Genomic DNA, 230,686 nt, shown 5'->3' with positions numbered 1-230,686 from the left:
AACGCTCCAGTCCCCCGAATCGCCTTGCAATTCAATGGATTGCATGAGGCTATTACAGCAGTTATTGCCGGGTATGGCGCCAACTTCGTGTCTTCACTTGTCGTACGCGAATATGTTGAACGCGGGGAGCTATGCAGAGTCTATGTCGAAGACATTCGACTGCTCAATACCATTGCTATTTGTACGCGTAAGAATGAGCCTCTGTCCGCAGCCACGTCGAACCTTATTCAATTGATTCGTGAGCAGCCCTATAGACCCTAGCGTTGATCAGCTAAGCAGATGGAGAATTCTCTCTTCTAATAGGGATAGTTGCAGGTTTATTCTGGCTGCCTATTGACCCTTACCTTACGGCAAAGTCTATTCTTGAACATGACAAGACACTAAGAGATAAGGGGATTAGGACTATTATGACCATTCTAATTAAGAACGTAACCATCCTGACAATGACGGATATAGCTCCTTTTGTAGGGGACATTCTCATAGAGGGTGACATCATTAGCAATATCCAATGCGGAATACAGGCAACAGCAGACGAAGTCATTCAAGGCAAGGGTTTGGTCGCTATGCCTGGCCTTATAAATGCACATCAGCATACACCAATGAGCCTGCTGCGAGGCTTTTCTGATGATCTCCCATTAATGGATTGGCTGGATAAAAAAATGCTGCCAGCAGAAGCACGGATGACGCCGGAAGATATTTATTGGGGAGCCAAGCTGTCCATGGCTGAGATGATTACGACAGGAACCACTTCTTTTGCCGATATGTATATTCACATGAATGAAATTGCCTTAGCCGTTGAAGAGGTCGGAATGCGGGCTTCATTAACTCGCGGGCTGGTATTCATAGAGGATGATGGCGGCAGGCGAATGACGGAAGCATTCGATCTTATCGATCGCTGGTCAGGCGGGGCAGATGGGAGAATTACAACGATGCTGGGACCTCATTCCCCATACACTTGTCCACCTGAGCCTCTTAGAGAAGTGATAGAGCTTGCCAATAATAATCACCTACCCATTCACATTCATTTGGCAGAAACGATAGAAGAGGTTCGTATCATTCGCGAGAAATATCAGCAGACCCCAACACAATATTTGTCCAATATGGGCTTGTTCGAGCATACTCATGTTCTACTCGCTCATGGCGTTCACTTGAATCGGCGGGATATCGGCTACTTGAAGGGAATGCGAGGAGGAGTATCGCACAACCCGGTTAGTAACTTGAAATTAGGCTGTGGCATTGCTCCCATATCAGACATGATGGAACAAGGAATAACAGTCGGCTTAGGCACGGATGGTGCTGGCAGCGCAGCAGCAGTTGATATGTTCGAAGAGATTAAGCTAGCTGCTTGGCTGCAAAAGTTACATCACGGCGATCCCACATGGGTTCCTGCAGCACAGGCTTTACGAATGGCTACCTCTGAAAGTGCCAAGCTCCTTAACATCCATGAGCAAGTAGGCACATTAGAGATCGGCAAAAAAGCCGATCTGATTCTCATCGATATGCAAAAGCCTCATTTACAGCCTATTCACAATATTCAAGCCCTACTGGCCAATAGCGCGAATGGCGCTGACGTGGATACCACAATTGTGAATGGACAAATACTGATGCGTAATCGTAGACTGCTGACCATCAATGAAGAAGAATTATATCGTGAAGTATCGACTAGAGCACAGAGAATTGTTGCCGATCTTTAACATTCTACAGCAAGCAGGAACAAATCCATTGGACTTGTTCCTGCTCTTGACTAGTATTTCAGCGCGGCTCTACTTCTGCCCAGCTAATAGAACATTAACGATTGTTTCTAGTTGAAGCCAAGAACACCCTTCCACACATTGCTCCATGATGACTACTCCAAAACAAAAAACACGCCAGCTTTGGCGTGTTTTCCGATTCTTTAGCATACTGCTCTTACCTTAAATCAAATCCGATTTCTGAAGTAGCCTTTGAACAATTGTAGCGACTTCCGCTCTTGACATATTAGCTTCAGGTGCAAGCTGAGCATCTTGTCTTCCGTTAACGATTCCCGCCTGCAAGCACTCTGCAATGCCCTGGATCGCCCATTCTGCCGCTGATCCAGCATCTCCATATGCGCTCAGCAATGATTCTGCTGTATCCAAGGTTAAGCCTGAATGAATGCCTGTTATTCTCATTGCTTTAGCTATAATGGTCATTGCCTCTTGTCGTGTGATTGTATCTGCAGGATGGAACTTACTGCTGCCATCACCGCTAATTAGACCGTAGGCATAAGCCGTCTGAACGGCACTGCTGTACCAATCTGTTGAAGACACGTCGGTGAATGGTGAATCACTATTCATTAATTTTAATCCAAGCCCCCGTACCACTATAGATATGAACTCCGCACGAGTTATATTTTGATCAGGATTAAACCATTCGTTGCCAACGCCGTTCACGATCATTCTAGATCCCATGTCATTCACTGCATCTTTGGCCCAGTGATTCGCAACATCTGTGAACTGCAGCGGATGCCAGACAATAACGTACGTACTGTTCGTCAAGCTTCTAACCTTCGCATAAGATTTCCCGTCAATTAGGAGGAATTGCGTTGGCACATGACGAACGGAACCGTCGGATTCTATAACAACACCCGTAGTCGCTTTTGTTGAATCCACATCAGCAGGCAATGCAATCATTCGCTCTACATAGGCTGCGAACTTCGTAACTTCAATTTTCTCATCACCGACTACAACTGTGACCAAGAAGTGAAGCGGTGGAACGATAGAATTGAACTTACCCGACTCTTCTGCATCTTCAACGAGCTTTATCGTTTCATCCGTTGATCTTGCAATTTCGATTTGAATTTTAACCTGATTAAGATCCACGTTATTTCCTAATTGCTTGACCAAGGATTCGATATCTATATTCTCGGCAGGCAATGTATAAGTAGCATCTTCGGTCTGAAGCAATATCGTTGCCTTCTTCTCAATAGACTTGAAGAACTGTCCATTAAACTCTACGATGAACATATCCGAGTTCGAAATATCTGGAATTGTAATTAGCGAGTACCCACCCTCTTGCGCAATCCTGTCTTCCAATTTCTGCTCATCAACCGTAATCGTAGTAACCTTTTGACCATTGACAGTCGTTTCAGTTGCTGTTCCTACGGTTTCGATTTTGCCATTCACAATTACATCGTAGCCATCCGAAGAGGCTGGTACTGAGGTGCCTCCTCCAGTACGATCTGGATTCACAGTGATACTGATAATGGCTGCTGTCGATATCAGACTGCCGTCACTCACTATAAAAGTGAAGCTATCTGCTCCATGATAATTAGCTTCAGGCGTGTACACATAATCTCCAGCTGTTGTTATAGTGACAGTACCATGTGCAGGAAGTGTATCTACAGCATATGTCAGCGTTGTTCCTGCATCGATATCTGTTCCAGATAAAGCACCACTCAAAGCTTGGCCTTTCGTAGTGGAATTCGAAGCAGCTGTCGCTATTGGCGCATCATTCACTGCATTGACCGTCAAGCTAACTGTCGCTTCTGCTGACGTCAAGGTACCATCGCTTACCGTAAACGTGAAGCTGTCTGCTCCGTTAAAGTTCGCTTCTGGCGTGTACGTGTAGGCTCCGGTTGCTGTATCAACGGTCAACGTTCCATGCTGCGGATCAGCAGCCTTTGCGAACGTCAGTGTCGTTCCCGCATCTGGATCCGTACCGCTTAACGTTCCGTTCAGCACTGTATCCTCTGCCGTTGTTTCACTGGCATTATTAGCTGTCGGCGCATCATTCACTGCTGTCACCGTCAGGCTGACAGTCGCTGTTGCAGACGTCAACGCTCCGTCACTCACGGTATACGTGAAGCTGTCCGCTCCAGTATAGTTCGCATCTGGCGTATAGGTGTAATCGCCTGTTGCTGTATTGATAGAGACCTCGCCATTCGATGCGTCCGTTCCTAGTACATACGTCAAGGTCGTTCCGGCATCAGGATCTGAACCGCTCAATGTTCCATTAAACTCGGTGTCTTCATCTGTTGTCGCGCTTGCGTCTACTGACGTTGGCGCATCATTCACCGCTGTCACCGTGATACTGACGGTTGCAGCGGACGAGGTCAGACTGCCATCATTGGCCGTGAACGTGAAGCTGTCTGCTCCGTTAAAGTTCGCTTCTGGCGTGTACGTATATTCTCCACTAGCTGAATCGATTACTATGGTTCCATGCTCTGCATCTTCAGCTAAAACATAAGTAAGTGTCGTTCCCGCATCTGGATCAGCGCCGCTTAACGTTCCGTTCAGCGCTGTATCCTCTGCAGTTGTTTCACTGGCATTATTAGCTGTCGGCGCATCATTCACTGCTGTCACCGTCAGGCTGACAGTCGCTGTTGCAGACGTCAACGCTCCGTCACTCACGGTATACGTGAAGCTGTCCGCTCCAGTATAGTTCAGAGCTGGTGTGTACGTGTAATCTCCGGTTGCTGTATTAATAGAGACCTCGCCATGCGATGCGTCCGTTCCTAGTGCATACGTCAAGGTCGTTCCTGCATCAGGATCTGAACCGCTCAATGTTCCATTAAACTCGGTGTCTTCATCTGTTGTCGCGCTTGCGTCTACTGACGTTGGCGCATCATTCACCGCTGTCACCGTGATACTGACGGTTGCAGCGGACGAGGTTAGACTGCCATCACTGACCGTGAACGTAAAGCTGTCTGCTCCGTTAAAGTTCACTTCTGGCGTGTACGTGTAGGCTCCGGTTGCTGTATCGATTACTACGGTTCCATGCTCTGCATCTTCAGCTAAAACATAAGTAAGCGTCGTTCCCGCATCTGGATCCGTACCGCTTAACGTTCCGTTCAGCGCTGTATCCTCTGCCGTTGTTTCACTCGCATTATTAGCTGTCGGCGCATCATTCACTGCTGTCACCGTCAGGCTGACAGTCGCTGGTGCCGATGTCAACGCTCCGTCACTCACCGTATACGTGAAGCTGTCCGCTCCCGTATAGTTCGCATCTGGCGTATAGGTGTAATCTCCTGTTGCTGTATTAATAGAGACCTCGCCATGCGATGCGTCCGTTCCTAGTGCATACGTCAAGGTCGTTCCTGCATCAGGATCTGAACCGCTCAATGTACCGTTAAATACGGTGTCTTCTGCCGTCGTTCCGTTAGCTGCCTGCGCTGTTGGCGCATCATTCACTGCCGTCACCGTCAGGCTGACGGTTGCTGCTGCAGACGTCAACGCTCCGTCACTCACGGTATACGTGAAGCTGTCCGCTCCTGTATAGTTCAGAGCTGGTGTGTACGTGTAATCTCCTGTTGCTGTATTAATAGAGACCTCGCCATGCGCTGCATCCGTTCCTAATGCATACGTCAAGGTCGTTCCTGCATCAGGATCTGAACCGCTCAATATCCCGTTAAACACCGTGTCTTCTGCCGTCGTTCCGTTAGCTGCCTGCGCTGTCGGCGCATCATTCACTGCTGTCACCGTCAGGCTGACAATCGATGCTGCAGACGTCAACGCTCCGTCACTCACGGTATACGTGAAGCTGTCCGCTCCTGTATAGTTCGCATCTGGCGTATAGGTGTAATCGCCTGTTGCTGTATTGATAGAGACCTCGCCATGCGCTGCGTCCGTTCCTAGTGCATACGTCAAGGTCGTTCCTGCATCAGGATCTGAACCACTCAATGTGCCGTTAAATACGGTGTCTTCTAGCGTCGTTCCGTTGGCTGTCTGCGCTGTTGGCGCATCATTTACCGCTGTCACCGTTATGCTGACGCTTGCAGCAGACGAGGCTAGACTGCCATCACTAACCGTGAATGTGAAGCTGTCCGCTCCGTTAAAGTCCGCTTCTGGCGTGTACGTGTAGGCTCCGGTTGCTGTATTAATACTCAACGTTCCATGCTGCGGATCAGCAGCCTTCGCGAACATCAGCGTCGTTCCCGCATCTGGATCCGTACCGCTTAACGTTCCGTTCAGCGCTGCATCCTCTGCCGTTGTTTCACTGGCATTGATAGCTGTTGGCGCATCATTCACTGCTGTCACCGTCAGGCTGACAGTCGCTGGTGCCGATGTCAACGCTCCATCACTCACGGTATACGTGAAACTGTCCGCTCCCGTATAGTTCGCATCTGGCGTGTACGTGTAATCTCCTGTTGCTGTATTGATAGACACCACGCCATGCGATGCGTCCGTTCCTAGTACATACGTCAAGGTCGTTCCTGCATCAGGATCTGAACCGCTCAATGTCCCGTTAAATACGGTGTCTTCTGCCGTCGTTCCGTTAGCTGCCTGCGCTGTTGGCGCATCGTTCACCGCTGTCACCGTTATGCTGACGGTTGCAGCGGACGAGGTTAGACTGCCATCACTGGCCGTGAACGTGAAGCTGTCCGCTCCGTTAAAGTTCGCTTCTGGCGTGTACGTGTAGGCTCCAGTTGCTGCATTAACGGTCAACGTTCCATGCTGCGTATCAGCAGCCTTTGCGAACGTCAGTGTCGTTCCCGCATCTGGATCCGTACCGCTTAACATTCCGTTTAGCACTGTATCCTCTGCCGTTGTTTCACTGGCATTATTAGCTGTCGGCGCATTATTCACTCCCGTCACGGTCAGGCTGACAGTTGCAGCTGCAGACGTCATGAAGCCATCACTAGCTTTAAAAGTAAAGCTGTCTATTCCGATATAATTAGAAATAGGCGTATATATATAGTTACCATTTGAATGAAGTGTGAGAGTTCCATGTGAGGGTCCTGTCACCAAAATATACAACAGAGTCGTTCCCGTATCAGGATCTGAGCCACTTACTGTTCCATTATAAACGGAGTTCTTCAGAAGAGACTCATTAGATCCCAGTGCAGTTGGAGCATCGTTGACTCCAAGCATAGTAATGTTGATTGTCGCTGCTGCAGATGTCGAGAGACCATCACTTACTGTAAAAGTAAAGCTATCCGTGCCATAGTAATTCGGATCAGGTGTATAAACGTAAGCTCCGGTTGCACCATTCACGGTTACTGTTCCATGTGAGGGATTAGTCGCTATCACATAAGTCAGAGTCGTTCCTGGATCGGAATCCATTCCCATCAGCGTTCCGGACAAAGGAGTATCTTCCTCCGTTGTCATACTTGCTCCCGTTGCTGAGGGGACACTATTAATAATGCTGTAGGTATAAGTCGCCACCTCGCTATTGGAATACCCCGATTTCACGGCTATTGCCTTGACGGTTACGGTTGCGCCAGGGGTCCCTACAATCGTAACAGCAGCACTGCTCGTCCCGTCCACTCCGCTTGCACTGCTAGTTGTCGGTATCGAGCCATTCGTCGTATAGTAAATCTTCGCGCCCGCGGTTGCAGTGCTTAGCGTTACGATGCTGTTGCTTGCTGCATCTGAACCACTCACTGGACTCGCTGTCGGTGCAGCTGCAGAAGCTAGTACTGCGTTATCAATCATAATATTGTTAATTTCATGCCAGCTGTTGTTAGCTGAATAAAGAATAACCCTATCTACATAGTCGAACTCTGCTCCCAGGTCTACGTTTGATTTCGTATAGAAGCCATTATCCAGCTCGTTAGCAGCGAAGGATGTACTGGCGACTTCATCACCAGCCAGATATCCCTTAACGATAATTGTAATTGGAGCTGATTCGCCATAATTGGAATAATAGAAACCATTAATCTGAAATGGCGCAGCATTGTCAGAATTGATCTCTATCCCCTTCCAACCACTAATGTTAATTGAAGGATCTTCCGTGGTTAATGCATGTAAGTCAGATGTGCCAATCTGTAGAGGCAGATTAAGATTTGTACCCGCAACATCCGTAATGTTGAATAAATTCAAATCGATTCCGTCTATAGAATTGGATCCCCCATCCCCGTCCTCTGCAATACCATCACTCCATGCGCTTACAGTAGAACCGGAACTGCCTGTGAAGGTCCATGTCGCTGCACTTGCAGAAGCGATATTGGATACATTAATCGGTATTGCTAGTGTAACTAAAATTATGCAGCATAAAAACACTGTAAATCGTTTCTCAAATGAACTTTTAATAGGAATCAATCCCTTCAAGATGTCCAAATCTAGTAATCGGAAAGATTATACCATTAAATAGCAATTATAAGAATATAATATTTTTGATAGAAATATAGCATTTCACGGCCTGATTTGACTCCCCCTATGCAGCAAAAAAATGGCGGGACAAGGGGTTAGCCCTGCTCCACCATCCAGCTATATCTATTAGATCATCCAATCGATAATTTCTTCCTGCTTAAGCTCCTGAGGAGCTCGTCCTCTTATTACAAGCTCAGGATTTTTCACAGTAACTCTCGCCCCTGCAGGAACCGATGTTGAGATAAATACATTACTTCCAATAACAACCTCTCGGCCTATAACCGTCTCGCCGCCTAAGATCGAAGCTCCGGAATATACGGTTACATCATCCTCCAGCGTCGGATGACGCTTGACACCATTCAAGGATTGTCCTCCTCTAGTTGATAGTGCGCCTAATGTCACACCATGATAAATCTTCACTCGATCACCAATGACCGTGGTTTCACCGATTACTACCCCTGTACCGTGATCAATGAAGAACCACGAACCGATAGTAGCGCCCGCATGAATATCGATCCCTGTTACGCTATGAGCATGCTCAGTCATCATACGAGGGAGCAGAGGAACGTTCAATACGTACAATTCGTGAGCCAATCGATACACACTGATCGCGAAGATGCCAGGGTAAGAGAAGATGATCTCATCTGTATCCTTGGCAGCAGGGTCCCCGTCATAGGCGCTTTGCACATCGGTTGCGAGTACAGCCCTAATCGCTGGAATTTTGCTCAGAAACTCATAGGTGATTTTCTCGCTCTCCGCTCTCACATTCCCATTGAAATCTGCTTGCTTGTGAGCATGATGACGCAAGACGCGCTCTATCTGTTCCGACAGCTTCTCATGAAGCTGAATCAGAACATCACCGATCCGATATTCCATCGTTTCGTGGCTTATATTTTGCTTGCCGAAATACCCTGGGAACAACAGCTCTCTAAGCAAGCTAATAATCTCAATAATCGTATCTGCATTAGGAAGCGTGTTGGAATCCAGTGAAATTGTAAGCGGCGTATCTCGGTGACTGGCTGCAATTCGGGTGACTAGACTATCGATCTGATTGTGAAAGGTATGGCTCATCATGATCTCCTTCTCTAACCGTTCTATAAATCTAACATAACCAAATTTCACTTACTTTTATTTGAGGCGTATATGACCCAGACTTGCACCTGACTTGAAGAATCGCTCAATGTTCCGCTCCACATCGGGATCAGCTACTAGTGGCGGTGCTTGATGCGGCTTGGTTCGAGCGTCAATGATCACATTATCGCAGCCCCAATGCTTATGCTCAATGGAGCTGTTCACGCCGTGAATGTCATGAGATGGATTGCTTCGTGTAAATGTAGCCCAGAGAAAGTTATCAACAGCCGCACTCATGAACTCGCTATCATCACATACGATGATCATCGGACATGAGGTAAGCTCGCCTTTGTCCTCAATAGCCTTACACATATGATCGATTTCCTGCTGAGCTTCGCCATAGCTTGTGAATGCTGACCCTTGCAGTGCAACAATACCTGGCATAATCATCTTAGCATGTCCAAAGCCGGGGAGCTCTTGCAGCTGCTCTGGCACCTCTAGACATAGCTCTCTTTGCTTCTCGCCTACTGCTGCGAATATGACCTTACTGCCCGTATTCAAGCCTGTTCCAGAATAATCAAGGGTATCTATTGTCGTATTGGTCTGAAAATGAATATCCCGACGGAGATTGATCCGCTCTAAAATATAGGTTAAAAAATCGACGACATGATGCGTACTTATGATCTGATTCTCTTCGGCCGTAATGAACATATACTTCGCTAGGCTCAATTGACCAGTCCCCAGTATCCGATTGGCAATAGTGAGTATTTCCGCAGGCTGCTTCACCTGCTGGTATGGCGTATAGCGTTCGCTGCCAATGGCGAACAGCAGAGGATGCACACCTGCTGCATCTACAGCATGGACTTCTTTGACCCCTGGAATTTCCTGCTTAACCGCTCCTCCAGTCAGCTCATGAATCAGCTCTCCGAACGACGTATCCTCCTGCGGCGGTCTGCCTACAACTGTGAAAGGGAAGATGGCATTAGGTCTAGCATACACTTTATGCACCCTCATCACAGGAAACGGATGCGTGAGGCTGTAATAGCCCAGATGATCGCCAAAAGGTCCTTCCGGCTTCGTCTCGCCAGGATGAATCTCGCCGGTAATGACGAAATCTGCATCATTGCTAATCGCATAGCCGTCCTCATAGCTGTAACCGAAGTGACGTCCTGCCAGCAAGCCTGCGAAGGTCATCTCACTCATCCCTTCGGGCAGAGGCATAACGGCAGACAGCGTATGGGCGGGAGGACCACCTACGAAGCAGCTGACCTTCAACGGTTTGCCTTGTCTATTCGCCTTGTCTTGGTGAATCCCAATCCCGCGATGAATCTGATAATGTATGCCTACTTCCTTGTTCAACTCATAGTCGTTCCCGCTAAGCTGTACACGGTACATGCCTAAGTTGGAATTCATGATACCAGGCTTCTCCGGGTCCTCTGAATAGACTTGAGGCAGTGTTACGAAAGCTCCGCCGTCCCCCTGCCAGTGTTTAATAAGAGGCAAGTCTGATATTTGAATTTCTTGAAACCCGGCAGGAATACTCGACTTCTTCACTGGCAGGGCTTTTCTAGCTGCGAGACCTGTTCCTATATATTTGAATGGATTATTGAGTGCTTTCATCGGATCATTACGCAATGCGATAACGTTCTGAGTCTTCTCCCAAGTATGTCGAAAAATAAACTTGCTGCGCTCAATCGTACCAAATAGATTGGATACGGCACGAAACTTTGAGCCTTTAACCTTCTCGAACAATAAAGCCGGCCCGCCCGCCTCATACACCTTCATATGAATGGCTGCCATTTCTAGATGAGGGTCTACTTCCTCATGAATACGAACCAAGTGCCCGTTCTTCTCCAAGTCGATTAAACATTGTTCCAAATTGCGATAGGTCATTGCTATACTCCAATCTCAAGACGGATGCGGGCATATCCCACTCTGCACGAGCATCCATCTATCATTATCATGTTAGGGTCAAGCCGATGGTTTGTCTTCCTATATTATCAATGAGGTTGAATCTAAGGTCAACCGCCTCCATTAACGCAATAGCAGCCGGAAGCAACGATTGTGTGACAGTCCCATTCCTTACCGTATAGGCGAACGTCCACCATGATGAGCACGAAGCAAGCTGCAGCAACGAAATAGGGTGTCCCACAAGGTCTAATGACCTTGGGACACCCCATTAATAATCTATATTTGCGCGATCCCTTACACGACCTTATCTGCGCTTCGCTTCCATTCACCAACAAATTCAGGCTCATCATAAGCTAAGAAGTTATGAATAATTGCATCTCGATCGTCAAGGAACAGCTGATCCGCTACAGCAGTAACGAGCTTGGGAACAGCATTCCTCGTACCGGATATGGCGGAAGCCGATAATCCGCAGCTAGCTAGAGCTGAATAGTTGAATACATATAATCCATGAAGGAGCTTCGCCCCTTCTTCATCACGACCTTCGAACGCAAAGCCGGGACTAAGATAAGGATGAGCATCAAGCAGCTGATTGCTCGTCTCTGCTGGTGCCTTGTAACGATCACTCCACCGTGCGATATACCCTTCGACCAGCTGGAGCTCCGGACGCAGCGCGGGATCACTCAGTAGACCTGTACTTAAAATAAGAAAGTCGAAGGTGAATTTCCCTTGCGGCGTAGTGACCACTGCTCCCGCTTCAGTCTCTTCGACATCAAGCCATGGCGCACCTAGATGCAGCTGAAACCCGGGCCATGCTGCCGCACGTTCAAACGTATCATTCGTAGGTGGTTGATTGTATTTGAAGAAGTGAGAAATGGCTGCATATTTATCGGCATCTGAGAGCGTGTGGAAGCGCTCAATCATACCAGAGACCTCCATCTGGCGAATCGGGTTAACACTCGGCAGCTTGTCACGTCGTACGAACACATGGGCCTCGGCCACACCTTCTGTCAGTGCGTAATTCGCGTTGTCGAAGGCTGATGCCCCGCCCCCTAGTACAGCGACCTTTTTACCTTGCAGAGCCTTGAAATCAATACTCTCCGAGGTATGCGCATAGCGATGAGCAGGCAATTTCTCGGCTATCATAGGTGGTGTATGCCATTCCCCGCCTCCTTGAATGCCAGTTGCTAGAATGACCTTGCGTGCAAGCAGCAGACTCGCGGGCGCTCCAGCACCTTCGATGTGCAGGTGATGAATGCCGTCTGCTGCAGGCTCGATCAGCCTCAGCTTCACTTCATTAAGGACTGGAAGCTCAAGCACCTGACGATACCAGCGCAAGTATTTCATCCATTCGCCTCGCGGTATTTTGTCGAGCTGCTCCCAGCTCTTCTGCCCGAACTGCGCCTCCCACCATGAGCGGAAGGTTAGAGATGGAATGCCGAGATCGATAGAGGTCAAATGCTTCGGTGTTCGCAGCGTTACCATACGTGCGTAGGTTTCCCAAGGTCCCTCATAGCCTTCAACGTTCTCATCCAATACAAGTATGTTAGAGATTCTCTCACGTAAGAAGCCGAATGCTGCTCCTAAACCGCTTTGACCGCCGCCAACGATGATGACATCATACACATGCCCTTCAGGATAATCCACCTGCCGTACCCAATCCGCGCCTCCGTAAGCGAGATAAGAGAGATCCGTATTTACTCGTTCGTTTAGTTCCGCTATGCTCATGATTCCTCATACCTTTCCGCAGTTTACTCTCAGTCAACAATGCTATTGCTGGTATTATACTCGCCTGCTAGATTGTTTTGAAGTTCATGGCATGTTTCTTGTCATGAGAACTAAAAAAATCCCACTTAATTGTTTGAGATGCCAAACATTTAGCAATAAACGCGCTTTCCCCCTCACTAATAGCCTAAATTCATGTGAGGTTTCACGACAAGAATAAGAGCAGATGATTAGAAATAGTGCCTTACATATATGTGTATGCCAGCATGAGTAGATCGTATGATCCCCAAGACATTCTAGGCTCATAACGCAAGTTCTGCTATGATACGATTAGAGCGAATAGTTGCATGATGCTGCTGATTCCAGCCCACACAACTGTACGAATATCATCGAGAGGAGATACATAAGCTTGATACCCGAAAAAAAGGTCACATGGCTGGAGCTGTTTTATGATTTATTGTTTGTAGCTGCTGTATCCAAGGCGACTCATGTGCTATTGCATGTAGAGCACAGCAGTATATCTATTGAGCATCTGGCTAAGTTTATTCTGATCTTCATACCGATCTGGTGGGCATGGGTCGGACAGACCGTCTACAACAATCGATTCGGTGAGGATCGAACAACACATCGCATCTTTATGATTGTGCAATTGTTTTTTGTTCTCATTATGACAGCCAGTCTTAACGTGGATTTTGATGCTAATTACGTACCGTTCTTTATTGGCTATATCGGCTTACGAGGCTTGACTGCGGTTCAATACTTAGTAACAGCACGCAGAGGAGCTGGCCATAAGCAGACAACGGCTCATTTTCTAGGCACTTATTTCTGGCTCGGAATAGCCGTCTCCTGCTGCTCCCTTCTGTTCGATTCGTGGATTCGATATGCAGTACTGTATGCGGGTATTGCACTTGATATCCTTGTACCCCTTATTGGCCGCCACAAATTGATGAGAGCGCCTATTCATACGGCCCATTTGCTAGAGCGCTTCGCGCTGTTCACACTTATCCTGCTTGGCGAGTCGGTTATCAGCACGTTGTCTGTCCTGCAAGCCAGTCACTTCACAGGCTCGTCTATTCTTTTTGCTGCGATGGCTTTCGTGCTCGTCATTGCCATATGGTGGCAGTATTTCGAGAATGTAGAGAAGCATGTGGATAAATCAAGGCAAACGGCGGGGCAGACGATTATTTACGGACATCTGTTCATCTATGGCTCACTGAGCATGATTGCCGCTTCTATACAGCTGATGACTGTTGAGGATATTAGCTATCTGTTCATCGTATCCTTTACTTTCAGCTCCATACTTATCTACTTCTTGTCCGTTATGTTCGTGCTGTATCGGTATCGGTTCGCTCATCTGAAGCCAACCTTAACGATCATTGCCTTATTGACAGGCCTGCTCTGTGCATTGTTCGTTGTTGATCTCATCTTCACGGTATCCCCGCTTGTTCTACTGGCAGAGATCATGCTGTTCTTCATCGTATTCGCTAGAGCAACCTATAAGTAATAAGCTGTCTAGCGAGTACCGCTAAAAAGGAAAAATGGCGCCACAGATCTAATATCTGTGGCGCCATTTCTCGTCTGTGGCCAACTGCGCGTGCGCTCTAGGCGGAGCAGATCGAATGATTACACACTCTCGGGTTCTTGCATCCGTCGAACGGACAAGGCGTGTCTCGGTCGAACTTCTGGTTGGTGGTACTTCTATTCAAACAAGGGTTGGCATCTTTTTATTTAAGCATTTCATGAACAGGCTAAGGGCAGACGGAGCAATTAAATGATTCTGGAGAAGCGTCAGCGGTCGCTTTTGCGAGGGGATTCCAACCTTACCTCCTTGATTCAAGGAATCCTCGAGCAATGGCGATTGGAAGAACATTTAATTGCGCAGACTGCTGTTTAGCCCAGATAAAAAAGGGGTGTCCCGTCGTCATTTTCATGACTTATGGGACACCCCCTTGTTTCAAAGGATTATTGGGATACAGATTTAAACCATTCGTTCACTTCTTGTGTAACTTGATCGCCGCCATTTGCTTTCCAGTTAGCTACGAACTCGTCGAATGCATCGACAGGCAATTTGCTGTAGATAATTTTGTTGAAGGTCTCCAGCTCAGATTGACGAAGCAGATTCCATTTCGTAATCATCGTAGGCGTTGCAGCGCCAGTGAAGTAATTTTGTTTGCGGATATCGATCTGAGACATAACAACCTGTGCTGCATACCAGTTCTCTGGCTTACGGAACTCAGCCTGCTTCTTCTCGTAAGGAGTCTCTGGCTCAGCGCCGCTCGCCAGCTTAACTAGCGATTCCATGTACATATTAGGAATACGTGCCGGTCCCGTAATGAATGGAAACTTATCGAAGAAGTCTGTGATCTTATCTTTGTCACTAGTAGGCTGACCGTCAACGATATCCCAGTCATAGCCTTGTGCAAAGCCATATTCATACTCGCTGCCTACTGCCGGGTTAGCAATATTCTCGAGCAGATAGTTGTAATACAGAATGATAGCTTCCGGATGCTCAGCATCTTTGTTGATCATGAAGCTGCTGTTCACGCCGGAGTTTTGCCATTTGGTACCGATAAGACCATCTGGTCCCGCAGGAACCGGATAAGCTTTATATTCCGAGCCCTTCACGTTTTTCAGAAGGTCTGGGGCCGGCCAGTCTGGAACCCAGTTCGCGCCTGGCAGAATGCCTGCGTTCCCCTTGGTCCACAGCTCAGCTGCTTTGTCTTCCGCCCATAGTGCGGAATCGGGATGAATGTAACCTTTCTCCATCCATTCCTGCAGCTTAGCAAGTGCTTGCTTTGCTCCCGGATTAACAGAGCCGTATTCCAGATTTCCATCTGCATCCTTATTCCATTGCTCGTGAACGGAACCATACGCTCCGAACAGCCAGTCAAGTCCACCCATCCATGTATTCGTAGCGTTTTTCAACGTAATAGCAAGCGGATACACATCTTTTGCAGCAAGTCCATCTGGATTTTCGTTTTTGAATTTATCCATAATAACTTCTAGATCAGCGATGGTTTTGGGCTGCTCCAGATTCAGCTTCTTCATCCAATCCTCGCGAAGCCATAGAAGCGTGTCATCATTGTCGGTATATTCCATAATTGGAAGGTTCCACTTCTTGCCATCCCTCGTGAATGGATACCATAGCTCAGGATTCTGTTCAGCATGCTCTTTCCACACTGGGCTTGCATACTTCTCGAACAGCTCATCAATCGGAATGAACTGCTCCGAATCAATTAGTTGGTTCGTCAGTACCGCATCTGTAGGCACCATAACGAAATCTGGCAGCTTCTCGCCTGATGTTAGTGCAAGCTGCAGCTGCTGCTTATATTGATCGCTGCCTGCCGGATACCAAGTGTCTTTGTGCTTAATACCAAGCGTCTCAAGCATCCATTTGTCATGAACGTTATTGTCCTTCGTTTCACCCTTGGTGTATTCTACCGGCATAATAACCGTACTAATCTCAATCGGCGGATCATATTTGCCTTTCTCGAATACAGCCTCGGCATCGGCACTCGAAGCGTTCGAGTTGTCCGAGCCAGCATTGTTACCTGTATTGCCACTGCAAGCTGACACGATGAGCATGATGATCGCTAAAGGCAGCCATACCTTGCTAAATTTCCCCATATTGTTTCTCCCCCTACGGTGTAAGATTGTTACAAGTGTTACTTTACCAACAGGCATAGGAGGTCATCTATAGGATTTTGTTAGTTTCCATAGGACTCTGTCATGTTGTTAATTTCTTTCTCGATATTCCTGCGGTGTAGCCCCGAATTGTCTTTTGAATACTTTGATGAAATAGGCGGGGTCCAAATAACCGATCTCTGCACTGATCTCATATACCTTCTTGTCGGTCGTCTTCAGCTTGTGGCAGGCGGTCTCCATTCGAAGCCGAGACACATATTCACTTACGCCTTCCCCAGTCTCGATCTTGTACAGCTTGGACAGATGCGTGGGATGGAGGTTCACATGATCAGCCAGCGTTCTTAGCGACACGTCATGATGAAGATTCAGCTCGACGTACCTCTGGATTTTTTTCACATACACAGAACGACTATCCTTCACATCATTAGACAGCCCTTCCTTCAGCTTACTCAAGCCTCCAAGTGCCCAGCTTCTAAGCTTAGGGATAGTGGCAAAGGCTTCTCCACTCTGTATGAGCTCCATCTCGCTTCCGAGCAATTCCGCTAGCGTATGTCCGTTGCGATGGGCAAAATGCGAATAGGAGGAAGCGATAATATAGCCTGTCTCCAGACAATGCTCCCATGACTCGGACCATCTGTCATCAAGCTCTTCGAATACATCATGCAATTTCTGCTCTGCCTCTTCCCAGCGCCCAGCCTCGAGCAGATTCTTCAGATCCGGCGGCGCCTGAATGACGTCAAGCGGACCTTGCGACAAGCGGCTGTTCAGCTCTCCCGCACGAATGACGAACTCCTTCTCATCGCCAACAATCTGCCTGAAATAGGCAAGAGCATGACTGTAACGATCAGGAAGCCGATGCGGGAAATCGAAGAAATCTGTCGTGACAATGGACAAGGAGCCTTTCAAGAAATGCTTGACCTTCGATTGCAGCTGCATCGCCGACTTTTCAAGAAGCGTATCCCTGCCCACAGCTGGAGCATCGTCTCTGAATTGAATCAGAAAGGCAAGATAACCGTGCTCCTCCTTAACGCCCCATACATGAGCAAATTCTCCGATAATCTCCTCAGCCATGTTAATAATGGCATATTCCATAAGCTGCTGACCGTTGTTGCGGTATTGACCGAATTCCTCCTCCATACGGACGAGCATGAGGGCACATTCGCCAAATCGGAATGGCAGATCGTAGCTGCTGAGCTTCCTGTTCCACTCATCAGCAGACAGCTTCTCCCCGCGCAGGGCGCTTAGCAGCATTTGACTTCGCAGGAGCGGCAGATTCTCTCTCAGCATAAATTCCGTCCGCTCCTGCGAGCTGACACTCTCCCATTCTGTCCTTACCTGCTCTACGGCCGACTTCACTGCTCCGAGCAATTCAGCGTCAGTCGGCGGTTTGAGCAAATAATCCACCACCTGATGGCGAAGCGCCTCCTTCGTATATTCAAAGTCCGAATAACCTGATAGTACAATGCATTTAATTCTTTGATCCCGTTCACGAATTTTACCGATCAATTCGATTCCCGTCATCTCCGGCATGAGTACATCAGAGATCACAATGTCGATCGGATGCGTTTCTAGAATTTGCAGAGCTTCCTGCGCGGAATACGCTCTATGGACTTGTTCAATGCCCAGCGTATGCCAAGGCTTGTTCATAGACAGGTTGTCCACCCAATGGGCTTCATCATCCACGATGATCATTTGCATGCGGCCGCTCTCCTTCTCGCTTGTTTGGTCGTAGTTGCTCTAAGCTTGCCCCATGCTCCCACATGAGTAAGGTGCGAAGGCCACCCAGCTCTGACTTTGCGAAGCTGATCTGTGATTGACCCCCGTATTGATGAATAATTCGTTGATTCGTATTCCAGAAGCCATACCCCATATCTTCCTGCAGAGGCTCTCGCATGGAACGATTCATTTGGGCCAGCAGCTCATCCGTCATTCCTGGGCCATCGTCTTCCACATACAAATGAGCTAATCCTTCCGACATTTCGCCGATAATCCGAATTTCACCTGAGGTGTAAGTCTTGCCAACCCCATGTATGACGGCATTCTCGACGATTGGCTGCAGGATTAGCCGCGGAACCTCTAGCTTCAGCATCTCGTCAGAAATATCGATGGAATAATGAATGCGGCCGTTGCGCAGCTTCTGAATGTCCAAGTAATTGATGATAAGCTGAACCTCTTCATTCAGCGTTGCCATCGGGCGCTCCAGACGCGTCATATAGCGGTAATAGGAGCTTAAATTATGCCCCATCGATACGACTGCCTCTTCATCCTTCATTTGAGCCATATTAATCATATATCCAATGCAATTGTACAAGAAATGCGGATTAATCTGGGCCTGCAATTGCTTAAGCGTCGCTTCACGAGCCAGAAGCTTCTCGTTCAATACATTCTCAATCAAGCTCTGAATTTGCTGCGACATATCGTTGAACCGATAGAACAAGAATGAGAATTCATTGTTCACATTCGAATCGATTCGCACGGAGAAATCTCCCCGCTGTACGCTCTGCAAGCCGCGAATCAGCTTGCGGATCGGACGTTGAACGTTCCTATACAGCAGCACAGACGAGGAAATTCCGACAACGAAGAGCAGTGCCATCGCCAAGTAGAATAGATTCCGGCTAGACGATATAGGTCCCATTATCTGATCCAGCGGTACAATATCAACCAAATACCACTCCAAATAAAGTGATTTCACAGCACTTATCAAATAGCTGTTGCCATCAAGCGTCACGACCTCCTGCACCGTCGTACCATCCAGCGGTTCATCAGCAAGGTAACGAACCAGCTCACTAGTCAGCTCCTTGTCCGCGGTTTGGTTCAGAATCGGTGCAGCTCCCTTATGGTAGAACAGCGGATCGCCCTGTCCGCCCTCTTTGTAGCTATCCAGCATATTCTGTATGTTCTCGTGCTCGAAGCTGGCCTGCACAATCAGATTGCTTCCACTCAGCGTCCCCTGCTGCTCGAACGAATCGGTATAAAACCAATGGAATGCATTCTTCTTCAGATCTGGTCCAATCTTCTCCTCACCATCGCCATAAGTCCAACTCCCGGAGACGTTACGGCTCAGATACTCCTCATCATACGTCACCATACTGGACGAATTCGAGATCGCGTCTTTGTTCTGCTGTGAATAGACCGTGAATGTAACTGGCCAAATGTTCGTGATCCCTGATTGCAGCATCATCTTCTCTTGAATGACATATCTGGTCTGCATGGTGTCATAAACGTCATCCCAAATGTTCAAGCCGTTGAACTTGCGGACATTCGGGTCCCTCGAGAACGTTACAACAAAATCCATCGTCTGATTAATCCGTGAATCAAGCTGGCTGGATAGAAAAGAAAGCTGCTTGATGTTCGAAGCCTTGAGCTCCTTATCCAGAATGTGGGACGAGACTCCATTCGAATAGGTGAAAAAGACCGTAATCGGAATAAATAATAACAGGATCAAACCATTCATTTTAGCAAATAAACTGTACCTTGCGCTAAATTTTTTTCTAAAAAAGCGAATAAGTCGGTTCATAATCATTCCCCCAGATCATTTCCCTAACAAAACCCTATCGATCCTAACAATGTCTTATAGTTCGATCAGCCCTTGCGTTGCTATTATTAATAGCAGGGCTTCGCCTCATTTACAATTGAGATTTTATGGAACGGGAGAGAGCTATGGACGAAATTACTGTACAAGATGTCAACCTCAAGGCTGCCCGGAGAACGAAAAAAACAAAAAGGTCCAGAACACCGTGGGTGCTGCATTTCATGGTGCTGCCTGCCGCGCTGCTGGTCTTCGTATTCTCCTACCTGCCCATGTCGGGCATTATTCTAGCCTTTCAAGACTATAAGGCATCACTTGGATTCACCGGGTCACCATTCGTCGGCCTGAAGCATTTCCGCTACATGTTCGAGAATGAGTATTTTCTCAAAATCATTGGGAATACGCTCATCTTTGCTTGTTCCAAGATTATATTGAACTTAATCATCCCCTTCACGTTCGCTTTATTATTGAATGAAGTACGGAACATGGGGTTCAAGCGGTCTATCCAGACGCTCGTCTATCTGCCCCATTTCTTATCTTGGGTCACTCTCGGGGGAATCTTGATCGACTTGCTCTCCCAGACCGGTATCGTGAACCAGTTCCTGACTTCCTTGTTCGGCATTAAGCCTATCTTCTTCTTAGGTGATGGCACTTGGTTCAGACTCACAATCATATTCAGTGATGTCTGGAAGGAATTCGGCTTCAACACGATTATATTCCTAGCAGCACTATCCGGCATTAATCCAGCGCTGTACGAGGCTGCGGAGGTCGACGGTGCTAGCCGCTGGAAGCAGACGATGTTCATTACGATCCCATCACTTATTCCGATGCTTATCGTAGTTGCAACGCTTGCGCTTGGTAACGTGCTTAACGCGAACTTCGACCAGGTGTTCAACCTGTACAGCCCGATGATCTATCAGCAAGGCGATATCATCGACACCTTCGTCTATCGAGAAGGCTTGCTCAGCGGTCAGTTCAGCTTCGCAACTGCCGTCAGCTTGTTCAAATCGATGATCAGCTTAATTCTAATCGTGGTTTCCTACCGACTCGCTTACAAATATGCAGGATACCGCATCTTCTAGCTTGATTAGAACGAGGGCATGAGGCAAATCAGCAGCTGTCCTCGTCTGATCTCCATACGAACGCATTGTACCGCCTTGCGGGCGGCAATGCCGTTTTACTTGAAAGGGTGACCGCTCATGTATCACAAAACGCTGCCTTATCGCATCTTTAGTGTGTTCAACTATACTTTGCTCGCGATTATATCTGTTCTATGTCTGCTTCCTCTATATCATCTATTAATGGTATCACTAAGTGACACTGCACCGGCTAACGCTGGCCTCGTTACTTTCTGGCCAATCGGATTCACACTCGATGCTTATGCGAAAACATTCGATAATGCTAACTTCATTACTTCGCTTTGGGTATCCGTCCAACGCACCGTTATCGGAACCATTCTAGCGTTGATGGTTAATGCGCTTGCCGCTTATGCCTTGTCCAAAGAAACCTGGGTATTCCGCGGACGCAACATCTACCTGTGGTATTTCGTCATTACGATGCTGTTCAGCGGCGGACTCATTCCAAGCTACATCCTCATCCTAAGACTTGGACTGCTCAACAATCTACTAGCGCTCATTCTTCCTGGTCTCGTTGCTGTGTATAATATTATACTGCTTCTCAATTTCTTCAGAGCTGTACCCAAAGAGCTGGAAGAAGCTACGTTTATTGATGGAGGCGGACATTTCCGCAGCTTCATCTCCATCTATCTGCCTATATCCCTGCCGGCTATCGCAACCATCGCATTGTTCACAATGGTAGGGCATTGGAACGCGTATTTCGACGGCTTGATCTATATGAAGGGCGCTGAGAATCTGCCGCTTGCCAGCTTCATGCAGACGCTTATTGTACAAGGCAGCACAACTGGCTTCGATCCTGCTGTTATTGCCAATATGTCACAGAGAACGCTTCGGGCATCTCAGATCTTCATCAGTGCACTGCCAATCCTTATCATCTATCCGTTCCTACAGCGCTTCTTCGTTAAAGGTATTGTAATCGGTGCTGTAAAAGAATAGAGTCGAGCTGGTATCATGCGTATAAGCGGGGCTGTCCCATGGATTGACGGGACAGCCCCTTTGCTATCTCCGAAGCTGCTGCCAATAAACCAATCATATAGCGCGCAAGTGGGGCTGTCCCAATGAATAACGGGACAGCCCCTTGCTATGTGTATTTATTGCTTCTACTTAATAAGACGGAATGAAAGCTCTGTATTGTCTCTGCTGTTGGCACCAACAAAGGCAACGAATGCTCCTGCATCACTGCTCAGCGTAAGATCAGAGTGATAATAACGAAGCTGCTCTTCACTAATTACGAACGAGATCTCGCTGCTCTCACCTGGCTGAAGCGCTACCTTGCGGAAGTCCTTCAGCTCTTTCACCGGACGAACAACCTCGCCCGACATATCCCGCACATACAACTGAACCGTCTCGACGCCTGCTACGCTGCCCTTATTCGTCACAGTAACCGTTACCTTAATCGGCTCATCAGGCTTCATCACAGCATTCGATAGCTTGGCTTCTCCATATTCGAAGTCGGAATAGCTTAATCCGAAGCCAAATGGAAGCAGCGGCTCATTCGGAATATCAAGGTATTGAGAGACATAACGGACTTGCGCATCTGGCGCTCCTTGCGGACGTCCTGTGTTGAAGGCGTTATAGTATACAGGCACTTGTCCAACACTGTATGGGAAGGACATCGTTAATCTTCCTGTCGGATTAGCGTCACCGAACAGCAGCTCCGCTACAGCGCTTCCTGCCTCGGAGCCAGGGTACCATGCTTCTAGAATCGCATCTGCCTCTTCATACACACCATGCAGATCAAGCGGACGACCGTTGAATAGGACGACAACGATTGGCTTGCCAATCTTCTTCATCTCACGAATCAGCTCAAGCTGGATTGCTGGCAGTCTGATGTCTGCTCTGCAGCCCGCTTCACCGCTCATATCCGAATGCTCGCCAAGCGCGAGTACAATAGTGTCAGCTTGGCCTGCTGCTGCCAGCGCTGCCTGCCACTGCTCCTCTGTTGTCGACTCAATATCACAGCCGTCTGCAATGAGCAGCTCCGCTTGGCCGCTTAGCTTGCCTCGCATGCCCTTCTCCATCGAGATGGCATCTTCCTTCGAGCCGGTCCATGACCATGGTCCGAGAACATCGCCGCTTCTAGCGAATGGTCCGATGAGAGCAATCTTGCGATCAGCTGCAAGCGGCAGTGCGCCTTCGTTCTTCAGCAATACGCATGATTTCACAGCTAATTCCTTCGCTGTTTCACGGTGCACATCACAGAACACAACTTCCTTCTCTCTCTCTGGATCAGCCGCGCGATAAGGATTGTCGAACAGACCAAGCTTCTTCTTCAACAATAGAATACGAAGTACAGCCTCATCGATCAGCGCCTCATCCACTTCAGCCTTCGCCACGAGATCAGACAAATGCTTGGAATAACAAGAGGTCATCATTTCAATGTCGACACCCGCTTTGATCGCTTTGTAAGCCGCTTCCTCTTCATCCGCAGCAATACCGTGAGCAATCAGCTCTTTCACTGCTCCCCAATCGGAGATCAGGATACCCTCGAAGCCCCACTCTTCACGCAATAGCTTGCGCATCAGCTTCGAGTTACCTGTAGCTGGAATGCCATCCACCGTGTTGAAGGAGGTCATCACCATCTCGCAGCCTTCATCTAGCGCAGCTTTGTAAGCTGGCAGATAGAACTCAAGCATTTGGCGCTCGGATAGATCTACTGTATTGTAATCGCGTCCGCCTTCAGCAGCGCCATATGCGGCAAAATGCTTCACGCACGCAGCAACTCTATCCATATCGCTTGGAAGATCGTCACCTTGGAAGCCTCTTACAAAAGCTTTTGCGAATAGGGCGTTCAGATGTGGGTCTTCGCCAGTAGATTCCACTACACGGCCCCAGCGAGGATCGCGGACAAGATCCGCCATCGGTGCAAAGGTCACATGTACACCAGATACAGCCGCTTCCTTAGCAGCAATCTCTGCGCTCTGCTCAGCCAGCTCCATGTCCCAAGAGCATCCGATAGCCAGTGGTACAGGGAATATAGTCTTGAAGCCGTGTACGATATCCGCCATCATAAGCAGCGGGATTCCAAGGCGATTATGGCTCATATGCGCACTCTGCACGCTGATCATTTGACTAGCCCCTGCCATGCCAAGCACGGAGCCCGAGTTATGGACAGTCTCTTCTGTAATACCGAGAGATTCCATAGGGCCAGTAATGAGCCCATCCCCCTCTGCTCCTTCATAGAAAGGAACAGCCAGCTGGATAAGCTGGGCGATCTTCTCGTCAAGCGTCATTTGCTTAAGCAGCTCATTCACATTTACATCCTTGCCCGCTTGAGCAGAGGACTGTTTTTGATTCGAATTTGTCATGGTTTAACGCAACCTCTCCAGATGTTGTTGGATAAACGTTATCGAAACGTTTCGATTACCTTCATTATCGATTATAATTCTGTTTTTCCTTCGCTGTCAATGAATCATTATTGTATAATAAGGGGGTTATCCTAGGGTTGCTTGGCGTTTCCATTTCATGTATAGTTAGATTCGAAACGTTTCACCAATGTACCCAAGGAGCGATCATCATCGTGGCTAATATAAAAGATATTGCGAAGGAAGCTGGCGTGTCTATCTCCACCGTTTCCTATGCGCTTAATGGAAGCGATAAGGTTACTGCGGAAACCGCCGCTAGAATTATACAAATTGCTGAGCAAATGAATTATGTGCCCCACGCTGCAGCCCGATTGCTCAAGAGTAAGAAGTCCAATCTGATCGGAATCTTCCTGACGGACTTCAACGGCAGCTTCTATGGCGATCTCCTGCAGGGCGCCAAAGACTATCTTCACCATAGAGGCATCGATCTGCTCGTATGCAGCGGCCCGCAATCCCGCAGGCTCATCCCTGAACGTATGATAGATGGAGCGATCATTCTTGATGAGACATTCACAAGTGAAGAGATCCTTCAGTATGCAGAGCAAGGGCATAAAGCAGTTGTGCTGGACCGCGAATTGCAGCATCCTCATATCAATCAAGTGTTATTGGATAATAAAGCAGGCGCGGCGCTTGCTATCGAGTATCTTCTGGAGCAGGGTCATGACAAGCTGTATGTCGTCGCAGGCCCGACGGGCTCTTATGATGCCAATCAACGTCTGCGTGCAGTACGGCAGGCTGTTGAACGTGTGCCCGATGTGACGTATAAGGAACTATCCGGTGATTTCACTAAGGAAGCCGGATCGCATGCCGCCAAGCTTATCGCTGATGAATATACGAGACCGGCTGCTATCTTCTGCCTGAATGATGAGATGGCAATCGGTGTCTATGCCTATATACGCGACCATACTGCGCTCATCATTGGCGAGCACATCCATCTCATCGGCTTCGATAATATCGAGCTCACCCAATTCGTACAGCCACGACTGGCGACGATCGATTATTCCATGCGTAAGTGGGGGGCGCTTGCCACTGAGCAGCTGCTGAACATGCTGGCCGGTGTACCTGTTGATCACGAGCGAATCTACGTTACCCTAGTAACTGGGGCATCCGTATCCGCTATGCGGGAATAAAGCTGAGAGGGCTTAACTCCGTGCCCCATTGGATAATTTCCGTACTTGATAACCTTTCAGGAATTGTCTTCCAGCGTTCCACACCTTACACCTTACAATAATAGAAGACGAAGAACGTCCCTTTCCATTCCTTGTGAATGAATATGGGGCGTTTTTTTGTATTTGAGGAGGGAAGTAACCGATGGCTTTCGAGAAGGCTCATGCTGCATTTATTCAGTACCATAAGGAGAAAAGGAAGGGAGAAAGAAAAGGCCGTCTGGAACGGGGGCACCGAGAGGCTGAAAAGTTTTTTTGCCGCAACATCTGGTGGCCACTCCAAGGGCAATTCGATGATTTGCATCCGGAATTTGAGGTACTCGACTGGCGAGGTCTATCTTATTTTTGCGATTTTGTTTGGCTGACAGCTAACGTGAAACTAGTTATTGAGATTAAAGGCTTCGGTCCCCATGTTAGAGACATGGATAGACAAAAGTACTGCAATGAGCTGAACAGGGAAACCTTTTTAACCGCAATGGGATTCCAAGTAATTTCGTTTGCTTATGACGATGTCGCTCATCGTCCCGGGCTATGCATAACGCTGCTTTGGATGCTGCTCAGCCGTTATTATACGCGATCCACTCCAGTTGACCTTATTCAAATAGCAGAAAGAGAAGTCATTCGTCTTGCCTACACACTTGCTCGTCCACTGCGTCCCATCGATGTACAGACACATTTGAGCATCAATCATCGTACCGCTGTTCGAACTTTACAAATACTATGCTCAAAAGGCTTGTTATCCCCCATAGCTGGTGCTGAAGGTAAAAAGTTGTTAAATATGTTCTGCAGAGAAGCCCCGCACAAGATTTCTAACTACAAATAATGCAATTATACATTCTTGTATATGACTAGTTGCCGTTGGTTCGCCATTAGTGCGAAAGTGCATTCTTTCGCTCGTCTTTAATCCATTTGTGGTTAAATAGGATTAAACTCATGTATAATCGCAGGTATTTCTTCACAACCACCGGATTGCTCAGAAAACAAATGCACATTTGCATTCTTTTTAACTAGGACAGCACATTACATTAACGGGTAACAATAAGAAGGAGCATCATCGTTATCGTATAGACGATGATGCTCCTTCACTGCTATCGCTATGAATTCTGGTCCAGAATACTCTGTACTTGCTTAGCTGCTTCACCGATTGCCGTCTCTGGCTTGATCGTCGTATCCGTCAGCGCCTTCTTAATCTCATCTTCAATCTTGATTCCCATCTCACGATAGCCGCTTACGACCGGACGAGCTTTGGCATATTGCAGCTCATCATAGGCTACCTTATACTGCGGTGTCTGTGTCCATAGCTCTTGAATAATGGCAGATTGAGCCGCTTCATCCGTTGAGGGAAGAACACCAAGGTTTTTGCTCAGGTTCGCGATGTTGTCTGTGCTCGTAAACCAATTGAGAAATTCAGCCGCAGCTGCCTTCTCAGCATCAGAGGATTTGTTCATGATGATTAGATTGGAGCCTGTGGTCGGCATCCCCATTTCTTTGCCGGCAGGCAGCATAGCGACTCCAATATCCATTTTACCAGCAGTTGTAGCTAATATAGTAGGAAGAAGCGCAGAGGAAGACGGAATCATAGCTGCCTTGCCTGACATAAAGCTCTGAACAACCTCCATATAAGCATTCGTTCCGATCGGGAATTTGGCTGCGCCATCATTCTGCATATCCTGCAGCAGCTTCACCGCACTATAAGCTGATTCATTGTTAAAGGTAGTCTGCTTAAGATCTTCCGACAATATGGTTCCGCCCTGTTGATAGATGAGAGATTCAATGAATACCATATCGACGGGCATCGAGAATCCGTATATCTGATTAGCTGGATCGGACAGCTTAGTCGCATAGCTGTGCAGCTCCTCCCAGTTCTTCGGTGCTTCTTCGGTCAGATTAGCATTCTTGAACATATCCTTGTTGTAATAAAGTACAGGCGCTGTTCGGGAATAAGGCAATCCTGCGAACTTGCCGTCTACATAAGAGTTCTTCAATAACCCTTCATTGAATTTATTAATTTCATCCTCTGTGAAATAGTTACTCAGATCCTCAAGTGCTCCTCCGAATTGTCCCATTTGCGTCGTGTCCATAATGACCGCTGCAGGCTGGGTTCCCGCAATAAGAGCTGCTTGCAGCTTCGTACCATTCGTGTCAATGTCGCCGTTATTCACGCCTACCACCTCAATAGCAGGGTGAGATGCGTTAAATTGCGCGATCATTTCGGTGACAGGAGCGGCATAGGATTCACTTATGCCGTACCAGAACTCAACCTTCACCTTTTCCCCTACCGCATTGCCTGCTTGATTCGATTCATTCGCTTCTTGTCCGCAGCCTGCCAATAATACAACCGACATTGAAAGCCCTAGTACCCCTGTCATCATCTTCTTCATCTTGTAACCTCTCCTATCCAATGTTTTCTCGCATATTATTTGATCCCGCCGTAAGCAATAGCGGAGCGAATCCGTTTGCTGGCAAGCAGGTAGAGCAGCAGAACTGGCGCAACGAGAACGACATTGCCCGCCATAACCACATTCCAATTCGTTCCGTCCGTTTCCCTCAGTCTCATAATACCAACGGTTAAAGTTCGGAACGTATCACTGCTTGTCATGATTGTCGTCCAGAACAAATCATTCCAATGCGAGATAAAGGTAAACAGCGCTAACGTTACGATCATCGACTTCGTTAAAGGCAGCAGTATGGTCCATATCACTTTGTGCTCTGCAGCCTTGTCCAGCTTGGCTGCTTCCAGCAATTCATCTGGAATTTGCTTGAAGGCTTCCGTCATCATGAATACGCCGAAGGCCGAGGCGAGGAACGGAACGATAAGCGCAGCATACGTATCCACCCACCCCAGCTTGCTGAAGAGCAAATAAATGGGGAGGACCGTCACCTGCATCGGCACCATCATCCCTGCCATAATAGCTGAGAACATCCATTTGGAGCCGGGGAATTTACGTTTGGCGAAGGCATAGCCAGCTAGAATAGACGTAATGACCTGAACGACTACAATAATGACAGTAACGACGACACTATTGATGAAGAAACGGGTGAACATCCCACTCTGAAAAACTTTCGTATAAGCACCCCACTCGATTTGCGATGGCAGCAGCTTGGGTGGGAATTGCATCGTCTCATAGACAGGCTTCAGCGATGTGATGACCATCCAGAAGAACGGGAACAGATAGATTATGGCGATTGCTACCAGGACAATGATTTGCAGCCCTTTGCCAAACAGCCTGACTGAAAACAGATTGTTCATGATTTTACCCCTTTGTGTAATCAGCTACTGATAATGCACCTTAGAACGCAGCACTTTGAAATTCAAATAAGTTAACCCCAATACGATGATGAACAGCACCATTGCTCCAGCCGAGGCTTCACCCAGCCTTGTGTATTGGAAAGCCGTCTGATAAATCCAGTAAGACAATACATTGGTCGAATTCATTGGACCTCCGGCTGTCATAACGCTAATCGAATCATAGACCTGGAAGGAACCAATGATGTTGACCACAAGCATGAAGAACAAGGTCGGGGACAGCAGAGGCAATATGATTTTGAAAAACAGCCTTATTCCACCTGCCTGATCCAGCTTCGCCGCTTCAAGTATCGTTCGAGGTATGCTCTGCATGCCTGCGACAAGCATGATAACGTTATAGCCAAGCCCTTTCCAGACAGAGACAAGGATGACTGACATCAGTGCCGTATCCGGACTCTCCACCCATTGCAGCTTCGGAAGACCGAAGAAGGAGAGGAGAGAATTGAGCAGTCCTACGTCTTTGTTCATTAACCATAGCCATAGTAAAGACATGGACGTAAGCGATATGACATGAGGGATGAACACAGTCCCTTGAACAAATCGGTTCAACCAAGTCGACCGATTGAGCAGAACGGCAAGCAGCAGCGAGAGCAGCATCGTCAGTCCAACGGTACAGATCATATACACAAACGTATTGCCTACGACCTGTCTGAAGTTATCCGATTGGAACAAGCTTGTGAAGTTGCCGAGTCCAATGAACGTATAGGTGTCCGTCATGATATCAACCTTGTGAAAGCTTAAATAAATCAGATAGATAATCGGATAGACGGTAAAGATTGCTGCACTTAGAACCGCAGGTGACACATACAGATATGCCTTCCAATCAATGGGCTTGCTGAAGCGCCGCATTCGCAGTCATCCTCCTCCATAGCTCGTCCATATGGGCCTCCGATCGTACCCGCTCGCCATCCTGATCGAAATAATAGAGATCCTCTCTTGCTATTCGCAGGACGACAGCAGCTCCATAGGACAGGGGCTCCCCTTCATCCGGTACTCTAACCATAACTTCACCAGCATTCGTCTCCACGCAATAGAGCATGTCGGAGCCTAGCATTTCGCGTGTAAGAACCGTACCCGTATAGACAGCATGCTCCTTATCTATTCTTTCTAGTGATATTTTCTGCGGGCGACATGCCACACTGGCACCACCTTCAATCGGCAGCACATTCATACCTGGATCGCCAATAAACTGTGCGACGAACAAGTTGTGCGGATCATTATAGATCTCTCGTGGGGAGCCGGACTGCATCACCTTGCCTCCGCTTAGTACGACGATATTGTCACCCATCGTCATCGCTTCTGTCTGATCATGGGTAACATACAGGAATGTCGCATTGAGCTTATTATGCAGACGAATGATCTCCGAGCGCATATGATTGCGGAGCTTAGCATCCAGATTGGAGAGCGGCTCGTCCATTAGAAATACCTTCGGTGATTTGGAGATCGCTCTGGCCAATGCCACACGCTGCCGCTGTCCACCGGACAAGCTGCCAGGCTTCACCTCTACATATTCCTCAAGACCGACTAGCTTTGCTACTTCCGCGACAATCTTCTCTCGTTCCTCCCTGGGAATACGGGCATTCTTCAATCCGAATTCAATGTTATCGCGAACGGTCATATGCGGATACAGAGCATAGTTCTGGAACACCATCGCGATCTCACGCTGAGAGGCATCAACGCGGGAGACATCTCTGTTTCCAATAAAGAGACTGCCAGATGTGATCTCCTCAAGCCCTGCTACCATTCGAAGAAGCGTAGTTTTTCCACAGCCCGATGGGCCAAGCAGTACCGTGAAGGAGCCCTCAGGAATTTCCAACGAGATATGGTCCACTGCATTCTTCGTTTTATCATAAGCTTTGGTTATTTGCTGCAATCGGATAGAAGCCATCTCTTTCATTCTCCTTTACACCATTACTATGTTTCTTAGGTTCGCACGCAGCAGCGTTGGTGCAAGCACTACTTCTGTTCAAGAGCTTCACTGACCTTGTGCAGCAGCTGCTCTTGAACCTCCTTCGTCATGACACCCATTGCTAACAATCGCTTCAGAGGGATGTCCTTGAAATACAGAAGTGCCATTTCCTCAGCTAGTCCGCCGCCTCCAAGCGCTTGAATCAGTGAGGTCTGTTTCAGTGCATCCATTAAGAGTGGTTTCACAGCAGGATGATTGAAGAAAGCTTTGAATGGCATGTCTGCATGCAGATGGATCTCAAGCTGCCTCATTTCTTCTACAATTACCTTCTCCCGAAGCGCAATGCTTCTACTGGAGCCGCCTACTCGAATCTCGAATTCTCCGGTCTCAATCCGCCATACCCCAAGCACGCTATTGTAGGAAGCAAAATCACTTCCGTCCACGGTCAACGTAACTGCTTTACGCTCTCCTGGCTCAAGAGCAACCTTGGCAAATGCCTTTAATTCCTGCTCCGGATGCGAATAAGAGGCTGATATTGGAGACACATACAGCTGAACAATTTCTTTACCTGCAACGCTGCCCTTGTTCGCAACAACAACTGATACTTCCAGCTTGTCCTCATTCGTAAGGCTCTGACGATTCACTTGAATCGCTTCATATTCAAATTCTGTGTAGGAAAGGCCATAACCGAACGGAAATAGTGGGGCGACCTTCGTTTTATCATAATATTTGTAACCGACATACAATCCCTCTCCATAATGGACTTGATTCGCCTCTCCGGGATAATTCAGGTAAGCTGGTGTATCCTCAATTCGTATTGGAAAAGTTTCTGCGAGCTTGCCAGATGGATTAATGTCCCCCAGCAGCACGTCTACAATTGCACCACCGACAGCCTGACCACCCAGCATGCCCTCCACTATTGCTCTCGGCTCATGTACCCAAGGCATAGAGACTGCCGAACCGTTCGCAAGAACGACGATCGTATTCGGTTGAGCTCGGCATACCTCTGTAATGAGTCTATTATGGGCATCATGGAGCGAGATGTGCTTACGATCTCTTCCTTCTTTCTGGAAGACAGGTGTAACCCCGACGAATAGGACGGCTACCTCCGCTGCGGCTGCCTTCTCGACAGCCTCTCTTAGCAGATGTTCACTCGGCTCATTCTCCTCTGTATAGCCTTCTGCATAATAGATTTCGGTCGTTGGAGCTAGCTGCTCGAGGAAGCAATTGTAAGAGGAATCCACACGGGTGGGGTTAACCTGTGAGCTGCCTATTCCTTGATAACGTGTGTCCTTCGCGAATTGGCCGATGACAGCCAGCGATTGCAAGGATGCTCGATTAAGCGGCAGCATCTGCTGTTCATTCTTGAGCAGTACGATACTCTCGGCTGCTGCACGGCGAGCAAGCAAATGATGGGCATTGTGATCTAGAGCTTGTCCTTCCTGCTGTTTCTGCTTAGCCATGAAAGCAAGTCTCAGAAGACGCGCCACGCTAGCATTGAGTGCTTCCATCGACAATGTGCCATCCTTGGCTGCTTTCACTATTTTTTCGCTGCTGTATCCACGGTTGCCGGGCATCTCCAGATCCAGTCCCGCTTCAATAGAACGAACATTATCAGAGACACCGCCCCAGTCTGAGACGACCGCTCCCTCGAAGCCCCATTCCGCCTTGAGAATTTCCTTCAACAGCCATTCATTCTCCGCCGCATAGACCCCGTTCACCTTGTTATATGCCGTCATCACCATCCATGGCTTAGACTTACGGATTACCCGTTCGAACGAAGGTAAGTACGTCTCCCTCAGCGTTCGCTCATCGACCTCCGCGCTGATCGTCATTCGCTCATATTCCTGATTATTGCAAGCAAAATGCTTCACACAGGCTCCAATTCCTTTACCTTGAACGCCATGCACGAATGCTGCTCCTAATTCACCCGATAAGACGGGGTCCTCAGAATAATGCTCGAAGTTCCTTCCTCCCAGAGGAGTTCGCTTCATATTCACACCCGGACCAAGCAGAATATCAACGCCAAGCGCCAGACATTCCTCTGCGATCGCTTGCCCCACTTCATGAACCAGCTCCGTATCCCAAGAAGAGCCAAGTGCCGCCTCTGTCGGAAAACAAGTAGCTGGAATAACTTGACTCCCCATATCAGAACCAGACTCCGTTTTACGAAGGCCATGCGGACCATCGCTTAATGTAAGCGACGGAATACCGAGACGATTAATCTCAGCTGTCGTCCAGAAATCCTTGCCGTTAACTAAGGAGGCCTTCTCCTCCAATGTCATTTGGTCAACCAGCGTTTGTATATCAATATTCATGGTGTTCTCCTTTTTTACAAACTGTTTACTTATGATTAATTAGTGTTTACCATCGGTAATCCCCCTTATTATAGAAGTGGTTTGTTACGGCAATATCATAGTTAAGTAAAGAAATCATGAAGACAATGAGACTATATAGGCGCAAAAAAAGATGCTCTCTCTTCGCGAGATAAGCATCTTGACTGTTATTGGTTATGGTCCGTAGGGTTCGATGGAATTGAGTTATTCTGCGGTGTTAAATACATTAGCACCATGGCTACTAATTGTTCCAATATAATGGGAGGTTCAATTCCTTGATCCTGATGCAGGAGCTTTCCTCTAAGTATCATTCGCTGCAGCGTAGCATTAACCACATTGCTCAGCGTATAGGTCAGCACCTTTCTATCAATATCACTGCGGATCGAGCCATCGGCTATACCTTCATCCAACACGATCAGAAAAGGATGATTATCAAATTTCAAAAAGGCTCGATATCGGCTCTCCAGCTCAGGCGTCGGATATTGATCTCTATAGTGAGCATCGAACATGGCGATAAATCTCATCATATTCGAATTCTGTTCTGAGCGGATAATCCATTGTTCCAATAGATACTTCATCTTCTCCAAGCCATTGTTCCCCTTAGGGACAACATGGTTGTTATCTAAGCTGTTTTCTCTCAATACGTTCATCTGCACTTCAAAAATAATCTCATCAAGAGAACGGAAATACTTATAGAGAGTTACCTTGCTGATTCCACAAAACTCAACAATGTCCTTGAGCGTAACCGATGATAGACCTCTCTCAACAAACAATTGCTGTGCTGCTTGAATGATGTTTTCTCGCCGCTTGCTCCGATGCAGTTCCAGCTGTTCCTTCCACTCCGGATTCACTTATACCTCCTCCTCCCCTCTAATTCTTCATTTATTTCGCCATTTTAGCATGTCGTGCATCTATAAACCATCATATCCTCTAACAAACCAATATTAAAATTTTGTAAATAATTGTTCATTGAAGCGTTAATAAACCCAGTGTCATTAGCTCACATCCTCCCTTTACCAACACGTATGCTGCCAGATATGAGGTATTGATTATAGCTGTACTTTTCAGCCTTCACGTATAATTCGGAATGAAAGAACCCAGCAATTAATCCATTCGAATGAAAAGGAGTGATCTGAATCATTGAGAAAACATCAACGCTTGTTAGCTTTAGCTCTATCCTTCCTCCTCTTAATGTCCGTCTATCCGCTGGAGGTGTTTGCAGAAGATGAGCCTGACCCTTATGCGGGGATGATCGACATTCAGAGCAATTGGCAAGGCAGTGTGTTTGGCGATGTTGGCGGGCAGGACAAAGTAACGTCTACTAACTTTGGCATTATTGAGAATGGCGGGTCAGTTACTCTTCGAAGCTCGAATGACAGAGGGAAAATTTCCGGCAGTACAGAAGGCATCGCCTATTACTTCCAAGAGATTGATCCGGAAGTGAACTTTGAATGGAAGGCAACTGCTCATGTGGATGCATGGACAGCCAATAACCAAGTTTCGTTCGGCCTGATGCTGCGCAGTAACGTGTGGGAGAACCAGTCAGGTGCGTATTCAGGAGATTATGTAGCAGTCGGTGCTTTGGACCAAGAAATGAAAGCGCTTCATAAAAGTCAGTCTGCCAGCCTGCAAAAAATACCATTCACAGATGCAGCTCGGCCTGCTGTTGGAGAAGAATATGAGCTCAGTATCAAGAAGACTGGTTCCTTGTATGTAGTCAAGATAGGCGATATCGTGCAAACCATTGAAAGCTTTGACGCAGACATTTCATACGCAGGCCTATATACGGCTAGAAATACGACCGTTACCTTCAGCAATGTGCAGTTGAAGCTAGATGATCAAGTCGAGATCGGGCCTTGGGCGTTCAGCGCATTCGGGAGCAATACGAACCCGACCAAAAATCCACCACCGATTGTTGAAGATGCAGCTACTGTAACGCTGTCTACTTACGGGGGGGAAATCTCCAGCAGTGATGAAGGGTTGTCCTTCTATTCAACCGAAATCCCACTGGATGCTAACTTAGTCCTTAAAGCGACAGCGAATGTCATTGCATTCAACAGTGACAGCAGCGTTAGTACGCCTAATCAGAAGTCCTTCGGGCTCATGCTGCGGGATCATATTGGGAGCAATGGTGATGCCAGTACCACAACTTCCAATTATGCTGCAGTCGGTGCTCTAGATCAGGTAATGAAAGGCTTTTATAAGAAATCAGCTCAGGTCAAGCTTAATCCGTTCAACGGAATTTCTGCACCGAGTGCGGGTGAAGAATATAGTCTAAGCATTCGGAAGTCGGGGAACACCTACCAGCTCAGCATCAATGACCAGACCGAAATCATAACACTAGAGGATACATTCTCTGATAGTCTCTTCGCAGGCGTATACGTTGCTAGAGATGCGACCATTACCTTCCGTGATATCGCGATTGAGGTCGAGACCCGTACGGTACGAAGTCTTACAGCCGATACGAGTGCGATGGCGAAAACCACTTATTTGATTGGTGAGCAGCTAGATTTGAACGGTTTGGTCGTCAACGCTAATTACTCCGATAATAGCTCAGCCATTTTGTCCTCTACCGATTATTTGGTTACAGGCTATGATAGCAGCGCAGTAGGAGCGAATACGATCAATATTCATTATAATGGCGCTTCCGTGCAAATAACGGTGCAGATCATCCCGTTATCGGTCACCTCCTTGTCACTGAAATATTATCCAGCTAAGACCGTTTATTTCCCGGGTGATAGATTCGACCCAGAGGGGTTAGTGCTTCTGGCCGAGTATAATAACGGTTTCCAGACGAAAGAGCTGACGAGCGACCTTTATTCGTTCTCAATCGATGGACTGCTGGTAACCGACATGAACCCCTATACTTTTACTCAGCCCGGCACCTATGAAGTAGAGATTGCCGCTACAGAAACGCCAAGTCTAACCACTTCATTCAGCGTACTCGTCAACGATACAATGATCTCTCATCTGGAAATCAGAAATCAGCCTAAGCAAACGACTTATTTCATTGGCGATACCGTTCAATTAGAAGGACTTGTGCTCTATGCTCACTATGCTGATGGAGCTCAGGTTCGGCTAATGAGCAATGAATATACGGTCTCATCCCTTGATACCTCGATACCAGGAAATCAGCAGATGACAATAACCCATAAAGGACGAACGGCTGCCTTTGTAGTGAAGGTGAAAATGAAGGAGCTAGTAGGCATCGAGGTAACTAGCTATCCACAAACAACGTTTTATGTGAATGAGCCATTCGACAGCACCAATCTAATCGTATCGAAGGTGTACGACAACTCGGACAGAGAAGTGATCGGCGACTTTACCCTAGACATAGGCTCCTTCAACAATCAGGTCCCTGGTGTATACGAGATCAGCATTATTCCATCGGACTCGTCTATTCTGCCAATCAAGTATCCTGTTACTGTCAAAGAACAGATTGCACCGGTATGGAACAGCATCTATTTCGGTCAATCTTCATCCGCCGCTAACAATTATACAACCATTAGAGAGGATGGATCCGTCGAGCTAGTCGCACTTGAAGGCGGCGGTAAAGTGACGGGCGATCATGATGGCATTACATTCTATTACACAGAGCTTGATGCAGCGGAGGATAATTTCACATTATCTGCGGATATACAAGTGTTAGCTTATGCCAAGTCCCCCTATGACGGACAGGAATCATTCGGCATTATGGCACGAGATGCGATTGGGACACTCGGCAATTCCAGCGTATTCGCATCGAATATTGCAGCTATTGGAGGCTATAGTGGCGGTACGAGGAATGATAATGGTACCCAGCTATTCGTCAGAACCGGCGTAGAGACCCCAGATGGAGCTGGCAGCCAAGGCATTCAAGCGATCATGCTGAAGCCCGAACGACCCGCACCTGACAATACGAATCCTGCTGCCTCCTATCGATTAACACTATCTAAGACGAACAGCGGGTTTACGGGGCAGCTCAATAATGGGCAAGAGTCTATTCACTTCACGCCAGATATTCTAAGTGTCCAAGACTCCAAAATGTATGTTGGTTTCTATACGGCCCGTCTCGCCACGATTGTCGTAAGTGATATTCAGCTGCAGGTGAGCTCAGCAGCAACCGATTCACCGAGGATCGAACCACCGATAGCACCTATTACACCAAGCTTATCTATTCTATCGTTAACCAAGACTTCCAGCCCGGAGTATACAATGATTGTTCGCCCAAATGTGAATGGAATGGTAACTCTTAAGCAGGGCTCTACCGTTATCGCACAAGATATTGCGGCAGAGGCTGGCAAGCGTCTCTTCATTCCAGCAACTCTGCAAGCACAAGGCGATACGAACTTCAGTCTTACATTCTTACCAGACGATACCCAATATTTGACATCGTATACTAAAATGGTTCGTAACTTCACCGTTACGCTGAAGAGCTATGCTGCCGATGAGCCTATATATGTATCGCCTTCAGGAACGAGCCTCGGAGATGGAACCATTAATAATCCACTTGATATTGATACGGCAATCGATTACGTTCGTCCAGGTCAGCACATTATCGTGCTCGATGGTCGGTATGTACGTCAATTTCCCATTGATATTAAGAAGTATAATGACGGGCAAGCAGATGCAATGAAATATCTAGAGGCTGCGCCGGGGGCAAGACCCGTATTCGATTTCGATAAGAAATCTGAAGGCGTTATACTCAGCGGCAGCTACTGGCATGTGAAGGGGCTCGATTTCACCCGCTCCGCAGGCAATACAAAAGGCTTCACCGTAGGAGGTCATTACAACATCGTGGAAGACAGTCGTTTCTACGCGAATGGCGATACTGGTCTGCAGATCAGTCGAACAGATGGAACAGCAGAAAATATTGCCGAATGGCCCTCCTACAACTTAATTCTGAACAGCTCATCATTCGATAACCGAGATCCTTCCGATAACAATGCAGACGGTTTTGCAGCGAAATTAACTTCCGGAGTAGGCAATATATTCAGAGGCTGCTTGGCATACAACAACATTGACGACGGCTGGGACCTGTATACAAAAGCGGGAACTGGCGCTATCGGCCCCGTCATCATCGAGAATAGCGCTGCCTTCAACAATGGTTATTTGACCGATGGAACGATAGGTGCAGGTGACAAGAACGGCTTCAAGCTGGGAGGCGAAGGCATCCACGTCGCGCATACGATCCGCCACTCCATCGCCTTCGGCAATGGAGCCTATGGCTTCGCAAGCAATAGCAATCCAGGAGTTATTGCTGCTAACAATATCGGATTCAACAATACGCGCGGCAACCTTAACTTTACAACGTACGACCACATTGCTGCCGACTTTACAATTAACGGCTTCTTGTCCTACCGAACCAGCGCTATTGACCCAGACCAATATCCTTCTTCATTAGCTGCGGACAACAATTATATGTACGATGGTACCGAGTCGGCCAATAAGTCAGGCAAGCAGCTGACCGATGCCAGCTTTGTGAGCTTAGCTCCAGTTAGCTCTTACTTAAGAGATGAGGAAGGGAGTGTCATCTGGGGCGACTTCTTGAAGTTCATTCCCTTCGAAGAAACTGACCCAGGTGAAGGGCCGAATCCGGGGAATCCAGGGCCTCATGCCCCTGGTGTCGGGAGCACGGCTGCTGTTCTTCAATCCGATGGGAGCGTAAGTATCGACCTTACCTACACAGTCAATCAAGGGAAAGCAATCGGACAGTTGAATGAAGCCACCCTACAGCAAGCGATTGCCATGGCCGTGCTACAGTCAGGGGGACAACACAAGCTCATACGTATTCAGCCTGCAGAGCATGTTTCTTCTGATGCTGAGGAGTATGAAGTCACGCTCCCTGCTTCCGCCTTTCTTGCAGGAGCTTCCACTCTACAGCTAGAGATCCATACTCCACTTGCTACCTTCTTCATCACGAATGAAGTATTCCTAGAAGCAGAGCTTGCCGATGTTAAGTCTGTCACCTTGCTGGTTAGAACAATAGACGCTGCTCCGCAGCTGCAGCAGAAGCTAGAAGAACGTCTGCTCCTCGAATATGAGCTTCGCCTAGACGGGAATATCGCTCAGCCGAAGAGTCTGCATTCAGCCATACAGATAGGACTTCCCCATCCAACGGCTGAAGATGCGAATAACCATGCTTTTATCGTGGTTTGGTCCGTTGATGAGAATGGGGCTATCCTTCCGCAAGTAAATGCGAGCTACAATGCTGCAAGTAAGCTTGCTGTGTTCTCTACCGTTAACAGCACCGGCAAGTATGCAGCTCTCTATCATCATAAGACATTCCAAGACTTGCCTGATTCTCATTGGGCTAAGCTTGCTGTAGAGGTATTAGCTTCCAGAGGCGTCATCAACGGGGTATCCGATACGGAATTCAGGCCGAATCAGACGATTAATCGCGCGGATTATGCTCTACTGCTTGTTAGAGCTTTGGGACTATCCGCAGCAGACGAAGACAGCTTTGCCGATGTGCTTCCGAATGATTATTATTATGAAGGGCTTAAGACAGCTAAGCTGCTGGGTATCGTCACAGGGCAAGCGGATGGGCTGTATCATCCACAGGAATCGATAACCAGAGAAGAGATGTTCGTCATGACAGCTAGAGCACTAAGGGCTGCAGAAGCTTGGGCATCTACACATCCTTCCATCTCCGAGCTCGATGCCTTCACCGATCGCAACCAAATTGCCAATTATGCAGTCGATGATGTTGCAGCACTCGCTGCAGCAGGCTTCATTAGAGGAAATTCACAGCAGCAGCTCAATCCGACTGGCTATTCCACTCGTGCTGAAGCAGCGATGATCATTTACCGAATAATGATGAGAGAGTAATACCGTTTATCGCGCTAATCAAAAAGCCCGTTATGACGCATAGGTCATAACGGGCTTTCCCTTATTTGGCGAATCGATGATGTCCAATAGTCGTAATAACATCCAGGCCGGACCAGAATGACCCTTTGGAAACAGCTGGATTGAAGAAGTAGACCGCATTTTCTACGTTGTTCTTCCCATTCAAGGCATCCTTAGCCGCGCGTAGAACGCTGGCATTAGGCTTGCTCTTATCTAGTAGTCCATTATGTGCTGGCGGGAACTGCTTCCCTGAATAAATAACGTCGTGTATCGTATCTGGAAAGTTCGAACTCTTCACTCTATTCAAAATAACATTCGCTATTCCAAGCTGTCCTTCATAGGACTCATAACCAGCTTCAACCATCGTAATCTTCGCGAGCAATGTCAGGTCTTTCTCTGTAAAAGGCTTCGCAACGTTATCAAAAATGGAAGGAATGACGACTTTAAGCTTCGTTCCTGTCTTAATTACATCTTTACTATCCAGTCCGTTAAGCTTTAATAGCGCTGACTTGCTGCTATCGAATTCCTTGCTAATCTCATCTAATCCATATTCTTCGGTTGTAACGGCTGGCTTCACTGTCTCCAGCTCTACAATGTTATCTTCCGCATTCAGCTTCACATTAGCATGAAACAGCTCTGCCACTTGACGCAGCGGTACGTATATTCTGTCACCTGTTACGAATGGTGCTGTATCCATCGTGTAACGTGCCTCGTTGAAATACACAACGGGGACTCCGTTCCCTAATACAATTTCATCACCTAGCACGGTTTTTATCGTGGCTTCTTCGTTGTCTGCATCCCAGCTTATACTGGCACCGAATAGGTCGGCAATGCGGGCTGCGGGTACATATAGCCTGCCATCTTGCATTCGAGCCTGATTATTCATCTTCGTCGTCTTACCATCCAGCTTGATGGTTACGTCACTGGCAGCAACCGAATCCTGAGCGGATACGACGGACAGCGGTCCAATGCTTAGCAGAAGCAACGCAAGAACCATAACGAGCATTAGCCTGCTTACCGGCTTGCTTTCTCTGATCATGTGTACCTCCTTGCACATCAAGGTTATGTAATATTCGGACATTCATGTACTCAGCCGATTATATCACAGCATCCAGTGCCAGTAGGATTAACGTTTTCACAGAATTCAATAAATTTTCCCGGTTAAGCACTCCTTTTTGGAGCTTCATATGGGGCTTAGGCCCTTATATGCAATGGAAATCCTTGGTTTGATCATCCTTGCTCCTACTGTGAGCCATACAAATCAACTAGGCGTTTCTATCCTGCAGAGACTAGCTCAGAACAGTAGAATATCTTATATCGACTTGGTAAAGGAAGTCGGATTGTCGGGCGTCGCGGTGAAGGATCGCATCGACCGGCTCGTCCAACAAGGTATTATTGAGCAGTTCTCGATTGTGATTAGCGCCGAGAAGCTTGGCAAGAAAATATCAGCTTACTTGGAGCTTGAGGTAGAGCCAGCCCAAAAATATTCACTTACCACTGCCTTCTCATTCACAAGCTGCATCGGCGCGATTAGCTTCACCTTGTCACCATTGGATAGGCCTACTGTGTCACCGATCCTCAGCTCAAGAGTATTGCCATTATAGCTAAGAGTGATCGTCTGCGTTGCAGGCTCACAACCAACCTTGACTCCGTAGCTCTCCAAGCCCTTTTGAACACTCAAGCATCTTCCCCTTGTGGCATTCTATTTTCGTTAAGTCTGATCTTATAAATCTCCCCCCATTCTTTCATAGAAAGTATAATCGGTTCTAACGTCTTTCCGAACTCAGTAAGTGAATATTCCACTTTGGGCGGAACTTCTTTATAAACTTCTCTATGAATGATGCCATCTCGTTCAAGCTCCCGTAATTGCAGTGTAAGCATAAACTGCGTAATACCCGGATTGAGGCGCCGAAATTCATTAAATCTTTTCGTTCCGTCAATGAGATGATAGAGAATGATCCCTTTCCATTTACCTCCGATAACATCCAGAGTTGTTTCTACAGGACATCCTTGCATATTTGGATTAGCACCGTATTTGTTTCTTCGATCTCCCATTACTCTATCTCCCTTCAAAGGTATGATTTTTAATACTATATAATAAAATTATGCGTACTTTTTAAAAGTAAGTATACAACATATAATTCAAATGTACGATATACCAACTTGAAAGGAAGAACAATATGAGCAATCACCAAAAAATGAAAGCAATCGGTGCATACCGATATCTCACTTTATCCGACCCTGAGAGCCTTGTTGATTTGTATTTAGAAAAACCGATTCCTACAGGCCGTGATCTACTGGTAGAAGTAAAAGCCATATCTGTCAATCCTGCCGATTTGGGTATGCGAGAGAAAAACAACTATGAAGAAGAATCTCCCAAAATTCTTGGTTGGGATGTAGCTGGGATCGTAAAACAGGTTGGAACTGAATGTCAGTTATTTAAACCTGGAGATGAGATTTATTATGCGGGGAGTGTGACTCGCCCAGGGGGTAATAGTGAATTTCACTTGGTAGATGAACGAATTGTTGGAAACAAGCCTGAAAGTTTGGATTTCGCACAAGCAGCCGCTTTGCCGCTTACCTCGATTACTGCTTGGGAGGGTCTATTCGATCGTTTAGGAATAAAGCATAATGTAGAAGAAAACCAAAATAAAAGCATACTCATTATTGGTTCAGCTGGAGGAGTCGGGTCGATTGCTACTCAACTTGCCAAATTAGCAGGTCTAACTGTAATTGGTACTGCTTCACGCCCTGAGTCAATCCAATGGACCAAAAACCAAGGGGCAGATTTTACAATCAATCACAATAACCAATTTGCATCGCAACTTAAGAATATTGGATTTGAAACCGTGGATTATATATTTTGCTTAAATGACACTGTACAACATTTTACGAATATGGCTGAAGTCATTGCCCCCCAAGGTAAGATTTGTTCAATCGTCCCTGCAGATAAGGCTAATTGGACAGGAAGCTTGGATATGGATCTGTTTTTTTCTAAAAGTGTCACGTTTGTTTGGGAGCTTATGTTTACCCGGTCAATGTTCCAAACCAATGATATTATCAAACAACACGAGCTGTTGAATGAATTAGCTAATTTAACTGATAGTGGTAAGTTAAAAACCACTTTAACTGAGCGCCTAGAACCAATTAATGCAAAAAACCTACGCGCAGTACATGAAAAAATGGAAACAGGTAAATCGATAGGAAAGATTGTATTGGAAAATTTCTAACAAAGCAGCAACGATATAAGTAGTGAACATAATCCAATATAACCCGATTTCCTGATTGGTATGATATGAGCGCTGTCGATGAGATGGGCAATGAAATAACCAGTCGCCGGTTAATTTCCATGGCGACTGGCTATTTCATTGAAAAAATGTTTTGATCCTGTCTCGCAAAACAGGGAGCAGTCCCATGTTACTCCCAAACCTTACCTTGATTACGCCATTTTAGTCTCACTCTTCGATTTACTATCAGCTTCTTCCTCTTCGATCAGCACCTTTGTTCCAGAACGAAACTCACTAATTGTTCTACCAAGCGCTCTCCCTAGCTCTGGAAGCTTCTTCGGTCCAAACAGCAGCAATGCAACCAGTACCAGTAAGATAATACCGGTCGTACCTAAACCACTAATCATACTTACTCATCTCTCCTCTGCAATGCCGTTTCCAGAGCAAAGCGCTCTATCGCCTCCACAACTCCTTGACCATAGGCTTTTTGACAGATATAATCAGCAGCTTCCTTCAAGCCCTCTCGTCCATTGGCAACAGCAACCCCAACAGCCGATACTGAATACATAGGTAAGTCATTCATTTCATTACCAATCGTCATGATGTTCTCTCGGCTAATGCCAAGTGACTCTGCTATAGTCGTAACTGCGCTTCCTTTACTGCATGATTTATCTACAATTTCTAGATAGTTATATTCGGATTGAAAAGCTCCAAAGTAATCACCTAATGTACTTTGGTACTTCATCCATAGCAATAATGATCGCCCAATATCACCAATTAGAATAATCTTATCAGCTTGCATCTCAACCCATTCCATCCCCTCTAAGGAGATTACGGTACAAGATATTTTTTCCTTTTGCTCGTACACTTTTGCATCTGCAGTATGTTCAAATATAAATACATCAGAACGCCCGAAGAGAAGTATCGTTAGCCCTTGGTGATGTGCCTCAATAAGCAAATGGCTAAGCTTAGTTAAAGTAAAACAATGCTGTTCCACAATATGACCATCTTTGGCAATGACCGCTCCATTACAAAGAATAACGGGCAGCTCGATATTTAGCGTTTGGAGTATGGGTAAGGCTGTAATTAGCGGTCTTCCTGTCGCAATTGTGAATTGTCCACCTGAGACTCGAAACCTTTCAATCGTATCGAGCACCTCCTGCTCTAGTTCATTCCTCTCAGACAATAGTGTACCATCGAGATCACTAACAATTAACTTAATACGACTCATTAAGATATAATCCCGGCATTTAATTTATTCTTTACAAGGTTCATGGACTGCTTCAGCTGCTCAAGACTTGTTCCTGGGGCATATTCAAGAATGGGTAGACAATCGTTCACTTCGCGCAGCTCTGCAAAGATAGGTTCCCAATCAATGTCCCCACTGCCAATTGGCAAATGACGATCACCATCTGCGAAATTATCATGTAAATGAATAGAGCAAAGACGATTTTTTGTCGCTCTAACTAGCTCCGGGATATCCCATCCATTCAGATGAGCATGACCTGTATCAATCAAATATGCTGCACTTGCATCCAAATCTGCAACAAATTCTACGTATTCCTTTTGTGTAAATAATGAGCTGCCATTATATCCAACATTCTCTATCGCCAATCTTATCCCAAGCGGTTTTGCTATATTACATAATAATGAGACAAGCTCATAGGCTCGCTGCTTTGCAAGCTCCTTATCAAAGCCAGGTGAATAACAGAAACCGGGATGGATGACAACATGCTTTCCTCCAATTGCATACGCGAACTCAATAGCTCTGCAATATTCCACATAAGTTGCTTCACGAATACTTTTATTCTCACTTGATAGGTTCGTATCCCAAGCAGGTGGATGAACACTGAATTTCAATCCAGTTTGACGTAAATAAGGCGTATACTTAGCATAGCTTTGTATTGTATCGTCCCAAGCTTTACCATCAACTAGCAGCTCTACATAGCTCACTTCCATTTTTTTAAGCACCTCTATTTTTGTTTCGAGAGTCTCGGACAATACTATTAAATCTGAAACACAAATGTTGTTATTGGACATAGAAATTCAGCTCCTATAGGTTATATAGTATATCTTCCATTTAAGCTTTTGTGTAAACTGGCGTACCGCTATCACTTACCGTTACTCGATATCTGTTACCATTAGGACTATGCATATAAATTCCTTCAAAATTAGTACTTCCCTCGATATTTACTCGTCCACTCTTACCCTCAAGCCTATTGTCTGCAACCTGAACATTGGTGCAGGTGCTCGTAACTTGAATACCATATTGGTTTTTATTACCGACAGCCGCTGGGATAACCGCATTGCCAGCAATTCTTCCCTCACTCGCAGCACTGCTCACAGCAATTCCCTGTTTTGAATTATCACCTTCTAGTCCTGCTGCTTCGATTAAATTGTCATTAACCTGAAAATGCTTCAGTGCTCTTAAGTTGATAGCTGATCGCCCACATTGCTTTAACGTATTGTCTGTAATTCTAATAGTTGCGGTATGACCATAGCCGGCATACTCAGTATCAGGCTCTTCGACAAAGATTCCTTCTACCCTAATATCGGACATATGGTTTCCAGTAATTGAAACGGCGGTTCCATAGGCAAGATAGATTCCACGATATACATTCCGGAACTGATTATTTAAGATCAGTGCGTTATTTACCCATTTCATCGTAATACAAGAGTTATTAGCAGAGTTTGTATCAAATATATTGTCTGTAATACTTAAAGACTCTACCTTAGCATAAACACTATTGCTCTTCGGCCAACCAACACAGTAAATATTATCCCCCGTCGTTCCCTTGAACACATTACAATGAATGATCACATTATGACTTGATTGTGGAAGCCCTGACTGAACCCCAGCAGCATCCTTGGTTGATTCTGTGTTAGCGGCAGGGTTAGATAGCATAATCCCTTTATGACAGTTCAGAAATGTATTATTCGCAACAATAAGATCAGCAAATTTAAAGCTTCGAACCCCCGAATAGGTCATACCATCAAAGGTGTTCCCTTCTATTACAATGTTCGAATTGTATAGATTATGAACCGCATAATGATTACCTACTCCGGCTGCCCATGGCCCTGTACCAGCTGTACCACTCGCTCCAAAATAGCAGTTCCTGATCCTTACATTGCGAGAAGGAGTACCATCAAAGGAGCCTATATCGTTAAAGCCTGTTTCTGTATGGTTAGCAATTTGAATAGCTTCGGCATAGTTTCTTGATTGATCGCTTGTTCCATCGCGATAACCCAGAAAGCGACAATTTTCAATCAAAATGTCCTCACAAGCATTCATATCTATGGCATGCGCAGAGACGACATCTCTTACTTCTATATCTCTAATCACAACATTGCGAGCTCTTGCAAGTCCAAACCAATTGAACATATTGGGATTCTGATTGATATTCCCATCCCATACACCGCCCTCAATGATTAAATCACCTTGTCCATCATAGCCTATATAATTAGCATTCCAGTCACCATTAATTAGGAAGGAACGATCATGATTACGTACCATTGTTGTACCTTGATCTAACTTCAAGTGTGTTCTTGCATAGATTCGGAGTGTATCTGTAACTCGATAGGTCCCCTTTGGAATAAATACCATGGAAGCCTCACCCACCACTCCGGCAGCGAGTGTAAGAGCATTTTGAATGGCATCAGTATCGTTAGCAATACCATCTCCAACTGCACCATAATCCTTTACATTGTTGAAGGAGACAGCTTCAATAGGGAGTGCAGCTGACTCTGTTGGTTGCACCGCTTCCGCTGCTGATGCTGTTGGATAAGCATTATTAATAAGAACAGAGCCTGCTGCTATTGATAGCAATGAAGCCCCCGTAACTTTAAGCATTTGTCTCCTATTCATCTTTCCTTTTTCCATTAATCCATCAGACATGGTATCCCTCCTAAAAAGTATCATCAAAAAAAGAGATGCTGAAAAAGGCAGCCTAAAAACACGTCTTGTTTTCTCGGCTAGGTTTTCTCATCATCTCCACCTGCTCTTGCGATCTATTCAGTTGTCTTCCTTACCACAAACTTGAATTGCTTAATGAAACATAATCTGCTCCATGATCAAACGCTAATTGTATTTCTTCTCTACTTTGAATTAAGCCGCCTATGATAAGCTTCTTGTCCCACTGGGACCGAATTTCTGTAATAATTCTTGGCATAAGGCCGGGCATAAGCTCAACCTCATCAGGCTTAGAACTATGAAACATTTTATGTGCCGTTTCAATTGCAGCTGTATCGATGGCAAATATACGCTGCGTAGTTCCAATACCAGCTTGCTTAGCCGATGCTATAGCATTACTTTTCGTAGAGACAATGCCATCAATCTTAAAGACGTTGGCTAAGTAATGAATCCCACTACTGTCCCTGCTAATTCCATTTACCATTTCAATATGAACATAGAGCTTCTTATCCACTGCATGTACACGTTCAACGATAGAGGCTAATTGCGAAATATCTCCTGTCATTAAATTGATACGCTTCACCTTACTGTTAAGTGCTGCTTCCATCTGCTCTGGGCGTGTAACCGCAGCAATTAGAGGGTAATCAAGCTGTTGTTTACTCATGCAATACTTCCTCTCCTATCCATTCAGATCATCGTATATACACAATCTTTTTACCCCTTAATTCCCGTCATCGCAATTCCTTCAATAATGTGCTTTTGAGCAATCAGATACACAATTAATACAGGAATAACTGAAATCATCGTTCCTGCCATTACTAGTGACCAGTTTGTGCTATATTGCCCTTTAAAAGCATTGAGCAGCAGCGGCACAGTGAACAGACTACGATCACTAAGATAGAGCAGCGGATAAAGAAAAGCATTCCAATTGCTTAGAAAGGAGAAAATCGTTAACGCAGCTAATGCAGGTCGTACAAGTGGCAGCATAATTTGAGCGTAAATTCGCGGTGGAGAGGCACCATCTACCATAGCTGCTTCCTCCAGCTCTGCAGGAATTCCCATCATAAACTGACGCATCATAAATACACCGAAAGCCCAGAAGATGGAGTTGGGTACAATCAATGCCCAATGTGTATCGAGCCATCCCAGCTTACTAATGATGAGGTAAGTTGGAATCATTGTAACCTGATGCGGCACCATCAACATCGCTAATATGACGATAAAGATGAACTCGCGTCCTCGAAACTGGATTCTAGCAAAAGCGTATGCTGCCAAGGTACATGTCAAAAGCTGAATAACTACTATTGCAATAGTAATATAGGTACTATTCCAGTAAGCTAAGTCAAAGGGCATCGCGGTCAGGGAGCTCAAATAATTGTTGAATAGCAGTGTCTCCGGTAATAGTACTGGCGGATATGCAAACATCTCTGCCATTGACTTAAAAGAATTGCTTAATGTCCATATAAATGGAAATATCATTAATAGCGCACCTATTGCCATAACAGCATGCAAGAATAGAGTGGGTATATTTCGAATAAGCCAATGTTTTTGACTAGGCAAAGTTGAGATATTCAGCCCATTACGATCAAGATTCATAATGCACCCACCTTTTTGAAGCAATAAATTGAAATAATGTAATGATTAATATAACGGCAAATAGAATCATCGCAACTGCTGAAGCTCGTCCCATATTAAATTCAACAAAAGCTTGATTATAAATGAGATAAACGAGAGTATAGCTGCTCTTCCCAGGACCGCCGCCTGTCATAACATAAGGCTGATCGAATACCTGAATAGAATTAATAAGCGCCAAAATCGTAACAAATAGCGTTGTAGGCGATAATAACGGTAATGTAATATGCCAAAATTGCTTAAATCCCGATGCTCCATCAATTTCGGCCGCTTCGTAATAGCTCTTGGATATTCCCTGTAGGCCTGCTAAAAAAATAATCATATCCTTGCCGAGCGTAGCCCAAATACCGACTAGTGCAATGGAGGGAATGACCCAGCGCTCATCAATTAACCAGCCTGGACCTTCAATGCCAATAACAGATAATATATAATTGATAATGCCTAGTTCCCCGTTCAGCATCCACACCCAAATAACACCCATCGAAATAGTGCTTGTAATAACAGGCATAAAATAGAACACTCGATAGAAGCTTTTACCCTTTATTACATTAAGAGCAAGAGCAACAAGTAGGGCTGTTGTTACGCCGATCCCTACGGTTAGCAGGGCATAATAAGCCGTGTTACGCAAGGAACCCCACAGCTCATCATCCTTAAATAGACTAGAGTAGTTGTCAAAAGCGATAAAGTTATTACGTCCAAAGCCATCAAAATCGGTGAAGCTAATATATCCAGCCCAAATTAAGGGAATGATATGGAATACAATCAATCCAATAACCTGAGGGAGTATGAATAGATAGCCCCACATTTTTCTATTACGAAAATGCAAGTAATCTCCCCCTAGTAATCTGCGAAAAAGCAAGAAGGGGACAAGCCCCTTCCATTTATTTCATCATTTCATTTACTTTTCCTGAGATTATTTCTATGGTTTCCGTTACGTTTTTCTTCCCTGTAAATAGCAGTTCGTATGCTGCTTTCATTTCTGCATCTAGGCCAGAATAATTGTATTCGTTCATTTGCGGTCCACTCGGTGCAAATGCAATTTCACGCATATCAAGTAAATAGCTAGCATGAGCAGGTACCGCAGCATCCTCTATTAGAGACTCTGCTCCATTTACTGAAGGTACTGCATTACCACCTGCCAAACGAATTTTTTGACTTTCAGTAGAAACATAGTACGATAGGAATTTCATCGCTTCATTAGCATGCTTTGTTTTAGCATTAACCCCTAGAAATACAATCGTTGTTGCCACTTCTTTAAGCTCTTCGCCTGTTTTCGTAGGGAATGGAATATAGTCGAAAGTAGTAAAGTTATTTGAGTTAAAGGTTGGTGTTATCCAGCGTCCACTAGCATTAAATGCAAGCTGGTTGGACATCATCAAAGATTCCGTAGATATTCCCTCTGTCAATGTACCTGTAAAGATTGCAGCTTCGTCCTTAATCAAACTCTCAAGGAAAGTAAGTGCCTCCTGAGCTTCATTATTCGTATCCAGCACATAATTACCATTATCATCAAACACACGACCACCGTTAGAGAAGATCCAGCTATGCACCGTTGCCCAATACGTATCAAGCGCATAACCCTTCTTGCCTGATTCCGCTACCTTCTTGCTTAGTTCTTTAAACGTATCCCAAGTCCAGTTACCTTCATTGTAATATTCCTGGGGAGATTTCAAGCCTAACTCCTCAAAAATAGCAGTATTGTAGTAAATCACCATTGGATTAACATCCACAGCTACGCCGTAAATTTGTTCATTAACCTTTGCACCACCCCAGAAGCCTTCTGGGAATGCGGTTTCCTGTACATAGCTTTCTGTACTGGCCAAATAATCTGACAAGTCCATCAGAGAATTACTATCTCGCATTTTAGCTAATGTCTCAGGTTTTACATAGAACACATCAGCAGCATTATTACCCGCTAGCTCAGTCAACATTTTTTGATTATACTCTGCACGAGGGAAAGACTTTAGACTAACATCAATACTTGGATTTTCACTTTCAAATGAGTCAATCGCCTTTTGATAGATCGCTAACTCTTCATCACTGCCAAATGCTGCAAACGTTAAAGCAACCTTTTCCTTTGGCGTTACTGCTTCCTCATCATTCTGCTTCACATTGTTGTTTGCAGATCCGCACCCTGACACAATCAGCATAATTGTAACGAGTAAAAATAATCCTTTATTGAAGCTTTTTTTCAACATAATCCTACCTCCAAGTTTTTCTATGATGATAAAAGGACATGACAAAAAGCCTAAAATCACAGCCCAAACTAGAATATCCATTCTATAGACTGCGAAATTAGGGTTTTCTCATCATCTCCACCCAAGCTTCCCTTGTCCGAACCTTATTCATCTAAAATTTAGTATAGATCCCAACTATCAATGGATTGTTAGTACGATGTTAAAAATTTGTAAAAAAGGAATTGTTCGGGATGGGATATATTTTCATTCCTATATTTGAAAGATTGCCTCATACATCCCTCTTCTGTAGAATAAAGGTTTGCACGTTAATTGAGAAAACGGCAGCCATATCGGCCGCCGTTTCTTGTGTATTGAGCAATCATCTTCCGTTAGTTCAATCCCAATCTGGAGGAGATGGTAGGATATATTGTCCAAAAAACCATATCCCAGATCTAGCAATTATTAGGGCAACTAGCAAAGTAAGAACGGTTAATCTAAAAAACGAGTTCTTTCTCAGAACATCACCTTCATGTCTTTATTTAACTAACTTTTCCCGTTAGTTTAGTCCCTTTAGAAATTACTGTTCCAAAATGGTAAAGCTTGAAATAATAAAAAATAGCCCGAAAATGAGTACAGAAAACACTACAACATTAAAGACGAGCACATAAACTGACCTTCGATTCCTATAAAGAACAACTGCCATAAAACTTGCAATTAATGATAATATCGAAAAAGTAATGCTAAGTATAGTAGATAAAAACATCGACAAGAGTGCAATGGTTCCCAGAATATACGAGATCCGAATTATGCCCAAGTTTTCTCCCCTTTGACCTTCATGGGTACCTCACACCTAACCTGAAGAACATATTCTTATATTACCATATTTGGAACTATCCTTCCTGTTAGCTCAACGAGGTTGCCGTTCAAGTCTGCAGCCTTGTCCTAGGTGTTTATTCAGCTATCGTTTCCCGGTTAGTTTAATCCTCTTCGTGTCTAACTTTCTCTACTTCTTTCTTCATTTACTGTATATTTCTTCACCTACGGTATTAATAACTGAAATTTTTTGTACCGTTGTTTGACTAAAGTTGGATATAATTAAGCCCTTTTTGTCAATGATTCCTCTTGACTCAATTGTTCCATCTGAATATTTTACATTAATATACGTGGCTCCATTATTCATTAAATCATCATAAATAATAATTGCAATGTATGGAGTACCATTTCCCACAGTTATTAAGTCTTTATCATTTGATCCCCAGGATATCCTATGATCATATATCTTCTCATACTGATCAGAATACAATGTTATTAATGAACTTTTCAGCAATATTAAAGCACTGTCCTTAATCCAGATGCTATCTAGAACTTCTAACTTGTTATCTGATATATATGTTGCTATCTGTTCGTTGGTTGGTGCAGAGTAAATCAAAGCAGGCTCCTTAGAGCATCCTGTGAAAAAAAATAAAATCAGGAAATATGAAAATAGCTTCAGCTTCATTATTTTCTCCTCTCCTCGGGCGAGTTCAGCTAAATCCAGTAAATATCTATACGTTTCCAAACACTGGAAAGTTGCGTTAAACTGCCCGTTGAGCAAATGTTCTTGCTGGTTTGCCTGTTACTTGTTCTACTGTCGGCAATACGGTATATGCACTTTCAGGTGGATTCTTTCCCATTCCTATGATGAAGTATTCTATGAATTCATCATTATAGCCTTGATTTTTGGAGTCTTGTCTTACTTGTTCTTCAGTCAGTTCAACCAACTCAATCGGCTTTCCAATAATTTCAGAAATCTGATTAATCATATTCCTGTTAGATAACGATTGTGGACCAGTTAAAGCATATATCTTTTCATGGTGACCTTCTTCGATAAGTGCTTGAACTGCAACAGCGGCAATATCTGCTTCGTGAATTCTGACGCTCAAAGTATCAGGGAATCCCGTTCTTACAATCCCTTCCTTTTGAATGGATTCTGCCCAAAAATATAGTGCATTCTTCATAAATTCTGATGGCCTTAAGATTGTCCAGTCCATTCCGCTATTTTGAATGACGGTCTCGATCGGGTTTCCTTCGTAATCCATCAACGCTACAATTTTCTTTATGTTAGCCTCTTTTGCCATCTGGATGGTTCTTTGGTTTGCTAAAAATCTGGCCTCTGTTTGTTCACTCTGTGTAATTAAAAAAAGACTGTCAACAGATTGAAGATGCACTTCTAAGGTGTCAGGATGATCGAGGTCTCCTACAACAGTATGAACTTCATCGGGAAAACTTGTCTGTGTAGAGGCACGAGACAATGCCTTTACTGCTACTCCTTCTGATAAAAGATGTTTAACAATGTGTCCGCCAACTGTTCCTGTTGCACCTGTCACTAGAACTTTCATTACTAATACCCTCCTTGGTATATATGTTTGATTGCTATATTGAAGCTTACTTGGTTATATTAAAGTATGGTATAACACCATACTCAAGGAGGTTTATATGAAGAATAATGCCCAAACTCATTTATCCACAGGACAATTCGCAAAAGTAATGGGTGTTAGTAAGGATACTCTTTTTCACTATGATCGAATTGGGATTCTTTCTCCTGTATTTAAAGCTGAAAATGGATATAGATACTATTCAATTAGTCAAATCGATGTATTCAAAGTCATTTCAATCCTTAAAGACTTAGATGTACCATTAAAAGAAATACGGGGATATTTAGATAAACGATCACCTGAAGAGCTGATTGCCCTACTTGATAATGAAGAGGAGAGGTTGGATGCCAAAATCAAACATCTGCAAAAAATGAAAAATATAATAGCAGAGAAAAAGCAAATGACAGAAGCGGCAATTGTGATCATTCCAAATGAGTTTATTATTGAGGAAATGAACGAGGAGTTCTTGGTTATAACAGAGGCCGATCCTTATACAAATGATACAAGCATTTATGATTCTATGATAAAACACGAAAAATACTTGAACTTGCATAGTATTAATAGCTCTCACACCATAGGTTGGATGAGAGATACAAAAAAAGTTTTAGCAAATGAGAAATTCAATTATGAATTTCTTTTTACGAGAGTTAACGATGGATCCAAATATTCAAACTTCCATCGAGAACGAGGACTATATTTATCCGCGTATCATACGGAAGGCTACTCAAGCATAAGTGACACTTATGACCGAATTTTAACATTTTCTAAAGATAAGAACATAGAAGTACAGGGATATTTTTATGAAGATGTTTTATTAGATGATCTTTCAGTTAAAGGCTATGAGGAGTATTTAATTAGAATCTCCGTTCGAATTACCAATATGTAATTTCCCAATCGAAATCAACAATCAAATGATAATTTGATTGAATAACTATATTATGATAATCTAACATTAATCAAACCGAAGTTTGATTGTAGGAGGTGCGGAATGAAAGACAGCTGCGAAATTTACTGTTATGACGAGCCCAAAGTACGCAAGGTGCAAGAAGCTCTTAAGCAGCAAGATATTCATGGCATGGCCAAGATGTTCAAGGTGCTTGCCGATGAAACCCGTATGAAAATTGCTTTCGCTTTGTGTGAAGAAGATGAACTGTGCGTGTGTGATGTTGCCAACATCATTGGTTCCTCCTTAGCAACTGCATCTCATCATCTGAGATCGCTCAAGCAGCTTGGATTGGCCAAATACCGAAAGGAAGGGAAACTGGCTTTTTACTCTATAGAGGTGGAGCAAGTTCGGCAATTCATTCAGCTGGCTTCAACGCATAATAAGGAGTTGCTTGCAAATGCAACCACATGAGATAAACAATGAAAAGCAGGTTTACCGAGTACAGGGATTTACCTGTACAAATTGTGCGGGGAAATTTGAAAGGAATGTAAAGAATCTCCCTGGTGTTACAGATGCTCAGGTTAACTTCGGCGCAGCCAAGATTACAGTCATTGGTGATACCACTATCGAGGAACTGGAAAAGGCAGGCGCTTTTGAAAACCTGAAGCTAATACCTGAAAAGCAGAAAATCATTGAAAAGAAAGAACCCTTTTGGAAAGAAAATTGGAATGTTCTGCTTTCCATTTTGTTAATGGCTGTTGGATATGCTCTCACTTATAGTTACGGGGAAGAAGAACTTGTAACAGCCTTGGCCTTTGGCATTGCTATTTTTATTGGTGGTTTTAAGCTCTTTCTAAAAGGAATCAAGAATTTCTTTAAACTCCAGTTTGACATGAATACACTGATGACTGTCGCAATTATTGGTGCGGCTGCTATTGGAGAATGGGGTGAAGGTGCCCTAGTCGTTGTGCTCTTTGCGATTAGTGAAGCGCTGGAACGATACTCTATGCAAAAAGCAAGACAATCTATTCGCTCACTTATGGACATATCACCTACAGAAGCTCTGATTCGGCGCGGTTCGGCCGAACTGACTGTGAGTGTAGATGATATTCAAGTTGGCGACGTAATGATCGTGAAGCCAGGTCAAAAGCTAGCAATGGATGGTGTTGTAATCAAGGGGACTTCGACGGTCATTCAGGCAGCTATTACAGGCGAATCTGTTCCCGTCACTAGAACCATTGATGACGAAGTATTCGCTGGCACCTTGAATGAGGAAGGCTTACTTGAGGTTAGAGTCACCAAGCGAGTTGAAGATACGACGATCTCTAAAATCATTCACCTTGTAGAAGAAGCGCAGGCCGAACGTGCACCTTCTCAGGCGTTTGTAGACCGTTTTGCTAAATACTACACGCCGGTTATTATGGTGTTGGCTATAGGAATCGCTGTTGTTCCTCCTTTAATTGGCGCAGACTGGGAAGATTGGATTTACCGTGGTCTTTCGCTGCTTGTGGTAGGATGCCCTTGCGCATTGGTCATTTCCACTCCAATTTCAATCGTTACCGCAATCGGCAACGCAGCCAGGAATGGTGTACTAATCAAAGGCGGTATCTACCTCGAAGAGGCGGGGCGCATCACAGCTATAGCATTTGATAAAACGGGGACACTAACCAAGGGTTTTCCTGAAGTGACGGAGGTTGTTGCTTTTGGTGGTCGCAACGAAACTGAATTACTTTCGATTGCAGCAGTAATTGAAAAAGGGTCTCAGCATCCGCTAGCATCCGCAATTGTTCGTAAAGCCGTACAAATGGGCGCTGATTTGGCGTTACCGGTTGATGAATTCCAGTCGATCACAGGTAAAGGTGTAACAGCTTCAATAGGCGGTCAAGTATACTTTATAGGCAGTCCTAAGCTGTTTGATGAACTGCAATTAGAAGTCATTGAAACAACACGCGAGCAAATCATTACGCTGCAGACGCAAGGGAAAACGGTTATGGTTCTGGGGACTCAGGAAATAGTGCTCGCCTTAATAGCGGTGGCTGATGCTGTACGCGATTCAAGCAAATCCGTGATTGACGAACTGCATTCTATCGGTGTTAAAAAGACGATCATGCTAACAGGTGACAATCAAGCGACGGCCAATGCTATTGGCGAGCAGTTGGGCGTGTCCGAAATCAAGGCAGAATTGCTGCCACAAGACAAGCTCGAACACATCAAGAAGCTCAGGAATAGCTATGCAAGTGTTGCAATGGTCGGTGATGGCGTGAATGATGCACCTGCACTGGCAGCCTCCAACGTCGGTATTGCAATGGGCGGCGCGGGTACTGACACTGCGCTGGAGACAGCTGATATCGCATTAATGGCCGACGATTTGCGCAAGCTGCCTTATACGATCCGTCTAAGCAAAAAGACGCTTTCGATCATCAAACAAAACGTAGCGTTTTCTTTAGGAATTAAGCTGCTTGCTCTAGTACTTATTGTTCCCGGATGGCTGACCTTATGGCTTGCGATCTTAGCCGATATGGGGGCAACGCTTATTGTGACACTTAATAGCCTGAGGCTGTTGAAAGTTAAAAAGAAATAATATAATTGATTATTAGGCCGCCTCTAATACACTATCATGCTCGTTAGCTTAATAAAGAAAGGGAGCAGCCGCCGTATTAAACTGCTCCTTGTTTATTCAACTATCGTTCCCAGTCGTATTATGAGGTCAGCCAGTTATTACTGGTTGACCACTTTTTATTTTGGTGGTGTATTTGTCAGTAGCCGGGGCAGATCGGTCGTTCCCCTGGGTCCGTAACCCGTCGCTAAAACTGATCGCCCCCTACTTATAGAAACCATGTTTAAGCTGGTTGAGACGAACAGATCTCGCATAACAAGCGATGTTGTGGAACTATGAGCAGTACTTAGGGGTGCCGGCAATATACATGAGAGGGAGTGTTTTTCATGAATCCAGTTATTGGCCTGGATATTTCAAAAGGTAAAAGTGATGGGCAAGTTTTCTTAGACAAAGGCCAACCCTTTGGACATTCATTTTGTATTCAGCATAACCAAGATGGTCTTAAGCAGCTTCTAGACGTCATTACCAACGTACAAATTAAGGCTGAAAAAGCCCCGATAGTTATTCTGGAATCCACGGGACACTATCACCAAGCCGTTATCCAGTATTTAGAGGAACACGGCATTTTGTTCTTAGTTGTAAATCCTCTAATTTCACATCAAGCCAAGAAATCAAGTCTACGCAAAGTGAAAACAGATGCGATTGATGCCTATCGGCTATGTGAACTGTATTACAAAGAGGAATTTGAAGACCATAAAAAACGTGGCGTTCAATTATTGAATCTTAGACATTTAACACGTCAGTATGACTCTCTTACACAAATGTATGTACAGGTAAAACTGCAGTTCCAAGCCGTGTTAGATCAGGTTTTCCCGGACTACAGAGGCATCTTCGGTGATCTCTATTCAAGAGTTTCATTACTACTTCTTAAGCAATTCACCACTCCTACAGCCTTTCAAGTTGCTGGAGAAGCGAATATCGCTCACGCAATTGCATGCCTATGCCCAAGTCGTTCTGATCGCTGGGCTGACGAAAAAGCAGGCCTTATCGTGGCAGCTGCAACGAGCAATCCTTTTCAGAAAGTAAGCTACAGTAGCCATTTGATTATCTTAGCGTTGTACATCGATTTACTCCTTCAGTACCAAGAGCATCTTTCCCATCTACGAAGTCAGGTTGATGCCCTTGCTGAAGAAGTTGAAGCTTATCAGATTATCCAATCGATACCCGGTATAGGAGGCAAAATCGCTGCAACGATTCTGTCTGAGATCGGGGAGATCCATCGGTTTAATCACGCTAAAAAGCTGGTTGCTTTCGCAGGAATAGACCCTAGTGTCTATGCTTCAGGTAAGTTCACAGCGACCAGTAATCGCATTACCAAACGTGGTTCAAAGAAGCTACGACACGCCTTATATCTCGCCGTATTGTGTGGACTTAGGAAGTCAGGTAGCAAGAAACTACGTGAGTTTTACGACAAGAAACGTGAATCAGGAAAGCCTTATCGCGTTGCTCTGATAGCGTGTGTTAACAAGCTCCTGCACTGGATTTATGCATTATTAGTGAAGCAAGAAAGCTTTGTCGACATAGCTTAATTAGCATATTTATCATTCAAACGAAAAACCTTCCAGCATATACAGAGAAGGTTCTTTAGCACGCCTATTTTTAGTATACTGCCATCGCTAAATAAATTTAAGAGAAAAATGTTGACAAGATATTAGCTGGTTTTAGCTTAAGACAGTGTCTGGTTCTCGAAACCGACTATTATTTCTCCTTCATGATGAAATTCGATAACAAATCTGGAAGGAGAAAAAACGAAAGTGTCTACACCAACCGCCATCACATCATCAATAGCACTTAATACTGTACAAAGTTGGGACTTTAAAGCAGATTGACTTCCAGTACTCCAGAGAATGAATACTTCCTCCCCAACCTCTCCGATTACTTGGATAAATAAGGCCTTTAAACGCTTATCCAACGAAGATGAACTCCAATGAACTCCTCCTGCACTCGGATCAAGGTTGTCACTACCAGATGATTTAATATCAACATGCATTGAAGAAACAAGGGATTACCCAGAGCATGTCGCGCCAAGGAAATTGCTACGACAATGCAGTAATGAAAACTTCTTTGCATTATGAAGTCGGAAATTCTTTATGCACGATAACATTGATTACTACAATCACAAGCGCATCAAGTCAAAATTATAAGGCATGAGTCCGGTACAATACCGAGCTCATGTTCAACAGGTTGCATAAAAATATTTGTCTAACTTTAAGGGGTCACTTCATATGGCCGGCTACCGTCATGTCTTATTTTCGTTTTCCAATTGCCTAATCTCTGCTGGTATGTCATTATTTTAAGTTCGTTTCAGAACCCTTTTCATTAGACAAATAATAATTGCAGACTTTACAATTGTTCGACCAACGGTAATTGGCCGTAATGTTCACTCAAAAGTAGCTCCAGCAGTTTTCCAGCTGTATATTCAGGGGTCTGAAGCAAACCTTCTTGCTCCAACTTGATAAATTGATCAACATAAGGGAAGTATTCTTTACTTGTGGAACGTATTTCTTCCTGCATACGAGTATTAATCATTCCTGGATATACTGAAGCAATTTTTACTGAGTTGGGTGCGTGTTGCTGTTCAAGATGAATGCTTTTGGAGAATGAATCAAGCCCTGCCTTTGCAGTGCTGTAACAACTTTGGGCGGGTAGTAAAAATTTGGCCGAGCCAGACGATACATTCATAACCCTTTTGTCTACGGCCAACTCCTTTGTCATTTCAATAAAACGTGAAGTGAGTATCATTGGAGCGAGCAGGTTAATTGTCACATTCTGAATAATTAACTCCGTATCACAATGTTCAATTGGCATAACAGGGGCTAGTATGCCAGCATTGTTGATCAAATAGATGCCTTCCAGATCTGCCTCCTGTTTGATGGAGCGAAAAACTTCTTCCATAAAACGGCTGATTCCGGTTAGCTCGTGCAAGTCGAAGGTGAATGAACTCAACTTTGCTTTCCGTATGGCAGCTAATTCTTCCAGTCTAACGTTCGCGCTTCTTGAAACACAATATAAGCTGTTCTCAGAGGACAGCAGCTGTTCCACCAGGGCTTCTCCAATGCCCCTTGAAGTACCTGTAATGATAAAAGCCTTCATCGTTAATCCTCCGTTACAATTAGAATCATTTAATTTGATTGTTGAGATAAAGAAAGCTGTTAACAGCTTCTTGCCATAAGGATGGATAGTCTAGTTCCAACTTAAGCATCATGCATCTTGACAGGTGATCTATTGTAAGGGCAAGTAAGGTTGCTTTTTCGTCTAAGTGATCCGATGGGACAATCCCCCACTCCGCTCCCATCGACAGCAGTCGGCTGAATCCGCGAATAAAGTCATGCTGAATACTTATGATTCGATTTCTGTACTGCTCGTCACGCTCGGCAAGAGTCATAAATTCATTTAAGACGCGAAGGGAGGCATGATGATTCATATCTTTCTTAGGTAGCATATTTAATCCACCTTGAAACAATAGTTCGCAGAAATTGTATTTGTTGGCAAGGTCAATTTTAAAATAGCTAGAAAATTGATGTTCACTGAACATATGGTCAAAAGTTCGGCTAAGCAATTCCTCTTTTGAAGCAAAATGATAATAGATGGACGACTTGGTTAGCCCTGCTTTTTTGGCAATCATTCCTAAGCTGACTTTCTCCAATCCATGCTCGGCAAACAGCTCAAAAGACACTTCGATAAGATGTGTTGATGTGATTTCCTTTTTTTTAATGGGATATTCCTCCATTCCATGTTCATAAGCAAAATTATACTGGGATACTCCCAAACAAGTCAATAATTTAATGAACGGTCGTTAAAAAAGAATGAAAAGTCACAGTAATTACATCATCTGATATGAAAATGTATCAAACTATGCTGCCCGTTAGCGTAATGAGGCTGCCGATCATGTAACCCTTATCTCTTATTTACATACATACAGAATGTATGTTATGATCGACTTATTGAAATGTAAAGGAGAATTTACTATGAAAATTTCTAGTTTTTATCCAGTTATTTTGACCGAACATGTGGTATCAAGCGCCGAGTTTTATCGAAATCATTTCGGATTTGAGACTGTATTCGAAGCCGATTGGTATGTAAGTTTGCGATTGCCCCGGGATACTGAAACGGCATTCGAGCTGGCTATCCTGGAGTCTGGACATCCTAGTGTACCCGCAGCCTACCGACATTCGGTGAACGGACTAGTTCTCAACTTTGAAGTGGATGATGTGGACGCGGAGTACGTAAGACTTATTAAGCGGGATAAGCTTCCCCTGCAGCACGATATCCGGGACGAAGAGTTCGGACAGCGGCATTTCATTACGAGCGATCCAAACGGTGTGTTGATCGATGTGATTAAAATCATCCCTCCTTCCTCCGCGTATAACGAGCAGTACAATGAGAAGTTATGGCTGAAAGAGGAATAAGACGGTAAGGTAGGAATACGTCGATAACTACATAATTTGGCTTTACTTGAACTTTTATTGGACGACCCTCCTCTCTATGTGAGAATGTCGATAGTTAATTGTGAACGATCTGACAAAAGATTACAAAGATGTGACGTTGGATTGGCTTCGGGATCGAATAAAACGAGGAGGAATTCACATGTCCTGGATTGCTCATCATGAGTTAAGGTCTCAGGTAAAATCGTAGGGACAGGAATGCCATTAAGCTCTTGAAGCTTTTTGAGAAATATACGGAAAACAGGAGATTATACAGATATGAAAAGAAGCAAGGAAGAAGCGTATGAAACGATTGTCAAGCTGGTAGAAGTGGCCAGGAAGCACTTTACAGAGTATGGGTATGCGGAATCTTCTATGGAGGAAATCGTGACTGAGGCCAAGCTGACGCGAGGCGCACTTTACCATCATTTTGGCAGTAAGAAAGGTTTGTTTCAAGCTGTCCTGAGGTCCGTTCAGACGGAGATCGGCGAGCGTGTTGAAGCAGCGGCAACCCAAAGCGATGATGCATGGGAGCAATTAATTCTGGGATGCCGCGCATTTGTCGCGGCAGCTGTTGAGCCACGAATTAGGCGGATTTTGCTCATTGACGGTCCGGCCGTGTTGGGTTGGGAAGCCTGGCGCAGAATGGATGAAGAGAACTCGATGCGGCACTTGCGCGAGCAACTACAGCTGATGCAGCGGCGAGGTTACCTTAAGCCGGTACCATTAAACGCAATGGCTCATTTTCTCTCAGGTGCCCTGAATGAATCTGCGTTGTGGATCGCACAAAGTTCGACTGACAGTCAGTCGTTGGAGGAAACGATGTCCGTTATTTCTCATTCTCTGAAAGGCTTCGTCAATGATTGATCCGCAATCATCGTAACGTTAACCGGATATATTGATAAAATCATCTCTCTAAGAGCGACCTTAGACAGATGCATTTTTCCGATTACAAATATCCTCCCCTGTTGTCGCCGGAATCCTGCGTGTACTCGCAAAAGACTTAAACATTTCCATCGCCTTTGCGGGGCAATTGATCACGGCCTACTCGCTAGCCTTTGCCATTGGAACGCCTCTCCTGGTATCACTGACATCCCGCATGGGACGCAGAAAAGTGCTGTTAGGTGCATTGGCAGCTTTCATCATGGGGTGCTTGCTCTCCTTCTGGAGTTCGGATATCTCCACCTTGATTGTGTCCCGCATTATTCTGGGTGTAAGTTCAGGCGTTTATATTGTCGCAGCATTCGGTGCAGCTGCCAAAATCGTTCCTCCCGAGAAGCCCTAAAAGTAACATTAGTAATAATAGCCCGGCGTTTCATGCCGATCACTCCCTTCAAATTTCTAATTACATCTTTATAAAATACTGATTCAGCATAAGCTGTTCTGTTGACAACGCTTCCTCGGATGTCTTTGGCATCTCACCATATAATATTGTTGGATCACATAAACAGTATCCTATAAATGACACAAATCTATTTAAGCTGTACTAAATATAAAAAGAATGAACAACCATAAATCCATGCTTGAAATATCAGATGTTATGCCAATAGAATGTATAATGGGAATGCTGTTGAAAGCCTAATGACTTATAAAAAGAACTATCAGAAATAACATATGCTTTTTCAGCTCCTAAGGAGCGGCCTCTTTTCAAGGCTTCTAAAACCACTGCTTTACCAAGTCCCTTATACCGATACTCCGGAATTGTGCATACAGGTTCAACATAAACATAATCCGTTTTCTGACTATACCATAAGCCGCAGTATGCAACATATTCCCCATTTGCATTTTCAGCAACAATATGTAGGAATGGATTCAAATTCGTTGCTGACAACATTACTTTTTGCTTACTCATAGTAGCTTCATCAACAGGTACAGATCCTTCGTTGTCAAATGCCTTCCATAGCAAATGATGAAGCTTATATAAGTCATTTTTTATATCCATATTTTTTACTGTTATGCCTTCAGGAGTTATATAATCAAGGCTAACATTATCTAGGGTAAGTTCAAGTATGTTTTCAGTCAGATCATTCTTCACAAATTTATTACTGCGCAATAAATCTAGAGTGTGATTATCCTTGTCATTCACCGCAATCCCAAGGCCATTTTCATTACTGAAAGTAGCAGTCGCATATTCTAATATATCTTTTTCTAATTCTCCAAACCCTTGTTTAGTTGCAAAAAATGCTTCACCGAAATAGTGGTCATAGGTTGCTATACCTACTAACTCGTCATTACAATACCACAAGCCAATCTTATCCATTAAGTCTCTATTGAATTCAGGATGGAAAAACATCCACTCCCACCTTGCCCAATTCCAATTTATATGATTACGGTCATATTCTGATAATTCAATCAAAAAATCGCAAACTTTATCGTAACAAGAGTCATCGAACCTTCTAAAAACAATCTTCATTTCAATCCCCCAAAAAATATATATTTATTTTTATGTCAAAAACCTTAAATAAACTATATCCGCCACTTCCAATAGTTCGGTGGTAAAGATAAATTATAACTGAAGGGGTTCACCCCGATAGAGGTTCACCTGTACAAATAAAGGCAACTTCTCTAAAATCGAATTTTCGATCTTAGTCTCGGATCTGTATCCCACCTCTTACCACTATCAAAATGATACTATAATATGAAAAATATATCTTGATTATAAAAATATCCTCTAAGTAATTATAAGGGACTGAATTTCCAAAAAAATCATCGTTCTTACAAGCCTCTGGGCTTTCATATATTCCATTTCTCGTCGTCATTTCCACAGATGATGAAAATTAAAGGTGTATGGAAGTATTGCGCATGGAAGCTGCTCAAGAAGATACGAACGTTAATGAGTTTACAATTGGACCAACAAGTCAACTTTGGTAGATTCATTCTCTAAAGCTCAACGAGGCTGCCGTTCATGTCTGCAGCCTCGTCCTAGGTGCTTATTCAGCTATTGTTCCCAATTAACGATAATGTTTTAGCTAATTTACTCAACTACATTTATGAATACAGCCCGCGGTTCCCGCGAACTCATTCGGATAATGATGTCTTCTTCACACTCTCTTCTTATACACCCTCATAGCAAAGAAATAAGCAACGTTCAAAATCCCGACGCACCACGCAAGAGCGACCCATATATCATTGCCCACTGGCTGATCTGATAGCAGCGCACGGATAGCCTCTACGATCGAGGTCACCGGCTGATTTTCAGCGAAGGCACGAACGACCGAAGGCATCGATTCGGTAGGAACAAATGCCGAGCTGATAAACGGCAGGAAGATAAGCGGGTAGGAGAAGGCGCTTGCGCCATCAATCGTTTTAGCAGATAGACCTGCAATGGCCGCTATCCAAGTTAATGCCAGCGTAAACAGAGCGAGTATGCCGACAACCGCAAGCCACGACAGTATCCCTGCCGACGAATGAAAGCCCATAATCAAAGCTATGAGAATAATGACGATGAGGGATATAGCGTTGGATACTAATGAGGTGAGTACATGTCCCCAAAGAAATGCAGAACGTGAAATGGGCATGGTCTGAAACCGCTCGAATATGCCCTTCTGCACATCGTTAAACAGTCGAAAAGCCGTGTAGGATATTCCGCTGGCAATGGCAATTAGAAGTATACCTGGCAGCAGGTAATTCACATAGTTATCCGTTCCGGTTTGAATTGCACCGCCGAACACATAGACGAACAGCAACATCAACGCAATCGGCGTGATGGCGACCGTAATGATGGTGTCCATGCTGCGAGAAATATGACGCATAGAACGTCCTAGCATAATGCTCATATCGCTGAAGAAATGCTTCTTGACTCCCTCCATTTACTTCCCCTCCCTTTTGCAGACGATTGCAAGGAATATATCCTCTAACGTCGGCTGTTTTTCAACATACTCCACCTTTGCGAGTGGGAACATCTTTTTCAGCTCTGGGAGCGTGCCGCTGGCAATAATCTTACCCTCATGCAGAATAGCAATTTTATCGGCAAGCTGCTCTGCCTCTTCCAGATACTGTGTGGTTAAAAGGACCGTCGTACCGCCGTCCGCAAGCTTTTTGACAATCTTCCATACCTCGATACGTGCCTCGGGGTCGAGTCCTGTGGTCGGCTCGTCGAGGAATATGATCTTTGGTTTTCCCACAAGGCTCAAGGCGATGTCGAGCCTGCGTCGCATACCACCCGAATAAGTGGATACTCTGCGGTCTGCAGCTTCTGTCAGGCCGAAGCTTTTAAGCAAATCTTCTGCAACCTGTCGTGGATTTTCAAGGTATCGCAGCTTGGCAATCAAGATAAGATTTTCCCGTCCGGTCAATAATTCGTCAACGGCGGCAAATTGACCGGTCAGACTAATCGCTTGTCGCACATTCTCGGGTTTTGAAGCAACATCGAATCCGTTTACGGTAACGGATCCGCCATCTTGTTTGAGCAGAGTGGTGAGAATTTTGACAACCGTAGTCTTACCTGCCCCGTTGGAGCCGAGCAATGCGAAAATACTGCCCTCTTCCACCTCAAAATCTACACCCTTTAGGACCTGAAGATCCTTATAGGACTTTGTGAGCCCTGTTACTTTAATTGATATGTTTAGCATATTATTATCCCCCCTTAAATGACGGTAACCTTAGACAGATCAACCTCCATGCCCTTAAGAGAGGCATAAGTCAACTTATCCATCATCGCTCCGTCAAAGCAGATCGTTTTAATGACGCGATAATATTTCTTCGTTAACGTAAAACCTGAAATAAAAGATACATTTTTAAGCGTTGCTCCCCTAAACGAAACTCCGTTCAGTGCCGCCTTGTCAAACTTAACACCGATAAAGGTCTGCCCGTCAAAACGCTGTCCGCCCAAGTCGGAGTACTTGAAGTCAACCCCATCAAATAAACAACCTTCAAAAACCGTTTTTCTAAGATCGGTCAGCGTTAACGTTACGTCGGTCAGTCTCACTCCTGTAAATTTGGCTCCGTCGAGCCCCGACTTGCTGAAATTGGTTCGTACAAGGATCGTCTTATTGAAGCTTGCATTTGCCAGGTCAAGTGCGGATAGACTGCAGTCCGTCAGATTCGCGCCGTCAAAATTAGCTTCGCGTACGTCACTGCTCTTAAACAAACTGCCGGTCAAATCTGCGCCCGAAAAGTCGGAACCGTGCAGCGCACTGCCTTTAAACTGTCCTTTATGGGCCTTCACGCCTGCAAAGTCGCTATTCGTCAGGTTGCTTGCGCTAAAGTTGGTCACCACCTGACGTTCCAGCGATCGGGAGAGGTTAGCAACCTCCTGTACCGTTTGCTCAATGTCGCCGATGCTGTCAATGGTCATCTCAAAAGCGGTTTCGTCGTCCTTGCCTTCGGCTTTGAGTTCACGGAATCGTTCCTGCAAATCGGAAAGAAGGTCGGCCTTTAATTCGTTGACGCTTTTTACCTCATCGTATGGTGCGAAAACACCGTTCAAATAGCTGGTCAATTTCTCATTCATAGCATCATCTCTCCTTATAATAAGTTTTCAAGCACGCGCTTTGCATATTCCCAGTTGCTTTTGTTGCGGGCGTAAGCAGTCTTACCCTTTTCGGTAATTCTAAAATATTTACGGCGTCCACCCTGAGATTCATCACCCCAAAACCACTCTATATCACCGTCCGCCTCAAGCCGTCGGACGCTGGAGTACATCGTGGCTTCCTTTAATTCATACTCACCGCCCGAGCGCTCGGCAATCAGCTTGACAATCTCATACCCATAGCGGTCAGCTTCGGTTAAGAGACGTAATATCATCGTATCGGTATGTCCGCGCAGCAGGTCGGATGTAATTTTATTCTCACTCATGTAATCACCTCGCAATTGAATAATACAACACACTACTGTGACTGTCAAGGTAGTATCACTAATTGATTACTTTGCCTAAAAGTGGTGTGTTATGGTACTTAAAAACAAAAAAAGCCGCAATTTATGCGGCTTTCAATACCTCTTAAAAACCCAGTGTCAGTAACCAGTTGGAGAGCTTCTCTTCTCTGAATTTGCTATCCTCCTGCTCTTGCATATACTTGCCAAGCTGCTGTTCAGCCACAATACTGCCATCCAGCATAAACAGGACACGATCTGTCTTCGCTGCAACTTTCACGTCATGTGTTACTAATAGAATCGTTGTCCCTGAACGGTTAATCTCTGCTAACAGCTCCATAATCTCACCCGCTGATTTGGAATTGAGAGCTCCCGTAGGCTCATCGCAGAATATAATGTCAGGCTTGTTAATTAGTGCTCTGCATATGGCAACTCTTTGCAGCTGACCGCCCGAAGCCTGTGTAATATCATGGCTGGCAAGCTCTGTAATTCCCGCTCTACGCATTAGCTCATTCGCTGTCTCATTCGTCTGACGCCGACTCGTTTTTTTGGCCAAATATGCCGTTAATACGATGTTGTCGAATACACTTAAATTTTTGAGAAGATGAATGTTCTGGAAGACAAACCCCATTCTCGTCAACCGCAAGTGAGACAGCTCTTGTTCCGATAGAGTCGAGATTTCCTTCCCGCTCACTACCACATTCCCCGCCGTCAGCTGGTCCATGCCGCTAATGGTATAGAGCAAGGTTGATTTCCCCGAGCCTGATGGGCCCATAACGGCGATGAACTCCCCTTTTGCAACTCGCAAATTGATATTTCGCAATACCTGCTGCTGGGTACCATGATCAGAAGTATATGTTTTGGATAAATTTTTGGATTCCAATACAATCTCCAACGCTCTCATTCCTTTCTAATCCGCATTCATCTCAGCTATACTGGTTTTCTTGATCGCCACGATACTTAATAAAGTGGTTACCGTTACAACCAACATCAAGATAAGCGGAATGATGATGTAGGCTTGAACGGGATCGATGACAAATTTAATCTGTGCTGCACCCATAAATGACAACAGCGCTCCCGCTATGCTCTCTCCCGCAGTACTCGCAATCACCGTCCCAAGAATGATCCCAATGATTGATACGAATAGCGCTCTAGTCACATATTGCTTGCGAATATCATTCAGTGAGAAGCCAATGCTTCGCATGATCGCAATCTGTGCGGTATCCTTGGCCACAATCAGCCTTACGAATAAGGCCGTGATAAGGATGGATACCAGTAAGGCAATACCTATTGCAACTATCGTAATATGCTTCAGCTGTTCAATGGTATTGCCCAGCGTTTGGGTCAAATAGCCTGCTAGATCTGTAACCTTCGCAGGATACAGAGCCTTCGCATATTCGTCTCTCTTCTCACTGATGCTGACCTGTGGTTTCACATCTATGCTAACTTCATAGCGAAGAGCAGCTTCGGGACTAACAGACAATATCGCTTTGGCTGTTCGGCCGCCGTTCGTAACATCTTGATAAATACCGCTAACCGTCATTTCCTGCTCTTGACCATCGATAACTAATCGGATGGAATCACCGACCGTCTTGCCCAGCTCCTTGCCATTCAAGTAGGACAGTGCAATATCATGATTCCGTGAAGGTGCACCGCCCTTCAAGTAGTCCAGCGGAAACGCAGAGAAATCCCCCGTTTCAACCGTAATGTTCTCGTAGATACCGTCACTGTTGATCATCTTAAATGTGCTTACAAGCAGCGGGGAGTAACGCTCTACCTCCTTATCCCTGTCCAAGTAAGCGGTCATTCGATTGAAATCGTCCACGAGATGCTCGGAGTATTGCATATCAACTCGCAGATCACTTCGTTCAATCCCCATGTACGTATTGAAATTCGGCGACTGAACCGTATGAAGAAGGTTAACAGGAACGACGATAATAAAGGCAGATAGTATAAATACCACTAATAACAACCGATACAAGCTGAATCGGACGATGACATCCCTTATTCCTAGGAATACAGGAACGTTCAACCATTGGCTTCTATGTAAGGTCAAAAACTTACGATGGAGCCGCGCTTCGCCTATTGTTCCTGAACGCAGCGCTTCAATAGCTGTGATGTGATTAAACCTGCGCAGGGTAAGCCCACACATATAGATTATAAGCAGCAGCAAGACAACTACCGCAATAAAAGGTACTACATATAGCAGCAAGCTCCTCGGGGAGGTGCCCATATAGAGCTTGATATTCGCTGTGAAAAGCTGGCTGGTGAATAGTGAAACGGCATATCCGATTATAGAAGCCGAAGCTGCCAGTACGATATACTTTAGCAGGTACATTCTTTTGATATCCCGCTGCCTGATCCCAATCGCCTTCATAATTCCGATTTCCTTATAGTCCTCTTCTATCGCCGCTAGAATCGTAAATCTCAAGCATAGAATGGCGATTACACTAAGCAGGAGACTAACAACAATAATAACAGCTGCCAGAATACCGTCTGTTATCGCATTGAGAACCTTGAACAATGGATAATCGATGCTTGGACCTTGCTGGGGCAAGCCTGAGGATTGATAAGCTAGCCTGAACGCATTCAGCTCACTTATTTCCTTCAATTGAAACTCAATCAAATACTCGACTTCCCCCATTTGGCGGCTCAGCGTATCCCAATCATCCTGATGGATGACGAATCGCTTCGAATGAATAATCGATGGATTCATCTGAACATCGCGAACATAATCGACAACCGTGAATGCCATTGTAAAAGCTTGATTGGCTACTGTAATCTGGTCTCCGAGAGTAATAGCATTATGCTGCCGATAATAGAGGGGAACCGCAATTTCACCTTGTGCTACCTCAATGACACCACTCTCCAAGCCTAGCAATAGATCAAATGATTGATTCTGCTGCACGAGATAATGATCCATTACACTCTCACTTTGAGGGTTCGGGTCATTGCCTAAATAGAGGTTCACTCCCTCGATATTGAGCATTGGAGCGGTCTGCTGCTGCTCAATTAAGCTGCTGGTCGAGACCCATTGGTCAATAGCGGATTGGTCGACTTCTCCAGCATGCATCTGGACGAAATGCGGAGCTTTCGACTCTGTGAACAGTGCATTCAAGGATTGTGATAACTCCATCATAATCGTCGAACCACTTGCAACAAGGTATGCCGATAAGGTTATGAAAACAAACAACGAAACCGATATGCTTTTTTTCCTGACAAAATCTTTCCTCAGCATGGTTATTAGCATCTTCTAAGGAATACTCCTCTCGTCTTAATTCAGCCTTTGCTGATAACATTGAGAATATAGCCAAAGCTTCCAGCCTCAGCACCTAATGTAATCTCCATAATGGATGTAAAGGCTATCGCCTTCTTCATGAGCTCATGTGGCTGCCAGTCAAAGATACCTTCATCGAACAAAAACTGTGAAGACACGAGCAAGAATTCTATCGTTTCTGTGGGATAGGCCGTCCGGAATACCCCCTCCGCTATACCTTGTTCAATGACATCCGCCAAGACTGGGGTTAGCTGAAGTATGGTTTCCACTAGGCTTTTCTGATGCATTTCCGCATTACTGACCTGATGCAGCTGTTCGATCATCTGTTCTTTGTTTCCTGTGTCAGGCTTTTGCGCCATAATGATCTGGAATATCTTCTCATGCGCTGTAAGCTGGGGATCTTGAGCAATATTCTTGGCTGCCTCAACCCCTAGCTCAATATAACGCATAACGATAGCATCCATTACCTCTTCCTTGGATTGAAAGTAGTAGTAGAACGTTCCCTTGGCAATGCTTACCCTGTGTAAAATATCGTTGATTGTCGTCTTGGAGTATCCTTGGGTCCCGAAGAGTACTTCGGCAGCATCCAATATTTCGCTTCTACGCTCATCTGGTTTTTTTGAGATTCTCATCATTTCTATTACCTCCATCGACATAGACCGACCGTCGGTCAATTAAATTGTAACATTGTTCCAATTGTTCCGTCAATGCTCATACAAATGAAATAACCACTTCACTAGTGAAGCAGCTATTCCATAACACCTATTTACTTGTAAGAACAGCGAAGAGGTGAGCGCAGACACGAATGCAATCCTATCCTATGAAGAACTAACTTTTTATTCCGGTTAGAGTGATTCCCTCTACGAAATACTTTTGACCAATTAAGTAGAAAATGACACCTGGAGCAAAGGATAAGCACGTGGCGGCCATGGTAAGCGACCAGTCACTCTTTAATTGGCCTCTAAAGTTGGTTAGTCCAAGTGCAATCGTGTATTTATCGCTCGAGTTAATGTAAATCATTTGTTGAAGCAAATCGTTCCATAACCCTATGAAGATAAACAACGCGACGACAATCATTGCAGGTCGGATAGCCGGCATGATTATACTGAACAAGATGCGGAAGTACCCGGCACCGTCGATCGTTGCCGCTTGATCGAGTTCTCTTGGAATGGACATAATAAATTGACGGATCAAGAAGATATTAAAGGCGCCGCCACCACAAAAATAAGGCAGGATCAATGGCCAATAGCTGTCATTAATCCCCAGGCCACGCGTCCAGCCGATGTACAGCGGAATGAGCGTAACCATGGCAGGCAAGAGCATTGAACCTACGCAGAGTGCCCAGATCAAATTTTTGCCCCGAAATTTCAACCTTGCAAAAGCGTATCCACACAATGTAGCCGTAAAAGTTCCTGCCAGACAGGAGGGAACGATAATTACCATCGTGTTCCACAGGTATTTCCAGAATTTAAATATTTCTAGTGTCTTCTCATAGTTGGAAAACAGCCAATTTTGGGGTAACAGAGACGGCGGATATTTATAGATCTCGGCATTGGTCATGAGAGACGTACGGAAAATCCACCAGATTGGAAAGAGAGCTAAAATGGTAAATACAATAACGACGACAATAGTTAAAATGTTCATCATGCGGTCCCTGCGTTTTTTGCTCCTAAGTCTACCGTATGCTGCTACACTCATTTGTCGTCGCCTCCTTCGCTATAAATCCATTTGCCCGACGTCTTAAACAATATGGCAGTAAAGCCCGCAAGAATTGCAAATATAATGAAAGTAGTCGCGCAGGCATAGCCTAATTTGTAATTTACAAATGCCTGATCATACATGAGATAAGTCATGAATCGGGAGGAATTACCTGGACCGCCATTCGTTAAAGAAAGTGCTGGTGTAACGACTTGAAGGTTTGCGATCAAACTCATCAACAGGTTGTAGAAAATAATGGGTGTCATGCAGGGTAAGGTAATATGACGGAAACGCTGCCAGCCGTTCGCCCCATCCATTTCAGCTGCCTCATGGTAAGAAACGGGAACGTTTTGAAGTCCAGCCAAAAAGATAACGATCAAGTTGCCTGCTAACCAAACCGAAATTAACGATAGGGAAGGAACGACATAGCTGGAATCGGCGATAAAGAGAATTTTTTTAAGCCCAAGCTCGGAGAGAAGATAGTTGAAAAAACCAAAATTCCCTTCATAGAGCCAAGACCATCCTACGTAGATCGCTGCAGCAGGTAAAACATACGGCACATAGAATACAGCCCTGAAAAAACCTCTTGCAGGAATTTTACGATTAAGCAGCATAGCAATAAATAGTGAATAGATCATACTGCCGATTACCGATAAAACCGCAAAATAAATCGTCGCGACAATGGAATCTTTAATATAAGGATCCGTGGTAAATAGCTTGATATAATTATCAAAACCGATGAATTCGGGGTTTTTCAAGCCAGTCCAATTCGTCAAACTGATGCCTAGTACTCCAAAAAGAGGCAAATACGTCAGAAAAATTAATCCTAGGAAGGCTGGAATCAAGCAAATATAAGCTACGCGTGCCTCGCTTGAATAAATACGGGAACGGCGCTTTTGCGGTTTATTAATGGCTTCCATTTCTCGCTCCCCCTCATGTTTAAAGGATGACCGCCGCTTGTAGGTTCATGGCGGTCATCCTTCTATCTCTTTTATTGATTGCCTTTATGAGCGGCTTTCAATGCATCGAGATTTTTGGTGATGGCGTCCTTAGCAGTCGTTTTACCCGTCCATACATCCCCCAGCACTGATCCTAGCAAGGTGTTAAATTCCGTAGTATTATTCGTATAGAACCACGATGCAGGTCTTGCAGCAGTAGATTGTGCATAATCGACTACGGCAGACTTATATTCGTCGTACGCTGGGAAGTTTGGATTTTCTACCCATTTGCGAGTTAGTGTCTCGTCCGTATACCACTTCTCCAGCGTTGGCATCCAAATACCGGATGAGATGAGTGCCCAGTTATTTTCTTCGGAATTGTACCATTTCAGCCATTCCATTGCTTCTTCCGGATGCTTGGTTTGAGAGAACACAACATTGGCACCGCCTGTATTAAGGGTTACTTTATCCTTCATGTAAGGCAGTACAGCTACGCCATAGTTCAGACCGGCCTCTTTCGCCGTATTTAAGCTAGTTCCCACATTCCATTGACCATTCGTTGCCATAGCGACTGTACCTGCAATAATGGTGCGTTGAATGCCATCATCGGTCTGTCCGACGGACAAAGGAGCAACATGATCTTTCAAGTACAGATCAGCAACCTTCTGGATTCCTTCGATGCTGGCGTCTTCTCCAACCCTAACCTCTGTACCGTCATTGGAATAAAATCCTCCGCCATTACCAATGGCCCAAGTTTCCAGCTGCCACGAGAGATTTTCCACGGATGCACCGTATTGAACGATGCTTTGCGAATCGAAGCCTGCCTCACCAGGATGTTTACCATTTTTATCGTTCGTCAATTTCTTGGCTGTTTCTACGAATTCGTCCCATGTCCATGCTTGATCAAGCACGGAAGGAGGATAAGGAACGTTCGCTTTGTCGAACATGTCTTTGTTATAATAGAGTAGGAGGATTTCATTTGCAGCAGCATAAGCTACGGTTTTGCCTTGATATTTGTAAGCCAGGCTATCGAGCGGCTTGCTATCGCTTCCCTCATACATAGAACTTACATCATTAAGCATGCCTTGAGAGGACCATTGGATGACGCCATCCTCTTTCAACATACCTGTATCAGGCAGCTGATCTGCTGTTGCAAGCGTATTCAATTTTGTCATGTAGCTTTCCCATGGAATCGCTTGCACTTCCACTGTAATTCTGTCTTGGGATGCATTAAATTTGTCCGCCACCGCTTGTGTGGTACTCCCTTCTTCCGCACTTCCCCACATTGAGTAGATAATTTTAACCTTTTCAGTGTTGGAAGATGACGTTGCAGGTGCTTTGGTAGCATCAGTTCCGGGTGATGCTGTGTTTGTCGCGTTGTTCCCGTTGTTTCCGTTGCTTCCGCAACCTACGACACTCATTACCAATGCAGCCGATACAAGACCTACCCCAAGTTTCCTTCCTGTTTTCATGACCCCGATCTCCCTTCAAAATTTGCTTTAATTTATATGTCTAACCGTTTGACTCCGAGGCTTAAAGCTCCCAAGCTTCCGAGTTAAACGTTTAACATCGAGCCCACTAATATTGTGCCATTTTTAATTGAAGAATGAAACCGATTATTTCAACCTGTTCTTTTCATATTTCAACCATTGAAAAGGCATGAAGTACAATTGGTTCGGTTTTACTTAGCCTCTTGGATGATCTAATCTTTGGTTCGAAGTTAAACGTTTAGCAAGTTGTCAATCTCGTCTGGAATAAGTAAGTCTATTAAGGATATCTTATTCCAATTTTTATAATTTTTCAACCATTTATACAAAATCCAGTAATTTAAACCGACATCCTATTTATAGCTTCGAAATGAAGGTTAACAGCAGAGCAAAGAACACATTCTGCAGGGCGAATTGTCTCTGCAGTAATGTGTTCTTTGTTTTACGCTTTGAGCATTCTGAGTATGACTGTAACTGCCTCTGCACGAGTTGCAGGTGCATTTGGAGCAAATTGATTATGTGTATTTCCTTTCATAATGCCTAGCTCCACTGCTGTCTTCACAGATGGGATGGCCCATGCCGGTATCTTATCAAGATCAGCAAACTGTAATTTAATAGTGGAGCTTGTTTCTTTAGCAAGTGCACGTACAATGATTGCAGACATTTCTGAGCGAGTAATCCATTTGTTCGCACCAAACGTATTATCCGTATAGCCGTTAATCAGCTTTGCTTCAACCGCTGTCTGTACATAAGTTCTCGCCCATACAGGAATCTCTTTACTGTCTTTGAATGTCAGGCCTTTACCATCACTTGTCTGAATCTGCAAAGCTCGAACAATCATCGTTGCAAATTCTGCCCTTGTTACTTCAAGATTCGGCTTGAAGGTTGCATCCGCATAGCCTGTCACGAAGCCCATACTTGCAGCTTCATAGATTGACGCCTCTGCCCAATGTCCCTTAACATCTTTGAAAATCAACAATTGGGGATCATCAAATACCGTTGCCGTTACTTTAGGCACTAAGGTTACCATGTCCAGCTTAGAATCAACGAGTTTAATATTGCTAAGCTCAATAGAGGTTGTCCCAGATCCGATACGTTTAAAGGTTATCGCGGAGAGTTCCACGTTCCCCTTCTCGCCACCGACCTCTCCCATCTTCGTATGAGCAATCCGGATCGTATTTGCGCTGCGGATAGGGTCTACCGAAAAGCCTTTAATCGAAGTTTCCGCCTTACTAAATGAAAGTATCTTCTCATCGTAGGACAATTCAAAATCATAAGCATACATATCCGTAAGTCCGTGACCCATAATTGACAGCTTTACATCCTTATTTGAATAACTAAGCTTTAAGTCAAACGTGGCATTTGCCTCTTTGGCCATAACAGTCCCCTGCGACACTCCAAGAACCAGGATGACGATCGACAACAGCATTGACAATGCCATTAATAACTTACGTTTCAACATGCGAATCATCCCTTCATTAATAACTAAGGAGGAAGGCGCTTAAGCACCCTCCTCTTTACTCCACGTTCACCGATTGTTTATTGCTGTAACCAATCCCCTACAATCATGCGTGCTACTGCTGCTAATTCGAGAATCGTAATCTCATGATTATCGAACAAATCTGCCTTCTCTACGATATCCCAACCAGGTTGATCTTTCTTAACACCGTAATATTTTGCAATGATCGACAGATCCTGGATCGTAATGGATGTCCCTCCAGGTACAAGAGTCACAATCTTCGAAGCGAATGTTGATGTTGCTTCATTCAATGTTACTACTGCTGCATCAACCATCGACTGTGAGGCTCCACTGTTGCTCTTCACGTTATTCGCTGCCACAATGGCTGCTTGAAGGTTTGTGATTGCAGCTGCTGGATATTGACCGATTTTGTTGCCGGCTGTTGCTTTAGTAAGTTTAGCTTGAGCAGCAGCAATCGCTTGATTTAAGGCTCTCAAATCAGCCGAAGGCGTAGTCGTTGGATTCACGCTAGCTCTGAATATGCTCACTGCTGTCGTTAATGTCGACACAGCTAAGTCCACATCAGATTGCGTTACCGTAGTACGGTCACGGATAATAATTGCAGCGTCAATAGCAGCTTGAAGTGCAGCCTTCGTACCCGTTGGGTATTGGCCCGGCGCTGAGCCTTCTACGGCAGAGCTCAATGCTTGCTCAGCATCTGTAATTGCCGTATTCAACTCTGCTTTATTAATATGGATAATCGAACCACTGAAGACTGTCACTGCATCATTCAAAGCAGCAAATGCATTTGCAACGTCAGCTTGTGTCGCTGCTCCATTTTGCACCACTACTGATGCACTATCGATTGCAGCTTGTAAGATGGCTTTGGAGCCAATTGGATATTGACCCTCTTGATTTCCTTCAGATGCCGCATCAAGAAGTTCTTCTGCGGCTGCAATTGCAGCAATCAATGCCGTCTTATCTGCCTGCACAACCTGTATGCCTACCGTAGCCAGAGATGTGTCGAGTAAGGAATAATGGCTCTCGTCACCGACCATTTCCTGCTTGGTTACAGCAACATTGGTCGTTCCGGCAGTTGCATCCGCCTTGGCATTGCCGTGAAGAACAAATAATTCGCCGTCACCTATCAAGAATGTTCCGGTGACTCCCATAATAATCAGGATTTCTCCCGTTTCCGGTTTCACCGCTGTCTCAAGAACTTGGAGTCCCTCCCGTGAAGAAGTAATTGCATCTGCATCCAAGACATTGACACCATTATTCAGTGAAGTAGCAAACTCAATCATAGCCGGATCGTACTTTAACTCCACGCTTAGCATATTGAATTCATGAGTCAATCCAATAGCGCCAACCGGCAGGTTAATCGGTTGACCCACGACTACTTGTGATGTAGGGCCGCTAATGATGGCCATTGCATCCCGTTTCTCCCCTTCTGGAATCACAACTTCCTTATCAGGGCTGGCATTTAGAGAAACGGTTTTCATATACCGAACAAAATAAGTGCCGGCGCTGAGACCAGTAACCTCTGCTCCTGTAATTGCCGTATATTGTTCCGTACCTTCCTTCCTATATTCCATTGCCGATGTCACGCCAATGAGCTTTCCGTCATTTCCGTTGAATATGGTCGGCATAACCCCTGTTGGCGTTGTTGGTGCCGGCTGATTCTGATTGGTCACCGCTTGGGAAACTTCCCATTCCCATAAGCCAACACCATTCCCATTCCGGGCTTTCTTTGTCATCGTAACACGCAGAGATTTAACCTCCAGTGACGTGTCAAAATCATATAGATTTGAGGAACCCACAGGAGTAGTAAGAGCTGTGATGCCTGTGGTAATGGTCCCTGCCGCTACCCATTCATTCGTTGTGCTGTTCATCGGAATGTATGAATACGTGTACTTTGTAGGCGCTTCTATGCCGCCATTATCAGTCCACAGCATCAGATTTGAGCTTTGGATTGTTGCGCCCTGCGGCCAATCATATTGCACCCATTCCTCAGAGCTTGTATTGCCCCACGAACCCCAATGCGGGTTGCTTGCGGAAGTTTTTAACCCGTCACTAACCGCAGGAAGACTCTCCCAAGACGAAGTGAAGCTAGCTGAAAGACTGGCTGCAAACGCCATATTCTTATCGCGCGGACTCAAGAGCCTCATATCTGTCAGCAGCTTTTCAATGGCCTGAGCAACGTCCTCTTCTGTAGCTTCCTTGTTACTCATAACGGCGGAAGCACCCGCCTTCGCAGCTGCAATCGGCGCAAGACCTTGGTCGATGAAGTTCGCAGCTTTTAATGAATTGGCAAAGTTAATAACCTGTGCCAGCCGCGACTTGTCTGTTCCTCCTGTATATCCATTTACCTTCCATTCCAGAATACCGATCCCAACGGTGACAGGTTTCATGTCCATTCGAGCGCCTGTAATATAGGCAGGCTCAAAGGTGGTCGTATTGTATTTATTCAAAGCATTTCCAAGTCCTGTTACTCCTCTTGGCGTGTACCAATTTCCATCCGCATCACGAAGCTGAAGCTTCATATCCGTGGGTTGGAAATTCCCACCACCGTCTCGGAAGACATACACATCCATCGAAGAGGCAAGGAATGGCTCATCCCATTGATACATGACCCATGCCGGTTCTCCTTCTCTACCCCAGTTGTGCCAAGCACTGTTAGCGGCACCTTTGGATGCTGAGAAATCCGATGAGCTTTTTGGTTCGTTACCGTTATTCATCGCCTCAGGATATCCGTCACCACCAGAGAAACTGGCTGAAGGTCTTGCAGTCAGCGCGTTGTTTTGAGGTTGTGCTTTCACGACATATACAGTGGCACGTACCTTCAATTCGCTATCTACGATATTTCCCTCGACTACGAATTCACCTGCTTTCGCATAGTTGCCTGGATCAACGTCATCCCACTTGATTGTACTTTGCTTATATCCGTCTTCAAACAGAATATCCATCTGTCCAGGTAGTGTCGGAGCCGTATTAATTAGCGTTACTACGCTGATTGCCTTGTATGAGCCATCGGTGTCTTTTGAGATATTAATCGTTACATCCTTGCTTGACGTCTTGCCTTCATCAGCCGCTGTAAAGGTAAACACATAAGTGCCTGCCTTGCTTATGCGGGCATATGCATTTGCTTTGTCGCCATGGGCAAAAGAAACATCCGCTGCGCCATCCGGCTTTTGCTTAACCGTCCATCCATACGTCCATACGGGTTCAGTTACCGCGCTGTACACCGGATCCGGGGTCGCCTTTCCGGATAATACGAGAATACTGCTATTCGAAGCATCTTGGACCGCAGTCACTTCGCCAATTACCGGAGGCTGTTTTTCCGGAGGTGCGGCCAATGTAAAGGTCAGTTCATTAGAACCGCTCTCTTGCCCGTCATTACCGGTAAGTCTGACCGTATAGGAGCCTTCTTTGGTACCGTTTGCTCGTGTGGTTGTCGACTTAGGATTGGTAAAGCTCAGACTGCCGCCTTCCGGAGTGCTGACAACTTCCCATTGGTAGGTCAATGCGCCATTTGGTGCGCCGTCATCGGTCACCATTCCGTTCATCACAAACGGAATCATCGCCTGTGGGTTTTGCGTCGCCAGCTCTGCAGTAACCTTCGGAGCTTGATTCTCGCCCGTATCTGTCTTTTCAATGGTCAATTCAGCCGTTTGCGCACTGCTCATTTGGAACATAGCCGTACCTTTATTGTTCAGCACATAGAACTGTCCGGCATCTTGACCATCTAGCTTCATTGTATAATAGCCGTTCTCTACTCCTGCCCCATCGAAAGTTATCTTTGAAGCGTGCTCGCTTTTAGCAAGATTCGAGAGTTGCAAATGAAAGGCCTTGCCGTCTTTTTGAATCTCCGCGCTTTCCATTTTATCGCTTTCCGAGACTAGGAATATTTTTTCATCGATTAGATTGATACGCTTGCCAAAACCGTCTTCTGGCGTGATATGGTAAGTGCCGCCTTCGTCAGTAACCGAAGCTCCATACCCGAAAAGCCCAAATACCGGATCGATGACGATATCGGAACTGATAGTCAACAGCGAGCCATAGAGTCCTTCCTCTGATTCGCCAGAGAAGTCCTGCCAGCCGTTGTTCATAACGCGAGTTCCGCCATCGTTTACGTTTTTGGTACCCGTTCCGCCCTTCTGGGCGTTATATCTCCAAGAGATACCGCCTACAGACTGTGCAGAAATCTGCCCCATATTGACGGCGTTAAAGTTTGATATTTTCGCCGCATAGTTGCGCTGTTGCGCGATAGCAGCCTGTTCCCCGGATCTACCGTCATTCTCATAGCGGAGCCAGTCATCCATAATATATCCCGCCAAAGACGCGGTATATTGGAAATTCCACCAGCCTTCGCCTGCACGGAATACCGGTACGGAATAATAGTACCAGGTAGGCTGAATGCCTCGCATTGCGCGAGTCTTCAAGTCAGCCATTCCCATGCTTTTCAAGGCTGCGGCCGCCTGCGAATCTTCAGGGTAGTAGGTGCGCAGCGCCTTGGCTGCGGAATAGGCCCCTTCTTCGCCAGTATTGTCATATTCAAATTCCGACCCATAAGGATAAGCCGCGTTTGACACGTTCCGGCCTTTGGTTTGGGCGAACTTCTTTTTCAGATTCTCGTATTCAGTCAGCATTCCCTCTTCCTTAAGTGCCTCAATCATATCTGGTATCTGCTGTTCACCATAGAATCCGATTGCTCCGCTGGAGATACGGTTATAGTATATGCCGTAGGCCTTTTCCAGATAGTATTGCGGCGTTTCACGATACTCTACCAAATTGGGATATGCCTTTTGGGTCCGATACATGTTGAAATAGCCAGTGGATGCCATTATTTCGGAAAACGTCCGTACATAAGGTTTTTCTGAATTCGTGTAAACACCTGAATCCTTAAGGTAATTCGCAACTGTAAAAGTGTTCTGCGTATCTTTCATGTACTTTTCCCACATAAAGTCGATCAGGTAGTTTTCAATGGATCGAATTTCTTCGGGATTTGGATCGAGAACATTTTTCATAGTCATGAAGTTAATGTTATCGTGGCTCCAGTCATCACCCCAATGGCTGGTCGTCATGTCAATGCCGGTTGTCAGATACCAGTCACGATAGATGCCGTAGGTAGGACTATTAGGGTCCTTATCCTGCGTTTTCTCTACCATAAATTCGGAGTGAGCTTGCGATGTTTGATCAAGCTCGGCAAGAATATTGAATTCAAGCTGAGTAAACTTATCCATTAGTTCCGTACCGGCCTTCAGCTTATAATTCACGCGAACGCTGTTATTGCCAATATTGCCAAACTTGAGCGAATAGATATGATGCTGTTCACCGTTAACAACCTTAGTTTCTACAAACTGTACGGATTCTTCATATCCTGGATTCCCGTCAGGAAGTCCGCGTCCGGCACGAGAATTGTTGACCATGTTCTCTCTGGTCTGGCCGGGCTTGATATCTGGGATATGTGCTTCATCATACGGATCATTCTCGTGAACAGATTGAATCTCAACGGACTGAACGTCGATGAGGCTGTCGTCGTAGTGCAGATCCAGCTTGACGGGCATATTGATCGCAGCCTGGAAGCCGGGCAGCGCAACGGCATCAATCATTCCTGATTTGTACAGGTTGGTGCGAAGGTTAGCCTCACGGTCTTCCATGGAAGTAGAAGCATTATTTGGACTTTGAGCATTTACCTGCGGATCGTTGTCGCCTGCGCGTACTGCTGAAAATTTAAACTTATATGTTTTTTGCTCTTCTGGCGCCAAAACCAAGCTGCTAGCATCGGTAAAATATCCTCGGCCGGTTTTCTGTATATCTTTGGAATGGATATATAGAACATTCAACCCCGGAAACCAACCGCCGCTGTCCCCAACCCAGTTCGAGTAAAGACTTCCGCTCCGCAGCTCCCCCGCGTCACCCAACCAATAATCAACATATTCAATTCGTGCGCCACTTTCAGGCACTGGGGCAAACATCATGAAATTCCCTTCGCCGCTCGTGCGGATGGCATAGGAATACCCGCTGTCGGCACCAGCAAAATTATGTACAGTAACTCGGTTGTCATAGGTATCCGATACAGACTGATATTTGTTATTCCAAGGCATCGGCAAGCCGATATCACCGAATTCCATATATTTGCTGCTTTTGTTTTTTACCGTGATTTCCCATAGCATCGAACCATCTTCGGTATCCATATCAAATACGGACTTTACGTCAAAGCCTTTCATTACCCGAGCAGCTGTGGAATCAAGATTCTGTCCGATAAAGTTGACTTCCACTTTCTTGCCGTCTGATGAAGCCTCCTTCGTAAAATATTGGTTAGCAGGATTGATGTTCGTAAACTTTGTTGATCCACCAGCCGCCAATGTTTTGTTTGTATCAACCTCTACAAAACCAACCCTGTCGTTAGGGAATTGCTCGCTGTCACCGGTACGGTAAGAAAAAATTATTTCGCCCATCCATTGGTGCTGGACATCGTTTTGTGGCGACGTATTGTTGGGCAAAACAAAATTGATAGGTTTGCCGCTTTTGTTTGTCGGGTTATTTTGAATATATAATTCTTCAATCTGCCCTAAATCACCGACCTTAGCAGAAAGACTAGCATTGGAGATACTATTCGTTGCTGCGGCTGCCGAAGGCACCGTGTTAATCCCCAAGGGCAGCACTTCGAAAAACAACACAAATGCAGTAGCCAGTGACATCAACTTTTTAGTAGTCGTTTTCATCTTAACCTCCCACTTAAACGTTTAGTTTATTAGCTTTATAGCGATGACTTTCCGCATTTCATCCCATCTTCCCGACTCCTTCCTCTATTTCCACCAACGGAAAGCGCTTACTTAATTGTATCACCCTTGATTTACATTGAAAAACCAATATTCCAACCTATACTTATAGAATTTCAACTTTCCTCTCCGTGCTTGAAAATTGTAGAGAAGTGTGATATTTTAATGAAAAAGTTCCAGATTGACTTGACTATCACAAAATTTCACAATTTAAGATCTCATTTAAGTAAATCGTTTAAATCTCTCTGCTTCCTTATGATATTTCACCATACATTATAGTTATGAAAGCGTCATCATTATTGATCAAAGTGAGGGATGTCGTATGTCAGAGTTAATCATGCACTTTGTAACTCCGCCTATTCCTTATTTTATAGACAGCGGGAAACATACTTTCTTGCCAGGGGAACGACATGTAAGTCGTTATTCTATTAATGTATTCGATATTATTATAATTACCAATGGAAAACTATTCATTGGTGAGAATAATAAGGAGTGGATCATACATAAGGATGAAGCGATTATTTTAAGACCCGATGCGTATCACTTTGGCACTACTTCCTGTGAAGAGGAGACAGAAATTACCTGGATTCATTTTCAAACGTTTGGCGCCTGGGATGAAATGAAAAGTATAAATGAATGCCTTGAAAACCAAATGACGTTGTTTGAAAAACATAAACAGAAAGCATATCTCCATCACAATGAATTAAGTTCGATCTTTATCCCAAAAAAATTTAAGTTGTCTAGTAAATCAATGAATGATCTCACTGAATTTAATTCCTTAGATAATGATCCACGTTCGCTCCGTAATTGGCGGAAACAAACTGCTTTCCAGACTTTCATGCAAAATATTAATCATGATTCAGGGATAGCAACAAATTCAACTGCCATTCATCTTGCTGAAAAAATTGAATTGTTTATACGTCAGAATTATACCTCAAAGATCACGAACCCCGTACTAAAGGCCCAATTTAATTACCATCCTAACTATTTAGCCAAGTGCATGTTAAAAGTCTATGGTTTAACCCCCATTGATTACTTACTGCAGTATCGAATAGAACAAGCAAAAAAGCTGCTCATTCAAACGAACTGGTCCATTGCTCGTATTGCTGATGAAGTTGGTTTTAACAATCCTGCCTATTTCTCTTCCGTCTTCACCAATAAACAAGGAAATTCACCAGCAAACTTTCGAAAAAAAGAATTCCAGAAGCCTGAAATTATTTAGAATACACAAAAAAAACGGAAGCTGGCAATCAACTCCAGTTTCCATTTTTTTGTTTTTAGAATACACCTGTTAAATTTTAATTTCTGTACTTTTAAATTGACCATCTATAAATAATATACTTTTAACCATTTCTCCCGCTCCTGACACGAACGTGAGTCCTTTTTCCAACATAACATATCTAGTTGGATATGCGGCATAACTAGTAATCTCCCAGCCCTTCTCTGCCCGCTCAATAAAACCATTTACACATCTTATTTCCCCATCGCCATCTGTATATAGGTATGTTGTCGAACCAAACCCAAGCATATAAGCAACAAGTTCTTCCCCCATATCCCAGTCGTCACCTTCAATGTTAGAAAAGAGACTACTGAATAATGGGTCACTCGATTTTTTAAAAATAGATTGTCCAAATCGATTTCTGGAAAGTTCGGGCATATTTAAATTAGGAGCTGCAATGCTATACGTAGAAGCTGCCTCACCAGGCTTTAGTCTACGAGTTGTCGAATAAACATTCCAATCATAACAATTAAACACAGCCATTGTTGCTCGATAACCAGCTTCCAGTAATTTCGTGTCTCCAAGCGTTTCATAAGAGGATCGAGCGGCACCCGCTACTAATCCGCCCCATAACGAATGCGTCATAAAAGATAAAGCTTCCCACCAACGATCCGGTGCATTAGCTCTATAGTCGTTACTAAATCCAATATTCGCAATAATCAGTGGGGCATACAAATCAGCTTCATCATTTAACTTAGCTAGGCATAGCGCTTCACACGTAGGTCCAAACCCAGCATTATCATAGAAATGCTCTGTCACAGCTCCTTGATATCCTTGTGAACCTTCTTTTAGTCCTTCTACAAATTGTAACCATAACTTGTGTAGTTTGTCGTGCCAATAGATTAACTCATTTTTTTTCAGATCCTCTAGTAAGTCAGCAATATAAAGAATAAATACACCGACAAGTTGTGATTCATCTTTTTCACGTTTATTTCGGTGACAATCTGGATTGAGCCTCATACACATGACTTGAGCAGCCCAAGATAAATAAGTTTCTGAATTTGTATGAGACAATAATGATTGATCAAATCTAGACAATAAATAATACACGTGACCAATATAATCGAAATCATAAATACGGTAGAAAGAACCGTAAAGTGGTTTGGGAATCATAAAATCTCCATCCTCAAACCAATGATGTTTTAAATCTAGGAATGCGGAAGTTTCTACTTTATTAACTTCTTTCGGTACAGGGGGAGAAAACAGATTTTTCATCAAAATGAATGATAATTTACCAAGGGATTCCCCTTGGTTTGACAATGGCTTAAATGCATATGGACGAGTTGATTCTTGGGTAGCATTAAAACTATTGCTACATAACCAAGCTGCTCTTTTTTCCAGTAAGTTATGAATGGGTTCAAGTACATTTCCCACTAATACATCGCATTTTCCATTATTGAGTGTAGCTTCTAACTTAATCTCTCCCGCTGACCTCAGTGGTATAACAGCACGTAAACGTTTAGATTTTTTGTTAGAAACGAGCTTAAATTCATTAGTAATGTCTTTCTCCTTAGTGGTACCTACTTCGTCCACTACACTTACAATTTTCACTGAAATTAGAGTTTCCTTTTCCGGCAGATTCACTTCAGCAAAGAATTTTCCATCTGTAGTAGTAACATGCGAATATGTCCAATGTGGATGTCCATACTTTTGTGCCTTTTTGTAAAACTCCTCTTGGTCTTTAAATGGTGTAAATACAAATGACCATTTTCTTTCTTCTGAAGGTTTAAGTGTAATAGATGAGTAGTCACCGCTATAGATCCAATCATTTTCTGCAGACTGGCCCATAGAACTTCCATCCTCAACAAACGATAACCGGTGATAGAGCATTCCATCCAAAGATGGTGATACCTGTTCTAAAAAACGATTTACATAACTGCAATACGTCCCAAAAGCTGTAACACGATCGCCAGTACTATATATCGCAAGATGCGGAGCCTCATTGCTTCTACGCACAGCTGCAAATTTGGAGAAATCCCCACCTAAATGAGGAAATACTGCACAAGAATGCTTCATGTTTCTCAAAACATCATGATCTCGGAACATGATATAGGCAAGAGAAAACCAGCTATGAAATCCATTTACTCTTACAGGATAATAGGTTGGATTTGAACAACGAATGTTCCAAAGCAATTCACCATTATTATTTAGCAGATATTCATATTCAACTTTAAATTTATCATGCAAAAAAGTAACAATAGCCGATTTTTCATCCGTAAAATCAATATGTGGTTGTAGGTTAACGCTTTCAATCAATTCATCATCAATGGTAGCACTCCACTGTCCGAAACGTTTATCCTGACTTGAGTAGCCAGCATCCTTTACATATTGTGCATCAATTACCCAGTTCATCTTTTCTGGATCATCTGTCAGAAATAAAGACTCCACAGTACCTTGTGGAGATATGTGTATTTCAAAAGTATCATTACGAAGCAGTTTCAAGTTCTCCCTCCCAGTTTCATAATCTAAACGTTTAAATAATAAGCTAATATTATCATACCACAATAAGTCCCAGCAAGTATTTTATGCCTATTACCAAATACCTTGATAAATGAACACTTTCACCTCCTTTTCTCTATAGAGATATTAGCTATATAAAGAAAACTACTTATCTAATTAGATCTAAAAATGAAGTTAATCGATTTACCTTTTTTGCAAAAAAAAAGAGACCGCTTTGTTAGAATGCTACAGTCTCTTACCGAACTATTATTTAATAGGTCGAGGCCCAGCCACGGATTCCCGCTCAATTAGTTTACACAAAGGAGTTTCCTCCATTTTCTCATCTTTTCCGTTGATCCTATTATAAAGGGCCTTCATTGCTAATCTCCCCATATCATGTAACGGTAAATCCATTGTCGTAATTCTGGGACTTAAATAAGCACTGAACTCTCGGTTATCAAATCCTATAATGGAGAGATCCCTTGGAACAACTATCCCTTGTTCTGATGCAGCTCGCAATGCACCAGCAGCCATCAAATCATTCATAATAAGCATAGCCGTAGGCGGGTCCTGTAACTTCAAAAGCTCACCTGCCAGATGATAACCTGAATCTAAACCCCAGTTGCCTACTTTAATAAACTGTGGATCAAAAGGTAACTGAAATTCTGTCAATGCTTTATAATAACCGTTAAATCGCAGCCTAGAAGGTATCGAATCCATTAAACCACTTATGATGGCAATACGCGAATGTCCCTTGCTAACCAGATATTCAATTGCATCATAGGAGGCCTGTTCATCATTATATTGGATTGAACACTCATTCTGTGCATAACAATATGTATATACAATGGGCTTTTCATAAGTCTTGATTAAACCTGTTAAGTCGCGGGGATGTACACCAATATAAATGATTCCCTCTACTTGTTTAGATAAGAGGTTCGATACTGCATCTTGCGCATCCTTTTGATAATTATCGGTATTATCATAATCATAACCGATTTTTTTTTGTAAACGGAGATTGGTTAATAGAATATGCATCTCGTTATTCTCTGCATATTCATTAATTCCATCAATAATTTCAGGTACATTAAAGACAGTTACGTCTTCCGCAATAACCCCAATGGTATTTGTTCTTTTACTCTTTAGACTTTTTGCAATATCATTTGGCCTGTAATTAAGTTCTTCAATTACTTTTAAGACTCTCTCTTTCGTCTTGGGCCTTACATTACGGGTGCCGTTCAACACATAGGAAACTGTTGCCGTGGATACATTTGCGCGCAATGCGATATCTTTAATCCCGATTTTTTCCATGACATTCATCCCTTTTTTAAACGTTTCACATTATTCTATTGTTATATCATTAACACAGCTTACATTCAAGCCATTGTATTTTATAATTAGATATTACCCTATAAAGTAACTGCAGATATGACCATGTTCTCCAAATTCTGGATCTCAATCTTATAATCAGACAGACCAATTAAGCAGCAAGATGATACGCTTCCTCCTTCTTGCAAATATAATGCCTCTCCGTCTGTTATTTTCTGTGACATACGGTTCGGCCGTGTTCTGCATGGTTCTATTGCAAACATAAAGCTATTATCGATCTGTTTGGCTATAAGTGATCTAGGGAAATCGAATAGTGGCCTAATAACATACCCTGCATGAGTATTTTCCGTATTTACAATCATTTCACCCGTCAGTCCTCTGCTTAAATTCATTTTATTCAAATATGGGATAACTTTATCTAATTTATATAAACCATCTACCGGCTTTGGGACATATTGATAACATCTCATAGGGTATGCCTCCTTGTTTGAAGGGATATAAAATGGATCTTCCTCAAGCGGCGCCGAATCCCTAATTAATAGTTCATGCTGACTAGCTGGTAGAACATATCTGCCTCCCTGATGCATAAAAGAACCCGACAATTGTATATGATATCCATCATCTAGAACCTGTATATAACGGCTTTTATTTATTACCGTTTCTTCTCGTAAAATCAACGAGCTCCCCCATACGATCCCGAACCGTGCAAAGTGAAACCTTCACCAGGTGTCCCGAATAATTCTGGGCCGATTGAAGCTACAGCTCCGTAAAAGCCTTTCATCCAGCCTGTTCCATTAGATTCATTAATATCCACATTTGATGGATGCAATAGATATTCCTCGCTTCTATCCCAGCTCATCTTTTGTCCCCCTAAGTAAAGTTTTCCAATGTCCAACCCTCTTTCTGGGAGTACTGTGAAATGCATTTTGCCATTCGATATGTCAATGACAGTAAGTAATGACCCATTCTTGTCTTTAATAATGCGTTTACTAATATAGCCCCTATTAGGCAGATTAATGACCTGATTATGTGTTTCTACTAACAACCATTTATTCATCTTCATTTTAAGGACTCTCCTCACATCTACCGTTAAAAATAGGGTTGAATTTTATTCAGATCTAGCGTTTAATAAAAGTTAAGTCGAATGTTAAACGTTTAGATAATTATATGATGTCAGGACAGGTGAATGCAATGGCAGAGAAGGCAAAAATGATTGTAGACAAAGATTTTATTATTGGTGATGTTGATGACCGCCTTTACGGCTCTTTCATTGAGCATCTTGGGCGAGCTGTTTATGGTGGCATTTATGAACCAGATCATACTACTGCAGACGAACAGGGCTTTAGAACGGATGTTATTGAACTTGTACGCGCACTTGATGTTCCAGTAGTCCGTTATCCTGGAGGTAATTTTGTTTCCGGTTACAATTGGGAAGACGGGGTTGGTCCGCTGGCTTCAAGACCTCGTCGTCTTGAACTCGCTTGGCGTACAATTGAACCTAACTATGTTGGACTTAACGAATTTATGGACTGGTGCCGTAAAGTTAAAACTACTCCAATGATGGCAGTCAATTTGGGGACTCGTGGACTTGAAGAAGCACGACAACTGATTGAATATGCCAATCATCCTTCAGGCTCTTACTGGAGTGATCTTCGTATCAGCCATGGATACAAAGATCCGCACAACATTAAAACATGGTGCTTGGGAAATGAAATGGACGGACCATGGCAAATCGGTGCAAAAACCGCAGATGAATATGGAAGAATTGCCTGTGAAACAGCAAAAGTAATGAAATGGGTAGATCCTACAATTGAATTAGTTGCTTGCGGCAGTTCCTATTTAGGTATGCCTTCTTTCCCAAGTTGGGAAGCAACTGTTCTAGAACATACCTATGATCACGTTGACTATATTTCATTACATCAATACTATGGTAACCAAGATCAAAACACTGGAAACTATCTTGCGCAGTCTATGGGCATGGATCATTTTATTAATACTGTTATTTCAACTGCTGATTATGTTCAAGCTAAAAAACGTGGTAAGAAAAAAATCAATCTATCATTCGATGAATGGAATGTTTGGTACCACTCGAACGATGCAGATACAAAGATTGAACCTTGGACAATTGCCCCTCCTCAATTAGAAGATGTGTATAATCATGAGGATGCATTGCTTATTGGTACAATGCTAATTAGCTTGTTAAAAAGAGCTGATCGAATTAAAATGGCCTGCCTCGCTCAATTAGTTAACGTTATTGCGCCTATTATGACTGAGAATGGAGGCACAGCTTGGAAACAAACGATTTATTATCCTTATATGCACGCAAGCTTATTCGGTCGTGGGACTGCCCTAGTGCCGCTTATCCATACCCCGAAATATGATACTAAGGATTACACAGATGTACCTTACATCGATGCTGTTGCTGTTCTTAATAAAGAAAACGAAGGAATCACAGTATTCGCTGTAAATCGCAATCTTAGTGAAGACATTCTATTTGATATTGATTTCCGCAGTTTTGGTGAATATAACCTTGTTGAACATATTGTATTAGAACATGATGATCTAAAAGCTGCCAATACAGCCTCTGAACCAGATAAAGTAAAACCTCATTCAAATGGTAAGTCGAGTATTGGGGATAATGGGACTCTAGAAACTAAGTTAGCAAAAGCATCTTGGAATGTAATTCGTTTAACATTAGAGGCATTGCGACAACGGGGATAAAAGGGTAATGATAAGACAGTCAGTAAATAAACTAGGCGGCTCCTCTATGATGAGAAAACCGCCTTTTTGGTTTATATCCTATAGAGCCTGCATTCTACTGCACCATTAATCAAAAAACGCATCCTTATGGGGCTTCCGCATCTGATAATGTGAGTGGCCACAGCATTGACCTAATTGATCTGCAGGCAGACGGTTTCAATCCTGTCACTTCAGCATCCGACCTAGCCGCATGGAGACTCAAGCAGACGAATGACCCTCAGGCAGCAGATCACCTTATATTTATTTTTCCGATATGGTGGGAATCGATGCCTGCTCTTACGAAAGGATTTCTAGACAAGGTATTTGTTAAGGGAGTTTTGTTCAAAATATTATTCCGTGGAACCTTTCGTAAAATGGGGATAACCAAGCTGAAGTGGCATAACTACACGGGGATGGAAAACCGCAGCTTGGAGCAGCGTCAACATTTTCTAAGAAAGACGGAACGGTTATTCTCCAATCTATAGTTGAATAGCGGCAATGATCGCTGTTAATGATTGCGAAGCCCTCTTCTCAGCCAGATCGCCAATTCATGTCTGTGAGTATAGACCAGAATGGCCAAATTCCCCAAGCCAACCAATATAAGGGCAACAGAGAACATCCTTATATACAAATAGATCGTAAGCAGCAGCATTCCGATAACTACCTGTAAGCCATCCATTGCGCTGGATGTAGCCTTAGATTTGGATACCAATCGGGCTATACCTGCCAATAAAGCCAGAATAATGGCGTATGCCAGGGAGGCTTCGAACCCCGTCAGCGCACTCCAAACACCGAACGTAACAGCAATCGCCTTGCCGCCTCTCCCTTTGAGAAATGGACTAAAGGCATGACCTGCAATGGGTGCCAAGGCGATTAGAACGACGAAATAACCTATGGCGAAGCCACTATCCATTAGGAATAGAACAGGCAGATAGCCCTTGAGAAAATCCAATACAATACCTGTAAGACCGAATTTATATCCTTTCGCCTTCCATAGATTCAGAGCTCCCGGATTCCCATCACCGACAGCCTTCAGATTGTTATTCACCCATAAACCCAGCCAGTAAGAGAACATAAGGGATCCCGACAGGAATGAAGCCGCAGTCAGCACGATGATCATCATGGTTTCCGCTTGCCCCCCACCTGGATTAGTCTTCCTTTCCATTTGACATGCCCTAGAACGAGTACCTGATACATCGAATACAGCATGACGACAATGAAGAATAAGGCAGCGACGACATGAAGAACCGGAATGAGGATGCCGAATGAACCTACATATCTCATAAAATAAAAGATTTGAAGCATATATACAACATAACCGAGCAATAAAGCTGCTCCCCATGAAGGATGTGCAAGTAGAAGCACCGTATCGGATAGGAGAAGTCCGATGACCCAGATAGCTGTCAGAACAATGGTCCATGGACATAGCATCGATGTACTTAGAATGGCTCCTTTACTAAATCCTTCGATGGCACTTCGAATACCCTGCGGGTACATACGGAAAGATACTAAGCCATACCCGATAAAATTGGTGACAGGGATGCCAGCTGCAACAAACCTCGATCCGATTAACAAATCATCCAGCACCTCAGACTTTACGCTCTCATGACCGTTAATTTTTTCGTAATCCTCTCGTAATGCTATGATGCAGGAACCATACAGACCCTTCCGAGGATTTGCTCGTTCAAAGACAGAGGTAAACGCAAATACACCCAGCACATTCATGATTAGGGCGAGCTTCTCATAGAGCGTTTCCGTATGATGATAAGGAACAACCGAAACAACCCCCTTCGACTGCTCCCTTGCTTCCATTAAAGATACCAGCCCATTCGGCGCTAATCTAATATCCGCATCTAGAAAAACCAATAGATCCCCAGTGGCATGCAGATAGCCATTCCATACCGCCCAGCTCTTACCCGTCCAGCCTACTGGCAGACTGCTGCCCGATATTACCGTAACTCCCGCATAGCTCTCGGCTATTTCCCTCGTCCGATCTTCGGAGAAGTCGTCCACGACAATAATCTCGAAGGGTGCTGCAGTCTGAGATAGGAGGGAGTCGAGCAGAAGAGGCAGATTACATTCTTCATTCCTAGCTGGAATAATGACGGACAGTTTACTTGAGTTTGATAGGTAGCATGGCTGATCGGCAAAATGTTTTTTTTGAACAGTATGAAGCCCGAGAGACACCCCACTAGCATTACAATGAACAGCCACATAATCAGCTCCCCCTTCTCTTCATCTATATGAGGGATAGCGAGATATATTAGCCCCTAGCTGCTTGCCGATGCACTATATTTTCTACGGGAATTATTCGCTGACTATTATCTCTCTCGTCATTGGATAGGAGCCAATTTCTAATGATCATCTAATGGCTCATTCGAGCTGGAATGCTGCACTAAAGTCATCATTATACTCATGCTCTTGCAGCGAGAAGCCGGCTCCTTTATTTTATGCTGCTGCACGTTATATACTTAAGGAGAAGCTGCATGACCAATGGGCATGTGCTGAGCTGATGACAACAATAGAAGGAGTGAATGGCGATGCTGAACGATCTGAAAGGCAGAGAAGTAACGATTAATTTCCTCGATGGAACGAGTGTGAAGGACGGAATTCTCGAAGAGGTTGACGAGCATTTCGTGAAGTATAAGAGTGAGTTCCAGCTGTTGTACATTCCAATCACTTCGATTCGTGCTGTAAGTATTGAGACCAAAGAACGCCAGCGTCCCCGTGTGGGCTTCACCTCATAAGTCTTGTATGAAAATAAGGGGCAGTCCCAAAAGCTAATAGCTTTTGAGACTGCCCCTCCCCTTATCCCATTATCGATGCGCGGTCTGTACAGCTTTTTACAATGTAACTATCGAATATCTTCTTTCCATGCAAGATTCGTCTGATCTGTACCACATCGCCTGAGACGACATAGAACACCCAATAAGCTGACATGACTAGCACTCGGTAGCCTCTCATTCGCAGCAAAGGCTGTTTAATCAAAGGATGCTGCAGAGGCTGCTCTGCAAGCGCTGCGATCTTGGCTACCATATCATCATATGAATTGATTTCGTCTTGGAAGGCTTGTTCATAGGTATAGTAGTCGATTATCTCTTGTATATCCCTGTTCGCAGCGGGATAAAGGAGCAGCTTATATTTTCCCACGGATGGTTGACCTTAGCTTCTTCGCAGCTTCCAAGAAGTCCTCTCCGACAGCTCCGTCCGTCAGCTCTGCTTCGGCTTCGAACAGTTTACTGTATAATTCCAGTAGAGCCTGCTGACGGTCATATTCCTCGATAGACATCACGACCATATCACCCGTACCATTCTTCGTAATAAATACTGGCTCGCGCTCTCGTCGGCAAAACTCAGAAATTTCATTGGCGTTATTACGCAGATCAGAAATTGGGCGAATTTCCGGTGGGTTAATCCTAATTCTATCTATTTACCTTCTCATCAGGCGGCTGTATTGCTTGTGCATATGTTCACCTGGCTCCAGTCCAAGGTCTTTCTCAAGCAGTCGACGATACTCTTGATAATAGAGCTCTGCACTTTCCCGCCCCTTAAGCTCATAATGAAGGTTAATCGCTTTTACTCTAGCCCTCTCGTCGTAGGGATCAAACCTTAGAAGCAGCTCTACCACTTTCAATACGGTTAGTGGGTCCGCGTTAATGCCTTCATAATAGTTCACCAGACGAAATAAGTATGGTACGTTGCTCTGAAGGCACGACACCACTCTCTGTCCATCTCTTCCAGAAGCATATCCCTATAGCTGAATATAGCTGCACTGAACTGAAAGCGTAATGTTAGTCAACATAAGCTTGTAGCCGTTACCTGTCGACATGATCGAGATATCTGTCGTATGCTCTCTGAGCGTTTTATTAATTCTACTAATCGTGCTCCTAAGATTGATATCGGCTTTTTCCTCATCCTTATCCGGCCAAATCGCTTCAATTAACTTCGCTTTGGAGACCGCTCTGTCGCGGCCCTGCAGGAGCAGGAAAGCGAAGGTTTCAGCGCTTTTAGCGGTCATCCAACGTATATGCTCCCGAGCATCACCGACATAGAGACAAAAAGCTCCGAACAGTATGGCACTAACCGCTTCGACCTTATGTGGCGGTTGAGCTGTCGTTTTGCCGTTGCTTCTTGTTTTCACCCGCTCTACTGCACGATTTAGATCATTAAGGGAAATAGGCTTCAGCAAATAATCCAGCGCATTGACCTTAAACGCTTCTATAGCATATTCTGAATAGGCTGTGACAGTTTCACCCTCGTATCCCGCATTCTGTGCCCTTTCAGCCAGCTCTAGCCCAGTCCATTCTGGCATCTCAATATCCAAAAAAACGACGTCAGGCTTTAGCTTGCTTATTTTATTCAGAGCACTCACTGGATTGCATTCGTACCCTAGCACTTCAACTTCCAACTTTTCGAGCAGCCTGCAAGTATACTTGGCAATCCATATTTCATCGTCTACTACTAGAGCTCTAATCACGGGTTAATCCTCTCCTGTTTCAACGTGCTGCACCTTGCTGGCATGTAGCTTTCGCCTAAAATATAGGACTATAGTAGTGTACAACAAATAATAGAGAGAGATAAAGAGAACGCGCTTGATTCAAGATAAAAAAGTGCACACCCACTAAGGATGCGCACTTCACTCTACCTATTCTGTTCACCTAATGCTATTGCTTTTTGTCCATAATTGCGAAGTAATTGTTCTCATTATCTGCGAAGTTAAATACCCGGCCTGTCGGCATGGTTACCATCTCTCCGACTGTTACCCCATTATCAGCGAAATGTTTATACAACTCTTCCAGCCTATCTGTAAAGAACATAATGGAAGGTGTGTTCAGATTTAATTCGGGCTGCATCTGAGCGATCATCTCTTTATTGTGAAGAATGAAGCTCGTCTCAGCGTCTTCTGTAGGGGCAATCTCAATCCATCTGAATCCCTCGCCAATCGTTTCTTCCGCAACAACGACAAAACCAGCCTTCTCTGTCCAGAACTTCGCTGCTTCATCTTGGTTGTTGACATACAACATAATTTGACCGATACGATTAATCATTCACTACTCTCCCTTTTACTCGATTTATTTCCCTATTGCAATAAGATTATAGCATATTGTTATTAGAGATATTCAGGCTATAGCTTCTCATTAGTTGAACGATGGGTTAGCGTGTCGCAGGGCTCGCAGCAAAGATCACACGGACCGCCGCAGAAACGATCAGCTGTCCCGTCTGAATGGGAGCAGCGTCGCTCATAGTTGTTAGCGTGGCTCTCAAGGGTATCGGCTCAGCCAGTAGTGGCAGCTCCCGAACCGTGAGCGGCACGGCACCGATGGTAACACCCGAATTAGCGGCAATCGCGGATGCTTTGCGCCTTGCATCTGCAACCGCGAGCGCCAGTGCTCGATCCACGTACACTGCTTCTTGAAACAATCCAAAGCGCACACCCTGCACGACGTTCGCTCCTTGTGATACCGCTGTATCCACGACCGAACCAGCCGAAGCGGCACTGCTCGTGACCTGGAGGAGATGCGTAACCTTGTAACCGCGGAATTCTACTACGTCGTTCGTATAATCGTAGATGGGCTCTATCCGAAAATCAATGGTTCCGATGTTCTGCGGCGGTATGCCAAGTCCCTGAAGCGCCGAAACGATGCGGCTGATGACCGCTGAGTTCATGCTCTGTGCCTGCCGCAGCTCAGATTCTTCGGTTTCGACTCCCACCGTCGAGACGGCTTGATCCGGCGGCACCATTACTTTACCTTCGCCAGTTACTTCTATTGTGGCATTGCTGACCATGTGCCATGCTCCTCTCTCATATGAATAGGCATTCTAATTACTAGGTTAAACGTATGCGGCTGCTACGGGCTCAATGATCTCTTCGTGATAAAAAAAGCTCCGCACGTATGCGGAGCTTGATCGTTCTAAATCCGATCTAGAATGATGACATTCACCGAATTGGCAGGTGCGGTTACAACGGTTGAATCGTTCTCCAAGTGGATAACCGATTCCGTCGGAGCTACCTTCTCATCATTCTTTTTATTCACATTAGGGACATGTACAAGTGCAGCATCGCCAGTCAATATAATCTGTTTGCCCGCGCCAGCTACATGCAAGTCCTTCAAATCAAGCTTCACAGCCTTGTCTACTTGATCCGCGTTCACTAGCTTCACATAGACATGCTTGTCATCCTTTGTAACCGAGTTATAGATCTCTCTGTTATAGGCTTCCAGCTTGTAGTCCAGCACTTTGCTGAGCGTCTTGCCATCCGAATAGGAGCAGATCAGCTGATTGCCGGATGTGCCTCCGTAATTCACTGTAATGATGTATTCGGTATGATCAGAGAGCTCCTCATAGCAGCTCGTTCTAAGGTTGCCCGCCGCGGTGCTGGAGGAGTAATCGCCTAGTGTATAAGCTTCTATTCCTTGCTTGTGAACCTTGACGCCAGTCGCACTGCCATTATAGCCAATCGCGTATTCGATGACATCCTTCTTCTCTGCTGTTATGTCCGTTAAGCCAGCGCCAACATAGAAGCCATCCACACCAGCTAATTTCTTAGCCGTAACCTCTACCTTGTAGTTGGTCCAAGCTTCGTTCAGCATATACAGGCCACCTGGTCCACTGCTCTGAGCTGTCAGCATCAGACCCTGCTCCGAATCGATACGATGTTCTTCTGTGCCTGGAATGACCTGCCAAGCCGCATGAAGCTCCTGTGTGAAATCTTGCTCGAGCAGCACGCTGCCATCCACATTAGACGTTACGATCACATGCTTCACTACAATGTCCGCGTTGCCGGTAGCTATCTCTATGCCTCCACGTGGAATAAGAGCAGTCTGTTCGCCATTGCGATAGGTTGTAAAAGCAGTGCCTAGCGCTTTCGTTCCAATATATTGAGCGAATAGCTGCTGTACGTAATAATTCGGTGTGTACCATACCGTCTCATCGTCGAACCAGATGCAATCTGGTGTCCATCTGTACGTCCCGTCCGTTAATACTTTATTGAACAACGGGGCTGTCGCTGCCAGTCGAACCACATCGGAGTTGTTCTCGAAGCTCGTCATTATAGCCGCTTCAGCCACTGCGCCAGCGAGCGTGTTTTTATCTGTGGACGCGTACTCCCCGACGAATACCTTAGAGGTTTCTCTTTCATTCATGCTGCCATCTTCATGGTAAGCTCTGTAATAATAGTTGTAGCGGTCCGCATTATTAAGCAAATACTCATTGGAGCGGTAATAATGCTCGTCTGCGATCGTATCCATGTAGTTAGGCTGCTTCTCGTACCAGGTTACCGTTTCTTCCGTACTTGACTTGCCGTCTGTGAAGCTTAATGTTGCCGAGCCTGACAGATTGCCGCTTAAGAACTTCCAGCCCTCTTGATAAGCATCATCATCCGCTTGTGCGCCAACGGTTGAAATGATATGCAATTCATAGCCTGGATAATTCTGTACCATGTATTCGTCAATAACCTTCTTGAAATACTCGAAATTAGCGAAAAACTCTGTTCCCCAGTTTTCATTGCCGACACCTAGATAATGCAGATCGAATGCGGCCTCATGCCCCATTCTTTTTCGCAGAGCGGCCCATTCATTACCTTCGAAATCCATGCTGATTGAGAAATCGATCAGATCCGTGAAGTTCTTGACATAGTAATCTCGGAGCGTGCCTCCTGCCGGATTCGCATAATCGGAGCGTGCCTGGCAGAGCACCCCACAGGCCATAACGGGTAGCGGCGTAGCATTCAGATCCTCAGCTAATTGGAAGTATTCCATATAGCCAAGTCCCATCGTCATCATATAGCCCCATACGTTGTAATTCTCTTTGCGCAGCTCGATCTCCGCGACAGAGTCTTTCCAATCGTATACATTATCCCAGATATGAGAGCCTTCAGAGATACATCCGCCTGGAAACCGCAGGAAGGTGGGACGCATATTCATCAAGGCGAGAACAAGATCTTTTCTCAGCCTGTAATTCGAATTGCCCTTATAGTTGGAGTGAGCTGTCGCTGAGCTCTCTTCCTCACCAGCTCCCCACACATCGACTGGCATTAACGACACCATATCGATGGAGATATCACCCTCAAAGGTTAGAGATAATTGACCGAGTACGGTTGTCGAGCCCGTGAGAACAAGCTTGGTATCCACACCATACTTCCTCCAGCTACCTCCACCATCAACTTCAACGATCACTGCATCACTAATGGCAATGCCTTCTTTATCCAGCAATTGCACTGTGATTGTGCCCGCAGTGTCTGCTTTTGCCCACACTGTGAACGCATACTGATCCTCTTGCTTAATGAACATAGCACAATGCTCATTGGAATCGGCGAAGCCTTTGTTGCGAATGACCGCTCCGCTGGCTACCGTTACATAATGTGAATTCACATCGGGATCCTTAGCGTCGAAGAATTCACCTAATCCGCCTGCCTGCTTCACCGTCATTTGATCCGTATCGCCTGACCATGCGAACAAAGGATTATGGTTTCTTCCGGTCGATACGCCATTCTCGCCGCATACATGCGAATAGCTGTCGAAGGAGAAGGATTCGAATGACCGGTTCTGCACAAGCTCTGCATAGATACCGCCGTCAGCCGCATTGTTAATGTCTTCATAGAATAAGCCATACAAAACTTCACTAATATCGACGACATCTTGGTTTCCATGGATGGTCAATGTATAGGGCGGAAGCTCCTTAGGAAGCACAGACACCACAAAGCTCTGTTCAATTGCTGCAGCGCCTTTGCTCACTATGGCTGTAATGGTTACACCCTTGGCTGCTTGAAGCTGCTCATTCACCTTGCCATCATCTGTAATCGTCTCTGTACTGCTTGATTTCCAAGACACCTGGGCCTTGCCGCCCATGAGAGAAGAAGGAAGCACAATACCCTTCGTTATGATCGAAGTAGGGAATTTCAAATATTTATCAGCTGCCAGCCTCACAATCTCTTCATCCGTCAGCGCTTCGCACATCACCTCGATGATGGTATCTTGAGTGAGGCCAGCTCTATATACGCGGAAATCCGAAATCGAACCGCAGAAATCCATATCTGCAGCATGCTGAGACATTCCGATATAATTACTGCTGTAATTCGAAGGCTCCGAGAAAGAAGCGAACCATGTCCGTAATTTCGCATAGGTACCGCTTGAGGTCTGGCTAATCATGCCATCTGCCACCACTTCGCCATTCACATATACAATAGGGCCCGCGTTGCTTAATTGACCGCCCTCTGTGCCCGTAACAGACATGGCCACATGCATCCATTGCCCTGCTGCGAAGGATTGCCCAGGATCTGCAACCAGATCTTCTCCTGCATAGCATGTACCGCGCATATTCCGATTCAAGAACAAATAAGGCCCTTCTGCGCCTTTGCCGAAGTCGAATACTCTCTCCCAGACACTCGACACCTTCCCCATATAGATCCACGCAGCAACCGTAACTCCCGTGTGATCACTTACTTCGCTCAGGAGATCAGAGGGCAGCTGCACATAGGAGGTGCCTTGTACGCCGCCGGAGAGCGTCACCGCCGGTCTGCCGCCCACGATTCCGATTACAGGCTGCTTGCTTCCGGAAGCGATCCCGTCTTTTCCGTTCCCTGAGCTGTCTCGCCCGATATGGTCACGATCATCAAACTTGTATTGCGCGATCAATTGTTCAGCTGTATTGCTGTTGATTGTCATAGCTATCACCTATCATCTGAATAGTTGTAGAAATTTAAAATTCCCCAGCCTAGCCTTTAATACCTGAATTCAAGTTGATCGATTGCAGGAAATGCTTCTGCGCGAATATGAACAATATTAATGTAGGAATAATGGCTAGAATGGCAGAGCCCATCAATTGTCCGATCATACGGTAGTTGCCATAGATGTCTTGCAGCAAGAGCAGACCAGCTGTAACTGGCATTTTATCCACATCGGTATAGACGATAACGGGCCACAGGAAATCATTCCATGAGCCGATGAAGGAGAACAAGCCGCAGACGATTAGAATAGGTTTAACTAACGGCAGAATGACGTTCCAATAGATTTTGAAATCATTAGCTCCATCTACACGAGCGGATTCATCCAGCTCCGTTGGAATCCCCTTCATGAACTGCCTGACCAAGAATATATTACCCATGCCTGCGAGTCCTGGGATAATCATCGCCCATGATGTGTTAACCCAGCCAAGCGCATCAATAATTTTATAAGAAGGAATTAAGTTAACGACACCTGGGAAGAAGGAAATCCCCAATAAAGTGAAGAATAACGCATCTCTTCCTTTGAATTTCATACGTGAGTAGCCATAGCCTGTAATGGAAATGACGACAATGACTAAGAAGGTGTGTGTGATTGCAATAAAGAGAGAGTTGCCTAACCACCGCAGGATCGGTGCTGTAGAAGTATTGGTCAATATTGCCGTATAGTTGTCAACAATCCAGTTAACGGGCAATAATCTGAAGCCCGTCGAGACCACTTCCGTCTGGGAACGGAATGACGTCGTAATTCCGAATAACACAGGAACTGCCCATGCAAGGCAGAGAGCAATTAAAAAGAGGTAGGCTAAATATTTGGACACGCTTATCTTTTTCAACATAGTGTAGCACCTTACCTTTCCGTTTCCATTAACCAATCCATAACCAACCAGTTATTAATTAGCATTTCGGTTCATGACATAATATTGCAGAGCAGAGATAACCAAGATGACCAAGCCTAGCAATACAGCCATCGCGGATGCCATTCCGGCAATAGATTCCCCGTTCCCAAAAGCCAATTGACGAATGTACATCATAAGTACATGGGTGCTCTGGCGGGGACCGCCGTCCGTCATCATTAACGGTTGCGCGAATACGTTGAATGAACCTGCCGTTGTCATTACAAAGGTGAATATTAATGGGAAACGTATGGAAGGTAACGTAATGCTGAAGAACTTCCGAATAGAGCCCGCACCATCAATGTCTGCTGCTTCATATAAATCCTGTGCAACACCATGAATGGAAGCACGATAAATAATCATGTTGCCGCCAACGCCGCCCCACACCGTCATAACGAGTATGATTATCCATGCATAAGGCTGGTTCGCTGCCCAAGCAACCGTTGATCCGAATACGTTGCCGCTAATCCCAAGCTGCTTATTGAAGATCAACAGCCAGATAAGGGCCGCGGCAGATACAGATATTAATCCCGGAATATAGAGGATCGATTGCATTAAGCCTTTCATTTTCACTTTCTTATGCTCCAAGGCAACAGCGATCAACAACGGAATAACGACCAATAAGGGAACACTAAGAACAACAAATAGAAGGGTATTCTTCATCCCGTTAAAAAATTGATTATGAAACGTAGATTCCGTGTCGAATAGAATCGTTTTGTAGTTGTCAAACCCTACCCACTGTGGCGCATTCATTAGATTCCATTGGGTGAACGAAGCATAAATCCCATAAATAGTAGGCAATAAAATGAAAATAGCAAATAAAATGATGTGGGGACCTACAAAGACATAGGGTGCAAAAGATCTCTTATTCATAGCCTTTCATTTCTCCTTTTGGAAAAGCAATGCGCCACCCCAGAAGTGGCACATTACTTTTGTTCTAGCTATTGCTTTTTATTGGGCCCCTGATCCGCTCTCAGCAATTTTATCTTCAACAAATTTTTGCATCGTCTGCAGCGTTTCGTCGATATCAACGTTTCCGCGTACGATATCCGCAGCATAAGTATCTACTGCTTCAGCAACATATGGGTAATATTCGTAAGTATAGATGTAGAGTGATTCAATTTCTTTCTCATTAGAGGTGAAGAAGGATTGCATATATTGCTGGTATTCAGCACTTTCATTCACTTGTTTACTTGCTACGATCTGTCCTGCTTTTGCCCATTCAATCGAATTAGAGCGAAGGAACTCTAGGAATTGACCGATGCCTGTTTCTTTTTCATCCGTTCTTTTCTCGTTCTTCATCATAGCGAACAAGTGGGAGGAAGCTCTGTTCGTGAACTTCTCAGGCGTTGTTGAATAGATGTTCGTAACACCGAAGTTCAAGCCTTCTACGCCAGCATGTGCGGTTGAGCTCCAAGTTCCATCCGTAGAGAACAATACATTGCCTGATTGGAACATCAAGTAACCATCTTCACCGAATGTTGTCATCAAGCCCGCATCAGCGATTTTTTTGACCGATTCAAAAGCTTCCTTCATCTCAGGCGTGTTGACAGCTGGTTTGCCGTCCTTCTGAACATCTCCTCCTACATTCTGGAGCTGTGCCAAGATAACCCATCCGAGCAAGGCATCATTGACAACGAATTGGCCTTCTTCCATTTTGCCCTGCAAGGAGAGTATCTCATCAATCGTAACGACGTTGTCATCCAAGAAGGATTCCGCACCGTATTTTTTTAGTAGATCTTTATTGTAATACATTGTGTTACTATGAATATCTAGGGGTACTGTATATTGAGTACCATCAATCGTACCTGTCGACCATGCTTGCGGTAAGTAGTTCTCTTGTTTAATCTCAGGCTGTCCTGCCAGCACATTCGTCATCTCTTCCAATGCTCCTTGCTTCACGTAGCCTGGAACTCGGTCAGCATGGATGATTGCCAGATCAGGTACACCTTTACCGGAGTTCAATACAGTAGAAAGCTTAGTGTACATATCAGCAGTAATTACGTGCTTCACTTTCAACTCTGGGTTGGTTGCATTGTACTCTTTTACAAGCTGATCCATATACGCGCCGTCATCGCCGGTAAGTGGTGTCCAGAACGTAATCGTATTCTCGTTATCTGCGCTTCCGCACCCTGCTAGAACCAATGACATGATCATAATAAGTGAAACGATTGATATAAGTCCTTTTTTTAGATTCACTCAGAACCCCTCCAATGAGCTATTCAAAATAAGTACAAGTATTGAAACCGTATTCAAAGATATTAAAGCATTCTGTCTCAGCTTAACGATTACTCTTGCTATCAGGGTGCTTGCCTAGGAGCGCTCCTTGATAGCTGGTAAAACATTGATAATGAATATATTAATTATTAATGTTTTACAAACTAATGATAAAATATAACGCTTTCATTTGTCAACCATTTTTAAACAATGAGTTTGTATTTATATGGCGAGCCGCCAATTAGCGGCTCACAGGATGTCCGTCCTTAACGGGAATTCCGAACTCAGGCAAGCCCTCTTTTGTCCAACCGAATACCTGAGCACGGGTATGGCGATTCGGATCATAGAGAGGATCTCCTTCAATATCCTTGTAGTTACGCGCATGATACACAATAATATCCTGACTTCCGTCTGGGGATACAGTAAAGCTGTTGTGGCCTGGACCATATTGTCCATTCTCTTCACTAGTCTGGAACAGCGGCTCGGGCAGCTTCGTCCAGCTGTCAGGTGACAGCAGATCGCTATCCTCCGAAGCGACGAGAAGTCCCATGCAGTAATTGAAATCTGTTGCGCTAGCTGAAAAAGTAATAAATATCTTACCATTTCGTTTCAATACAGCAGCACCTTCATTAACGAGGAAACCGATCTTTTCCCATGCATAATCGGGCTGCGCGATCATCATCTGCCTACCTTCAATGGTCCAAGGATTGCTCATTGCTGCAATGTAGAGATTAGAATTGCCTACAATCTCTAAGTCCTTCTGCGCCCATACCAAATACCTTACTCCTGCATGCTCGAACGTCGTCGCATCCAGCGCAAATGACTCCCAGTTTGTCTTGATCTGCCCCTTCTCCACCCACTGTCCTTCAAGTGGATTCGCCGAGCTATTCTCTAGAACGAACATACGATGATCGAATAGTCCATCCACCGTCTCAGATGTTCTGGCAGCTGCGAAATAAATGTACCACTTGCCATCAATATAATGGATTTCCGGTGCCCAGATGTTCGCGCTCATCAGTCCCGTCTCGTATTTGCGCCAAGCCACGACAGGCTCTGCTGAGCCAAGACCTTGTACCGTCTCCGCTCTTCTCACTTCAATTCGGTCGTATTCCGGCACTGAGGCTGTGAAATAATACCATCCATCCTCATGCTTATACACCCAAGGATCCGCACGCTGCGGTATGACCGGATTAATGAATTCTTGAAGATTTGCTTGCTGGTTGTTTAATCCCATTGTGATCCCTCGCCTTTTCATGCAATTTGATTCCATTAATTAATTCATAAATCTATTAATAATTCATAACTACATGAATATTAACAACTAATTCTATTAACTGTCAATATGGAATGAAGAAGAAGGGTCGTTTTCTACTGCACGAACGCTGTCTTTATTCAACTAATTCAACTCACGGTCTAGCTGTAAGCGTTCTTATTTCTAGAGTCAATTCAACTTCTTATCTAGCGATTTTCTTGTTAATACGACAATAATCATGTATTATGAATAGAATCAAGGTTGTTTACACATCTATTAACCAATCGAATTTTCGGAGGAATTACATTGAGAATAGAACTATCGGAGGAATATTTGCCCGTCTTCGAAGCAATTTCCAGCAATGTACGTATCCAGATTGTTCATATATTGTCACAGAAGTCGATGAATATTAGAGAACTGGCTGAAGCATTGGGACTTAGCAGTGCCATTATGACTATGCATGTTAAGAAGCTCGAGAAAGCCGGCATTATCCGATCCGAGATGACACCTGGCAAGGGCGGTGCGGCTCAGAAGGTCTGCTCGCTTACCGTCGATAACCTGGAAATCTCTTTCCCTATCAAAGATGTCATTCCTCGCGAGGTGCGTAGAACGGACATTTCTCTAGGCCACTTCACCGATCTCAACATTACGCCTACCTGTGGAATTTGTACGCGGGATTCTATTATTGGCATATTCGATGACCCTCGCCATTTCCTAGATCCTGAGAGACTGAATGCGAAGATCCTCTGGTTCGGACAAGGATTCATCGAATACAAGCTTCCTAACTACTTGATGGGAAGTGAAAATCCAGAGGAGCTCGAAATTTCGATGGAAATTTCGTCCGAGGCCCCTTTTACGAATAATAATTGGCCATCTGATATTACGTTCTATTTCAACAACATTAAAGTCGGAATGTGGACCAGCCCCGGCGACTTCGGGGGCAAAGGCAAGCTTAATCCGCCATGGTGGTTCGAGAGTGTCAACCAGTACGGCCTTCTGAAGCATCTTATCGTGAAGAAGGAAGGCACCTTCATGGACGGCATCAAGCTGTCTGATGTAACGATTGACGATATCGATATCCGCAACAGCCAATGGACCTTCCGAATTGCAGTGGAGGAAGATGCGGAGCATATTGGTGGTGTCACACTGTTCGGAACGGGCTTCGGCAACCACAATCAAGATCTCGTATTCCGGCTATATTACACCAAGTCGCTGCAAGAGAAGGAAGCAATGGAGCAGTAAGAGCGGCTGATGAAGAGGCATCCCATAGGAAGGGGTTGTGCGATTAGGTCTTAGGACCTTATTGCACAACCCCTTCCTTGTTTTTACATAAACGGCATTGAGCTTTTATAACATTCATAGTATTATTACTTTGTTGATAAATGTATTAATTACTAAGATTGTTGTAAGCGTTTTATTGATCGAGAATTCGGATTGAGGACTGGGGGGTTATGGAATTGAATGAAATTTAGGAAGACAATTGAATACGGTTACACCATTTAGTTATCGGGAGGAGATTTCAGAGTGAAAAAATCATCATCAATTAAACTGTTTGCCCTTTTGTTAATATTAGCATTAACTATACCTACCTTCGTCTACGCACAGAAAAACCAGCCTAACCCCTCATCGGAGGTGCCAGAACTCCAGAACGTTTCTGTGCATGACCCTTCCATTATCAAGGACGGGAACAACTTCTACGTGTTCGGCTCTCATATTGAGGCAGCTAAATCCACAGATCTAATGAATTGGACGACATTCACGAACGGCTATACAACACCTGACAATGCGATATTCGGAGATCTGCCTGGCAATTTGGCCGGCTCCTTCGCATGGGCGGGAGAGAATGATTCCGATAGCAAAGGCGGCTTCGCCGTATGGGCTCCAGATGTATTCTGGAATAAGGACTATGTCAACCAAGACGGTTCTAAGGGCGCCTATATGATGTACTATAGCGCATCGTCTACTTATATTCGCTCAGCGATCGGTTTTGCGGTATCTAAGACTATTGAAGGTCCTTACGTCTATGAGGATACGATTCTCTATTCCGGTTTTACACGTGATGAGGCATATGACCAGAACAGTCAGGTCAACAAAAAATGGACGAATACGAACATTCAGTCACTAGTCAATGATGGTACATTAGCAGGTGAAAGAACAGAGTGGTTTAACGCAGATGGCTCTTTCAACAATCAAATGTATCCGAATGCGATTGACTCTACTCTTTTCTATGATAAGAAAGGCAAGCTATGGATGACATACGGTTCGTGGTCAGGCGGCATTTTCTTACTGGAGATTGATAAGAAATCGGGTCAAATCATTTATCCAGGAGAAGATGGAACAACCTCTGACGGCCGATTGATTGATCGATACTTCGGTACCAAGATCGCCGGCGGCTATTACAAATCAGGCGAAGGCCCCTACATTAAATACAATAAGGAAACAGGCTACTACTACCTCTATGTGACTTATGGCTGGCTCGGCGCCGACGGTGGTTACAATATGCGTGTGTTCCGCTCTAAGAGCCCCGACGGCCCTTATGTAGATGCGCAAGGTCAGAATGCCGTATTGCCGGGCGATACAAGCAACGAGCCTTATGGCAACAAGCTGATGGGCAACTATTTGTTCGACCGTAAGGTTGGCGATGCTGGCACAGGCATTGGCGTTGGATATGTCTCACCAGGGCATAACTCCGTCTATATCGACGACAAAACCGGGCAGCAGTTCTTAGTCTTCCACGCCCGCTTCCCGCAAAAGGGTGAGATGCATGAGCTTCGCATTCATCAAATGTTTATGAATAAAGACGGTTGGCCAGTTGTTGCACCCTATCGTTATACCGGTGAAAAGCTTGACAAAGTGAAGGCTGACGAGATTGTCGGAGATTACAAATTAATCAATCATGGACATGATAATTCCGCTTCTATCGTTCATTCAACATCTATTCGCTTGAACAGCAACCATACGATCTCAGGCGCTGCAGCAGGAAGCTGGAAGAAAACGAGTCATAATACCGCGGAGATTAAAGTGGATGGCATCACGTATAAAGGTGTATTCGTACGCCTATGGGACCCGACTTCAGAGAGCTACGTCATGACGTTCACAGCACAATCCAATGAAGGAGTTGCTGTCTGGGGAAGCAGACAGCCTGACACTACGGACCAAGCGGTTGTTACGGCTATTGTGAATGACCTCGGACTTGGTGATACCGCGAACATTATTGCTGATCTAGCACTTCCATTAGAAGGTTCTCGGGGTGCTTTAATTACTTGGCAGACATCGAATGCCGACGTTGTAGCTGAGAACGGCGTAATTAAGCGTCCTCAGGCAGGCTCAGACAGTGTAAGTGCCGTGCTGACAGCAACTATAACGAAGGGTGCGGCAAAAGCGACCAAAGCTTTTGACATTACTGTATTGCCCTACAAAGCTGTAGGCTTAGTCGCTCAATATTCATTCGAGGACAACTTGAATGACACGACAGGCAAGTTCGGAGCTGGCTCCGTAACAGGCAATCGAATTGATAATACAGAGAATGGCACCATTACGTACGCTAGCGGCAAGACTGGCCTAGCTGCCGCATTCGATGGAGCTTCCGGCATTCGCCTCCCTAACGGACTCGTATCCAGCGGTTCCTACTCGGTATCCCTATGGCTTAAGCCTGAGCAGCTTACGGCATTCACGACGACATTCTTCGGCGCACGGGATGAGAACAACTGGGTGAGCCTTGTTCCAAGCGGTCCGGCCAGCAATAATACGATGGTATGGTCCGGCAGTGCTAGCTGGTATGACGCTCCTGCGGGAATGACTATTAAAGCGGGAGAATGGACGCATCTGGCCTTCACAGTAGACAGCGGTCAGATACGTTTGTATGTGAACGGCGCTGAGACATTCTCAGGTGCGAAGTTCCCGAACATTTTCACAACCTCTAATGCAGCTTTCGGACTTGGAGTGAACCTGTGGGACACGCCTTACAAGGGGTTAATGGATGAATTGCGCGTATATGAAGGAGCGTTGTCACCAGATGAAGTGGCTGGCCTAGCTGCTGCAGTCCAATAGTTCTTGATGAATGAGCAAGGGGCGCATCCATTCGATCTTATCGATCAATGGATGCGCCCCTTTATAGGCTTACCTAGGCTCGATTACCCTGCCTATACATCAAATACACGAAGAATGGTGCGCCTAATATTGCTGTGAATATGCCCGCGGGAACATCCATTGGAACAAATACCGTCCTGCCAACAAAGTCGGCCAATAAGACCAGCCATCCTCCGAGTATAGCCGAAGCCAGCATGACAGCAACATTATTGCTGCCCACGATTCGGCGAGCAATATGCGGTGCCATCAAGCCGACGAAGCTGATTCCTCCGGCAATGCCGACAGCTGAGCTGGCTAGAATGACACTTATCGCGATGAATAGGAATCTCTTCCTCTCCACTCTTACTCTTACGCCTACGCCAGTGGCAATCTGATCACCAACCTCCAGCAGGTTAAGGCTTCTAGCTTGAGATAAGGCTATCAGCCCACATATAACGACCCACGGAGCAAGCACAATCACATGGTTCCATGAGGTTCCATATACCGTTCCAGCCATCCAGCCCAGTGCTTGAGACACCAAATAGATGGGTCCTGCAAGTGTAAAATAAATCGTTAATGCCGCCATAGCAGCGGATATAGCTACTCCGACCATTGCCATCCGGAAGGGCGAGCTTCCATTCTTCCACGCCAGCATATAGGTTAAGGCAGAAGCTGTACAGCCTCCCACCAATGCAGCAACCGGAAGCCACGCAACACTCACTTGTCCATTCATAATCGTAATGAGCGCCACTACCGCGGCTGTAGCTCCAGACGTCGTTCCCATTAGATCAGGAGAAGCAAGTGGATTTCTCACCAACGCTTGCAGGATCGTCCCAGAGATAGCCATAGCTGCACCCACTAATACAGCAGCAGTTATACGCGGCAAACGAAGCTCAAACACAATAAGCTCATATTTCGCCTCACCCATCCCTAGCATGGCTCGCAATACATCGATAATAGGCACACGCAAGCTTCCAAGCCCGATACTTACTATCAGTGTAGCAGCCAGTAGAATGACTAATATTAGTATTTTCAGAGGAATGAAGCGTTTGTTAGATCTGACCAAGTTTCTTCCTCCTTACGAGGACAACTACAAAAACAACACCTAGTATAGCTGTCGTAACACCTACCGGCACTTCTTTGGAAGAAATTAGGAATCGGGAGAGCACATCAGCCATTAGCAAAAAAGCTGCGCCCAACACGGCACTGTATGGCAATATCCAGCGGTGGTCATTGCCAACGATCCAGCGTGAAATATGTGGAATCATAATGCCGACGAAGCCAATAGGGCCTGCCAGAGCGACACTCCCTCCTGCCAGTATAACGACTGCGAATATCGTAATCACTCTAATCCATACCATCCGCTGCCCAAGTCCCGTTGCCACATCTTCTCCCATTGCCATGATGTTAAGGGAACGACACAGGAACAGTGCTAACACCCATGCTAGTCCAAAATAAGGCAGTATTTGTAGCGTATGCTTCATACTGCTATTAGATAACGACCCTGTCAGCCAGTACAGCGCCCCTTCCAGTGTTTCATTGCTAATAAGCATAAATAAGGAAGTCAAGGAAGCTGCAAAAGACGCCAAAGCTGATCCTGTTAAGATCAGCTTCAATGGCGTCATGCCTCCGTTGCCTAACGTTGCTACTACCATGATAAGACAGGCTGTTATACCCGCTCCTGTGAAGCCGAACCACATTAGCTCTGAGAAGGAGAAAACCGCACCGAAGCCGAATAGCATAGCCACGATGGCAAGCGCAGCACCTGCGTTAACTCCTAATAGGGAAGGGGAGGCTAACGGATTTCTTGTCATCGCTTGCAGCAGCACTCCGCTAATCGCAAGGCTGGCTCCAATAACAGCAGCAGTTACAGTACGAGGTACTCTGGATGTCGTTATGATGAGCTGCTCATCGCTTGCTGTGTAAGCCGTATAGGACTGAATGACTGTGGTCCAATGATAGCTTTGTAGTCCGAACAGAATGCTTGCAGCAGCAGCCGCGACCAGAAGTATACATGCCGCAACGAGTCCTATAGCTCTTCTTCTCCCATTAGACATTAGAGCGTTCATAGCCTTCCTCCCCTCTTCTATATAGAAGGCTTGTACAATTAAGATTGGATTTTAGCAAAATATTGTTCAATATCCGCAACCAATAGTTTAGCCGCAATCATTCCGCCAGCTGAATTCCAGATCGCTTCATCCACTTGATAGATCTGCCCATTCGCATTAACTTTCATATTTTGTGCGATTGGATCAGCCAGCCATTCTTGGGCCGTATCCGAAGCTGCTGTCTCTCCACTGCGATCTGATGCGAAGTAGAACAATACATCGCCATCCAATACACTGATCTGCTCCTTCGTAATCTCTTCAGCAAACTCCTCTTTATTCTGCGCCTCTGTTCTTGTGAGTCCCAGCTTGTCCAATACTACACCGGCAAAGTTCTGCAGGTAGTACACTCTAGCCGTACCTGCCTGGAACCGAGCAAGCGACACCGCAAGCTTCGTTTTATCACCGATTCTAGCTGCAGTCTCCTCTACCAATTGATCGAAATCGGCGAGCACTTGCTGGCCTTCTGCTTCTAGATTCAGTGCACTTGCGAACAAAGTGAAGTTCTCTATCATACTGTCACCAAGATTCTCTGTGAATACAGTAGGTGCAATGGCGCTTAATTGATCATAGATCTTTTCTTGTCTTACCTTCGTGCCAAGGATTAGATCAGGCTGCAGACTGGCGATTAATTCGATATTCGGTTGTGTTTCATCGCCTAGAATTTCTACGCCTTCCATTTGGTCTTTAATATGATCATACCAAGGCTCTCCAATCCAAGATTGAACAGCTCCTACTGGTTTAATTCCAAGCTCCAATAAAGTCTCTGTACCTTGTGTCGTCAATACAACAATTCGCTGTGGTGTGCCCTTAATCTCTGTATCCCCCATTGCATGAGTAATTGTTCTAGTCTCAGCAGCTGGCATTGGCTCCGTTGTTACAGGCGCTTGATTGTTGCTCGTGCTATTCGCTTCATTATTATTGCCGCAAGCGGTTACTATCGCTAAGATCATAATCATTAAAGCTGAGATGAACACATTAGATGATGCTTTTTTAACCTTTTTCACAATCCCACTCCTAAGTTTCAATAATGAATATCATTATCAGTATTTAATTGAAAAAAATGTATTTCTTACTTTCCCGATGCGCATTCGGTTCAGCAAATGTTACACTTGTAACAATAATATACTTCGCAACCCTTATCAATAGACTGTATGCGAAAATGGACATATTGAAGGAAGTGTTACATATCCACAATTTCATCGAAGGCCAACAGCAATCGAAGCAATGGATTACTCTATCTCTGCTCCACCTTATGGAATCTAATACTTACTCGGATATCAAGCTTACCGAGATTGCCAAGAAATCTGGCATGGCTAGACAAACACTGTACCGGAATTTCCAGGATAAGGACGATATACTGTATGAGTATTTATGCCATCAGTACAATTTCTTCGATAGCCAGCTCCAGCTTGAAGAGAAACAAATAAGTAGCGATGCCATATTTATATCGTTTTTTCAAATGTGGAAAACCTATACGCCTGCACCGTTGTTATCGAATATACAATCATCCGATCGCAAAGTTAGGCAAATTATTTATCGGAGCTTAGAGTATTTTATACAGAATAAATATTTGAAGTATTTCATGCCTCTCCATATCCAATCTGGTGAGCTTCATTATTATGCCTTCCGCTCTCTGGCTGCCGTCTTGCATGGCTTAGTAATAGAATGGAGTCTCCAGCTGTATAAGCAATCTCCCGAGGAGATGGCAAGCTTGCCTATCAGCTTACCGATTCCATTCGTCAATACTGCACTCAAGCTGCTGACTAACAAGACTAATAGAATTACACGTAAAGGCGGCATGCACCTACTTGGTATATGCCGCCTTTACGCTTGACTCTATAGCAAAAATGAATGCGTATTCATATCATTCTAAATACTCAATATTATTATAAAGTGTTATTTTATATAGGTATTTATTCGCATTTTTTTCACCTCCCCCCCTATAATCCTCTTTCTTGATAACCGATAACATAATAGTCAACTAGATAGAAATAATAGGAGGAGTACCATCATGCTGCAATGGATTAAAAAACTCAAATTAACGACAAAGTATCTTGTCATTATGTGGGTTTGTATTGTAATCACAATGTCGACGATGAACAGCTTAAGCCTGTCTCGTCTGAAGGAAGAAGGAGTGGCCCGAGGAGAGCTTATCGCACAGCAAGCCGGGCAAGCCTATAGCGAGCAGAATATGAAGCTGATTACCGACATGGCCTCAGCCTTGTATACGTATCGTGACATCGCAACTGTTATGATTCGCTCCAACAGCGCGGATCGCGAATTGTTCGCAGAGAGCATGGGAGACTCTTTGCGCTCAAGAGCAGAAGTCGTATCTTTCTTCACTGCATGGGAATCTAACGCTTTCGATAAGAAAGACCAACAATATGCAGACGATAACGACTACCGAAGTGCAGGAGGCCGTTATGCCATATCACCTCGGCTAGAGGGCGGCAAAACTATTAAGACACCACTGCCAGAGGGCTTCGATCAGAAGGAATATTATACGAACGCGCAAACCTTAGGTCGATTATCTGCGACCCAGCCTTACATAGACAGCGCTGGAGGACTGAGCTATCTCATATCCACGCTTAGCATTCCCATTCAAGATGAGAAAGGGAAGTTCCTAGGTATGGTTGGAGCGGCTTTGAACCTCGCTGCATTCCAGACGAATGCAGCAAGCGAGCATCCATTGGATGGGTACGTATCCCTGATCTCTGATGAGGGGATATATATCGCCAACGGCAACGACCCGGCTACCCTTAATGAGCCTTTTGCTGAACAAGAATCCAATAAACTGATGTGGGACAAAGTACAGCAAGGCGAGCTTATGCAGTATGGAGTAGACGAGAAAGGGCAGGAAGTGCTGAACAGCTTCGTTCCTATTACGATTGCAGAAGGGGAAACTTGGTACGTCCAGACCGTTATTCCTGTGTCCAGAATGCTGGAATCCTATAACGACAGCTCACAGCTGTTATCGATTCTATTCATTTCTACTCTCTTATTCATCGCTGTAGTTGTATGGTTGCTTACCCGCTTCATGATTACCTTGCGCTTGAAGAAGATTCAGCAGGGCATTCAACATATGGCTCAAGGTGATTTCACGAGAAGCTTACATTTCGCCAGTCAGGATGAATTCGGCCAGATGGCTCGGAACCTTAATGAAACCAATCGCTCACTTGGAGAGATGATGAGACATACATCAGATCTAGCTATGAATGTTGGAGCGACGTCACAGCAGCTCACATCAAGCGCAGAGCAAGTATCCGTGAGCGCCGAGTCCATCTCGCATGCCATTGAAGTCGTCGCCTCCGGTATGTCAGAGCAGCATGAACAAGTTCAGAATACGTCCCAGAATATGGACGAGGTTGCACTCGGTGTACAACGTATTGCTGAATCCGCTGTGAAGGTGCTGGAGTCAGCAAGTGATGTCAACTCACAGACCGAGAAAGGCGATCAGCTTATTCGCCAAGCTGTTGAACAGATGGATGAGGTTAACCTCGCGATGTCGCGTTCCAGCCAATCCATTCAGAAGCTTGGAGCTAGCTCGGAAGAAATCGGCAGTATTATCAGCTTAATTAACGCCATTAGCGCCCAGACGAATATTCTTGCCTTGAATGCTTCTATTGAAGCTTCGCGAGCTGGCGAGCAAGGTAAGGGCTTCGCTGTTGTTGCCACAGAGATCCGTTCACTGGCTGAGCAGACCAAAGCCGCCGTAGCCCAAGTTGAAGAGAAAATTGCGGAAATTCGCTCTGAAACCGAGCAGATGATCCATACAATGGCTGCAACATCTGATGAGGTTACCAAAGGAGTGGCCTCCGTTACAGATAGCGGCAAGCTGTTCTCGTCAATTACACAAGAGATGAATCAGGTTCATGCACAAGCCCATGAAGTATCGTCATCCGTTGAACAATTATCTGCTGGAATAGCCGAGGTATTGACTTCCGTTGATAATGTAAAAGTAATTGCTAGTCAGTCTACAGACAATGCCCAGCAAGTGGCTGCCTCCTCAGAGGAGCAGCTCGCTACGATGCAGGAGGTATCCTCTTCTGCAACACATCTAAGTGGAATGGTGCAGGACCTGCTGGATCGACTGTCTAAGTTCAAGCACTAAGCCTGCTCTTCACACCGTAATTGAATGCATAATGAACGCCAAATGGAAAAAGGCTGTCTCATAAGTCATCGTTGATGACGGGGACAGTCTCGTATTTAATGGAAATGGCTAATTAACGATCGTACCTTTGTCGTCTAACGTCACATTTTCTCCCGTTAAGCAACTTATTTCTCTTTCTCTATCTAACAGCAGAACTTCATTACCGAACAAGGAAGAAATAGCAGTAATGGGTCGGTTTTGTGTTGCTGGAGACTAGATCGAGTGAAATGGATATGCGCTGAGGCTGAGGGCTCTATAGGTATGCTGGCAGACAGCGTATTAGCTGAAACTAACCAGCGTTTGGACTTGACAACTATATTGTTTAGATACTAAACTACGTCTATGGAAAATAATCGAAAGAAACCACACTTACCAACTGAATCCTCCCATCCGCACGAAGCCAGTCATCGTCTAGGCCGGCTCATTATGCAGCTACGCAAGCTGGAGAGCGCTCCTCGTGTGTTCGGTACGGCAGGCGCATTAACGCCGAGCGAAATTCATACGATAGATGCTATTGGCGAAGACGATGGACTGCTCATGAGAGAGCTAGCCGAGAGGCTGTCGGTTACAAAGGGTGCCGTTACTCAAATCGTAGACCGATTAGAAGGGAAATCGCTGGTCAGACGTTCACCGCATCCGAATGTTCCCAAAGGCATTATTCTCAAGCTCACTGAAACTGGCAAGAGTGCGTATCTCGCTCATCAGGAGATGCATATTGCCTTTTATGATCAGCTTCGGACCTCTTTCACAGCCGAGGAAATTGATATTTTCGAGAGATGCATCACTAAATTTAGCGAGATATTAGACGAGTAATTTTTTTTACTTATATAGTTTAGTTACTAAACACGTTAGAATTTCAACTCTACATGAAGGAGGCTACAGCCATGAATCGTAGGAAGGAAGCTGCAGTGGTCAAACCGCGCCTGTTCATCGCAGCTATCGGGATTGGCGCATTTTTATCTCATTTTACAGCAGGCATCGTTACCGTTTCTCTTCCCGAATTAACAGCTGCCTTCCATGAAGGCATGAATGCTGTGCAATGGGTCGTCACCGGTTACCTGCTGCTTATCACCGTGCTGCTTCCGGTCATGGGGAAGCTCAGCGACCATTATGGCCATCGACGGATACACAATGCGGGTTATGTATTGTTCACCGTCAGCTCAGCGCTCGTCGCCCTCTCCCCAAGCCTTGGTATTCTGCTCACTCTTCGTGCGTTGCAAGCGATTGGCGCTTCCATGTTCCAAGCGACCAATATGGCGCTCATCACCATCATACTCCCGAAGGAAGGAAGGGGCCGCGCATTAGGACTCGTAAGCATGGCTGTCGCTATAGGTGGGATGGCAGGTCCAATTATTGGTGGGATGATCGCACAGTGGCTTAGCTGGCAATGGTTATTCTTAGCTCCCTTCCCCGCTGCTGCCGCCGCTACCTATCTAGCCTTCAAATACATTCCAGTGGCCTCGAGACCACTGATGAAGAACCTAGCATCCTTCGATGGAATTGGAGCTCTGCTGTTCGCGGCCTTAACGGGAACGGTTATCTACGGGGTGAATAGGATCGGGGGATGGCATGCTGCTTCTGGAGAAATGTGGTGGGTCGTCAGCTCTTCGCTCATGCTGCTCTTCCTCTTCCTTGCTCATGCACGGCGACGTACCGCTCCGTTCCTGCCACTTGGCCTATTCCGAGAGCCTGCCATCTATTCAGGCTTGTTGGTCAGCTTCGTCTCGTTCATGCTGGCGAACACCATTCAGGTTATTCTGCCCTTCTATTTAACAGATGCAATCGCCCTTCCGCTCCTTGCTATAGGCATCGTGATGGCAGCTTATCCTGCTGCATTGGCATTAACTGGACCTATAGCTGGGCATCTGTCTGATAAGCTCAAGCCTGTTTCTTTTCCAATTATAGGCATGATTCTGATGGGACTCGGATCGCTCGCATTCGCGCTATGGCTCGATGATTTATCCCCAAGTGCTATTGCTTGCTTGTTAGCTGCAATTGGCATTGGAATGGGACTCATCGCATCACCGAATAACCATATCATCATGAGCAGCGTTACGACTGAGCACATTGGAGCAGCTGGTGGGCTTATCGCTCTATCCCGTAATGCCGGTATGGTGTTCGGGGCTGCAATCGGTCTAGGAGCTATGGATGCCTCTTATACTGAATCGCGTTCAGCCTCAGCTGCAGATTATACGATGGTCTTCGGCTGGAATGTCTTCTTATGTATGGCTGCTATTAGTATCGTTCTCTATGCACATCGTACATCCAGCTTCGAGAAAGTAAGCAGCAAGCAACGACAATTGTAGCAACGATCAACCTATTAACTAACCATTCATTCGACTAACAGGAGGAAACAATCATGCGAGATTCAATCGCTGTTATTGGCGGTTATGGCCATGTAGGAAATAAGATTAGCACGGAGTTAGCCAAGCACTATCCAGGAAAGGTATATGTAGCCGGCAGAAGCTTGGAGCGCGCAATGGCCGTTAGCAGAGAATCTGAGGGACGTATTCTCCCGATGCAGATTGATGTGCACAATGAGCCTCATCCCGAACAATTAGCCCGCTTCAAAGTCGTCATCATGTGCTTAGACCAGCAGAACACCTTATTCGTAGAGGCATGCTTGCGCCTGGGCATTCATTATATCGATCTGTCTGCGGACTATAGCTTCTTATCGAAAGTGCAGAATCTTCATAAGACTGCTGCACACCATCAAGCAACTGCCGTATTAAGCGTTGGGCTCGCCCCGGGACTTACGAATCTGCTGGCTCTCCATGCCAAGCGTCAGCTGGACAACACGAATGAGATCCATATTTCAATCATGCTCGGACTGGGCGATTCCCATGGCAAGGCAGCCCTTGAGTGGACAGTTGATAACCTAAGATTGAACTTCAAGACGTGGGAGCATGGGAAAGAAGTCGATCGAATGAGCTTCTCGGACGGAAGGACAACCGACTTTGGCGGCATTCTTGGGAAGAGAACAGCTTACCGATTTAACTTTGCTGATCAGCACATTATACCGAGGACATTGAAGACAGCTGAGGTCTCCACACGTCTATGCTTCGATCATTCCTTCCTTACATTCATAGTGGCTGGGTTAAAAAAGCTGGGGGCCTTCCGTATTCTCAATGTGGACTGGGTGCGTGATAGGACTGTACGTGGATTGTCCTCTACGAGGATAGGTAAGCCAGCCTTCGCTGTGAAGATAGACGCGAGCGGCATGAGGGATGGACAAGCTGCGTTAGCTGAATGCTTCCTAGATGGCAGGCATGAGGCAGATGCTACCGCCCTAGTAGCGGCAATCGTTGCACAGAAACTGTATAATTCCGAAGTTTCCCGCGGAGTATATCATATTGATGAGTTGTTCGAGCTCGGGCAATTCGCAGAGGCTTTGCAAGGGACAGCCACGATGTCAGAGCGAGTCACTTGCGAATTGTAACACAACCTTCGATTTTACTCGCCTCCTAACATGTTAGAATGGAGTGATTGTTCAATCTATAAGTTAGGAGCATAACAAGTGCGGGTACATCCTATTCACATTTTACGTATAACAGGTCTATTAGATGGAATTTCCTTATTAGTATTACTATGCATCGCCATGCCCTTGAAATATATATGGGGAATTGCCGAAGCGGTAACCATTGTTGGAAGTATTCACGGTGGAATATTCTGTCTATATGCAATAGCTATCCTATATGCTGCCATTCGGGTGAAGTGGAGCCTTCTATGGCCTGCAGCAGCCGTCATTGCAGCCTTCATCCCCTTCGGCAACTTCATACTGGATAGGAAGCTGAAGAAGGCTCAGGGCCAATATGCCATAAGGCCTTTGAGCTATGCGATCTTAGTGTACAGTATCGTGTTCTTCTCCTTCTTCGATCTATTCTCGCAGCTGCCGGTCATGAGTACATTCGCGACTTCCGTCGGAGCCAGCTCGTTTATCGTGGGCTTCGTTATTGGACTCTATTCGTTAGCCAATACCGTTGGCAACATTCTCTCTGGCATCATGACGGACAAGGTCGGCCCGTTCAAAATTCTAATGGTCGGATTGCTGCTATCCAGCTGCGCTCTGCTGCTCTATCAATTCGTCGATCAACCGGTATTTTTGATCATCGTTCGAATTATACATGGGTTTGTTGCGGGATTAATTGTTCCAGCTGCCTTTACCTTCTCTGCAAATACGGCGATCAAGGATCAGCAAGGTAAAAAAGTGGCCTTCACCGGTACATTTGTCGGACTTGCTGCTATTATCGGACCTGCCTTCAGCGGCATTATGGCCAGCAGAACCTCGGTACCATTCGTCTTTACTTGCGTGGCTATTCTAGGCTTTGCACTCGCTATTCTGTCCGCTATCTTTCTCAGCCGGTATAAGCTGTCTAAGAAAGAGAAGAACGAAGCGCTCGTTCAAGCTGCAGGCTCGATCTTCAATAGCAGTGTCGTCAAAGCTTATTGCGGTGCCTTCTTCTTAATGTTCTCGCAAGGCGTAATTGCCTACCTGCTGCCGCTGCATGTTCAGTCATTGGGTTATGATTCGCGATTAAGCGGCACCTTAATGAGTACCTTCGGCATTATTGCTGTTCTTCTATTCGTACTTCCGACGAATCGTATATTTGATTATGTTGCTCCATCCAAAACGATGGCGCTAGGGATTGGTCTTATGGGAATAAGCCAGCTGCTTATTAGCCAATCCTCAACGACATTAGCGCTTTACTTCGTATTAGGACTATATGGGGTTGGCTTCGCTCTCTTGTTCCCATCAATCAATACGATGCTTATTCAAGCAACACCACCCGAGCTGCGCGGCAAAGCCTATGGTTACTTCTATGCTTTCTTCTCTCTAGGTGTCGTTGCAGGATCCTCTGTGTTAGGCTGGCTCGATCTCACCACATTGGGAGGATTCATCTTCACCGGAATTGTTCTACTGCTATTCGCTGTTTTCATTGCCTTCACCAGACAGCGAAAGCCAGCGCTAAGTCATTAGCACTGGCTCATACATGGGTAATCCCTGCACTTTAGCAGTCCTTACTGCTAGAGTGCTTTTTTTAATCTGACGCAGTCAGTTAAGTCCGGCGCATATAAGCACGAACCGTAATAGGTGCAAAGACTGCGACAATGACAACAGCACCAATGAGAGAAATAACGAGATCCATGCCGATCGTTCCAGAATTGGCGAGCTCCCGAACTGCGCTGACTAAGTGCGAGACCGGATTAATGTTAACGAACCACTGCAGCCAACTTGGCATCGTATCAACCGGCACGAATGCATTGGATAGGAACGTTAACGGGAACAGCACTAGCATCGAAATTCCTTGTACGCTTGAGGCTGTGCGGGCAATGACCCCGAAGAAAGCGAAGATCCAGCTAATGGCCCAAGAGCAGAAAATAACGAGAAGTGCAGCGATAGCAACATGATCCAGTCCGCCATCGGGCCTATAGCCCATTATATATCCCATTGTAAAAGTGAGTACTGTCGCAATGGTATACCGGACCGTATCTGCGAGAAGTGCTCCCGCAAGCGGTGCAATTCGTGCAATAGGCAATGATTTGAAGCGGTCAAAGACGCCTTTATCCATATCCTCTCGCAGCTGGACTCCTGTGACGATGGAGGTCGTGATCACGGTCTGCACAAGAATGCCGGGAATGATTACTGGCAAGTAGCTAGACACATCACCTGATATAGCTCCTCCAAAAATATAAGTAAACATGAGAGTAAATATAATCGGCTGGAGGGTGACATCGAACAACTGCTCAGGTGTACGACGAATTTTGAGCAGCCCTCGATAGGCCATCGTAAAAGAATTTCGCAGCGTCTGTCCGAAGCTCGTATAATTCTTCAATTGGCGCTCGGCACCCGGCTTGATGGCAGCTCTGCTCATACTCTAGCCACCTCCGCTTCGCGGGATTCATCGTTATTAAGCTGTGCAGCTTCCTTCACACCATGCCCCGTAATCGTTAGGAATACTTCATCGAGCGTTGGTTTCTGCACACTCATCTCGGCCAAGTGGATGCCCTTCTCTCGGAGGGCGATTAGCAAGTCGGTGACCAGATCTGCGTTAGCCATTGGAGCGGTAATCATTCCAGCCTCCACTGTGATATTGGACTGTACCCTCACACCTGTTCAATCGCTAGACGAGCATACTCGACGTCCTGCGGATCCTTCACTTTCAATTGCAACGATGAGGTACCGACTGACGCCTTCAGCTCATCCGCTGTACCCTCGGCAACGACACGCCCGTGATCAATAACCGCGATACGGTCGGCCAGTTGATCCGCCTCTTCCAGATACTGTGTCGTCAGCAGCACGGTTGATCCTGTACTCACTAGCTGGCGGATCGTATCCCACATCTGATTACGCGTACGCGGGTCAAGGCCGGTTGTCGGTTCATCGAGAAAAATAAGCGGCGGTTGTGCAATAAGGCTCGCTGCCAGATCGAGCCTCCGGCGCATACCACCGGAGAAATTTTTCAATGGACGCTTGGCAGCTTCCGTCAATCCAAATTCCTCGAGCAGCTCCTTGGCTTTCTGCCGTGACTCTGCACGACTGAGCCCTAGCAGCCTAGAGAAAATGATCAAGTTCTCCGTCGCACTGAGCGACTCATCGACTGATGCATACTGACCAGTTACCCCAATCAATTGACGAACAATCTGTGACTCCTTCACTACATCATGCCCGAAGATACGTGCAGAACCTGCATCCGGTCTAAGTAAGGTCGCCAGCATACTGATCGTTGTCGTCTTTCCTGCTCCATTGGGACCTAGCACGCCGTATATCGTACCTGCACGAACGTTCAAATTCACGCCATCCACCGCGCGATTGCCGCCAAAGGTTTTAACAAGTCCCTGAGCTTCGACAGCCAAATCCCCATTACTTGCTCCTATCCTTCTATTGTTTACATGTTCCACAGCGATTCCTCCTATATTGGATATAGACACAGAATAACTCCGCTATTTAAACGGAATATAAACAAGGTATGTGGAAGCTTATGCGATGAGTCGAGAGCGCTAGAAGTGACGAGCTATTGTTACCGTACTGACACATACTGAAACCGATCCAGGAATATGAAATTTATCGAATATAGCTTTAGCTTGCTCGAGTAGATATGAAGCGCCATACTCGATCAGATGCATGAAGAGCTCACACGAGCTCATAAGAAAGAGGCCTTACAGCTCCGCAGCAGCGAGCAGCAAGGCCTTTTACTTTTTTCGAGGGTGCAATATCGCCTACTCCTCAGCTTCCTTATGCGTGAACAGCATGGACAGCAGCACTGCCGTCACCCCTCCCACAAGCTTGCCGATGATCATAGCAAACACCATACTCTTATCGACTCCTGCCACGAACGCTAGATGACCTCCGAACACAAATGCACCGCTTACGGCGAAAGCGACATTCACTACTTTGCCTCTAGGTTTCATGTCCTTCAGCATCGCGAACATCGGGATATTATGTGCCAGGGTAGCGATCAAGCCAGCGGTTACCGTCCTGTCGATGCGAAGCACACGCCCTAACTTCTCTAGATGCCGCTTAAAGAAAGCCGTAATAAAAGTAACCATCGGGAAAGCTCCGGCCAATATAAGTGCGATTTTCCCAACGGTTTGAATGCCTTCTGTAATCGGCGTCATTCCCGGAATGAGCACGACGCCCGTAAGCGTCTCGACCGAGATCGCTGTTAACCCGATAATAGCTGCGATCTCCGTTAGCTTGCCGAATGCAAAAAAGCATCGGATAACAGGGGCGGGGAACTTCCAGAGTCCCACACCGATTACAACAGAAAAAAGAATAGAAGGCACAAGATTGATCAGCATCAGCGCAGGATCTATCAGTGCGACAAGACCGCCTACGAAACATCCAATCGGAATGGTAGCAATACCGAGCAGGATACCTTTGGCAAAATAAGGCCGGTCCTCGTTCCCAATAATGCCAAGTGCGACCGGTATGGTGAAGACGATTGTCGGTCCCATCATCGTACCGAGAAATACCCAAGCGAATATAGCCGCCTCATTGCTCACCGCCATCTGACCGGCTAACGCATAGCCGCCCATGTCGGCGGCTAGCAGCGTATTGGCGAAGGCAGACGGATCAGCACCGAGCCAGCCGTATACTGGCGAGACGACCGGAATGAGCAATTCTGCAATAACTGGCGCTAGCGAAACGATTCCGACCATGACGAGGGCAAGCGATCCCATTGACATGAAGCCTTCCGTGAATCGCATACCCAAGCCCATTCGGTTTCCAAGCAGCTTATCTATTGCTCCCAAACAGAAAAATACGACAATAATCCAAATGACGATATCATTCATATTCATGATGGCAATGGAAGTCCACTATCAGCCTCCTCCTACTCCCAGCGAAAATGAATCACTTCATGCTCTTTCGCGCTCTGATAGGTTCCGAATACAAGCTCCAGCGTTCTCAGATTGTCTTCCCCGCTAGTCTGGAATTCCGCACCTGTATTCAGACATTCGATGAAATGGGATTGCAGACGGTAATGGCTTTCTTCGAAGTCGAGACCGTTATTCTCAGATACGCTTGTCTCTACGCCTTCGTTATCCACGATCGCTATCGTCCCGTTACTGTATAATTTCAGGGTCGCTTTATCCCCTTCCACGATTAACTGCTCCAGATGGTTAGGCAGTACTTGCTTTTCGAGCGGTGCAGGAAGGTTCTGCCTAGTCGCCCATCCCATATCCATAAGGCCCATATAATCCGCATAGCCAAGCGTCACCATACCGGTATCCTCGCCTTTAATATGACGGCTGACTCGCTTCGTCTCCGCATACAGTCGGTCCGGATCACCGAACAGAAACCGCCAGGTATCATACCAATGGACGCCCATCTCATAAAAAAGCAGCTTAGGCATGTCGCGGAAAAACGGCTGTGGAAGCTCATTGTCCGGGGCAAACCGCGGTGAGTAAAAATCGGTATGAATGTATCGAATAACGTTCAACTGTCCCACCACGTCTTGGTCCAACAATTTTTTGATAGATTGGAAAGGCTGAAGCCAGCGCCAGTTCTCCGTTACCATAAGACGAACGTTAGCTTTATTCGCCGTCTCGACGATTTCACGTGCTTCTTCCATTGTCGGAGCGAATGGCTTCTGACACATAATATGCTTGCCGGCTGCCGCTACTTTACGTACGAACGGCAGATGAGTGCCTGGAGCCGTAATGATATCCACCACGTCCACATCAGCCTTTGCCAGCAATTCGTCTATATCCGTGTATAACTGATCCTGCGGAATACCGTACAATTCCGCTTTTTGCTGCAATTTATCCGTATCGAGATCGCAAAGGGCGACAATCTCCGCCCCTTCGATTCTCTCCCAAGCCTGCAGGTGCTTATCTGACCAATAACCTAGGCCAATAACCCCAATCTTCCACATATAGCAACCTTCTCTCTCATTCTATTCATCTCTTACATCGATTGAGCTGTTTGCAAATCCTTAACGATCTGAGCATGCTTTTGATAACCCAACAATTGACATGAAACCGCGTTCAAGTTTTCTATTCCTTACAGATATGGATGATTGCCATGAAGAGAGCAATGACTACTCCTCTACTCCCTCACACTCATTCGTTTACTAAACATTGTTTAGTCATTTAATTTCTAAATGCTATCATTAATCGCTTTCGTTCGTCAATATCATTTTATCACTGTTTTTTTACTCTAAATCAACTAAACAAACTAAACAGCTGATTCACCGTAAAATAACTGACAGAGGCTATAGTAACCTCATGTTTCTAACAATCTTCAAAAAAGATGCGTTCTCAAGCTGTCATGAAATTGCCATTTTCGCGCTCATCGCTTAAACTGAACATACTAAACAAATAGTTAACAGATTGGGGGAACTTTCTATGAATATGGAGGATATCGCGAAGCTTGCCGGTGTCTCCAAATCCGCCGTCTCGTTGGCGCTTAACGGTAAATCCGGCGTCGGTCAGGATACTAGGGTGCGCATACTACGAATTGCGAATGAGCATGGCTACTTCGGCAATAGCAAGCCCTCCGAGCCGGAGAAGAACGGGCGCTCCGTGCAATTCCTCGTCTTTACAAATTCACGGCTTGTGCATGATGATTATTACCAGCAGCCCTTTTTCAGAGAGCTCATCCATTACATTGAGCAGGGATGTCGGCTTAACGGATATACACTGCAATTTTCTACGATTAGCGAGGAAGGCTATGAGCAAGGGATTCGAGCCATCATGGAGAATGAACGCAGCGGCGGCAGCATTCTGCTTGGGACGAACTTAGACAGTGCGCGCATCTCGGACATTGCCTCCAAGCTGCCTAATCTAGTCGTCTTGGATACCTGCTTCGAATCAGTGCCCGTTCATTTTATCGAGATCAACAACTATATGGGCGCTCATCAGGCGGGGAGCTATCTGCTCGATCAAGGTCACCAATCCATCGGCTATATTGGCTCTGATGAGCGAATCCATAACTTCGATGAACGCAGAAGAGGATTCCATGCCGCGTTGGCCGACAGAGGTATTACACGGACGGAATGTCTAGAATTCGCAGTACCACCTGCCATTCTTCCTTCACAGGAACCGCTGCGTGAGCAGCTTCGGGAATATGTGAACAGTGGTCGACAGCTGCCCTCCGCTTTTTTCTGCGAATGCGATTATATTGCGATAGGGGCCATCAAAGTATTCCAAGAATTCGGTTACCGCGTGCCCGATGATATTTCGATCATCGGCTTCGATAATATAAGCGAAGCTGTTATCGTATCACCTGAGCTTACGACCATTCATGTTGAGAAGCAGCGCATGGCTCAGCTCGCCGTCGACCTCATCGTATCAACTATCGAGGCGGACAACCGAATGACTACGAAAACAAAAGTAGACACCCGCTTTATTGAACGGATGTCCTGCAGCACCAAATGATAGCTCAACAAACAACATAAAACGAGCCTTAGAATCGCTTCTAAGGCTCGTTCGGGTATCCCGAGCACATAACCCATATCGAAAAAGCAATAATAGGTACGACTGGGACTTCGCTCAATTGCATCCGATTGGCTTCGGGCAGGCTCTGCAATATTCACCGGACATTTCGTAGTAAAAGCAGCAGGTCTGACGCACGTAGCTTGCTGGTTTGTCGGCAACACCTGCATGTATGGTTCTCATGAATCTAGTGAACGGGTTACGACGTTCCCCGAATAGTCTAGCTGGCGCAGTCTCAGTTATATACTTATAATCATCCTGTAGCCGCTGCAGAACTGACGAATCCTCTTCCTCTTCCAACTCATCTTCATAGAGCGGAATCATGCGAACAATCGCATTCTCCCACAGAATCGCCATAGGAACTCGGCCTGCAACAGATAATGAACGAAAGACTGGAGATAGATGTTCTTCAAATAGTTGACGCATGGCATGATCACGCCACTCAAGCCTATCCTTAGTATCTGGCTCCACAGCTTGCAGCTCATCGTATATCAAGTTAGGAAATTTAGATTGGCTGACTTGAAATTCAGTATCGTCAGGAATAACCAATTGACAATTGTCTAACGTCAACCTCAGAGCCTTGTTGTATACCGTCATCGCATACAAGACAGGAGTTACGATTAGAAACGCATATCGCTTCGCCAGCATCGATGCTGTTACCCTTCTCGAGGGGGATCCGATTTCCCTTCCCAATTGCTCCAGGAAGAGCTCACATTTCTCCCTATCCAGCAAATCTCTAGTACGAATACAACCAGTGGTGGGCATAGTCTTCTTGTCACAAGTGAAATTGAATCTATTCGCTAGATTCGCCCACTCAGACGTTGAGAATATTTCCGTCATCCTATTGGTTTCCAAGGAAAATCTCTGCAACTCTGTCTACCACCATATTAATGGCGATTGGCCCATAATAGGCAATCCATACATTCGAATCCACATCATAGACTTGGTTATTCTTCACCGCTTCAACACTCTTCCAAGTCTCTGTCCCCGTTATTTCATCTACGACCTCCTTGAACATGTCATCCTTCACCAGGAACAGATGATCCGCACCAAGCTCCGGGAGAGCCTCCAGTGAAATTTGATAAGCCGTATCCTTCTCAGCCAGCACTTGCTGCGGAGCAGACAAGCCTAAGTCATTGTATAAAATAGCCGCTGCGCGATGCTCCGGTGTATGTACACGAATACCTTCATCACGCGGCCTTAATAAGGCAACTGTCTCGTCTCCGAGCTTAGTCTTTAGTTCCTCTTTGAGCTTGGTTGTTCTCTCGGTATAGGCTTCCATGACCGCATTAGCTTCAACTGATTTCCCGACAATCTTGCCAACGGTCACTAATGTATCGCGCCAATCCTCGTTAAAGTCAAGCATAATTGTTGGAGCAATTTTAGATAATCTGTCATATACTTCTTCTTGGAATTCCGTACATATGATTAAATCCGGCTCCATTGCAAGTATAGCTTCCAAGTTCGGCTCATCTCTCGTGCCGAGCACTTTAACATCAGTTAGCTTTTCAGCCAAATAGGCTGGGAAATCCGCATTGTCTGCTGCAGCCTTCACGCTTCCGCCTGGCTTCTCATCCAGAGCAACCAACTGATCCATAAATTTAGTGTCTAGCACGGCGATCTTCACGGGACGCTGCTCCAGCGTTTGTTCGCCCTTCATATGTGTAATAACGACTGGATATGCCTGTTGGGCTTGCGCTGCACTTGTATTCGTGTTCGATGAGACTGTATTGGATGGTGATGCTGTAGCGCCTCCCGTATTGTTATTCACACCGTTGCCCGTCGTACATGCACTCAACAATAACATTAAACTCAACATCAAACTAACTGCCAGAATTGACGTCCTACTCCTATTCATTCCTGTAACTCCCCCGTCTTTGTGTTGATAATGATTATCACGATCATTATCATACGAGAGAATGTTATCCGCGACAATGGAATTTTGCGACAGATAGGATGAACTTATCCGACGACTCTTCCTGAACAAGAGCGGAGAAACGCCGCAATGCTTCTTGAAAGCCCGGCTGAAATAATAGCTATCTCCATATCCTACTGATTCCGCGATTACCTTAAGTGATGCACTCGTATTGAGTAACATCGCCTGAGCATGATTCATTCGAACTTGAATGAGATATTCCATCGGGCCCATTCGAAGCTTCGACTTGAATAATCGCTGCAGCTGCCGCTCACTACAATGCAGGACTTCGGCCAACTCCTGCATACTAATGGGCTCTGCATAATTCTCCTCCATATAACGAATCGACTGGCTTACATAATCCGGCTGACTCGCAGTCGTTCCTTCAAGAGCATGAAGCTGCTCTAAAATCTCATATACCCATTGATGAAACATCGCTCTTACATGAAACTTCTCCAACGGCGCAATGAGCATCCACTTCGAATACATCTGCTCTATTCTGGACAGAAGATCCAGAGGGTATGCAGGAGCGAATCCGTATTGCATCTGAAAAGGATTATTGTCTCTATATACATGCAATAGCTCTTTACGGCTTGGCAAACCGAGAACAGCTTTATAAAAAATAAAATAATAATCGAATTTGTCACCGACTTGGACAATGTCTATCATTGCACCTTTTCCTGCATGGCACACATAACAGCGGTCTACAATATGCTCAACTCCATCAATATGAATCTTTGCAGCCCCTTTAACCGCAAATAAAAAAGCACTCGCTGGCAATCGAAATCCCTGCATACTCTCTTGGAACAGCAAAACAGACCTACGAACATCAAGCACCCTTATAGCCGCATGATTCCATAATGGCACTTGTTCTTGCAACGTCATCAGCTTCACCTTCCATGTCTATTTATACCAGCTAACTCTCTCATTATAGTAATAATCATTCTCATTATCAATAAATGGAATAATTGATTAGGCTTAGTCATATGTTGGTCTCTACACTAGAAGAAAACACGCCTCATTTGGCGTGTTTTCCCATCCTATATTCATTTATTCCAAATCGTGATCAGACAGCTTCTTTTTAATAATGGTAATGCATATCCACCTCCTCTTAGTCATACAGTACCACGGCCGCTCCCTTGCACCCTGCATTTCTGTGGTCAATATTGTAGGATTTCTAGGACAAAGGTATACGATATATACCTTCACTGCCCCCTGGTGCCGTGCCTATATATAAATATCCGTCATGATTAACTGCCGTCGTGATTCCATATAGCGAGCCTTCAGGATCATGCAAGCTCTCAAGAAGCTCCCCTGCCTTGCTGTATTTAGCCACTAACCCATGCTTCACTGGGGCGCTGGCTCCATTCAGTAGAGCTTGTGGAACTTTAGCCATCATACCTGCCAGCCATGGCTTGCTGTGCATTTGATCAACAAACGCTAAGCGTGTGGTGAAAATCCCGACCCAGAAGTTCCCCTGTGCATCGCGTGTTACATTGTCCGGGAAGCCAGCCATATTGTCAGCAAAAATATCCGTTGTCCCCTGCTTTTCACCTTTCAGCCAGTAACGGGTCATCTCATAGCGGTAAGACTCCGCTACAAGCACATAATCCTCATCTGCAGACAGTACAACACCATTGGCAAAATACAACCCTTCTAGCAGCACCGAGGTTTGCTTGGTCGCTGGATCGTATTTGAGCAGTCTTCCATGCGGTTTATTCTCCGCCATTTCCTTGAAGGTAACCTTGCCATAATTCGACGTATCGGAAAAATAAATTGTGCCATCCTTCGCGATATCCAGCTCATTGGCTAAATAAATCGGCTCGCCATTCACCGAATTGGCAAGCACCTCCACATCTCCTGCCGGCGATACCGACAACAAGCCTTTCTGAACATCAGTCACAATAAGACTCCCAGCAGCATCGAACATAAGCCCATTCGGCGTTCCTTGTGTATCGGCAAACACTACTGCCTTGCCCGGATTGCCTTGTGTATCAATAGGAACTTGATAGATTTTCCCGTCAGAATCTCCTGTATACAGCTGACCATCTTTATCAAAGGTAATGAATTCTGGAAAATGTGGGGCATCCGTAACTAGCTCGGCAGAGCTGAGCTTGTCGTTCTGCTGCCACAATCCCTCTGCCTCTAAAGAAGGCGCTGTTGGCGCTATCCATTGAGCCGGTTCAACCGGAGAGGGAATAATAATAAAGATCAGCAGTGCTGCAACGATCAGCCCTACAAGAGATAAGCTCACCCTTCTGAAGATTTTGCGTTTTGTGGCAACGTTCGTTTTTGTCGGTGAAGATGTCATTAGAAAAACTCCCTTATAATTATGATGACTGTTGTAAGTATTAACGTATTAACGAGGCTTCAGCATGCTGCCTACGAGACGGAGTGACTGTCTGCGCGTTATGAATCGTGACAGCTGCGCGCCGATATAATTTTGCATGCCCGGTACCAAATAAGTTTTGCCTTGTTCCAGCTTGCGCAGCGCTTCCTTCACTACTCTCTCTGGTGTATCTTTTTTCCCGACAGAGGCGGATTCCGTCCCTACAACCTTGAAGAAGTCGGTGTCCGTTGAGCCTGGACATAGGGCAAAAAACTGTACGCCACGTTTGCGATTCTCCCACAATAGCGCATCAGTAAACGATAGGACGAAGGCTTTGGTGGCCCCATAAACCGCCATGTAAGGAAGTGGCTGAAAGCCAGCCGTTGAAGCTACATTAATAATAGTACCTGCATTTCTGCGCAGCATGCTTGGCAGGAATAGATGCGTCAGGTTAACCACCGCCGCCACATTGAGCATCACTTCCTCATGCTGACGATCGCCTGGTAATTGATCGAACAAACCATGCGTGGCAAAGCCTGCGTTATTAATGAGCAGATCAATCTCGACCTTAAGCTGCTTGCATTGCTCATACAGCTCACTCGGAGCGCTCTCCTTAGACAGATCTAGCGCAATAGGCTTCGCTTGAATGCCATGTTTCTTGATAAGCTCGGATGCTAGGCTGTCCAGCTTGCTCTTCGACCGCGCTACGAGCACCAGATGACTGCCTTTCTCCGCTAATTGTCTGGCGAATTGCTCCCCGATGCCAGAAGATGCTCCTGTAACAAGCGTCCATTTCCCTTGCATATTCATATAACGTCCCTCCATTTAAACACATTGTAATTTTATAGAAACACTGTTACCAAACGATTAAAAAAAGAACCATTACCTTGGAAGCGATCATTAAACGTTCGTCCGGTAACAGCGTTTCCTAATGAGATCATAGTAACTTAACTGCATAATGATGTCAATGTTTTTTATTTAACCTCGTTCCATTCGCTGTGCTTCATTGACAAGGACTAACCGTCTGTATAGAATTTGAGTATGTAAATGGGTAACCCTGTTTCTTAAGAATAACAGGTAATCCAAAGACGAAGGTGATAACGATGAATGAACAGGTCAAGCCCGTGAATAGCGACAAACGCGATCTAAAAACCTATCAGGAAGCGCGGCTGCAAAATACAGAAAATCTCCGCCAGCTTGTCGTAGACGCTGCCGCGACAATACTGCAAGAGGAAGGTCCGGAAGCCGTTACCGTCCGTAAGGTTTCTCAGAAAATGGGCTGCTCCACCAAAATTATTTATAGCTTATTTGTCAATAAAGAGGGCTTAGCCCAGCAGCTGTATCTCGATGGCTGCAAAATTATGGCTCGCGAGTTTGAATCTACACCCCTACTTGCTGACCCAAGGGAGCAGTTGCTCGCTTTAGGCGAAACCTACTGGCTGTTCGGACAGCGCTACACCAGCTACTACAAGCTAATGTTCGGCGGTGCTTTCGGAGATTTCAAGCCGGATCAGGAAAGCATGCAGGGTACCATAACCGCGATGCGACAATTGATAGTTGTAGTCGGCAGTGCCAAGGAGCAAGGCCTCCTATCGGCATCGGCACCAGCGGATATTGTAGACATTGTCCGCTTGGTGTGGGGTGCTCTCCACGGCGTCATCCATTTGCAAATGGGCGGACATTTAGGTGATGTTCCTTCCGCCTATGCCACCTATCAGCAAACACTATCGCTATTGTCCGATACGCTGTTCGTTAAGTAGGAAAAGTTAAGCTTTTTAGTGAACAGCTTATTTACAAACAACAAGAGGAAACAGCCATTAGCGCTGTTTCCTCTTGCCTTGTTAGAGGTTCTGTCCTGCGCCCATTATTCACAGCCATTCATTAGAAGCTAACGACTAATTCACCTCGGATACTGTGCTGCGCTCCTTCCTACCGCCGAATTCCAATACGACAATGCCCCCGATAATAACGATTACACCAAGCAGCTTATTCATGGTAAATGGAACTTTCGCAAGCCCCATTAAACCAAGTGAATCCCATATCAAAGCAAATACGAGCTGTGACGTCATAACAATTGCAATAGCGTAAGTGGGGCTGAGCCGCTTTATACCCTGTACCAAGCTGATGACGACACCCACGCCAATAAGACCACTGAACCAGAACCACGGCTGCATCGATTGAAGCACAACCATCTGCTTCCCTTCCCAAATGAGGCCAATCGTAAAGGAAGCTAGAAAACCTAGTCCTAGTACGAGTGTCGTTGTCGCCCACATCCCTGCCCGTTCATCCACAGACTTAGCCTTTTAATATGACGACGCCTGCAATCATCATCCCGATGCCAATAAATTGCGTTAGCTCATTGGTTGCTTCTTCATGTCGAACAATCCATTCGTATCAATGATAACCGTTAAACCCAGCTGGGCAACTAAGAGCATTGATATTGTTAACGTAACGCCCACCTGTTGAATAGCTGTGATGTTGCTAGAAATAATAAAGGCTGCGAATAAGCCCCCTGTTAAATACAAAGGCTTCACCTGCTTGAACCCGCGCCATTGCAAGCCCCCAAATACCATCAAAATTAGAAATGCTGCAATAAACCCGGTTAACTGAGTAAGCGCTGCAGCCTGCCAAGTACCTATATTTTGGCTGATCCTGGCATTTGCTATTCCTTGCAGCGTTATCAAAACCCCTCCCAATATTGCAAATAAGACTCCCTTCATATGCCCTCTCCTCAATAACCATCTTTCTTATTATTAAAAGATAGATCAGAGCACGCTGGGAAGGACATATGTCCTGAACGCTTAAAAAACCTTTGATACTTTCTGAACATAAAAAAGAGGAAGACTCTCGGTCTTCCTCTTCCCTCTCCATTTTTCCAAATGGCTTCTATTTTTCACACTCCAAAATATTCATTGATCGAGATCCCCTACTACCCTAGCTAAGTGAGCTCTACTAATTATTACTGCTCACTCGACAGCCTCCATTCCTGACGATCTAGCTCTACTTGTGGATCATTCAAAGTAAGTGTTGTACCGTCCTCCGATACCTCTAACGCCTTTCCGTTATGCACCGATCTAATGCTAGCAGTTCCGTTGGCATTGTACTCCACGATCCAGCGCTGGTTATTGTAGCCTAAGTAGGTGTACAGCTGAATTGTATTCTGACCTGTATTAAGGTCAAGCGCTTTTCCGCCTTCTTCACGAATCGAATAGGAGCCATGCTCATCCCCTGTTGGAACAAGTGTCCAGCGTGTCCCTCCGTCAACCAGAATGGTTACCGGCTCTCCATTCTGCCCACCTGCCGCATACAAAGACGTACCTGTCACTTCATTCTTAAAGAATGTAGAGGTTAAGTCTGCTTCCTGCCTATTATGAGCTAGAACGTTCTGGTAGGAAGCTCGTCCTCCAAATACATTAACGCCAAAATGCCCTTCTGCAAATGTGCCGTCCTGAATATCGATAATGCTATCGCCGTTAACCGCTATTTGAATATGAGGACCTCTCGCTGTGATACTCACATGATAGATTTCTCCACGCTGGATAAAGGCAGGTACTCTAGCTATAACCATGCGTTCCTCGAAGGAGCCGTCAATCTTATAGAACAGCCGGTAAGCCTTCATATTCGGGTCGAGATTAAAGTAATAGCCGCTGCGCCCATCTTCGCTTGCCCGGAACAGAATAGAACCCGCTCCTCCGTCCTCGCCAAGCCTGATATCGGCCTCATAGCTGAAATCCCCAGCCGTCTCTTGCGCGATATAATTCGCATCACTTGTATAGCTGCCCCGGATTCCATTCTCCGACACTACCCAATTCGCTAGTGCTCGGTCGGACTTCCAGCCTGTTAGATTGGTCACAAATTCACCGTCATATACTTTAAAGATAACATTTGCGGAGGAGGAGCCATCCCTTGTCGAGACTGTTATGACAGCTTCTCCTGTACCTGTGGCAAGGACAACAGCCTTGCTGTCATCAGAAGAATCAATCTTCACGATACTCGGATTACTGGACTTCCATTGCAGCTGCATCTTTCCTTTTTCATTTCCATTTCCGTTTCCGTTTCCGATTGAAGCGTCCTGTTGCATATCTACCGCCACATACAAACTTTCTCTTTGGCCGACACTGAGCTCCCTCTCACTTGTGTCCATCACTACCTTGGTATCCCTATCATTCAGATCATTCCATATATTCGCAAGGGCATGTACTTTCAGTGATACAACCTTTACCTTGCCGCCCTTCGAATAGAAGCTCATCCCGCGACTAGCAGGATCAGGGAAGATGACATTAGAGAATACAACCTCCCCATCATTGCCGAATACCTCAATGGAAGAATCATCTACGAAAATGTTCATTTTCACCCGATTGGCCACTGGCTTGAGTGGTCCAGACTGCACGGTTGAGAACAAGCTTGAGAAGTCCGTTACACCCGAGAGCGTACGGTCTACGAGCATCTGATGGTCCGTCGTGCGATAGCTGACTACCGTCTTATTATTGCTGCCGCCTTCTCTTACGTTGAAGCCAAATTCCGTTACCGCGCTATCCGCAGGAATTTCAATCTCTGCTTCAATCTCATAGGCGCCCGAGGACAAGCCATCAAGAAGATTGGAGGATTTGGAATCCACCTGCTTATTTTTAACCTGAACAAGCTTTGTTCGCAAGGATTGAAGTTCCATGATAGGAGCTTGAACTAGTCTAACCCCGTCGCTTGTATTCCTAAGCTTGACTTCTCTCGGAATGGTAAGCTCACCCTTCCATCCCTCAGTAGGAAACGCAAACGGATAATCCCAGTTCGTCATCCATGCGAGCATAACTCTACGGTTATTCGGCAGATTCGAGAAAGACATAGAGGCATAGAATTCCTTGCCATAATCGGTTCTCAGCACTTCACCTGCCGCATTGTCATTAATGAACTTACCTTCTGTTGTTAGCTGGCCTACAAAATATTCAGCATCAGAGCCTTCCGTTGCCGGATTAGCTCCGGTGCTAATCATCAGAACCCACTTCTTCTCATTGGTCCCCTCAACGGTCAGTTCGAACAGATCCGGACATTCCCATACACCACCGCGCACATAGTCGCCATAGCCAAAATTATCGGTAAACGTCCAGTCAATCAAGTTCGTCGACGTGTAGAAACGGATATGATCACCACCAGAGACAACCATTACCCATCGTTGATTAGATTCATCTCTGACTACCTTAGGATCCCGGAAATCCCACCCGCCCGAATCCTCTCCCTGCTTGCCTGGATTCTCGATAACAATCGCGTGCTCCTCCGAGTATTGCCAGGTTCGTCCCTGATCAGTGCTGTAAGCGAGCCCAATACGCTGATTGCCATTAATAGCATCTGGATTATAGGAGGTATAATACGCCAGCAGCCCAGTGCCCCCCGACTCGGTGAACAGCCCAGAGTCATTATTCAGATCGGCAACCGCCGAGCCAGACCATACATGCCCAAGATCATTCCAAGGCAAGCTGATCGGAAGCCGCTTCCAATTGACCATATCTTCACTTACGGCATGTGCCCAAGTACCGCCATCCTGATGGAACAGATGGTATTCACCTTCGTAGTAGACGAGACCATTCGGATCACTCACTGAACCCCTTGCCGGTGTATAGTGATAATCAGGACGGTATTTCTCCATGTAATAATCTGTAGCGGCGGTCACATAGACGTTCTGGAAGTAAGCATGACCAGATAGGACTGCAAGCCCTGCGTACCCTCGTGTATAGCTCTTATCAACGGTCTCTACAGCAGCATCCGAATAACCGTCTATATAAATGGCTATCTTCTTCCCTTTTGCCACAATTTCAAGGTGATGCTTCGTTGCCTCTTGAGTCGGATAGACCTTCTTGGATGTACGGATTACTGTGCCATCTATTTTTTTCAGCTGTACGGCTACACCATTGCTCTGCTTCACTAATGCAGCTGCATATCCCGCTGTGCCTGTCTCATTAGCTCTGAAGACCATCGCCGCCTCAGACTGCCCTGCATCGAAGGAGATATCACCTTCATACACCATATCTTCTGCCTGCTGATTATAAATCTGTATGGCAGCTTCGTCCGAAGCCTGACCTTCCCAGCCTTTCAGATCCGGCTCCCATGCTCCGGCCGCATGCGCGACTTTTCCAAGATTGCTTATCAGCCCGCTTACTTTAATATCCTGGAATAAAGCCGAGCCATCCCATACATTCAGCCCAAGAAAACCCGTTATGTAAGCGGTGTCATGAATATCTATAACAGGCTTATACTGATCGTTCCAATATACTTTCAAGCTGCTGCCATTAGCCATTACTTTTAGATGGTAGATTTCACCCGCCTCAATCGCAACACTACGTTCTTCCTTAAGTGCATTGTCGTTCGCAGCATCCCGTAGACGAATTAAATTCGCATTAGGTACAATTTGCAGCATATAGGAAGCCCAGCCGTCCTCGTTAGAGCGGAACACCAAAGACGCATCTGCCTTGAGATCTGTTATTTTCACGTCTGCCTCGTAGATGAAATTGTCTGACGTCACGCCAGAGATCGCCATTACATTTTCCTTGTCACTGGAAGTTAGGAGCAATCCCTCTTGCGTATTGTCCATTGTTCCTTCTCCTCTGATCTGCCAGCCTGTTAGATTTGTATTAATATTGGATGCGCTTTCAAAAATAGTTGAGCCCTCCTCGGTATCCATCATCGCCTCTGCTGTCCATCCTGCAGCCGGACTCACAGTTATAGCAGCAGTCACAGCAGTTGTAATAAGCAGACTGGACATGAAGATAGATATCCATGCATTCAACTTCACCTTCATTATTTTCCCTCTCTTCTTTTTGTATGTTCTATTGTTCAGTTAAATAGAAAGGGCCGGGGAGCCATATGCTAGCCATTCCCGCTGCCCTTTCTAGTTGATATTCTTTACTGAACAGAAACGCTCTCCTGTGCCTCCTTATAAGCCCGTAGTCCAAGGGCCAAAGCTCCGTATAGCCCTGCTTGATGTCCAAGGCCAGGCGGCACAATATACTGTTCGATATGATTATTAATTTCAGCTGCACTTACATAGCCGTTCAGGTTGCGTTTTACTGCTTCTCTGATCAGCGGGAACAGCTGGGATTGCTGCATGACGCCCCCTCCGATAATGACTTTCTGGGGTGAGGTCATTAGAATCGCATTCGTAATGGATTGAGCGATATAATAAGCCTCTATTTCCCAAGCTGCATGATCGGAAGGCAGCTCGAAGCCCTTTTGCTGCCAACGTGCCTCGATGGCTGGTCCGGCAGCCATCCCTTCCAGACAATCCCCGTGATAAGGACATATGCCAGAGAAGTGATCCTGTGGATGTCTCCTAACCAATACATGCCCACCCTCCGGATGGACGAGTCCGTGTACCAATTGGCCTTCTGCATATACACCTACGCCAACACCGGTGCCAATCGTATAATATAGGCAGCTGTGAAGCCCTCTAGCCGCTCCCCATACAGCCTCACCATAAGCAGCCGCATTAACATCTGTATCCCAGCCATAGGGGACATGAAAGCTCTGCTTCAAGATTCCGAGGAAATCACAATTCTCCCATCCCGGCTTGGGCGTTGTTGTTACATAACCATACCGAGCACTTTCAGGATGAAGCTCGATTGGCCCGAATGAGCCTATTCCGATAGTCTCAACCTCTTTTTCGGTGAAATATTCAATAACCTTACCAAGGGTTATATCCGGATGCTCTGTCGGGAAACTAATCGAATCCTCAATTGTTCCGTGCTCATTGCCAATACCGCAAATAAACTTGGTCCCTCCGGCTTCAATGGCTCCTATGCGCATAATCGTGACCCCCTTTTAGATAGATCTAGTCCCAGCAGAAGGCACTAGCTCATATAAGCTTAGAGAAGGGATGATCACATCATAATCAGCTGCGAAGAATGATATTCCCGTTGCATCTGCATCCGGATAGATAAGATCAGTAATAACAGCCTGACCGTCATTGCCGAACACTTCGACAGAGCCGGCATCTACGAATATACGCATGGCTAGCTTATCTCCTGATGATGCAAGCTTAGCAGCATGAACACCAAGGAAATCAGCATGGAAGCTATGCACTCCGGACTTGGTGCGATCCACATAGATTACAGCCTCTGAGGCGTTCACACCAACAATCGTCTCATTCTCTGCTCCCACTCTTACCTTGAAGCCCAGTGACTGATTGCTAGGCAGCTCTGCATGAATCTCATAGCTTACGAGATGGAGCTGACGCAGTGCCTCCTCCACATCCTGTGCTGTTGCTTGATTCAAGGTAAGAATCGGCCTGCGTGCACTCTCCAGCTCGACCGCCGGCTTCTGTACCAGAGTCGGGATGCCGCTTATCGTCTCTAGTGTCAGCTCTCTCGGAATCGTCATTGCACCGCGGAAGCCCTCGGTAGGCGTCTGATTAGCATATTTCCAGTTGCTCATCCAGCCGATGAAGAGACGTCTTCCATCCTCCGCAGGCATATCCGACCAAGTAACGCCCGCATAGTTATCTCTTCCATGATCAGCCCATCTCACTTCCATCGAAGCGGCATCCGGCGTAAAGGTTACTCCGTCGAAGTCTCCTGTGAAATACTGAGTTCTAGAGCCTTCTACAAATGCAGCATCATCCCCAATGCTAACGAGCATCAACCATTTCACATTGTCAGCATCCCCGTCTATCTCAAGAGGGAATAGGTCCGGACATTCCCATACACCATCATGAGATCCGATGCCATTGCCGAATTCGCTGCCGAACGTCCATGTCTTCAGATCAGGCGAATGATAGAGACATACGGTCTGCCCGCAAGCAATGATCATTCCCCAGCGGTTCATCTCCTTATGCCAGAACACCTTCGGATCGCGAAAATCGATAAAGGTCTCATGCGCAAGAACCGGATTACCCTCGTATTTCACCCATGTTCTGCCCTTGTCTGTGCTATAGGCTAAGCTCTGACGCTGCACGGGATGACTGCCTTCCACCTCTAGATGATGAGTAAAGATCGCAACAAGGCCAGGACCATCCTCGAAGAATCCGGTTGTATTATTCCAATCCACTACTGCGCTGCCTGAGAAAATAGTGCCGTGCTCATCAGGATGGAGCGCAATATCCAGCTCTTCCCAGGTAATAAGATCCTTGCTAACGAGATGGCCCCAATACATTGGCCCATGTGTGTCGCCATTCGGATGGTGCTGGAAGAACAGATGATATTCCCCTTCGTAATAGACCATGCCGTTAGGGTCATTCATCCAGTTAACCTGAGGTGACACATGATAGGCACCTCTGTAGTTTTGTTTTGCCAGTATAGACATCATTATTCCTCTCCCTTGCTCCTATTTTATCTCTTGTATTAAACGGTTCTATTATTAGCCTTTAGTCGCTCTGTCGTAGCCGCCTTGCTTAATTTCGAGCCATTCCTGTAGACCAAGACGATCCAGCTCCTTGAGATACTCAGCCCATTGCTCGTTAATCTTGCCGTTCTGGTACCATTCCGTACGCATTCTTAGCACGTAAGCGAACAGATCCGTTTCGATTGTAGTCAGACGATCCAGCTCATCAATTGAATTGAAGACGCTAGGCATGACGTTGTCTGCTTTCATATGCGGAGCCATAATATTTTTGATAATATCCATTCTTCCTTTGGCATCATCCGGCATTGTCGTATACTCGCCGTAATAGGAATCCAGAATGGCTAGAGGGCCGCCGATGCTCGTCTTCTCACGCAGCTCAACCGGCGCCGTACCCTCCAGCGGCAGATGCTTCAGTGAATGGCTCGCTTCATCGTATTCAAAAATATTTTGCTGCGTATCGTCACCGTAGGTTCCCCAGTTATTCTGTACAGATTGAACAGGATCAAAGAGCTGATCCACCCACTTCGCTGTTGATTCTAGGTTCTTATTCGCGCTTGTCACAACCATCTTGCCTCGGCCAAGGCCCAGTCCGTTAGTTCGAGTGACGTTAACCTCGCCGTCAGGTCCTGCAAGTGGAGGCATGATGTCATACGATTCGTTCGCACCTGTAATATTCGCTTTATCCCATGAGAAGTACAGACCGTATTTCTGATCTTTCCCTTTCGCCAGATAAGTGCTCCAATCTTGTGTGTAGGCCTCAATATCGATCAAGCCCTCTTGATAGAGCTCGTTAATGAATTGAACGGCTTCCTTGTATCCTTCCTCAGCAGCTGTGAAGATTACCTTTCCATCATTGGATACAACCGCATGGTCAGGATTCTCACCGAGACCGAAGGAAGCGAACAGGAATGCCAGATCCTCTGCACCAGGCTTATTAATGAAGGACAATGGAATTTCATCCGCTTGATTGTTGCCGTTAGGGTCCTGAGTTTTGAAGGCAATCAGCACTTTCTTCAGTTCATCTGTCGTTGTTGGCATAGCAAGACCGAGCTTGTTCAGCCATTCCACGTTAATCCAAGGCATACTGTCTACAGCTTGAATTCTTTCCTTGCCGCTGCCCAGCTCCTCGATCCAAGGAAATGCATAAATATTGCCGTCAGGAGCTGTAATCATGCTTTTATATTCGGGCGCTTGCTCCAGCACTTTCTTGAAGTTAGGCATGAACTGCTCGATCAGATCATTCAGGGCAATGATAGACCCGTCCTTCGCAAGCTTCAGAAGCTCATAGTCGCTATAATCTGCGTTAAAAATAGCATCCGGCAAATCGCCGCTCGCAACTGCGAGATTTCTTTTCTCTACAAAAACATCCCTCGTGAAGTTCTTCCAATTAATATGGACGTTGGTCTTCTCCTCTAGCCGCTTGTTAATCAGCTTATCATTCGGATCAGACGGGGCAATCGGAGAGCTTTGTGTAATAAAGTTGAGAGTCACCTTGCCACTTGGATCTTGCTCTTTGCTAGCTGCACCTCCGCTCCCATTCCCGCTGCAGGCAGAGAGAAGAATAGTGGCAGTAAGGATAGAAACAGTTGCCGTTCTAGCTGCAAATCTTGATTTGTTCATTTTTGTCATAACCTAGGACCTCCCAAATAGTAAATGAAATGATGTCTATCTCTTGCTTCACCAAGCCTATGTGAAGGTCTGCCCTATTTCAGGGAGCCGACCATAACACCTTTCTCAAAGTACTTCTGGAAGAAGGGATACATGATGATAAGCGGTAAGCTGGACACGACAATAGCTGCATATTTAATAATTTCCGACAAGCGTTTCAGTTCAGCCGCTGCGAGCTGATCACTAATCATGCCTGGATCGACCTGATTCTGAATCAAGATCGAACGAAGAACCAGCTGAAGCGGATGCAGATTCGAATTATCCAGATAAATCATCGCGTCGAAGTAGGCGTTCCATTGACCCACAAAAGCGTACAGAGCAAGAACGAATATAATAGGCTTCGATAGCGGCAGAACAACCTGCCAGAAAATTCTCATCTCCGATGCACCATCAACATTGGCCGCTTCCTTCAGCTCCATAGGAACCCCTTTGAAGAAGGTTCTTGATAAAATGATGTTCCATACATTCACAGCCCCCGGAATGATAATGGCCCAAATGGTATCCAGCAGGCCCAGTGTTTTCACCAGAAGATAAGTAGGCACTAACCCTCCGCCGAAAAACATGGTGATGATGAACAGGGTCATGAACACCCCTTTGCCCTTCAAGCGATTATCAGAAAGCGCGTAGCCCGCACAGACGGATACAATAACCGTCATAAGTGCGAAGCATACTGAGTAGAGAACAGAGTTACCGAAGCCCTTGATCATAGCCGGATTGGTCAGAATCATTTGATACCCTTCGAGTGACCAGTTGGACAGATTGAAGGACAAGCCGCGACTTAATAGAACGGACGGGTCCATAAAGGAAGCAATTACAACATAGAACAGCGGTAAAACAACAAGCAGCACGGCGAATACAAGGAAGATGCCGTTTAATAGCAGCAGTAACCGATCCAGCCTGGAATGCTTAATAGCCATTACAACATTCTCCTTTCTTAATAAAGACCATCACCCTCGTTCAGCTTCTTCACAATGAAGTTGACCGTAACGAGCATAATGACGTTAATGACGGAATTGAATAGCCCAACTGCGGCTGAATAGGCGTAGTCACCGGACTGCAGACCGATCTTGTACACATAAGTCGGAATAATTTCTGATGTCGGAAGGTTCATTGCCGTTTGCATCAGATAAGCTTTCTCGAAGCCGATGGACATGATTCCGCCGGCAGCAAGGATAAAGACGATAGCCATAATCGGACGAATGGTCGGCAGATCAATATGGCGAATACGTTGAAGCAGGTTCGCACCATCGAGATTAGCTGCATGATGAAGCTCCGGATCCACATTAGCCAAGGCCGCTACATAGATGATGGAAGCCCAGCCCGCCCCCGTCCAAATATCAGACAAAATGTAAATGAATCTGAAATATTCTGCACGAGACATGAACATAACCGGTTCACCCGTGATTAAGATGAATATTTGGTTAATTGGCCCTGTAGGCGACAAGAAAATAAACAGCATGCCGACTACAACAACGACTGATATAAAGTTCGGCGCATACAGAAACAATTGAATGTTCTTCTTAATCGCCGTTTGTCTAACCTGATTCAGCATAAGCGCAAGCACAATCGGTATCGGGAAGCTTAAAATAAGGCCAAAGAAACTTAATTTAAGCGTATTCATAAAAATAACGTCGAAATTCGGTGAAGATAAAAACTTCTCGAAATTGTAGAAGCCTACCCAATCACTCCCCATAATGCCTTTGATTGGACTGAAATCCTTAAAGGCAATAATGGCTCCGTACATTGGCCCATACTTGAAAATAATCGTTAAAAGGAGTGCCGGCGCGAGCAAAATATAAAGGAAGTAATGTTTTTTCAAATAATCCATTCCTGGCCTTATCGCCTTACTCGCCTGATCGGCTTCAATCGTGTTATGCAATGCCTTTGCCTCCATCCATTTACAAAATTCAATTCATTTGCGCAGTAAGGGCTTACATTAGTATGCATTTTCTCTTGCTGCATTTACAATTTATCAAACCACCAACCAAACGTCAATACATTTTGTAAAAATAATATTGTGCATTTGAATATCTAATTTGTTCATAAATCAATAAATTGTGGGTATTTTTTACAAAAAACGCTCATTCAAATGGCATTCAGCTGGGAAAATTGAATTAAAATCAAATTCATTGTTCAAACGCTCTCTCCCCATGCACATTTTTAGTTTATTTTGACCAATTAAATTTTTGTTTTTGTAAAATAAAATGCGCAAATGTAACTTACTTATTGCTATTTGTTGCAAACTAATATACATTTGAGATACTTATACAAATGAGTACGGTTACAAAAAAAGGCATCTAATTAAGTATATAGTTAGCTAGAGGTGGTTTTCACATACATGTCCAAGGAAAGAGTTACCATTCAAGATATCGCTGACGCCCTCGGGATTTCCAGAAATACAGCCTCTAAGGCTTTGAATGGAATCAGTACGATTCCAGAGGAAACGCGAAGTAAGGTTCTAAAGAAAGCAATTGAATTAAAATACAAGCAATTCGCATTCCTGGAAAGCGATCAGCTTCTATCTAAGCAATCAGGGAACATCGCTTTATTGACAGCGAATCTTCCCAATACGTCTCATTTCGGCTCGACGTTAATGAGCGGTCTAGAGGAACGGATCAGCTCTGAGGGCTACAACTTGTCCTTTCACATTGTCAGAGATGTGGATCAGGCTTCCTTATCACTGCCTAATAACTTTGATGTCTCTAATGTGGACGGCATTATTTGTATTGAGCTGTTCGACTTGGGCTACAGTGAGCTAATTACCAATCTCGGAGTGCCTACTATATTCATAGACTGCGCTTCAACCGTCTGTTTCCCAGACTTCAAAGCAGACATTCTGCTGATGGAGAATCAGCACAGTACCTACCAGCTTACGAGAAAATTAATTGAGAGCGGGTATTCCAGCTTCGGATTTATCGGAGATTACAACCATTGCCTCAGTTTCAATGAACGGTGGGTCGGCTTTAATCGTGCCCTTATAGAGTCTGGAATAACGCTGAACCCAGCCCAATGCATCGTAGATGATGATTCTCTCTTCTTCTCTACACCAAGCTGGCTGGAAGAGCGTCTGCGCCGAATTGAGGAACTTCCCTCCGCTTTTATATGCGCCAATGATTACATTGCTGTCAGCTTCATGAAGGCATTGAAGTTGAGCAACATCTCCATCCCTCAGGATGTCGCCATATGCGGCTTCGATAATGGACCTGAGTCCAGCATTGTTGAACCTCATCTTACGACCGTCCATATTTACAGTAACGAAATGGGCGTGAAGGCGGCAGAGATGCTTCTCTCCCGAATCAATGATCCATCACAGCCCTATCAGGTCTCGCATATCTTCACCAAGCCTACGATTAGAGAATCTACTCCGCATATCAGCTAGACGGCTGGGTGTCGGTTAAACGAAAAGGGGCTGCTTTCTTCAACAGACTGTGGGCAAGGGAAAGCAATCCGACTTCGAGGCTAATTTTTGGCAAGCCTCTAAGCAGAAATCTGCGAAACGCGGTTTAATGACAGGTTAATGGCAAACGGAGCGATTCGAATGATTCTGGAGAAGCGTCAGCGTTCGCTTTTGTGAGGGGATTCCAACCTTACTTCGTTGATTCAAAGGAATCCCCGAGCAATGGCGATCGGAAGAACATTCGAATGCGGAGGTTGCTGCTTAACCCAAATAAAGGGGGCTATCCCATCGTCATTTTAATGACTTTTGGGACAGCCCCTTTTGGTTTAACCATGCTTATTCTATAACTCTATTAGCTCGCATTACCATGCTTTACCGTGATGACTACATTTCCTTTTTTGTGCCCTTTCTCAACATAATCATGAGCTTCAGGAACTTGTTCCAGCGGATAGCTTTTGTCAATGACCGATTGGATCTTCCCCGCCTCCATAAGCTCTTTGAGAAGCAGTACATCCTCCATTCGTTCCTTGGCAACCCCCTGCCCTTCTACTGTCACATATGTCCCGCTCCGCGTTAATGCTTTCTTGTATTTGGACTTCGTAATCTTCCCAACAGCATCGAAGATGATATTGTACAATTCACCATTGTTCGTGAAATCCTCTTTCTTGTAATCAATGACCTTATCCGCCCCTAGAGATTTCACCAATTCAATATTGGTAGTGCTGCATACCCCCGTAACTTCAGCTCCATAGTACTTCGCAAGCTGCACCGCGGATGTGCCTACCGCACCCGAAGCCCCATAGATAAGCACCTTATGCCCCTTCTGGATATGACCTTTTCTTAGAAAATGCAAAGCTGTCGTTCCTCCAAAAAGAACAGCAGCAGCTTCCTCATAAGTCGCATTAGTCGGTTTGATTGCTATCAATCCGTCTTCAGGAAAACAGGTGTATTCGGCATAGGCACCGAATCGCATCCCTGGAAAAGCAAAAATCTGGTCGCCTTTCTTGAAGCGCTTCACCTCTCCACCTACAGCCTCAATCTCTCCTGACAGCTCCACACCGAGTATCGGTTTTCTAGGTTTCCGGAGACCTAAGAATAGACGCATGGGAATCCAGAACAAGAAGGGACTCTTAAATCCTCGAACTCTGCAGTCCCCGGATGTTACAGCTGTCGCATGTATTTTGACCAGCACTTCATTGGCCTTTGGAGTAGGACAGTCCACCTCTTGCAGCTGTAGAACATCAGGCGATCCATATTTCGTACATATTATGGCTTTCACGGGTTTCCTCCTGCACATCAATTTGCCCCTAAGTATAGATGGAATAAGGGATTGTAAGATAGATACTTAAGTATGGTTTGTGACCATCCCTCACAATAATCCCAAATCTCGTGCACGTGCTACTGCCTCGGTACGCCGTGTTACCTGCAATTTATCGAAAATAATCCGGTTATGCCCTTTAACTGTACTCAGCGCAAGAAAAAGGTGCTCGCTAATCTCACGATTCGATCGTCCTTCAGCGATAAGGCGCAGAACTTCTAACTCTCTCTCACTCAGTGCCTCGATCATGGTCATTGTTGGCCGAGGTTCGCGCTGATCCAATTTGACTTCTTGCTTCTCTACTTCGAACTGAGCCAACAGTTTAACCAGATAGTCCGGCATCATGCTGTGGGCAGCCGCTTCGCACAACATCCTGTACATTGGGATCCCTTCATTGACGAAGATTCGGACAAAGCCACCAGGCTCTGCTATCGTCAGGGCGTCAGTCAGCATTCGCTCTGCTTTTTCCTTGTCGCCATGTGCAGCTAATACCACTGCTAATAGAACGATCACCTTGAGCCATTCATCCTGTAGGTTCTTTGCTTCCGCCTCTTCTAATAAGGATTCAAGCACCAACTGTGCCGCTGACCTAGCTCCTTGAGCGACAAGTACCCTAGCTCGACTGAGGTGAAGGCCATGCTTCTTCGCCAATTGAGCAGCTGACGTCAGATTGCCTTGACGAAGCATAGTAAGCACCTGTGCGTCAGCAATAGCAGGGATCTGATTGTCGTAATGCTGCTGCCGAGCGGAATGGTCAGCCATGGCTAACCTAGCAGCCGCTTCGCTCACTTCCCCTCGAGAGAGCATGAGCCTGGCAAGAAACACTTCACCTGCTACAACTCTGTCTGTATGTTCTAACTGCTGCGCCAATCGGATGGCTTGTTGAGTATGCTGCATTGCGGTATCGAAGTCGTTCCATTCATACCCTATGCGAGCTAATCCCAGATAGGCCTCGCAAGCCACAGGAAGCGCGGGATCACCCGCTAATTTCAATACACGCCGATAGGTTTCAGCTGCCACGTTAAGCTGGTTCTCTGATTCCTGTATCTGCCCTAAGCCAAGTGTAGCCAGAATGATAATGATGACGTGCCCAATCCTCTCACTAATGGATAAGGCTTCGGTATAGGCTTGGCTCGCTGCAGCACGATTCCCTTGAAGCTGGTAAGCATAGCCTAATGACCAGGTCGTGGCTGTGCGCACAGGCAGGTTGTCTGGGTGCAGATAAGCTAGAGCACGATAAGACTGCGCCATAATCAAGTCTACCCTGTGCATACTGACAGCTACCGTGGCACGTATAGAGGCAATATGTCCGATCGTATCCAGAGCTTTGTCATCCTGCGGCGCACCTTGCAGAGCTTGCTCAGCAGCTTGCAGCTTCTGCTCAACGCTTGAGATTTGGCCCACCAAGAGCAAGGCAGAAGCATACATCGTCCATAGCGACGGGATTGCATCCAGTTCCTCATGTGACAATGATTCCAACCAATTCATTACTGGAGTTACCGCTCCAAGAAAGAGCAAGGGCACTCCTGCTCCCTCCATTAAACGAGCTGCGCGGTGGTTATCCTTGGCAGCAGCGGCATGGTGAAAAGCCTCAAGCATGAGGAAATGGTCTTCATACCAAATGCTGGCACGTATATGGATTGCAGACAGGTCATCCTCTGCACCCAAGAGAATGCTCTGTTGCAGCCGTTTCCGCAGTAAATCAGCAAAAAGATGGTGATAACGGTACCAACGCCGTTCGTTATCCAGCGGAATGATGAATAGGTTCATGTGTTCAAGATATTCCAACGTTTTGTGCCCAGAAGCTGCGCCATCAAGATGCTCATGGATTCCTCCGTGAAGAACAGCCTCACATAAAGGACCACATAAACGATCGAGCACGGATGTACGTAATAAGAAATGCTGGACACTCTCGGGCTGCTGCTGCAGCACTTCTTCAACTAGATAATCAACCACGAAATGATGGCTGCCTGTGAAAGATTCGATGAAGCTAGATGGGTCTGTGTGTCCCTTCATCGAAAGAGCAGCTAATTGCAGGCCGGCAATCCAGCCTTCTGTTCGGGAATCTAGCAAGGTAATATCATTCGGTGTAAGGTTCAAGCCCATCATCTGGACCAGAAATTCGGATGCTTCAGAAGAGGTGAACCGTAAATCCAGCGATCGAATTTCAGTCAATTGGTCCCGTGCACGTAATCGCGCCAAGGACAGACGTGGTTCCTCACGGGTGGTCATGACCAGGTGCATCTGTGGCGGCATACGCTCAATTAATAAGGCTATGGCATTGTCAATTGAGCTAGTCTTTATCACGTGGTAATCATCTAAGACAACCAGAAAAGGTGTTGGAATCGTAGTCATTTCATTGAGCAGAGCTGTGAGAATCGCTTCAGTTGAGAGCGGCTGTGGGGATTGGAGCAACCCTAACAGGCCATCTCCAATATTTGCTTCAATCGTCTGTAGAGCCGTTATGAAATAGGTCAGGAAACGTGTAAGATCGTTATCCCCTTCGTCCAGCGACAACCAGGCGACGTGTCGATCACAATGGGCAAGCCATTCGGTGACCAGCGTTGTTTTGCCAAAGCCTGCCGGAGCAGAGAGGACGGTCAGTCTACGATATAGACCCTCGTTCAGCTGCCCAATCAGACGAGGTCGGGTTACCCCATTCGAACGAAATGGAGGGATATATAATTTAGTGGTTAGAATTGGAATGGTCATAGATGAATTATAAGGAGCGCAGTCCGCAAGCGTCAATAAGAGCTGCCCCATTCACTCACATTATTATCCCTATTTTAATCCTGCATGTTACAATATTCGGTATAAGTGAATAGAAAAACCGGATCAATAGGCGGAGGACTTCAGTGAACAAATCTCAGCGATTACTCAATATTCTCATGACGATCAGCTCGACAAAGAAATTTAATATAAAGGATCTAACCGAGGAGTTTCACGTATCCAAAAGAACGATTCTAAGAGATCTGCAGGAACTATCTGAGATGGGAGTACCTTTATACTCAGAGGTAGGCATGAATGGGGGATATCATATACTCAAAGATCCTACCTTACCTTCAATACGATTTACTCAGAACGAGGCGGTTGCTTTATTCTTCATCGCTGAATCATTGAAATACTATAACCAATTGCCTTTCGAATCAGAAACGCAAGCCGCTCTGAACAAATTTTATCATTATTTACCCTCTGCCATTAAGAATAAAATAGATCAAATGCGTTCAAAAGTCCTTTTCTGGGTCCCCAACCGCCCATTGAAAACCCCGTATTTGCCTGATTTGCTCGAGGCAGCACTTAATCAGAGCAGGGTCACTATCTCCTATGAATCACAAAATGGTGTTTCCAGCCGGGATATCCAAGTAATTGGGGTATATACGATGAACGGCTTCTGGTATTGTCCAGCTTATTGTTATACAGCACAGAATTATAGAAATTTCCGTGTGGACCGCGTCCTTTCCTTTGCCATTCCAACAGAAGCCATGGACACGATGGACTTAAGCAATCAGCAGGTGACCGACTGGGTATTTCCTGACAAATTAGACCCCGAATTAGAACAGACTATGCTTCTAAAGATCGAATTGAATAGACGAGGGGTATGGCAATGTAAATCAGATCTCTGGATGTCTCAAGGATTGACGATTCATGAAGATGAGACTGGGACGATCATAAAAACGATACAAGCCTCTGATTTCACTTGTGTAGTCGACACCATCATGCAATGGGGTACAGATGCTGTTGTGATGGAGCCGGCACTCATTAGACAATTGATCATTAATCGAACGCAAGATATTTTAAATCTTTATACTACCTCGCCCTAATTCATCTAAACAATTGATAAATTTGAGTTTCAAAGGCATTAATCAAGAGATCATGTTCCCCCATTTGGGAGTTGCCTTCATCTTCACCAGATTGATAGATTTTTTTTTTATTTTCCCACCAATAATGAGTTGCTGCATCCACGTCAAAGCTTACAGCTATCGGATGGTCTGATACATTAACAACGATCAGCAATTCTTCTTCCTTGTTTCTTCTAATATAGGACAACACCAATTCTTCTGAATGATGAATAAATTGCAGCTCTCCATTCCACAGAGCAGTGTGCTTCGTTCTAAGATGGATAAGAGATCTGTAATGGTTATACATCTGTTCATCATAATGAACCCAGTTCAACTGGTATTCCTCGAATAAAGAAGTCCAAGTATCCAGAGACCGCTCGTTAAATTCTTGCCCCATCATGATACAAGGAACCCCTTCAACTGTCATGAGCACAGACGCTGCGGACTTCGCCAGTTGTGTCCCAAGATAAGCCCAGATTCTTGAGCATTCCTTCTCTTCCAGCCACCTCATTCGCAAAGCGCCTTGTGGAAAGCTGTATGTATAGGAGTTATAAATCTGGATAAACTCCCTCCGGGTGATCTTTCGGTCAGCCAAGTCTTTAATCGCAAATCTTAGGCTGCCATCATAGGTTAAATTGCATGATTCCAGATGATGATATTCATCGTAGGATTGTGAGATCAGGACGATATCATCCTTTACTTTATTAAGTTCATTTCTTATCTCCGACAAAAAATCAAAAGGAGTGATATCAGAATCGTCCAACCGGAATCCATCAAAATCAAACTGGGCGATCCAAAACTTCATTGCCTCTATGATGTATGTTCTCATATTTCTATTCTCAAAGTTTAATCCTGCAAAATAGTCCCGATTCGGAACTTCATAATAAACTTCATTTCTATCGTTTCGTGTAAAATATTCCGGATGGCTTGTGGTCAGAATGTGATCTACACTTCCACGATTCATTACCCAATCCATGATCACCCTTATTCCATTGCCATGCGCCTTCGCAATCAGTTCCTTTAACTCTTCAGCCTTACCGTAACGGCTATCAATGGAATAATAGTCCTTTACCGCATAGGGATCACCGTACTTCCCGATTCTCTTCTCTTGTCCAACTTCCTGGAACGGCATAATCCACAGCGTATTCACCCCAAGTTCTTTCAAGTAATCCATTTTATTCGCGAGGCCAGTAAAGCCATTATCATTAAATGCTCTAACATGCAGCTCATAAATAACTGCCTTTTTCAACCATTCCGGGCTGTCAATTGCATGGAAATTTTCATACAGGTATCCGGGGCTTTCTTTGGATATATCGGTCGTTCTTATTAGTACATCGCCATCTTCTGTTACAGTTATGGCTGAATTATACTGTCCATCCTCGGAAATATTCGGGTTAAGAGGATCTGCTACCCACTCTTTATTATCCACAACGATTTTATACAGATGCCTCCCTTTCGATAAGCTCAGTTCAAGCTCCCACCAATTACTTTCTTTATGTGCCATCTGATGTTTCGTATGATCCCAAGAATTAAATGTTCCTGCTATTGAAACAACTTGAACCGAATCATCTGATCGATAACGAAATCTTACCCCTTGCAGTCCTTTTGTCGGAAAGTCATGTCTCATATTGTTCTCCCTCTGAAGGCCATCATAATAGTGCCATACCTCATACATTCAAAATAACATGTAAAGGGGTCAGAACCTGTCACCTTTTCCATACAAAAAAACCTCCGTTTGGAGGTTTTTTTGTGGCTGCCGCTTGGATAGCAAATTACATATTTTTCGTCTCCTCTAAATCTTTTACAATTTGCGGGAATTGCTTATCCAGCTTATAGAAGTAGAGAATAACGACCATGAGCGCACTAAGGATGATGGGCAAATAAATGTACATGAAGAGGATCGAAGAACGCGCAGATTCGGTGATATGCTCTTGACCACCCACATAACCTCCGAAGGCGAGCATCCAACCGACGATCGCTGCGCCAAGCCCGCTGCCTGCCTTAGAGCCGAAGCTTCCCGCGCTGTACACGAGACCTTCTGTTCGCATGCCTGTCTTCCATTCTCCATATTCAACGGTGTCCGCCAGCATAGCGAACATTGTCGCTGCTAATGGCACGCCGCCAATTGATTTGATAACAGCTGCAATGATCACTATGGTCACATCGGTTGGATCGATAATCGTAACCGCGGCGCCTGCAATGGACAGGAATAGTCCGAGTATAGCAGAGTTACGCTTGCCCAGCTTCTTAATAATCGGAGCAACGAGCAGCAGTCCAATCAACATCGGGATGAAGGAAACAATGCTGAGCACGGACATTAGATTAACGTCTTCTAGAATATACTGCGCGTAATAAATATTAACCGCCGTGTTAACGGACGTCATAACGAAGCTGAGCATCATGAATACCACGAGCAGAGCCCAATATTTGTTGCGGAAGAGAGCCTTCAGGGATCGACGAAGCGGAACTGTTTTTTGAACAACAGAGGGCTTGACTCTCTCTTTCGTCGTACGGAACGTAATGAGGAACAATAGAGCTGCAAGCACACCATAGATGAGGAAGGTTAACTGCCACCCGCGTTCTCCACCACCAAATGCATTGACGACTGGAACAGTTACAGTAGACACCGCAACGGCCCCGAAGATCGCCATCAGCATACGGAAAATGTTAAGCAAAGAGCGCTCATAAGGATCCTGTGTAATAAGTGAGTTCAGCACACCATAGGGAACGTTGGCACCTGAGTAAATAATGTTTATAAGAAGATAGGTCACATAAGCGTAAATCAATGACCCTGTAGCCCCTAGGTCAGGAGCTGAGAATAGCAATACACCGGAGATCCCGAATGGAATGGCCAGCCATAGCAGCCACGGACGAGCCTTGCCGTGCTTGCTTCTGGTCTTATCCACCAGTACACCGACACCGATATCCACGAAAGCATCGAAGAAACGGGCAATTAACAGCAATGTACCTACGGCAGCAGCAGAGAACCCGACAATATCGGTATAAAAGAAGGTCAGGAACGTCGCTGCTGACGTCCAGATCAGATTGCTTGCCATATCACCAACGCCATAGCCGAGCTTTTCTGAGAATTTGATTTTAGTCTGTTCCATAGTGGCATCCTCACTTGTATGATTAGTTTTGTCCGTTCAGTTGAATGAGCAGCTGCTCAACCATCTCATCTGTAAAAGCGCCTTGGCTGAACGCAATTAAATTGCGGAGCGGCATGCCAGCCAGTGCGGCTTGCATGATTTGCGCGGTCTTCTCGTCACCCTCTGCGATCCCCATCGCTGCTTGGAAGTTCTGTGTGAGTGCTTGCAGCATAGGCGCCGCCTCGGGATTCTGCATAAGCTCACCCAGCAGAGAGTTGCGATCATACGATTGGAGAAGAGTGACCGTAGAGTTCACGATAATCGTAGCTCCCACAGTGATCGTACGAGAGGAACCGCCAATCAGTATCTCAAAAGCTCCGCTCTCCACATGCCAATCCTTCAACTCTACGTTGTAATAAGCGAATGCACGTTTATCTAGTTGGAAGGAAATGGTGGTGTGTTCACCTGGCAGAAGCTCTACCTTCGCGAAGCCCTTCAGCTCCTTGGCAGGTCTCATCACAGAGCTTTCAACGTCTCTCACATAGAGCTGAACGGTTTCCTTGCCCGCGCGGCTGCCTGTGTTCGTGATCGTCACTTGCACATCTACGGTTTCTGTATCCAATAGCTCAGAGCGGCTCAGTATCAGATTCGAATACTCGAATATTGTATAGCTAAGCCCATGTCCGAATGGGAACAGAGGCTCTATATTCTTCGTGTCGTAATAGCGATAGCCTACGAATATGCCCTCTTTATACTCCACACGATTGCCTTCGCCAGGGAAGTTCAGGAATGATGGGTTATGCTCCAGCTTCATCGGGAATGTCTCTGCTAGCTTGCCACTCGGATTCACTTCACCAAGCAGTACGTCTGCAATCGCACCGCCTACTGCTTGTCCACCCAAGTATGCCTCGACAATGCCACTGACAGATGCAGCCCAAGGCATTTCCAGAGCGGCTCCGTTCATTAGAACGACAACAACCTTGCTCTGTACAGCTGCAATAGCTTCGATTAGCTGTTGTTGGTTAGCCGGCAGCTTCAAGTGTGCTCGATCGGCGAGCTCAGATTCGAAGCCGTCCGGCAGGCCTGCGAAAATCACGGCGATGTCCGCTGCTTGAGCTGCTCGTACAGCCTCCTCCATTAAGCTGTTATCCGTGTCTTCTGTATCCAAGGCATATCCAGGCGCATAAGTAATCAACTCGTCACTTGATACAAGCTGCTTGATTTCATCAACAGGTATGTCAATCCGGGTAGGAACAACAAAAGCACTGCCCCCTCCTTGGAACTTGGGCTTCTGCGCAAGAGCACCAATGATCGCCACTGTACTGCTTTTCTCGATGGGAAGTACGTCCTTTTCATTTTTCAGCAGCACGATGCTTTCACCAGCTACCTTGCGAGCCAACCGATGATGCTTGTCTTGATCGAATGCTGCGTTGTCCTTCTTGTTGTCTACATGCATGAAGATCAGCTTCAGTATCCGTTCTACAGCGTTATTCAATATCGCCTCAGACAGCTTTCCATTCATCACTGCATGAATGATTTTCTTCTCACTAACACCGTTCCCAGGCATTTCAAGATCAAGACCAGCAGCCAATGAATCTACAATTTGATCAACAGCGCCCCAGTCAGATACGACTAAGCCTTCGAATGCCCAATCCTTGCGCAGCACATCATTCAATAAATAATCATTTTGCGAGGCATAGCTTCCGTTTATTTTGTTGTAAGCAGTCATCAGTGTCCAAGGCCGGCCTTTTGTAACCGCACCTTCGAAGCTCGCCAGATACATCTCGCGGAGCGTTCGTTCATCGATAATGGCGTCATACGTCATACGGTGATGCTCTTGATTGTTCGCTGCAAAATGCTTGAGTGAGGTGCCTACGCCTTGGCTCTGCACACCTTGAATGTGGCTTGCCGCAATCTCAGAGGAGAGGTAAGGGTCCTCGGAAAAATATTCGAAGTTGCGTCCGCCAAGTGGCGAACGCTTGATATTCGCTCCAGGGCCCAGCAATACGGCGACATTCTCAGCTTGGCATACTTCACCAAGTGCGGCTCCCACCTCGCGAATCAGTTCGCGGTTCCATGTACTGGCTAATCCCGCTGCTGTTGGGAAGCATGTGGAAGGAATACCGCTATTCATGCTGACGCTCTCAGATGGAGCCGCTTGCTTGTGGAGACCATTGGAGCCATTGGCAACCATAATAGAAGGGATGCCTAGCCGGTCCACGCCTTTCAAATGCCAAACATCCAAGCCAGAGCACATACCTGCTTTTTCTTCCAAGGTCATTTGTGTAACGATATTCTTTATGTCGCGATTCATCGTGAATCCCTCCTATTGTGAATGCAGTTGATTATGAAGCGTTTTCATTATTGCTGCTCACTCATTATAGATGACCGACAAGATATAAATATGGTACGATATCTAGAAAAAAAGTATATTTCATAGGAGATAACTGATGGAACTTACCCCCTCCTTTTTAGCTAAATTAATTCATGAAAGCATGCAGCTTCCTGCCATATGGATGAGTAAAGATGGAAGTGGCAAACAGGACTATTATGAGACGAATGCTCATATCCCGTTCTCTGAATTACGTATTACCGAGTACTTTCAGCTATTCGTTGCACGCACCTGGGATAAGGCTTTTCCCATTATTCAGACCACAGAGCTTCAAATACAGTTCATTGTGCAGCCGGTGTTTTCAGGGGATAATCGGATAGGAACCATCATTGTAGGCCCAACCGTTGACAACGTTCCAACCGAGGAAACCATACGCAATCTCATGAATGACAACCAGATTCCAGTTAAGCTCCATCCGATCTGGGCTGATTATTTGCGCAGTCTTCCCCTTATCTCTAAGCACCGGTTGTTTCACATGGGAATCATGACACATTGGGTTGTTAACCGAGAGGCATTAGAGCTCACAGATGTACTGGAACATAATTACCGATTGGAGCAGCGTTACTTGTCAGAGAAGGCCATTGAGCTCACGATGTCGGATATGAAGGAGTTGTCCGTACTTCACACGAGCCCTGAAGTGGAACAAATTATGCTGCGGCATATTAAGAACGGGGATACCTCAGCACTTAAGAAGCTTCTTGTGATGGGTCCAATTGGCGAAGCTGGTACGCTCTCCAAGAGAAGTCATCTGAGAAGCCGCAAAAATATTGCCATATGCGCAATTGCGATAGCCGTGCGTGCGGGTATGGAGGGGGGGCTCTATACAGAGCTTGCTTATCGATTAAGCGATACTTATATTCAACATATTGAGGATCTGATGGATGTTCGATCGGTGGAAACCGCAATGATCGACGCATTCCTCGATATTGCGAACCGTGTGAGGGAGAATCGAAAAGGTACGGTATCTAAGCCGATTGCGCAGTGCCGCGAGTACATTTTCAACCATTTGTATGAGGCAATTCCGATTGCAACACTAGCTGAGTTGACTGGCCTTAACGGCACCTATTTATCTTCCCTATTCAAGAAGGAGACAGGAATTACGATCAGCAGCTTTATCCATCAAGAGAAGGTCGATGAAGCGAAGAAGCTGCTGGATTTCTCAAGTGAATCGGTCTCTACTATCGCGACTCGGTTGAACTATTATGATCAGACTCACTTCATTAAGTCATTCAAGAAATATGCTGGTGTAACTCCTAAGCAGTATCGTGATCGCAAGCGTGCAGAACAGCACGATATAGGCTCGAAATCGCCTTGAGACGATCATGATCTCATAGCTTTCCATACGAAAAAAACGCAATCCTGTACAGGATTGCGTCAGACTGTAGAGAAACCTCCTGTTTTTTATGAGGGCTTAAATTCCCCTAATTTTTCCGTTAAAATGTAGCTCCCAGATCGTTTTAGATCATTTTTTCTTCGATTAGACGAGAACCATCAAATTTGGTGCATGAAAGTAAAATTTCAGGAAACTGAATGGTAGTGAGTACAGTGTATAGAAAGCTATTGACGATGTACCGCCTTGGGGTTGTATGAAATACAGTCTGCATCACGCGAGATAGTCTATTCATTGTGCGAGCTGAAGCTACATTGTATTTCGTGCAATAAAATCAGTGAAAACGGTACTAGAAGTCCGCTGAGGTTGCATTACATACAACCAAATCCGTTGTTTTGGCTCATAAAAGTAAATTTAAGGAAACTAAATTGTAATGAGTGCAGTGTATAGAAAGCTATTGACGATATACCGCCATAAGCTTGTATGAAATACAGTCTGCATCACGCGAGATAGACTATTAATTGTGCGACCTGGAGCTACATTGTATTTGAACCACCAAATAAAAAAAGTGTCGAAAAATCCCTAGGACTTTCTCGGGCACTCTAACGCAATCCTGTATAGGATTGCGTTCTGCTTCACATAGGCCGTAACTATTCTAAGCCATGCTCTGTTCGAATATTGTACATCCCATTAATCAGCGGTTCGCTAGGATCACGGTTCAATTGCAAGTAGGTTACTAACAGATGCAAGGGAACAGCACATACATTATTGCCATCTACAATCGCAGGAAATCCAGCTTCAAAGACCGGGCCGTGCTCCTCATTGAAAGCTAACCCTGCATGCACTTGCTCAGGAGCAAACTCTTCCGTTACTGCTGCTATACATTGCGGTACAAGGATGTTGTCGATAACCGCTTTTGCTTCTTCCTCGCTTGAACCCGGTTTAGGCAAAGGCTTCCCGCCCTCGTTCCTCATAAGATCTACGAAGAAAGAAGCCATCCACATAGCAGGATCATTGCCTGACTGGAATCTGGTAACCAGCTCGCGCAGGAAGAAACCGCAGGAGTATACACTGTCCGAATCATCCTTCACATGAAATACAAATACAGGTCCATAAGCCTTTACATTCATCACTTGTGCTTCTACATGATTAAAGTGCGATCTCAGGGCAAGTAGGCCGTTATGATGAACAGCCTTTACCAGCTCCATCATCTGCTCCTCCGAGAGGACTTCTTCTTTCCCACTTGCTTGGTCATTGGTTGTACCCTTGTTCATTTTCTTGCTCCCCCTGTCTGCAATCTCATATACCTACCCGATTAGCAAGTCTTATAAGATCATATCGCAAAGTAACCTTCATGCAAATCTATTATAAATGAATGCACTGGTTACTACTATTATAAGCTTGTACACGTCAAACAGGAAATTTTAATACTTAGCAAAATTTACAATATACAGATTCCCCCTCATGAATATCGGCAACGCCACAATTCCGTAACAAATTGCTCATTGTGCATCATTGCCCATTGGGCAATAATATAATATGTAAGGATTTCATTATAACAAAGTCACAGTCTATCTGAAGAGAGGTGGGCGCTTAGGCGTTACATGATGAATAAACAAAGCCTACGCCAGATCAAAAGGGAAGCAACCGCGAACGCCCTTGCTAATGCAGCATTTGCTCTCGCTCTGGAGAAGGGGATGGACGGCTTCGTCGTCGAAGATGTCGTGCAGCGCGCCGGCTACTCAAGAAGAACGTTCGCGAACCACTACTCCTGCAAGGAGGAAGCCGTAGCGTCGGCGGCTGTCATCTTTAATGGCGCTGATCAAGTCGTGAATTGGATCGGCGAATTAAGTGAAGATATTCCTCCACTGGACGTCCTATACCATTTGATGAAGATGCAGCTAACCGCAGAGCATTTCTCGAAATTGCGACAGCTTGTAACCCTCTCGAATCATTACCCAACACTTGGGCCCTACATCCTCAGCGAGCTGCGTCGTTTGCAAATAACCGCCCAAGAGACCTTAAGTGCTTTCTCCCATGGCCGTTATCCCGAGGGGTACATCCAGCTTCTTGTCGGAGCCGTGTATGGTGCTGTACTGCCTTTATTTGACGGCAGCCTGAATGTGCTGCTGCCAGGTCAATCAGCCGCCGATAACCCGGAGGCTATCACTCTCGATCACTATTTTGATACGATGTTCGGTTACTTACGGAACGGCTTCTAGTTCATCGCTTCACGTTATACCTATATGCAAAGGAGAAGGATTAACGAATGTCAACTTTCCTGTACAAATTGGGCAAATCAGCTTACACCAGACCATGGTATTTCATTGTCAGCTGGGTTGCGATCTTAGCCATTGTGCTCGCTATTCTCGGGGTCAACGGCATACATGTCAGCTCCGATATGAAAATTGAGGGGACAGAGTCGCAGAAGGTATTAGACCAGCTGTCCGAAGAGCTGCCCGAGGCTTCTGGCGGACAGGCCAGCATCGTATTTACGGCACCGCAGGGTGAGCGTCTGGATACGCCGGAGCGTCTGAGCTCCATTAGTAATGCTGTTAATGATGTATACAACCTTGAATATGTCATTAATCCCATCGAATTAGCTGCGCAAGCAGGCGCTTCAATGGCGGGCAGCACCCAAGGGAATACAACAGATCAGGAAGCCGCAGCAGCACAAGGGAATGCATCGGCACAAACAGCCACAGGAGAAGAGCCTCCCTACGGTCCACTTATGGTGAATGGTGCACCTGTCCCTGGCGTAATGCTTGCATCTGATGGCAGTGTTGCCCTATTCCAATTTCAATTCACTGTTCAACAAATGTCACTGCCTGAATGGGTTCCTGATTCCGTAATCGATGCTGTCATGACCACCCAGCAGACTGGAATTACCGCATTACCGAGTGATTCCCTATCGACTAAGCCTTCCATTGGCTCAACTGAGGCAATCGGTCTCGTCGTCGCTGCCGTTGTCCTCTTCATGACACTCGGTTCAGTTGTTGCTGCCGGCTTGCCGCTTCTGACCGCTCTAATGGGAGTTGGAATAAGCGTAGGCGGGGCTTATGCGTTCTCGAAGTTATTCCATATGACCGATCTTACGCCTGTTCTGGCACTTATGGTCGGGCTGGCTGTCGGGATCGACTACTCACTGTTCATCGTGAACCGTCAGCGCCGTATGATTCTCGATCAGGGACTTAACGCCCGGGAAGCAGCGAGCAGAGCGGTTGGTACCGCTGGAAGTGCGGTCTTCTTCGCTGGCTTAACCGTTATTATCGCCCTATGCGGCATGCTCGTGATCGGGATTGGCTTCTTGTCCGCGATGGCGCTTGTTGCCGCCTTGGCCGTCTTCGTCAATGTTCTGGTTGCCTTAACCCTATTGCCAGCAATGCTTGGTCTTGTAGGTGAACGCATCTGCTCCGCAAAAGCGCGTGCGAAGAATAGCAGCCAAGCTAACAAAACATCACATGGACTTGCGCAGCGCTGGGTAACGATGGTAGCAAAGGGCCGTTGGCTTGTTATCGCAGGTGTCATTATCATATTAGGCGCAGCGGCGCTTCCGGTCGCAAATATGGAGATGGGCATTCCTTCAGGTGCCACAGCGAACCTTGACACTGCTTCAAGACAGAGCTACGACGCTATCTCTGACGGATTCGGAGAAGGCTTCAATGGCCCGCTGCTTCTTGTCGCTGAGCCGAAGGGAGCCTCAGACACCATATCGATGGAGACACTAGGTCAACTGGTGCAGGAGCTCCAGCAACATGACAACGTCACGCTCGTCACACCGATGGGCCTAAACAAAACCGGTGATATGGCCATTATTAGTCTCATTCCGACAACAGGACCAACCGACACAGAGACCAAAGATTTAGTGCAGGAGCTTCGGGCTTCCGATTCAGGCCTTGCACTTACGAACGATATTACGATTGGTGTTACTGGATTCACTGCAATCAACATCGATATGTCATCGAAGCTGGCTGAAGTGTTCCCTCTTTACGTAGGCATTATCGTCATTCTGTCGATCGTTATTCTGCTGCTCGTATTCCGCTCGATCATCGTGCCGATCAAAGCGACAGTCGGCTTCCTTCTCAGCGTGCTCGCCACGTTCGGAATCACTACAGCTGTATACCAATGGGGATGGCTGCACTCCCTCTTCGGCTTCGACACTGGCGGACCGCTGCTCAGCTTTATGCCGATCATGGTTACCGGTATTCTCTACGGGCTGGCGATGGATTATCAGGTCTTCCTTGTCAGCTCTATGCGCGAATCTTACGTCCATGGTCATCATGGAACGGAGAGCGTCGTTCACGGATACAATCAGGCCAGCCGTGTTGTTGTAGCTGCTGCCGTGATCATGGTTTCCGTCTTCGCCGGCTTTATTTTCGCTCATGATATTATGATCAAACAGATCGGTTTTGCTCTAGCAATTGGTATCCTTATCGATGCCTTCATCGTCCGTATGGCACTCGTTCCAGCCGTCATGGCGGTCTTTGGGGACAAAGCTTGGTGGCTGCCAAAATGGCTTGATCGCATGCTTCCTAATCTGGATGTTGAAGGCGATAAGCTGCTTGCTGAGCTGAAGGTACAGGAAGAAGCAGCTGCAGCCACGGCGATACGTCGCCGCGCTTAGTGATTCCTGCCTTCTCATACTTAAACAGTCATAACAAAGACGGCTAACCAGATCTCTGGTTAGCCGTCTTTTCACTAAGGAGCTTGGACATTATGAAGTTCTGATGAGAGCCGGGTGAAGATTGCATGAATATTGACATTTACCGTTGCTTTAAATTCGAAATCGTTTTATAAAGAGGAGGAGAGCAAATTATGATTTGCTACTTCACTTGAACGAATGGGAGATGAACTTATGGACGGTACAGTTTCTGCGAACACCGGTAAATGTCCAGTCATGCATGGCAGCGCTACCAGTCACAAAGCTAATATTACCTCAAATAAAGATTGGTGGCCCAACCAGTTAAACTTAAATATTCTACATCAGCATGACAGAAAGTCCAATCCTATGGGAGAAGACTTTGATTACGCGGAACAATTCAAGAAGCTAGACTACCATGCTCTTAAGCAGGACCTTCGCGATCTAATGACCAACAGTCAAGAATGGTGGCCTGCCGACTATGGACATTATGGTCCCTTCTTTATCCGTATGGCTTGGCACTCCGCAGGTACATATCGTACAGGCGACGGTCGTGGCGGTGCTGGAAGCGGCACGCAGCGTTTTGCCCCGCTTAACAGCTGGCCCGACAACGGTAACCTTGATAAAGCCCGGCGGCTGCTATGGCCGATCAAACAAAAGTATGGCAACAAAATCTCTTGGGCAGACTTGCTTGTTCTAACAGGTAATGTTGCCATTGAATCAATGGGCGGCAAGACGTTTGGCTTTGGCGGAGGACGTCCCGATGTATGGCATCCGGAAGAAGACATCTACTGGGGCAGTGAAAAAGAATGGCTCGGCGATACGCGTTACACAGGTGATCGAGAGCTTGAGAATCCGCTTGCTGCCGTACAGATGGGTCTTATCTATGTCAACCCAGAAGGTCCTAACGGTACTCCGGACCCGCTTGGTAGTGGTCGTGACATTCGTGAAACCTTCGCAAGAATGGGAATGAACGATGAAGAAACCGTTGCGCTAGTGGCTGGCGGCCATACGTTCGGCAAGGCACACGGTGCAGGCGATGCGGCTCTTGTAGGTCCCGATCCTGAGGCGGCTCCTATGGAGGCACAAGGCCTGGGTTGGCTAAGCACGCACGGCTCCGGCTTAGGTCGTGACACCATTACTAGTGGTGTTGAAGGCGCATGGACTGCTAATCCGACACAATGGGATAATGGCTTCTTCGATATGCTGTTCGGCTATGAATGGGAGCTTACGAAGAGCCCGGCGGGAGCACATATATGGGCTGCTATAGATCCTGCTGAAGAGCATCTTGCACCGGATGCAGAGGATGCATCCGAGCGTGTTCCGACGATGATGACCACCGCGGATATGGCACTGCGCATGGATCCAGCATACGAAAAGATTTCTCGTCGTTTCCATGCGAATCCTGAAGAGTTCGCCGATGTATTTGCTCGTGCATGGTTCAAGCTAACACATCGTGATATGGGGCCTCGCGCAAGATACCTTGGACCGGAAGTGCCAGCTGAAGTTCTTATTTGGCAAGATGCTGTACCAGCTGCGGATTATGTTCTAACAGATGCGGAAGTTGAAGAGCTCAAAGGAAAGATTCTAGATTCGGGACTCACCGTCAGCGAGCTGGTAACAACCGCCTGGGCCTCAGCCAGCACCTTCCGTGGCTCCGATATGCGCGGCGGCGCTAATGGTTCCCGCATTCGTCTTGCTCCACAGAAGGATTGGGAAGTGAATCAACCGGAGCAGCTTGCAAATGTACTGTCTATACTGGAAGGCATTCAGGACGATCTAGACAAGAATGTCAGCATAGCCGATTTGATTGTACTAGGCGGTAATGCTGCGGTCGAAAAAGCTGCACGGGATGCAGGCTTCCATGTAACAGTTCCTTATACTCTTGGACGCGGCGATGCAACGGAGGAGCAGACCGACGTAGACAGCTTTGCCGTACTGGAGCCTGCTGCAGATGGCTTCCGCAACTATCAGAAGAAGCAATATAGCGTTAGCCCAGAAGAGCTCCTGATAGACAAGGCACAACTGCTAACCCTAACAGCACCGGAATTGACTGCGCTTGTTGGCGGCATGAGGGTTCTAGGCACGAACTACGGTGGCACTAAGCACGGCGTATTCACGGATCGTGTAGGCACGCTCACTAACGACTTCTTCGTTAACTTGCTTGATATGAATATCGCATGGAAGCCTGTAGACAGAAGCGTATACGAAGGACGCGATCGTAAGAAAGGTGAAGTCGTACGTACTGCAACTAGAGTTGACCTCGTATTCGGTTCGAACTCTGTTCTACGTTCTATTGCAGAGGTATATGCTCAAGACGATAACAAAGAGAAGTTTGTACGTGACTTTATAGCCGCTTGGGCAAAAGTCATGAATGCTGACCGTTTCGATCTTAAATAGAATGGATACCGATCTAAGGAACTTATATTGAACATTTATATTCGTTGAATAGAAAAAGGGCCATCCCCAGTCATTTGCAATGACTTTGGGGATGGCCCTTTTCATTTGCCTCACATCATAGAGTCAACTCTATTGAATGAAGGCATTATTCACGATTAATCTTTGGAGCATTACTGCGATTTCTGCTCTGGTCGCCTTGCCCTGTGGGTCAAAATTACCGTTGGTTTTTCCGTTGATGATTCCCGCATTCGCCATAGTGGCTACACTGTCTTGAGCCCAAGAACTAATCTGAGCAGCATCGGCAAACTCGATTGTGCTTGTATCCGAGATCTGCCAATTCGCATACGTAAGGAATTGATCAATCATGACGGCCAGCTGCTCACGAGTTACCGCTTCGTCAGGAGCGAAACGTCCATTGCCCATCCCGCTTACGATGCCGTTGCTTGCAGCCCATTCCACATAAGCAGCGTAATAGCTGTCGGGATTAACATCAGTAAAGCTTGATGATGTGTTGCTTGAACCATCTACTCCCCACAATCTTCCAAGAACGGTAATCACCATTCCCCTGGTCATAGCTAGCTCAGGACTGAATGTATTGTCGTCCGTGCCTGTGAATAGTCCACTCGTAGTCACAAACGCAATAGCTTCCTCCGCCCAGTGACCGGATATATCCGTGAAGCTGTGGACGGCAGACAGTAATTCCGATGTCAGCACATAATCCGAGAAGTGGGTTTGTTCAACAGCCACGAAGCCCTCTTCATCGACAGTCGTGCTTTGAATAAATTCAAGCTTGTTGGTTTTCTCATTGTAATAATAGTAGTGCAGAGTCTGTCCGCTGTAGTTCAACCCAACGAATAGTTTAATGTCGGCTGCTCCAGGAAGCGCTCCACTATGTCCGTAACTTACAGTAAGAACGGCATGCTCGCCTGCCTGTTCCTTCATCTCGCTGCTCCCGCCATTGAAAGAAACGCTGAAGTCATAGTCCTTCTCATCTGTAAGAGGACTCATAGCTCCCGCTGCGAAGGTAATGGAATAATTGTCCCCGCTCAGGACAACATCCTTATCTTTGTTCAGCTCGATCAGCTCCGCCATCTGAGTTCCGGATACCTGATACCTCGTTCCGGTTAACTTCACATGAACGGATTCTGCTCCTGTCGTAATCTCTTCAGCCTGAACATATCCGTTATCGTTCGAGCTGCCTCCATCTGACCCACCGCTTGATTGACCGGATCTCTTCTTCCACTGGGCATAGACGGTCAGATCCGAGGTGACATTGGTTGCCGCTGTAAAGCTCATCCCGCTTCCATTCGCTTCCGTGTTCCAGCCTTCGAAGGTATACCCCGTTCTGGACGGAGCTGCTGGAAGCTCACCTACCATTTCGTTAGCTTTCACCGTAATCGATACCGGACTAGTCCCGGTATCTCCGCCATTACTATTGAAAGTGACGGTGTAGGTAACAGCCATTGCGTTAAGAACAAGATCAACAGCTGCTGTGGCTTGATTCGCGGTAACGTGAATATCTTCTACACTGTCGCTCTCATAGCCATCTTTGCTAGCTGTAACGGTATAGCCGTTTCCTTCCGGAACTCCGGCTATCGTGTAGGTTCCGTCAGCTCCTGTTACAGCCCTATACACAGAACCAGTTACTGTCACGCTGACAATAGCTCCCTCAATGAGATGAACACCGTCCGTAACCGTTCCTGTAATGCTGCCGGTTTGGCCTGAGGATGGGATGGCTTGCAGAGCAAAATCCACTCCTGCAGTCGTTTCATCAGCTGCTACAGTCACATTGTTCACGTTGGCGCTCTCATAGCCGCTTTTGCTCGCCGTTACCGTATAACCGACTCCTTCTGGAACTTCGGTTATCGTATAGGTTCCCTCAGCTCCTGTTACGGCCATATACACAGATCCCGTGACCGTCACGCTTACAACGGCTCCTTCAATCGGATTCGTGCCGTCCATAACGGTTCCCGCGATACTGCCGGTCGTTACGCCAGCTTGCTCCGGAATCCATTGCGCGTAGACGGTAAGATCTTGGAATACTTCTGTAGCTGCTGTGAACCATTCGCCAGTTCCGTCAGACGCTGTATTCCATCCGACAAAATCATAGCCTAATCTTGCTGGAGCCGCCGGCAATTCACCAGCACTCTCGCCATCCATAACAAGGATTACAGCAGGATCTGGTGCTGTATCCCCGCCATTCTGATCGAAATGAACCGTCCAAATAATGGCCGTCAGTGTTATATCTGTATTCACAGTGGCTTCATCAGCTGCTACCGATACATCAGCCGCTATACCGGGCGTATATCCGGCTTTGCTAGCCGTTACCGAATATGCTTCCCCTACAGGCACTTGGCTTATCTTATAGCTGCCATCAGCGGCAGTATTAGCTGAATACTCTTTCCCGTTAACGGTCAGGCTTACCACTGCATCCGCAATCGGAGCTTCTCCATCTGTTACCGTTCCGGCAATCGAACCGTACTCTGCAAGCTCCTCCCCAGCTTCAGCCTCGATCTCGTCTTGGCTTAGCGCTCTGGAGTAGATTCGGAAGTCCGACACTTTTCCTTTGAAGTACTTATCGCCGGAATAAGTCGGTCTGCCGATATAGTTCGCAATGGTCGATTCCATATCTTCCGGCGTTAGAGTTAAGCCGGTGTTCTGGCCGACTTGAACGCCATCCTCGTATAACGTTGCCGTCGTGCCAGAAATGGTATACGCGATATGCTTCCACACGCCCCTGTCAAGCGCCGAGCCTTTGGTAACGGTCTGTTCATTCGGATACCAGTTCTCCGTAATGGATGCTCTTAATCTTCCGGATGAATCCTCAAGAAGTCCCAAATAGTTGGTTCCACTAACAGCCGCCGCATCAGATGCAAAAGAGTACAGCCATGCTGGACGGGCTAGCGATTCATCCATTTTCAAGCTCATCGAGATCGTAATGTCCGTCAACCTGGACAATATGCCGTTAGGCATCTGTACAAAGTCATTCGTACCGTCAAATTCTACTGATCCACCGTGCTCATTGGACAGCACAGCTCCACCGCCTAGCGTAGCGTCATAACCATTGCCCGTTACGTCGGAGACGGCGGTGCCGTCCACGCTGTCCGTATCAAAGCTGTAACGGAGAAGCAAATCAGTCCACTGTGCATACAGCACCAGATCCTTATCGATCACGGTCTCTGCTGCAGCTGGTGCTCCGCTGCCATCCTGCTCCGTATTCCAGCCCGCGAACACATAACCGGCTCTGGTCGGCTCTGCAAGAATGGAGCCTAAGATGCCTCCCTCGACAATCGACTTCGAGGTTGGATTCGCTTCGGTATCCCCACCATTCTTATCGAAAGTAACGGTGTAATAAGTGGAGGACAAAGGACTTAGAACAAGAGAGCCGTCCGTTGTCTTATTCGATGCTACACTTACATCCGTTAAGCTGCCGCTGTTGTAGCCCGGCTTGGATGCGGCTAGCGAATAACCGGTTCCAGCCGGTACATCGCTAATGGTATAGCTTCCATCCATAGCCGTCGTTGCCTCATACTGCTCTCCATCCGCAGTTAGGCTTACCGCAACGCCATCCAGTGGATTTGTACCGTCGGTGATGGTTCCGGTGACTGTTCCGATCTTTTGATAAAAGCTGAAACGCTCGTCAAAGTTCATGTCTACCGTAAACTCTTCTGTGCTTCCAGTCAGATTCTTCAGATCAAAGATCGTCCGTTCAGCTTCCGGCAGGATTTCCACCCAAGGCGAATAAGTTCTGAAGTTCAATTGATCATTCGCCTCATCAACTTCCATTAAACGAAGCCAGCCGTTGCCTCCATGGTAGAAGGATTGATAGTCAACCAGCATTTCGATGACATCGTTCCCACTCGCATTTTGCACAATTCGGTAGTCGGTGCCATGATGATGTCCAGCTATCGACATGAATACCTGATCCTGATCTTTAACCAGATTGTCAAAGAGTGATTGACCGTTCCCGCTGTAGCCGAGCGAGCCGTCGCCCCCTACTTGCAGGATTTCATGTGACAGAACAATAGTAGGGATCGTGCTGTTCGCTTCCAATACCCCTTTGGCCCATTCCAGATCGGTACGGAAAACCTCTCTATCAATCGACAAGACCATATACTTGTAGCTGCCGCTCTCAAAAATGACATACGAGCTGTAGCCGCTAGGCGAGCCGCCATGCCAATAGTCCTTGTCGGCAAATCGGCTTGCCCCGAATAGATTCAAATACGTATAAGGATTGCTGCCTCCCACATCGTGGTTGCCTCGTGTAACAATATAAGGCGCTCCCGCTTCATCCAGCACATCATAGCCCTTGTCGGCAGCTGTCCATTCCTGCGCTACCCATGGCTGATCCACGAGATCTCCTAAGGATACCGACATATTAATGTTGTAATCCTTATAGTGATCGGCAATCCACTGCATTTGCTCATAGAAGATTTCAGGCTGGTATCTGACTTCTTTCTGCGTATCAGGAATGAACGCAATGGTATACGTTTCATCATTACTGACAACAGGTGCATCATCATTGTTGCCTTCAATGATTCCATCCGTATCATATTCCTGAAGCAGCCACTCCTCTTGCTCCAGACCACTTGCCGTAATTTTGATTTCTTGAATCGTTCCTGCAAACAATCCATCTAGCGAGCCGTCGTATTCGGAAGCTCCGACATTCCACCCTTTACCTGCTACGGCTTCAATACCGTTCATGACCTCCGAAGGGTTTCTGAAATCGGTCACACCATCAATGTACAGCTTCGTATGCGAGCCGTCATTCACAATAGCGGTATGATACCAATTGTCGGGGCTGTCCAATGAGAAGGACCATGCCGGTGGATTATTATTCAGATTAACAGGGTAGCTCGACCACTGCAGCTCTGCCAGATTAGAGAGTGACAGGGTAGTAAGAACCTCGCGTTCACCACCTGTTTTCCCAGCTTCGGCTCCTGTACCTTGTCTAGTCAATATACCCGACCATGCATTCTTATCGGCTGTAAAGCCGTCCGGCACTTTAAAGACAACTTCGATCGTATAGCCGTCCGTAAACTCTTCGCTGTTCATAAGCGCATCTTCGACGGTTTTAAAATACTTGCCGACTGGCGCTCCACGGTAATTGTGGAACACAAGACTGTTGCCGTCCTCGGACCACTCCAGCATCTCGGAAGCTTCCGCACTCAGTCCGTCACCTGTCGTTACAAGTGTCAGATCGTTGCCTAATCCGGACAGATCACCAATCCGCAGGTCGCCGTCCTCCATCGAACCCGAAATGACGTTATCTTCACTGAATGTCCAGTGCGCAATAACCGGCTTCTGCGACAGCACCACCAGATCGAACGTTCTGGTCGTCGATGCGTCGTTCATCGTTACCGTCGCCGTTAATGTTACCTTTCCATTATCGGCACCTGCTGGACGATGTACCGTACCATTCGCTTCAATCAGAGAAGCATTGCTTGTCTGCCAGGTGATCACCGAGCCGCTCTCACCTACAGCAGGCAAGCTGAGCGTCTCGGACGATACAATCTCTGTTCCAAGACTTAAGCCCAAGGCGTCAAGCGCTGCTGCTTCCGCATCTCCCGTTCCTAGAACGGTTACTACGAATGTCTTCTTACCCGTCTCCGAGCCCTTCGTAATGGTTGCCGCCAGCGTTGCCGTCACTGTCTCAGCCTGACGTGTCACCGTACCGGATGTGCTTAACAGAGCTGTATTGCTGGATTCCCAGCTGATCACACTTCCATTGCTGCCCGCTGTCGGAAGCGTCAGATCAGCAGTTACCGCACTCGTGTCTCCCAGATCTAGTTCAGCTGAATCATTAGCCACAGCCACAACATCAGCCTCTTCCACGGCCGCAGCTGTAATTTCTGCTTGGCTTAGCGCTCTGGAGTAAATACGGAAATCGGATACTGCGCCTTTGAAGTACTTATCTCCCGAATACGCCGGTCTGCCGATGTAGTTGGCAACGGTAGCTTCCATATCCTCTGGCGATAATCGCAAGCTTGTATTTTGCGCGACCTGGACGCCATCCTCATACAACGTACCCGTCGTGCCGGATATGGACAAGGCGATGTTTTTCCAGACATTTTTGCCTAGCGCCGATCCTTTGGATATAGTCTGTTCACCGGACCACCAGTTGTCTGTAATCGAAGCTCTGAACCTGCCGGATGAGTCCTCAAGCAGTCCCATATAGTTCGTTCCACTGACCGCATTGGCATCAGATGCAAATGTAACGAGCCAAGCCGGACGTGCAAACGTTGCATCCAGATTAACACTCATGGTGATCGTCATATCGGTTATTCCCGACAGAAGACCGTCCGGCATCCGTACATAATCGTTCGAGCCGTCCAGCTTCACCGCTCCGCCATGCTCATCGCTCACAGCGGCTCCACCGCCAAGTGTGCCGTTATGGCCGTTCCCCGAAGCGTCAGGAACCGTCGTGCCATTAGCTGCATTATGGTCGAATTTGTACCATAGCATCATATCGCTTGTCGTTTGCGCACTAACCGTTACCTCGAACTCAGCCGATTCACTAACAGCGCCTCTTGTAGCTGTCGCTGTAATCGTTGCCTTTGCATCCGGCCCACCGATAGCAGGACGGGTGACAGTCGCATTGCCGCCTGCTATGTCCACGACGCTTGGATTCGAAGAGGACCACGCGATAGTCGCGCCATGCTCGCTCTCCAGCGGCAGAGTGAAGTTAGATATCACCGGCTCCGTCTGGATCGAAAGGCTGGCAAGAGCATCCTCAACCGCTTGAATGTCGGTATACGCTACATCGACAAAAATCGGATTGGAATAAAACCATAAGTCTGAAAAATTGCGCTCGTTAATTTCAGTAAAACGCGTTTCATTGTCCGCCGTTGTATTCTTCGTATCAATAAGCGGCTCGCCATTGCTTGTTTCTCCAGGAACGTCAGTACCCAGATTCGTGCCTCTTAGACGGAAATACTGATTTTTACTGGCCGATTCTACGGTATAAGTAATCGTATGATAGCCTTCGCCATCGGTCGTCCAGTCTTCGCTTGTGAACCGTTTCAGCACTTGGGCGGAATCATTCGTAGCCTTGCTGTATTCTTCCGTTCCTGGCTGCGCTATTCCCGTTACATTGCCGGAGATCAGATCGACGTGGTCAACCTGTACCGGATCGCCGTTGTTATTTAATTCCGGACTTTTGAACCGAATCGTAATTTGCAGATCTTCACCTTTGGCTGCTTGCAGCTCCTCGCCCATTGTCGCGGCATTGCCTACATTCGCAATTTGGAAATCCAAAGCGTTAATAAGATCCCCATGTACAGAGAAGGACTGACCGGAACGCATGCCGTCCACGATTGCCTTCATGCCTGATCCGTTGACCCATGTGTAATTTTTAGCATATTGACCGGGATAATAACCGCTGGAGTATTTGCGGTCGCTGCTAATGTTGAAATGAAAGTCAGAGTTGGCAAAGTTCCAGAACCTGCGTCCTTCACCTAGCAGCGCATCCCACACTCCTCCAACCTTAGCAACCATAATGTCCGCCCCGCCGTAAATCTCCGTTGTTTCGCCGCGGTCTGGAGCCATCTGGTTGCCCGGCATACCCTCGAAGCCAAAGGCAACGTTCGGAGCAGTATTATGTATATTACGAATATCCTCAATATTCAGCTGGCTTGATGTTCCGTTCTTTCTGGAAGGATGATTAAGCAGCGCATAGCTGTCAGGATAATGATCGGACAGCCATTGAATGGCAGTCAATGTGTCTGCCTTTGTCGAATATGCTCTGCTGTCTTGCGCGTCCCAGACGGCTACATCCGCCGCATCGAACAAGCCAGCATCGCGGTTAGAAAATAAATATTCAAACTGTTCATTAGCCTTAAGTGCCTCTTCCGAACCGGGATTATCCGTCACGATACCTACTGCGGTATGATCATAGCCAGGCATGTCCCATTCAAAGCCGTTAAATATCGTTTTGCCTTCATATTTTCCGGCAGCCTGCAGCTGTTGAATCTTCGGAGCTTGGTAACGCGCAATCCCTTGCGACATAGGAATAGAGCTTGGCAGACGAGTGCCTGTATCGTCACGGCTAGACATCCGCAAATGATCTGTCGTCGCGACCCAATCTAATCCATACTCGTCTAGCGCGGTATCCAGCACTTCCTCAAGCGGCCCGTGCGCATCATCGGACTGAATCGTATGGAAATGATAATCTCCAGTCATCCATCTTCCTTCTGTATCCTCTGCCCCATAAGCGATTGGTACAGACGCCATAGGGTGAATGAGACTTGTGGTTAGCAGCACAAAAGACAATGAAACAGTAATCATTTTTTTAAACACGCATGATCCTCCTGTGACTGAGAAATTAGATATTTTTCCTTCAATGACGTCAACCGACTGATTCACACCTTCTTCTTACTAATGAGCAGACTCCTCTCCTTTTCTACTGAGAACACATGCTTCATTTTTTCATAGAAATGTTATCTTAGGTCTCGAATCTTATTAAGTATTTGTAAGTCAGCAGCTGCTTGTTAGAAAAAAAACAGCCTGAATTCGCTCACTGATGCTCCAGAATCAGCTGAACGACAAAAAAAAGCATCGGTATGGAAAACGAGCTTCCCACCGATGCTTTTGTTGTTTCGTAGCGAAATGAATTTCACTAATCATGAACCCATTTTCGCTCATTTGAAGTGCTGTTCTGGTGAATGACCAGATTTAATAGGAATCTGTACATAAAGTTCGCTATTGGTGAGCTTTGTTTCGTTAATAACGAAATTCGTTTCGTTATTAACACTAATTAGGCCGCACAGCCAACATTTAGGGAAAATTACTTCCTAACTAGCGAAAACAATTTCGCTAATTGTACAAAAACTACCCTATCTAGTTACTTAACAGACCATCAGAGGCACGCTGGTGTATTTATTCGCTCTTCCGTTCCAGCATATTCAGCATCACCGTTACAGCCTCAGCTCGTGTCGCATAGTCTTGAGGAGCGAATTGGTTACCGCTTTTCCCTTGCATGATACCCTCTTGCTTCACGAAAGCAACACTGCTCATCGCCCATACTGGAATTTGATCGTCATCCTCGAAGCCAGCTGCTGCATTAGCTTCTACAGAATGACCTAAAGCGTTAGCAAGGAGGACTGCCATCTCGGCACGTGTAATTTCTGCATTCGGACGGAAAGTCCCATCTTCATATCCCTTAATTATTCCGGCTTGTACCGCTTGAGAGACAGCCTTCTGTGCCCACTCTCCGATCTTAGATGAATCTGTGTATGTCGGCGCAGTCCCAGCTTCTTGCAGCTTCAATGCATTCATCAGCATCACTACAAATTCTTGGCGAGTTACCGTTTTGCCTGGCTTAAATGTGTCGTCCTTGTAGCCGTTAACGATTCCCCTGCTTACCGCTAGCTTGATGTTAGCCTCAGCCCAATGTTCAGCGATATCGCTGAAGCTAATTACGTCTGTCGAGTTCTCTGTTACAGGCAGGCCTGTCTCTTTGTCTATAACGATTACCGCAAACTTAGCGAAATGATCCATTTCTACACGTATGCGATTTCCTTCAATCTCTCCGCCTTGTATTTTTTGCCATGAACCCACAGTCTCATCGTAATAGAAGACCGCTACCGTTTGGTTGCTATTTACTGTAGAAGGATCAAACTTTATCGTCAGTGTAGCTGAACCATTGATTTTCTCTGAATTATTTGTCAGAACCTCAAAGATCGAGCTGCCTAAAACCTCTTTATTCGGAAGAAGCATTTGAACATCCAATAGTTTCTCAATTGTAAACTTCAGCTCTTTATTAAAGGCATTAGCGGGTATCGAGAGTGTTATCTCGTCATTCAAGCTTACCTCGCCCTCTCTACCTGCGGGCAGAGTTAATGTACCATCTGTAGAGATAACTTTGCTATTGCTTGTTGAACCGCCATTGCTGGAAGCGGCTTTTGGCTTAACTGCGTTGGAGGCGGCTGATGGAGCACTGCTGCCAATAGCATTTATTGCTTTTACCGTGAAGGTGTAGCTCGTGCCGTTCGTTAAGCCCGAAATCATGATTGGACTTGTATTGCCAGTTACAACCACGTTACCCGGCGAAGCAGTCACTTCATAACCAATAATAGCACTCCCTCCGTTATCGGCTGGAGCTGTAAAGGAGAGCGTTACTTGCTGGTTTCCTGCTACAGCCACAACGTTTGTTGGCGCTGCTGACCATGTAGCAGGCGTTGCATCTACTTGATTGGATACAGCACTCAAGACTCCTTCATTACCTGCCTTAACGACAAAGTAATAGGTTAGCCCATTCGTTAGGTTGTGTGCATCATAAGTTGCTTCAGTCACGGTCGCATAAGGTGTACTGTCGAACTGTCCGGATACTGTCGACAGATATACTTCATAGTACTTCGCGTCCGGAACGATGCTCCAATTCAAGTTAACCTGTTGATTGCCCGCTGCTGCTGTAAGATTCTGAGGGTTAGCAGGTGCATGAGGCAGATTTATCACTTGAGTGATTGTAAACGTCACATTCAGCATGTTAGTTGCCGACACAGTAACCGTTGCGGTATACGTACCTGCCGCTAAACCATCTTTCGCAATTACTGTAAAGCTAGTCGCTGGATCTCCGCTATTCAACGTTCCTACTAGTGGCTGTGTTAACATGAAATCATTCGCATTCGTACCGCTAAGTGCCACTGTCACATTATTCAAATGACCTGTCCCCGTATTCGCAACATCGATGCTTATCGTTTCCTGTGTTCCTGAGGCATAGCCTTGAGTAATATCTGCAGCGGTTTGATCCACTATAGTCGCGATCGTGTATGTTGGAGCTGCTGTTACGGTAAAGCTCACATCAAAGCTGTGGCTGATGCCGCCATCTGCTGTTAGAGTAATCGTTTCTGTATGGGTCCCTACTGGCAGATTCACCTTCGGGCGAATATTGAGTGACGTAGATAATACCCCAGCTCCTAGTGAATCAGCATTTATGGTACCAACAACGAATTTGCTAGTCGCTCCGCCACTGATGCTGCCGCTCAAGTTGGTGATCGCGCCATTGCCTACCTTCGTAAGGGTTACATACTCTTGGCTCGCGATCGTATCGTTGAACGTATACCCTTCGACTAGTGCATCCAAAGTAAGTGTACCTGTCTCCGATACCGTAAACGTTGTCGGCGATGCTGTTACGGTAAAGCTCACATCAAAGCTGTGGCTGATGCCGCCATCTGCTGTTAGTGTAATCGTTTCTGTATGGGTCCCTACTGGCAAATTCACCTTCGGGCGAATATTGAGTGACGTAGATAATACCCCAGCTCCTAGTGAATCTGCATTTATGGTACCAACTACGAACTTGCTAGTGGCTCCGCCACTTATGCTGCCACTCAGATTCGTGATCGCGCCATTGCCTACCTTCGTAAGAGTTACATACTCTTGATTGGCAATCGTATCGTTGAACGTATACCCTTCGTCTAGTGCATCCAACGTCAGTGTTCCGGTCTCCGATACCGTAAACGTTGTCGGCGACGCTGTTACGGTAAAGCTCACATCAAAGCTGTGGCTAATGCCGCCATCTGCTGTTAGTGTAATCGTTTCTGTATGGGTTCCTACTGGCAAATTCACCTTCGGGCGAATATTGAGTGACGTAGATAACACGCCTGCTCCTAGTGAATCCGCATTTATGGTACCAACTACGAACTTGCTAGTGGCTCCGCCACTGATGCTGCCGCTCAAGTTCGTGATCGCGCCATTGCCTACCTTCGTAAGGGTTACATACTCTTGGCTCGCGATCGTATCGTTGAACGTATACCCTTCGACTAGTGCATCCAACGTAAGTGTACCTGTCTCCGATACCGTAAACGTTGTTGGAGCTGCTGTTACGGTAAAGCTCACATCAAAGCTGTGGCTGATGCCGCCATCTGCTGTTAGCGTAATCGTTTCTGTATGGGTCCCTACTGACAAATTCACCTTCGGGCGAATATTGAGTGACGTAGATAATACCCCAGCTCCTAGTGAATCTGCATTTATGGTACCAACTACGAACTTGCTAGTCGCTCCGCCACTGATGCTGCCGCTCAAGTTGGTGATCGCGCCATTGCCTACCTTCGTAAGAGTTACATACTCTTGGCTCGCGATCGTATCGTTGAACGTATACCCTTCGACTAGTGCATCCAACGTAAGTGTACCTGTCTCCGATACCGTAAACGTTGTCGGTGCTGCTGTTACGGTAAAGCTCACATCAAAGCTGTGGCTGATGCCGCCATCTGCTGTTAGCGTAATCGTTTCTGTATGGGTGCCTACTGGCAGATTCACCTTCGGACGAATATTGAGGGACGTAGATAACACGCCTGCTCCTAGTGAATCTGCATTGATGGTGCCCACTACGAACTTGCTCGTCGCTCCTCCACTAATGCTGCCGCTTAAGTTCGTGATCGCGCCATTGCCTACCTTCGTGAGGGTTACATACTCTTGATTGGCGATCGTATCGTTGAACGTATACCCTTCGACTAGTGCATCCAACGTAAGTGTACCTGTCTCCGATACCGTGAACGTTGTTGGCGATGCAGCAGTTGTAAATGTCTGAGATGTACCATTGGTCGTTCCAACACTGTTTACCGCCTTCACGCGATAATAATAGGTAGTATTAGGAGTCAAGCCCGACAATGTAGCAGAAGCACTTATACTCCCAGTTCCTGCAGCGATAGTTCCACCAGTAGTAGCAGCGACAGTGCTGCCGTAGCTTGCGTTCAAACCATAGTCGAAAGTAACCGTTGTATAATCTCCTTTATCATTGACCGTACTATTCAGCACTGCTTCTGTGGAAGTAATGCTAGTTGCTGCATCTGTAGTTACAGAAGGAGCTGTTATTATTAAAGGAATATTTGTCTGGATTGTGCTCATTATATCCCCTGTATTATCTCCACTCCAGTTTGCAGAGTCTAACAGACGAGACTTCCATGTATCTATATTCACTAACGTTATACTTCCAGTATATTGAACATTATCTTGCTGGCTTGCACCGCCCTGTAGACCAATAGCATTCACGCCGTTCGTCAAGGAATTCTGTGATCCATTACTATTAGGTAACATCGAATCCCTTAGAGTAGCAATAATGGACGTATTCCAATTAGCTGAATCTACTACTCCTCCTGAATTATTAAAGCCTGTAATAAAGTACGGATTACTATCAGCATCCTGGTATATGAAGATCCCATCTCCAGCAAGATTCATTGGATCCGTTACTGTATAACCAGATACAGTAATATCATTTGTCAGACTATCGCCTGTTGCTATATTCGTAAGTGTTGTCTCGGCGTCGCTCCCCCCATAGTAAATGGAGAAAACAGAGCCTGCCGTTACCACACTTGATAGAGTCCATGTAATTAAGCCATCACCCGTGTTTAAAGAGGTGAATGCGTTTGTGGATTGATCCCAGCCTTTGTCTGTTATTTTAATAACCGTACCTGCTGGAATATTGACTAAACTTACAAAGGTAACCGTATCGCCCACTGCATCCCAACCGATTATCGCCATATCATTCACGTTAAGTGTACTTGCATATGCGACTCTCACAGAACCTCCCAATGATATATTCCCTGTAATAATGAGAACCATACATAATACTACAGCCGTTAGCTTCTTGAATAATTGTAATGAATGCAACAAGTTTAAATGCCCCCTTAAATTATAATACTCCGTTATCTACTTACAAAAACTTTCATTAATCTTCATTTAATATTCGATACACAATTTAAATTTCCTTTGAAAATCAGGAATAATATTGCATTTTGTGATAAGCTTGATAGAATTTCTACTGATCTTCCACTACATAACAAAGAAACAGCGATTTCTGCCGTTTCTTTCTAGCGAAAAGTCAGCATTTTGGACTGGGCTGGAGGAAAGTTGGAACCCACGTAATGTTGCACAAAAGTCAGCATTATAGGCTTGAGGAGAGCTGGAACACCGATAATGTTGCACAAAAGTCAGCATTATAGGCTCAAGGAGAGCTGGAACCCACGTAATGTTGCACAAAAGTCAGCATTATAGGCTCGAGGAGAGCTGGAACCCACGTAATGTTGCACAAAAGTCAGCATTTGGGGCTGGTACTGTGGGATATCTGACACAGATCCGAATTGATGTATTACAAACGAGTAAGTTAGATGTATGATAGGGTGTCCACTTTCTTGACAGAGGTCCAGAATTACCTTTGGAGCAGGTCAATTGTCATTACATACTGCCTATGTTACATACTGCGTATTGTGTTAATCCGCGAGATACAATATAATACGTTTAAACAATTAAACATTATAACGGAGTGAACCATGAGCGAATTTATCGGCAATCAGAAGGCCATTCATATTTTTGAGAATCTAAGCCCTTATTTCCAAGGCTTGGGAGACCCTATTCGTCAGCAGATCATATCGTTACTGATCGACAAAGAGAGTATGAATGTGACGCAGATTGCAGAGCACATTCCCATGTCGCGGCCTACTGTCTCTCATCACCTGAAGATTTTACGGCAAGCAGGGCTGATTAACGTTCAGAAGAAGGGTACAGAGATGTTCTACAGGCTTGAGTTCAACGAAGCCATCGCACTTATGAAACAGCTTGTTCAATTCATAGAAGAGGAATGCCAGAACTAGTGCCACTAACTAGCTATTGTCATTCCTTTTTTTACAGTTTATACGTTTAATAACTTAAACATATAAACATTCAAACATTTAAACGGAGGTTGAGCTTATGAGCAAAAAAAAGGTTCTTATTGTAGGGGGATACGGTGAAGTTGGCAGACAGATCGCTCAGATCTTACACGATCGGCACCCTGATCTGGATATTGCACTCGGAGGAAGGTCACCGGGAAAAGCAGTACCATTCGAGTCTGGACGGGTTCATACCATCGTTGTCGATAATAATGCGGAGGATCCGTTGCTTCATGTAGACGACAATGTGACACTGATTATAAATGCCGTTAACGATTTGCAGGATCGGCTGCTGATGTCCGCCGTCCGAAGAAAGATTCCACTCATCGACCTTACGCGCTGGACAGAACTATTCCAACAATCGATCGCCAAATTGAAGAACTCGGAGCTCCATGCCCCTGTCGTATTGTCCTCCGGCTGGATGGCCGGAACTGCTTCACTGCTTGCTATGCTGCATTCGGCTTCACTTCAGAACGTCTCCATCCATATTAATGCGCTTTACTCGCTGCGGGACAAAGCAGGACCCGACTCTGCGGCGTACATGGATCGTATGAGCATTCCATTCCATATTACGGAACCGACAGGAACCCGTCTTGTCTTCCCTATGACAGATCCGGTCAAAGTACAATTTCCTAACGGATACAAAACCAAATGCTATCGGCTCGACACCCCGGATCATGTGACCCTGCTCAAGAAAGACCATATCGACTCAGCCAGCTTCCGCATCTCCTTCGACAACAGAGCATCCACCTACGCGCTTGTAGGAATGGTCAAGAGCGGAATATGGAAGATGATCAGCGGTGATCGATTCCGATCTCTAAGACGAAGTCTGCTCTACAATCCAGGCACTGGCAGCGCACATCACATGGTTATTCATCTAAAAGGCCGTGATCATAATGGGCGCTGGGTTGAACGGAGTATGTCGATTTCTGATCCGCTTGGTCAGACTCATCTCACTGCATTGGGAGCTGCTATCCAAGCTGAAAAGCTACTGCTAGCATCAGAGGCAGAGCCGCTGGCTCCAGGCATTTATTATCCGGAAGACCTGCCTGATAAGAGAATGGATACTGCTGCAATTATTCATTTTTTCGAACAATACGGGGTTCTTATATCTCATTAATCACAATTTTACCAACATTTTACGATCATTTTCTTAACAACAAAAAAACCTTGATTTCTCAAGGTTTTTTTGTTGCTCTTACCTATCCCAGTGCAGTCTATAATCTAGTCTATCGGATTCCATCAAAGACATGAGTGACCAGCTGCTTAACATAGTTGTCGTCAATGGGGTCACCCGTAACTAATAAGCGGTAAAATATCGGCCCGTAGATGAGATCCGTGCATAATCCGATATCGAGCTTCTCCTTCAGCTCTCCGCGCTCAAGCCCGCGGCTCATAATGCCATGAACCTCCAGCCTACGAGGCTGTATATAGCGTGTTCGATAGGCCTCAGCCAGAGCTGAATCAACCTGTCCCTCCCCTATTATCTCCAGAAAAATCGAGCCTTCTCGGCTTATCATAAACCGAGCCATATTCGTGGCGTGCTCCAGAATATCCTGGAACACCGCACCCGCATCGGGAACAGGCAGTCTTACTGTCGCAGCGGATAGGAAACCATCCATCACAACTGCAGCCTTGTTTGGCCACCATTTGTAGATCGTAGCCTTACTTACCTTCGCATGATCAGCGATTTTTTCAACGGTAACTGCTCCAAAGCCGATTTCCAACAATAATTCATAGGAAAAAAGCAAGGATGGCGTTTTGCGTCTCCACATTGCGCGGACGCCCTCTTTTCCCCTGCATGCGAATCCTCCTTTGTCGCCGTTCTTCTTAAGCACTATATAAACGATACGTTCAGTATTTATTGGAGGAGGATTACGATGCAAAATGAATTATGCATCCTTATTCATTGGAACCGGATCCGTAGCGGCTCAAATTCTTGTGCCCCTTGCTGCTTATTTATCCTTCGTTGATCAGCGGGGCCGCGTGGTCGGTAGTGTGATGAGCGGTCTTTTGCTAGGGATCATGTTTGCCCGGCCGTTAGCAAGTTTCATAGCCAGTGTGTGGGATTGGAGATCTATATTTGTGATGTCTGCTGTTGTTACCTCTCTTTTGACTATATTGCTATGGTATGTTTTTCCCGTGCGGAAGCCCTCTCCTTCGGTGCGCTACGGTCAACTCCTATTCTCCCTAAGCACTTTACTTAGGCATACACCGGTATTGCGACGACGCGCCTTGTACCAAGCTTTTTTATTCGGAGCCTTCAGCTTATTCTGGACCGTCGTTCCTTTGCATCTGGCTGATACTTACGGAATGTCCCAGCAAGGCATTGCATGGTTTGCACTTGTTGGTGTAGGCGGTGCAATCGCTGCGCCGATTGCCGGAAGATTGGCGGATAAAGGCTGGAGCAAGAGGTTGACGTGGCTTGCCATGATTGTAGCCGTCTTGTCCTTTGGACTCATCCATTTGTTCCACAGTCATTCTGCTCCTGCTCTGATCCTACTCTTCATAACCGCAATTACACTTGATATGAGCGTTTCGGGAAATCTGGTCATTAGTCAACGTGCGATCTATTCATTAGGGAGTGAAGCGAGAGGACGCCTGAACGGACTCTTCATGGCGATTTTCTTTATTGGGGGAGCGATCGGCTCATCCTTAGGTGGATGGGCATATACCCAAGGAGGCTGGAAGCTCGCCTCCCTTATTGGCACCATTCTGCCGCTCTTAGCTCTGATTTACTTATTCACAGAGAACCATGCATGCTTCTCTAGGCAGATCAAAGAATCGCAGCGAGAACATATAGTTCCTACTCCATTTGACCAAATAACTGCACCTCCAATTGTTAATTTGGATCTAACATTGGGAGCGCAGTTCATTAATCAAAGGATTTTATGTTTTTTCAGCTGTTCAATCATATATTGAGCACGACGTTTATAATTATGCTTCAGAACGGTGCGCTTGCCCTGCTTGCGGATACGTTCACGCTCTTGAGGATGGTTCAGATAGTAGCGGATGAGCTCTCGTGTTTGCTGCGCGGAGCTGGAGACAACAAGATCCCTTCCTGGTTTGAACAAACGGCGGATTTCGGGGGTATCACTGGTAATCAGAAAACCGCCTGATCCGAGAATCTCATAGGTTCTTTGAGTGACCTGGGATAAATGGTTCTGAGGACCAATTATAATCTTCGCAGAATTATAGACTTTACGGGCATCAATATAGGGCAAATACCCATGTATCCAACTGAGTGGAATACGTGCTCCGAGAATAGGCGTCATTTCATCCCACTGCCTCCCCCAAAAATCAATTCGGGTGCCGTCCTTCACTAAAGGGCTAATGAGATGGTCGAGAGATTGGAGACGGTAGTGGTTGGGATAGATTTTTAATATGCGGGAATATCCGTTGGCAACTACTCCGATATTACTTCTGAGCTGCTTGACGATTTTACCTTCACGGTGTACTTTGCGGTGATAGCCAAAATCCATATGAGCCGCCTTAATTCCTATTTTGTTATAGTCCTTAACCATAGATCGGCAAATGGTAAAGACAAAATCAGGCTTGACTGTACGGACATAGGGTAACGAGAAGGACTCATGATGAGTGGGATCCTCAGTAGCCCAGTAAACATGCGGTATGGCTGTTGAAGCGACAAACCTTTTAATCCACTGTCGTTTATGCTCTCTATGTTCAAGAGTCCAGCCCAAGCTAATAATCAGATCAGGTTTGAACTGCCTGAGCAGACGAGGAAGATTTTCTCTAGTCAGAGGTCCCGATATTTTCACGGTATGTCCTGCATCCCGAAACCCATTGGGAAGTCCGTGAATCCACATCGGATGGGACTCTAGAAACAATATTTTCATGATTGGCCCTCCGCGAATTGAATATTCTACCTTGACCTTATCCTTTTTTTTAAAAATGAAGAATATTTCATGGGATTAATCCCCTATCCCTTAAGGTGGACAACATGAACTGGGCGCGTGTGGTGTAATTATGCTTGGCAATAGCCCGTCGTCCGTTTCTCCTGATTCGCTCCCTTTCTTTCTCATTGTCCAAATAGTAACGAACCTTCTTCAAGGTCTCTTGTGGGCTCGAGCTGACTACCACGTCATGCCCCGGTCTCAGAATCCCTCTGACAGCAGGTGTATCGTTCGTCAGGAAAAAGCTTTCTGAGCCAAGGGTTTCGTAGGTTCTTTGCGTCACCATATCCGTATAGTTTTGCAAACCCAGCACAATCTTGGCCGAGCTGAACACTTTATTGGCAGCTTTGTATGGAATAGTACCTTTGATTGATTTCTTAGGAATCGAGCACCCAAGAAAAGACTTCATACGTGTCCAATCCCGACCGTAAAAGTCAACTCTGTATCCGTTCCTTAACAATGGTCGAACCAGAATACGAATCGATTGATTGCGATAGTGCTTCGGGTATTTACGCAGAACATCAGGGTAGGCATTGGCAACAACGACAATATCCGCTTGATATTTCTTTTTCGCTTCGGTTCTGTAGTGTACTTGGGGATGAAAGGCATACTCCAGATGCGCAGCGTGAAAACCCATTTCCTGGAATCTAATAGCCGTTTTAGCAGAAATGGTAAAGGTATAGTCCGGTTTCATACGTCTAAGCAGCGGAAGGGTGAAAACCTCAGTGAAGTTAGGATCTTCTGTGGACCAATAGACCAGTGGAATTTGATATTGGGTAGCAAGGCTCCTCACTAAGCGCTGCTTGGCTGGTGTATGATCTTGCCCCCAGCCTACGGATACGAGCAGATCAGGTTTGTAAGACGACAGCTGACGGATAAGCTTGCGTTTGTGCACAGGACCCGATGCACGCACCTCGTGCCCGAGGTCTCTTAATCCGTCAGGCAGCCCGTATGACCACAGCTTTCCTCGTTCCAAAAACAATATTTTCAATGTGCACCACCATCCTGTAGTAGCTAAGACAGTCGCATAACCAATTTATCGCGGTTGACATATATATGTGGGAAAGAGGCGGCATTCGGGTGAAGTCATTGTTTGAAACGGTATATCGTGTCCGTACGAAAAAGAAATGCATAGCTCTAACCTTCGATATTGGTTGGGGCAGCAAGGTACCCTCACCCGTTCTTGATGTCCTGTCAGTGAATGGAGTAAACAAGGCAATCGCATTTTTCTTCAGGTGGAACCATTATATTCATGACTCTCGCAGTTGAATAGGCTGCAACCTAACACATCCTTGTTTTCTTTGGCCGCTCGGTCAGAGCAAGTATATCCAGACTACAGCGCTTCTTCAGATCACGAGCCTTTACAGGTCCTTTCTGTAGTACAAGGGCACGTTCCCCGTGACCATCTTGAACACCCGGCCGAAATGCGTCACACTTCCAAAGCCAACCTTCTTGGCGATTAGGTTCACCTTCAGGGAGGTGTTCTCAAGCAGCCTCTTGGCTTCCTTGATCCGGACGCTATTCACGTACTCGACAAACGCGAAGCCTGTCGCCTCTTTAAAGACTCTGCTCAAATAATAGGGGCTGATAAAAAACTTGTCCGCTACTAGATGAAGCGATAATTCCTCCCTATAGTTCTCGTTAATAAAGCGGACGATTTCCGAAATTCTGTCATGCATAGGATTTGCCGATACGGGGAGCTCCGAATCATTCTGCTTGAAGTGCCTGCAGCAATGGATGAGCAGCTGTACAGCGAGTGTTTGCGAATATAATTCGTAGCCGCTGTCGCATTCCTGCATCTCCTGAATAATCGCTCTGGAAAGCGATTCGATCCACTCTCTGCTGCGTAAGGAGCTGTTAACGATCAAGTAATCTCGTTCCAGCAATGGCTGAAGCACTTCCTTGTGGGACCCATCCTGTGAAAAATACTGCTCGTGCATATTAATGATGAGCCGCTCATGCTTCGGCCGCTCCGCATTAGTCGTGCGATGCAGAATATTCGGAGCAATGATGACGATATCACCTTCGTTGATAGCTAATGTCCGGTCCTGAATAAAAAACTCCCGCTTGCCGGACAGCAAATAATAGATTTCGTAAGTACTGTGAAAATGACTGGACGGCATATGGTGGCTTAGCGCTTTCCGATGTGACACCAGGAATGTCCCTGTGTCGTTTGCATAATAAAGATCTCCCAACTCTCCAGCCTCCTTCCCGTTCTGCTGCTTATTATATCGCAAAATATAAGAAGAAAAGAGATAAATCCGCAAAACATGTACATATCCTGCTGGTAGAATATGAATACAAACCAAAAGGAGGAAGGACCTGTGCAAACAACATCATCCCTTATGACTCCCATTCAATGGGCACAAAAAGCCTGCGAAGCGTTAATGGTCAAATTCGAACCGGAGAATCTTCCACCAGACCGATTCCACTATCATCAAGGTGTCTTTCTGTCTGGTATGGAAAAATGCTGGCGGCAAACAGGAGAACACAAGCTGTATGACTACATGAAACGGTGGGTGGATAGCCAGGTCCTCGAGGACGGCAGCATCAAAAAGTTCAAATCTGACGAGCTCGACGATATTCAACCCGGCGTGCTTCTCTTCACCCTCTATGAGCAGACAGGAGACGAGCGGTATAAAAAGGCGTTGCATACGTTAGTGCCTCTGCTAAAGTCATGGCCGACGAACCCGTCAGGCGGCTTCTGGCACAAGGCCCATTATCCGAATCAGATGTGGCTTGACGGCTTGTACATGGCTGGTCCGATTGCAACGCAATTTGCCAAGACATTCGGCGACAGCCATTATTTCGACATGATGACCTATCAGGCACTGCTTATGGAAACGCATACGAAAGATCCGGTCACCGGCTTGCTCTATCACGGCTGGGACGAAACCAAGGAAGCCGCTTGGGCCGATCCCGCCACAGGCCGTGCACCAGAATTCTGGGGACGTGCCATTGGCTGGTATCCCGTCGCCTTGCTGGAAATGTTCGAATACCTCCCAGAGGCTCATCCGGATAAAGCAAAGCTCGTAACCATCCTGCAGGATCTGCTTATCGCTCTGACGAAGTATCAGGACCCCGCTACCGGCCTATGGTATCAAGTCATAGACAAAGGGGATCGCCCGGACAACTGGTTGGAAAGCTCTTGCACAGCGTTGTTTATCCATGCCATTGCCAAAGCCGTCCGGCTCGGTTATTTGGATACCACATACATCAAATATGCCTTGAAAGGCTACCAGGGCGTTATCGATACGTTGAAGCTCGATCAGAACGGCAACGTAGTGATCGGCAATATCTGTATAGGCACCGGAATCGGCGACTACGCTCATTATATCGCCCGCCCAACCAGCGAGAATGACCTTCATGGCGCAGGCGCCTTTATCCTCATGTGCGCAGAGATGAATCTGGCTGCACAATAATTAATGTGCTACAAGAACAAAAGACTTTCTGAAAGGCATGAAGCTCGCTAGAGAGATAGCTTGCTTCAAACTGAAAGTTAGGAACTTAGAAAAAATAGCAGTACAGGGTGCCATTCCTGTACTGCTATTTTTCTAATTCTAAGCGGGAACTTGGGAGTGGCGCTTCTCTCTCGATTCAAAAAGGCCAATAAGGTCCGCAGAGTTAATAAGCTCTGCGCATCATTAATTTCAATATGTAAAATCCCATGGTATTGTAAATGTAAACATAGACACTTTTAAGGAAGAGTCCCATGGAAATTATAATTTTTATTTTGCTTGTTGTTATTATTGCAATTTTACTTCATATGAACAGCAAACTCCCTTCTCGGGACTATGTTAATGAGGCATTAGATCGAGACAAAAAAACAAAAAAAGTTTAGGGGCAGGCTTGGGCCTATCCATCACAAGGAATATCGAGCGGGTCTCTGTGTTTTTTACAGATCTCCTAACATTGAAGAGGGTGCCTCTAAAGCCTAATGGCTTTTGGGACACCCTCTTTATGATTATACCTATGGAGAATTGGAGCTTAGAAGGACAGGAATGCTACTGCAGCTGCGATCAACAGATTCAACAAGGCCGGTATCACTTTTCCGATCGGATCTTTGACTCTGACATGTGAGAAGACCGCCACTAACATCATAATGCCTATCCCTATTCCAGTCCATGCGGCAACCACCGGATACCAGTAACCGATAATGAGTCCTATACCTCCAGCAGTTTGAACATAGCCCGTAATGACGCGGAACCATTGAGGAAGCTTAATCGAATCAAACAGCTCGACCTGATGCTTGGCTCCTGTAATCTTGGTTACACCAAAGAACGCCATGGAGAACAGCAGCCAGCTTTGAAGAATAATCGTTAGTATAAACATTTGGATTCCCCTTTTCTTTTCGATTCATTAATATCCGACACCATTAAGTGTCCTATTCATAAATCAATAATATAACACCATAAGGTGTCCTGTAAAGCAATATTTTGAAGAAGCTGCTGGGAGCCTTACCCCTCAGAAATGTTGGAGCAATCATTGACACCCAACTCCTTCAATGATATATTGTGCATACACAACATACACAATTTGGAGTGGAGGCTACGCTATGCTGGCATTAGATATAAAGAATGTAAATAAGAAATATGAGCATTTTCAATTAAAGGACGTATCTTTTCAACTGGAAAAGGGCTATATCATGGGGTTTATCGGAGCCAATGGCGCAGGAAAAACAACGACCATCAAAGCAATTTTGAATTTAATTCGTATGGATAGCGGCCAGATCCATATTTTGGGCAAGAACATGGCTGAGCACGAAGTCGAATTAAAACAAGAAATTGGATCAGCATTTGGAGACATCAACTTCTATACACGCAGCAAAATCAAAACGTTAACGAATGTGATCAAATCATTCTATCGGAATTGGGATGATGAAACCTATTACAAGTATTTGAATAAATTCAACTTGATTGAAGACAAGAAAATAGCCGAATTATCAACCGGAATGAGAGTGAAATACAGCCTGGCCCTTGCTTTGTCACACGGCGCAAAGCTTCTTATTCTGGATGAACCAACAAGCGGACTTGATCCGGCCGCTAGAGATAATCTACTGGATATTTTTCAGGAGTTGGTGGAGGATGGTGAAATCAGTATTCTTTTCTCAACACACATCACTTCCGACTTGGAGAAATGTGCAGATTATATTACCTATATCCATAACGGACAAATCATCAACAGTGGTGAGAAAGAAGATTTTATCGATACGTATCGCTTGTTGAATGGTAAGCAAGAGCAATTGGATATGGTCAAAAACCAGTTAATTGCCTACAAAACAAATTCCTTCGGCTTTACAGGGCTGATTCATACCAAAGACTTTGATCCAGCTCTAGATATCAAAGCTGCCGTGCCTAATCTTGAGGAGATCATGATCTACTTCTCGAAAAAGGAGAATATCTATGTATAACTTATTAATGAAGGAATTAAAGTTAAGTGTGCATCCTTTCTTTTATGTCCTGCCCTTTTTGACAGGCGCCTTAATGTTAATTCCGGGATGGCTTTATTTCCTTGTAATCTTATACTTTTGTTTTATGACCATACCGAATATGTTTGCAGGATACAAAACTCAGAACGATCTAATGTTCACGACCATGATGCCTGTAACGAAAAAAGACATGGTTAAAGCAAAGGTATCCTTTATTGTCATTCTAGAGCTGCTGCATGTAATTGTTGCCGTTATTTACGGCATAATTAGTGTCCGCTTGTATCCCAATCTGACCTACTATTTCTTTGCACCATCTTTAGGCTTCTGGGGACTATGCTTCGTCATGCTGGCGATTTTCAATATCATCTTTATATCCATGTATTACAAGACGGCGTATAAATACGGGGCAGCATCAATTGCTTCCATCACAGCTGCTATCCTTTTCGCTGGGGGAGCAGAATGGCTTGGCATACAGAATTCGTTCGTGCATGATCTTTTCAAGGGGACTGGTGCTGACAATTGGGCCACTCAACTATTCCTCCTGATTGCAGGCATCGTAATATTTGCAATATTTACGATTATCGCTTATCATATTGCTCACAAACGGTTTGAGAAAGTGGAAATGTAATGAACATTGCAATATCGAATACATCTGAGAAGCCTATTTATCAACAGCTTTTTGAACAAATCAGTGCACAGATTCTCAAGGGTGAGCTAGAAAGCGGGTATTGTTTACCGCCCATACGACAAGCTGCTACGGAGCTTCGAGTCAGTATCATTACCGTGAAAAAAGCTTGGGAAGAGCTCGAGCGAAGTGGTTTGATTTATACCGTTACCGGCAAAGGATGTTTTGTGACCGAGCTATCATTCGAACAAATGCATCACAAACGCAATGAAATGATCCTAACACAGATGGCTATTGACACCTCCTATTACAAATCCTTTGGCCTCACGATAGAAGAGGTTATTGCGCTTTTGAAGGAAGTTTATTGATGGGTGTGGTTATCGTATAACACATAGGAGCCATACAAAAAACGCATCCGAATTGGCTGCGTTTTGTTTTTATCACAGGAGTGTAATTGGATCAGCTTCCAAGGAAGTCTTTCTGCCGTAGAATATCACTTGTATCCTTCCACAATTTACTTTGCATCACTTTATCTCCCCCAGGGTGCACGGGTACGATCGAATCTCCGGTTCCCACATTGTAATATCCCCCTGTCATCCCCTTATACTTCGGATCAGTCATTAATCGAATAATAATATCGGCTCCTCTACGCGGATCGCCAATACGGCAGAGATTCAATACACGCTCGAGCAGCGAGGCGAAACAAAGCTCTCGTCCGAGACCTGTAACATTAAATCCCGGATTCAGCGCATGAACATTGATTCCCGTTCCAGCCCATTGACGAGCAAGTTCGGCAGTAAACATAATATTTAACAATTTGGTTTTGCCGTATACCTCAGACGACCCTCTAGGGGTAAAAGGAGCTGTAGCAAGCAAATCCTCCGGCAGTTGAAGTTTCTCATGACGGCGAGAAGCTTCAGAAGCCACATTAACAACGGTTGCACTTCCCGCTTTTTGCAAGGAATGACGTAAGGAATGTGTCAATAACCATGGCGCAAAATAGTTCACAGCCATCATTTCAGCAAATCCGTCTGAAGTTATCCTCTGTTCAAATGCATGGAGGCCTGCGTTATTTAATAGCACGTCTATCTTGGGAAATTCGTCTGTTATTTCTTGACCTAAACGTCTGACATCCTTCATGGAGGACAAATCCCCATAGAAAAAGCTAATTTGGGCTGCAGGCACCAGCCCCTTGATCATTTGTTCCGTTGCTTCTGCTCGACTCTTACTCCTCGCTGTTAGAATCAGCTGAGCGCCTCGCTTAGCCATTTCAAGTGCAACGAGCTGCCCCAAACCACTTGTAGCGCCAGTAATTACAATTATCGGATTGGCCATCATATCATTCTCCTTTAACTCGGACGTATGTCTTGCTGTGCGGGCATTTTGACATCTTATTGTTGAACTTATATAATTGATATATATCAACTATATAATAGGTAATTGATATATGTCAATTATATAGCGTTTGTGATCTCTTTTTAAAAAATATAGGTTAGGTGGTAGTTATAATGAATGTCGAACGCAAAGACACGTTGAGAGGACAATTAGAGCTCAAGCTCGGCGAACAGATTAATGCCCTCATTAGCGCCGCGCATGCACTAAATGTCCGAACAGCTGCCTATTTCGATTCCTCTATACAGCCCGCAGCTTTCCATATCGTCCGCTGGCTGTACTCTCACGGCCCAACAAGCGCTTCTGCATTAGCAGAATCAACGGCAATGGACCGAAGCTCAATCAGTCGTCTCATCAAACAACTTGAGGTTTTGGGTTATGTTAGAAGAGAAGGCACTCTCAATGATCGTCGCGCCATACTTCTTACTCTCACAGAGCTTGGACGACAAAAAACATTTGACGCTCTGCAAGAAAAGGAAAATGTTTTTTATGACCGCATTTCCCAATGGGATAATCAACAGCTCGAAGCATTTATAGACATGCTTAAGGCCATGAATGGGTTTGAGCATACGCATGAACAGTTTTGAAGTAGGATGTGCACTTCATTATGTCCGAGCGGATTGACCCCCGGAGTTTCCTCCTTGCTAGACTCCACCAAACAATAAAAAACCTACTTCGGATGAAGTAGGTTAATTTATTGTTTGGTGGAGCCTAAGGCATTCAAATCCCTGACCGCTTCGCTGCCAGCGACACACTCTACCGCCATGGCCGGTTTCACTACCCTAATTTATCATTGGACGTGAATAATCATTTCTTCACATTAAACCTTAACACCGTTTTCAGCTTTTCCGATTTCGTCTTTCGAGGGTCTGACAAATAGATCTCCCTATGTATTTTACTGGTACGGATATAACCATTCTTTTCACAGAACGCTTCCATTCGAGCAAAGCTTTCCGGTTCATCGTCAAAGCTACCGATGTGCATCATTTGACAACACAATCCTTCTACCACATACTCAAACCGGACTTTCTCAAGAAATGGGTTAGGCTTTTTCTTTTTCGTCTGTTCTTGAAACCGTATAAACCATTTTTCTGTCAAAAAATCGGGTTGGCGTATCATGATCGTATACTTCAAATTGCTTTTGTCTGTCGCTGGCTTCGCCCGATCAAGCAAGTCCCACACACCCTCAAGCGGAAAAACCGTATATTCGTAGTATCCAGCCGGCACATCATCACTTTTGAAAGACATTCTCACCGCATAACTCATACTGTACAAAGCTTCTACCGCCCTGACAAATTCCTCGCCGTTAGGGTCTCCAGAACCACTGACCATAAAAAACGGCATCCTCGGTACTTCCAAAACTTCCGGCAACATTTTCGGCAAATAGAGTTGTTTAAAATCTTTCTTATAATCAATCTTTTTACTCAAAGCCTGTCCTCCTTTTCAATGGTCTTTGTATATTTTAACCTTTCAAGTTTGACAGCAGTATGTCTTATTTAAAACGTTTATGTTTACTCCGTTACCAAGTCGAGAGCCGGGTTCGAAGAACAAACGGAAACTTAATTCTTGAAGTAAGCTAAAACGCAATGCTATACTTAGAACTACGGACATGAAGCACATGCCGCTTTGATACTTAATTGTATCGAAGCGGCATTTTTTATTTTATTTGGGAAAGGGGTCAGTTGCATGTTTAAGAAAGAATATGAGTTGTGGATGCAGAAGCAAATTGAGCAGGAAAAGAACCATCGAAGACGAGAGTTGCTGCAAAAAGGTCTCAGCCATGGAACTGTTGAGTTGTTACGCTCGATCTGGTATCCGGTTGTCGGTAACTTCGATCATTTGTATCCGGAGTGGGAGGTACGTGATTTGAACAGCTGATATCGATATCTTGACTTGGCTTTTATGCCCGGAGATGTTAAAGGAGATATTGAGGTTCAAGATTACGGTTCCCATGCCAGAGACTTGGATACGCGTCGGTTCAAGGACTTGTGTCGCAGACAAGGTTTATTATCGCTTGATGATTGGATCTATATGCCGATTGCGTATTTGTCGATTCGGGATGAACCGGAGTTTTGCAAGCAATTGGTCTTAACGTTTATAGGGAAGTTTCTCTCGTTAAATGTGGATGCTCGGTTAAATTGTATGGAGGCGGAAACTGTGCGATATGCGCGTCGACTTTTGAGTCCATTTACACCAATGGAGCTTGCAAGTCATCTGCGGGTGACAGATCGTTACGCTCGAAAGGTATTACACGGATTGGTTGAGAGCCAACATTTAGTTGTAGTTGGAGGGAATTTAAGATACCGGACATATCAGTTGAGTGTTGCTAGAAGTTTGAGGGAATTTGGAAAATAATGAGGAGAAGCTTACGGAACTAAAGGATGTTATTCGGCAGAAAAGCGGCGTAATTCAAAACTAGCGGAACTCAGTGACACTATTGCCAGAAATTTGTGATTGTTTGCCATTGAAATGTGCGAATAATGTTGCTGAGTTCTGTTAGTATTGCGATATTGGTAAAATTATTGAAATAAGGTCGCTGAATTCCATTGTAATCACTACTAAAGCCATGTCTTTCATTTGCTCCCTGTTCGCGGGCGAACCTTTAGGGGTAATCGCTGCCAGTGATGCACTCTCCCACGGATAGAATCCCACGTCCATTGGATGAGGTTAATTTGTTCATTAAAATGGAGCCAAAAAGCTCCGACTAAGCCCCGCTCGTCACAGAGGACGCCGTCTCCTATATTACCGTGTCTATTTCAATATGATCGGTCATTGCAAGGACATATCGCACCGTTGACCAAACGCATGGATACTTTGTTATACTTATTAATAGCTTTCTTTATAGAAATCAGAGGTTTTCGAATACTAGGAGGTTCACTCTATGGAGTTTAATATATTTGTAGTTGAAGATGATGATGCGTTATTTGAAGCGTTGAAGACAGGGCTGGAAGCCTGGGCGTTTCGGGTTACAAGACCGAGTGATTTTGACGAGATCATGCGTTCGTTTCTCGACCAACAACCTCATCTCGTTATTATGGACATCACGCTCCCTAAATTTGATGGTTTCCATTGGTGCAGAGAGATTCGCTCCGTATCCGAGGTACCTATTGTTTTCTTATCCTCTCGCGATCACCCCTTAGATATGGTCATGGCGCTTAATTTGGGTGCGGATGATTTCGTCCAGAAGCCATTTCACACGAATGTGCTATATGCCAAAATTCAAGCTATTCTTCGCAGAACTTATGCTTATGGGGAAGGCCAGACAGATATTCTGGAATGGAACGGTGCCTTGATTGATTTAAAACGATGCCTTATCCGAAAATCGGTCGAGGAAGTAGAATTGACAAAAAACGAATTTTTTTTGTTGATCGCGCTCGTGAAGGCAAACCATGTCGTTATCTCACGTCATGACTTGATACGTAAGCTATGGGAAGACGATCAGTTCGTGAACGATAATACTCTTACAGCCAATATCACCCGTTTGCGACAAAAATTAGAGCCGCTTGGACTTTCAGACGCGATTGTGACAAAGAAAGGGATGGGTTATATGGCCATCACTTTGTAGGAGGAATATATGCTATGTTAATCCGTTACATCTTTTCAAGAAAAAGCTGGATTTTTCTTTTTGTCAGCTTGTTAGGTTTGACCGATTTACTTATCCTTTTGGAACAAGGGTTGAGTGTTGAATTAACATCTCTTCTCTATTTAAATACTTTATATATTATTTTATTTCTTGTATTTTTCATATGGCGTTACAAAAAAGAAACTAAATATATAGCATCGATTGCCAAGCTGCAAGAAGCCATGGCAATGGATTGGATTGAGAGTCTTCCCGAACCGGGAAATGAACTAGATAAGATAACGAGTAATGTATTAAGAGCGGCCTCTTTCCAATTCAAACGTAAGCTTTCTCAGGTTAAGGAAGCCCAACTGATAGAAAATGATTTTGCTGCCTCTTGGATTCATGAAATTAAGACTCCTCTTACCGCAATGAAACTGATTTTGGACGCACGACAGAGTGATCCTGACATACGTAAAATAGAAACAGAATGGCTGCGGGTCCATTTACTTGTAGATCGTCAGTTATATATGACACGTCTGCCCGCCTTGGAGTCAGACTACGTCCTTGAACGAGTCTCCTTACATCGTCTTGCTGCAGAAGAAATACGAGAACTGGCTCCCTGGTGTATGGAGAAAAATTTAGCAGTCAGCATGGAAGGAACTAATGCCATGGTCGTTACGGATCGCAAATGGTGCCGATTCATCATTCGGCAATTGTTGACCAATGCCATTAAATACAGCCCCTCTGACAAGGCTCTTATATTCGTGACAGATGTGACGGAGACAGGGAATGTCATCTTAGATTTGATTGACGAAGGTCCGGGGATACAGCCGCATGAGCTGCCACGTATTTTTGATAAAGGATTCACAGGCGAGAATGGAAGAATTCATAACGCCGCTACTGGACTCGGGCTCTATCTAGCCCAGACTGTAGCAGGTAAAATAGGGATTACACTCCATGTCCAGCCTAGTCATTCGCAAGGTACAACGATGCGAATGATCTTCACTGATCTTAATGCATTCGAAACGGTTAGAAGAGGAAGAGAATATCCCGTTATAAACAGCCAAGATTAATCTTGACTGTTTTTTTATGCATTCGTTTCTACTGCACAAAATCAAACATGACAATTTTGTCACCTACCTATTCGACCTGTCACCCAAAACGTGCGACAAGACGGGGAAATCAAATGTACACTTAAGCAGCAATCAAATTTGGGAGGTTCAATATGAATGATTTGAATGAACAGCATACCGTTTTATACGCTCGAAATGTTCACAAAACTTATGGTTCAAAGGGCGGAGCCCAACATGTTCTAAAAGGAATAGATTTACGTGTCCTCCGCCAAGAATTTGTTGGGATTATGGGTCCCTCCGGTTCTGGAAAGACAACATTACTCAACGTACTTGCGACTATTGACCGAACAACGGATGGATCGATTTTAATCGAAAACGAAGATATATCGATCATGAGGGATTCCGCTCTATCCGCATTTCGCCGAAACAAGCTTGGATTCATCTTTCAGGATTACAATCTTCTTGACACATTGACGGTGAAGGAAAACATACTCCTGCCAATATCCCTTAGCAAAATAAGCAAGCAGCGGGCAGAGCGCGAGTTCACATCAATTGCAAATGTTCTTGGCATCCATGAATTATCTCATAAATACCCCTATGAAATTTCAGGTGGGCAAAAACAACGCACTGCCGCTGGACGTGCCCTTATCCACCAGCCTTCCATCGTCTTTGCAGACGAGCCTACTGGTGCATTAGATTCCAAATCCGCTTCATCGTTATTGTCCGTCATGGAAGAGGTTAATCAGCAAAGAAAGGTCACGATAATCATGGTCACGCATGATCCAATCGCATCCAGCTACTGTAACCGTGTGGTGTTTCTAAAAGACGGGAAGCTTTATTCCGAACTGTACCGAGGAGAGAAATCTAGACAGTCGTTCTTTAAAGAAATCATCGATGTGCAGGCTGTATTAGGGGGCAACCATGTTGACGGTTTTTGACTTAGCACTTCGTAGCATGCGACAAAATGTGAAGCATTACTATTTGTATTTCTTCGCTCTCATCTTCAGTATGAGTCTGTTCTTTGTCTTCGCTTCCCTGCAGCATGATCAGCAGGTTCAGACAATGATGGATTCAAGTGTTAACTTTCTTGCAGCTTTTCAGTCTGCCGCAATACTGCTTATTGTAATTATAGGAATCTTCACCGTCTCATCTAACCGTATATTTCTACGTCGACGCAGTCGTGAAATCGGATTGTATCAACTCATCGGTCTATCCAAGAGCTGGGTTGCCCGTTATTTAATCATTGAGAATGTACTTCTCGGCTTAGGTGCACTAATAGCAGGAATTATCTGTGGAGCACTGGTATCACGTCTATTTGTCCTGATTTTAATGAATTTGCTTAAATTGGATGGCGTGCCTGCCATCAACTTCTCCGTACATGCAGCCTTTGGAACGGCAATGGTCTTTATTTTCATTATTGCCATTACTTCCGTTCAGATGATATGGATGATTTATCGCAGTACTCTATTAAACTTATTCCAAGCAGATCAGCAGCCTGACCTTTCTAGTCGGCCTCCCTCTTTTTTTACGGCTATTGTTGCCGTACTTGGTGCTGTGCTTATTGGATACGGCTATGAATTATCGGGTCGTATGGTAGATGATCAATTAGTCTTCAATGCGCTGTTGGTCCTTGCATCTACTGTAACAGGAACCTATATATTGTTTCGTGTGACGATTAGATGGTGCTTCTCTTGGCTTCGCAAACGGAAAAATGGACATCTTAGCTTGTACGATAGCCTGTCATTTGCTTCGCTGATGCACCGAATGAAAGCTAACGCCAACTCGCTTACCTTGATTACTGTGTTATCAGCTTTAACTATTACACTTGTTACCATGGCATATTCTTTTTTCTACTCCGCAGAGCAAGACACCCGCATGGCGATGCCTTATGATTTTACTTTTGAGAATAAGCAGCAAGATGCACAGTTGTTTAAAACCGAGCTGGAGAGCGAAGGAATTAACTTCGACTACAACACGATCAAGGCCATTCGAACAACTGGCGTTATCCTTAATCCACTTCAAGAATCTAGTTATAGAGAGGGAAGCTTTTTATGGCTCTCAGCCGAACAGCTTCAGAGAGCAGGGGCGAAACTATCCGTGCCTTCCTATGGCGAAGCAGTAGAATACAATGCCTGGGCATCGAATGCATACGACGATATTGACGTCTCAAAGCGTTATCCAACAATGATCGAGCTGCAGGCAGATGGACAGACTGACAGCTATCGGCTGAATGAACTAGTCGTGGAAAATCTCGTGAATTTCAATATACTAGGCAGCCAGGTTCTAGTGTCTGAAACTACTTTGAAAGATATCGAGGACAGAATGTTCAATACTGCCGATTTTGAGGTGGTACACATAGATACTTATCGTATTTCAGACAAAGCAGGGCTTGCTCTAGCTGCCTCCCTTTACGAGAATTATAGAAATGGAGACCGTTTCTTGAACGATTTCTATACAGAATATAAAAAAACACTTCAAACTTCCGGATTACTTATTTTCATAGCTGCCTTTCTAGGGCTTGCCTTTCTTGTCTCTACCGGCAGCATCCTATATTTCAAACAAATGACCGAGGCAGAACAGGAAAGACAGAGCTTCAAGACGCTGCGTCAGCTCGGGTTCGACGTGAAGATGATTATGAAGGGCATATTGCGAAAGCAGATCGTTGTGTTCCTTCTCCCCTTAGCTATCGGGGTTCTGCATTCGTTTTTTGCAGTAAGAGCTGCTTCTTTCATGATTATTTCGGACATTACCATTCCAACGATTATTTCGGTAGGAGTCTATGCCGCCATCTATTTTCTATTCGCACTGTTCACTCTTGGTTACTATCGAAAAATCGTTAAAAACGCTTTGTTATAATAACCAATTGCAGGAGGTACATTTATATGAAAAAAGCAGGCATTTTTATTCTTATTGCTGTAGTTATTTGCTCAGGCATGTATATAACATTCAAACGGGATTTTGATCAGTTCAACCCATTATATAAGCAGGAATACATTTATGCAGTAATCAATAAGCCTGCTAAACTTGAGGATAAAAAAACCCGCTACAGATATAATCTGACTGGTTACACAGAGCAGGGTCAAAAGAAAAAGATTACGTTCTCTTCAAGCAGAGAACTAGAACAAAATATTTATGTGAGAGTGCTTGCTAAGGGAGCATATACAAAGGAATGGATTGTCATACAAAAAGAAGATATTCCAAATGATACGATGCGTCCCCAACTTTTAGCGATAAATTCAGACGCAGTGCTCCTACATTAAAAGCACTTCATTGAAGTACACACCTCATTACCAGCAGCTATAACCTTTACCAGGATGAGGTTATCCCAAATTAGTAAAAGCATTCTTGAGGGATGCTTTTATGTATTAGATATGTGAAGTCAAAGGTGATACTCGCGATTGTTTCGGCTTCTGTCCAGCGTAATTGAGGAATAAACATGCCAATGCGAATACAGCCATAAAAACAAATCCTAAAGTGTATTGGCCGGTCGAATCAACGACGATACCGAGTACAATTGGCGGGAAAAATCCACCAATGCCCCCTGCTGCACCAACAACTCCCGTAACCGTCCCTGTATTGCCGGAAGATACTTCAGGCACCATTTTGAACACGGCTCCATTGCCTAATCCTAGAAGCAAGGAAAGCAATATACATACTAAGCTGAAATCCAATAAGTTCTCAAGCGTTATAGACAACACGAGCGCAGCAGCCAATATTCCGAAGAATACGATAGTTAATACTTTCTTGCTTCCGAATCGGTCTGCCAAATAACCGCCCGCCGGCCGAATTAACGTAGCTGCTAATACAAAGCCTGCTGTTCCTATCCCCGCATCAAAAGCGCCTAGCTGAAACAAATCTTTAAGAAGAGTAGGCAAGTAAACACTAAAGGCAACAAACCCGCCAAAGGTTAGAAAATAATAGATAGACAAGTGCCAAGTTGCTTTGTATTTCAAAACAGACAACGATTGTTTCAAGGTCTTCGGTTCGGCTAGCTTCGGCGGATCCTTAGTAAAGATATGGAATACGCCTGCCATAACCGCAATTCCAATTGCCAGGCCGAAAAACACCCAAGAAATCCCAAACGAAGATGACACGGAAGGAATCAGAAAGTTCGCTCCTGCGCTCCCCAAATTGCCAAGTCCAGCTATCCCCAATATGAATCCCTGACGTTCCGGCGGATACCATCTGGATACAAAAGCTATAGAGATAGCAAATGTGGAACCAGCCATACCAATAAATAGGGCGCATACCAGCATCAATGGGAATGAATCAACGAATCCGGCAATTACCATAGGCAGGATCAAGAACAGCATCGTAAGCGTAAATACTCTTTTGCCGCCAAAACGATCTGTCAGAATGCCCATCGGAATCCGCATGATCGATCCAAGCAATACGGGGGTTGCAACTAGAATACTCTTCTCAAGCGTGCTGAGGTTGAATAGCTCTTGAATTTGACCCGCAATGGGCGGGAACACCGACCAAATCATAAAAGAAATGGCCATTGCAACTGTTGAAAAAATAAGTGCTTTCGTTTGATTCATTGTCATTACTCCAATTCTGTGTGGGTACGTTATTAAATCTATCATAATCTAATCAGATTATATCTTTTCACCACTTACCTTTAAAAAGATCAATAACACACTCCTTATTTCGAGTCATTTATGTTCACATTCGCTAGTTAATCAACGTTTATTAATTATTCAATGTTATATATTATAACATTGAATAATACAAATGATATATCGTGCAGGTAAAAACGTCAATAGTAGCCAAATGTTCAACAAACAAAAAAAGGTCAACCAGTAATCACTGGTTGACCTACACATTCTAAGAAATTATCCCTTCTTCCACTCTCCCGCATTGGCTGATTTCACTGCCCTTTGAATACTAAATGCAGCTTATAAATCATTTATCAACAGTCTGAGCAATTCCATTTATGCCGTCATGCTCTGCTTCGCCGATCTTCTTCACAAATTCGACGTGCTTATATCCCCATCCGCACATGTCAATCAATACCTGGCTTAACGTTTTTCCATGCTCCGAAAGATTATATTCGACTTTAGGAGGAATTTCCTGATATACACGGCGTTCAATTAATTTATCCCGTTCCATTTCGCGGAGTTGATTGGTCAGCATCCCTTGAGTAATGTTAGGAAGCATACGTCGCAATTCCCCAAAACGCTTAGTACCTTCATGCAATAGAATGAATAAAATGAGCGGCTTCCATTTCCCGCCGATAACATGTAGCGTAGCCACTATCCCATCAGTTTCAACAGACTGGTCATTTTCTATCTTCATGTTCCATCTCCTTGAGTACACCGTTCAAGCATCCTCCTCTATCACTTTATCATGGTATCTCATTTTGCAAAAGCACTAACATTTTTCGTACTTAGTATGATATTTGATACTATTATTTGCTCGAGGCTGACTACGTCTACAGTATGTTTTTAAGGACTTAGTATGAAAAAACTGCGTAATTTACAAGTAGTTAATACTCGATAATAATGAAGAATGTCATCGCGATGACACTAATATGTAGAAGAGGTGTCTGTCATGAAAACTATGGTAATTGTAGCGCATCCTCAATTAAATACTTCACGGGCTAACCAAGCCTTCGTTCAAGAGCTTAAAAAGCATCCTAACGTGATGATTCGTGATCTTTACGAAGAATATCCGGACTGGAATATTGAAGTAGAGAGAGAACAGCAATTACTGCTGGAGTTTGACCGGATTGTATTTCAATTTCCCTTCTACTGGTACAGCTCTCCGCCATTGCTGAAAAAGTGGTTTGACGATGTGTTGTGCTATGGATGGGCTTATGGACCGGGGGGCGATCATTTACTGGGCAAAGAATTTGTACTTGCAACGACAACAGGAGGTTCGGAATACAGCTACCGATCGGGTGGTCACAACTGGTTTACGATCAGCGAGTTATTAAGACCTATTCAAAGCACGCTTATCAGGTGTAAGGGTACTTTTCTTCCGGTTTTTGTTACATTCAGCGCTCCGGAACTTTCGGACAGCTATCTCTCGCTTGAGGCCAAGAGATTTGTTGATTATATCCAATCTTCGGCGACCGCACTTAGTCAGTAATTTCACTCGTTGCTTCATGTTTATCTGATATGACTACAACAGCAACTTCCATTAACCTTTTTATTGATTCATGACACGAACTTCCTTGCACCAAATAATACTAGTAATTCATCATCAACTTTAATGTCATTGACAGGAAATTTATCCCATGATACTATACCAACTAGTAGGTATGAATGGGAGCTGCATTAATTAATGGAACAATACAATGAGGAATACCCGTTAACAAAGAAAAAGCTGCTTGAGGCAGCACTGCAACTCATGATCGCCAAAGGATATCATGCAACTACAGTCGATGAGATTTGCGCTGAAGCCAAAGTAACCAAAGGCAGCTTTTTTCATTATTTCAAGACCAAAGAAGCAGCCGCTAAAGCGACAGTCAATTATTTCGAGAAGTTCCAGTCAAGTACAATCCAAGCCGCAGGGCTAGATCAAATAAGTGACCCATGGATAAAGTTGCATAAGTATATTGACTATTTCGTACTTCTAGCGAATCAAGCCGACTTCCCAAAGAGCTGCCTAACTGCGATTATTACCCAGGAATTGGCAGATACGCATGCGGATTTCCGTGAACTCTGCTCGGAGAAGTTTTCAAGTAATGCTAAGCCACTTAAGGATATTCTTGATGAGGTCATCATTCACTATCCAACTAGTAGACCTATCGACAGTCAGCAATTGGCGGATTATTTTCTGTCAGTTTACCAAGGTTCGCTCATTCTAGCCAAAGCAAAACAAAGCAGTGCAGTGCTTGAAGAGAATGTGGAACATTTCAGGAGATACATCATATCCTTGTTTAATATGGCATATGTGCTTAAATAAAAATATCCGGTGCGCAATAAATGCGCCCTTTATTTATAGATCATAACATACCAACTAGTTGGTTTATAGTTTTCCGAAGAGAGAGGGATACCAATGAAGTTAATGGCAGGACAACAAGCACCTATGTTTGTAACCGAGGATGTATTCGGAAATACGATCGATTTGAAAGATTACGCAGGACAGAAATTGCTAATTTCTTTCTATCGTTTCTCTTCTTGCCCTTTTTGCAATCTAAGAGTCCAAAGGATCCTCGGACAATATCACAAATTCGAAGAAAACGGTCTAAAGATGATAAGCTTTTGGCAGTCTCCCAAGGATTCCATTCTTGAGCATGTTGGTCAGCAGCAAGCGCCCTTCCCGATGATTCCCGATCCTTCCAAAGACTTATACCGCCTTTATCACGTTGAGAACTCATGGATGGGCGCCCTTAAGGTGATGCGGGATCCTAGTTTGGTCATGAGCGCGTTGAAGGGCGGGTTCAATCCGACTGCTGCGGACGGGGATATGAATCAATTGCCGGCCGACTTTCTCATTAATCCCGATTTAACGATTCATCAAGCTTTTTATGGCAAGCATATTGGCGATCACATTGACTTTGCTGTGATCGAAAGATTTTTAAATACAGAAGTGACTGGTTAGATAAAACATCAATACGAAAGGGAATCATGACTACCTTCAGATTCCATCTCATGATGGAATCCTTGCTTTAAGCTATGACAACTACTACCTTCGACTTTTAGCGGTAGATTCAGACGCCGTGCTCCTGCATTTGAGGCTTTTCATCGAAGCCTTTACACATCATTACGTCCGCGCGGGCGAACCCCGGGGTTCGCCCCGGGGCAATCCACCAAATAAAAAACGCAACCCTTATCAGGTTGCGTGAATGTTTTATATTGGTGGAGCCTAGGGGGATCGAACCACTGACCTCACCGCTGCAAGGCAAAGCGCTCTCCCACCGTTGTCAATTCCACTGCCCCTAACTCTGTCTAACTTCTATCAAGCATATACGGTTGGTTTAATAGCAGGGTCATGATTGGCTAGAGCTGCCACACAATCTTCCCTCTGGGCAAAGCATTGTACCCATTTCAACGATTCGTTCGCTTGTTCCTGACTAGTCATCACGCCGGGTAGCAGAAACTCCTTCCAGGAACGCTCCGAATATCCTACATCTGATGCAAGCAATAGCCACCCCATCTCCAATCGAACGAGAATAGAGACTTGCCCCATTGTGTGCCCCGGCGTAAACACCAAATAGATAAGACCATCGCCGAACACATCTTTCCCTAATCCATAAGGCCCATGGGGGATCGATGTGAATTCAAAGGTTTCCAACGGCAGTCCTTCATACCACATCTTTTTGTACGCTTTCACATGCTTGAACTCAATCTCACTAACATAGAACCGCTTCGCTCCGGTAAGCAACTTCAAACCACTAATATGATCAACGTCCATATGTGACACAACTACGAGATCAATATCCCGAGGAGATAGCCCCCTGGACGCGAGCTGCTCTTTAATAGACGCCCCCGGAGAGAGTTGGTATTCTACAAATTGAGCAGCAGCCCCCAGATGCTCCAGAGGGTTCGTCCGCACCTCTTCATGCCATCCTGCATCAACGACGATTCTGCCCTTCGGATGCTCGATCAAGTAAGAGGAAATCGGCAGCCATACCTGAAAGTGCTCCCCTCTCGTATTGACGGGAGGCACCTCGCTTAATTCCCTATAAGGCAATGCCCGGTCTACCTTCACCGCTCCCGTATGCATAACATGTACTTTCACAAGAGATTCCATATCGATCTCCACCATTCCATCAGAAATTTAAGGTTTTCATTCTGATTTCATAATAGAAGCATCACGACTCAAGATTCAAGAACGCACTTTAAAGTAGTTGACTCACTAAAAAGTAAGATAGTTCCCGACCTAACGACTCGAATCCTCGCTAGTTTCCATCACCCTGAACTTAATCCCCCACTGCTGCATCGACTTCAGAATCGGTTGAATTTCTTCCCCGAATTCGGCTAATGAGTATTCCACCCTGGGCGGTACGACCGGGTAAACTTTTCGGACAATAAGGTTATCCTTTTCCAGATCCTTTAACTGCTGGGCTAGCATTTTATCTGTAATATTAGGCAAAGTTTTCTTTAATTCGCTATAACGCTTTGTCCCTTTGTTAAGCTGCCAAAGAATCAAACCTTTCCATTTTCCCATAATTGTATTCAAGGCCAATTCCACCGGACAATTATAGGTGTATTCATTCATGCGATATTTGGACAAGTCTAGTTCCCTCCTTACTAAAAAGTGAGTCTATTACAAAATAGTGCATACTTCCATAAACCTCTGAATGCTCTTATTATACGGGTATCGAACAGGTCGAAACAATACAAAGGAGGGTAGGAGCGCTACCACGGCTCTATGTCATTCGTAAAGAGCGGCCGGTTTGATCAATCTGATCATGTTGGGAGATTTAAAATATGGAACACGAGAACGCAAAGAGAAAAGTATTAATCGTCGTTGCAAACCCATCTGTTTCAACGACCATGGGTTGGCCTACGGGGTATTGGGCATCCGAGCTGACTCATCCGTACTATGCATTCACCGAAGCCGGATTTGACGTAACGATCGCCAGTCCGCAAGGCGGCAGAGTAGAGATGGATTCCTATAGCAACCCCCAAAACGAGAACGGCTATGCGGCGGACGATATCATTACGCTAGGCTACCTGCACCACAAGCTGTTCATGAAACAACTGAACGACACGCCGAAGGTCGCGGACCTATCCCATCAGGATTTCGATGCAATTCTAGTTGCAGGCGGTCAATCCCCCATGTTCACATTCGAGCGAGAAACCGAGCTGCAAGCTTTATTCAGCCGGTTCTACGAAGAAGAGAAGGTCTGTGCAGCTTTATGCCACGGTACGGCATTACTGCTCTACTGCAAACTATCAGACGGCGAATCCATTATTCGAGACAAGCAAATGACCGGATATACAAATGAAGAAGAGGATTACTTCGACCAAATGATGGGGAAACCTGTGATGCCCTTCCGAATTGAAGATGAAGCTCAAGCATTAGGTGCGAATTTCGTCAAAAGCGCTCCTTTCACTCCGTTCGCTGTGCGGGATGGGCAACTGATTACGGGGCAACAACAATATTCCGGCCGCAAGACGAGCGAATTGGTCATTCAAGCCCTGCAGGATAGGTGAGTGAAGCTCAAGGAGCCGTCTACATGCAGCATTTTACAATGCGTCAAAAGAGAATGATCGTCCTTGCGGTGATGTGCGCCTTATTGTTCGCCGCGTTGAATCAGACCGTCATCGCAACGATCTCACCTCACATCGTTTCTGATCTGGGTGCTTTAGAAAACATTTCATGGCTATTCACATTATTCATGCTTGCCTCCACGGTAGCGACAGCGCTTGCCGGCAGGCTCTCCGACATGTATGGCCGCAAAACGTTCGTTCTCATCGGCTTAGTTCTACTGATTGTTGGATCGCTGTTCTGCGGCTTCTCGCGAACGTTCCTGTTCCTCATTTGGTTCCGAGCAGTTCAGGGCTTGGGGGTGGGTATCATCATCGCGATGTCCTTCACAATCGTAGGTGATTTATTCGCCCCTCGTGAGCGCGGCCTTTGGATAGGAGTTGTGACCTCCGTCTATGGGATCGCAAGCGTTCTCGGTCCGGTGCTTGGCGGGTATATCGCGGATCATACGGTATGGCGCATGGTGTTCTGGGTCTTCTTGCCTTTCGGGCTCGCGGCTCTGGCGTTCGTCTGGTTGGTGCTGCCTTCCCCTTATCGAATAGAACGCCGTACCATCGATTACCTTGGCACTTTATGGTTAACCCTGGCGATCATCTCGCTAGTAGTGGCTTTTACGTTAGGGGGAAAGTATGCAGCTTGGACCTCTGCAATCATCTTCGGGTTATTGGGAACGACTCTCCTATTCCTTGGCCTGTTCGTGTGGACAGAAAGAAAAGCCTCCAATCCGATCATATCCATTCATTTATTCAAAAACAGCACCTACACTCTCTCCAGTCTAATCGGACTGGCTTCAAGCGTCTGCATGTTCGGCACCATTATGTATGTGCCTCTCTTCCTTCAAGGCGTGCTAGGTACGTCTGCCGCAATGTCCGGTGCCCTAATCATGCCTTTGACCCTCTGTTTGGTCGCGGCTAATGCCCTTGCCGGATGGATCGTCTCGCGGACCGGACAATATAAGAAGCTTGCGCTCCTCGGACTGGTCATCATGACTGCCGGGATGACTTGCTTGTCCACGATAGGCGTGAGGACGGGTGAATCGACAATGGTCATGTACATTGCGATATTCGGCATGGGATTAGGCATCGTCCTCTCCGTGTTCACGATACTCTCACAAAGTGCGGTTGACGACAGTATGCTGGCTTCGGCTACCGCCTCCTTTCAGTTGTTTCGCCAACTCGGAGCTACGATCGGCTTATCCGTAATGGGTACGATCCTTCATCATCGATTGCCTCAGCCAACTACAGAAGCTGCTGTACGATTCAACAACGATACCGAGAGCTTAAGCTATGCGCTGCAAGGCGTATTTCATATCGGCTTATTTGCTTCAGGATTGGCGCTGCTCTTTGGTTTATTAATTAGGGAAGTCCCATTAAAATCAACCAAATATAGAACAAAAGCATAGGGAGGAATTCACTGTGGCGAAAGTATTATATATTACGGCAAATCCAAAGCAAGAGGAACAATCGTATTGCTTAAGTGTTGGTCGTGCATTTCTGAAAGCTTATCGCAAGGAAAAACCAAAAGATGAAATCACGGAATTAGATCTGTATCAGACCCACGTCCCCCAAATTGACGCAGATGTATTCGCGGGCTGGGATAAATTGAAACAACAAGGCGTGTCATTCAATCCATTGTCTCAAGAGGAACAATATAAAATTTCTCAGATGAATACACTCACAGAACAATTTATTGAAGCGGATAAATATATTTTTGTTACTCCCATGTGGAATTTCAACGTCCCCCCACTCATTAAGGCTTACATCGATGCAATCTGTATGAACGGAAAGACATTCATTTATACGGAGCACGGCCCTGTGGGGTTGATGACAGAAAAAAAGGCTATACACATTCAAGCACGCGGTGGTATATATTCAGGAGGGTTATTAGCGGACATGGAAAATGGGGACCGTTATCTTCATACGATTTTTAAATTTTTAGGAATTATGGATGCTCAATCCATTTATATAGAAGGGATGGGCCAAATGCCAGATGAAGTCGAACGCATCAAGCGTGAATCTATCCAATATGCTCAACGTGTAGCCATAGATTTTGCCAAGGATAACGTGAAAATGGTCTGAATGTGCTGAGGGTTTAGGGGTTCATCTCCCTTAGGCAATCCACCAAATAAAGAAACGCAACCCTTGTCAGGTTGCGTGAATGTTATATATTGGTGGAGCCTAGGGGGATACGACTCGCATAAACTCGTCTTTCTATCTTGGGATGTCCGAATCCTGATCTAATGGCTGACGAAGCCTACTCGACAAGGACCTTTAGCGGTAGATTCAGACGCCGTGCTCGTCCGTTTGAGCAATATGCTTCGATGTATTTCTACCACTCCCTGCGCGCGGACGAACCCGGGTTCGCCGCCTTTGGCTCTCCATAACGCAAAAAAGCCGATCCTTTTCAGATCGGCTTTTCTTTGCGTTATGGAGCCTAGGGGGATCGAACCCCTGACCTCATCGCTGCCAGCGATGCGCTCCCAGCTGTGGTCGGTTATACTGCCCACCAATCCGTAATAGCTAGTCCCCCGATAGCGTCGAACCCGTCTCAAGCAACTTCTTCATACTAGATAATACTATTGGCAATCCCGCTTCCAACACATTCGACGTATTCGGAGCATCCTGGAACTCGTCGTGTATTGCGGTTATTTAGCATCACACCGGTAAACTCGGCATGCGGGACGATTTCCCACGTCAAACGGGAAGGTTTCTCTTGCGCCGTTTCAGAAAGTGATAGCAACTGCCATGACATTACCAGCTTCTGAGGCGGCTCTACGACTAGAAGCTCCCCTTTTGCCTGAACCTTTCTTTGAGGACTCCATATTTCGTGAGAACAACCGGCTTCCCACTTGGCACGAATCACATCATTGCACCAATATATGGTGATAATTAAATTAACATGTATAATATCCCGACAGGCGTTGATTTTATCGCTATTCGGTTCACATTACGGCTGTGCTAATATTTTGGGGAGCATAGGAACAAGCAATGATAAGAACCGAGGCAACGGCGACGTGTATAGCCCTCACCAAACAACTGTACATTTTACCCGTGGCTTATGCCGCTGCTGAACGAAATGCATGTCATATATAGAGAGAATGGAAAGGAAAGGAAAGGAAAGGAGAGGTTCAGATGTCCATTCATTGGGCTGTCCGCAAATACAAATTCGTTGATCGAACCCGCCTACGCAACCGGAAGGCGGCTGCTCCACAACTGGTTTCGGCGGTAATGTATCCCGGCAGCAAAATGACGATACGTCCCGTAACCCAAAGAAATGGTAAAAGAAAAAAAAAAAAAAATACCGGAATAAATTCCGGCTGATACCGTGTCACTGTAAGTTTCGCAAAAAGAATAAGCATTCCCGTATTCATAGGAGAAAACTGAAAGTAATAAAATGCCCACCCTGATTGCAAGGACCTCAGGGTTTTCGAGGCTCAGACGGTCCATTAGGACCTCAATACAATATCCCTGGAGGAGCTGCCGATCAGCAGTTCGAACTCGCCTGATTCCACGTGCCAATCGCTCAGGTCGACATTATAATAAGCGAAGCTGCGTTAATCCAGCGTGAACGTTACCGTTTTCGTTTCACCAGTCGCCAGTTCAACCTTCTCAAAGCCCTTTAGCTCTTTCTCTGGACGAATGATGCTGGATTCCACATCGCGAACATACAGCTGAACTGTCTCCTTGCCGGACCGGCTGCCGGTATTCTTCACATCTATACTTCGAACGCATCCGGCATTTCTCCCGCAAGATCAGGTGCTTCATCTTGTCCGGACATGACGAATTCGAATACGCCCAGAAGGCGATTAGTTTTGGAACACTCCGTTATTTGTTAAAGCCTGTTGACATAGCCGCCTTGACGCACGCATTCCGTCGAGCAGGCGATAGCCGATATTGAGAAAGAGTGGGCCGAAATTAGCTCCTTCCAACGAATTAAGCATATGCTTCATTCCAATAAGCCACTGTTGCGCAGTCAGCTGCTTGCTGACTTGCTCCAGAACAAGCCGATCCAGGCCGACATATTGGAGGAGCGGCTTGCCATGCTTGATGTATCGTTCCGCTCGGGCGACCACTATATGCTGATGCTCATTCGGATGGTCCCAGTTTCCCGATTCCAGTAAGCTGGGAAGCAGTGGGGGGATATGCAAATGGAAGAGATTTCGACCTTGCGATTGCGTCTCGGATTCTTCAACCGTAATGAAGTAGCTTTTATTTTTTCTTACATTTCGTATAAGTGACGACACAGAGGCGCGGTATGTTTCCGATAGGTTCTCGGGGAAGCGCTCGCCAAGATCGGCCGAATTTTGTCCATCAACGAACAGGACAACGAACTTACACATGATCAATTATTTACGACATTGCTTTATCTATCCTCCTCCTTCGTAGTATCATACTCCTCCGAGGAAGAAGATGTGGAAAGTCAGCTCGGCGAAGAATTCGACCTGCTCCTTCGGAAGAAAAGCCAGTAAGGTTCGAACGTTTATCCAAGAACACCTTGCCGAAGGAATCTCCCTTCAGACAGTCGCAGACTACGTGAAGCTTCATCCTGTCTATTTATCCAAGGTGTATAAGACAGTAGCCGGCGAAACAATCGGCGATTATTTGTACCATACCCGGATGGAGCGAGCCGTTTACCTGATCCGGAACACCGATCTCAAAATCACGGAAGTTAGCGGGCAGCTCGGTTTTTTGGCCCCCCCTCATTTCATTAAAATCTTTAAAAAGCATTACGGCTGTACGCCGCAAGAATATCGTAACAAATGAATGCCTATTGCACTTAAAAGAAGAAGAGTATCCACCATCTTCCTCTACATAAAGTAGCCTTCCGGCCAGAGTTAAGCTTCCCTGAAATCCTCTACGATAAGCTCGAGAGCGCCAGTAACCAGATCAATCAAGATGTTCACCGTGCCCTTCGCCAAAGTCAATGGCAAAGCCAAATGAGGGATATCAATTGCTGGTGGCGGCAAAGGGGAGACCCACAGTATTGTGCTATATATTTGGCTATGACCACAGGAATGCTCAATGAAATGATTCTTAAGCAGATGAAAGTTGACACTTCCTATTACAAGTCCTTCGGCCTCACGATCGACGAAATTATTAACCTTTTGAAGAAGTTTATTGAAGACAACCACGCCGATTAGGCGTGGTTGTTTGTTGTGTGTACGGGATGGAGCTTAGGGGACTGCGAACCTCTGATCTAATTGCTGCCAGTGGAGTGATGGGGTTTTGTACGATAAGGTAAATGCGGGAGATTTCTGTCTCCCCCATTTAAAGCGCTTCTTTAATGATTCTTTTGTTATAAATAACAGATAATAATGCAAAGGTTGAGTATAGCGCTGAGTAAAGAACCATCACGATAATCATCGGTGTCCATATCTCTGTTTTGAAGAAGAGCGAAACGGATCGAACGGTAAAGTAGCTATAGATTAGACCGATAACTAAGGGTATTCCAAACGTAAACATCTGCTTCACTTGTATGCCTTTTAATAATTCGTCCGCAGTGAATCCCAGTTTTCTCAAGATGATATGGATAGACCTCTCATCTTCACTCTCATCCATTTGCTTGAAATATAAAATACACCCTGAAGTAATCAGAAAGATAAGTCCTAAGAAACCAACGATAAACATTGTAAGTCCCCTTGATTGCCTCTGCTCCGTTCTCATATCAGGAAGTGATTGATAAGGGGCAGCATTGTCCTTCATGGCTTCCTTGAACAGTTGATTCGCTTGCTCCACATTTTTGTTATCGATTATTTTAATTCCGAAATAAGGAACTATCTGTTCCGGGCTCGCGGGCTGAATTTCATCTGTCACCGGTATATATGTATCCTCTCCGATCAATATAAAGTCATCCCCGTTTGTTGCCCAGTTCATAAGAGTTTCCAAGTCAATTTCAAGCTCAATGATATCCAGAGCACGTTCGTTATACGCAATCGCCTCTTTATCTAACGCACTCTTATATCGCTCCGCATCTGTTAGGCTCAATATAGAAAAATGGTCGCGGGTTTCCGCTTCCCTCTTCTTTTCTACTAAAGAATAGGAGATATAGCTAAGAGACAACAAGCCAATAGATACAGCAGACGCCGTAGTAATAAGGGTTAACAGCATTGCGTTTTTTTTCATTCGAAACATAATGGATGAGAGCGACAACACATCGACCACATTCAAATATCCGCCCTTTCGCTTTCGAACCAAATACATGACAAAACTAATTGTGCTCTTGTAAAATAAATACGTTCCGATGGTGGCAACAACCGCCGCTGCCAGCATGGCCAGTATCAGATCGCCTTCTGTTTTCAAACCACCATCAAATAATTTCAATGAAATATACATGCCCGAGACCATCAATGCGATTCCGATCAAGCCCAGCAGCATCTGGAGCCACGATAGCTTTTTCAGCTTTAATTCCGTTGATGAAGTTGCACGGAACAAGGCCAAAATACTGTTTTTCTGTATGAAAACAAAATTAGATAACTGAATGAATACGTAGATCCCAACAAAAATATAGAGAGACTGCAGTAAGGCCTCAGCAGAAAACCTCAGTGTAACGATGGCTTCGATCTTCATAATGTTTAACAGCATCATTCCAATTAGTTTCGATCCAATGAATCCAATACCAATACCGATTAATGTGGAGCCAAAATATAGGATAAAGTTCTCGACGCTCAAAATGTTAAATATTCTGCCTTTCGTTAATCCAATTAGCTGAAAAAGCCCAATTTCTTTGCTTCGCCTATTCATAAATATCGAATTGGCATACAGAAGAAACACAGCAACAATACCAGTAAGAACAACTGACGCTACTTGAATGGAGGCTTTGACCTGAACGGATGCTTCTGCCTTATTCATCAGAGGATCATACTTCAGATTCACAAAAGCAAAATAAAGGGCAACACTAAAAATAAGAGCGAATACATATAAAAAGTAGGCTTTTACGTTCTTTTTCAAATTTCGAACAATGAGTTGGCTAATGCTCATGCTGTACACCTCCGATGACAGCCTGTGTTTTCATAATATCTGCTAAAAAGGATTGCCTCGACTCCTCGCCTTTCATTAATTGTGCATACATGTGACCATCCTTAATGAAGATAACTCTGCCGCAAAAGCTTGCTGCAACGGGATCATGGGTAACCATTACGATAGTCGCCCTTCGTTGTTCGTTTAATTCATTCAACTTATTAAGCAGGTCTGATGCAGATCTCGAATCTAATGCACCTGTCGGCTCGTCCGCGAAAATGATGCTTGGATCGTGAATAAAGGCTCGGGCTGCAGAGGTCCGCTGTTTCTGACCACCGGATATTTCGTTAGGGTATCGATCTTTAAGCTCATAAATGCCGAGTTCGGTAGCGATCGCTTTAAATTTAAGATCCGCCTCTTTCTTCGTCACTTTCGTAATGGACAATGGCAGAAGTATGTTTTCTTTCACCGTTAATGTATCTAATAAATGATATTCCTGAAATAGAAACCCTAGATGATTTTTGCGAAAATCGGCAAGCTGCTTTTCCTTTAGCTGCGTCATTTCTTTTCCTTCGATTTGGATTGAGCCTGTGTTCACTTGATCAATTGTGGAGAGAACATTGAGCAGAGTCGTCTTACCAGAACCCGATGCACCCATAATGCTGACGAACTCTCCTTTGTTAATACTGATGTCCAGATTGTTTAATATCACTTGTTTGTTAGAACGATTGCCATAGCTTTTATTGATTTTATTCGCTTGCAAGATCAGCATACCTTCACGCTCCTTTTGTATCCTCATTATATAAGTAAAGTGTTCTGCGATCCTTCGATTGCCCGAACAATTAACAAAAGCATGTGACATTATTGTCACATGCTTAAGAGCTGAACAAATTGATTTCTTTTGGGGAAGGTTATTGCTACAGTCGTCCCCACTCCCAATTCGGAACGAACATTGATCTGCAAGAGCAAGGGCTTCGCTGCTTTTTTGGACAAATAAAGTCCTAATCCTGTAGCAGCCTGATCTTGATGTTTGGATGTTGAAGTGAATCCCTTATCAAATATGCGAGGCATATCCCTTAGATCAATGCCGCGACCAGAGTCCTGCACTTCTAGCACCGTTTGATCATTTTGTTTGTAGCTGCTAATGCGGATATTAGATGCCTCGCTATATTTTATAGCATTGGTTAGTAGCTGTCTTAGAATAAAGGCCAGCCACTTCGCATCGCTAAGCACATGCGAGATTTCCAACTCCATATCAAATCCAATTTTTTTATGAATACACCACGATTGTAAGGTTTTGATCTCATGGAACAGCAATGTTTCGAGATCGGTTTCTTCAATGTGCAAGTCGTTCTCAATAAATTGGATACGCTTCTGATGAAGCTGCTGATCAAGCAGTAAATAAATGCGCAACCATTCATATTTGAGACGTGCTTTCATAGGTTCATCATCATTTAATCGGTCAATCATTAAATGCATGGCGGTGAGCGGTGTCTTCACTTCATGAATCCAGGACAACAGATCGTCTTTTTCCTGCTCGATCGTCAACATATTTTGTGTTATAAGCTCGTTTAATCGAGAGGATTGGTTAGCGATGCTCTTAACGACAATGTTCTCAAATGGACTGTCCGCAAGGTTGCTGCTAGTTGCATCGAGATCGTATTCCCGTTCATCAAGGGCTTTGAAAAACTTCGTTTCTTTCTGGAAGCGAAGCACTAAGAAAAAGATAAAAATAATAAAGGACAGACTTGCGAAATAAAGAACGGAAGTGAAGGGCCAAGCCACATCCATCGCTGCAACAAAAAGCATAAGAAGATGGACACTAACAAATAACATAATCCAGCTAAGTCTTTCCCTAATAAAATTCACAATCATAAATCTGCCTCTTCCACAGCGATATACCCTTGTCCCACTTTTGTTTCAATGAAACGTCCCAGTTCCAGTTCATCCAGCCTTTTTCGCAGTCGATTCAGATTAACGGTTAACGTATTGTCGCTCACAAACCGTTTGTCATCCCATAGACGATTAATAATATCTTCTCTGCTCACAATTATATTTTTCCGCTCCACAAGCAACTGTAATATAAACATTTCATTTTTGGTCAGACTAATCGTTCCGATCGGATTCGTCACCGTATTTCTGGGGAAATCCACAGTCGCGCCGCACCATTGTTTATGCTCGGCTTGTTCCGTGCTGTAATGGTAGATGCGGCGAAGAACGGCCTGTATTTTCGCAATAAGAACATCGAAGTGAAAGGGCTTCTGGATGAAATCATCTCCTCCGAGCTGCATCGACATCACCATGTCGGAAGGATGATCACGCGAAGATAAGAAAAGGATAGGAACATTCGAGAGCTTGCGTATCATGCGGCACCAATGAAATCCGTCAAACCTGGGTAATTGAATATCAATGATGACCAGATCGGGCTTAATATCCGTAAATTCTTGTATAACCCTATTAAAATCATCTATGCCATAAACCACATACGACCATTGCGATAATCTTTCTTTTATTTCAGTAAATAGTGTTTTATCATCTTCGATCAGCAATAGCTTAAACAATAATCACACCACGCTTTGTCGGATTGTTAGAGTTAAACACTCTATCCTCTGGATGCTCTTATTATACGGGTATCGAACAGGTGGAAACAATACAAAGGAGGCTAGGTTCATGCATGGAGACTTTGATTAAAAAGATTTTATTAGCAAATTTAGAGTATAAGGTACGCTCAACATCGTTACGAAGATACCAGCGGGCAGCTCTGTTTCGCCCCCTTCTTGGGCTGATTGACTCGATATTGATATGGAGGTGAATGACCCTGCTTGAATACCGTCTCCTAGAAAAAGTACCGCACGGATGCTTTAACTTTCCATTTGCCGTCTACAGCGTGCCTATTAAAACACGATTCGATACTTTCATTTACTAAAACGCTGTTGGTTACTGACAAGAAAGGTTTGTGCACGTATGCTTAAGACTTAGGACAGATCTGGTAATGTGATTATGAGGAGGATGAATTATGTATAAGGTGCTCATTGTGGATGACGAGCTTTTTGTACGCAAGGGTTTGATTGGTCTGATGGATTGGTCGTCGCTGCAATTTGAAATTTGCGGCGAAGCGGAGAACGGGGAGCAAGCGTTAAACCTTATCAATCAACTGAGCCCTGATTTAGTCATTGTAGATATACGCATGCCCGTACTTGATGGTTTGGAGCTAATCAGAAAGGTGAATACAGAGAGTGAACTTCAACCACTGTTTATCATCTTAAGCGGGTACCCTGATTTCTCTTATGCTCAGCAAGCCTTCCGTTACAATGTGTCAGATTATATCCTAAAGCCCGTTGATGAACACGAGCTTACAGCTGCCTTAAAAAACATAGCTATTACGTTGAATCAAAAACAGCTTTTATCGATGACAAAAGAAAAGCCGCTTGTCGAAATCGTTATCGAATGCTTGCTGCAGGCTGAACCAGATGAGCAGGTAATGGCGCAAATTGCCCATACGCTGGAGCTTCCCCTCTCCTCTACCTATACATATGTCATTGCAGAAATACAGGATAAGCGGCCTCATGGAGAAATCGACTATTTGCTCGCACTGCAAACGTCACTCCAGCGATATTTCCATCACGAGGGAAAGTCTTTACTCATCCATGTACGCACATACAACCAATATGGCTTTATCGTGCCCCCATTGTGGCTCGACGAGCAGATCGAAGCTGACCGAACGAACTACGCCAAGCTGCTTGATATTCTGGAGAGGGATCTAGCAACTACGATAGCTTTGTTTATAGGCCATGATGTCAAACATTTGAAACAAATCGTTCATTCCCGCACCAGTGCCGACGAAAGCCTGAACTATCGTTTTTCCGCAGGCAGTAATGGCTTATTTATAGCATCGGAACTGCTAAAGCTGCCATTATATTATTTTGATGTTGATGAAGAACTGCATGGTAAGCTGATTTATGAGGTTGAAGCCAATCAAAGGGAAGGTTATAGGAGCGCTATTGATGCGATTTTCATTGCCTTCCAGGAGCGGCATTTCGCTCCCGGTGCAGTTACTAATACCATAAGGCGCAGTATGATTGCCATCATCAATATTATTAGGCAGCTGGACGGAGACGAGAAAGATCTTCGGTGGTTGGACGAGCTGCTTAATTGGCAGACACAATACCGTAATCTGAGTCAGCTAAGATATGTTTTCTTGAATTTTATTGAGGAAGCTGCCAAATATATCGCGGAAAAACGAGGAGAAAAAGGCGAAGGTAATATCGAAAAAGTAAAAAAATTTATTGATGGTCACTACAGAGAAAATATTTATCTGAAGGGCATTGCTATCGAATTCCAAATGAACCCGGTTTATCTTGGACAGCTGTTTCGCAAAAAATACGGTGTATATTTCAATGAATATGTTCTGTCCCTTCGCATCGAGGAGGCGAAGCGATTGCTGCGGCAAACGAAAAAACGTATGTACGAGATTGCAGAGATGGTAGGTTTTCATAACGCAGATTACTTTGCCACCCAATTTGAGAAACTGGAGAACATGACGCCAACGGATTATCGCAATAAAATGATCGATCAAAAATAAGGAGGATCCCGTGTGCTCAACTTTCGATTGCATCATTTGAAGCTCCGAAGCAAGCTGATCGTCATCTATGTCGTATGTGTGTTCATACCGATTGTGCTCACAAACGTGATGTTCTATCATGTGACAACCATTAACATAAAAAAACAGAAGACGACGGATGCTGACCAAGCGATTACCTTATTGCAGGCCGAATTAGGAGCACTTATTGACGATGCTGCTGGCATTTCTTATTTATATTCAATTGACAGTCAGCTCAATAATCATCTGAATATGGAGTATAAATCATACGATCTCTATGTGGAATCCCTGAGTGCTATATCGAGTCTGTTTAATAGCGCTGACAAGGAGTACAAATCCATAAGCTCTGTCACGATAATGAGTGACAATCCGACGATTCTAGCCTCGGCTCATATTATCAGACTCGAGGATGAAATACGGAACACTGATTGGTATAACCAAATCAAAAATTATAATAATACTTATCCGCATCTGTATGTAACGCACGACAGCATCAGCGTTATACAAAAGCTGTCTGATCGCCGATTCGAAGCCTATGAAAATATAGTAAAAATCGATTTAAATAACAACTACATTACGCAAATGCTCGATTTATCCAGTTTTGAAGGAGATATTTACTTTTTAGATCCGTCTAATCAGGCGCGGTATGGCCGTTTAGCGAGCGGTCAGCCAAGCGGGCTAATCACTGCAGAGCGGATATTGAGCCTCGATGAGATACCTAGTCCGAATAAGGCAATAGTCATAGGCAAGCAATATCAGACTAATCGACATCTCGAAGGCTGGACCGTATACGGAGTTCTGGACGAAGAGAAAATCTTGTATGATGTCAGGAAATCAGGGCAATTTATCCTTTGGTTTGCAGTACTTAATTTCCTTGTGCCTACAATCGTAATCTTAATTTTCTCCCGCTCGATCCATACGCGCATCCAAGATATCCTGAAGCACATGAAATCAGTAAAGGGTAAAAACTTTGAACGAATTCCCTATAATCGGGAACGGGATGAAGTAGGAGAACTTGCAATGGAGTTCAACCGGATGAGCGAGCGGATTGAAAACTTGATCAATGATGTGTATGTAGCTGAGATACAGAAGAAAGAGCTGGAGTTGCAACAACGGCAAGCCCAGCTACACGCGCTCCATAGTCAGATCAATCCTCATTTTTTATTTAATGCACTAGAAACAATCCGGATGCGAAGTCTAATGAAGGGCGAATTACAGACGGCCAAGACCATTCAGAATATGGCAAAAATCTTTCGCAAATCTATTCTTTGGAAGCGAAGCTTCGTTACGATTCGCGAGGAACTGGAGTTGATCGAAAGCTTCCTGGAAATTCAGAAGTATCGATTCGACAGCAAGCTGGAGTATCATATCGAGGTCGATCAATCCCTTATGGATATTGAAATTCCGAAGATGACATTTTTGCCATTCGTGGAAAATGCGAGTATTCATGGCATCGAGAATATACCGGGCATTGGATATATTTCGATTCAGATTGCACAGGAGCAGGAACAGATCGTCTTCGTCATCTCGGATAATGGGGTAGGCATGGATCAAGCGAAAATCAGAGAGCTGCAATGTTACTTCCAAGAGGATGCTGCCATGGGCGATTCTATAGGCATGAAAAATGTCATTACTCGTCTGAAAATATGTTATGGAGAATCGTTCACCTACACAATTACCAGTGATCAAGGTAAAGGATCACGAATCACTCTGCGTCTGCCGATAGGACAAGAAGGATTAAATCCACAAAACAACTTCTTAACTATTCAAAGACCGATCTAAGGTTTACTATATAACAATTATTTACTCTTTCTTCTATACTGAAAGTGCTTACATTACTTCCATAGACGAAAGGGGATTTAGTAATGCAAATGAAAAAATGGCTGCAATCTAGCCTGGCCGTAATAACGGCGGCAACACTCCTCCTTGCAGGTTGCTCGAACAATGATGCAGTAGTCAGCAACTCCGAGACAGGAGGAAAGAATGGCGAGACCAGCACAGACCCGGTCACCTTTGAGTATTTCGGCTTCGGAACGAATAAAGATGTGCTTGCCAGCGATACGACAATCGGTAAAATTTTAAAGGACCAAACAGGTGTCGATTGGAAGATGGAATATGTTGTAGGGGATGCGAGCACTAAGGCTGGCGTTATGATTGCCGGCGGCGATTATCCCGATGTCATCTCCCCAGTAGGCGAGCTTTCTAAGCTCTTGGATGCAGGCGCTTACATCCCTCTTAATGATCTAATTGAGAAGTATGGTCCTAATATCAAGCGTGTCTACGGTGATTATATGGACAAAATTACAAATGAGGATGGAAACATCTATATCCTGCCTTTCACTGCCAATGTAGGCGGCTACTTGATGGAACCGGATGCGTCCAGTACATTTTGGATGCAACGCAGCGTGCTGAAAGAATTTGGCTATCCGGAAGTAAAAACACTGGATCAATATTTTGAATTGATCGAGAAATATAAGGCCAAATATCCTTCCATAGATGGAAAAGATTCTATTGGTTTCGTTACATTCGCCGGCACACCTGGTGAGTTTTACACAATAACCAATGCGCCAATGCATTTAGCTGGGTATCCGAACGAAGGCAACGTTCTGGTTGACCTGAAGACTCATGAAGCCAAGCTGTATATGGGAACTGATTACGAGAAGCAATGGCTAAAGAAATTAAATGAGATGAATGCAAAAGGCTTGATTGATCCAGAGACTTTTACCGCTAACAAAGACCAATACTTGGCCAAGCTGACTTCCGGCCGCGTGCTCGGATTTGTCAACTATTCCTGGCAGATCGGCGATGCCACCAACAACTTGAAAGCGGCTGGCAATGACGATCTGCGTTATGTGGCCCTTCCCATTGTTTTTGACGAAAACACCACAGATGCCTATATAGAACCTCCTTCCTTCGTCAACAACCGTGGACTCGGAATTACCGTAAGCGCAAAGGATCCGGTACGTATTATTAAATATTGGGATAATATGCTGACCGAAGAGAACCAGAAGCTCACCCAATGGGGCGAGGAAGGTGTCACCTATTCTGTGAATGAAGACGGCCGTTTCGTCATGAGCGAAGAACAATTGGCCAATAAAAATGATAACGAATTCAGACGTAAATACGGCTGGGCATATTTCGATTATGAGTGGCCACGATACGGCAACAACTCGATATACGAGGACGGTAACGCTCATTTCCCTACCAGCCAGCCGGAAGTAGCGGCTGTCAATTATACGGAAGGCGATCTAGCTTTGCTTAAAGCTTATGGTCTGGAAACCTTCTCCGGTTTCTATGATGAGCCGGTGGAACGCCCATGGTACCCTGCTTGGAGTATCGAGAAGGAACAGGGTTCACCTGAAAATATCTTTAATCAGAAGTCCGGAGATCTCCAGCAGAAATACTATCCAAAGATTGTGTTTGCTTCCGAAGCCCAATTCGAGTCGGTCTGGAATGAATATATTGCAGCTTTCAATAAGTTAGATGCTGCGGGCTTTGAAGCATTTATGACCAAGAGAATCAAGGAACGGGTTGCAGGAAAGTGGTAATTAGCTGCCGCTGAATAAAGACAATATCTAGGGAAAAGTGAATACCTTCACTTTTCCCTCCTAAACCTGCTGGAGAGAGACTAGTTTGAGCTGGAAGGAGACGGATCGAGTGAAACATGCAGGACATATGGTAGGATCGACCTCTGGCGATTCGCGCCTGAAAGCCTTATTCAAAACATTATCTAGACAGAAAATGCTGATGCTAATGTCGTTACCTTTTCTCATATGGGTCATTATATTTAAATATCTTCCCCTCTGGGGATGGACAATCGCCTTTCAAAAATACAAATTGGCAAAAGATCTTTTTGACCAAACCTGGATCGGTTTAGATAATTTCAAGCTTTTGTTTCAGGAACAACAGTTTTACTTGGTCTTGCGCAATACGCTCGTCATGAGCTCCATTAATCTTGTGCTGGGTTTTATGACAGCTATTATATTAGCATTATTGCTGAACGAAATACGCAAAGTTTATATCAAGCGAACGGTACAGACGATCAGTTACTTGCCGCATTTCATTTCATGGGTAGTTGCCGCTAATATCGTTCAAACAGCACTGGCTCCGGAAGGTATCGTCAATGTATTGCTGCTCCGCATGCATATCATTGATCAGCCTATTTTGTGGCTGGGAATCGGAGAGTATTTCTGGGGGATTCTTGGAGTAACAGAAGTCTGGAAGAACGTCGGCTGGAACACGATTATATATTTGGCTGCCATTACCACGATTGACCCCACCCAGTACGAAGCTGCCGAGATAGATGGCGCATCGCGCCTTCGACGGATGTGGCATATTACACTTCCAGGCATGAAGTCAGTCATTGTCATCTTGCTGATTATGAATCTGGGCAATATTCTGGAGTCAGGATTCGAGGCGCAGTACTTACTTGGCAACGGTATGAATGTTGAATTTTCGGAAAATCTTGATATATTCGTCTTGAAATACGGGATGCAAATGAATAACTTTGGCTTGGCAACCGCAGCCGGTATGTTTAAGACCGTGGTCAGCTTCATCTTCCTGATCGCTGCCAACAACCTTGCCAAGCGGATGGGCGAAAGCAGATTGTACTAGATGAAAGGAGGCGAAGGCTATGGAAAAAGCCAAATCAGCTCGAAATTCTTCGATAGGCGATAGAATATTCGATTTGTGTAATTACATTTTCATGATTATTCTGGTCATTATCACCCTGTATCCCTTCTTAAATATGTTTGCCTTATCGTTTAACGATGCGAATGATTCGATTCGTGGCAGCATTTATATTTGGCCGCGTGAATGGACTCTGAGAAACTTTGAGTATGTGTTTAACGAATCCAATGTGTTTTATGCGACCTTCATTTCCGCAGCACGGACTATCATCGGGACGATCGTCTCCGTGTTTTGTACAGCGATGCTGGCCTATACAATCAGCCGCCCTGAATATGCATTGAAGAAATTTGTATCCATTACTTTCATTTTTACGATGTATTTCAGCGGCGGCTTGATTCCGACCTACCTGCTCACTAAAGAGCTTGGCATGCTGAACAGCTTCTGGGTATACATTATTCCGGGCATTATCGGAGTGTTCAATATGATTGTCATTCGCTCTTTTATAGAAGGCTTGCCAGACGGCATTATGGAATCAGCTAAAATCGATGGCGCCGGAGACTTTAGCACATTTGTGCGTATTGTGCTTCCGCTTACCGTACCTGCTCTTGCCACGGTATCTCTATTCGTAGCGGTATCCCAGTGGAACTCCTGGTTTGACGTATTCTTGTACAACTCTTCACGGCATGACTTAAGTACATTGCAGTATGAGCTGATGAAGGTGCTGTCCACATCAAACACGACGACCAGTTCAGGCGGCTCGGCGGCTGACGCCTATGCCAACGCGCAAGGAAATGTAACGGCGGTTACGCCAACATCAGTTCGCGCAACGATGACTATCGTTGCCAGTGTGCCGATTATTATGGTCTATCCGTTTCTGCAGAAATATTTCGTCAAAGGTATGATCGTTGGCGGTGTGAAAGGCTAGGACAAGGAACGCAGAATACGAACAGGACTCTCTCACCAATCTGGTTCGTGGGCGGACGTACCGGATGTCGATGTGATTCGATCAAGATATTCATATTATAGATAGGCAGAAGCATGCACATGAGCTTTTGAGAAAACCATCTAAAATTGATGCACCGATATGCCCATAATAACCTTAAATCATAAACGCCAGCTAAACGGCGTCGATAGGAGTAGATGATCATATTATGAGGAAACAAGGCGTAAACCCTTACTTACCATCATGGGAGTATATTCCTGATGGCGAACCTCATGTTTTTCAGGACAGAGTCTATGTATACGGCTCGCATGACCGTTATAATGGGCATGTCTTTTGTATGAACGATTATGTTTGTTGGTCGGCACCCGCTGATAATCTGGCGGACTGGCGGTATGAAGGTGTCATATACGAGAAGACGGATGATCCGCTGAATTCGGACGGGCGCATGTGTCTTTATGCACCTGACGTCACCCTCGGTCCGGATGGGCGTTATTATTTATACTATGTACTGGACAAAGTGCCCGTCGTCTCGGTCGCGGTCTGCGATACGCCTGCCGGCAAGTACGAGTTCTACGGATATGTGCAGTATTCAGATGGGACGCGCTTGGGAGAGCGCGAGGGCGACCAGCCACAGTTCGACCCAGGTGTCTTAACGGAAGGAAACCGCACTTACCTGTATACCGGGTTCTGCGCCATAGGCGATCTGTCGCGCAAGGGCGCGATGGCCACCGTGATCGGACCGGATATGCTTACAATTATGGAAGAACCGGTCTTCATTATACCAAGCGAGCCCTACAGCATAGGAACCGGCTTCGAAGGCTACGAATTCTTTGAAGCACCTTCCATCCGAAAACGAGGCGATACTTACTATCTCATCTATTCTTCGATCGCCATGCACGAGTTATGCTATGCGACCAGTCAACATCCAACGAAAGACTTCAAATACCATGGCGTTATCGTCAGTAACAACGACTTGCATATCGACACCTACAAGCCGGCAGATAAGCCTATGTATTATGGAGGCAACAACCATGGCGGTATAGTCGAGGCAAATGGTCAATGGTACATATTCTATCACCGGCACACAAACGGGACGAGTTATAGCCGTCAGGGCTGCATCGAACCGATTGCCTTCTTGGAGGACGGTACTATACCGCAAGTGGAAATCACCACAAGTGGTCCGAACGGTGGTCCACTTATCGGCCAAGGTGAATATCCGGCATACTTGGCCTGCCATCTGTTCACAAACACCGATGAACGGTATACTGGTTCGTTCGGCGCTTGGATGGACGGTCGATTCCCGAAGATTACACAAGACGGTAAGGACGGCGATGAGGAGATTGGTTACATCGCCAATATGCAGGATTCCGCTGTTGCGGGGTTCAAGTACTTCCAATGCAATGGGGTAAAACGTGTCGAGATTAAGGTTCGCGGCTATGCCCACGGAAGCTTTGAGGTCAAGACAGTTTGGAACGGTCCGCCGCTCGGATCGATTCCGGTCGACTTCACAAACATATGGACGACGTATGCAGCAGATATCGCCATTCCGGATGGTGTTCATGCCTTATATTTTCAGTATACAGGGATTGGCAGCGCAAGTCTGGCATCGTTCACGCTGGAATCGTAGATTCCTGGGAAGACGTCCATCCACTCTGTCTGCAAGGGACAGACCCTTCGGGTTCTCTCCATTAAAGGACCGTAAATACGAAAAGTCGACCTAAAGGTCGACTTTTTGTATTTATGGAGCCTAGAGGGATCGAATCCTTAACCTCATCGCTGCTAGTAATGCTCTCTCCCACAACTGAATATTTAACTACCCTGAGTTCTGGATATGATTGAATAGAGGTATAAAGGTATATTTACTTATGTGCGCTTCATCGACCACGATAACATAGCACTCGATTATCTTTCGATACACTCTCCTTGCGTGAACGTATCTTATCTTTGTGTCGCTGACGGGCTCCGCCCTTCTGAGTACCCTCGCGTATTCACCGCTACTTTCCTCAGATAAGTCCCTTCAAAAAAATGAGATTGTCTGCTTTCTATGCCATCCTCGAAAGCCCTTCTACAGGCTATTGCATGACGAAAGAAGCTAAGGACAGCTTCCTTATCCTTGAGCTAAGTATTAAAAATGAGGATAAAAAAGCTATTACTATCGACTCCTCATTCTTCAAGTTAAGAATCGATGATGTGGAGTATGATATTGACGGTGATGCTGATAAGTATATTAATACTGTCTACCACTCGATGTTCTCACATAAAATTATCCCTGGTGCAGAGCTAAAAGGAAAAATTGTATTTGATATTCCTGCTGATGAAGTAAATTCACCGGAACTTTTGCTAAATGTTCATACGGGATCTAGTGCTGCTGAACAGGGTATTATTGTTCTTAAGTAATATAGCTTGGGATTATACAATTCGATAACTTTAGATCATAGTTCTACTCGCATAACGCTGGATATCTATTTAACTACGCAAAGAAAAAAGCCATTAAACACTCGGAATCCCTTGTGTTTAATGGCTTTTTCAAGTATGGAGCCTAGGGGATACGACTCGCATAAGCTCGTCTATCATTTTTGGATGTCCGAATCTTTGATCGAATGGCTGACGAAACTTACTCGGGTGAAGACTTTTAGCGGTAGATTCAGACGCCGTGCTCCTCCATTAGGAGTATTCCTTCGAAGCCTTTTCACTTCATTGCGTCCGCGCGGACGAATTGCCCCTAGCATTCCATACTCTCTTCTAGCGATTACTGAGGAGTTCAATTCTTATCCTGGCGTATGATGCGGAACGGTAATTTGGTTTAGAAAACAAGGTCAATTCTGTAATTATTGCATTAAAACGGATACAAAAATTTATTATTATACTTACATAAGTTGGTTTTTATTCTAATTCCAGCAGGTAACTAATGATGAGAGGGATGGGCTATGAAGATTCTGTATATTAGCGATACATTAGGCTACGGGGAAACCCCAACCTCAGAAGCAAAACCTAATGTACTTTTGTCTGTAGTTTCTTTAGCTATAGCAATAGGATTTGCTATTTCATTTATCATTTTAAAGCTTAAACATAGAAAAGAAAATGTTCAAATATGATGAATGCGCATACTAAACAATTAAAGGCAAGCATGTTAGCCATATTGTTGCTTTCGTTATTTCTCATGTCCCTTATCTTATCTAGTTGTTCAAATAAATCTGTGCTTTCATTAAGTGGCGATGAGCGCAAGGCTGCTGATTTCATAGAATCCAGGGGTTATAGCATCATTTCCCCGTTAGGTGAGTCAGAAGACTATCTGCTGAGCAAGGAGAAGCTTATTCAGCCTCCCTATATGAATATTTGGTCTGTACAAGAGGCAGAGCCGGAGCAGTATATCGGGAAATCCATTGCTTCTTATAGCTTTGTGGTGTCGGGACATCCATTAGAGCATATGTATGCCTCCGCGGATCACAGCTCAGAGTACGAGATTCATATCGACGTCTCGCTGTCTGATGAGGAAGTGATAGGCGGATACTCATATCCGGTAAGAAAGGATAGTGCTTTGTTAATGGGAGGCGTTTATTCCATTGATGGTAAGACTCAAGAGGAGCTGACTGGACTAAGCTATAGTGAATGGCTAGTGCAATGGAAGAAGAAATATAGTGAATAATGCTAACTTGGTGGGGTCTGTCAATAATTCTGTGTAAACTCATTTATAAGGAATCCCCCGAGGGGGGATTTTCCTTTTAGCGTAGATGCTTACCAACCCGTTCCGGGAAGAAAACGGAGAGTTGAAGCAGCATTTGTCCCCAGTTCTGGACTCGACCCGTCCATTTTCGGACGACATCCATGGTTGAGAGGTAGAGCATTTTGAGCAGCGCTTCATCCGAAGGAAAGATACTTTTACCCTTTGTGACCTTGCGGAGTTGGCGGTGGTAGCTCTCAATGATGTTGGTTGTGTAGATCAGCCTTCGAATCTCAGGCGGGTATTTAAAGAAGATCGCCAGCTCGTCCCAGTTATTGCGCCAGGAACGGACGATGAGAGGGTACTTCGCAACCCAGAGCTCCTCGAATCGATCAAGCTCAGAACTGGCGGTTTTGTGTTATTTATTAAGCTCCTCATTCATGATGTCGATTTTATCGGTCAGCTCTTCAAGACCTTCTCGTCCTGCGCTATTCAACTCACGAATCAGAGTATCTAGATCATTTCTTCTCAACACAATCTCCTTAGAGACAACCTTGTTGAGGAAAGCAAACATAAACTCAAAATCACCGCTGTGAGCGATTAACCTGAAGAAGGCATCGTTCCACCAGATCTTCTCCAATAGCTCATGAAACACCTCATTGCTAGATAGCAGACGCTCCTGAAACAGCTTAAGGCTCGCTTTGAGTGGCATAAAGCGTTCCCGTATTAATGTCTCAGCATCTCGGGACGCAAACCCATAACCTGCTGCCTTATAAATGGCACAAATCAACTCGACATGGTCTTCATAAGTGATGTGGTCGAAGATCGGCGCTTTCCATTCTAACAACAGATTGATACCTGCATTTTGGTCATTGAAGTATCCGCTTTTAATTATTTCAAGGATCTTACGGAAACATAGCCGATGCAATTTGGCATCAGCAAACTCTCTCGAAGGAGCAAGGAACGCCTTAAGTTTCGCACTGTCTGCCGAGGAAGCATTACCTGTTAGCGCGAACCTAAGCTGAGATATTTGTCCCATTAGTTCCTCTGCATCAACATTCACTGCCTGATCGAGTCTCCTGAACAACATCGATGCAAAGTATAGCTGCTCTAGCGCTTCCTGTTCCGACGGGTGTATCGAATGGTCATGTGCTAAGATGTTCCGAACCCCCATCACAGCGCCAGAGAATAACCACATCGCTCCTAGCTGCGAGTCATCACCACCAGCTACCTTAAGAATAGTTGCCTTCTCATTAGTTCCCTTCTTATTATTGATGGTAAAAGCTTTTTGCATTAGCTCTGTACCATCATGTTGTAGCCTGCTTTTGCGCCGAACATCATTATCCAACGCTACATACGTATCGAGAACAGCTGAACGATAATGCCCATCTTGGAAAAGCTTTTGGGCGACCCCCAATACTCTCGGATGCAAACCATCCAACTTACTTGGTTGAGCGGCGACTGGAGTCGGTTCTTCGATCAGAGGAGCTTGAGGTGCTGACGTTGGAGCTTCGGGAGCTGCTGGGGCTGCTTGATCCCTCAAGCGCGAGTAGCCCTTTTCCGTTACCGTAAGCTGAGTCGGGAACTTTACCTCACCTGTAACCAAGCCTTCTTCGACCAACGTCCTCATCATCATCAGGCTCGGCTGCTCTTCGTTTACCTCAGGAAAGAATACGGAGTAGTCCTTGCGATCAATCGCCACCGTATCGCCCCAATATTTCGAAAGACCCTGAAGATTCTGCAGTGCTTTCAATTTTCGTTCCGGTACGGAAGGGAACTGATCAACGAGTTGCTGAATCGTATACCCCTCTGTATAGCCGTTAGGATTACCAATGAATAGTGTTGCTACCGGCTCTTTGTTGATCGTTCGGCATCGGGTGAATGCCGATACCTTCATCAACTGGGGCAAAAGTTTACGCTCGACGGGCAAATCCTCCAAGCACTCGCGAGTAATCTGGAAGTCACCACAACTTGGGCAATTTATTAGATAAACCTCTGACCTGTCTCTCATTTGTACTGCTTCGTTATCGCAAAGCGGACAATTAATCTTGGATGTCATACCGATCACTCCATACGTTGAATTCACATGCATTGGCACATGTAAATATTCACCAGAGAGGGACTTAACTCCTGCTCCGAAAGCACGAATCGACAAAAACCCCGTTCGGGGAAAATAAAAATGCGGCTACCTGTTTAGGTTAGCCGCTTGTTATGAATATCTAACACTTCATTTCTCATAATGAGGGAGCTACTCCGCGACAATTGAGTTGTCAAAAAAAGAGCAGTTTTGAAAACACCCTCATACAGAAATCCCGTTACTAGGCTGCCTGTGTCAGCGTTCTTTCGCGATAAGTAGCTGGGGGCAAGCCCCTGGATTAGAGGTGTGAATTCGCCGTCTGTTGTAGTAGACCATGATGTATCCGAAGATGGTCGATTAATATAGGCCATCAGGTAACTCTCTGTGTTAATTTTGTACAGCTTCTCTTTCTTTAGCGTAGCAAAAAAGCTTCCCATCCATGCGTTGTCATTACGCTTAAAGGGGTGTCTAAGGTATTGACGCGGCTAGGTTTCAGCTATACAAAAGCCACCTACACCTTGTCGCGCGCAAACGAAAAAGAGCAAGAGCATTTCCGTGAATCGACACTCCCTGCGCTTAAAGAGCAATTAAGCCAAGGTAACATCGATCATTTGCTGTTTGAGGATGAGTCGTCTATACGAGCGTATATGGCCCTGCAATACAATTGGTTTCCGAAGGGACAACAACGCAAAATTTCAACTTACGGACAGCATAAAGGAGCTAAACTCTTCGCTGCCATTGATTATGCAACTGGACATGTCGTCCATCAAGAGGAAGAGGAGTTGGATACAGGAGCCTTTCAACGGTTTTTGGTAGATATCTTGGAGACCTTCTCAGGTCAAATTGTCATGGTGTTAGATAATGCCCGCATCCATCACGCGAAAATGATTCAACCCTTTCTTAAGAAACATCCGAGATTTCAATTTTCTGCCAAAGTATAGTCCGGAACTGAATCCTATAGAAGGTTTATGGAAGCGGTTGACACATGATGTCGTGAACAACGTGTTTTTCCAAAAGTTTAACGTTATTCGCTCCTATGTGGCCAAGTTCATGAAGCATATCAACGCAACACCTCAAGTCATTATTGATCGCTTGCTTCTTCAGGTATAAAGTTTTTCAGTTCAATCTATATAGCTACAAACTTTAAGTGTATTACCTGCTAGCGATATAATAAATTGTAAAATTAGCATAAGAATCTAAGTAGCAGATCCCTATGCTAATTATAGTTACCATGCGATGGCTGGCAACGAAAAACATTACTCTTATTAATTTAAATGATATTGGCGAAAGCTGTACTGCACGGTTTGCGTTACTTTTTCATGGCCGCGCTCTGACACAAAATCGAGTTTGTAAAACATCGGAAACCGTTTGCTAACTTCGGTCTTGATGAGCTCAGGAGGTGAGACAAAAATAAGCTGGAATTTGAGCTTTTTTGCTACCTCAAAAATTGGGTCCAAAACATGTGCCGATACCGCTTGTCCAAGCGGATTGTCGCAAATGAGAGTCGTCCAGTGTTGGTCGGTCTGGGCTTTCATCGAAAGAAGCATCATCATTACAATCGTGCGTGCCGCCAGTTTTTGTCCGCCGCTACCATCTGCTTTTGTTTCCGAACCTTGGTTAATGGTTTTCCAACTACTATAATACTCACGCTTTGGTGTGCCATAAGTAAGCGCATTGTCGGTTGTCATATTGTATACGAGAAGCGTCGGGTAGGAGCGCCCTAAAGCCGCAAACAATATCTCTGCATCTGCCGCGCGCTCTTTAATAAGATCCTGCAATCTCTTATTGTTCTCATCGAGCTGATCAAACTGCTTCACGATATGTGCGATGCTTGTTGCAAAATGATCTTTGAGCTGTGGCTCAACATCTTCGGCCCGCCGCGGCAAGATATCCCGCTCCATTTTCACCAGCGGAAATAGACCATGATCGTTTTTGATCCCCATTTTGCTTATCATATGACGGATATTATCCGAAATAGAGACGACTTTCATCGCAGCGCGGTTCGCCCATTGTGCCTGAGCCTTTTCGGCCTGTGCCTTATCCTCTTTAAGTTGTTCTAAAGAGCTTTCTGAAAAGCGAATCATTCCACTCAGCGTCTCTTCGATCATCGCGCTCGGACGCTGCTCCAATGCAGTCAACGAGGCTAGAACGTCCCGTTTGTACGATGCGTCCCAATCTCTCTCCTCCACCTTGTCGCGCAATAGTCGAACTTTACGTCCGAATTGCGTCCGCAGAGTTTTTTGCTCTTCCTCTTGCGCAAATCTCCTCTGGCGCCAGGCGCGGGTTTCACGCTCAGGGTTTTCCCTTGTGAGAGATAACATCTCTACCGAAAAGGCGCCTAGCGGCAGGTCTAACCCCAACACGCCTGTAAGTACAGATGCATTATTTTTATATTTGTACAGTTGTTCTTCAGCATTTTCTTTCTCTGCTTCGAGCTCATGAATTGTTTCGCGGCAATCGTGTAAACGTGCTCTCACTTCTTTGACTTTGGCCGTCAAATCCACTTGTGGCCATGGATCAGCCTCGCGAGTCGGAAATGCATCTTTGATCTGTTCGGCAAGACGATTAACTTCATCCATTTTTGTTGTCAAGGATGCACGAAGCGATACCATTTTTTCTTTCTGTCCTTCGAGCGCTTGCTCCGACTGACGTCTCTTTAAATGTTTAGTAGTAGCCATCTCTTCTAAAAGGTTGAGCGGCTCTTGATAAAGTGGTATATCCCGCCAGTTTTGATCGAGCTTTGTTAGCTGTCCATCATATTCATTCTGCATCCGCACATGTCCGTCCCTTGTCGCTTTCAGAGTCGCTAAATCACGCTCTCTTGCAGCTTCTTCTTTTTGAAGAGACGATGCTTGTGCGACTAGGGTAAGGCAATCCTCATATGCATCAAATAAAAACTGCGGCACCGTGCTTACTTCTTCGCCAGAACTGATCTGTGCGGTTGGAAGCCTGACGTCTTTAACCACTTCGGCGATCGATTTGAGATGTTCTTTGTTTTGAGACATCCACGTTCGATACGCATCATCCCACTGCTCGCGTCGGCTCGACATATCTCTTCCTTCTTGATAAAGCACCGCAACTCGCGCCTCGAGGGGTTCTTTTGCAGCTTCCAACCAATTAAGACGCTCCTCACGCGCCTTGTGCAATTGGTACTCCTCATAAAAAGCACGCACCTCATTTAAGGCTCTTTCTTGCGCCAAAAAGAACGTCTCTGCCTCTTTTTCACGACTTTTGGACAGGCGTTGGGCTTCTTCTGTGCGGTCTTTCTCAGAAAGAAGATTTGCGTGTTCCCGTTCTAATTTCGAAAGTGCAATTTCGGCTTCGTCAGCTTTATCGTACAACTCTTCGACAAAATCGCCTGTGCAAAGCATCAGTAGAGCCGTATGAATCTCACGTGTTTGTTTCAAGGTAGTTTCGGCTTCTTTTACCACTTGAGCAGCTTCGTCGAACGTTTCCTTTGCAGTGTCTCGCCACCGCCGAAAATCTTCAGGTGAGAGCGCTAGTGTATCCGCATGGCCGCTTGCCA

Annotated in this window: 172 protein-coding genes, 1 tRNA gene and 10 pseudogenes (2 of these 183 cut by a window edge); 73 read left to right on the top strand and 110 right to left on the bottom strand. The window is 45.4% G+C overall.

The features are described from left to right. Both AC6ESP_RS01935 and AC6ESP_RS01930 read left to right on the top strand, forming a co-directional pair. A protein-coding gene (locus tag AC6ESP_RS01935) for a LysR family transcriptional regulator (RefSeq protein ID WP_497094965.1) crosses the window boundary here: on the top strand, nucleotides 1–261 show its end. Its footprint begins 636 nt before the window's first position; 261 of the gene's 897 nt are visible here — the last part of the coding sequence; its start codon lies beyond the left edge, outside the window; the stop codon is at nucleotides 259–261. A 146-nt stretch (nucleotides 262–407) separates the two neighbouring features. Further along, nucleotides 408–1,694 (top strand): amidohydrolase, encoded by a 1,287-nt coding sequence (locus tag AC6ESP_RS01930; protein WP_497094964.1) that lies wholly within the window; start codon nucleotides 408–410, stop codon nucleotides 1,692–1,694. A gap of 219 nt (nucleotides 1,695–1,913) precedes the next feature. On the opposite strand, the gene AC6ESP_RS01925 is transcribed toward AC6ESP_RS01930, so the two are convergent. After that, nucleotides 1,914–7,781: a cadherin-like domain-containing protein gene (locus AC6ESP_RS01925; RefSeq protein ID WP_497094963.1), complete on the bottom strand. Its 5,868-nt coding sequence runs from the start codon at nucleotides 7,779–7,781 to the stop codon at nucleotides 1,914–1,916. Here AC6ESP_RS01925 and AC6ESP_RS01920 point away from each other — a divergent pair. After that, nucleotides 7,768–8,052: a hypothetical protein gene (locus AC6ESP_RS01920; RefSeq protein ID WP_497094962.1), complete on the top strand. Its 285-nt coding sequence runs from the start codon at nucleotides 7,768–7,770 to the stop codon at nucleotides 8,050–8,052. The genes AC6ESP_RS01925 and AC6ESP_RS01920 overlap by 14 nt on opposite strands. A 125-nt stretch (nucleotides 8,053–8,177) precedes the next feature. On the opposite strand, the gene epsC is transcribed toward AC6ESP_RS01920, so the two are convergent. The 3 genes from epsC to AC6ESP_RS01905 form a co-directional block, all read right to left on the bottom strand. Beyond that, nucleotides 8,178–9,122: a serine O-acetyltransferase EpsC gene (gene epsC / locus AC6ESP_RS01915; RefSeq protein ID WP_497094961.1), complete on the bottom strand. Its 945-nt coding sequence runs from the start codon at nucleotides 9,120–9,122 to the stop codon at nucleotides 8,178–8,180. Nucleotides 9,123–9,179: 57 nt separating this feature from the next. Then, the gene (locus tag AC6ESP_RS01910) at nucleotides 9,180–11,015 is read right to left on the bottom strand and encodes a UbiD family decarboxylase (RefSeq protein WP_497094960.1); all 1,836 of its coding nucleotides are present in this window, start codon (nucleotides 11,013–11,015) and stop codon (nucleotides 9,180–9,182) included. 312 nt (nucleotides 11,016–11,327) lie between these two features. Beyond that, nucleotides 11,328–12,758, bottom strand: coding sequence for an NAD(P)-binding domain-containing protein (locus AC6ESP_RS01905; RefSeq protein WP_497094959.1), 1,431 nt, complete (start codon nucleotides 12,756–12,758; stop codon nucleotides 11,328–11,330). 409 nt (nucleotides 12,759–13,167) lie between these two features. Between AC6ESP_RS01905 and AC6ESP_RS01900 the strand changes: the two genes are divergently transcribed. Continuing rightward, nucleotides 13,168–14,259: a low temperature requirement protein A gene (locus AC6ESP_RS01900; protein ID WP_497095010.1), complete on the top strand. Its 1,092-nt coding sequence runs from the start codon at nucleotides 13,168–13,170 to the stop codon at nucleotides 14,257–14,259. A gap of 458 nt (nucleotides 14,260–14,717) precedes the next feature. Here the strand turns inward: AC6ESP_RS01900 and AC6ESP_RS01895 are convergent, their stop codons facing one another. The 3 genes from AC6ESP_RS01895 to AC6ESP_RS01885 all read right to left on the bottom strand — a co-directional run bounded on the left by AC6ESP_RS01895 (nucleotide 14,718) and on the right by AC6ESP_RS01885 (nucleotide 19,854). Further along, nucleotides 14,718–16,382 (bottom strand): type 2 periplasmic-binding domain-containing protein, encoded by a 1,665-nt coding sequence (locus AC6ESP_RS01895; protein WP_497094958.1) that lies wholly within the window; start codon nucleotides 16,380–16,382, stop codon nucleotides 14,718–14,720. Nucleotides 16,383–16,490: 108 nt separating this feature from the next. Beyond that, nucleotides 16,491–18,098 carry a response regulator transcription factor gene (locus AC6ESP_RS01890; protein WP_497094957.1) on the bottom strand — a complete coding sequence of 536 codons (1,608 nt, stop codon included), beginning with the start codon at nucleotides 18,096–18,098 and terminating at the stop codon, nucleotides 16,491–16,493. Further along, on the bottom strand, nucleotides 18,076–19,854 hold the full coding sequence (locus tag AC6ESP_RS01885; RefSeq protein ID WP_497094956.1) for a sensor histidine kinase: 1,779 nt from the start codon (nucleotides 19,852–19,854) through the stop codon (nucleotides 18,076–18,078). The genes AC6ESP_RS01890 and AC6ESP_RS01885 overlap by 23 nt, the downstream gene beginning before the upstream one ends. 206 nt (nucleotides 19,855–20,060) lie before the next feature. Between AC6ESP_RS01885 and AC6ESP_RS01880 the strand changes: the two genes are divergently transcribed. Further along, nucleotides 20,061–21,011, top strand: coding sequence for an ABC transporter permease (locus tag AC6ESP_RS01880; RefSeq protein ID WP_497094955.1), 951 nt, complete (start codon nucleotides 20,061–20,063; stop codon nucleotides 21,009–21,011). A 117-nt stretch (nucleotides 21,012–21,128) separates the two neighbouring features. Further along, complete coding sequence (locus tag AC6ESP_RS01875) at nucleotides 21,129–22,001, top strand: carbohydrate ABC transporter permease (protein ID WP_497094954.1); 873 nt, start codon at nucleotides 21,129–21,131, stop codon at nucleotides 21,999–22,001. A 164-nt stretch (nucleotides 22,002–22,165) separates the two neighbouring features. On the opposite strand, the gene bglX is transcribed toward AC6ESP_RS01875, so the two are convergent. Next, nucleotides 22,166–24,373: a beta-glucosidase BglX gene (bglX, locus tag AC6ESP_RS01870; protein ID WP_497094953.1), complete on the bottom strand. Its 2,208-nt coding sequence runs from the start codon at nucleotides 24,371–24,373 to the stop codon at nucleotides 22,166–22,168. A 212-nt stretch (nucleotides 24,374–24,585) separates the two neighbouring features. On the opposite strand from bglX, the gene AC6ESP_RS01865 reads away from it, so the two are divergent. Beyond that, nucleotides 24,586–25,560: a LacI family DNA-binding transcriptional regulator gene (locus AC6ESP_RS01865; RefSeq protein WP_497094952.1), complete on the top strand. Its 975-nt coding sequence runs from the start codon at nucleotides 24,586–24,588 to the stop codon at nucleotides 25,558–25,560. Nucleotides 25,561–25,741: 181 nt separating this feature from the next. Continuing rightward, complete coding sequence (locus AC6ESP_RS01860) at nucleotides 25,742–26,419, top strand: DUF559 domain-containing protein (protein WP_497094951.1); 678 nt, start codon at nucleotides 25,742–25,744, stop codon at nucleotides 26,417–26,419. Nucleotides 26,420–26,690: 271 nt separating this feature from the next. Here the strand turns inward: AC6ESP_RS01860 and AC6ESP_RS01855 are convergent, their stop codons facing one another. The 6 genes from AC6ESP_RS01855 to AC6ESP_RS01830 form a co-directional block, all read right to left on the bottom strand. Next, nucleotides 26,691–27,977 (bottom strand): ABC transporter substrate-binding protein, encoded by a 1,287-nt coding sequence (locus AC6ESP_RS01855; RefSeq protein WP_497094950.1) that lies wholly within the window; start codon nucleotides 27,975–27,977, stop codon nucleotides 26,691–26,693. 35 nt (nucleotides 27,978–28,012) lie between these two features. After that, nucleotides 28,013–28,846: a carbohydrate ABC transporter permease gene (locus tag AC6ESP_RS01850; RefSeq protein ID WP_497094949.1), complete on the bottom strand. Its 834-nt coding sequence runs from the start codon at nucleotides 28,844–28,846 to the stop codon at nucleotides 28,013–28,015. A 24-nt stretch (nucleotides 28,847–28,870) separates the two neighbouring features. Beyond that, nucleotides 28,871–29,752 carry a carbohydrate ABC transporter permease gene (locus AC6ESP_RS01845; protein ID WP_497094948.1) on the bottom strand — a complete coding sequence of 294 codons (882 nt, stop codon included), beginning with the start codon at nucleotides 29,750–29,752 and terminating at the stop codon, nucleotides 28,871–28,873. Further along, nucleotides 29,727–30,791 carry an ABC transporter ATP-binding protein gene (locus AC6ESP_RS01840; protein ID WP_497094947.1) on the bottom strand — a complete coding sequence of 355 codons (1,065 nt, stop codon included), beginning with the start codon at nucleotides 30,789–30,791 and terminating at the stop codon, nucleotides 29,727–29,729. Before AC6ESP_RS01840 ends, AC6ESP_RS01845 begins: the two co-directional genes overlap by 26 nt. A 68-nt stretch (nucleotides 30,792–30,859) precedes the next feature. Then, a complete protein-coding gene (locus AC6ESP_RS01835) occupies nucleotides 30,860–33,130 on the bottom strand; it encodes a glycoside hydrolase family 3 C-terminal domain-containing protein (protein ID WP_497094946.1) in 2,271 nt (756 codons plus the stop codon). Nucleotides 33,131–33,315: 185 nt separating this feature from the next. Then, nucleotides 33,316–33,999, bottom strand: a complete 684-nt coding sequence (locus AC6ESP_RS01830) for a TetR/AcrR family transcriptional regulator (protein ID WP_497094945.1) — start codon at nucleotides 33,997–33,999, stop codon at nucleotides 33,316–33,318. A gap of 289 nt (nucleotides 34,000–34,288) precedes the next feature. Here AC6ESP_RS01830 and AC6ESP_RS01825 point away from each other — a divergent pair, with 289 nt between their 5' ends. Further along, nucleotides 34,289–39,958, top strand: a complete 5,670-nt coding sequence (locus AC6ESP_RS01825) for a right-handed parallel beta-helix repeat-containing protein (protein WP_497094944.1) — start codon at nucleotides 34,289–34,291, stop codon at nucleotides 39,956–39,958. A gap of 61 nt (nucleotides 39,959–40,019) precedes the next feature. Here AC6ESP_RS01825 and AC6ESP_RS01820 read toward each other — a convergent pair whose 3' ends face one another. Continuing rightward, nucleotides 40,020–41,015, bottom strand: a complete 996-nt coding sequence (locus AC6ESP_RS01820) for a cell wall hydrolase (protein ID WP_497094943.1) — start codon at nucleotides 41,013–41,015, stop codon at nucleotides 40,020–40,022. Nucleotides 41,016–41,163: 148 nt separating this feature from the next. On the opposite strand from AC6ESP_RS01820, the pseudogene AC6ESP_RS01815 reads away from it, so the two are divergent. Beyond that, nucleotides 41,164–41,364, top strand: a pseudogene (locus AC6ESP_RS01815) (Lrp/AsnC family transcriptional regulator); the annotation flags it as partial. A gap of 62 nt (nucleotides 41,365–41,426) precedes the next feature. On the opposite strand, the gene AC6ESP_RS01810 reads toward AC6ESP_RS01815, so the two are convergent. After that, on the bottom strand, nucleotides 41,427–41,657 hold the full coding sequence (locus AC6ESP_RS01810; RefSeq protein WP_497094942.1) for a stalk domain-containing protein: 231 nt from the start codon (nucleotides 41,655–41,657) through the stop codon (nucleotides 41,427–41,429). Beyond that, a complete protein-coding gene (locus AC6ESP_RS01805; protein WP_497094941.1) occupies nucleotides 41,654–42,031 on the bottom strand; it encodes a winged helix-turn-helix transcriptional regulator in 378 nt (125 codons plus the stop codon). The genes AC6ESP_RS01810 and AC6ESP_RS01805 overlap by 4 nt, the downstream gene beginning before the upstream one ends. Before the next feature lie 125 nt (nucleotides 42,032–42,156). Here AC6ESP_RS01805 and AC6ESP_RS01800 point away from each other — a divergent pair, with 125 nt between their 5' ends. Continuing rightward, nucleotides 42,157–43,206 (top strand): zinc-binding alcohol dehydrogenase family protein, encoded by a 1,050-nt coding sequence (locus tag AC6ESP_RS01800; RefSeq protein ID WP_497094940.1) that lies wholly within the window; start codon nucleotides 42,157–42,159, stop codon nucleotides 43,204–43,206. 209 nt (nucleotides 43,207–43,415) lie between these two features. Here the strand turns inward: AC6ESP_RS01800 and tatA are convergent, their stop codons facing one another. The 10 genes from tatA to AC6ESP_RS01750 all read right to left on the bottom strand — a co-directional run bounded on the left by tatA (nucleotide 43,416) and on the right by AC6ESP_RS01750 (nucleotide 53,300). Then, entirely contained in the window at nucleotides 43,416–43,610 is a 195-nt protein-coding gene (gene tatA, locus AC6ESP_RS01795; protein ID WP_497094939.1) for a twin-arginine translocase TatA/TatE family subunit, read from the bottom strand. 2 nt (nucleotides 43,611–43,612) lie between these two features. Continuing rightward, nucleotides 43,613–44,434, bottom strand: a complete 822-nt coding sequence (locus tag AC6ESP_RS01790) for an HAD family hydrolase (RefSeq protein WP_497094938.1) — start codon at nucleotides 44,432–44,434, stop codon at nucleotides 43,613–43,615. Then, complete coding sequence (locus AC6ESP_RS01785; protein WP_497094937.1) at nucleotides 44,434–45,243, bottom strand: sugar phosphate isomerase/epimerase family protein; 810 nt, start codon at nucleotides 45,241–45,243, stop codon at nucleotides 44,434–44,436. Before AC6ESP_RS01785 ends, AC6ESP_RS01790 begins: the two co-directional genes overlap by 1 nt. 40 nt (nucleotides 45,244–45,283) lie before the next feature. Further along, nucleotides 45,284–47,098 carry a glycosyl hydrolase family 28-related protein gene (locus AC6ESP_RS01780; protein ID WP_497094936.1) on the bottom strand — a complete coding sequence of 605 codons (1,815 nt, stop codon included), beginning with the start codon at nucleotides 47,096–47,098 and terminating at the stop codon, nucleotides 45,284–45,286. Nucleotides 47,099–47,228: 130 nt separating this feature from the next. Then, nucleotides 47,229–47,777, bottom strand: coding sequence for a glycerol-3-phosphate responsive antiterminator (locus tag AC6ESP_RS01775; RefSeq protein WP_497094935.1), 549 nt, complete (start codon nucleotides 47,775–47,777; stop codon nucleotides 47,229–47,231). Nucleotides 47,778–47,827: 50 nt separating this feature from the next. Continuing rightward, complete coding sequence (locus tag AC6ESP_RS01770) at nucleotides 47,828–48,613, bottom strand: carbohydrate ABC transporter permease (protein WP_497095009.1); 786 nt, start codon at nucleotides 48,611–48,613, stop codon at nucleotides 47,828–47,830. Nucleotides 48,614–48,698: 85 nt separating this feature from the next. Continuing rightward, nucleotides 48,699–49,550 (bottom strand): carbohydrate ABC transporter permease, encoded by an 852-nt coding sequence (locus tag AC6ESP_RS01765; RefSeq protein WP_497095008.1) that lies wholly within the window; start codon nucleotides 49,548–49,550, stop codon nucleotides 48,699–48,701. A gap of 76 nt (nucleotides 49,551–49,626) precedes the next feature. Beyond that, complete coding sequence (locus AC6ESP_RS01760) at nucleotides 49,627–51,024, bottom strand: ABC transporter substrate-binding protein (RefSeq protein ID WP_497094934.1); 1,398 nt, start codon at nucleotides 51,022–51,024, stop codon at nucleotides 49,627–49,629. Nucleotides 51,025–51,937: 913 nt separating this feature from the next. After that, nucleotides 51,938–52,420, bottom strand: coding sequence for a hypothetical protein (locus AC6ESP_RS01755; protein ID WP_497094933.1), 483 nt, complete (start codon nucleotides 52,418–52,420; stop codon nucleotides 51,938–51,940). A gap of 76 nt (nucleotides 52,421–52,496) precedes the next feature. Continuing rightward, complete coding sequence (locus tag AC6ESP_RS01750) at nucleotides 52,497–53,300, bottom strand: SDR family oxidoreductase (RefSeq protein WP_497094932.1); 804 nt, start codon at nucleotides 53,298–53,300, stop codon at nucleotides 52,497–52,499. Nucleotides 53,301–53,397: 97 nt separating this feature from the next. Here AC6ESP_RS01750 and AC6ESP_RS01745 point away from each other — a divergent pair, with 97 nt between their 5' ends. The 4 genes from AC6ESP_RS01745 to AC6ESP_RS01730 all read left to right on the top strand — a co-directional run bounded on the left by AC6ESP_RS01745 (nucleotide 53,398) and on the right by AC6ESP_RS01730 (nucleotide 58,368). Next, nucleotides 53,398–54,222, top strand: coding sequence for a MerR family transcriptional regulator (locus tag AC6ESP_RS01745; RefSeq protein ID WP_497094931.1), 825 nt, complete (start codon nucleotides 53,398–53,400; stop codon nucleotides 54,220–54,222). A gap of 102 nt (nucleotides 54,223–54,324) precedes the next feature. After that, entirely contained in the window at nucleotides 54,325–54,693 is a 369-nt protein-coding gene (locus AC6ESP_RS01740) for an ArsR/SmtB family transcription factor (RefSeq protein ID WP_497094930.1), read from the top strand. Further along, nucleotides 54,680–56,803, top strand: a complete 2,124-nt coding sequence (locus AC6ESP_RS01735; protein ID WP_497094929.1) for a heavy metal translocating P-type ATPase — start codon at nucleotides 54,680–54,682, stop codon at nucleotides 56,801–56,803. The genes AC6ESP_RS01740 and AC6ESP_RS01735 overlap by 14 nt, the downstream gene beginning before the upstream one ends. A gap of 362 nt (nucleotides 56,804–57,165) precedes the next feature. Further along, a complete protein-coding gene (locus AC6ESP_RS01730) occupies nucleotides 57,166–58,368 on the top strand; it encodes an IS110 family RNA-guided transposase (protein ID WP_497094928.1) in 1,203 nt (400 codons plus the stop codon). Between the two features lie 137 nt (nucleotides 58,369–58,505). Here AC6ESP_RS01730 and AC6ESP_RS01725 read toward each other — a convergent pair whose 3' ends face one another. Beyond that, complete coding sequence (locus AC6ESP_RS01725) at nucleotides 58,506–58,751, bottom strand: CDI toxin immunity protein (protein ID WP_497094927.1); 246 nt, start codon at nucleotides 58,749–58,751, stop codon at nucleotides 58,506–58,508. 23 nt (nucleotides 58,752–58,774) lie between these two features. Between AC6ESP_RS01725 and AC6ESP_RS01720 the strand changes: the two are divergent. Further along, nucleotides 58,775–58,983 (top strand): annotated as a pseudogene (locus tag AC6ESP_RS01720) (IS3 family transposase); the annotation flags it as partial. A 199-nt stretch (nucleotides 58,984–59,182) separates the two neighbouring features. Here the strand turns inward: AC6ESP_RS01720 and AC6ESP_RS01715 are convergent. Further along, entirely contained in the window at nucleotides 59,183–59,932 is a 750-nt protein-coding gene (locus tag AC6ESP_RS01715) for a (S)-benzoin forming benzil reductase (RefSeq protein WP_497094926.1), read from the bottom strand. Nucleotides 59,933–59,957: 25 nt separating this feature from the next. Next, the gene (locus AC6ESP_RS01710) at nucleotides 59,958–60,569 is read right to left on the bottom strand and encodes a TetR/AcrR family transcriptional regulator (protein WP_497094925.1); all 612 of its coding nucleotides are present in this window, start codon (nucleotides 60,567–60,569) and stop codon (nucleotides 59,958–59,960) included. 238 nt (nucleotides 60,570–60,807) lie between these two features. On the opposite strand from AC6ESP_RS01710, the gene AC6ESP_RS01705 reads away from it, so the two are divergent. From AC6ESP_RS01705 to AC6ESP_RS01695, 3 genes are all read left to right on the top strand, one after another. After that, on the top strand, nucleotides 60,808–61,248 hold the full coding sequence (locus AC6ESP_RS01705; protein ID WP_497094924.1) for a VOC family protein: 441 nt from the start codon (nucleotides 60,808–60,810) through the stop codon (nucleotides 61,246–61,248). Nucleotides 61,249–61,542: 294 nt separating this feature from the next. Next, on the top strand, nucleotides 61,543–62,130 hold the full coding sequence (locus tag AC6ESP_RS01700) for a TetR/AcrR family transcriptional regulator (RefSeq protein ID WP_497094923.1): 588 nt from the start codon (nucleotides 61,543–61,545) through the stop codon (nucleotides 62,128–62,130). Between the two features lie 88 nt (nucleotides 62,131–62,218). Then, nucleotides 62,219–62,548 carry an MFS transporter gene (locus AC6ESP_RS01695; protein WP_497095007.1) on the top strand — a complete coding sequence of 110 codons (330 nt, stop codon included), beginning with the start codon at nucleotides 62,219–62,221 and terminating at the stop codon, nucleotides 62,546–62,548. 246 nt (nucleotides 62,549–62,794) lie between these two features. Here the strand turns inward: AC6ESP_RS01695 and AC6ESP_RS01690 are convergent, their stop codons facing one another. From AC6ESP_RS01690 to AC6ESP_RS01630, 13 genes are all read right to left on the bottom strand, one after another. Beyond that, nucleotides 62,795–63,676, bottom strand: coding sequence for a GNAT family N-acetyltransferase (locus AC6ESP_RS01690; RefSeq protein ID WP_497094922.1), 882 nt, complete (start codon nucleotides 63,674–63,676; stop codon nucleotides 62,795–62,797). A gap of 628 nt (nucleotides 63,677–64,304) precedes the next feature. Next, a complete protein-coding gene (locus tag AC6ESP_RS01685) occupies nucleotides 64,305–65,072 on the bottom strand; it encodes an ABC transporter permease (protein WP_497094921.1) in 768 nt (255 codons plus the stop codon). Further along, complete coding sequence (locus AC6ESP_RS01680) at nucleotides 65,073–65,834, bottom strand: ABC transporter ATP-binding protein (RefSeq protein WP_497094920.1); 762 nt, start codon at nucleotides 65,832–65,834, stop codon at nucleotides 65,073–65,075. 14 nt (nucleotides 65,835–65,848) lie between these two features. Continuing rightward, nucleotides 65,849–66,715, bottom strand: coding sequence for a pentapeptide repeat-containing protein (locus AC6ESP_RS01675; RefSeq protein ID WP_497094919.1), 867 nt, complete (start codon nucleotides 66,713–66,715; stop codon nucleotides 65,849–65,851). Nucleotides 66,716–66,729: 14 nt separating this feature from the next. Then, entirely contained in the window at nucleotides 66,730–67,059 is a 330-nt protein-coding gene (locus AC6ESP_RS01670) for a PadR family transcriptional regulator (RefSeq protein ID WP_497094918.1), read from the bottom strand. A 142-nt stretch (nucleotides 67,060–67,201) separates the two neighbouring features. After that, the gene (locus AC6ESP_RS01665) at nucleotides 67,202–67,969 is read right to left on the bottom strand and encodes an ABC transporter ATP-binding protein (protein WP_497095006.1); all 768 of its coding nucleotides are present in this window, start codon (nucleotides 67,967–67,969) and stop codon (nucleotides 67,202–67,204) included. A gap of 15 nt (nucleotides 67,970–67,984) precedes the next feature. Continuing rightward, nucleotides 67,985–70,324: an ABC transporter permease gene (locus AC6ESP_RS01660; RefSeq protein WP_497094917.1), complete on the bottom strand. Its 2,340-nt coding sequence runs from the start codon at nucleotides 70,322–70,324 to the stop codon at nucleotides 67,985–67,987. Nucleotides 70,325–70,353: 29 nt separating this feature from the next. After that, on the bottom strand, nucleotides 70,354–70,983 hold the full coding sequence (locus tag AC6ESP_RS01655; RefSeq protein ID WP_497095005.1) for a TetR/AcrR family transcriptional regulator: 630 nt from the start codon (nucleotides 70,981–70,983) through the stop codon (nucleotides 70,354–70,356). Between the two features lie 196 nt (nucleotides 70,984–71,179). Beyond that, a complete protein-coding gene (locus AC6ESP_RS01650) occupies nucleotides 71,180–72,049 on the bottom strand; it encodes a carbohydrate ABC transporter permease (RefSeq protein WP_497094916.1) in 870 nt (289 codons plus the stop codon). Further along, nucleotides 72,046–72,969 (bottom strand): carbohydrate ABC transporter permease, encoded by a 924-nt coding sequence (locus AC6ESP_RS01645; protein ID WP_497094915.1) that lies wholly within the window; start codon nucleotides 72,967–72,969, stop codon nucleotides 72,046–72,048. Before AC6ESP_RS01645 ends, AC6ESP_RS01650 begins: the two co-directional genes overlap by 4 nt. Nucleotides 72,970–73,040: 71 nt before the next feature. Next, nucleotides 73,041–74,459 carry an ABC transporter substrate-binding protein gene (locus AC6ESP_RS01640; protein WP_497094914.1) on the bottom strand — a complete coding sequence of 473 codons (1,419 nt, stop codon included), beginning with the start codon at nucleotides 74,457–74,459 and terminating at the stop codon, nucleotides 73,041–73,043. A gap of 457 nt (nucleotides 74,460–74,916) precedes the next feature. After that, complete coding sequence (locus AC6ESP_RS01635) at nucleotides 74,917–75,915, bottom strand: S-layer homology domain-containing protein (RefSeq protein ID WP_497094913.1); 999 nt, start codon at nucleotides 75,913–75,915, stop codon at nucleotides 74,917–74,919. A gap of 98 nt (nucleotides 75,916–76,013) precedes the next feature. Further along, on the bottom strand, nucleotides 76,014–82,661 hold the full coding sequence (locus AC6ESP_RS01630) for a DUF5695 domain-containing protein (protein WP_497094912.1): 6,648 nt from the start codon (nucleotides 82,659–82,661) through the stop codon (nucleotides 76,014–76,016). 379 nt (nucleotides 82,662–83,040) lie between these two features. Between AC6ESP_RS01630 and AC6ESP_RS01625 the strand changes: the two genes are divergently transcribed. Next, nucleotides 83,041–83,940: a helix-turn-helix transcriptional regulator gene (locus AC6ESP_RS01625; protein WP_497094911.1), complete on the top strand. Its 900-nt coding sequence runs from the start codon at nucleotides 83,041–83,043 to the stop codon at nucleotides 83,938–83,940. A gap of 69 nt (nucleotides 83,941–84,009) precedes the next feature. Here AC6ESP_RS01625 and AC6ESP_RS01620 read toward each other — a convergent pair whose 3' ends face one another. The 4 genes from AC6ESP_RS01620 to AC6ESP_RS01605 form a co-directional block, all read right to left on the bottom strand. Beyond that, nucleotides 84,010–86,439, bottom strand: coding sequence for a hypothetical protein (locus AC6ESP_RS01620; RefSeq protein WP_497094910.1), 2,430 nt, complete (start codon nucleotides 86,437–86,439; stop codon nucleotides 84,010–84,012). Nucleotides 86,440–86,703: 264 nt separating this feature from the next. After that, a complete protein-coding gene (locus AC6ESP_RS01615) occupies nucleotides 86,704–87,747 on the bottom strand; it encodes a LacI family DNA-binding transcriptional regulator (RefSeq protein ID WP_497094909.1) in 1,044 nt (347 codons plus the stop codon). Nucleotides 87,748–87,845: 98 nt separating this feature from the next. Further along, nucleotides 87,846–88,442, bottom strand: a complete 597-nt coding sequence (locus AC6ESP_RS01610) for a hypothetical protein (protein WP_497094908.1) — start codon at nucleotides 88,440–88,442, stop codon at nucleotides 87,846–87,848. Then, complete coding sequence (locus AC6ESP_RS01605; RefSeq protein ID WP_497094907.1) at nucleotides 88,439–88,828, bottom strand: DUF4432 family protein; 390 nt, start codon at nucleotides 88,826–88,828, stop codon at nucleotides 88,439–88,441. The genes AC6ESP_RS01610 and AC6ESP_RS01605 overlap by 4 nt, the downstream gene beginning before the upstream one ends. 128 nt (nucleotides 88,829–88,956) lie before the next feature. Here AC6ESP_RS01605 and arfA point away from each other — a divergent pair, with 128 nt between their 5' ends. Continuing rightward, nucleotides 88,957–90,486, top strand: a complete 1,530-nt coding sequence (gene arfA / locus AC6ESP_RS01600) for an arabinosylfuranosidase ArfA (protein WP_497094906.1) — start codon at nucleotides 88,957–88,959, stop codon at nucleotides 90,484–90,486. A gap of 149 nt (nucleotides 90,487–90,635) precedes the next feature. Then, nucleotides 90,636–90,989 (top strand): NAD(P)H-dependent oxidoreductase, encoded by a 354-nt coding sequence (locus tag AC6ESP_RS01595; RefSeq protein WP_497094905.1) that lies wholly within the window; start codon nucleotides 90,636–90,638, stop codon nucleotides 90,987–90,989. A gap of 23 nt (nucleotides 90,990–91,012) precedes the next feature. Here AC6ESP_RS01595 and AC6ESP_RS01590 read toward each other — a convergent pair whose 3' ends face one another. Together AC6ESP_RS01590 and AC6ESP_RS01585 are read right to left on the bottom strand one after the other, a co-directional pair. Further along, a complete protein-coding gene (locus tag AC6ESP_RS01590) occupies nucleotides 91,013–91,627 on the bottom strand; it encodes a glycerol-3-phosphate acyltransferase (RefSeq protein WP_497094904.1) in 615 nt (204 codons plus the stop codon). Then, nucleotides 91,624–92,718, bottom strand: a complete 1,095-nt coding sequence (locus AC6ESP_RS01585) for a glycosyltransferase (protein WP_497094903.1) — start codon at nucleotides 92,716–92,718, stop codon at nucleotides 91,624–91,626. The genes AC6ESP_RS01590 and AC6ESP_RS01585 overlap by 4 nt, the downstream gene beginning before the upstream one ends. Nucleotides 92,719–93,044: 326 nt before the next feature. On the opposite strand from AC6ESP_RS01585, the gene AC6ESP_RS01580 reads away from it, so the two are divergent. Beyond that, complete coding sequence (locus tag AC6ESP_RS01580; protein ID WP_497094902.1) at nucleotides 93,045–93,251, top strand: hypothetical protein; 207 nt, start codon at nucleotides 93,045–93,047, stop codon at nucleotides 93,249–93,251. Between the two features lie 61 nt (nucleotides 93,252–93,312). Here the strand turns inward: AC6ESP_RS01580 and AC6ESP_RS01575 are convergent, their stop codons facing one another. The 11 genes from AC6ESP_RS01575 to AC6ESP_RS01525 all read right to left on the bottom strand — a co-directional run bounded on the left by AC6ESP_RS01575 (nucleotide 93,313) and on the right by AC6ESP_RS01525 (nucleotide 104,569). Further along, a complete protein-coding gene (locus AC6ESP_RS01575) occupies nucleotides 93,313–93,654 on the bottom strand; it encodes a type II toxin-antitoxin system RelE/ParE family toxin (protein ID WP_497094901.1) in 342 nt (113 codons plus the stop codon). After that, entirely contained in the window at nucleotides 93,641–93,895 is a 255-nt protein-coding gene (locus tag AC6ESP_RS01570) for a type II toxin-antitoxin system prevent-host-death family antitoxin (protein WP_497095004.1), read from the bottom strand. The genes AC6ESP_RS01575 and AC6ESP_RS01570 overlap by 14 nt, the downstream gene beginning before the upstream one ends. Nucleotides 93,896–93,934: 39 nt before the next feature. Then, the gene (locus AC6ESP_RS01565; protein ID WP_497094900.1) at nucleotides 93,935–94,180 is read right to left on the bottom strand and encodes a BTAD domain-containing putative transcriptional regulator; all 246 of its coding nucleotides are present in this window, start codon (nucleotides 94,178–94,180) and stop codon (nucleotides 93,935–93,937) included. A gap of 75 nt (nucleotides 94,181–94,255) precedes the next feature. Beyond that, nucleotides 94,256–94,981 carry a response regulator gene (locus tag AC6ESP_RS01560; protein WP_497094899.1) on the bottom strand — a complete coding sequence of 242 codons (726 nt, stop codon included), beginning with the start codon at nucleotides 94,979–94,981 and terminating at the stop codon, nucleotides 94,256–94,258. 187 nt (nucleotides 94,982–95,168) lie between these two features. Next, complete coding sequence (locus tag AC6ESP_RS01555) at nucleotides 95,169–95,552, bottom strand: VOC family protein (protein WP_497094898.1); 384 nt, start codon at nucleotides 95,550–95,552, stop codon at nucleotides 95,169–95,171. Between the two features lie 106 nt (nucleotides 95,553–95,658). Continuing rightward, nucleotides 95,659–96,291 (bottom strand): SIMPL domain-containing protein, encoded by a 633-nt coding sequence (locus AC6ESP_RS01550; RefSeq protein ID WP_497094897.1) that lies wholly within the window; start codon nucleotides 96,289–96,291, stop codon nucleotides 95,659–95,661. 125 nt (nucleotides 96,292–96,416) lie between these two features. Beyond that, a complete protein-coding gene (locus tag AC6ESP_RS01545; protein ID WP_497094896.1) occupies nucleotides 96,417–100,166 on the bottom strand; it encodes an alpha-L-arabinofuranosidase family protein in 3,750 nt (1,249 codons plus the stop codon). Nucleotides 100,167–100,215: 49 nt separating this feature from the next. Next, on the bottom strand, nucleotides 100,216–101,061 hold the full coding sequence (locus tag AC6ESP_RS01540) for a carbohydrate ABC transporter permease (RefSeq protein WP_497094895.1): 846 nt from the start codon (nucleotides 101,059–101,061) through the stop codon (nucleotides 100,216–100,218). 54 nt (nucleotides 101,062–101,115) lie between these two features. Beyond that, nucleotides 101,116–101,991 (bottom strand): carbohydrate ABC transporter permease, encoded by an 876-nt coding sequence (locus AC6ESP_RS01535; RefSeq protein ID WP_497094894.1) that lies wholly within the window; start codon nucleotides 101,989–101,991, stop codon nucleotides 101,116–101,118. Nucleotides 101,992–102,069: 78 nt separating this feature from the next. Continuing rightward, nucleotides 102,070–103,275 (bottom strand): extracellular solute-binding protein, encoded by a 1,206-nt coding sequence (locus AC6ESP_RS01530; protein WP_497095003.1) that lies wholly within the window; start codon nucleotides 103,273–103,275, stop codon nucleotides 102,070–102,072. 301 nt (nucleotides 103,276–103,576) lie between these two features. Beyond that, the gene (locus AC6ESP_RS01525; protein ID WP_497094893.1) at nucleotides 103,577–104,569 is read right to left on the bottom strand and encodes a glycoside hydrolase family 43 protein; all 993 of its coding nucleotides are present in this window, start codon (nucleotides 104,567–104,569) and stop codon (nucleotides 103,577–103,579) included. 324 nt (nucleotides 104,570–104,893) lie between these two features. On the opposite strand from AC6ESP_RS01525, the gene AC6ESP_RS01520 reads away from it, so the two are divergent. Together AC6ESP_RS01520 and AC6ESP_RS01515 are read left to right on the top strand one after the other, a co-directional pair. Continuing rightward, on the top strand, nucleotides 104,894–105,829 hold the full coding sequence (locus tag AC6ESP_RS01520) for an ArsR/SmtB family transcription factor (protein ID WP_497094892.1): 936 nt from the start codon (nucleotides 104,894–104,896) through the stop codon (nucleotides 105,827–105,829). 282 nt (nucleotides 105,830–106,111) lie between these two features. Continuing rightward, nucleotides 106,112–108,637, top strand: a complete 2,526-nt coding sequence (locus tag AC6ESP_RS01515) for a LamG-like jellyroll fold domain-containing protein (RefSeq protein WP_497094891.1) — start codon at nucleotides 106,112–106,114, stop codon at nucleotides 108,635–108,637. A gap of 73 nt (nucleotides 108,638–108,710) precedes the next feature. Here AC6ESP_RS01515 and AC6ESP_RS01510 read toward each other — a convergent pair whose 3' ends face one another. Genes AC6ESP_RS01510 through AC6ESP_RS01500 form a run of 3 tightly spaced genes read right to left on the bottom strand, consistent with a single transcriptional unit; the run spans nucleotide 108,711 to nucleotide 111,767 of the window. Further along, nucleotides 108,711–109,721 carry a FecCD family ABC transporter permease gene (locus AC6ESP_RS01510; RefSeq protein WP_497094890.1) on the bottom strand — a complete coding sequence of 337 codons (1,011 nt, stop codon included), beginning with the start codon at nucleotides 109,719–109,721 and terminating at the stop codon, nucleotides 108,711–108,713. Continuing rightward, nucleotides 109,708–110,724 carry a FecCD family ABC transporter permease gene (locus AC6ESP_RS01505; RefSeq protein ID WP_497094889.1) on the bottom strand — a complete coding sequence of 339 codons (1,017 nt, stop codon included), beginning with the start codon at nucleotides 110,722–110,724 and terminating at the stop codon, nucleotides 109,708–109,710. Before AC6ESP_RS01505 ends, AC6ESP_RS01510 begins: the two co-directional genes overlap by 14 nt. 38 nt (nucleotides 110,725–110,762) lie before the next feature. Next, a complete protein-coding gene (locus tag AC6ESP_RS01500) occupies nucleotides 110,763–111,767 on the bottom strand; it encodes an ABC transporter substrate-binding protein (RefSeq protein ID WP_497094888.1) in 1,005 nt (334 codons plus the stop codon). Nucleotides 111,768–111,940: 173 nt separating this feature from the next. On the opposite strand from AC6ESP_RS01500, the gene AC6ESP_RS01495 reads away from it, so the two are divergent. From AC6ESP_RS01495 to AC6ESP_RS01470, 6 genes are all read left to right on the top strand, one after another. Continuing rightward, nucleotides 111,941–112,597 carry a TetR/AcrR family transcriptional regulator gene (locus tag AC6ESP_RS01495; RefSeq protein WP_497095002.1) on the top strand — a complete coding sequence of 219 codons (657 nt, stop codon included), beginning with the start codon at nucleotides 111,941–111,943 and terminating at the stop codon, nucleotides 112,595–112,597. A gap of 177 nt (nucleotides 112,598–112,774) precedes the next feature. After that, nucleotides 112,775–114,874, top strand: a complete 2,100-nt coding sequence (locus AC6ESP_RS01490; protein ID WP_497094887.1) for a methyl-accepting chemotaxis protein — start codon at nucleotides 112,775–112,777, stop codon at nucleotides 114,872–114,874. A gap of 381 nt (nucleotides 114,875–115,255) precedes the next feature. Further along, on the top strand, nucleotides 115,256–115,726 hold the full coding sequence (locus AC6ESP_RS01485) for a MarR family winged helix-turn-helix transcriptional regulator (protein WP_497094886.1): 471 nt from the start codon (nucleotides 115,256–115,258) through the stop codon (nucleotides 115,724–115,726). A 71-nt stretch (nucleotides 115,727–115,797) separates the two neighbouring features. After that, nucleotides 115,798–117,219 (top strand): MFS transporter, encoded by a 1,422-nt coding sequence (locus AC6ESP_RS01480; RefSeq protein WP_497094885.1) that lies wholly within the window; start codon nucleotides 115,798–115,800, stop codon nucleotides 117,217–117,219. Nucleotides 117,220–117,272: 53 nt separating this feature from the next. Next, entirely contained in the window at nucleotides 117,273–118,352 is a 1,080-nt protein-coding gene (locus AC6ESP_RS01475) for a saccharopine dehydrogenase family protein (RefSeq protein WP_497094884.1), read from the top strand. A 78-nt stretch (nucleotides 118,353–118,430) separates the two neighbouring features. Continuing rightward, the gene (locus AC6ESP_RS01470) at nucleotides 118,431–119,891 is read left to right on the top strand and encodes an MFS transporter (protein ID WP_497094883.1); all 1,461 of its coding nucleotides are present in this window, start codon (nucleotides 118,431–118,433) and stop codon (nucleotides 119,889–119,891) included. Between the two features lie 79 nt (nucleotides 119,892–119,970). Here AC6ESP_RS01470 and AC6ESP_RS01465 read toward each other — a convergent pair whose 3' ends face one another. From AC6ESP_RS01465 to AC6ESP_RS01450, 4 genes and pseudogenes are all read right to left on the bottom strand, one after another. Beyond that, nucleotides 119,971–120,786, bottom strand: a complete 816-nt coding sequence (locus tag AC6ESP_RS01465; RefSeq protein WP_497094882.1) for an ABC transporter permease — start codon at nucleotides 120,784–120,786, stop codon at nucleotides 119,971–119,973. Next, nucleotides 120,783–121,813: pseudogene (locus AC6ESP_RS01460) on the bottom strand (ATP-binding cassette domain-containing protein). Before AC6ESP_RS01460 ends, AC6ESP_RS01465 begins: the two are co-directional and overlap by 4 nt. Nucleotides 121,814–122,131: 318 nt before the next feature. After that, nucleotides 122,132–123,214: an ethanolamine utilization protein EutH gene (eutH, locus tag AC6ESP_RS01455; RefSeq protein ID WP_497094881.1), complete on the bottom strand. Its 1,083-nt coding sequence runs from the start codon at nucleotides 123,212–123,214 to the stop codon at nucleotides 122,132–122,134. 32 nt (nucleotides 123,215–123,246) lie between these two features. Next, entirely contained in the window at nucleotides 123,247–124,290 is a 1,044-nt protein-coding gene (locus tag AC6ESP_RS01450; RefSeq protein WP_497094880.1) for a Gfo/Idh/MocA family protein, read from the bottom strand. A 472-nt stretch (nucleotides 124,291–124,762) separates the two neighbouring features. Between AC6ESP_RS01450 and AC6ESP_RS01445 the strand changes: the two genes are divergently transcribed. Next, nucleotides 124,763–125,794: a LacI family DNA-binding transcriptional regulator gene (locus tag AC6ESP_RS01445; protein WP_497094879.1), complete on the top strand. Its 1,032-nt coding sequence runs from the start codon at nucleotides 124,763–124,765 to the stop codon at nucleotides 125,792–125,794. Nucleotides 125,795–125,908: 114 nt separating this feature from the next. On the opposite strand, the gene AC6ESP_RS01440 is transcribed toward AC6ESP_RS01445, so the two are convergent. From AC6ESP_RS01440 to AC6ESP_RS01425, 4 genes are all read right to left on the bottom strand, one after another. Continuing rightward, nucleotides 125,909–126,691, bottom strand: a complete 783-nt coding sequence (locus AC6ESP_RS01440) for an IucA/IucC family C-terminal-domain containing protein (protein WP_497094878.1) — start codon at nucleotides 126,689–126,691, stop codon at nucleotides 125,909–125,911. A gap of 1 nt (nucleotide 126,692) precedes the next feature. Then, nucleotides 126,693–128,651, bottom strand: a complete 1,959-nt coding sequence (locus AC6ESP_RS01435) for an ABC transporter substrate-binding protein (protein ID WP_497094877.1) — start codon at nucleotides 128,649–128,651, stop codon at nucleotides 126,693–126,695. Between the two features lie 292 nt (nucleotides 128,652–128,943). Next, the gene (locus AC6ESP_RS01430) at nucleotides 128,944–130,077 is read right to left on the bottom strand and encodes an SMP-30/gluconolactonase/LRE family protein (RefSeq protein WP_497094876.1); all 1,134 of its coding nucleotides are present in this window, start codon (nucleotides 130,075–130,077) and stop codon (nucleotides 128,944–128,946) included. Between the two features lie 48 nt (nucleotides 130,078–130,125). Then, a complete protein-coding gene (locus AC6ESP_RS01425) occupies nucleotides 130,126–130,905 on the bottom strand; it encodes an SDR family NAD(P)-dependent oxidoreductase (protein WP_497094875.1) in 780 nt (259 codons plus the stop codon). A gap of 293 nt (nucleotides 130,906–131,198) precedes the next feature. On the opposite strand from AC6ESP_RS01425, the gene AC6ESP_RS01420 reads away from it, so the two are divergent. After that, nucleotides 131,199–131,855, top strand: coding sequence for a TetR/AcrR family transcriptional regulator (locus AC6ESP_RS01420; RefSeq protein WP_497094874.1), 657 nt, complete (start codon nucleotides 131,199–131,201; stop codon nucleotides 131,853–131,855). Between the two features lie 135 nt (nucleotides 131,856–131,990). Here the strand turns inward: AC6ESP_RS01420 and AC6ESP_RS01415 are convergent, their stop codons facing one another. From AC6ESP_RS01415 to AC6ESP_RS01380, 8 genes and pseudogenes are all read right to left on the bottom strand, one after another. After that, on the bottom strand, nucleotides 131,991–132,368 hold the full coding sequence (locus AC6ESP_RS01415; RefSeq protein WP_497095001.1) for a DMT family transporter: 378 nt from the start codon (nucleotides 132,366–132,368) through the stop codon (nucleotides 131,991–131,993). 22 nt (nucleotides 132,369–132,390) lie between these two features. Beyond that, nucleotides 132,391–132,815 (bottom strand): annotated as a pseudogene (locus tag AC6ESP_RS01410) (DMT family transporter). Between the two features lie 239 nt (nucleotides 132,816–133,054). After that, entirely contained in the window at nucleotides 133,055–136,882 is a 3,828-nt protein-coding gene (locus tag AC6ESP_RS01405) for a GH32 C-terminal domain-containing protein (RefSeq protein ID WP_497094873.1), read from the bottom strand. Between the two features lie 104 nt (nucleotides 136,883–136,986). Next, on the bottom strand, nucleotides 136,987–137,886 hold the full coding sequence (locus AC6ESP_RS01400) for an ROK family protein (RefSeq protein WP_497094872.1): 900 nt from the start codon (nucleotides 137,884–137,886) through the stop codon (nucleotides 136,987–136,989). A 15-nt stretch (nucleotides 137,887–137,901) separates the two neighbouring features. Next, on the bottom strand, nucleotides 137,902–139,380 hold the full coding sequence (locus AC6ESP_RS01395; RefSeq protein ID WP_497094871.1) for a glycoside hydrolase family 32 protein: 1,479 nt from the start codon (nucleotides 139,378–139,380) through the stop codon (nucleotides 137,902–137,904). A 54-nt stretch (nucleotides 139,381–139,434) separates the two neighbouring features. Further along, entirely contained in the window at nucleotides 139,435–141,048 is a 1,614-nt protein-coding gene (locus AC6ESP_RS01390) for an ABC transporter substrate-binding protein (protein WP_497094870.1), read from the bottom strand. Between the two features lie 74 nt (nucleotides 141,049–141,122). Then, nucleotides 141,123–142,004 (bottom strand): carbohydrate ABC transporter permease, encoded by an 882-nt coding sequence (locus AC6ESP_RS01385; protein WP_497094869.1) that lies wholly within the window; start codon nucleotides 142,002–142,004, stop codon nucleotides 141,123–141,125. Nucleotides 142,005–142,021: 17 nt separating this feature from the next. Beyond that, nucleotides 142,022–142,915 (bottom strand): ABC transporter permease, encoded by an 894-nt coding sequence (locus AC6ESP_RS01380; protein WP_497095000.1) that lies wholly within the window; start codon nucleotides 142,913–142,915, stop codon nucleotides 142,022–142,024. A 510-nt stretch (nucleotides 142,916–143,425) separates the two neighbouring features. On the opposite strand from AC6ESP_RS01380, the gene AC6ESP_RS01375 reads away from it, so the two are divergent. Beyond that, nucleotides 143,426–144,466, top strand: coding sequence for a LacI family DNA-binding transcriptional regulator (locus AC6ESP_RS01375; RefSeq protein WP_497094868.1), 1,041 nt, complete (start codon nucleotides 143,426–143,428; stop codon nucleotides 144,464–144,466). 370 nt (nucleotides 144,467–144,836) lie between these two features. Here AC6ESP_RS01375 and AC6ESP_RS01370 read toward each other — a convergent pair whose 3' ends face one another. Both AC6ESP_RS01370 and AC6ESP_RS01365 read right to left on the bottom strand, forming a co-directional pair. After that, the gene (locus tag AC6ESP_RS01370; protein WP_497094867.1) at nucleotides 144,837–145,763 is read right to left on the bottom strand and encodes an NAD(P)-dependent alcohol dehydrogenase; all 927 of its coding nucleotides are present in this window, start codon (nucleotides 145,761–145,763) and stop codon (nucleotides 144,837–144,839) included. Between the two features lie 90 nt (nucleotides 145,764–145,853). Further along, nucleotides 145,854–148,565 carry a winged helix-turn-helix domain-containing protein gene (locus AC6ESP_RS01365; protein WP_497094866.1) on the bottom strand — a complete coding sequence of 904 codons (2,712 nt, stop codon included), beginning with the start codon at nucleotides 148,563–148,565 and terminating at the stop codon, nucleotides 145,854–145,856. A gap of 92 nt (nucleotides 148,566–148,657) precedes the next feature. On the opposite strand from AC6ESP_RS01365, the gene AC6ESP_RS01360 reads away from it, so the two are divergent. After that, on the top strand, nucleotides 148,658–149,623 hold the full coding sequence (locus AC6ESP_RS01360; protein WP_497094865.1) for a helix-turn-helix transcriptional regulator: 966 nt from the start codon (nucleotides 148,658–148,660) through the stop codon (nucleotides 149,621–149,623). Nucleotide 149,624: 1 nt separating this feature from the next. Here AC6ESP_RS01360 and AC6ESP_RS01355 read toward each other — a convergent pair whose 3' ends face one another. The 3 genes from AC6ESP_RS01355 to AC6ESP_RS01345 all read right to left on the bottom strand — a co-directional run bounded on the left by AC6ESP_RS01355 (nucleotide 149,625) and on the right by AC6ESP_RS01345 (nucleotide 155,044). Continuing rightward, nucleotides 149,625–151,316: an alpha-amylase family glycosyl hydrolase gene (locus tag AC6ESP_RS01355; RefSeq protein ID WP_497094864.1), complete on the bottom strand. Its 1,692-nt coding sequence runs from the start codon at nucleotides 151,314–151,316 to the stop codon at nucleotides 149,625–149,627. 97 nt (nucleotides 151,317–151,413) lie between these two features. Next, nucleotides 151,414–152,751: an MFS transporter gene (locus AC6ESP_RS01350; protein WP_497094863.1), complete on the bottom strand. Its 1,338-nt coding sequence runs from the start codon at nucleotides 152,749–152,751 to the stop codon at nucleotides 151,414–151,416. Between the two features lie 22 nt (nucleotides 152,752–152,773). Then, complete coding sequence (locus AC6ESP_RS01345; protein WP_497094862.1) at nucleotides 152,774–155,044, bottom strand: glycoside hydrolase family 3 C-terminal domain-containing protein; 2,271 nt, start codon at nucleotides 155,042–155,044, stop codon at nucleotides 152,774–152,776. Between the two features lie 202 nt (nucleotides 155,045–155,246). Here AC6ESP_RS01345 and AC6ESP_RS01340 point away from each other — a divergent pair, with 202 nt between their 5' ends. Next, entirely contained in the window at nucleotides 155,247–156,437 is a 1,191-nt protein-coding gene (locus tag AC6ESP_RS01340; RefSeq protein WP_497094861.1) for a helix-turn-helix domain-containing protein, read from the top strand. Nucleotides 156,438–157,102: 665 nt separating this feature from the next. Here AC6ESP_RS01340 and AC6ESP_RS01335 read toward each other — a convergent pair. Next, complete coding sequence (locus tag AC6ESP_RS01335) at nucleotides 157,103–157,726, bottom strand: hypothetical protein (RefSeq protein ID WP_497094860.1); 624 nt, start codon at nucleotides 157,724–157,726, stop codon at nucleotides 157,103–157,105. A gap of 330 nt (nucleotides 157,727–158,056) precedes the next feature. On the opposite strand from AC6ESP_RS01335, the gene AC6ESP_RS01330 reads away from it, so the two are divergent. The 3 genes from AC6ESP_RS01330 to katG all read left to right on the top strand — a co-directional run bounded on the left by AC6ESP_RS01330 (nucleotide 158,057) and on the right by katG (nucleotide 163,491). After that, entirely contained in the window at nucleotides 158,057–158,674 is a 618-nt protein-coding gene (locus tag AC6ESP_RS01330; RefSeq protein WP_497094859.1) for a TetR/AcrR family transcriptional regulator, read from the top strand. A gap of 47 nt (nucleotides 158,675–158,721) precedes the next feature. Further along, complete coding sequence (locus AC6ESP_RS01325; RefSeq protein WP_497094858.1) at nucleotides 158,722–161,076, top strand: MMPL family transporter; 2,355 nt, start codon at nucleotides 158,722–158,724, stop codon at nucleotides 161,074–161,076. 231 nt (nucleotides 161,077–161,307) lie between these two features. Beyond that, on the top strand, nucleotides 161,308–163,491 hold the full coding sequence (katG, locus tag AC6ESP_RS01320) for a catalase/peroxidase HPI (RefSeq protein WP_497094857.1): 2,184 nt from the start codon (nucleotides 161,308–161,310) through the stop codon (nucleotides 163,489–163,491). Between the two features lie 129 nt (nucleotides 163,492–163,620). Here katG and AC6ESP_RS01315 read toward each other — a convergent pair whose 3' ends face one another. Both AC6ESP_RS01315 and AC6ESP_RS01310 read right to left on the bottom strand, forming a co-directional pair. Then, on the bottom strand, nucleotides 163,621–171,789 hold the full coding sequence (locus tag AC6ESP_RS01315) for an immunoglobulin-like domain-containing protein (RefSeq protein WP_497094856.1): 8,169 nt from the start codon (nucleotides 171,787–171,789) through the stop codon (nucleotides 163,621–163,623). Nucleotides 171,790–172,368: 579 nt separating this feature from the next. After that, complete coding sequence (locus AC6ESP_RS01310) at nucleotides 172,369–177,099, bottom strand: S-layer homology domain-containing protein (RefSeq protein WP_497094855.1); 4,731 nt, start codon at nucleotides 177,097–177,099, stop codon at nucleotides 172,369–172,371. 656 nt (nucleotides 177,100–177,755) lie between these two features. Between AC6ESP_RS01310 and AC6ESP_RS01305 the strand changes: the two genes are divergently transcribed. Further along, complete coding sequence (locus tag AC6ESP_RS01305) at nucleotides 177,756–178,076, top strand: ArsR/SmtB family transcription factor (protein WP_497094854.1); 321 nt, start codon at nucleotides 177,756–177,758, stop codon at nucleotides 178,074–178,076. Between the two features lie 97 nt (nucleotides 178,077–178,173). Next, the gene (locus AC6ESP_RS01300) at nucleotides 178,174–179,253 is read left to right on the top strand and encodes a saccharopine dehydrogenase family protein (RefSeq protein WP_497094853.1); all 1,080 of its coding nucleotides are present in this window, start codon (nucleotides 178,174–178,176) and stop codon (nucleotides 179,251–179,253) included. A gap of 109 nt (nucleotides 179,254–179,362) precedes the next feature. Here AC6ESP_RS01300 and AC6ESP_RS01295 read toward each other — a convergent pair. Further along, nucleotides 179,363–179,936: pseudogene (locus AC6ESP_RS01295) on the bottom strand (TetR/AcrR family transcriptional regulator). A 93-nt stretch (nucleotides 179,937–180,029) separates the two neighbouring features. Between AC6ESP_RS01295 and AC6ESP_RS01290 the strand changes: the two are divergent. Continuing rightward, nucleotides 180,030–181,055: pseudogene (locus AC6ESP_RS01290) on the top strand (MFS transporter); the annotation flags it as partial. Here the strand turns inward: AC6ESP_RS01290 and AC6ESP_RS01285 are convergent. Together AC6ESP_RS01285 and AC6ESP_RS01280 are read right to left on the bottom strand one after the other, a co-directional pair. Further along, the gene (locus AC6ESP_RS01285; RefSeq protein WP_497094852.1) at nucleotides 181,013–181,990 is read right to left on the bottom strand and encodes a CgeB family protein; all 978 of its coding nucleotides are present in this window, start codon (nucleotides 181,988–181,990) and stop codon (nucleotides 181,013–181,015) included. The pseudogene AC6ESP_RS01290 and the gene AC6ESP_RS01285 overlap by 43 nt on opposite strands. A 67-nt stretch (nucleotides 181,991–182,057) precedes the next feature. Continuing rightward, nucleotides 182,058–183,038 carry a CgeB family protein gene (locus AC6ESP_RS01280; protein ID WP_497094851.1) on the bottom strand — a complete coding sequence of 327 codons (981 nt, stop codon included), beginning with the start codon at nucleotides 183,036–183,038 and terminating at the stop codon, nucleotides 182,058–182,060. Between the two features lie 65 nt (nucleotides 183,039–183,103). Between AC6ESP_RS01280 and AC6ESP_RS01275 the strand changes: the two genes are divergently transcribed. Further along, nucleotides 183,104–183,316 (top strand): polysaccharide deacetylase family protein, encoded by a 213-nt coding sequence (locus tag AC6ESP_RS01275; RefSeq protein ID WP_497094850.1) that lies wholly within the window; start codon nucleotides 183,104–183,106, stop codon nucleotides 183,314–183,316. Nucleotides 183,317–183,408: 92 nt separating this feature from the next. Here AC6ESP_RS01275 and AC6ESP_RS01270 read toward each other — a convergent pair whose 3' ends face one another. Then, nucleotides 183,409–184,242, bottom strand: coding sequence for a helix-turn-helix domain-containing protein (locus tag AC6ESP_RS01270; protein WP_497094849.1), 834 nt, complete (start codon nucleotides 184,240–184,242; stop codon nucleotides 183,409–183,411). Nucleotides 184,243–184,392: 150 nt separating this feature from the next. Between AC6ESP_RS01270 and AC6ESP_RS01265 the strand changes: the two genes are divergently transcribed. Further along, nucleotides 184,393–185,469 carry a glycoside hydrolase family 88/105 protein gene (locus AC6ESP_RS01265; RefSeq protein WP_497094999.1) on the top strand — a complete coding sequence of 359 codons (1,077 nt, stop codon included), beginning with the start codon at nucleotides 184,393–184,395 and terminating at the stop codon, nucleotides 185,467–185,469. 565 nt (nucleotides 185,470–186,034) lie between these two features. On the opposite strand, the gene AC6ESP_RS01260 is transcribed toward AC6ESP_RS01265, so the two are convergent. Further along, nucleotides 186,035–186,379 carry a DoxX family protein gene (locus AC6ESP_RS01260; protein ID WP_497094848.1) on the bottom strand — a complete coding sequence of 115 codons (345 nt, stop codon included), beginning with the start codon at nucleotides 186,377–186,379 and terminating at the stop codon, nucleotides 186,035–186,037. Nucleotides 186,380–186,602: 223 nt separating this feature from the next. Between AC6ESP_RS01260 and AC6ESP_RS01255 the strand changes: the two genes are divergently transcribed. From AC6ESP_RS01255 to AC6ESP_RS01245, 3 genes are read left to right on the top strand one after another with little or no spacing between them, the layout of a single operon-like run. After that, entirely contained in the window at nucleotides 186,603–187,457 is an 855-nt protein-coding gene (locus AC6ESP_RS01255) for an ABC transporter ATP-binding protein (RefSeq protein ID WP_497094847.1), read from the top strand. Continuing rightward, a complete protein-coding gene (locus AC6ESP_RS01250; protein ID WP_497094846.1) occupies nucleotides 187,450–188,103 on the top strand; it encodes an ABC-2 transporter permease in 654 nt (217 codons plus the stop codon). The genes AC6ESP_RS01255 and AC6ESP_RS01250 overlap by 8 nt, the downstream gene beginning before the upstream one ends. Continuing rightward, on the top strand, nucleotides 188,103–188,468 hold the full coding sequence (locus AC6ESP_RS01245; RefSeq protein WP_497094845.1) for a GntR family transcriptional regulator: 366 nt from the start codon (nucleotides 188,103–188,105) through the stop codon (nucleotides 188,466–188,468). Before AC6ESP_RS01250 ends, AC6ESP_RS01245 begins: the two co-directional genes overlap by 1 nt. A 91-nt stretch (nucleotides 188,469–188,559) precedes the next feature. Here the strand turns inward: AC6ESP_RS01245 and AC6ESP_RS01240 are convergent, their stop codons facing one another. Next, on the bottom strand, nucleotides 188,560–189,438 hold the full coding sequence (locus tag AC6ESP_RS01240) for an SDR family NAD(P)-dependent oxidoreductase (protein ID WP_497094844.1): 879 nt from the start codon (nucleotides 189,436–189,438) through the stop codon (nucleotides 188,560–188,562). 170 nt (nucleotides 189,439–189,608) lie between these two features. Here AC6ESP_RS01240 and AC6ESP_RS01235 point away from each other — a divergent pair, with 170 nt between their 5' ends. Next, nucleotides 189,609–190,079, top strand: coding sequence for a MarR family winged helix-turn-helix transcriptional regulator (locus tag AC6ESP_RS01235; RefSeq protein ID WP_497094843.1), 471 nt, complete (start codon nucleotides 189,609–189,611; stop codon nucleotides 190,077–190,079). Nucleotides 190,080–190,299: 220 nt separating this feature from the next. Here AC6ESP_RS01235 and AC6ESP_RS01230 read toward each other — a convergent pair whose 3' ends face one another. Then, nucleotides 190,300–190,920 carry a GyrI-like domain-containing protein gene (locus AC6ESP_RS01230; protein ID WP_497094842.1) on the bottom strand — a complete coding sequence of 207 codons (621 nt, stop codon included), beginning with the start codon at nucleotides 190,918–190,920 and terminating at the stop codon, nucleotides 190,300–190,302. Nucleotides 190,921–191,178: 258 nt separating this feature from the next. On the opposite strand from AC6ESP_RS01230, the pseudogene AC6ESP_RS01225 reads away from it, so the two are divergent. From AC6ESP_RS01225 to AC6ESP_RS01200, 6 genes and pseudogenes are all read left to right on the top strand, one after another. Further along, nucleotides 191,179–191,847, top strand: a pseudogene (locus AC6ESP_RS01225) (transcriptional regulator). A 526-nt stretch (nucleotides 191,848–192,373) separates the two neighbouring features. After that, a complete protein-coding gene (locus AC6ESP_RS01220; RefSeq protein WP_497094841.1) occupies nucleotides 192,374–193,057 on the top strand; it encodes a response regulator transcription factor in 684 nt (227 codons plus the stop codon). Between the two features lie 14 nt (nucleotides 193,058–193,071). Next, nucleotides 193,072–194,127 (top strand): sensor histidine kinase, encoded by a 1,056-nt coding sequence (locus AC6ESP_RS01215; protein ID WP_497094840.1) that lies wholly within the window; start codon nucleotides 193,072–193,074, stop codon nucleotides 194,125–194,127. Between the two features lie 152 nt (nucleotides 194,128–194,279). Next, on the top strand, nucleotides 194,280–195,065 hold the full coding sequence (locus tag AC6ESP_RS01210) for an ABC transporter ATP-binding protein (RefSeq protein ID WP_497094839.1): 786 nt from the start codon (nucleotides 194,280–194,282) through the stop codon (nucleotides 195,063–195,065). Next, a complete protein-coding gene (locus AC6ESP_RS01205) occupies nucleotides 195,052–196,983 on the top strand; it encodes an FtsX-like permease family protein (RefSeq protein ID WP_497094838.1) in 1,932 nt (643 codons plus the stop codon). The genes AC6ESP_RS01210 and AC6ESP_RS01205 overlap by 14 nt, the downstream gene beginning before the upstream one ends. Nucleotides 196,984–197,009: 26 nt before the next feature. Continuing rightward, nucleotides 197,010–197,387: a YxeA family protein gene (locus AC6ESP_RS01200; protein WP_497094837.1), complete on the top strand. Its 378-nt coding sequence runs from the start codon at nucleotides 197,010–197,012 to the stop codon at nucleotides 197,385–197,387. Between the two features lie 105 nt (nucleotides 197,388–197,492). On the opposite strand, the gene AC6ESP_RS01195 is transcribed toward AC6ESP_RS01200, so the two are convergent. Together AC6ESP_RS01195 and AC6ESP_RS01190 are read right to left on the bottom strand one after the other, a co-directional pair. Then, a complete protein-coding gene (locus AC6ESP_RS01195; protein ID WP_497094836.1) occupies nucleotides 197,493–198,668 on the bottom strand; it encodes an MFS transporter in 1,176 nt (391 codons plus the stop codon). Nucleotides 198,669–199,032: 364 nt separating this feature from the next. After that, a complete protein-coding gene (locus tag AC6ESP_RS01190; protein ID WP_497094835.1) occupies nucleotides 199,033–199,425 on the bottom strand; it encodes a winged helix-turn-helix transcriptional regulator in 393 nt (130 codons plus the stop codon). A 255-nt stretch (nucleotides 199,426–199,680) separates the two neighbouring features. Between AC6ESP_RS01190 and AC6ESP_RS01185 the strand changes: the two genes are divergently transcribed. The 3 genes from AC6ESP_RS01185 to AC6ESP_RS01175 all read left to right on the top strand — a co-directional run bounded on the left by AC6ESP_RS01185 (nucleotide 199,681) and on the right by AC6ESP_RS01175 (nucleotide 201,678). Beyond that, nucleotides 199,681–200,220, top strand: a complete 540-nt coding sequence (locus tag AC6ESP_RS01185; protein ID WP_497094834.1) for an NAD(P)H-dependent oxidoreductase — start codon at nucleotides 199,681–199,683, stop codon at nucleotides 200,218–200,220. A gap of 195 nt (nucleotides 200,221–200,415) precedes the next feature. Further along, entirely contained in the window at nucleotides 200,416–201,039 is a 624-nt protein-coding gene (locus AC6ESP_RS01180; protein WP_497094833.1) for a TetR/AcrR family transcriptional regulator, read from the top strand. A 93-nt stretch (nucleotides 201,040–201,132) separates the two neighbouring features. Further along, entirely contained in the window at nucleotides 201,133–201,678 is a 546-nt protein-coding gene (locus AC6ESP_RS01175; RefSeq protein ID WP_497094832.1) for a redoxin domain-containing protein, read from the top strand. 357 nt (nucleotides 201,679–202,035) lie between these two features. On the opposite strand, the gene AC6ESP_RS01170 is transcribed toward AC6ESP_RS01175, so the two are convergent. Next, nucleotides 202,036–202,830, bottom strand: a complete 795-nt coding sequence (locus AC6ESP_RS01170) for an N-acyl homoserine lactonase family protein (RefSeq protein WP_497094831.1) — start codon at nucleotides 202,828–202,830, stop codon at nucleotides 202,036–202,038. A 129-nt stretch (nucleotides 202,831–202,959) separates the two neighbouring features. Next, on the bottom strand, nucleotides 202,960–203,298 hold the full coding sequence (locus AC6ESP_RS01165; RefSeq protein WP_497094998.1) for a winged helix-turn-helix transcriptional regulator: 339 nt from the start codon (nucleotides 203,296–203,298) through the stop codon (nucleotides 202,960–202,962). A 212-nt stretch (nucleotides 203,299–203,510) separates the two neighbouring features. On the opposite strand from AC6ESP_RS01165, the gene AC6ESP_RS01160 reads away from it, so the two are divergent. The 3 genes from AC6ESP_RS01160 to AC6ESP_RS01150 are packed head-to-tail and all read left to right on the top strand — an operon-like array spanning nucleotide 203,511 to nucleotide 206,372. Next, nucleotides 203,511–204,239, top strand: coding sequence for a type 1 glutamine amidotransferase domain-containing protein (locus AC6ESP_RS01160; RefSeq protein ID WP_497094830.1), 729 nt, complete (start codon nucleotides 203,511–203,513; stop codon nucleotides 204,237–204,239). A 23-nt stretch (nucleotides 204,240–204,262) separates the two neighbouring features. Next, complete coding sequence (locus AC6ESP_RS01155; protein ID WP_497094829.1) at nucleotides 204,263–205,696, top strand: MDR family MFS transporter; 1,434 nt, start codon at nucleotides 204,263–204,265, stop codon at nucleotides 205,694–205,696. 13 nt (nucleotides 205,697–205,709) lie between these two features. Then, nucleotides 205,710–206,372, top strand: a complete 663-nt coding sequence (locus AC6ESP_RS01150) for an NAD(P)H-dependent oxidoreductase (protein WP_497094828.1) — start codon at nucleotides 205,710–205,712, stop codon at nucleotides 206,370–206,372. Between the two features lie 349 nt (nucleotides 206,373–206,721). On the opposite strand, the gene AC6ESP_RS01145 is transcribed toward AC6ESP_RS01150, so the two are convergent. The 5 genes and pseudogenes from AC6ESP_RS01145 to AC6ESP_RS01125 all read right to left on the bottom strand — a co-directional run bounded on the left by AC6ESP_RS01145 (nucleotide 206,722) and on the right by AC6ESP_RS01125 (nucleotide 208,633). Beyond that, nucleotides 206,722–206,806: transfer RNA gene (locus AC6ESP_RS01145), tRNA-Ala, on the bottom strand. Nucleotides 206,807–206,859: 53 nt separating this feature from the next. Then, nucleotides 206,860–207,156, bottom strand: a complete 297-nt coding sequence (locus AC6ESP_RS01140) for an SRPBCC domain-containing protein (protein WP_497094827.1) — start codon at nucleotides 207,154–207,156, stop codon at nucleotides 206,860–206,862. Nucleotides 207,157–207,476: 320 nt separating this feature from the next. Then, nucleotides 207,477–207,740, bottom strand: coding sequence for a hypothetical protein (locus tag AC6ESP_RS01135; protein WP_497094826.1), 264 nt, complete (start codon nucleotides 207,738–207,740; stop codon nucleotides 207,477–207,479). A gap of 8 nt (nucleotides 207,741–207,748) precedes the next feature. Further along, a pseudogene (locus AC6ESP_RS01130) lies at nucleotides 207,749–208,015 on the bottom strand (fibronectin type III-like domain-contianing protein); the annotation flags it as partial. Nucleotides 208,016–208,099: 84 nt separating this feature from the next. After that, nucleotides 208,100–208,633, bottom strand: a complete 534-nt coding sequence (locus AC6ESP_RS01125) for a hypothetical protein (RefSeq protein ID WP_497094825.1) — start codon at nucleotides 208,631–208,633, stop codon at nucleotides 208,100–208,102. Between the two features lie 70 nt (nucleotides 208,634–208,703). Between AC6ESP_RS01125 and AC6ESP_RS01120 the strand changes: the two genes are divergently transcribed. Both AC6ESP_RS01120 and AC6ESP_RS01115 read left to right on the top strand, forming a co-directional pair. Next, nucleotides 208,704–209,057 carry a helix-turn-helix domain-containing protein gene (locus tag AC6ESP_RS01120; RefSeq protein ID WP_497094824.1) on the top strand — a complete coding sequence of 118 codons (354 nt, stop codon included), beginning with the start codon at nucleotides 208,704–208,706 and terminating at the stop codon, nucleotides 209,055–209,057. Nucleotides 209,058–209,296: 239 nt separating this feature from the next. Further along, nucleotides 209,297–209,434 carry a hypothetical protein gene (locus tag AC6ESP_RS01115; RefSeq protein WP_497094823.1) on the top strand — a complete coding sequence of 46 codons (138 nt, stop codon included), beginning with the start codon at nucleotides 209,297–209,299 and terminating at the stop codon, nucleotides 209,432–209,434. Nucleotides 209,435–209,561: 127 nt separating this feature from the next. On the opposite strand, the gene AC6ESP_RS01110 is transcribed toward AC6ESP_RS01115, so the two are convergent. The 4 genes from AC6ESP_RS01110 to AC6ESP_RS01095 all read right to left on the bottom strand — a co-directional run bounded on the left by AC6ESP_RS01110 (nucleotide 209,562) and on the right by AC6ESP_RS01095 (nucleotide 213,811). After that, entirely contained in the window at nucleotides 209,562–211,271 is a 1,710-nt protein-coding gene (locus tag AC6ESP_RS01110; protein WP_497094822.1) for an FtsX-like permease family protein, read from the bottom strand. Then, on the bottom strand, nucleotides 211,261–212,022 hold the full coding sequence (locus AC6ESP_RS01105) for an ABC transporter ATP-binding protein (protein ID WP_497094997.1): 762 nt from the start codon (nucleotides 212,020–212,022) through the stop codon (nucleotides 211,261–211,263). The genes AC6ESP_RS01110 and AC6ESP_RS01105 overlap by 11 nt, the downstream gene beginning before the upstream one ends. A 95-nt stretch (nucleotides 212,023–212,117) precedes the next feature. After that, nucleotides 212,118–213,125, bottom strand: coding sequence for a sensor histidine kinase (locus AC6ESP_RS01100; RefSeq protein ID WP_497094821.1), 1,008 nt, complete (start codon nucleotides 213,123–213,125; stop codon nucleotides 212,118–212,120). Beyond that, nucleotides 213,122–213,811, bottom strand: a complete 690-nt coding sequence (locus tag AC6ESP_RS01095) for a response regulator transcription factor (protein WP_497094820.1) — start codon at nucleotides 213,809–213,811, stop codon at nucleotides 213,122–213,124. The genes AC6ESP_RS01100 and AC6ESP_RS01095 overlap by 4 nt, the downstream gene beginning before the upstream one ends. Nucleotides 213,812–214,266: 455 nt before the next feature. Here AC6ESP_RS01095 and AC6ESP_RS01090 point away from each other — a divergent pair, with 455 nt between their 5' ends. The 9 genes from AC6ESP_RS01090 to AC6ESP_RS01050 all read left to right on the top strand — a co-directional run bounded on the left by AC6ESP_RS01090 (nucleotide 214,267) and on the right by AC6ESP_RS01050 (nucleotide 225,068). Beyond that, complete coding sequence (locus AC6ESP_RS01090; RefSeq protein ID WP_497094819.1) at nucleotides 214,267–215,832, top strand: response regulator; 1,566 nt, start codon at nucleotides 214,267–214,269, stop codon at nucleotides 215,830–215,832. Between the two features lie 12 nt (nucleotides 215,833–215,844). Beyond that, nucleotides 215,845–217,632, top strand: a complete 1,788-nt coding sequence (locus AC6ESP_RS01085; RefSeq protein WP_497094818.1) for a sensor histidine kinase — start codon at nucleotides 215,845–215,847, stop codon at nucleotides 217,630–217,632. A gap of 83 nt (nucleotides 217,633–217,715) precedes the next feature. Further along, a complete protein-coding gene (locus tag AC6ESP_RS01080) occupies nucleotides 217,716–219,398 on the top strand; it encodes an ABC transporter substrate-binding protein (RefSeq protein ID WP_497094817.1) in 1,683 nt (560 codons plus the stop codon). Between the two features lie 127 nt (nucleotides 219,399–219,525). Beyond that, entirely contained in the window at nucleotides 219,526–220,464 is a 939-nt protein-coding gene (locus tag AC6ESP_RS01075; RefSeq protein WP_497094996.1) for an ABC transporter permease, read from the top strand. Between the two features lie 19 nt (nucleotides 220,465–220,483). Next, nucleotides 220,484–221,404 carry a carbohydrate ABC transporter permease gene (locus AC6ESP_RS01070; protein ID WP_497094816.1) on the top strand — a complete coding sequence of 307 codons (921 nt, stop codon included), beginning with the start codon at nucleotides 220,484–220,486 and terminating at the stop codon, nucleotides 221,402–221,404. A gap of 226 nt (nucleotides 221,405–221,630) precedes the next feature. Further along, nucleotides 221,631–223,049: a family 43 glycosylhydrolase gene (locus tag AC6ESP_RS01065; protein ID WP_497094815.1), complete on the top strand. Its 1,419-nt coding sequence runs from the start codon at nucleotides 221,631–221,633 to the stop codon at nucleotides 223,047–223,049. Between the two features lie 452 nt (nucleotides 223,050–223,501). Continuing rightward, nucleotides 223,502–223,819 carry a DUF4352 domain-containing protein gene (locus AC6ESP_RS01060; protein WP_497094814.1) on the top strand — a complete coding sequence of 106 codons (318 nt, stop codon included), beginning with the start codon at nucleotides 223,502–223,504 and terminating at the stop codon, nucleotides 223,817–223,819. Nucleotides 223,820–224,349: 530 nt separating this feature from the next. Beyond that, nucleotides 224,350–224,517, top strand: a complete 168-nt coding sequence (locus AC6ESP_RS01055) for a hypothetical protein (protein WP_497094813.1) — start codon at nucleotides 224,350–224,352, stop codon at nucleotides 224,515–224,517. A 233-nt stretch (nucleotides 224,518–224,750) separates the two neighbouring features. Continuing rightward, nucleotides 224,751–225,068 (top strand): hypothetical protein, encoded by a 318-nt coding sequence (locus AC6ESP_RS01050; protein ID WP_497094812.1) that lies wholly within the window; start codon nucleotides 224,751–224,753, stop codon nucleotides 225,066–225,068. A 76-nt stretch (nucleotides 225,069–225,144) separates the two neighbouring features. Here the strand turns inward: AC6ESP_RS01050 and AC6ESP_RS01045 are convergent. Both AC6ESP_RS01045 and AC6ESP_RS01040 read right to left on the bottom strand, forming a co-directional pair. Next, a pseudogene (locus AC6ESP_RS01045) lies at nucleotides 225,145–225,498 on the bottom strand (transposase); the annotation flags it as partial. Between the two features lie 3 nt (nucleotides 225,499–225,501). Beyond that, nucleotides 225,502–227,142 (bottom strand): TIGR02391 family protein, encoded by a 1,641-nt coding sequence (locus tag AC6ESP_RS01040; protein WP_497094811.1) that lies wholly within the window; start codon nucleotides 227,140–227,142, stop codon nucleotides 225,502–225,504. Between the two features lie 494 nt (nucleotides 227,143–227,636). On the opposite strand from AC6ESP_RS01040, the gene AC6ESP_RS01035 reads away from it, so the two are divergent. Both AC6ESP_RS01035 and AC6ESP_RS01030 read left to right on the top strand, forming a co-directional pair. Then, nucleotides 227,637–228,101, top strand: coding sequence for an IS630 family transposase (locus AC6ESP_RS01035; protein WP_497094810.1), 465 nt, complete (start codon nucleotides 227,637–227,639; stop codon nucleotides 228,099–228,101). Next, a pseudogene (locus AC6ESP_RS01030) lies at nucleotides 228,088–228,132 on the top strand (hypothetical protein); the annotation flags it as partial. The gene AC6ESP_RS01035 and the pseudogene AC6ESP_RS01030, both read left to right, overlap by 14 nt. 293 nt (nucleotides 228,133–228,425) lie before the next feature. On the opposite strand, the gene AC6ESP_RS01025 reads toward AC6ESP_RS01030, so the two are convergent. Next, nucleotides 228,426–230,686: the 3' portion of a coiled-coil domain-containing protein gene (locus AC6ESP_RS01025; RefSeq protein ID WP_497094809.1), read on the bottom strand. 2,140 nt of this gene lie beyond the right edge of the window; 2,261 of the gene's 4,401 nt are visible here — the last part of the coding sequence; its start codon lies beyond the right edge, outside the window; its stop codon occupies nucleotides 228,426–228,428.

Source organism: Paenibacillus xinjiangensis, assembly GCF_059686975.1.
The sequence above is the reverse complement of the archived record's forward strand: the minus strand, read 5'-3'. Positions and strand labels throughout refer to the sequence as shown.

Coding starts and splice junctions, on each gene's coding strand:
- AC6ESP_RS01690 (WP_497094922.1), bottom strand. CDS start 63,676: ATGAAGATTGTTTTTAGAAGGTTCGATGACTCTTGTTACGATAAAGTT.
- AC6ESP_RS01255 (WP_497094847.1), top strand. CDS start 186,603: ATGCTGGCATTAGATATAAAGAATGTAAATAAGAAATATGAGCATTTT.
- AC6ESP_RS01400 (WP_497094872.1), bottom strand. CDS start 137,886: ATGCGCATAGGAGCCATTGAAGCCGGAGGGACCAAGTTTATTTGCGGT.
- AC6ESP_RS01675 (WP_497094919.1), bottom strand. CDS start 66,715: ATGAATGAGAAATTGACCAGCTATTTGAACGGTGTTTTCGCACCATAC.
- AC6ESP_RS01615 (WP_497094909.1), bottom strand. CDS start 87,747: ATGGAAAAAATCGGGATTAAAGATATCGCATTGCGCGCAAATGTATCC.
- AC6ESP_RS01155 (WP_497094829.1), top strand. CDS start 204,263: ATGCAGCATTTTACAATGCGTCAAAAGAGAATGATCGTCCTTGCGGTG.
- AC6ESP_RS01630 (WP_497094912.1), bottom strand. CDS start 82,661: ATGAAAACGACTACTAAAAAGTTGATGTCACTGGCTACTGCATTTGTG.
- AC6ESP_RS01135 (WP_497094826.1), bottom strand. CDS start 207,740: ATGGACCGTCTGAGCCTCGAAAACCCTGAGGTCCTTGCAATCAGGGTG.
- AC6ESP_RS01700 (WP_497094923.1), top strand. CDS start 61,543: ATGAAAAGAAGCAAGGAAGAAGCGTATGAAACGATTGTCAAGCTGGTA.
- AC6ESP_RS01275 (WP_497094850.1), top strand. CDS start 183,104: ATGTGGGAAAGAGGCGGCATTCGGGTGAAGTCATTGTTTGAAACGGTA.
- AC6ESP_RS01235 (WP_497094843.1), top strand. CDS start 189,609: ATGAATGTCGAACGCAAAGACACGTTGAGAGGACAATTAGAGCTCAAG.
- AC6ESP_RS01395 (WP_497094871.1), bottom strand. CDS start 139,380: ATGTCTATACTGGCAAAACAAAACTACAGAGGTGCCTATCATGTGTCA.
- AC6ESP_RS01855 (WP_497094950.1), bottom strand. CDS start 27,977: ATGAAGAAGATGATGACAGGGGTACTAGGGCTTTCAATGTCGGTTGTA.
- arfA (WP_497094906.1), top strand. CDS start 88,957: ATGGCAGAGAAGGCAAAAATGATTGTAGACAAAGATTTTATTATTGGT.
- AC6ESP_RS01850 (WP_497094949.1), bottom strand. CDS start 28,846: ATGAACAATCTGTTTTCAGTCAGGCTGTTTGGCAAAGGGCTGCAAATC.
- AC6ESP_RS01285 (WP_497094852.1), bottom strand. CDS start 181,990: ATGAAAATATTGTTTCTAGAGTCCCATCCGATGTGGATTCACGGACTT.
- AC6ESP_RS01445 (WP_497094879.1), top strand. CDS start 124,763: ATGAATATGGAGGATATCGCGAAGCTTGCCGGTGTCTCCAAATCCGCC.
- AC6ESP_RS01590 (WP_497094904.1), bottom strand. CDS start 91,627: ATGATGATCATCGTGCTGACTGCGGCTTCATTCCTGTCGGGATCCCTT.
- AC6ESP_RS01715 (WP_497094926.1), bottom strand. CDS start 59,932: ATGAAGGCTTTTATCATTACAGGTACTTCAAGGGGCATTGGAGAAGCC.
- AC6ESP_RS01875 (WP_497094954.1), top strand. CDS start 21,129: ATGTATCACAAAACGCTGCCTTATCGCATCTTTAGTGTGTTCAACTAT.
- AC6ESP_RS01540 (WP_497094895.1), bottom strand. CDS start 101,061: ATGTTGAAAAAGATAAGCGTGTCCAAATATTTAGCCTACCTCTTTTTA.
- AC6ESP_RS01440 (WP_497094878.1), bottom strand. CDS start 126,691: ATGACGGAAATATTCTCAACGTCTGAGTGGGCGAATCTAGCGAATAGA.
- AC6ESP_RS01070 (WP_497094816.1), top strand. CDS start 220,484: ATGGAAAAAGCCAAATCAGCTCGAAATTCTTCGATAGGCGATAGAATA.
- AC6ESP_RS01805 (WP_497094941.1), bottom strand. CDS start 42,031: ATGGGAGATCGAAGAAACAAATACGGTGCTAATCCAAATATGCAAGGA.
- AC6ESP_RS01545 (WP_497094896.1), bottom strand. CDS start 100,166: ATGACAATCAACAGCAATACAGCTGAACAATTGATCGCGCAATACAAG.
- AC6ESP_RS01465 (WP_497094882.1), bottom strand. CDS start 120,786: ATGAGCAGAGCTGCCATCAAGCCGGGTGCCGAGCGCCAATTGAAGAAT.
- AC6ESP_RS01710 (WP_497094925.1), bottom strand. CDS start 60,569: ATGGAGGAATATCCCATTAAAAAAAAGGAAATCACATCAACACATCTT.
- AC6ESP_RS01415 (WP_497095001.1), bottom strand. CDS start 132,368: ATGTGGGCGACAACGACACTCGTACTAGGACTAGGTTTTCTAGCTTCC.
- AC6ESP_RS01160 (WP_497094830.1), top strand. CDS start 203,511: ATGGAACACGAGAACGCAAAGAGAAAAGTATTAATCGTCGTTGCAAAC.
- AC6ESP_RS01885 (WP_497094956.1), bottom strand. CDS start 19,854: ATGAATGGTTTGATCCTGTTATTATTTATTCCGATTACGGTCTTTTTC.
- AC6ESP_RS01645 (WP_497094915.1), bottom strand. CDS start 72,969: ATGGAAGCCATTAATAAACCGCAAAAGCGCCGTTCCCGTATTTATTCA.
- AC6ESP_RS01100 (WP_497094821.1), bottom strand. CDS start 213,125: ATGATTGTGAATTTTATTAGGGAAAGACTTAGCTGGATTATGTTATTT.
- AC6ESP_RS01780 (WP_497094936.1), bottom strand. CDS start 47,098: ATGTCTGATGGATTAATGGAAAAAGGAAAGATGAATAGGAGACAAATG.
- bglX (WP_497094953.1), bottom strand. CDS start 24,373: ATGACAAATTCGAATCAAAAACAGTCCTCTGCTCAAGCGGGCAAGGAT.
- AC6ESP_RS01680 (WP_497094920.1), bottom strand. CDS start 65,834: ATGCTAAACATATCAATTAAAGTAACAGGGCTCACAAAGTCCTATAAG.
- AC6ESP_RS01105 (WP_497094997.1), bottom strand. CDS start 212,022: ATGCTGATCTTGCAAGCGAATAAAATCAATAAAAGCTATGGCAATCGT.
- AC6ESP_RS01075 (WP_497094996.1), top strand. CDS start 219,526: ATGGTAGGATCGACCTCTGGCGATTCGCGCCTGAAAGCCTTATTCAAA.
- AC6ESP_RS01435 (WP_497094877.1), bottom strand. CDS start 128,651: ATGACGTTGCAAGAACAAGTGCCATTATGGAATCATGCGGCTATAAGG.
- AC6ESP_RS01050 (WP_497094812.1), top strand. CDS start 224,751: ATGAATATTTGGTCTGTACAAGAGGCAGAGCCGGAGCAGTATATCGGG.
- AC6ESP_RS01250 (WP_497094846.1), top strand. CDS start 187,450: ATGTATAACTTATTAATGAAGGAATTAAAGTTAAGTGTGCATCCTTTC.
- AC6ESP_RS01770 (WP_497095009.1), bottom strand. CDS start 48,613: ATGGCAATAGGTGCGCTATTAATGATATTTCCATTTATATGGACATTA.
- AC6ESP_RS01330 (WP_497094859.1), top strand. CDS start 158,057: ATGATGAATAAACAAAGCCTACGCCAGATCAAAAGGGAAGCAACCGCG.
- AC6ESP_RS01090 (WP_497094819.1), top strand. CDS start 214,267: ATGTATAAGGTGCTCATTGTGGATGACGAGCTTTTTGTACGCAAGGGT.
- AC6ESP_RS01350 (WP_497094863.1), bottom strand. CDS start 152,751: ATGGAACAGACTAAAATCAAATTCTCAGAAAAGCTCGGCTATGGCGTT.
- AC6ESP_RS01040 (WP_497094811.1), bottom strand. CDS start 227,142: ATGACATCCAAGATTAATTGTCCGCTTTGCGATAACGAAGCAGTACAA.
- AC6ESP_RS01890 (WP_497094957.1), bottom strand. CDS start 18,098: ATGCAAATGATCATCGTGGATGATGAAGCCCATTGGGTGGACAACCTG.
- AC6ESP_RS01660 (WP_497094917.1), bottom strand. CDS start 70,324: ATGCTAATAACCATGCTGAGGAAAGATTTTGTCAGGAAAAAAAGCATA.
- AC6ESP_RS01420 (WP_497094874.1), top strand. CDS start 131,199: ATGAATGAACAGGTCAAGCCCGTGAATAGCGACAAACGCGATCTAAAA.
- AC6ESP_RS01190 (WP_497094835.1), bottom strand. CDS start 199,425: ATGAAGATAGAAAATGACCAGTCTGTTGAAACTGATGGGATAGTGGCT.
- AC6ESP_RS01650 (WP_497094916.1), bottom strand. CDS start 72,049: ATGAGTGTAGCAGCATACGGTAGACTTAGGAGCAAAAAACGCAGGGAC.
- AC6ESP_RS01305 (WP_497094854.1), top strand. CDS start 177,756: ATGAGCGAATTTATCGGCAATCAGAAGGCCATTCATATTTTTGAGAAT.
- AC6ESP_RS01835 (WP_497094946.1), bottom strand. CDS start 33,130: ATGAATATTGATATACAAACGCTGGTTGACCAAATGACATTGGAGGAG.
- AC6ESP_RS01325 (WP_497094858.1), top strand. CDS start 158,722: ATGTCAACTTTCCTGTACAAATTGGGCAAATCAGCTTACACCAGACCA.
- AC6ESP_RS01390 (WP_497094870.1), bottom strand. CDS start 141,048: ATGACAAAAATGAACAAATCAAGATTTGCAGCTAGAACGGCAACTGTT.
- AC6ESP_RS01635 (WP_497094913.1), bottom strand. CDS start 75,915: ATGGCATTGTCAATGCTGTTGTCGATCGTCATCCTGGTTCTTGGAGTG.
- AC6ESP_RS01430 (WP_497094876.1), bottom strand. CDS start 130,077: ATGACATCTTCACCGACAAAAACGAACGTTGCCACAAAACGCAAAATC.
- AC6ESP_RS01245 (WP_497094845.1), top strand. CDS start 188,103: ATGAACATTGCAATATCGAATACATCTGAGAAGCCTATTTATCAACAG.
- AC6ESP_RS01905 (WP_497094959.1), bottom strand. CDS start 12,758: ATGAGCATAGCGGAACTAAACGAACGAGTAAATACGGATCTCTCTTAT.
- AC6ESP_RS01210 (WP_497094839.1), top strand. CDS start 194,280: ATGAATGATTTGAATGAACAGCATACCGTTTTATACGCTCGAAATGTT.
- AC6ESP_RS01375 (WP_497094868.1), top strand. CDS start 143,426: ATGTCCAAGGAAAGAGTTACCATTCAAGATATCGCTGACGCCCTCGGG.
- AC6ESP_RS01055 (WP_497094813.1), top strand. CDS start 224,350: ATGAAGATTCTGTATATTAGCGATACATTAGGCTACGGGGAAACCCCA.
- AC6ESP_RS01530 (WP_497095003.1), bottom strand. CDS start 103,275: ATGATCATGTCATTGGTTCTAGCAGGGTGCGGAAGCGCAGATAACGAG.
- tatA (WP_497094939.1), bottom strand. CDS start 43,610: ATGATTAGTGGTTTAGGTACGACCGGTATTATCTTACTGGTACTGGTT.
- AC6ESP_RS01750 (WP_497094932.1), bottom strand. CDS start 53,300: ATGAAAGTTCTAGTGACAGGTGCAACAGGAACAGTTGGCGGACACATT.
- katG (WP_497094857.1), top strand. CDS start 161,308: ATGGACGGTACAGTTTCTGCGAACACCGGTAAATGTCCAGTCATGCAT.
- AC6ESP_RS01605 (WP_497094907.1), bottom strand. CDS start 88,828: ATGAAGATGAATAAATGGTTGTTAGTAGAAACACATAATCAGGTCATT.
- AC6ESP_RS01555 (WP_497094898.1), bottom strand. CDS start 95,552: ATGATTAATCGTATCGGTCAAATTATGTTGTATGTCAACAACCAAGAT.
- AC6ESP_RS01220 (WP_497094841.1), top strand. CDS start 192,374: ATGGAGTTTAATATATTTGTAGTTGAAGATGATGATGCGTTATTTGAA.
- AC6ESP_RS01345 (WP_497094862.1), bottom strand. CDS start 155,044: ATGAATCGCGACATAAAGAATATCGTTACACAAATGACCTTGGAAGAA.
- AC6ESP_RS01785 (WP_497094937.1), bottom strand. CDS start 45,243: ATGTCCAATAACAACATTTGTGTTTCAGATTTAATAGTATTGTCCGAG.
- AC6ESP_RS01705 (WP_497094924.1), top strand. CDS start 60,808: ATGAAAATTTCTAGTTTTTATCCAGTTATTTTGACCGAACATGTGGTA.
- AC6ESP_RS01580 (WP_497094902.1), top strand. CDS start 93,045: ATGCTGAACGATCTGAAAGGCAGAGAAGTAACGATTAATTTCCTCGAT.
- AC6ESP_RS01685 (WP_497094921.1), bottom strand. CDS start 65,072: ATGGAGGGAGTCAAGAAGCATTTCTTCAGCGATATGAGCATTATGCTA.
- AC6ESP_RS01775 (WP_497094935.1), bottom strand. CDS start 47,777: ATGAGTAAACAACAGCTTGATTACCCTCTAATTGCTGCGGTTACACGC.
- AC6ESP_RS01080 (WP_497094817.1), top strand. CDS start 217,716: ATGCAAATGAAAAAATGGCTGCAATCTAGCCTGGCCGTAATAACGGCG.
- AC6ESP_RS01165 (WP_497094998.1), bottom strand. CDS start 203,298: ATGAATGAATACACCTATAATTGTCCGGTGGAATTGGCCTTGAATACA.
- AC6ESP_RS01505 (WP_497094889.1), bottom strand. CDS start 110,724: ATGAACGCTCTAATGTCTAATGGGAGAAGAAGAGCTATAGGACTCGTT.
- AC6ESP_RS01840 (WP_497094947.1), bottom strand. CDS start 30,791: ATGGCTTCTATCCGATTGCAGCAAATAACCAAAGCTTATGATAAAACG.
- AC6ESP_RS01185 (WP_497094834.1), top strand. CDS start 199,681: ATGAAAACTATGGTAATTGTAGCGCATCCTCAATTAAATACTTCACGG.
- AC6ESP_RS01820 (WP_497094943.1), bottom strand. CDS start 41,015: ATGATCAGAGAAAGCAAGCCGGTAAGCAGGCTAATGCTCGTTATGGTT.
- AC6ESP_RS01110 (WP_497094822.1), bottom strand. CDS start 211,271: ATGAGCATTAGCCAACTCATTGTTCGAAATTTGAAAAAGAACGTAAAA.
- AC6ESP_RS01065 (WP_497094815.1), top strand. CDS start 221,631: ATGAGGAAACAAGGCGTAAACCCTTACTTACCATCATGGGAGTATATT.
- AC6ESP_RS01335 (WP_497094860.1), bottom strand. CDS start 157,726: ATGAACAAGGGTACAACCAATGACCAAGCAAGTGGGAAAGAAGAAGTC.
- AC6ESP_RS01740 (WP_497094930.1), top strand. CDS start 54,325: ATGAAAGACAGCTGCGAAATTTACTGTTATGACGAGCCCAAAGTACGC.
- AC6ESP_RS01895 (WP_497094958.1), bottom strand. CDS start 16,382: ATGGGGAAATTTAGCAAGGTATGGCTGCCTTTAGCGATCATCATGCTC.
- AC6ESP_RS01480 (WP_497094885.1), top strand. CDS start 115,798: ATGAATCGTAGGAAGGAAGCTGCAGTGGTCAAACCGCGCCTGTTCATC.
- AC6ESP_RS01625 (WP_497094911.1), top strand. CDS start 83,041: ATGTCAGAGTTAATCATGCACTTTGTAACTCCGCCTATTCCTTATTTT.
- AC6ESP_RS01670 (WP_497094918.1), bottom strand. CDS start 67,059: ATGAGTGAGAATAAAATTACATCCGACCTGCTGCGCGGACATACCGAT.
- AC6ESP_RS01240 (WP_497094844.1), bottom strand. CDS start 189,438: ATGATGGCCAATCCGATAATTGTAATTACTGGCGCTACAAGTGGTTTG.
- AC6ESP_RS01405 (WP_497094873.1), bottom strand. CDS start 136,882: ATGAAGGTGAAGTTGAATGCATGGATATCTATCTTCATGTCCAGTCTG.
- AC6ESP_RS01860 (WP_497094951.1), top strand. CDS start 25,742: ATGGCTTTCGAGAAGGCTCATGCTGCATTTATTCAGTACCATAAGGAG.
- AC6ESP_RS01300 (WP_497094853.1), top strand. CDS start 178,174: ATGAGCAAAAAAAAGGTTCTTATTGTAGGGGGATACGGTGAAGTTGGC.
- AC6ESP_RS01260 (WP_497094848.1), bottom strand. CDS start 186,379: ATGTTTATACTAACGATTATTCTTCAAAGCTGGCTGCTGTTCTCCATG.
- AC6ESP_RS01485 (WP_497094886.1), top strand. CDS start 115,256: ATGGAAAATAATCGAAAGAAACCACACTTACCAACTGAATCCTCCCAT.
- AC6ESP_RS01175 (WP_497094832.1), top strand. CDS start 201,133: ATGAAGTTAATGGCAGGACAACAAGCACCTATGTTTGTAACCGAGGAT.
- AC6ESP_RS01385 (WP_497094869.1), bottom strand. CDS start 142,004: ATGGCTATTAAGCATTCCAGGCTGGATCGGTTACTGCTGCTATTAAAC.
- AC6ESP_RS01760 (WP_497094934.1), bottom strand. CDS start 51,024: ATGGATATTCTAGTTTGGGCTGTGATTTTAGGCTTTTTGTCATGTCCT.
- AC6ESP_RS01755 (WP_497094933.1), bottom strand. CDS start 52,420: ATGAAGCTGAAGCTATTTTCATATTTCCTGATTTTATTTTTTTTCACA.
- AC6ESP_RS01450 (WP_497094880.1), bottom strand. CDS start 124,290: ATGTGGAAGATTGGGGTTATTGGCCTAGGTTATTGGTCAGATAAGCAC.
- AC6ESP_RS01475 (WP_497094884.1), top strand. CDS start 117,273: ATGCGAGATTCAATCGCTGTTATTGGCGGTTATGGCCATGTAGGAAAT.
- AC6ESP_RS01125 (WP_497094825.1), bottom strand. CDS start 208,633: ATGTGTAAGTTCGTTGTCCTGTTCGTTGATGGACAAAATTCGGCCGAT.
- AC6ESP_RS01120 (WP_497094824.1), top strand. CDS start 208,704: ATGTGGAAAGTCAGCTCGGCGAAGAATTCGACCTGCTCCTTCGGAAGA.
- AC6ESP_RS01215 (WP_497094840.1), top strand. CDS start 193,072: ATGTTAATCCGTTACATCTTTTCAAGAAAAAGCTGGATTTTTCTTTTT.
- AC6ESP_RS01845 (WP_497094948.1), bottom strand. CDS start 29,752: ATGCGGCGCTTCAGCAAGCCCATTGATTGGAAGGCATATCTGTATGTG.
- AC6ESP_RS01525 (WP_497094893.1), bottom strand. CDS start 104,569: ATGGGATTAAACAACCAGCAAGCAAATCTTCAAGAATTCATTAATCCG.
- AC6ESP_RS01365 (WP_497094866.1), bottom strand. CDS start 148,565: ATGGGGCAGCTCTTATTGACGCTTGCGGACTGCGCTCCTTATAATTCA.
- AC6ESP_RS01655 (WP_497095005.1), bottom strand. CDS start 70,983: ATGAGAATCTCAAAAAAACCAGATGAGCGTAGAAGCGAAATATTGGAT.
- AC6ESP_RS01195 (WP_497094836.1), bottom strand. CDS start 198,668: ATGAATCAAACGAAAGCACTTATTTTTTCAACAGTTGCAATGGCCATT.
- AC6ESP_RS01340 (WP_497094861.1), top strand. CDS start 155,247: ATGAGTAAAGATGGAAGTGGCAAACAGGACTATTATGAGACGAATGCT.
- AC6ESP_RS01550 (WP_497094897.1), bottom strand. CDS start 96,291: ATGGTCAGCAATGCCACAATAGAAGTAACTGGCGAAGGTAAAGTAATG.
- AC6ESP_RS01425 (WP_497094875.1), bottom strand. CDS start 130,905: ATGAATATGCAAGGGAAATGGACGCTTGTTACAGGAGCATCTTCTGGC.
- AC6ESP_RS01790 (WP_497094938.1), bottom strand. CDS start 44,434: ATGAGTCGTATTAAGTTAATTGTTAGTGATCTCGATGGTACACTATTG.
- AC6ESP_RS01490 (WP_497094887.1), top strand. CDS start 112,775: ATGCTGCAATGGATTAAAAAACTCAAATTAACGACAAAGTATCTTGTC.
- AC6ESP_RS01910 (WP_497094960.1), bottom strand. CDS start 11,015: ATGACCTATCGCAATTTGGAACAATGTTTAATCGACTTGGAGAAGAAC.
- AC6ESP_RS01355 (WP_497094864.1), bottom strand. CDS start 151,316: ATGTATGAGGTATGGCACTATTATGATGGCCTTCAGAGGGAGAACAAT.
- AC6ESP_RS01765 (WP_497095008.1), bottom strand. CDS start 49,550: ATGTGGGGCTATCTATTCATACTCCCTCAGGTTATTGGATTGATTGTA.
- AC6ESP_RS01535 (WP_497094894.1), bottom strand. CDS start 101,991: ATGAATAAGAGATCTTTTGCACCCTATGTCTTTGTAGGTCCCCACATC.
- AC6ESP_RS01640 (WP_497094914.1), bottom strand. CDS start 74,459: ATGAAAACAGGAAGGAAACTTGGGGTAGGTCTTGTATCGGCTGCATTG.
- AC6ESP_RS01200 (WP_497094837.1), top strand. CDS start 197,010: ATGAAAAAAGCAGGCATTTTTATTCTTATTGCTGTAGTTATTTGCTCA.
- AC6ESP_RS01930 (WP_497094964.1), top strand. CDS start 408: ATGACCATTCTAATTAAGAACGTAACCATCCTGACAATGACGGATATA.
- AC6ESP_RS01880 (WP_497094955.1), top strand. CDS start 20,061: ATGGACGAAATTACTGTACAAGATGTCAACCTCAAGGCTGCCCGGAGA.
- AC6ESP_RS01060 (WP_497094814.1), top strand. CDS start 223,502: ATGACGAAAGAAGCTAAGGACAGCTTCCTTATCCTTGAGCTAAGTATT.
- AC6ESP_RS01745 (WP_497094931.1), top strand. CDS start 53,398: ATGAAGAATAATGCCCAAACTCATTTATCCACAGGACAATTCGCAAAA.
- AC6ESP_RS01800 (WP_497094940.1), top strand. CDS start 42,157: ATGAGCAATCACCAAAAAATGAAAGCAATCGGTGCATACCGATATCTC.
- AC6ESP_RS01265 (WP_497094999.1), top strand. CDS start 184,393: ATGACTCCCATTCAATGGGCACAAAAAGCCTGCGAAGCGTTAATGGTC.
- AC6ESP_RS01180 (WP_497094833.1), top strand. CDS start 200,416: ATGGAACAATACAATGAGGAATACCCGTTAACAAAGAAAAAGCTGCTT.
- AC6ESP_RS01380 (WP_497095000.1), bottom strand. CDS start 142,915: ATGGATTATTTGAAAAAACATTACTTCCTTTATATTTTGCTCGCGCCG.
- eutH (WP_497094881.1), bottom strand. CDS start 123,214: ATGAATATGAATGATATCGTCATTTGGATTATTGTCGTATTTTTCTGT.
- epsC (WP_497094961.1), bottom strand. CDS start 9,122: ATGAGCCATACCTTTCACAATCAGATCGATAGTCTAGTCACCCGAATT.
- AC6ESP_RS01735 (WP_497094929.1), top strand. CDS start 54,680: ATGCAACCACATGAGATAAACAATGAAAAGCAGGTTTACCGAGTACAG.
- AC6ESP_RS01170 (WP_497094831.1), bottom strand. CDS start 202,830: ATGGAATCTCTTGTGAAAGTACATGTTATGCATACGGGAGCGGTGAAG.
- AC6ESP_RS01115 (WP_497094823.1), top strand. CDS start 209,297: ATGACCACAGGAATGCTCAATGAAATGATTCTTAAGCAGATGAAAGTT.
- AC6ESP_RS01730 (WP_497094928.1), top strand. CDS start 57,166: ATGAATCCAGTTATTGGCCTGGATATTTCAAAAGGTAAAAGTGATGGG.